Source organism: Pseudomonas sp. NFR02, from assembly GCF_900119375.1.
Classification (GTDB): Bacteria; Pseudomonadota; Gammaproteobacteria; order Pseudomonadales; family Pseudomonadaceae; genus Aquipseudomonas; species Aquipseudomonas paracarnis.
This window is the reverse complement of record NZ_FPJJ01000003.1, coordinates 284,891-515,576: the sequence shown is the minus strand read 5'-3', so window position 1 is coordinate 515,576 and position 230,686 is coordinate 284,891. Positions and strand designations below refer to the sequence as shown.

At 60.1% G+C, this 230,686-nt stretch carries 199 protein-coding genes and 5 pseudogenes (2 of these 204 cut by a window edge); 90 read left to right on the top strand and 114 right to left on the bottom strand.

The genetic code is table 11. The features are described 5' to 3' along the window. The 7 genes from modB to BT199_RS12645 all read right to left on the bottom strand — a co-directional run. Positions 1 to 285, bottom strand: the beginning of a protein-coding gene (modB, locus tag BT199_RS12670) for a molybdate ABC transporter permease subunit (RefSeq protein ID WP_072434594.1). The gene continues 396 nt to the left of window position 1, outside the view; 285 of the gene's 681 nt are visible here — the first part of the coding sequence; its start codon is at positions 283 to 285; its stop codon lies off the left edge, out of view. Further along, a complete protein-coding gene (gene modA / locus BT199_RS12665) occupies positions 286 to 1,038 on the bottom strand; it encodes a molybdate ABC transporter substrate-binding protein (protein WP_014718520.1) in 753 nt (250 codons plus the stop codon). It abuts the gene before it with no gap. Between the two features lie 112 nt (positions 1,039 to 1,150). Next, positions 1,151 to 2,215, bottom strand: coding sequence for an NAD(P)H-dependent flavin oxidoreductase (locus tag BT199_RS12660; protein ID WP_072434593.1), 1,065 nt, complete (start codon positions 2,213 to 2,215; stop codon positions 1,151 to 1,153). A 71-nt stretch (positions 2,216 to 2,286) separates the two neighbouring features. Further along, positions 2,287 to 3,360 (bottom strand): bifunctional DNA-binding transcriptional regulator/O6-methylguanine-DNA methyltransferase Ada, encoded by a 1,074-nt coding sequence (gene ada / locus BT199_RS12655; RefSeq protein WP_060767800.1) that lies wholly within the window; start codon positions 3,358 to 3,360, stop codon positions 2,287 to 2,289. Between the two features lie 75 nt (positions 3,361 to 3,435). Then, entirely contained in the window at positions 3,436 to 4,101 is a 666-nt protein-coding gene (alkB, locus tag BT199_RS12650) for a DNA oxidative demethylase AlkB (RefSeq protein WP_072434592.1), read from the bottom strand. Positions 4,102 to 4,104: 3 nt separating this feature from the next. After that, a complete protein-coding gene (locus BT199_RS27250) occupies positions 4,105 to 4,272 on the bottom strand; it encodes a hypothetical protein (protein WP_014718516.1) in 168 nt (55 codons plus the stop codon). A 26-nt stretch (positions 4,273 to 4,298) separates the two neighbouring features. Continuing rightward, positions 4,299 to 4,601: a DUF1883 domain-containing protein gene (locus tag BT199_RS12645; protein ID WP_003191319.1), complete on the bottom strand. Its 303-nt coding sequence runs from the start codon at positions 4,599 to 4,601 to the stop codon at positions 4,299 to 4,301. Positions 4,602 to 4,813: 212 nt separating this feature from the next. Between BT199_RS12645 and BT199_RS12640 the strand changes: the two genes are divergently transcribed. Beyond that, positions 4,814 to 5,164, top strand: coding sequence for a hypothetical protein (locus BT199_RS12640; protein ID WP_003191317.1), 351 nt, complete (start codon positions 4,814 to 4,816; stop codon positions 5,162 to 5,164). Positions 5,165 to 5,309: 145 nt separating this feature from the next. Beyond that, the gene (locus tag BT199_RS12635; protein ID WP_003191314.1) at positions 5,310 to 5,540 is read left to right on the top strand and encodes a hypothetical protein; all 231 of its coding nucleotides are present in this window, start codon (positions 5,310 to 5,312) and stop codon (positions 5,538 to 5,540) included. A 5-nt stretch (positions 5,541 to 5,545) separates the two neighbouring features. Here BT199_RS12635 and BT199_RS12630 read toward each other — a convergent pair whose 3' ends face one another. Together BT199_RS12630 and BT199_RS12625 are read right to left on the bottom strand one after the other, a co-directional pair. Then, positions 5,546 to 5,827: a hypothetical protein gene (locus tag BT199_RS12630; protein ID WP_003191312.1), complete on the bottom strand. Its 282-nt coding sequence runs from the start codon at positions 5,825 to 5,827 to the stop codon at positions 5,546 to 5,548. 139 nt (positions 5,828 to 5,966) lie between these two features. Then, the gene (locus BT199_RS12625; protein WP_003191311.1) at positions 5,967 to 6,152 is read right to left on the bottom strand and encodes a hypothetical protein; all 186 of its coding nucleotides are present in this window, start codon (positions 6,150 to 6,152) and stop codon (positions 5,967 to 5,969) included. Positions 6,153 to 6,463: 311 nt separating this feature from the next. Here BT199_RS12625 and galU point away from each other — a divergent pair, with 311 nt between their 5' ends. Further along, on the top strand, positions 6,464 to 7,303 hold the full coding sequence (galU, locus tag BT199_RS12620; protein ID WP_003173830.1) for a UTP--glucose-1-phosphate uridylyltransferase GalU: 840 nt from the start codon (positions 6,464 to 6,466) through the stop codon (positions 7,301 to 7,303). A 105-nt stretch (positions 7,304 to 7,408) separates the two neighbouring features. Further along, positions 7,409 to 8,767, top strand: a complete 1,359-nt coding sequence (gene gorA, locus BT199_RS12615) for a glutathione-disulfide reductase (RefSeq protein ID WP_072434591.1) — start codon at positions 7,409 to 7,411, stop codon at positions 8,765 to 8,767. On the opposite strand, the gene BT199_RS12610 is transcribed toward gorA, so the two are convergent. Further along, entirely contained in the window at positions 8,768 to 9,775 is a 1,008-nt protein-coding gene (locus BT199_RS12610; RefSeq protein WP_072434590.1) for a DNA-binding protein, read from the bottom strand. A gap of 169 nt (positions 9,776 to 9,944) precedes the next feature. Between BT199_RS12610 and BT199_RS12605 the strand changes: the two genes are divergently transcribed. From BT199_RS12605 to ahpF, 3 genes are all read left to right on the top strand, one after another. Continuing rightward, entirely contained in the window at positions 9,945 to 10,877 is a 933-nt protein-coding gene (locus tag BT199_RS12605; RefSeq protein WP_072434589.1) for a site-specific integrase, read from the top strand. 133 nt (positions 10,878 to 11,010) lie between these two features. Further along, the gene (gene ahpC, locus BT199_RS12600) at positions 11,011 to 11,574 is read left to right on the top strand and encodes an alkyl hydroperoxide reductase subunit C (RefSeq protein WP_003191303.1); all 564 of its coding nucleotides are present in this window, start codon (positions 11,011 to 11,013) and stop codon (positions 11,572 to 11,574) included. A gap of 130 nt (positions 11,575 to 11,704) precedes the next feature. Continuing rightward, entirely contained in the window at positions 11,705 to 13,270 is a 1,566-nt protein-coding gene (gene ahpF, locus BT199_RS12595; RefSeq protein WP_020302758.1) for an alkyl hydroperoxide reductase subunit F, read from the top strand. Positions 13,271 to 13,402: 132 nt separating this feature from the next. Here the strand turns inward: ahpF and gloA are convergent, their stop codons facing one another. Next, a complete protein-coding gene (gene gloA, locus BT199_RS12590) occupies positions 13,403 to 13,924 on the bottom strand; it encodes a lactoylglutathione lyase (RefSeq protein WP_003191301.1) in 522 nt (173 codons plus the stop codon). A 179-nt stretch (positions 13,925 to 14,103) separates the two neighbouring features. Here gloA and BT199_RS12585 point away from each other — a divergent pair, with 179 nt between their 5' ends. Next, positions 14,104 to 14,640 carry a DUF4946 domain-containing protein gene (locus BT199_RS12585; protein ID WP_072434676.1) on the top strand — a complete coding sequence of 179 codons (537 nt, stop codon included), beginning with the start codon at positions 14,104 to 14,106 and terminating at the stop codon, positions 14,638 to 14,640. Positions 14,641 to 14,751: 111 nt separating this feature from the next. Here the strand turns inward: BT199_RS12585 and BT199_RS12580 are convergent, their stop codons facing one another. From BT199_RS12580 to BT199_RS12570, 3 genes are all read right to left on the bottom strand, one after another. Then, positions 14,752 to 15,117 carry a histone-like nucleoid-structuring protein, MvaT/MvaU family gene (locus tag BT199_RS12580; protein WP_014718508.1) on the bottom strand — a complete coding sequence of 122 codons (366 nt, stop codon included), beginning with the start codon at positions 15,115 to 15,117 and terminating at the stop codon, positions 14,752 to 14,754. Between the two features lie 194 nt (positions 15,118 to 15,311). Further along, entirely contained in the window at positions 15,312 to 16,856 is a 1,545-nt protein-coding gene (locus BT199_RS12575; protein WP_072434588.1) for an EAL domain-containing protein, read from the bottom strand. A 255-nt stretch (positions 16,857 to 17,111) separates the two neighbouring features. After that, the gene (locus tag BT199_RS12570; protein WP_072434587.1) at positions 17,112 to 17,990 is read right to left on the bottom strand and encodes a LysR family transcriptional regulator; all 879 of its coding nucleotides are present in this window, start codon (positions 17,988 to 17,990) and stop codon (positions 17,112 to 17,114) included. A gap of 77 nt (positions 17,991 to 18,067) precedes the next feature. Between BT199_RS12570 and BT199_RS12565 the strand changes: the two genes are divergently transcribed. The 3 genes from BT199_RS12565 to BT199_RS12555 all read left to right on the top strand — a co-directional run bounded on the left by BT199_RS12565 (position 18,068) and on the right by BT199_RS12555 (position 21,710). Then, positions 18,068 to 18,991: a DMT family transporter gene (locus BT199_RS12565; protein ID WP_038450190.1), complete on the top strand. Its 924-nt coding sequence runs from the start codon at positions 18,068 to 18,070 to the stop codon at positions 18,989 to 18,991. 246 nt (positions 18,992 to 19,237) lie between these two features. After that, complete coding sequence (gene hppD / locus BT199_RS12560; protein WP_014718504.1) at positions 19,238 to 20,314, top strand: 4-hydroxyphenylpyruvate dioxygenase; 1,077 nt, start codon at positions 19,238 to 19,240, stop codon at positions 20,312 to 20,314. Positions 20,315 to 20,549: 235 nt separating this feature from the next. Next, positions 20,550 to 21,710 carry a dermonecrotic toxin domain-containing protein gene (locus BT199_RS12555; protein ID WP_072434675.1) on the top strand — a complete coding sequence of 387 codons (1,161 nt, stop codon included), beginning with the start codon at positions 20,550 to 20,552 and terminating at the stop codon, positions 21,708 to 21,710. Between the two features lie 58 nt (positions 21,711 to 21,768). Here the strand turns inward: BT199_RS12555 and rarD are convergent, their stop codons facing one another. The 3 genes from rarD to BT199_RS12540 all read right to left on the bottom strand — a co-directional run bounded on the left by rarD (position 21,769) and on the right by BT199_RS12540 (position 24,681). Next, complete coding sequence (gene rarD, locus BT199_RS12550; protein WP_072434586.1) at positions 21,769 to 22,650, bottom strand: EamA family transporter RarD; 882 nt, start codon at positions 22,648 to 22,650, stop codon at positions 21,769 to 21,771. A 36-nt stretch (positions 22,651 to 22,686) separates the two neighbouring features. Then, positions 22,687 to 23,697, bottom strand: a complete 1,011-nt coding sequence (locus BT199_RS12545) for an aldo/keto reductase (protein WP_072434585.1) — start codon at positions 23,695 to 23,697, stop codon at positions 22,687 to 22,689. An 81-nt stretch (positions 23,698 to 23,778) separates the two neighbouring features. Further along, entirely contained in the window at positions 23,779 to 24,681 is a 903-nt protein-coding gene (locus tag BT199_RS12540; RefSeq protein ID WP_014718500.1) for a LysR family transcriptional regulator, read from the bottom strand. Between the two features lie 101 nt (positions 24,682 to 24,782). Here BT199_RS12540 and BT199_RS12535 point away from each other — a divergent pair, with 101 nt between their 5' ends. Next, a complete protein-coding gene (locus tag BT199_RS12535) occupies positions 24,783 to 25,487 on the top strand; it encodes an SDR family oxidoreductase (RefSeq protein WP_072434584.1) in 705 nt (234 codons plus the stop codon). Between the two features lie 48 nt (positions 25,488 to 25,535). Here the strand turns inward: BT199_RS12535 and BT199_RS12530 are convergent, their stop codons facing one another. Continuing rightward, complete coding sequence (locus tag BT199_RS12530; protein ID WP_020302764.1) at positions 25,536 to 26,846, bottom strand: MFS transporter; 1,311 nt, start codon at positions 26,844 to 26,846, stop codon at positions 25,536 to 25,538. 157 nt (positions 26,847 to 27,003) lie between these two features. Between BT199_RS12530 and BT199_RS12525 the strand changes: the two genes are divergently transcribed. Together BT199_RS12525 and BT199_RS12520 are read left to right on the top strand one after the other, a co-directional pair. Further along, the gene (locus BT199_RS12525; RefSeq protein WP_072434583.1) at positions 27,004 to 28,104 is read left to right on the top strand and encodes a sugar diacid recognition domain-containing protein; all 1,101 of its coding nucleotides are present in this window, start codon (positions 27,004 to 27,006) and stop codon (positions 28,102 to 28,104) included. A 133-nt stretch (positions 28,105 to 28,237) separates the two neighbouring features. Continuing rightward, a complete protein-coding gene (locus tag BT199_RS12520; RefSeq protein ID WP_072434582.1) occupies positions 28,238 to 29,377 on the top strand; it encodes a glycerate kinase in 1,140 nt (379 codons plus the stop codon). Here the strand turns inward: BT199_RS12520 and BT199_RS12515 are convergent. The 4 genes from BT199_RS12515 to BT199_RS12500 form a co-directional block, all read right to left on the bottom strand. After that, positions 29,367 to 30,479: a class II histone deacetylase gene (locus tag BT199_RS12515; RefSeq protein ID WP_072434581.1), complete on the bottom strand. Its 1,113-nt coding sequence runs from the start codon at positions 30,477 to 30,479 to the stop codon at positions 29,367 to 29,369. The genes BT199_RS12520 and BT199_RS12515 overlap by 11 nt on opposite strands. Then, a complete protein-coding gene (locus tag BT199_RS12510) occupies positions 30,476 to 31,630 on the bottom strand; it encodes an MFS transporter (RefSeq protein WP_014718494.1) in 1,155 nt (384 codons plus the stop codon). Before BT199_RS12510 ends, BT199_RS12515 begins: the two co-directional genes overlap by 4 nt. 22 nt (positions 31,631 to 31,652) lie before the next feature. Then, on the bottom strand, positions 31,653 to 32,525 hold the full coding sequence (locus BT199_RS12505; protein ID WP_072434580.1) for a transporter: 873 nt from the start codon (positions 32,523 to 32,525) through the stop codon (positions 31,653 to 31,655). A gap of 99 nt (positions 32,526 to 32,624) precedes the next feature. Further along, complete coding sequence (locus BT199_RS12500) at positions 32,625 to 33,596, bottom strand: helix-turn-helix domain-containing protein (RefSeq protein ID WP_020302767.1); 972 nt, start codon at positions 33,594 to 33,596, stop codon at positions 32,625 to 32,627. Between the two features lie 227 nt (positions 33,597 to 33,823). Here BT199_RS12500 and BT199_RS12495 point away from each other — a divergent pair, with 227 nt between their 5' ends. After that, a complete protein-coding gene (locus tag BT199_RS12495; protein ID WP_020302768.1) occupies positions 33,824 to 34,336 on the top strand; it encodes a GNAT family N-acetyltransferase in 513 nt (170 codons plus the stop codon). Between the two features lie 123 nt (positions 34,337 to 34,459). Here BT199_RS12495 and BT199_RS12490 read toward each other — a convergent pair whose 3' ends face one another. Beyond that, a complete protein-coding gene (locus tag BT199_RS12490; RefSeq protein ID WP_032903051.1) occupies positions 34,460 to 35,167 on the bottom strand; it encodes an aspartate/glutamate racemase family protein in 708 nt (235 codons plus the stop codon). A gap of 212 nt (positions 35,168 to 35,379) precedes the next feature. Between BT199_RS12490 and BT199_RS12485 the strand changes: the two genes are divergently transcribed. Then, positions 35,380 to 36,051, top strand: a complete 672-nt coding sequence (locus tag BT199_RS12485; protein ID WP_014718489.1) for a DUF3313 domain-containing protein — start codon at positions 35,380 to 35,382, stop codon at positions 36,049 to 36,051. A 52-nt stretch (positions 36,052 to 36,103) separates the two neighbouring features. Here the strand turns inward: BT199_RS12485 and BT199_RS12480 are convergent, their stop codons facing one another. Together BT199_RS12480 and BT199_RS12475 are read right to left on the bottom strand one after the other, a co-directional pair. Beyond that, positions 36,104 to 37,504 carry a DUF1254 domain-containing protein gene (locus BT199_RS12480; protein WP_072434579.1) on the bottom strand — a complete coding sequence of 467 codons (1,401 nt, stop codon included), beginning with the start codon at positions 37,502 to 37,504 and terminating at the stop codon, positions 36,104 to 36,106. A 114-nt stretch (positions 37,505 to 37,618) separates the two neighbouring features. Further along, the gene (locus tag BT199_RS12475; RefSeq protein WP_014718487.1) at positions 37,619 to 37,972 is read right to left on the bottom strand and encodes a response regulator; all 354 of its coding nucleotides are present in this window, start codon (positions 37,970 to 37,972) and stop codon (positions 37,619 to 37,621) included. 262 nt (positions 37,973 to 38,234) lie between these two features. On the opposite strand from BT199_RS12475, the gene BT199_RS12470 reads away from it, so the two are divergent. From BT199_RS12470 to BT199_RS12450, 5 genes are all read left to right on the top strand, one after another. Then, on the top strand, positions 38,235 to 41,732 hold the full coding sequence (locus BT199_RS12470) for a response regulator (RefSeq protein ID WP_072434578.1): 3,498 nt from the start codon (positions 38,235 to 38,237) through the stop codon (positions 41,730 to 41,732). Further along, entirely contained in the window at positions 41,733 to 42,563 is an 831-nt protein-coding gene (locus tag BT199_RS12465) for a CheR family methyltransferase (RefSeq protein WP_019817062.1), read from the top strand. Further along, on the top strand, positions 42,560 to 43,159 hold the full coding sequence (locus BT199_RS12460) for a chemotaxis protein CheB (RefSeq protein WP_020302772.1): 600 nt from the start codon (positions 42,560 to 42,562) through the stop codon (positions 43,157 to 43,159). The genes BT199_RS12465 and BT199_RS12460 overlap by 4 nt, the downstream gene beginning before the upstream one ends. Next, on the top strand, positions 43,153 to 44,346 hold the full coding sequence (locus BT199_RS12455) for a hybrid sensor histidine kinase/response regulator (RefSeq protein ID WP_014718483.1): 1,194 nt from the start codon (positions 43,153 to 43,155) through the stop codon (positions 44,344 to 44,346). The genes BT199_RS12460 and BT199_RS12455 overlap by 7 nt, the downstream gene beginning before the upstream one ends. A gap of 78 nt (positions 44,347 to 44,424) precedes the next feature. After that, positions 44,425 to 44,802: a response regulator gene (locus BT199_RS12450; protein WP_005788286.1), complete on the top strand. Its 378-nt coding sequence runs from the start codon at positions 44,425 to 44,427 to the stop codon at positions 44,800 to 44,802. 108 nt (positions 44,803 to 44,910) lie between these two features. Here BT199_RS12450 and BT199_RS12445 read toward each other — a convergent pair whose 3' ends face one another. From BT199_RS12445 to BT199_RS12425, 5 genes are all read right to left on the bottom strand, one after another. Then, positions 44,911 to 48,189, bottom strand: coding sequence for a hypothetical protein (locus BT199_RS12445; RefSeq protein WP_072434577.1), 3,279 nt, complete (start codon positions 48,187 to 48,189; stop codon positions 44,911 to 44,913). A gap of 121 nt (positions 48,190 to 48,310) precedes the next feature. Continuing rightward, on the bottom strand, positions 48,311 to 49,981 hold the full coding sequence (locus BT199_RS12440; RefSeq protein WP_072434576.1) for an ATP-binding protein: 1,671 nt from the start codon (positions 49,979 to 49,981) through the stop codon (positions 48,311 to 48,313). After that, entirely contained in the window at positions 49,981 to 51,480 is a 1,500-nt protein-coding gene (locus BT199_RS12435; RefSeq protein ID WP_014718480.1) for an ATPase domain-containing protein, read from the bottom strand. Before BT199_RS12435 ends, BT199_RS12440 begins: the two co-directional genes overlap by 1 nt. Positions 51,481 to 51,636: 156 nt before the next feature. Then, positions 51,637 to 52,695: a tetratricopeptide repeat protein gene (locus BT199_RS12430; RefSeq protein ID WP_072434575.1), complete on the bottom strand. Its 1,059-nt coding sequence runs from the start codon at positions 52,693 to 52,695 to the stop codon at positions 51,637 to 51,639. Between the two features lie 70 nt (positions 52,696 to 52,765). After that, positions 52,766 to 53,659, bottom strand: coding sequence for a bestrophin family protein (locus BT199_RS12425; RefSeq protein WP_014718479.1), 894 nt, complete (start codon positions 53,657 to 53,659; stop codon positions 52,766 to 52,768). Positions 53,660 to 54,036: 377 nt separating this feature from the next. Between BT199_RS12425 and BT199_RS12420 the strand changes: the two genes are divergently transcribed. From BT199_RS12420 to BT199_RS12400, 5 genes are read left to right on the top strand one after another with little or no spacing between them, the layout of a single operon-like run. After that, positions 54,037 to 55,686 carry an AMP-binding protein gene (locus tag BT199_RS12420; protein WP_014718478.1) on the top strand — a complete coding sequence of 550 codons (1,650 nt, stop codon included), beginning with the start codon at positions 54,037 to 54,039 and terminating at the stop codon, positions 55,684 to 55,686. 21 nt (positions 55,687 to 55,707) lie between these two features. Next, on the top strand, positions 55,708 to 56,475 hold the full coding sequence (locus tag BT199_RS12415; protein WP_014718477.1) for an SDR family NAD(P)-dependent oxidoreductase: 768 nt from the start codon (positions 55,708 to 55,710) through the stop codon (positions 56,473 to 56,475). A gap of 12 nt (positions 56,476 to 56,487) precedes the next feature. After that, positions 56,488 to 57,672 (top strand): acetyl-CoA C-acyltransferase, encoded by a 1,185-nt coding sequence (locus tag BT199_RS12410; protein WP_072434574.1) that lies wholly within the window; start codon positions 56,488 to 56,490, stop codon positions 57,670 to 57,672. Between the two features lie 9 nt (positions 57,673 to 57,681). Continuing rightward, the gene (locus tag BT199_RS12405; protein ID WP_019817058.1) at positions 57,682 to 58,809 is read left to right on the top strand and encodes an acyl-CoA dehydrogenase; all 1,128 of its coding nucleotides are present in this window, start codon (positions 57,682 to 57,684) and stop codon (positions 58,807 to 58,809) included. A gap of 11 nt (positions 58,810 to 58,820) precedes the next feature. Then, on the top strand, positions 58,821 to 59,594 hold the full coding sequence (locus BT199_RS12400) for an enoyl-CoA hydratase (RefSeq protein WP_019817057.1): 774 nt from the start codon (positions 58,821 to 58,823) through the stop codon (positions 59,592 to 59,594). Between the two features lie 129 nt (positions 59,595 to 59,723). Here the strand turns inward: BT199_RS12400 and BT199_RS12395 are convergent, their stop codons facing one another. From BT199_RS12395 to arnC, 12 genes are all read right to left on the bottom strand, one after another. Next, positions 59,724 to 60,875 carry an acyl-CoA dehydrogenase family protein gene (locus BT199_RS12395; RefSeq protein WP_014718473.1) on the bottom strand — a complete coding sequence of 384 codons (1,152 nt, stop codon included), beginning with the start codon at positions 60,873 to 60,875 and terminating at the stop codon, positions 59,724 to 59,726. Between the two features lie 3 nt (positions 60,876 to 60,878). Beyond that, entirely contained in the window at positions 60,879 to 61,982 is a 1,104-nt protein-coding gene (locus BT199_RS12390) for an enoyl-CoA hydratase/isomerase family protein (RefSeq protein ID WP_072434573.1), read from the bottom strand. Between the two features lie 131 nt (positions 61,983 to 62,113). Next, the gene (locus tag BT199_RS12385; protein ID WP_019817055.1) at positions 62,114 to 62,824 is read right to left on the bottom strand and encodes an HPP family protein; all 711 of its coding nucleotides are present in this window, start codon (positions 62,822 to 62,824) and stop codon (positions 62,114 to 62,116) included. A 165-nt stretch (positions 62,825 to 62,989) separates the two neighbouring features. After that, positions 62,990 to 63,178, bottom strand: a complete 189-nt coding sequence (locus BT199_RS12380) for a type VI secretion system contractile sheath small subunit (RefSeq protein ID WP_256200704.1) — start codon at positions 63,176 to 63,178, stop codon at positions 62,990 to 62,992. 317 nt (positions 63,179 to 63,495) lie between these two features. Beyond that, a complete protein-coding gene (locus BT199_RS12375; RefSeq protein WP_072434571.1) occupies positions 63,496 to 65,118 on the bottom strand; it encodes an ArnT family glycosyltransferase in 1,623 nt (540 codons plus the stop codon). Beyond that, positions 65,119 to 66,501, bottom strand: coding sequence for a UDP-glucose dehydrogenase family protein (locus BT199_RS12370; RefSeq protein WP_014718468.1), 1,383 nt, complete (start codon positions 66,499 to 66,501; stop codon positions 65,119 to 65,121). Further along, entirely contained in the window at positions 66,498 to 66,911 is a 414-nt protein-coding gene (arnF, locus tag BT199_RS12365; RefSeq protein ID WP_014718467.1) for a 4-amino-4-deoxy-L-arabinose-phosphoundecaprenol flippase subunit ArnF, read from the bottom strand. The genes BT199_RS12370 and arnF overlap by 4 nt, the downstream gene beginning before the upstream one ends. Beyond that, the gene (gene arnE, locus BT199_RS12360; RefSeq protein WP_014718466.1) at positions 66,908 to 67,255 is read right to left on the bottom strand and encodes a 4-amino-4-deoxy-L-arabinose-phosphoundecaprenol flippase subunit ArnE; all 348 of its coding nucleotides are present in this window, start codon (positions 67,253 to 67,255) and stop codon (positions 66,908 to 66,910) included. The genes arnF and arnE overlap by 4 nt, the downstream gene beginning before the upstream one ends. Further along, positions 67,252 to 68,907 (bottom strand): lipid IV(A) 4-amino-4-deoxy-L-arabinosyltransferase, encoded by a 1,656-nt coding sequence (gene arnT, locus BT199_RS12355; RefSeq protein WP_072434570.1) that lies wholly within the window; start codon positions 68,905 to 68,907, stop codon positions 67,252 to 67,254. The genes arnE and arnT overlap by 4 nt, the downstream gene beginning before the upstream one ends. Beyond that, positions 68,904 to 69,788, bottom strand: coding sequence for a 4-deoxy-4-formamido-L-arabinose-phosphoundecaprenol deformylase (arnD, locus tag BT199_RS12350; RefSeq protein ID WP_014718464.1), 885 nt, complete (start codon positions 69,786 to 69,788; stop codon positions 68,904 to 68,906). The genes arnT and arnD overlap by 4 nt, the downstream gene beginning before the upstream one ends. Then, entirely contained in the window at positions 69,788 to 71,779 is a 1,992-nt protein-coding gene (gene arnA, locus BT199_RS12345; protein WP_072434569.1) for a bifunctional UDP-4-amino-4-deoxy-L-arabinose formyltransferase/UDP-glucuronic acid oxidase ArnA, read from the bottom strand. Before arnA ends, arnD begins: the two co-directional genes overlap by 1 nt. Beyond that, a complete protein-coding gene (arnC, locus tag BT199_RS12340; RefSeq protein ID WP_003191219.1) occupies positions 71,776 to 72,810 on the bottom strand; it encodes an undecaprenyl-phosphate 4-deoxy-4-formamido-L-arabinose transferase in 1,035 nt (344 codons plus the stop codon). Before arnC ends, arnA begins: the two co-directional genes overlap by 4 nt. Positions 72,811 to 73,221: 411 nt before the next feature. On the opposite strand from arnC, the gene BT199_RS12335 reads away from it, so the two are divergent. Both BT199_RS12335 and xerC read left to right on the top strand, forming a co-directional pair. Further along, entirely contained in the window at positions 73,222 to 74,034 is an 813-nt protein-coding gene (locus BT199_RS12335; RefSeq protein WP_032902545.1) for a M949_RS01915 family surface polysaccharide biosynthesis protein, read from the top strand. A 108-nt stretch (positions 74,035 to 74,142) separates the two neighbouring features. Further along, the gene (xerC, locus tag BT199_RS12330; RefSeq protein WP_014718461.1) at positions 74,143 to 75,057 is read left to right on the top strand and encodes a site-specific integrase; all 915 of its coding nucleotides are present in this window, start codon (positions 74,143 to 74,145) and stop codon (positions 75,055 to 75,057) included. 96 nt (positions 75,058 to 75,153) lie between these two features. Here the strand turns inward: xerC and BT199_RS12325 are convergent, their stop codons facing one another. Further along, complete coding sequence (locus BT199_RS12325; protein WP_072434568.1) at positions 75,154 to 76,365, bottom strand: multidrug effflux MFS transporter; 1,212 nt, start codon at positions 76,363 to 76,365, stop codon at positions 75,154 to 75,156. A gap of 157 nt (positions 76,366 to 76,522) precedes the next feature. Between BT199_RS12325 and BT199_RS27680 the strand changes: the two are divergent. Next, positions 76,523 to 77,278 (top strand): annotated as a pseudogene (locus tag BT199_RS27680) (MCP four helix bundle domain-containing protein); the annotation flags it as partial. Further along, positions 77,273 to 78,136, top strand: a complete 864-nt coding sequence (locus BT199_RS27675) for a methyl-accepting chemotaxis protein (RefSeq protein WP_371914259.1) — start codon at positions 77,273 to 77,275, stop codon at positions 78,134 to 78,136. The pseudogene BT199_RS27680 and the gene BT199_RS27675, both read left to right, overlap by 6 nt. 249 nt (positions 78,137 to 78,385) lie before the next feature. Here BT199_RS27675 and BT199_RS12315 read toward each other — a convergent pair whose 3' ends face one another. From BT199_RS12315 to BT199_RS12305, 3 genes are all read right to left on the bottom strand, one after another. Beyond that, positions 78,386 to 78,577 carry a hypothetical protein gene (locus BT199_RS12315; RefSeq protein ID WP_014718458.1) on the bottom strand — a complete coding sequence of 64 codons (192 nt, stop codon included), beginning with the start codon at positions 78,575 to 78,577 and terminating at the stop codon, positions 78,386 to 78,388. A gap of 596 nt (positions 78,578 to 79,173) precedes the next feature. Next, positions 79,174 to 80,481, bottom strand: a complete 1,308-nt coding sequence (locus tag BT199_RS12310) for a sensor histidine kinase (protein ID WP_072434566.1) — start codon at positions 80,479 to 80,481, stop codon at positions 79,174 to 79,176. Further along, positions 80,478 to 81,218 (bottom strand): response regulator, encoded by a 741-nt coding sequence (locus tag BT199_RS12305; RefSeq protein ID WP_014718447.1) that lies wholly within the window; start codon positions 81,216 to 81,218, stop codon positions 80,478 to 80,480. The genes BT199_RS12310 and BT199_RS12305 overlap by 4 nt, the downstream gene beginning before the upstream one ends. Positions 81,219 to 81,522: 304 nt before the next feature. On the opposite strand from BT199_RS12305, the gene BT199_RS12300 reads away from it, so the two are divergent. Both BT199_RS12300 and BT199_RS12295 read left to right on the top strand, forming a co-directional pair. Next, positions 81,523 to 81,783, top strand: coding sequence for a DUF2790 domain-containing protein (locus BT199_RS12300; protein WP_014718446.1), 261 nt, complete (start codon positions 81,523 to 81,525; stop codon positions 81,781 to 81,783). 30 nt (positions 81,784 to 81,813) lie between these two features. Continuing rightward, complete coding sequence (locus tag BT199_RS12295) at positions 81,814 to 83,025, top strand: cytochrome c biogenesis protein DipZ (protein WP_014718445.1); 1,212 nt, start codon at positions 81,814 to 81,816, stop codon at positions 83,023 to 83,025. 99 nt (positions 83,026 to 83,124) lie between these two features. Here the strand turns inward: BT199_RS12295 and BT199_RS12290 are convergent. The 9 genes and pseudogenes from BT199_RS12290 to BT199_RS12255 form a co-directional block, all read right to left on the bottom strand. Further along, positions 83,125 to 83,301 (bottom strand): annotated as a pseudogene (locus BT199_RS12290) (aldehyde dehydrogenase family protein); the annotation flags it as partial. Positions 83,302 to 83,375: 74 nt separating this feature from the next. Further along, positions 83,376 to 83,453: pseudogene (locus BT199_RS27475) on the bottom strand (creatininase family protein); the annotation flags it as partial. Positions 83,454 to 83,465: 12 nt separating this feature from the next. Then, positions 83,466 to 84,242, bottom strand: coding sequence for an alpha/beta fold hydrolase (locus BT199_RS12285; protein ID WP_072434565.1), 777 nt, complete (start codon positions 84,240 to 84,242; stop codon positions 83,466 to 83,468). 25 nt (positions 84,243 to 84,267) lie between these two features. Further along, complete coding sequence (locus tag BT199_RS12280; protein ID WP_032902606.1) at positions 84,268 to 84,777, bottom strand: cytochrome P460 family protein; 510 nt, start codon at positions 84,775 to 84,777, stop codon at positions 84,268 to 84,270. A gap of 24 nt (positions 84,778 to 84,801) precedes the next feature. Further along, positions 84,802 to 85,875 carry an alpha/beta fold hydrolase gene (locus tag BT199_RS12275; RefSeq protein WP_072434564.1) on the bottom strand — a complete coding sequence of 358 codons (1,074 nt, stop codon included), beginning with the start codon at positions 85,873 to 85,875 and terminating at the stop codon, positions 84,802 to 84,804. 62 nt (positions 85,876 to 85,937) lie between these two features. After that, positions 85,938 to 87,305: an epoxide hydrolase family protein gene (locus BT199_RS12270; protein ID WP_072434563.1), complete on the bottom strand. Its 1,368-nt coding sequence runs from the start codon at positions 87,303 to 87,305 to the stop codon at positions 85,938 to 85,940. Between the two features lie 490 nt (positions 87,306 to 87,795). Then, entirely contained in the window at positions 87,796 to 88,044 is a 249-nt protein-coding gene (locus BT199_RS12265; RefSeq protein ID WP_014718439.1) for a CsbD family protein, read from the bottom strand. A 319-nt stretch (positions 88,045 to 88,363) separates the two neighbouring features. Further along, a complete protein-coding gene (locus BT199_RS12260; RefSeq protein ID WP_014718438.1) occupies positions 88,364 to 88,972 on the bottom strand; it encodes a dTMP kinase in 609 nt (202 codons plus the stop codon). 142 nt (positions 88,973 to 89,114) lie between these two features. After that, positions 89,115 to 90,842, bottom strand: a complete 1,728-nt coding sequence (locus BT199_RS12255; RefSeq protein ID WP_072434562.1) for a hydrogenase maturation protein — start codon at positions 90,840 to 90,842, stop codon at positions 89,115 to 89,117. Between the two features lie 217 nt (positions 90,843 to 91,059). Here BT199_RS12255 and BT199_RS12250 point away from each other — a divergent pair, with 217 nt between their 5' ends. From BT199_RS12250 to BT199_RS12240, 3 genes are all read left to right on the top strand, one after another. After that, positions 91,060 to 91,287: a hypothetical protein gene (locus BT199_RS12250; RefSeq protein ID WP_003191203.1), complete on the top strand. Its 228-nt coding sequence runs from the start codon at positions 91,060 to 91,062 to the stop codon at positions 91,285 to 91,287. A 56-nt stretch (positions 91,288 to 91,343) separates the two neighbouring features. After that, positions 91,344 to 91,604, top strand: a complete 261-nt coding sequence (locus tag BT199_RS12245; RefSeq protein WP_072434561.1) for a metallothionein — start codon at positions 91,344 to 91,346, stop codon at positions 91,602 to 91,604. A 117-nt stretch (positions 91,605 to 91,721) separates the two neighbouring features. Next, the gene (locus tag BT199_RS12240) at positions 91,722 to 92,627 is read left to right on the top strand and encodes a LysR family transcriptional regulator (protein WP_072434560.1); all 906 of its coding nucleotides are present in this window, start codon (positions 91,722 to 91,724) and stop codon (positions 92,625 to 92,627) included. Between the two features lies 1 nt (position 92,628). On the opposite strand, the gene BT199_RS12235 is transcribed toward BT199_RS12240, so the two are convergent. The 8 genes and pseudogenes from BT199_RS12235 to BT199_RS27670 all read right to left on the bottom strand — a co-directional run. Continuing rightward, positions 92,629 to 93,561, bottom strand: coding sequence for a cupin domain-containing protein (locus BT199_RS12235; RefSeq protein ID WP_072434559.1), 933 nt, complete (start codon positions 93,559 to 93,561; stop codon positions 92,629 to 92,631). 131 nt (positions 93,562 to 93,692) lie between these two features. After that, entirely contained in the window at positions 93,693 to 95,183 is a 1,491-nt protein-coding gene (locus BT199_RS12230; protein WP_072434558.1) for an aldehyde dehydrogenase, read from the bottom strand. A gap of 222 nt (positions 95,184 to 95,405) precedes the next feature. Then, positions 95,406 to 96,785: an APC family permease gene (locus tag BT199_RS12225; protein ID WP_032902614.1), complete on the bottom strand. Its 1,380-nt coding sequence runs from the start codon at positions 96,783 to 96,785 to the stop codon at positions 95,406 to 95,408. 145 nt (positions 96,786 to 96,930) lie between these two features. Then, on the bottom strand, positions 96,931 to 98,313 hold the full coding sequence (locus tag BT199_RS12220) for an aspartate aminotransferase family protein (RefSeq protein ID WP_072434557.1): 1,383 nt from the start codon (positions 98,311 to 98,313) through the stop codon (positions 96,931 to 96,933). Between the two features lie 36 nt (positions 98,314 to 98,349). Next, entirely contained in the window at positions 98,350 to 99,189 is an 840-nt protein-coding gene (locus tag BT199_RS12215) for a helix-turn-helix transcriptional regulator (protein WP_032873985.1), read from the bottom strand. A 101-nt stretch (positions 99,190 to 99,290) separates the two neighbouring features. After that, the gene (locus tag BT199_RS12210; RefSeq protein WP_072434556.1) at positions 99,291 to 100,622 is read right to left on the bottom strand and encodes an LLM class flavin-dependent oxidoreductase; all 1,332 of its coding nucleotides are present in this window, start codon (positions 100,620 to 100,622) and stop codon (positions 99,291 to 99,293) included. A 22-nt stretch (positions 100,623 to 100,644) separates the two neighbouring features. Beyond that, a complete protein-coding gene (locus BT199_RS12205; protein ID WP_019820070.1) occupies positions 100,645 to 101,601 on the bottom strand; it encodes an ABC transporter substrate-binding protein in 957 nt (318 codons plus the stop codon). Positions 101,602 to 101,744: 143 nt separating this feature from the next. Further along, positions 101,745 to 101,894 (bottom strand): annotated as a pseudogene (locus tag BT199_RS27670) (ATP-binding protein); the annotation flags it as partial. A 142-nt stretch (positions 101,895 to 102,036) separates the two neighbouring features. On the opposite strand from BT199_RS27670, the gene BT199_RS12195 reads away from it, so the two are divergent. Next, positions 102,037 to 102,906 (top strand): isocitrate lyase/PEP mutase family protein, encoded by an 870-nt coding sequence (locus BT199_RS12195; protein ID WP_019820071.1) that lies wholly within the window; start codon positions 102,037 to 102,039, stop codon positions 102,904 to 102,906. Positions 102,907 to 102,910: 4 nt separating this feature from the next. Here BT199_RS12195 and BT199_RS12190 read toward each other — a convergent pair whose 3' ends face one another. Continuing rightward, positions 102,911 to 103,387 carry a winged helix-turn-helix transcriptional regulator gene (locus tag BT199_RS12190; RefSeq protein ID WP_032873990.1) on the bottom strand — a complete coding sequence of 159 codons (477 nt, stop codon included), beginning with the start codon at positions 103,385 to 103,387 and terminating at the stop codon, positions 102,911 to 102,913. Positions 103,388 to 103,494: 107 nt separating this feature from the next. Between BT199_RS12190 and fabF the strand changes: the two genes are divergently transcribed. From fabF to BT199_RS12175, 3 genes are all read left to right on the top strand, one after another. After that, the gene (gene fabF, locus BT199_RS12185) at positions 103,495 to 104,763 is read left to right on the top strand and encodes a beta-ketoacyl-ACP synthase II (protein ID WP_019820073.1); all 1,269 of its coding nucleotides are present in this window, start codon (positions 103,495 to 103,497) and stop codon (positions 104,761 to 104,763) included. 71 nt (positions 104,764 to 104,834) lie between these two features. Further along, on the top strand, positions 104,835 to 105,215 hold the full coding sequence (locus tag BT199_RS12180) for a RidA family protein (protein WP_014718423.1): 381 nt from the start codon (positions 104,835 to 104,837) through the stop codon (positions 105,213 to 105,215). Between the two features lie 262 nt (positions 105,216 to 105,477). Then, positions 105,478 to 107,457: a peptidase U32 family protein gene (locus BT199_RS12175; RefSeq protein WP_072434554.1), complete on the top strand. Its 1,980-nt coding sequence runs from the start codon at positions 105,478 to 105,480 to the stop codon at positions 107,455 to 107,457. 76 nt (positions 107,458 to 107,533) lie between these two features. Here BT199_RS12175 and BT199_RS12170 read toward each other — a convergent pair whose 3' ends face one another. After that, a complete protein-coding gene (locus BT199_RS12170) occupies positions 107,534 to 108,442 on the bottom strand; it encodes a DMT family transporter (RefSeq protein ID WP_032903427.1) in 909 nt (302 codons plus the stop codon). A gap of 108 nt (positions 108,443 to 108,550) precedes the next feature. On the opposite strand from BT199_RS12170, the gene BT199_RS12165 reads away from it, so the two are divergent. From BT199_RS12165 to BT199_RS12155, 3 genes are all read left to right on the top strand, one after another. Beyond that, positions 108,551 to 108,994: an Lrp/AsnC family transcriptional regulator gene (locus tag BT199_RS12165; RefSeq protein ID WP_014718420.1), complete on the top strand. Its 444-nt coding sequence runs from the start codon at positions 108,551 to 108,553 to the stop codon at positions 108,992 to 108,994. 218 nt (positions 108,995 to 109,212) lie between these two features. Next, positions 109,213 to 110,559: a cation:proton antiporter gene (locus tag BT199_RS12160; protein WP_014718419.1), complete on the top strand. Its 1,347-nt coding sequence runs from the start codon at positions 109,213 to 109,215 to the stop codon at positions 110,557 to 110,559. 55 nt (positions 110,560 to 110,614) lie between these two features. Next, positions 110,615 to 110,962 (top strand): helix-turn-helix domain-containing protein, encoded by a 348-nt coding sequence (locus tag BT199_RS12155; RefSeq protein WP_014718418.1) that lies wholly within the window; start codon positions 110,615 to 110,617, stop codon positions 110,960 to 110,962. On the opposite strand, the gene BT199_RS27470 is transcribed toward BT199_RS12155, so the two are convergent. The 3 genes from BT199_RS27470 to BT199_RS12145 all read right to left on the bottom strand — a co-directional run bounded on the left by BT199_RS27470 (position 110,953) and on the right by BT199_RS12145 (position 111,942). Next, positions 110,953 to 111,087: a hypothetical protein gene (locus BT199_RS27470; RefSeq protein WP_014718417.1), complete on the bottom strand. Its 135-nt coding sequence runs from the start codon at positions 111,085 to 111,087 to the stop codon at positions 110,953 to 110,955. The two genes, BT199_RS12155 and BT199_RS27470, sit on opposite strands and share 10 nt — an antisense overlap. Before the next feature lie 11 nt (positions 111,088 to 111,098). Beyond that, positions 111,099 to 111,311, bottom strand: a complete 213-nt coding sequence (locus BT199_RS12150; RefSeq protein ID WP_072434553.1) for a hypothetical protein — start codon at positions 111,309 to 111,311, stop codon at positions 111,099 to 111,101. Between the two features lie 85 nt (positions 111,312 to 111,396). Beyond that, on the bottom strand, positions 111,397 to 111,942 hold the full coding sequence (locus BT199_RS12145) for a hypothetical protein (RefSeq protein WP_014718415.1): 546 nt from the start codon (positions 111,940 to 111,942) through the stop codon (positions 111,397 to 111,399). 407 nt (positions 111,943 to 112,349) lie between these two features. Between BT199_RS12145 and BT199_RS12140 the strand changes: the two genes are divergently transcribed. Together BT199_RS12140 and BT199_RS12135 are read left to right on the top strand one after the other, a co-directional pair. Then, positions 112,350 to 113,759, top strand: coding sequence for a circularly permuted type 2 ATP-grasp protein (locus tag BT199_RS12140; RefSeq protein WP_060767315.1), 1,410 nt, complete (start codon positions 112,350 to 112,352; stop codon positions 113,757 to 113,759). Positions 113,760 to 113,761: 2 nt separating this feature from the next. Next, positions 113,762 to 114,712: an alpha-E domain-containing protein gene (locus tag BT199_RS12135; RefSeq protein WP_014718413.1), complete on the top strand. Its 951-nt coding sequence runs from the start codon at positions 113,762 to 113,764 to the stop codon at positions 114,710 to 114,712. A gap of 31 nt (positions 114,713 to 114,743) precedes the next feature. Here BT199_RS12135 and BT199_RS12130 read toward each other — a convergent pair whose 3' ends face one another. Both BT199_RS12130 and BT199_RS12125 read right to left on the bottom strand, forming a co-directional pair. Beyond that, positions 114,744 to 117,005, bottom strand: coding sequence for an ATP-dependent DNA helicase (locus BT199_RS12130; protein WP_072434552.1), 2,262 nt, complete (start codon positions 117,003 to 117,005; stop codon positions 114,744 to 114,746). Further along, positions 117,002 to 118,648, bottom strand: coding sequence for a VRR-NUC domain-containing protein (locus BT199_RS12125; protein WP_072434551.1), 1,647 nt, complete (start codon positions 118,646 to 118,648; stop codon positions 117,002 to 117,004). Before BT199_RS12125 ends, BT199_RS12130 begins: the two co-directional genes overlap by 4 nt. Before the next feature lie 189 nt (positions 118,649 to 118,837). On the opposite strand from BT199_RS12125, the gene BT199_RS12120 reads away from it, so the two are divergent. Beyond that, a complete protein-coding gene (locus BT199_RS12120; RefSeq protein WP_003191162.1) occupies positions 118,838 to 119,062 on the top strand; it encodes a YgdI/YgdR family lipoprotein in 225 nt (74 codons plus the stop codon). A 121-nt stretch (positions 119,063 to 119,183) separates the two neighbouring features. Here the strand turns inward: BT199_RS12120 and BT199_RS12115 are convergent, their stop codons facing one another. From BT199_RS12115 to BT199_RS12070, 10 genes are all read right to left on the bottom strand, one after another. Then, on the bottom strand, positions 119,184 to 120,608 hold the full coding sequence (locus tag BT199_RS12115; RefSeq protein WP_060767318.1) for a polyurethane esterase: 1,425 nt from the start codon (positions 120,606 to 120,608) through the stop codon (positions 119,184 to 119,186). Positions 120,609 to 120,788: 180 nt separating this feature from the next. After that, positions 120,789 to 123,896, bottom strand: a complete 3,108-nt coding sequence (locus BT199_RS12110; RefSeq protein ID WP_019820082.1) for an autotransporter outer membrane beta-barrel domain-containing protein — start codon at positions 123,894 to 123,896, stop codon at positions 120,789 to 120,791. Between the two features lie 205 nt (positions 123,897 to 124,101). Next, positions 124,102 to 127,059: an autotransporter serine peptidase EprS gene (locus tag BT199_RS12105; protein WP_072434550.1), complete on the bottom strand. Its 2,958-nt coding sequence runs from the start codon at positions 127,057 to 127,059 to the stop codon at positions 124,102 to 124,104. Between the two features lie 125 nt (positions 127,060 to 127,184). Beyond that, positions 127,185 to 128,525, bottom strand: coding sequence for a TolC family outer membrane protein (locus tag BT199_RS12100; protein ID WP_003191155.1), 1,341 nt, complete (start codon positions 128,523 to 128,525; stop codon positions 127,185 to 127,187). Positions 128,526 to 128,527: 2 nt separating this feature from the next. Beyond that, positions 128,528 to 129,841 carry an HlyD family type I secretion periplasmic adaptor subunit gene (locus BT199_RS12095; RefSeq protein WP_014718407.1) on the bottom strand — a complete coding sequence of 438 codons (1,314 nt, stop codon included), beginning with the start codon at positions 129,839 to 129,841 and terminating at the stop codon, positions 128,528 to 128,530. Next, positions 129,838 to 131,589: a type I secretion system permease/ATPase gene (locus tag BT199_RS12090; protein ID WP_014718406.1), complete on the bottom strand. Its 1,752-nt coding sequence runs from the start codon at positions 131,587 to 131,589 to the stop codon at positions 129,838 to 129,840. Before BT199_RS12090 ends, BT199_RS12095 begins: the two co-directional genes overlap by 4 nt. A 100-nt stretch (positions 131,590 to 131,689) precedes the next feature. Continuing rightward, positions 131,690 to 132,058: an AprI/Inh family metalloprotease inhibitor gene (locus BT199_RS12085; RefSeq protein ID WP_014718405.1), complete on the bottom strand. Its 369-nt coding sequence runs from the start codon at positions 132,056 to 132,058 to the stop codon at positions 131,690 to 131,692. Positions 132,059 to 132,106: 48 nt separating this feature from the next. Beyond that, a complete protein-coding gene (locus tag BT199_RS12080; RefSeq protein ID WP_014718404.1) occupies positions 132,107 to 133,540 on the bottom strand; it encodes a serralysin family metalloprotease in 1,434 nt (477 codons plus the stop codon). Between the two features lie 369 nt (positions 133,541 to 133,909). Further along, positions 133,910 to 135,013, bottom strand: coding sequence for a DmpA family aminopeptidase (locus BT199_RS12075; RefSeq protein WP_072434549.1), 1,104 nt, complete (start codon positions 135,011 to 135,013; stop codon positions 133,910 to 133,912). Between the two features lie 9 nt (positions 135,014 to 135,022). Next, positions 135,023 to 136,387 carry an APC family permease gene (locus BT199_RS12070; RefSeq protein ID WP_014718402.1) on the bottom strand — a complete coding sequence of 455 codons (1,365 nt, stop codon included), beginning with the start codon at positions 136,385 to 136,387 and terminating at the stop codon, positions 135,023 to 135,025. Positions 136,388 to 136,586: 199 nt separating this feature from the next. Between BT199_RS12070 and BT199_RS12065 the strand changes: the two genes are divergently transcribed. Further along, a complete protein-coding gene (locus tag BT199_RS12065; RefSeq protein WP_014718401.1) occupies positions 136,587 to 137,372 on the top strand; it encodes a helix-turn-helix transcriptional regulator in 786 nt (261 codons plus the stop codon). 2 nt (positions 137,373 to 137,374) lie between these two features. Here BT199_RS12065 and BT199_RS12060 read toward each other — a convergent pair whose 3' ends face one another. From BT199_RS12060 to BT199_RS12040, 5 genes are all read right to left on the bottom strand, one after another. Continuing rightward, complete coding sequence (locus BT199_RS12060; protein ID WP_014718400.1) at positions 137,375 to 137,842, bottom strand: M10 family metallopeptidase C-terminal domain-containing protein; 468 nt, start codon at positions 137,840 to 137,842, stop codon at positions 137,375 to 137,377. Positions 137,843 to 138,031: 189 nt separating this feature from the next. Further along, positions 138,032 to 139,111, bottom strand: coding sequence for a polyamine ABC transporter substrate-binding protein (locus BT199_RS12055; protein WP_014718399.1), 1,080 nt, complete (start codon positions 139,109 to 139,111; stop codon positions 138,032 to 138,034). 60 nt (positions 139,112 to 139,171) lie between these two features. Next, positions 139,172 to 139,513: a cupin domain-containing protein gene (locus BT199_RS12050; RefSeq protein ID WP_014718398.1), complete on the bottom strand. Its 342-nt coding sequence runs from the start codon at positions 139,511 to 139,513 to the stop codon at positions 139,172 to 139,174. A 26-nt stretch (positions 139,514 to 139,539) separates the two neighbouring features. Next, positions 139,540 to 140,946: an NAD(P)/FAD-dependent oxidoreductase gene (locus tag BT199_RS12045; RefSeq protein ID WP_072434548.1), complete on the bottom strand. Its 1,407-nt coding sequence runs from the start codon at positions 140,944 to 140,946 to the stop codon at positions 139,540 to 139,542. Between the two features lie 49 nt (positions 140,947 to 140,995). Next, positions 140,996 to 141,805 carry a helix-turn-helix transcriptional regulator gene (locus BT199_RS12040; protein WP_014718396.1) on the bottom strand — a complete coding sequence of 270 codons (810 nt, stop codon included), beginning with the start codon at positions 141,803 to 141,805 and terminating at the stop codon, positions 140,996 to 140,998. Between the two features lie 257 nt (positions 141,806 to 142,062). On the opposite strand from BT199_RS12040, the gene BT199_RS12035 reads away from it, so the two are divergent. Beyond that, positions 142,063 to 142,335 (top strand): DUF1652 domain-containing protein, encoded by a 273-nt coding sequence (locus BT199_RS12035; RefSeq protein WP_014718395.1) that lies wholly within the window; start codon positions 142,063 to 142,065, stop codon positions 142,333 to 142,335. A gap of 191 nt (positions 142,336 to 142,526) precedes the next feature. Here the strand turns inward: BT199_RS12035 and BT199_RS12030 are convergent, their stop codons facing one another. After that, the gene (locus BT199_RS12030; RefSeq protein WP_014718394.1) at positions 142,527 to 144,989 is read right to left on the bottom strand and encodes a UvrD-helicase domain-containing protein; all 2,463 of its coding nucleotides are present in this window, start codon (positions 144,987 to 144,989) and stop codon (positions 142,527 to 142,529) included. A 217-nt stretch (positions 144,990 to 145,206) separates the two neighbouring features. Between BT199_RS12030 and BT199_RS12025 the strand changes: the two genes are divergently transcribed. Further along, a complete protein-coding gene (locus tag BT199_RS12025; protein ID WP_072434547.1) occupies positions 145,207 to 145,902 on the top strand; it encodes a pirin family protein in 696 nt (231 codons plus the stop codon). 113 nt (positions 145,903 to 146,015) lie between these two features. Here BT199_RS12025 and pgm read toward each other — a convergent pair whose 3' ends face one another. The 4 genes from pgm to BT199_RS12005 form a co-directional block, all read right to left on the bottom strand. Next, a complete protein-coding gene (gene pgm / locus BT199_RS12020; RefSeq protein ID WP_072434546.1) occupies positions 146,016 to 147,659 on the bottom strand; it encodes a phosphoglucomutase (alpha-D-glucose-1,6-bisphosphate-dependent) in 1,644 nt (547 codons plus the stop codon). 104 nt (positions 147,660 to 147,763) lie between these two features. Further along, positions 147,764 to 149,167 (bottom strand): aminotransferase-like domain-containing protein, encoded by a 1,404-nt coding sequence (locus BT199_RS12015; protein ID WP_072434545.1) that lies wholly within the window; start codon positions 149,165 to 149,167, stop codon positions 147,764 to 147,766. 36 nt (positions 149,168 to 149,203) lie between these two features. Then, positions 149,204 to 150,628, bottom strand: a complete 1,425-nt coding sequence (locus BT199_RS12010; RefSeq protein ID WP_172832665.1) for a hypothetical protein — start codon at positions 150,626 to 150,628, stop codon at positions 149,204 to 149,206. A 705-nt stretch (positions 150,629 to 151,333) separates the two neighbouring features. After that, positions 151,334 to 152,356 (bottom strand): zinc-dependent alcohol dehydrogenase family protein, encoded by a 1,023-nt coding sequence (locus tag BT199_RS12005; RefSeq protein WP_014718390.1) that lies wholly within the window; start codon positions 152,354 to 152,356, stop codon positions 151,334 to 151,336. A gap of 268 nt (positions 152,357 to 152,624) precedes the next feature. Between BT199_RS12005 and BT199_RS12000 the strand changes: the two genes are divergently transcribed. The 3 genes from BT199_RS12000 (at position 152,625) to BT199_RS26880 (ending at position 156,216) form a co-directional block, all read left to right on the top strand. After that, on the top strand, positions 152,625 to 153,539 hold the full coding sequence (locus tag BT199_RS12000; RefSeq protein ID WP_020301481.1) for a LysR family transcriptional regulator: 915 nt from the start codon (positions 152,625 to 152,627) through the stop codon (positions 153,537 to 153,539). A 470-nt stretch (positions 153,540 to 154,009) separates the two neighbouring features. Then, positions 154,010 to 155,827: a patatin-like phospholipase family protein gene (locus BT199_RS11995; protein ID WP_072434544.1), complete on the top strand. Its 1,818-nt coding sequence runs from the start codon at positions 154,010 to 154,012 to the stop codon at positions 155,825 to 155,827. Next, positions 155,818 to 156,216 carry a hypothetical protein gene (locus BT199_RS26880; RefSeq protein ID WP_133633780.1) on the top strand — a complete coding sequence of 133 codons (399 nt, stop codon included), beginning with the start codon at positions 155,818 to 155,820 and terminating at the stop codon, positions 156,214 to 156,216. Before BT199_RS11995 ends, BT199_RS26880 begins: the two co-directional genes overlap by 10 nt. A gap of 448 nt (positions 156,217 to 156,664) precedes the next feature. Here BT199_RS26880 and BT199_RS11990 read toward each other — a convergent pair whose 3' ends face one another. Continuing rightward, on the bottom strand, positions 156,665 to 159,130 hold the full coding sequence (locus tag BT199_RS11990; RefSeq protein WP_072434543.1) for a DEAD/DEAH box helicase: 2,466 nt from the start codon (positions 159,128 to 159,130) through the stop codon (positions 156,665 to 156,667). Between the two features lies 1 nt (position 159,131). Next, the gene (locus tag BT199_RS11985) at positions 159,132 to 159,932 is read right to left on the bottom strand and encodes a Hachiman antiphage defense system protein HamA (RefSeq protein ID WP_072434542.1); all 801 of its coding nucleotides are present in this window, start codon (positions 159,930 to 159,932) and stop codon (positions 159,132 to 159,134) included. A gap of 644 nt (positions 159,933 to 160,576) precedes the next feature. Between BT199_RS11985 and BT199_RS27460 the strand changes: the two are divergent. The 16 genes and pseudogenes from BT199_RS27460 to BT199_RS11905 form a co-directional block, all read left to right on the top strand. Continuing rightward, a pseudogene (locus BT199_RS27460) lies at positions 160,577 to 160,814 on the top strand (integrase); the annotation flags it as partial. Positions 160,815 to 161,427: 613 nt separating this feature from the next. Next, positions 161,428 to 162,156: an AraC family transcriptional regulator gene (locus tag BT199_RS11975; RefSeq protein ID WP_019820103.1), complete on the top strand. Its 729-nt coding sequence runs from the start codon at positions 161,428 to 161,430 to the stop codon at positions 162,154 to 162,156. 182 nt (positions 162,157 to 162,338) lie between these two features. After that, positions 162,339 to 163,403 (top strand): SDR family oxidoreductase, encoded by a 1,065-nt coding sequence (locus BT199_RS11970; RefSeq protein WP_072434674.1) that lies wholly within the window; start codon positions 162,339 to 162,341, stop codon positions 163,401 to 163,403. Next, positions 163,400 to 164,659, top strand: a complete 1,260-nt coding sequence (locus BT199_RS11965; protein WP_072434541.1) for an aspartate aminotransferase family protein — start codon at positions 163,400 to 163,402, stop codon at positions 164,657 to 164,659. The genes BT199_RS11970 and BT199_RS11965 overlap by 4 nt, the downstream gene beginning before the upstream one ends. A gap of 15 nt (positions 164,660 to 164,674) precedes the next feature. Further along, positions 164,675 to 165,118 (top strand): type II toxin-antitoxin system RatA family toxin, encoded by a 444-nt coding sequence (locus tag BT199_RS11960; protein ID WP_019820107.1) that lies wholly within the window; start codon positions 164,675 to 164,677, stop codon positions 165,116 to 165,118. Positions 165,119 to 165,121: 3 nt separating this feature from the next. Next, positions 165,122 to 166,264 carry an acyl-CoA dehydrogenase family protein gene (locus BT199_RS11955; protein ID WP_014718384.1) on the top strand — a complete coding sequence of 381 codons (1,143 nt, stop codon included), beginning with the start codon at positions 165,122 to 165,124 and terminating at the stop codon, positions 166,262 to 166,264. Beyond that, on the top strand, positions 166,261 to 167,088 hold the full coding sequence (locus BT199_RS11950) for an SDR family NAD(P)-dependent oxidoreductase (protein ID WP_014718383.1): 828 nt from the start codon (positions 166,261 to 166,263) through the stop codon (positions 167,086 to 167,088). Before BT199_RS11955 ends, BT199_RS11950 begins: the two co-directional genes overlap by 4 nt. A 10-nt stretch (positions 167,089 to 167,098) precedes the next feature. Beyond that, positions 167,099 to 168,058, top strand: coding sequence for a fatty acid desaturase family protein (locus BT199_RS11945; RefSeq protein ID WP_072434540.1), 960 nt, complete (start codon positions 167,099 to 167,101; stop codon positions 168,056 to 168,058). A 46-nt stretch (positions 168,059 to 168,104) separates the two neighbouring features. After that, complete coding sequence (locus BT199_RS11940) at positions 168,105 to 168,920, top strand: DUF3050 domain-containing protein (RefSeq protein ID WP_072434539.1); 816 nt, start codon at positions 168,105 to 168,107, stop codon at positions 168,918 to 168,920. 29 nt (positions 168,921 to 168,949) lie between these two features. After that, the gene (locus BT199_RS11935) at positions 168,950 to 170,017 is read left to right on the top strand and encodes an HlyD family secretion protein (protein WP_014718380.1); all 1,068 of its coding nucleotides are present in this window, start codon (positions 168,950 to 168,952) and stop codon (positions 170,015 to 170,017) included. Next, positions 170,014 to 171,531, top strand: a complete 1,518-nt coding sequence (locus tag BT199_RS11930) for a DHA2 family efflux MFS transporter permease subunit (RefSeq protein ID WP_072434538.1) — start codon at positions 170,014 to 170,016, stop codon at positions 171,529 to 171,531. The genes BT199_RS11935 and BT199_RS11930 overlap by 4 nt, the downstream gene beginning before the upstream one ends. Before the next feature lie 22 nt (positions 171,532 to 171,553). Beyond that, positions 171,554 to 172,897, top strand: coding sequence for a TolC family outer membrane protein (locus tag BT199_RS11925; RefSeq protein WP_014718378.1), 1,344 nt, complete (start codon positions 171,554 to 171,556; stop codon positions 172,895 to 172,897). Positions 172,898 to 172,984: 87 nt separating this feature from the next. Next, entirely contained in the window at positions 172,985 to 173,881 is an 897-nt protein-coding gene (locus BT199_RS11920) for a LysR substrate-binding domain-containing protein (protein ID WP_072434537.1), read from the top strand. 217 nt (positions 173,882 to 174,098) lie between these two features. Beyond that, positions 174,099 to 175,340 carry a multidrug efflux RND transporter periplasmic adaptor subunit MexE gene (gene mexE, locus BT199_RS11915; protein WP_019820113.1) on the top strand — a complete coding sequence of 414 codons (1,242 nt, stop codon included), beginning with the start codon at positions 174,099 to 174,101 and terminating at the stop codon, positions 175,338 to 175,340. Between the two features lie 15 nt (positions 175,341 to 175,355). Then, entirely contained in the window at positions 175,356 to 178,535 is a 3,180-nt protein-coding gene (locus BT199_RS11910) for an efflux RND transporter permease subunit (RefSeq protein WP_003191086.1), read from the top strand. Then, positions 178,532 to 179,947: an efflux transporter outer membrane subunit gene (locus BT199_RS11905; RefSeq protein ID WP_072434536.1), complete on the top strand. Its 1,416-nt coding sequence runs from the start codon at positions 178,532 to 178,534 to the stop codon at positions 179,945 to 179,947. Before BT199_RS11910 ends, BT199_RS11905 begins: the two co-directional genes overlap by 4 nt. Positions 179,948 to 180,033: 86 nt before the next feature. On the opposite strand, the gene BT199_RS11900 is transcribed toward BT199_RS11905, so the two are convergent. Then, a complete protein-coding gene (locus tag BT199_RS11900; RefSeq protein WP_072434535.1) occupies positions 180,034 to 181,050 on the bottom strand; it encodes an AraC family transcriptional regulator in 1,017 nt (338 codons plus the stop codon). A 168-nt stretch (positions 181,051 to 181,218) separates the two neighbouring features. Between BT199_RS11900 and efeU the strand changes: the two genes are divergently transcribed. The 4 genes from efeU to efeO (BT199_RS11880) are packed head-to-tail and all read left to right on the top strand — an operon-like array spanning position 181,219 to position 185,437. Continuing rightward, positions 181,219 to 182,064: an iron uptake transporter permease EfeU gene (gene efeU / locus BT199_RS11895; RefSeq protein WP_014718373.1), complete on the top strand. Its 846-nt coding sequence runs from the start codon at positions 181,219 to 181,221 to the stop codon at positions 182,062 to 182,064. A 10-nt stretch (positions 182,065 to 182,074) separates the two neighbouring features. Further along, positions 182,075 to 183,277 (top strand): iron uptake system protein EfeO, encoded by a 1,203-nt coding sequence (efeO, locus tag BT199_RS11890; protein ID WP_072434534.1) that lies wholly within the window; start codon positions 182,075 to 182,077, stop codon positions 183,275 to 183,277. A 14-nt stretch (positions 183,278 to 183,291) separates the two neighbouring features. Next, complete coding sequence (gene efeB / locus BT199_RS11885) at positions 183,292 to 184,596, top strand: iron uptake transporter deferrochelatase/peroxidase subunit (protein ID WP_072434673.1); 1,305 nt, start codon at positions 183,292 to 183,294, stop codon at positions 184,594 to 184,596. Between the two features lie 25 nt (positions 184,597 to 184,621). Beyond that, positions 184,622 to 185,437 carry an iron uptake system protein EfeO gene (efeO, locus tag BT199_RS11880; protein ID WP_014718370.1) on the top strand — a complete coding sequence of 272 codons (816 nt, stop codon included), beginning with the start codon at positions 184,622 to 184,624 and terminating at the stop codon, positions 185,435 to 185,437. A gap of 71 nt (positions 185,438 to 185,508) precedes the next feature. Here efeO (BT199_RS11880) and pssA read toward each other — a convergent pair whose 3' ends face one another. Then, complete coding sequence (gene pssA / locus BT199_RS11875) at positions 185,509 to 186,852, bottom strand: CDP-diacylglycerol--serine O-phosphatidyltransferase (protein ID WP_014718369.1); 1,344 nt, start codon at positions 186,850 to 186,852, stop codon at positions 185,509 to 185,511. Between the two features lie 124 nt (positions 186,853 to 186,976). Here pssA and BT199_RS11870 point away from each other — a divergent pair, with 124 nt between their 5' ends. Together BT199_RS11870 and BT199_RS11865 are read left to right on the top strand one after the other, a co-directional pair. Beyond that, complete coding sequence (locus BT199_RS11870) at positions 186,977 to 187,540, top strand: TetR/AcrR family transcriptional regulator (protein ID WP_014718368.1); 564 nt, start codon at positions 186,977 to 186,979, stop codon at positions 187,538 to 187,540. 54 nt (positions 187,541 to 187,594) lie between these two features. Next, entirely contained in the window at positions 187,595 to 188,074 is a 480-nt protein-coding gene (locus tag BT199_RS11865) for a nuclear transport factor 2 family protein (protein WP_019820128.1), read from the top strand. 176 nt (positions 188,075 to 188,250) lie between these two features. On the opposite strand, the gene BT199_RS11860 is transcribed toward BT199_RS11865, so the two are convergent. Next, positions 188,251 to 189,408: a PQQ-dependent sugar dehydrogenase gene (locus BT199_RS11860; RefSeq protein WP_014718366.1), complete on the bottom strand. Its 1,158-nt coding sequence runs from the start codon at positions 189,406 to 189,408 to the stop codon at positions 188,251 to 188,253. A 12-nt stretch (positions 189,409 to 189,420) separates the two neighbouring features. Then, positions 189,421 to 189,729 carry a hypothetical protein gene (locus BT199_RS11855; protein ID WP_014718365.1) on the bottom strand — a complete coding sequence of 103 codons (309 nt, stop codon included), beginning with the start codon at positions 189,727 to 189,729 and terminating at the stop codon, positions 189,421 to 189,423. 185 nt (positions 189,730 to 189,914) lie between these two features. On the opposite strand from BT199_RS11855, the gene BT199_RS11850 reads away from it, so the two are divergent. Both BT199_RS11850 and ligD read left to right on the top strand, forming a co-directional pair. Continuing rightward, on the top strand, positions 189,915 to 190,754 hold the full coding sequence (locus BT199_RS11850; RefSeq protein ID WP_014718364.1) for a non-homologous end joining protein Ku: 840 nt from the start codon (positions 189,915 to 189,917) through the stop codon (positions 190,752 to 190,754). A 24-nt stretch (positions 190,755 to 190,778) separates the two neighbouring features. Beyond that, a complete protein-coding gene (gene ligD, locus BT199_RS11845) occupies positions 190,779 to 193,292 on the top strand; it encodes a DNA ligase D (protein WP_072434533.1) in 2,514 nt (837 codons plus the stop codon). Positions 193,293 to 193,310: 18 nt separating this feature from the next. Here ligD and lpxO read toward each other — a convergent pair whose 3' ends face one another. After that, a complete protein-coding gene (gene lpxO / locus BT199_RS11840) occupies positions 193,311 to 194,210 on the bottom strand; it encodes a lipid A hydroxylase LpxO (protein ID WP_014718362.1) in 900 nt (299 codons plus the stop codon). A gap of 263 nt (positions 194,211 to 194,473) precedes the next feature. Further along, positions 194,474 to 195,799 carry a Wzz/FepE/Etk N-terminal domain-containing protein gene (locus BT199_RS11835; RefSeq protein ID WP_014718361.1) on the bottom strand — a complete coding sequence of 442 codons (1,326 nt, stop codon included), beginning with the start codon at positions 195,797 to 195,799 and terminating at the stop codon, positions 194,474 to 194,476. A 340-nt stretch (positions 195,800 to 196,139) separates the two neighbouring features. Between BT199_RS11835 and BT199_RS11830 the strand changes: the two genes are divergently transcribed. From BT199_RS11830 to BT199_RS11815, 4 genes are all read left to right on the top strand, one after another. Further along, positions 196,140 to 196,526, top strand: a complete 387-nt coding sequence (locus tag BT199_RS11830; RefSeq protein ID WP_019820134.1) for a TIGR03067 domain-containing protein — start codon at positions 196,140 to 196,142, stop codon at positions 196,524 to 196,526. 290 nt (positions 196,527 to 196,816) lie between these two features. Next, on the top strand, positions 196,817 to 198,055 hold the full coding sequence (locus tag BT199_RS11825; RefSeq protein WP_014718358.1) for an MFS transporter: 1,239 nt from the start codon (positions 196,817 to 196,819) through the stop codon (positions 198,053 to 198,055). 142 nt (positions 198,056 to 198,197) lie between these two features. Next, a complete protein-coding gene (locus BT199_RS11820) occupies positions 198,198 to 199,784 on the top strand; it encodes an ABC-F family ATPase (protein ID WP_003191057.1) in 1,587 nt (528 codons plus the stop codon). A 418-nt stretch (positions 199,785 to 200,202) separates the two neighbouring features. Then, on the top strand, positions 200,203 to 201,375 hold the full coding sequence (locus BT199_RS11815) for an MFS transporter (RefSeq protein WP_072434532.1): 1,173 nt from the start codon (positions 200,203 to 200,205) through the stop codon (positions 201,373 to 201,375). Here BT199_RS11815 and BT199_RS11810 read toward each other — a convergent pair. Further along, positions 201,369 to 202,406 (bottom strand): alpha/beta hydrolase family protein, encoded by a 1,038-nt coding sequence (locus BT199_RS11810; RefSeq protein ID WP_032902166.1) that lies wholly within the window; start codon positions 202,404 to 202,406, stop codon positions 201,369 to 201,371. The genes BT199_RS11815 and BT199_RS11810 overlap by 7 nt on opposite strands. 191 nt (positions 202,407 to 202,597) lie before the next feature. Further along, complete coding sequence (locus BT199_RS11805) at positions 202,598 to 203,209, bottom strand: FMN-dependent NADH-azoreductase (protein WP_072434531.1); 612 nt, start codon at positions 203,207 to 203,209, stop codon at positions 202,598 to 202,600. Positions 203,210 to 203,334: 125 nt separating this feature from the next. Here BT199_RS11805 and BT199_RS11800 point away from each other — a divergent pair, with 125 nt between their 5' ends. After that, the gene (locus BT199_RS11800) at positions 203,335 to 204,243 is read left to right on the top strand and encodes a LysR substrate-binding domain-containing protein (protein ID WP_014718355.1); all 909 of its coding nucleotides are present in this window, start codon (positions 203,335 to 203,337) and stop codon (positions 204,241 to 204,243) included. After that, on the top strand, positions 204,240 to 204,596 hold the full coding sequence (locus BT199_RS11795) for an MmcQ/YjbR family DNA-binding protein (protein WP_014718354.1): 357 nt from the start codon (positions 204,240 to 204,242) through the stop codon (positions 204,594 to 204,596). Before BT199_RS11800 ends, BT199_RS11795 begins: the two co-directional genes overlap by 4 nt. On the opposite strand, the gene BT199_RS11790 is transcribed toward BT199_RS11795, so the two are convergent. Next, positions 204,585 to 204,968, bottom strand: a complete 384-nt coding sequence (locus tag BT199_RS11790; protein WP_014718353.1) for a DUF1294 domain-containing protein — start codon at positions 204,966 to 204,968, stop codon at positions 204,585 to 204,587. The two genes, BT199_RS11795 and BT199_RS11790, sit on opposite strands and share 12 nt — an antisense overlap. Continuing rightward, positions 204,965 to 205,795, bottom strand: a complete 831-nt coding sequence (locus BT199_RS11785) for an undecaprenyl-diphosphate phosphatase (protein ID WP_072434530.1) — start codon at positions 205,793 to 205,795, stop codon at positions 204,965 to 204,967. The genes BT199_RS11790 and BT199_RS11785 overlap by 4 nt, the downstream gene beginning before the upstream one ends. 226 nt (positions 205,796 to 206,021) lie before the next feature. Here BT199_RS11785 and BT199_RS11780 point away from each other — a divergent pair, with 226 nt between their 5' ends. Continuing rightward, positions 206,022 to 207,656 (top strand): methyl-accepting chemotaxis protein, encoded by a 1,635-nt coding sequence (locus tag BT199_RS11780; RefSeq protein ID WP_019820153.1) that lies wholly within the window; start codon positions 206,022 to 206,024, stop codon positions 207,654 to 207,656. Between the two features lie 47 nt (positions 207,657 to 207,703). On the opposite strand, the gene dctM is transcribed toward BT199_RS11780, so the two are convergent. From dctM to BT199_RS11740, 8 genes are all read right to left on the bottom strand, one after another. Continuing rightward, complete coding sequence (dctM, locus tag BT199_RS11775; protein ID WP_014718351.1) at positions 207,704 to 208,984, bottom strand: C4-dicarboxylate TRAP transporter large permease protein DctM; 1,281 nt, start codon at positions 208,982 to 208,984, stop codon at positions 207,704 to 207,706. Next, positions 208,984 to 209,616 (bottom strand): TRAP transporter small permease, encoded by a 633-nt coding sequence (locus BT199_RS11770; RefSeq protein ID WP_072434529.1) that lies wholly within the window; start codon positions 209,614 to 209,616, stop codon positions 208,984 to 208,986. The genes dctM and BT199_RS11770 overlap by 1 nt, the downstream gene beginning before the upstream one ends. 201 nt (positions 209,617 to 209,817) lie before the next feature. After that, positions 209,818 to 210,801 (bottom strand): TRAP transporter substrate-binding protein, encoded by a 984-nt coding sequence (locus tag BT199_RS11765; RefSeq protein WP_072434528.1) that lies wholly within the window; start codon positions 210,799 to 210,801, stop codon positions 209,818 to 209,820. Positions 210,802 to 211,019: 218 nt separating this feature from the next. Further along, complete coding sequence (locus BT199_RS11760) at positions 211,020 to 211,835, bottom strand: HpcH/HpaI aldolase/citrate lyase family protein (RefSeq protein ID WP_014718348.1); 816 nt, start codon at positions 211,833 to 211,835, stop codon at positions 211,020 to 211,022. Between the two features lie 14 nt (positions 211,836 to 211,849). Next, positions 211,850 to 213,043: a CaiB/BaiF CoA transferase family protein gene (locus BT199_RS11755; RefSeq protein ID WP_072434527.1), complete on the bottom strand. Its 1,194-nt coding sequence runs from the start codon at positions 213,041 to 213,043 to the stop codon at positions 211,850 to 211,852. Between the two features lie 10 nt (positions 213,044 to 213,053). Next, positions 213,054 to 214,403, bottom strand: a complete 1,350-nt coding sequence (locus BT199_RS11750) for an MmgE/PrpD family protein (RefSeq protein WP_072434526.1) — start codon at positions 214,401 to 214,403, stop codon at positions 213,054 to 213,056. Between the two features lie 10 nt (positions 214,404 to 214,413). Continuing rightward, a complete protein-coding gene (locus BT199_RS11745) occupies positions 214,414 to 215,577 on the bottom strand; it encodes an acyl-CoA dehydrogenase family protein (RefSeq protein WP_060767458.1) in 1,164 nt (387 codons plus the stop codon). 28 nt (positions 215,578 to 215,605) lie between these two features. Further along, on the bottom strand, positions 215,606 to 216,424 hold the full coding sequence (locus BT199_RS11740; protein ID WP_019820163.1) for an HTD2 family dehydratase: 819 nt from the start codon (positions 216,422 to 216,424) through the stop codon (positions 215,606 to 215,608). A gap of 274 nt (positions 216,425 to 216,698) precedes the next feature. Between BT199_RS11740 and BT199_RS11735 the strand changes: the two genes are divergently transcribed. The 3 genes from BT199_RS11735 to BT199_RS11725 all read left to right on the top strand — a co-directional run bounded on the left by BT199_RS11735 (position 216,699) and on the right by BT199_RS11725 (position 220,346). Beyond that, on the top strand, positions 216,699 to 217,598 hold the full coding sequence (locus tag BT199_RS11735) for a LysR family transcriptional regulator (RefSeq protein ID WP_014718343.1): 900 nt from the start codon (positions 216,699 to 216,701) through the stop codon (positions 217,596 to 217,598). 116 nt (positions 217,599 to 217,714) lie between these two features. Next, positions 217,715 to 219,538, top strand: a complete 1,824-nt coding sequence (locus tag BT199_RS11730; protein WP_072434525.1) for a serine hydrolase domain-containing protein — start codon at positions 217,715 to 217,717, stop codon at positions 219,536 to 219,538. Between the two features lie 16 nt (positions 219,539 to 219,554). After that, positions 219,555 to 220,346, top strand: a complete 792-nt coding sequence (locus tag BT199_RS11725; protein ID WP_032902151.1) for a MipA/OmpV family protein — start codon at positions 219,555 to 219,557, stop codon at positions 220,344 to 220,346. A gap of 137 nt (positions 220,347 to 220,483) precedes the next feature. On the opposite strand, the gene BT199_RS11720 is transcribed toward BT199_RS11725, so the two are convergent. Together BT199_RS11720 and BT199_RS11715 are read right to left on the bottom strand one after the other, a co-directional pair. Then, positions 220,484 to 221,761 (bottom strand): ATP-binding protein, encoded by a 1,278-nt coding sequence (locus tag BT199_RS11720; protein WP_020301507.1) that lies wholly within the window; start codon positions 221,759 to 221,761, stop codon positions 220,484 to 220,486. After that, positions 221,762 to 222,469 (bottom strand): response regulator, encoded by a 708-nt coding sequence (locus BT199_RS11715; RefSeq protein WP_014718339.1) that lies wholly within the window; start codon positions 222,467 to 222,469, stop codon positions 221,762 to 221,764. Between the two features lie 157 nt (positions 222,470 to 222,626). Between BT199_RS11715 and BT199_RS11710 the strand changes: the two genes are divergently transcribed. Then, entirely contained in the window at positions 222,627 to 223,826 is a 1,200-nt protein-coding gene (locus BT199_RS11710; RefSeq protein WP_072434524.1) for an MFS transporter, read from the top strand. On the opposite strand, the gene BT199_RS11705 is transcribed toward BT199_RS11710, so the two are convergent. Further along, a complete protein-coding gene (locus BT199_RS11705; protein ID WP_014718337.1) occupies positions 223,782 to 224,384 on the bottom strand; it encodes a MiaE family protein in 603 nt (200 codons plus the stop codon). The two genes, BT199_RS11710 and BT199_RS11705, sit on opposite strands and share 45 nt — an antisense overlap. Positions 224,385 to 224,533: 149 nt before the next feature. Here BT199_RS11705 and BT199_RS11700 point away from each other — a divergent pair, with 149 nt between their 5' ends. After that, the gene (locus BT199_RS11700; protein WP_072434523.1) at positions 224,534 to 225,397 is read left to right on the top strand and encodes a universal stress protein; all 864 of its coding nucleotides are present in this window, start codon (positions 224,534 to 224,536) and stop codon (positions 225,395 to 225,397) included. 134 nt (positions 225,398 to 225,531) lie between these two features. Here the strand turns inward: BT199_RS11700 and BT199_RS11695 are convergent, their stop codons facing one another. Continuing rightward, positions 225,532 to 225,999, bottom strand: a complete 468-nt coding sequence (locus BT199_RS11695) for a DUF1289 domain-containing protein (protein WP_003190830.1) — start codon at positions 225,997 to 225,999, stop codon at positions 225,532 to 225,534. Positions 226,000 to 226,394: 395 nt separating this feature from the next. Here BT199_RS11695 and acnB point away from each other — a divergent pair, with 395 nt between their 5' ends. The 3 genes from acnB to BT199_RS11680 all read left to right on the top strand — a co-directional run. After that, complete coding sequence (gene acnB, locus BT199_RS11690; RefSeq protein WP_003190828.1) at positions 226,395 to 229,004, top strand: bifunctional aconitate hydratase 2/2-methylisocitrate dehydratase; 2,610 nt, start codon at positions 226,395 to 226,397, stop codon at positions 229,002 to 229,004. Between the two features lie 364 nt (positions 229,005 to 229,368). Then, positions 229,369 to 230,262, top strand: coding sequence for an alpha/beta fold hydrolase (locus BT199_RS11685; RefSeq protein WP_014718333.1), 894 nt, complete (start codon positions 229,369 to 229,371; stop codon positions 230,260 to 230,262). 25 nt (positions 230,263 to 230,287) lie between these two features. Then, positions 230,288 to 230,686: the start of a glycosyltransferase gene (locus BT199_RS11680; protein ID WP_072434522.1), read on the top strand. 873 nt of this gene lie beyond the right edge of the window; the window shows 399 of its 1,272 coding nt (coding positions 1–399); it begins with the start codon at positions 230,288 to 230,290; its stop codon lies off the right edge, out of view.

Genomic DNA, 230,686 nt, shown 5'->3' with positions numbered 1-230,686 from the left:
CAGCCCGGCGAAACTGAAGGTGAGGGTGCCCAGGCCCAGCCACTGCGTGAATTGGCCGACGTATCCATTGGGCCCCATGGCCAACAGCAAGTAAAAGCCGATGACCGTTGGCGGCAACACCAACGGCAGTGCGACCACTGCGCCGATGGGGCCGCGCCACTTGGAACGGGTGCGCGACAGCCACAGGGCGATCGGTGTGCCGATGATCAACAGGATCAGGGTGGTCAGCGAGGCCAGTTTGAGGGTCAACCAGATCGCAGAAACATCAGCACTTGTCAGGGGCATTTACAGCTCGTAACCGTAGGATTTGATCACGGCAGCCGCTTTCGGGCCTTTGAGGTAGTCCACCAGGGCCTTGGCGGCGGCGCTGTCTTTGCCCTTGTTGAGGATTACGGCGTCCTGTTTGATCGGGTCATGCAGGGAGGCCGGAACAATCCACGCCGAACCGCCGGTGACTTTGCCGTCTTTGTAGATTTGCGACAAGGCCACAAAACCCAGCTCGGCGTTGCCGGTAGACACAAACTGATAAGCCTGGGTGATGTTCTGGCCCTCGACGAGCTTGTCCTTGACCTTGTCAGTCAAGCCTTCCCTGGCCAGTACCTGGGTGGCGGCCAGGCCGTAGGGCGCTGTTTTGGGGTTGGCGATGGACAAGTGCTTGAATTGGTTTTTCTTCAGCACATCACCCTTGGCATCCACATAGCCTTCTTTGGCCGACCACAGCGCCAGGGTGCCGACCGCGTAGGTGAAGCGTGAACCCTTGACGGTAGCGCCTTCGCTTTCGAGTTTTTGCGCGGTGGTGTCATCGGCGCTGAGGAACACTTCAAACGGCGCGCCATTCTTGATCTGGGTATAGAACTGCCCAGTAGCGCCGTAAGCCGCGACCAGTTTGTGGCCGGTGTCTTTCTCGAAGTCGGCGGCAATCGCCTGGATCGGGGCGGTGAAGTTGGCGGCCACGGCCACCTGCACTTCATCGGCATGGGCCGTACCCAAGGCAAAGGCGGCAAGCAGGGGGGCCAGGCGCGAAACGCGGGTCATCATGAAGCAACTCCTTGAAGGTGTACGGCAGGTTGTAGGTAAAGAGGCTTACCGCTATGTATGGGAATATATAGCGGTAGGCTATTGCCGGTACAGCACCAAGTTGCTGCGCAGGTCAGTCGCGGGTGAATCTGGCTATCGCGTGCTCGGCCAATTCGCGGGTCAGGTCATAGGTGGACAGGTCTTTGCCCAGCCTCAGGGCCTGGCCTGCCCACAGGTTGCTGAAACCGGCTTCATCCTTGGCCTTGAGCGGCATTAATGCGCCTCCGGCTTTGGGGAACGCCGGCGCCGCTGGGTTGATTGCGCCGAGTTCACGCATCACGCGGTTGACGATGCCCCGCGCCGGGCGGCCGGTGAACAGGTTGGTCAGCGCGGTTTCGCTGGCCTGGGCATGGCGCAGCGCATGGTGATGGGCGGCGCTTACAGTGGCTTCGGGCGTGAACAGATACGCCGTGCCGATCTGCACCGCCGAAGCGCCGAGGGCAAAGGCCGCAACGATGCCGCGTGCATCGGCGATTCCGCCCGCAGCAATCACCGGCACGCTGACCGCGTCGACAATCTGTGGCAACAGCGCCATCAAGCCGATCTGGCTATTGAGGTCATCGCTGAGAAACAGGCCACGGTGCCCACCCGCTTCGATGCCCATGGCGATGATCGCGTCGCAGCCGTGCTGTTCCAGCCACACGGCTTCCTCGACGGTGGTGGCCGATGACAGCACCTTGGCACCGGTGGCTTTTACCCGGTCCAGCAAAGACTTCTCTGGCAGGCCAAAATGAAAGCTCACCACTTCTGGCCGAAACGCTTCCACCACCTGGCAGGCTGCGTCATTGAACGGCGCACGGTTGGACACCGGGGTTGGCGCATCAAAGTCGGCGCCCAGTTCATGGTAGTAAGGTTGCAGCAAGGCCTTCCAAGCCTGATCCCGCGCGTCATCGACATCGGGCGGTTGATGGCAGAAGAAGTTGACGTTCAGCGGCGCATGATTGGCCTGGCGAATGAGGGCCAAGGCCTCGCGCAGTTGCTCCAGGCTCAGCGCCGCCGCAGGCATGGAGCCCAGGGCACCGGCTTGCTGAGCGGCGATGACCATGGCGGTGGTCGTCGCGCCAGCCATCGGCGCCTGGATGATCGGCACCTCAATGCCCAACAGGTCAAGAATGCGGGTGTCTGGCCAGGTGCTCATGGGTTGCTTCTCCAGCGTTAGTAGGGCTTTTCGCTGTTTTAGCAGGGCAATCAGCACCCGGCCAGTCTGTTTTATTCACTGGACGGGAGCGGCCTTTTGTGGGGCTGGGTTTCGCGCTCAAGTAACTGGCGCTTGCGCTCTACGCCCCAGCGGTAGCCCGACAGCTCGCCATTGCTGCGCACCACGCGATGACAGGGAATCGCCACCGCCAGGTGGTTGGCACCACATGCCTGGGCCACGGCGCGAAAGGAGGAGGGGGCACCGATACGCTCGGCAATCTGCGCATAACTGGCGGTGCTGCCCGCCGGGATTTCGCGCAACGCCTGCCACACCCGTTCCTGAAAAGCTGTGCCGCGCAGGTCCAAGGGCAAATCCAGGCCCACGGCAGGGGCCTCGACAAAGCCGACGACCTGGGCCACCAGTTGTTCGAACCCCTGATCCGCGCCGATCAACTCAGCCTTGGGAAACTGGTCTTGCAGGTCGCGCACCAGTTTGTCCGGATCATCACCCAATAAAATCGCACACACGCCACGTTGGCTTTGCGCCACCAGAATCGCCCCCAGCGAGCACTGGCCAACGGCAAAGCGGATGGTGTTATTGGCGCCGCCGCCTTTGTAATCTCGCGGTTTCATGCCGAGCACTTGGTCGGCGGCTTCATAAAAGCGGCTATTGGAATTAAAGCCCGCGTCGTACAGGGTGTCTGTCACCGAATGCTGGCCCTTGAGGCCGTCGCGCACTCTGCGCGAACGCAGGGCGCTGGCGTAACCCTTGGGGGTCAACCCGGTGTTGGCTTTGAATACGCGGTGGAAGTGAAACGGACTCAGCCCGGCGGATCGGGCGAGCGCGTCCAGGCTAGGCGGGGTTTCGGCTTGTTCGATTTGCCGACAGGCCTCGGCCACCAATTGCCCATGGTGAGCGGCCAACTGGGTCTGGTCGCCGGCAGCGCGTTTGCTGGGACGATAACCTGCTGCCTCGGCCTGCGCCGGCGTATCAAAAAATTCGACATTTTCCGGGCGCGGTAAGCGTGAAGCGCTGCTGGGGCGACAATACACGCCGGTGGTTTTCACGCCGTAGACAAATAGCGCGTCAGCCTTGGCATCACGGGCAATAATGGCAGCCCAGCGCGGATCGTGTTCGTTGTTCATGGCCTGCACTCTTGACGGTTCAGGGGCAGATTAAGCCTGCCGCTCGCCATCGACACTCCGAAGCTTGCGGTCAAATTAACCGGCGGTGCGAAAGGTCAGGTTGATGCGCTGCGGGCCCATGACCGGATGCACGCCGTCCTTGATCGGCATCACGCCATGAAAGCGCAGGCGATCAACGCCGCCCCACACCACCACATCACCATGAAACAGCGAGACCTTTTGGGTTTTGTCGCTGCGCGAATGGCCACCGAACAGGAAAATCGCCGGCAGCCCCAGGGACACCGAGACCACGGGCGCGCTGTAGTTGCGCTCGTTCTTGTCCTGGTGCAGGGACATTTTCGCCCCCGGTACGTAACGGTTGATCAGGCAGGCATCGGGTAGAAAACCGCTGAAGCCGGCCTCGATTGCCGCTGTCACGGCCAGTTGGCGCAACGTCTCGGGCATGGCGGGCCAGGGCTGCTGGTTGCTCGGGTCGAGTGGGCTGTAGCGATAGCCGCCGGCGTCGGTGGTCCAGCCCAGCTCGCCGCAACTGCTCAGCGCCGCCGACATGGTAAAGCCGCCGGGGGTGACCATCTGCCGAAACGGTGATTGAGCCAGGACACGCCGCAGTTCAGGCAATAACCGCTCGATCCAGGGCAAGGCATAGCCCCTCAGTACATACGACTCTTCGCCAATTTGCTCGCGCCCGGCAGGCTGTTGCAGGGCCTCATCGGCAAACAAATCGGCGGTAGGGCCTGGCATGGCTTACAGCGCCTTGCTCACGTTGATGTCGGTGATTTCGTCGCTGGCATCATGAATTTTTGCCAAGGCTTGCTTGGCTTCTTCGACGCTGTTGTTTTGCAACTGGGCAAATTCAAAGCGGCGTTCGCCGTTGAGCTTGTACTTGATGACGTATTTGGTTGTGGTGGTCACAGCTTTTTTCCTGTCAGGTGTTCGGGTCAGCTCAGCTTGCTGCTGGTACGACGAACGATACGGATCTTGTGGGACAACGCAGGCTTGCGGGTCACGCTGATGGCGCGACGGGTCACCACATCCAGGGTGATGTTCCAGAAGCCGGTGCTGGGCGCGGTGATCTTGGCCGGGAATTTATCAAATGCGCCGCCGTGGTAGGTATGGCGGCCGCCATTTTTGAAGCTGCGAAAGTTCGCATCGCTCATCAGGCGAATATTGCAGGTCTGCGAGCATTCGATGACGACAATGTCTCCCTCGTTGAGGTGCTCACGCTGGTGGATGAATTTCATGGGGTGTCTCCAGAAGGGCTTTTTCTGAAAAATCAGAACGATACGTAGGTTAAGATGGAGTTTATCAGCCCCAGCGCGTTTATTATCGGGCCGTCGTCGACGACTTCGACAATTTAAAACAGTTATTTACCGAGTTATCACAGATAAATCCTACGTTGGTGGGAGAAAATTACCATCCCCGCTGTCGTAGGGTCTTTATCGGAGGTTTTTGTATGAAGTGGAGTGTGTTGGTGCTGGCCTTGGCAATAGGTGGGTGTGCTTCGGTTGCAGATATCAAGCAGACCCCGCCAACATTGGTGGTCATATCAGGGAAGAAGCCGCAGGAATATGCGGCGTGTGTGGTGCGCAAATTGGAGGCGACCCGTCGGCCGCCGCAGATCGAGCCCCATAAAGACGGCATTCAGGTGATCGTGCCGCAGAAGTTCTCGGCAGACCCGTCGGCGATCTTTGAAATCGAAGACCGCTCCAGCGGTAGCAGCATCAAGCTTTATGAAAGCATGTCCAATGTGCCGATCCGCCCGGGCGACGTGAAGAAGGCAGGGGAAGAGTGCATTTCCGGTTGAGCCACAGGCCCACCCCTCAAACCCGATAAAAAAAGCCATCACCCTGCAGGGACGGCCTGCATCCGTTAAACTGTCGGGCATTCACTACAAAGATGCTGCTCAAACCCTGGGTTTGAGCGGCATTTGTTTTTCTGGAAAGCCCGTTATGAAACGAGAACACGTCAAAGCCCGCCATGCCGAAGGGCAGATTTCGGCCACCCATGTCATCCAGAACCCCGCCGATCTGGGCGAGTGGATCGTGTTTTTCAAGAAGAGCGGCGGGCGCAGCTACTTCCTGGTGGACGAACAGGATGAGGTCGAATCATTTGCTCGCCTGGATGACTTGATCGAAACCCTGCGTGGCCTGGGGATCAAGTTTGCTGAAGTGCACCTGTAGCAGCGTTACTTGCAGACCACCACCACGCTACGGCCTTTGAAGTTGCCCACGTCCTGGCCCAGGGTCTTGTCGCTTTCCTTGAGCGCCGGCGTGCCATTGGTGCCGACGATGCGGTAACCGGTGCCGGCGCAGGATGCGTCCGCCTTTTCGTAGCAACTGGCCCATGAATTGGCCTCGCCCGAGCAATCGATGGTCAAGCCTTGTTCACCATTTTTCAGCAAGGTGTCGGAAGCGGTGGTGCAGCCGGCGAGTGCCAGTACTGCGGTCAGTGCCAGGATTTTTTTCATAAAGGTTCGTCATCGAGGGTATTGGAAGGGCGCGCTGACACTGTCGTGGCGTTGTTGAAGGTTATAGCGAACTGCCATCTAGGTACAGACAAACAAAAAAGCCCCGCTTAACGGGGCTTTAAAAGCGGTGCAACGAGGCTTACTTGGTTTTCGGCCGCTTGCTCGATGCATGGCCTGCCTCATCTACAAACACTTCGGCGACGGCGATCGCCATGCTTTCGGTCTCGAATACGCCGGCAACGCTGTCACCGTGAAAATTGATCAAGTGCCAGCCGTCCGCTCGCTTCGTGATCAGGTAGCCGTTTACACCTTTTGGTTCTGACATCTGTTGGCAATCTCGTGGTCTTGGTTCAAGGCGCCCATGATAGCGCCAAATGCCGGGGCGGGGCGCAAGTTGTTGCGGGTCAGTGCCAGGGGCGCAAAAGCGTGCTAAAACCAATGCAGCCCCTCTAAACAAGGGGCCAAGTCGGATTCTGGCCGACCGTTGGTGATGCGCTATGCAGCATCAGCGGAACTTACGCCGACATTTTTTCTCTATGATGACATTGCAACGCCAGCAGGACCCCATTGTAAGGTGACTGCGGCCTGATTAGACTGCGCCGAATTCCGTACGCACAGCCCTTTGTAAGGACTCATATGATCAAGAAATGCTTGTTCCCAGCAGCCGGTTACGGCACTCGCTTCTTGCCAGCGACCAAAGCCATGCCCAAAGAAATGCTGCCAGTGGTGAACAAGCCACTGATTCAGTACGGTGTGGAAGAGGCACTGGATGCCGGTTTGAACGAGATCTCCATCGTCACGGGTCGTGGTAAGCGCGCGCTGGAAGACCACTTCGACATCAGCTATGAGCTGGAAAACCAGATCAAGGGCACCGACAAGGAAAAATACCTGGTCGGTATCCGTAAACTACTCGACGAGTGCTCGTTCTCCTACACCCGTCAGACTCAGATGAAAGGCCTCGGCCACGCCATCCTCACCGGCCGCCCGCTGATCGGTGATGAACCCTTCGCCGTGGTCCTGGCGGACGACCTGTGCGTCAACCTGGAAGGCGACGGTGTGCTGACCCAGATGGTCAAGCTCTACCAGAAATACCGTTGCACCATCGTTGCGGTAATGGAAGTCAACCCAACCGAAACCAATAAGTACGGTGTTATCGCCGGCGACGATATTGGCGATGGCCTGATCCGCGTACGCGACATGGTCGAAAAACCAGCACCGGAAGACGCGCCATCGAACCTGGCGATCATCGGTCGTTACATCCTCACGCCGGACATCTTCAAGCTGATCGAAGAAACCGAGCCAGGCAAGGGCGGCGAGATCCAGATCACCGACGCTCTGCTCAAGCAAGCCAAAGACGGTTGCGTGATTGCCTACAAGTTCAAGGGCCAGCGTTTCGACTGCGGCGGCGCTGAGGGCTACATCGAAGCGACCAACTTCTGCTACGAGCATTTCTACAAGACGGGCAAGGCTTACTGATTCACGCTTGCCGGTACGTTTTAAGCGAAAGCCACCTTCGGGTGGCTTTTTCGTTTTTCAGCCCCATGTAAGTCGGTATGCTGGTGTCCTGCCGAGGAGAGTGAAATGGCCTACGATTTTGACCTGTATGTAATTGGCGCCGGTTCCGGCGGTGTTCGCGCGGCGCGTTTTGCCGCAGGTTTTGGCGCCAAGGTGGCGGTGGCCGAGAGCCGCTACCTGGGTGGCACCTGTGTGAACGTCGGCTGCGTGCCAAAGAAGCTGTTGGTGTACGGCGCGCATTTTGCCGAAGACTTTGAACAGGCCAGCGGCTTTGGCTGGTCCCTGGGTGAGGCGAACTTTGATTGGGCGACCCTGATCGCCAACAAGGATCGTGAGATCAACCGCCTCAACGGTATCTATCGCAACCTGTTGGTCAACAGCGGCGTGACCCTGCATGAAGGGCATGCACGCCTGGTCGATGCCCATCAGGTGGAGATCAACGGTGAGCGCTTCACTGCCAAGCACATCCTGATTGCCACCGGCGGCTGGCCGCAGATCCCTGAGATTCCAGGGCGCGAGCACGCCATTGGCTCCAATGAGGCATTCTTTCTTAAAGAGCTGCCCAAGCGCGTGCTGGTAGTGGGTGGTGGTTATATCGCCGTTGAGTTCGCCGGCATCTTCCACGGCTTGGGCGCCCAAACGTCATTGCTGTATCGCGGCGATCTGTTCTTGCGCGGCTTTGACGGTTCGGTGCGCAAACACCTGCAAGAAGAGCTGACCAAGCGCGGCCTGGACTTGCAGTTCAATGCCGACATTGAGCGCATCGACAAGCAGGCTGACGGCAGCCTCAAGGCCACTTTGAAGGATGGCCGCGTGCTGGAAGCCGATTGCGTGTTCTACGCCACTGGCCGCCGTCCGATGCTGGATAACCTGGGCCTGGAAAATACCGGGGTCAAACTGGACGAGCGCGGTTTCGTCGCGGTGGATGATCTCTACCAGACCGCCGAGCCGTCGATCCTGGCGATTGGCGATGTGATTGGTCGTGTGCAACTGACGCCGGTGGCCCTGGCTGAAGGCATGGCCGTGGCGCGGCGGTTGTTCAAGCCCGAGCAATACCGCCCGGTGGATTACGCCAATATCGCGACGGCGGTGTTCAGCCTGCCGAATATCGGCACAGTCGGCCTGACTGAAGAGGATGCACGCCAAAATGGCCACAACGTGCAGATCTTTGAAAGCCGGTTCCGGCCGATGAAGCTGACCCTGACCGATTGCCAGGAAAAGACCTTGATGAAGTTGGTGGTCGACGCCGACACCGACAAAGTGTTGGGTTGCCACATGGTCGGCCCGGATGCGGGTGAGATCGTGCAAGGGCTGGCGATCGCGCTCAAGGCGGGCGCGACCAAGCAGCATTTCGATGAAACCATCGGCGTGCATCCTACGGCGGCGGAAGAATTCGTCACCATGCGCACGCCTGTGGCGCCCTGATCAGCTTGGCTCTGCTGCCTCTGGCACCGTTGCAACGACGGTCGCCAGGCGCAGGGCTTCGATGCTTGCCTGGGCCTTGATCAGGTCCAGCTCAAGCGCCTTGTTGTGCTGCTGATATTCAAGCAGTGACGCTTGGCGCGATTGGCTGTCCAGCACGGCAACCCGTAGGCGCTCCTGGAGCAGGGTGCGCTCGCTGTCGATCTGGCTGAGCTGTTCCTTGAGTTTCAACTGTAGCGCCTGGTCCTGGCGAGCGTGCTCCTGCAGCGTATTCAATTCCTTGGTTGTCACTCGCTGCTCACTCAGCAGGCGCTCGTTGTCGCGATGCAGTTGCGTGATTTCGTCCTGGCGCACCAGAGCGCTTTGCTGGGCCTGACGCAATTCGGCCTGTACCTGTTGCAACTGGCCCTCATGGCGACGCTGTTCCTGTTCACGCTGCTCCTTGATGGCAGTGCGGTAATGCTCAAGCGCATCGCGGGCGTGCAGGTGTTTTTCTTCCAGTGAGCGAATCTGCTCGTCTTTGTCGTTGAGCCTTAGCTCGTAGTCGCTGCACGCCTGGCTCAGCCCGGCGTTACGGGTTTGCTCGGTCTGCAGGCTGGTGCTGGCGGTTTGCAGCGCCGCGCTTTCTTCAGCGAGGGCAGCGGCCTGGATATCAAATTGCTGTTTGAGTTGGGTGTGCGCTTCTTCCAGGGTTTCTAACTGGGCGAGCAGGGCGGCTTTTTGTTGCTCGAATTGCGCCAGGGCCAGGTCGATCGGCTCTTGGGCCTTCTCTTTCAGGCGTTGGGACAGGCGTGCGACCAGTTCACCAAGCTCATCGTCGATCGGCGCTTGGGTGATGGTCTGGCGCGTCTCACTTTCGTCCAGCTCTTTCAAATAGCGATGAATGGTGGTTTTCGAGCCGGTATTACCCATTTCGATACGCACCGCATCGATGCTGGGGTTTTCGCCACGGGCGAGGATCGCCAGGCGTGCCGTTTGCACTACTGCTTTGTTTATGCCGCCGCGAGCCATGGGGTCTCCGTCGATTTAGTACTGTGGTACATGGTATGTATATACATACTATAACATGATTAAAAACTCGTTGAAATTCATGATTTAACAGATGGGATATTGGCGTATTATCCCGTGTCATAAGCATTTTCATCAGCCATTCACCCGTCAGCGGTACGAAAAGACGCCTATGAGCGACCTGGACCGATATCTCAACGCTGCCACCCGCGACAACACGCGCCGCAGCTACCGCGCGGCCATCGAGCATTTCGAAGTCAGTTGGGGAGGGTTCCTGCCGGCCACCAGCGACAGCGTGGCGCGCTACCTCGTGGCGCATGCCGGGGTGTTGGCAGTCAACACCTTGAAACTGCGGCTCTCGGCCTTGGCGCAATGGCATACCAGCCAAGGGTTTGCCGACCCGACGAAGGCGCCGGTGGTACGCAAGGTGCTCAAGGGCATCCGCGCCGTGCACCCGACGCGGGAGCGGCAGGCCGAGCCTCTGCAGCTCACGCAGTTGGAGCAAGTAATCGCCGCCCTGGACATTGAAGCTAAACAGGCCAGCGAGCATCACGACCAGCCGCGCTTGCTACGGGCCAAGCGCGACGCTGCGCTGATTCTGCTGGGCTTCTGGCGCGGCTTTCGCAGTGATGAGCTGTGCCGATTAAGCATTGAGCACGTGCAGGCCGTGCCAGGCGCAGGCATTAGCCTGTACTTGCCACGCAGCAAAAGTGACCGGGACAACCTCGGCAAAACCTACCAGACCCCAGCGTTGCTCCGGCTGTGCCCGGTGCAGGCTTATAGCGAGTGGCTCAGCGCCTCGGCTTTGGTGCGCGGCCCGGTGTTTCGCGGCATCGACCGCTGGGGCAACCTGGGTGAGGAGGGCTTGCATCCCAACAGTGTGATCCCGTTATTGCGCCAGGCCCTTGAGCGCGCAGGCATCCCCGCCGATCAATACACCAGCCACTCCCTGCGTCGGGGCTTTGCCACTTGGGCGCATCGCAGTGGTTGGGATTTGAAGTCCCTGATGAGTTACGTCGGCTGGAACGACATGAAATCTGCGATGCGCTATGTTGAAGCGACGCCGTTTCTGGGCATGACCCTGGCAACCCAACCGCTGATTTGAGATTTTTTCTATTAATAGCGTCACCTGATAGAGAAACCCAATCGTCAGCATCAGGTTTGCCAATGAGCCATCGACCGAGAGAGCCGGTAGGATTCACCTCATCAACTTCTTAACCCCTGACGGAGAGTCAACGATGCCTATCATCAACAGCCAAGTAAAACCGTTTAAAGCCACCGCTTTCAAAAACGGCAGCTTCGTCGATGTGACCGACGCTGACCTGAAAGGCAAGTGGTCGGTTGTCTTCTTCTACCCAGCCGACTTCACCTTCGTTTGCCCAACCGAACTGGAAGACCTGGCTGACAACTATGCCGAATTCCAGAAGCTGGGCGTCGAAATCTACAGCGTTTCTACCGACACCCACTTTGCCCACGCTGCCTGGCACAACACGTCGCCAGCCATCGGCAAAATCCAGTACACCATGATTGGCGACCCAACCCTGACCATCTCCCGCAACTTCGACGTGCTGATCGAAGAGGCTGGCCTGGCAGACCGCGGCACCTTCGTGATCAACCCGGAAGGTCAGATCAAGATCGTTGAGCTGAACGACGGCGGTGTAGGTCGTGACGCTTCCGAGCTGCTGCGCAAGATCAAGGCCGCTCAGTACGTCGCTGCCCACCCGGGTGAAGTCTGCCCAGCCAAATGGAAAGAAGGCGAGGCCACGCTGGCGCCGTCTCTGGACCTGGTCGGCAAGATCTAAGTCTGTGAACGCGTATCAAGGGCGGGTATCCGCACTTAAGTAAGCTGCATCCGCCCTCAAAACGCCCGGGCGAGAGTCGCTCGGGCGTTTTTTTGTCTGCAATAAACCGAATGAACAGGAAATCGCCCGTATGTTGGACGCCAATCTTAAAGCTCAGTTGAAGTCATACCTGGAACGGGTCACCCAGCCGATCGAGATCATCGCCTCCCTCGACGACGGTGCGAAATCCCAGGAAATGCTTGCTCTTTTGCAGGACGTAACCAGCCTCTCAACGCTGATTACCCTGAACACCGATGGCAATGATGCGCGCAAGCCATCGTTCTCCATCAACCGCCCGGGTGCTGAGATCAGCTTGCGTTTCGCCGGCATCCCTATGGGCCATGAATTCACTTCGTTGGTGCTGGCCCTGTTGCAAGTGGGTGGCCACCCGTCGAAAGCCAGTGTCGAAGTAATTGAACAGATCCGCGCCCTCAAAGGCGAGTTCAGCTTCGAGACGTACTTCTCGCTGTCGTGCCAGAACTGCCCGGACGTGGTCCAGGCGCTGAATCTGATGGCCGTGCTGAACCCGAACATCCGCCACGTTGCGATTGATGGCGCGCTGTTCCAGGCTGAAGTCGATGAGCGCCAGATCATGGCGGTCCCGAGTGTCTACTTGAACGGAGTCAACTTTGGCCAGGGCCGCATGGGCCTCGAAGAAATCCTCGCCAAGCTCGACACCAGCGGTATCGAGAAAGCCGCGGAAAAAATCAGCGCCAAGGACGCCTTCGACGTCCTGGTGGTTGGCGGTGGCCCCGCCGGGTCCTCGGCTGCCATTTACGCGGCACGTAAAGGTATTCGTACCGGTGTGGCGGCTGAACGCTTTGGTGGCCAGGTACTGGACACCATGTCCATCGAGAATTTTATCTCGGTACAGGAAACCGAAGGGCCGAAACTGGCTAGTGCGCTGGAAGCCCATGTGCGTCAGTACGATGTGGACATCATGAACCTGCAACGCGCTAGCAGCCTGGTACCGGCGAAAAATGCCGGGGAGCTGCACGAAATTCGCTTCGAAAGCGGTGCGACCCTCAAGTCCAAGACCGTGATCCTGGCCACAGGCGCCCGCTGGAGAGAGATGGGTGTGCCCGGTGAGCAGGAATACAAAGCCCGCGGCGTGTGCTTCTGCCCGCACTGCGATGGCCCGCTGTTCAAAGGCAAGCGTGTGGCGGTGATCGGCGGCGGTAACTCCGGCGTGGAAGCGGCCATTGACCTGGCCGGTATCGTCAGCCATGTCACCTTGCTTGAGTTCGACAGCAAGCTGCGCGCCGACGCCGTGTTGCAACGCAAGCTCTACAGCCTGCCGAACGTGGATGTGATTACCAGTGCATTGACCAGTGAGGTCAAAGGCGATGGCCAGAAAGTCACCGGCCTTGCCTACAAGGACCGCGACAGCGGTGAGTTCAAGACCATCGACCTGGAAGGCATCTTCGTGCAGATTGGCTTGCTGCCCAACACCGACTGGCTCAAAGGCACGGTAGAGCTGTCGCCGCGCGGCGAGATCATTGTCGATGCCCGTGGCGAGACTTCACTGCCTGGCGTGTTCGCCGCCGGTGACGTAACCACCGTGCCGTACAAGCAGATCGTGATTGCAGTAGGCGAGGGCGCCAAGGCTTCGTTGAGCGCGTTCGATCACTTGATCCGCACCTCTGCTCCGGCGTAATCCTGGGCTGAAAATGAAAAACCCCATGAGCGATCATGGGGTTTTTCTCGTTCCCACGCCCGGCGCGGGATTCTCGTTCCCACGCTCCGCGGGGGAATGCATCCGGTGACGCTCCGCGTCACGCAGTGCTTATTACATCGGCGCCGGCTGGATGATCTCAACCCAATAGGCATCCGGGTCCTTGATGAACGCGAGGCTCTTCATGCGGCCATCCGTCAGGCGTTTCTGGAAATCACAGCCCAAGGCTTCGAAACGTTCGCACGCCGCCACAATGTCCGGCACCGAGATGCAGATATGGCCAAAGCCGCGTGGGTCGGTGTTGCCGTTGTGGTAGGCAAAGTCGGCATCGTTTTCGGTGCCGTGGTTGTGGGTCAGTTCGAGGATGCCCGGAATCGATTTCATCCATTGGGTACGCTCGGCGGCGTCGGCCGGGATCTGGGCCTTGTCCACCAGGGCCAGGAAGTACAGGCTGAATTCGGCTTCCGGGAAGTCACGTTTCTCGACCAGGGAGAAACCCAGGATGCGCGTGTAGAAGTCCAGCGACTTGGTGATGTCCTTGACCCGCAACATGGTGTGGTTGAACACGAAGTTTGCCGTAGCGTTGTCGGGTTGGGCAGTGACGCCCGGGAAAGTGTTCAATTCGTGCAGGCTCATGGGCCCTCCAGAAAAAATGTGAGATGAGCGGTCCATTGGCTTGCGGCCTGCCTCCATGCAGGCGGGCCATGATACGCAAGGCGCACCGGCTGCGCCAAATGAAAAAGCGCGCTAAACCCTTGCGGTCAGCGCGCGCCGGGCCGCACACTTTGCGGCTGGAACCTTGGGTGTTTTTTGCAATGATCGAGTTTCGTAGGCCGCTGTTGAGTGCTGTGTGCGTGTTGTTGGGCAGCTCGTTTGTGCTGGCAGCTGACCCGCAGGTCCATTGGCCCAGCGGTTGGCAGGTCGAAGAAGTCGTGCCTGACGGCGAACTCCCTGCCAAGCCCCAAGCAGTGTCCCGGCAGCGAGCGATCAAGAATGATGAAAATGGCGCCACGTTGATGGTGATGGAGTTGACCGGGACGCCGATTGAAACCGGCCATAAAGTTAATCTTCCCGGCGTGTTGCTGGAGATGCGCAAGTCGATCCAGAAAGACTTTGCCCGTGGCGGTTATCAAAGCGTGTGCAGCAAAATGCACCCCACGACATTGAGTCGGCTTGACGCGCTGGAAACTACCTGTGTGATTACCGAGAACGGTCGACACGTATTGTCGCAAACATTAGTCGGTGCGCTGGATGTCGATAAGGCCTATGTATTTTCATACGCGGGCCAGGCGCAAGCGTACGAGGCGAGCAAGGAGGAAATCAGTTCGGTGCGTAACAGTCTGAAACTTTGACCCGCTCAAGCTGAGTGAATGTGAACAATGTGAACGCTAAGTTAAATTCGATTCCGAACCGCTAGAGCAAAAAAAGCCCCGCGTATGCGGGGCTTTTTTTTAGTACATGTTTCAGCCGCGAAGCCAGGAATCTACAGTGGCAGCGCCGTACTGTTCTTTCCAGGCTTTAAGGCCGCGGTGGTTGCCACCTTTGGTCTCGATCAGCTCGCCGGTATGCGGGTTGTGGTAAACCTTGACCACCCGTGCGCGGCGCTGTTTTGGCGCGGCGGCGGCCGGTGCGCCGCCTTTGCGTGGCGCTGGGTCGAGGATAGCGATCACGTCGCGCAGGCTTTTGTCGTATTTGCCCATCAGCGTCTTGAGCTTTTCTTCGAATTCGATTTCTTTCTTCAAGCCAGCGTCATTCTTCAAAGATTCCAGCTGTGCAAGCTGCTCTTGAAGGGCTTTTTCTGCTGCGCGAAATTCGGCGAGTCTGGACAAAATCTGTACTCCAATAATGTAGTTGCGGATATCAACTGCAGACAAAGCTATAAGCCAAGAACGTTAAGCCACGTCAACGAAAAAGACCCTTCTGCGAGTTCTGCACAGGCAGAAAAAATTGTAGTAGTTAATTCATTCCGAGTAAATCATGTCTTTTAAAGAAAGACCAATCTTTCATCGTAGACCGCGCAAGGCTATTCAACGATCCCCAAGGATTTAATGAATTCATCGCAGGGTAATGGTCGGCCAAACAGGTAACCCTGTAGGAAATCCACGCCTTGGGCCACGAGGTATTCACACTGTTGGGCTGTTTCTACACCTTCGGCAACAATGCCTAGATCCAGCTTGACCGACAACTCTATGATGCTGTCGAGAATATGCCGCGACAGCGCATCTGCACCGATCATGGCGACAAAGCTTTGATCGATCTTCAAGTAGTCGACATTGAAATTGCGCAAATAGCCCAAGCTGGAGTGGCCGGTGCCGAAGTCATCAATGGCGATCATGACGCCCAGTTGATGCAGGGCCTCGAACAGCCGGCGGGTGGTCTCGGTGGGTTCGATCAGCTCCCGCTCAGTCAGCTCCAGCACCAGGGTGACCTGGCCGGGTGGGAACGCGGCCAGAAATTCCTGGCAGTCCTGCACCAGCGCCATGTCCTGGCAATGGCGTGCAGTGATGTTCACGCCGATATGAAAGCCGGGGCTGAAACGTGCGGCATGGGGCGCCAGTTGCGCGGCGGTCTGGCGCAGCAGGGCGCGGGTCATCGGCACGATCAGGCCAGAGTCTTCGGCCAGGGGGATAAACAGGTCCGGGCGCACCAGGCCTTCTTTGGGATGCCTCCAGCGCATCAGCACCTCACAGCCGGCCCATTGGCGTGTGTCACCCCGTACCACCGGTTGGAAATACGGGATGAACTCATTGGCGCCCAAGGCGCGTTGTAACTCGTGGGTTGGCGCGGACGAGCGTTTTTGCAGCCAGTGAGCGAGCAGCCCCGCCAATATGCCGAAAAACACCACCAGGCTGAACAGCGCCGGATACCGCGCCTGCATGTAGCGCCAGACTTCACCCTCGGGCATCCCGGCCTCGACACTGTAGCGATAGCGCTCGGAAGCCAGGCGTTGTGGGGCCACGGCAAATACCGGCAACGCGCCTTGATGCACCTTGCCGTCGGCCCCCAGCCAGTTCGGGCCGACTTGCAATACCAAGTACGCGTAACGGCTGATCAAGCGCAAGGCGTTGGTGAGGTGGTAACCGTCAACCGAGGCAAACGCGCCTTGATCGCCTTCCACCAGGCGGTACACCAGCAGGGCGGTATCGGGTGTAACGGGGTTACCTTTCATCAACCACAGGCGCCCATCCACATAGTCGTCCGGGTTGACGGGCGATTGGTAGCGACCGCCAAACAACGAGCTGCAATAGATGTTTTTCTGCCAGGACAGCGTCGTGGCCCGCACAAACGGCCGGCGCGTGACTTGTTCACGTAGCGCCAACTTGGCGCTGCTGTCACAAGGTTTACCGGCCAGCGGCAGCAAAGCCTGGGCAGCGATGGCGGTATTGTCGAGCATCAGGTCGAACTGGCGGACCGCTTCTTGAGCGGTTTGCGCCGTGCTTTGCTCAAGGGTGCGCTCGGCTTGCCAGTACAGAATCACAACCCCCAGCAAGATGGGCAACACGCCGCTGGTTGCACTGATGAAATAGCGTGCGGCTCGGCTTCGTGGGCCTTTGACAGTCAGGGGCATAGGGGCAGTCAGTCGCGAGAAAAAGAGTGAGATAAGCCGATGATAGATGGCATTACGCAGGCCTGCTCACTTGTTTCAAGCGGGTTGACCTCGCCGTTCGGTCAGTGGTGGCGGGTATCAGGCACCGCCCCCGCCCGAACCCGCAAAGTCCGTTGAAGTACAGAGTGTGGAGGGTGTCGCCGACGCTGCGTTTCACTACATTGGGTGACTATGTAGGGTGCGACGCATGAGAGGACGCTGCGCATAGCCAGGTCACTAAGTGAGCGAGGGGTACAACCCTTGCGCCAGCTCGATGAATGCCAGGGTAGCCGGGGAGGACTGTCGTCGATCCAGCACCGCCAGTCCGATCCGGCGTGGGACCTGCGGCGCCAATGGCAACGCCACATAACGCCAGTCGCTATGTTCCGGCAAGGAGGCCTGCGCAACCACACTCAAACCATCGCCCCGACTGACCGCCTCCAACGTACTGAGCAACTGCGCACAGCGGTACCGGACTTTGGGCTGCAATCGGGCTTGACTGAACAAGCGCATCACCAGCTCCGACGAGCCGGCTTCAGTCAGAATAAAGGGTTCATCGCAGAGCGCTTGCAGGGGCACGGCCTCAAGGGCGGCCAACCGGTGCCCGGCCGGTAGCAGCGCCACCAGTTGATCTTCCAGCAACGCGACCGTATCGAAGCGTTCCTGCTCCAGCACCACAAAACCGATATCCACCCGGCGCTCATCCAGCCACTGAACGACCTGGCGATCAGGCCCTTCATCCACATGCACTTCAATACCCGGATAAACCTGGCGAAAGCGCCTGAGGATAGGCGGCAACAACCGAACCGACGCCGTCGGCCCGAACGAGCCGATACGCAGCGTGCCACGCTTCATGCCGCGTGCATCCGCCGCTTCCTGCTGCAAGGTGTTGGCCAGCCCCAGCATGGCCCGGGCGCGTCCCAGCAATTGTGCGCCGATTTCGCTCAGTTCCACCGCCGTCTGATGGCGCCGAAACAACTCCACCCCCAGTTCCTGCTCCAAGGCCTTGATCGCGTGGGACACCGCCGACTGGCTGATACCCAGGCGATGCGCCGCACTGGTAAAACCTTGCAGTTCGGCCACCAGAGAAAAGATTTCCAGTTGGGTCAGGGTCATGAGTAAAGGCTCATTTTACGATGAGGAGTGATTAGCCAAAGAATACGCCCATTCGTCCCTCACCTGAGCACCGCCTTATGCGTCACGTCGCCGATGGCCTCACTTATCTGAAGCTTGCCGCTGTCACCATGATCTGGGGCGGCACCTTTGTCGCAGGGCGCTACCTGGCTGATCAGGTCCACCCGCTGCTGGCCGCCACTCTGCGCTTCACCTTGGCCAGCGCAGCATTGCTGCTGTTCATGGCCGCTTCGCGCACGGCCCTGGTGCGCCCCAGCACGCGCCAATGGGGCCAATTGGCGGTGTTGGGGTTCTTTGGGATTTTCTTTTACAACCTGTGCTTCTTTTATGGGCTGCAGTACACCAATGCGTCACGCGCCTCGTTGATTGTCGCGTTGAACCCGGCGGTGATCGGCCTGGCGTCCTGGTGGTTGTTCAAGGAGCGCCTGGGCCGCATCAAATGTATCGGTATCGCGTTGTGCCTGGCAGGCGCGGCGACCGTCATCATCAGTCGCAATCCCCAGGCATTGCAGGGCGCGACCATGGCCTGGGCCGGTGACCTGCTGATCCTCGGTTGCGTGGCGGGGTGGGGCGTTTACACGCTGTTCTCCCGTGGGCTCAATCAGAGCCTGGGGCCGTTGCAGACCGTGACCTGGTCGGTGCTGCTGGGCACGCTGATGCTAAGCGTTACGGCGCTGGTTTCACCCAGCGTGACCATGGCAGGGCTGCACGCTATTGATCTACCGCAACTGCTCAGCCTGATGTACCTGGGCGTGATGGGTTCGGCGCTGGCGTATATCGGCTATTACGATGGCATTCGTCGCATAGGCGCCACACGGTCCGGAGTGTTCATCGCGCTCAACCCATTGACGGCGGTCATTTGCGGCGCGGTGCTGCTGGACGAACCGCTGACGATGGCGATGTGGGTGGGGGGTGCGGTCATCCTGCTGGGCATCTACCTGTGTAACAAACCCCTTGCGCAGGGCAGGGTAATGGGGATTTGATAAGACTACGGACAAACCCGGTTACGCTGTGTAGAATCAGTTTACGCATACAAGAATATGGACTTGCGCTCACGCAAGCCTCGGCCGTCAGAGACTGATGACACCATGAAGCTACTTGGCTCCCCCCTCATCTTTGGTGACTTTCTCGCCCGCAGCGTGCGAGGCCTTTCTTGTGCGCCACCCTCCAGCCTCATCCTTGCTCGCAACTAAACAATTGCTACCTACAAGAATGATGAGGCACCGAACATGACCGACCAACATGCAAACCCAATGGGCCTGATGGGCTTTGAATTCATCGAATTCGCCTCGCCGACCCCGGGCACACTGGAGCCGATCTTCGAGATCATGGGCTTCACCAAAGTGGCCACCCACCGTTCCAAGAACGTGCACCTGTATCGCCAGGGCGAGATCAACCTGATCCTCAACAACGAACCCGACAGCCTCGCTTCCTACTTCGCGGCCGAGCACGGCCCGTCGGTGTGCGGCATGGCGTTCCGGGTCAAGGACTCGCAGCAGGCTTACAAGCGCGCCCTGGAACTGGGCGCCCAGCCGATCCACATCGACACCGGCCCGATGGAATTGAACCTGCCGGCGATCAAAGGCATTGGCGGTTCGCCGTTGTACCTGATCGACCGTTTCGGCGAAGGCAACTCGATCTACGACATCGACTTCGTCTACCTTGAAGGCGTTGACCGCCATCCGGTAGGCGCTGGCCTGAAGGTCATCGACCACCTGACCCACAACGTCTATCGCGGGCGCATGATCTATTGGGCCAATTTCTACGAGAAGCTGTTCAACTTCCGTGAAGCGCGTTATTTCGATATCAAGGGCGAGTACACCGGCCTGACCTCAAAGGCCATGAGCGCGCCGGACGGCCAGATCCGGATCCCGTTGAACGAAGAGTCGTCCAAGGGCGCCGGGCAGATCGAAGAGTTCCTGATGCAGTTCAATGGCGAGGGGATCCAGCACGTAGCGTTCCTCACCGACGACCTGATCAAGACCTGGGACGCGCTGAAGAAGATCGGCATGCGCTTTATGACCGCGCCGCCAGACACTTACTACGAAATGCTCGAAGGTCGCCTGCCGAACCATGGCGAGCCAGTGGATCAATTGCAATCGCGCGGTATCCTGCTGGATGGCTCGTCGGTTGCCGGTGACAAGCGCCTGCTGCTGCAGATCTTCTCGGAAACCCTGATGGGCCCGGTGTTCTTCGAATTCATCCAGCGTAAAGGCGACGATGGGTTTGGAGAGGGCAACTTCAAGGCGCTGTTCGAGTCGATCGAGCGCGACCAGGTGCGTCGTGGTGTGCTGACCGCCGATTGATCGACAGGCTAAAGCAAAACAGCCCGGTTTTTACCGGGCTGTTTTGTGCCTGATGCAGCGTGTTGCAAATGGCCTGTGGTTTATTGGGAACAGACGTTTCTTGAAATATCACTCAGAGGGTAGGGCGCAGACAATTTCTGCGTATCCAATATCAAGAGGCCCTCTTATGAATGTGAATTCTCCTCCCCTTCAACGCCCGATTGGCCCATCTACATCAACCGAGCAGATAGGGCCTGTGCGCAATGCTCGTTCAGCCGGTAATGCAGACCCGGTCGATCAGGCGCGTAAAAAGTTTCTCGATGACAGTGAAACCGAGTATGTGGGCAACACACTCACGGCCAAAGCGTATCAACTGACGGAGGCCGCGCTGTCGCCCAACAAACCGGGAAGTCCAGGGGTGCAGGTCTCGACATTTGCCGTTGATGGTGTTCAGTCCAACGACATGATAATGATCAAGCGGGTGCCGCCTACAGAAGAGGGGCCTAATTTCGTCCTGTACATGCCGGAAGACGACGTGACCTCGTTTCATGAGTTCGATAATGCGCAGGAGATGACGGACTGGCTCAAAAACGTGGCCAATGATCCGATTGAGCGCAAGCGATTTACGAAGCATTTTGCCAATGATCAAGCGCCCAAGCAGGAGGAGCGGGTCAACCAGAAATTTGGCATGTTCGCTGATGGCGATAGCAATGCAGTGGTGGGAAGTTTTGGTTATGAGAAGGGGGATATCTTCGAGCGTTTAAACAAGGACACTTCGATCCCTCCGGTTCAGGTCGACGGGCTGGTGCGAACACAGCTCTATAAACTGGAACCTGATGGCAAGGCGTTTTATGTCGGATATCGGCCAGATGGAGAAGCCATCGTCTATAGTTACGACGCTTATGGAAACTTGTACGGCGAGGGACAAAAAAAGGACGCCAAGAAGCGCAGATTTTATTTCGTTCAAAATGGGTTGAACGAAAACAAACCGCTTGAACCCATGACGTTCAATGCGTTCCGCAAAAAAATAGCCCGTGTTTCCTTGGACAATGTGGATGCCAATAATCTAAACGGTCTTTACGACAAATTCCTGAAGCAACTCAGAAGTCCTGGGCATGGCCTCGCCACCGCGTTGAAAGCGCTGGGTGTTCCTGAAGACATAGCCCACTCCATCGAAACCATCGCGAAAGACCCCGTCAAAGGAACGTTGCTTGAATTGAACCGCGACAACCGTATCGGCAAGCTGTTTGGTGTCGATCAGCAAGAGATGGATGCCAAGCTGGAAAGCGCAGGCAACCAAGCTCAAAACAACATCCCCTATTACGGTAAGTGGCGAGAGAGGTTGGAAAATACCGCCACCGTCATTGAACAAGTTGCCGGCACACCTGATGTGCCGACAACCGAAGTCAGGACCTGACTCAATCGACAGAGGGGTACGGACGCCCCCACAGCCGACATCCACTCTCAGCCTCCCATCAAGCCCGGCGCTGACGCACCAAATGCTTGAACCCCTCATACACCAGCACCATCACCGCCAGCCAGATCGGAATATAGGTCAGCCACTGTCCGCCTTCGATCCCTTCGCCCAACAGCAGCGCCACTGCGAGCAGCAATACCGGCTCCACATAGCTCAGCAGCCCGAACAGGCTGAACGCCAACAAGCGACTGGCAATGATGTAACTCACCAGCGCCGAGGCACTGATAAGGCCCAGCATGGGAATCAATGCATAGAGCTTTGGATGCCCATCCAGTACGGCAAAGCCTTGTTCGCCGCTTTGTACAAACCACCAGGCCACCGGCAGCATCAACGCCATGTCCAGCCACAGCCCACCCAAATGGTCGGTGCTCAGGTATTTACGCACCACGAAATACACCGGATAGCCGATGATCACCACCAGTGTTGCCCAGGAAAAACCACCGGCCTGATACAGCTCATTCAGCACACCCAGCGCGGCAAACACCACAGCAATCTGTTGCAGCCGCGACAGGCGCTCGCCGTAGACCAGGCGCCCGGTGAGCACCATGGTCAACGGCAGCAGAAAATACCCCACGGACACGTCCAGGCTGCGCCCATTGAGCGGCGCCCACATGAACAACCACAGCTGCACGCCGAGCAAGGCCGACGACACCAGTACGCCGCCGACCAGCCGTGGCTTGGCCGCCAGCATGCGCAGCAGTTCCCAGACCCTGCGCCACTCGCCGCTGACGAGCATGAACACCGTCATGCAGGGCACGGTGAGCAACATGCGCCAGCCGAAAATCTCCAGGCCACTCAGGGGCGTAAGCAGTGATGTGAAGTAATACATCACGGCAAACAGCACCGAGGCCAAGACCGATAACACAACACCTTTAGACACGCTGTCCTCGCGAAAGCCAATTATTGCGCGGGTAGTCTACAGGCGTGCCAATCGACCGGATACAAAATGCCCGACATCGTTGAACCCCGGCGAGGACGAATGCCCTGGCGTAACCAACGAATCAATGAACGCCTCGTCCTCAGCGCTGATCTTCACCGCCAGCGCTCCGGTGTAGGCGTCCCACTGCGCCTCGGTTCGCGGCCCGACAATCGCCGAGCTCACCGCCGCATTGTTCAGCACCCAGGCGATTGCGAACTCGACGATCCGCACGCCACGCCCTTGAGTGTATTGCTGGATCTGCTGGGCAATGCGCAGTGATTCAACCCGCCACTCGGTTTCCAGGATGCGCTTGTCCTGGCGCGCGGCACGGCTGCCGGGCTCGGGCGTGACGTCCGGGGCGTACTTGCCGCTAAGGACCCCTCGGGCCAGCGGGCTGTAAGGCACCACACCCAGGCCGTAGGCCGCTGCAGCGGTGATCTGTTCGACCTCGGCCTGACGGTTGACGATGTTGTACAGCGGCTGGCTGATAATGGGTTTATCCACGCCCAGGCGTTCAGCCACGCGAATCACTTCAGCGATGCGCCAGCCTCGGTAGTTGGACAGGCCCCAGTAGCGGACTTTGCCCTGGCGGATCAGGTCACCGATGGCGGACACGGTCACTTCCAACGGCGTGTGGTGGTCTTCGCGGTGCAGGTAGTAGATGTCCAGGTAGTCGGTATCCAGGCGTGCCAGGCTGGCGTCCAGCGCGTTGAACAGACGCTTGCGGCTCAAACCGCTGCGGTTGGGCACGCCGTCGGTAGGGCCGAAGCCGACCTTGGAGGCCACCACCCAATCCTGGCGGTTGCGTGCAATCGCCTCGCCGACGATTTCCTCGGAGCGTCCGCCTGTATACACGTCAGCTGTATCGATGAAGTTGATACCCTGGTCCCAGGCCTTGTCGATGATGCGCAGCGAGTCTTCGGTACTGGTCTGCTCGCCAAACATCATGGTGCCGAGGGTCAGAGCGCTGACCTTTAACCCGGACTGACCCAATGTACGGTAAATCATGCAAAGCTCCTCATGGCAGGTAAACGTGAGTCATGCAATACCAGACCCGAGCGCTCTGGAACAAGCCCTGAGCGGATTTGTTCATGCGCGTAGCAAAGTCTCGCAACGGGCCTGTAAAAAACGATGCAGCACTTTCACGCGTTCTGACACTTGCAGGCGGTGAGGGCACATCAGGTTGAATGGCGTGGGTTCGCCTTGCCAGTCGAGTAGCAGGGGCACCAGCCGCCCAGCCTGGATATCACGGGCCACGTCCAGGTTGGCTTTATAGGCAATGCCATGCCCCGCCAACGCCCAGCGGCGGACAATCTCGCCATCGTCGCTGAGATAGTCACCGCTCACTTCAACCTCCTGGAGCAAGGTCCCCTGGCGGAAATACCAGGTGCTATTGGCCTGGCCCCGGCGCATGTAGCGCAGCGTGCTGTGGTGGGCCAAGTCTTCGGGCGTATGCGGGGTGCCGTGGCGCGCCAAGTAGTCGGGGCTGGCGCAGGCAATGCGATGGTGATCGGGTACCACCGGCAGGGCCACCAGGCTGGAGTCTCTCGGCACGCCAAAGCGCAAGGCGATGTCGACAGTGTCGCGAAACAAATCGGCATTGCTGTCGTTGAGCAACAGTTGCAGACGGATAGTGGGGTGCTCCAGCTTGAACTCATCCAACCAGCCCAACAGCACATTGCGACCGAAGTCCGAGGGAGCGGCCAATTGCAATAAACCACTGAGGCTTTGGCCTTGTTGCTTGATGGCATGTTCGCCTTCGGACAGGGCTTCCAGCGCTACCCGCACGCTGTCCAGATAACGCCGGCCTTCTTCGGTCAGGCGCATGCTGCGGGTGGAGCGGGCAAGCAGGCGGATGCCGAGACGGGTTTCAAGGCGCTTGAGGGCGATACTCGCGGCCGCTGGCGTGAGGCCCAGGCCACGGGCGGCGGCCGTCAGGCTACCGGTGTCGGCGCTGCGCACGAAGACTTCAAGGTCGAGAATCGAACTCATTGATAAAAATCCTTTAAAGATCTTGTCGTTTTACCCGGATTTTTCATCGATTACCAAGCTGGGAAGATGAACGTTCACTTTCTGACCCAGGTAGTTTTCTCATGACCTCTTCTCTGAGCGGTAAAACCATCATCGTCATCGGTGGCAGCAGCGGTATCGGCGCGGCAGTTGCCCAGGCAGCCTTGGCGCGAGGCGCGCATGTGATCGTGGCCGGGCGCCGCTTGGCGCCAGGTTCCGACAGCGGGCTGCGCAACGAGCCGGTGGACGTCACCGACAGCGCCTCGTTAAAGCAGTTGTTCGAAACCGTGGGGCGCTTTGACCATCTGGTCTACACCTCGGGGCCTTCGGTGCGGGCCAAGCCTTTGATCGAAACAGACCTGGATGAAGCCCGGGACAACTTCGATGTAAAGCTCTGGGGCGCACTACGCGCCATTCAACACGCGCTGCCGTTTTTGCACGAGCAGGGCAGCATCACCCTGACCTCGGGCCAGTTGGGGCGCAAGTTGGCGGCAGGGCAGTTCATCAAGACGGCCATTAACGCTGCGACCGAGGCCTTGGGCAAGCAACTGGCCAAAGAACTGGCGCCGCGTCGAGTCAATGTGATCAGCCCAGGGGTGATAGACACACCGGCCTATGCAGGGCTTGGCCAAGAGCAACGTTTGGCAATGTTTGCCAAGGCGGGCCAAGGGTTGCCGGTTGGGCGGGTGGGGCAGGCTGAAGAAGTGGCGGCGGGGTATGTACTGGCCATGGAAAATGGCTTTATGACCGGTGCGGTGGTTGATATCGACGGTGGCGGCCTGTTGTAAATACATGGCCCAAGTGGGAGGGAGCAGATCCCTCCCACGTTGAAGGCGTCAGGCCTTGAGCGTGCGCGTCATCCGCAATGCCAGAACACTGCCGCTCACAATCACCGCCGCCAGCAGGTACAACGCCACATCCGTAGAGCCGGTAGCATCCTTCACAAAACCCACGATATACGGGCTGAGAAAACCCGCCATCTGCCCCATGGAGTTGATCAACGCCAAGCCACCCGCCGCCGCACCCGCGCTGAGCATCGCGGTGGGCACCGGCCAGAACATCGGCAGGCCGGTGAGGGCGCCCATGGTGGCGATGGTCAGGCCGAGAATGGCGATAGCGGGGGTGGTGGCGAAGTTAACGGCGATCACCAGGCCAATGGCGCCCATCAACATCGGTACCACCAAATGCCAGCGGCGCTCCTTGCGCAAATCGGCAGAGCGGCCCACCAGCAGCATGAACACTGCCGCCAACAGATACGGAATCGCGCTGAGCCAGCCAATCACCAGGTTGTCGCTGAAACCCATGTTCTTGATGATCGACGGCAGCCAGAAGTTGATCGCATACACGCCACTCTGGATGCAGAAGTAGATCAGGCCGAATGCCCAGATCGCCGGGTTCCTGAACACTTCGGCCAGGGAGTCGCTGGTGGTTTTCGGCTTGTTTGCCAGGTCTGTGGCCTGGTCAGCTTCCAGTACCGCACGCTCATGGGGCTTGAGCCACTTGGCGTTGGCGAAACTGTCACTGAGCAGGAAATAGGCGAGGGCGCCGAGGATCACGGTCGGGATGCCTTGCAGCAGGAACATCCACTGCCAGCCCGCCAAGCCACCTTGGCCTGCGGCAAAGTGATTGAGAATCCAGCCGGAAAACGGGCTGCCGAGCAAACCGGACACCGGGATCGCCGACATGAACAGTGCCATGATTCGCCCACGGCGGAAGGTCGGGAACCACTGCGAAAGGTACAACACCACGCCGGGGAAGAAGCCCGCTTCAGCGGCACCGGTGAGCAGGCGCAGGGTGTAGAAATGCGTGGGGGTGGTCACAAACAGCAGGCATGTGGAGAGCGTACCCCACACGATCATCATCAATGCGATCCAGCGCCGCGGGCCAAACCGGGTCAGCGCCAGGTTGCTCGGCACGCCGCATAGCACGTAGCCGATAAAGAAAATCCCGGCTCCCAGGCCGTATACGGTTTCACTGAATTTCAACGCATCGAGCATCTGCAGCTTGGCAAAGCCAACGTTTACCCGGTCGAGGTAATTGAACAGATAGCAGATAAAAATGAAGGGGATCAGGCGCAGGGTAATGCGCTTGTAGATGGCGTTTTTATCGTCATCGCTGGCCAGTGCGGCAGTGGCGCTCTGTGACATGGGATTCTCTCTTTATTATGATTTTTCGCGGTGCGAGGGTAACGTTGACCGCCCTGACAGTCTCGGTGACGTGACGGGCAGCTGTCTTTGTGCTGGCGCACAGTCAAGCAGTCTTTGCGCTGTGCCGGTGAACAACCTTTTTTAGGAAATTAGCCCCATGTTCGAGCTGGATCATGCCCTGGCGCAGGAGATTGTCGATCGCACCATGGCAATCCTGCCCTATAACGTCAATGTCATGGACAGCCAGGGCTTGATCCTGGGCAGCGGCGAGCCGGAGCGTATCAACACACGCCATGAAGGTGCGCAATTGGTGTTGGCCAATGGGCGTGTGGTGGAAATCGACGGGCAGACCGCCAAGCATCTCAAGGGTGTGCAACCCGGCATCAACCTCCCGCTGTTGCATGATCAGCGCCTGATTGGCGTGCTGGGTATCACCGGAGAACCAGATGGGTTACGCACCTACGCCGAACTGGTGCGTATGACCGCCGAAATGCTGGTCAGCCAACGCCACCAGCAAGCCGAGCAACAATGGCGGCGCCAGCGTTGCGATGATCTGCTGGCCCTGCTGTTGGCCGACAGCGGCGACTCCCCGCGCCTGGTGGACGAAGCCCAGCAATTGGGGCTCAAGCCACAACTGGCGCGCACGCCGTACCTGTTTGAACTGGGCCCGGGCCAAACGGCGGAGGCCCTGAGCACCTGGCTTGCCAGCCGCTACCCGGACAGTTGGTGCGTCAGCTCCGCGCAGTTTTCCTTGCTGTGGTGCCGACCTGCTGCGGTGCAGGTCGATAACCCCCGCTTGCTGGAAAAGCTCGAGGGCCTGGGTTGGAACATCCAGCGCATTGCCATCGGCGGGCAAGCGGAGGGCTTGGCGGGGCTGCGCCGCTGTTACCGCCGGGTAGGAGATCTGCTGGCTTATGGCCGCGATATCCTGCCGCAATCACGCCTGTTGACCCTCAACCGTTATCGCCTGCCGGTCATGCTTTGGCGTCATCGCAACGACGACGCCCTGGACGAATTGCTCAACCCGTTGCGCAAGGTGTTGGCAAAGGACAGCAGCGGGCAACTGCTCGCCACGTTGCGCAGTTGGTGCGAGCACGACGGGCAAAGCCAGGCGTGTGCCGACGCCTTGGGCATTCACCGCAACAGCCTGCGCTACCGCATGGAACGCATAGCCGAACTCAGCGGCGTAGACCCGCTGACGCTAGATGGGATGCTTGCCTTGTACCTGGGCGTACAACTGCTGCCCCACCCCCTGTAGGCGCGAGCAAGCTCGCTCCTACAGGGGGCATTGTAGAAATGAACAACAAACCCGCCCCACACTTGTGCATCGGCCCCGCGTCATTGCCCCTGCCAACTGGCAGCATGGGCGTTATAAAAACCGGAGAACGTCCATGAAAATCGTGATCGCCCCTGACTCGTTCAAAGACAGCCTGAGTGCCGCAGGCGTCGCCCAGGCGATTGCCGAGGGGTGGGCCGAGGTCTGGCCGGATGCGCACGTGCTTCAATGCCCGATGGCCGATGGCGGTGAAGGCACGGTGGATGCGGTGCTCGCCGCGTGTAAGGGGCAATTACGTCGGCAAACAGTCCGAGGCCCGCTGGGCGACAGCGTCGAAGCACGTTGGGGCTGGTTGGCCGACAGCCATACCGCGATGATCGAGATGGCCGAGGCCAGCGGCCTGCAACTCGTCGCGCCGGGGCAGCGCGACGCCTGTTCCAGTACCACCTATGGCACCGGCGAGTTGATCCGCGCCGCGCTGGATGCCGGGGCGCAGCGCATCATCCTGGCGATTGGCGGCAGTGCCACCAACGATGGCGGGGCGGGAGCGATGCAGGCCCTTGGCGTGCAGCTATTGGATAGCGAACGTCAGCCACTGCCGGCGGGTGGGTTGGCATTGGCACGCCTGGCCCATATCAGCCTTGAACAACTCGACCCGCGCCTGGCGCAGGTGCGTTTTGAAATCGCCGCCGACGTCAACAATCCCCTGTGCGGCCCCCACGGTGCCTCGTCGATTTTCGGCCCGCAAAAAGGCGCGAGTCCCGAGCAAGTGGCACACCTGGACGCGGCCCTTGAGCACTTCGCTGACCATTGCGCTCAGGTGCTGCCCAAGGATGTGCGCGACGAACCCGGCAGTGGTGCCGCCGGTGGACTGGGTTTTGCCGCCAAGGCGTTCCTCGCGGCCCAGTTTCGTCCAGGGGTCGAGGTAGTCGCTGAACTGGTTGGCCTCGATGAAGCGGTGCGTGGTGCCGACCTGGTAATCACCGGTGAAGGTCGCTTCGACGCCCAGACGCTGCGGGGAAAAACTCCGTTTGGCGTGGCGCGCATTGCCCGGCGACACGGCGTGCCGGTGGTCGTGATCGCGGGTACCTTGGGCGACGGCTACGAGCAGATGTACGCCCACGGTGTGGATGCAGCGTTCGCCTTGCCGTCGGGTCCGATGTCTCTGGAGCAAGCCTGTCACGAGGCGCCGCGCCTGTTGCGTGAGCGGGCCTCGGACGTTGCACGGGTATGGCGCCTGGCAGCTACTCGCTGACCCCGCGCGCCAGCCGCTCCACCCACTGCTCTTGAAACCCCTGTAGCTGCGCACCGGGTTGCTGCAACTGCACAAATTCAAGCATCGGGTCTTGCACCGCCGTGCGCACTCCGCTCAGTTCCTCCAGGGTCGCCAAGCCGCAGAACGGCACATAGGCTTCGCTGTAGCCGCCTTCATGTACCAGCACCAGGCGGCCCTGGCACAGACGCTCGGCGGCCAGGCGCAGGGCGCGGGTCAGCAGCCGGAACGATTCACTGTGCAACAGCATGCGCGCCAACGGGTCGACGGCGTTGGCGTCATAACCACAGGCGACGATGATCAACTCCGGCTCGAAGCGCTCCAGCGCGGGCACTACGATGCGTTCCATAGCATGTAGATAGGTGGCGTGGCCACTGCCTGGCGGCAAGGGGATATTGATGTTGGCGCCCAGGCCGGCACCCCGGCCGCGATCCTGCTCGCCGCTGTAACCGGGCGGGTAGCAGCCGTCCTGGTGCAAGGATACCGTCAACACATCGGCCCGTTCTTCGAAGATCGACTGCGTGCCGTTACCGTGGTGCACATCCCAGTCGATCACCGCGACTTTGCCCAGCCCGTTGCGGGCCTTGGCGGCCTCGATGGCAATGGCAATGTTGGCCAGAAAACAAAAGCCCATAGCACTGTCTGCCAGGCAGTGATGACCCGGTGGCCGCGACAGCGAATAGGCGTTGTGCGCCTGGCCCTTGAGCACCATGTCCACGGCGGCCAGGGTCAGTCCGGCGGACAGTTGCGCAATTTCGAAGCTGCCCGGCCCAATCGGTGCCTGGGGGCCAAGCTCACCGCCACCCGCATCGCTCAAGGCCTTGAAACGCTGCAGGTAAGCGCGGCTGTGGACCCGCAGCAGATCCTCTTCACTGGCGGGCGGCGCGCTATGCAGTTGTAGTTGGCGGCTCAGTCCGGAGACATCCAACAGGCTTTTCAGGCGGCGCTTGGTCTCCGGTGACTCGGCATGCCCGCTGCCGGCCGGCGGCTGCACCCAGCCGCCCACGGGCAGGGTCAGCGCATGGGCGCCGGCGCTGTGCCACAGGCTCATTTCGTCGAAAAAAAATGCGGTGGTTGGGTTCATACCGGTTCCAGTTCAGTGGGGGAATGGGGACGGCTGGCGGCGATCATCACCAGAGACAGCAAGGTGATAGCGGCTGCACCAAGCAGCAACAGGCTGAAACCGCCGCTGGCCTCGATCAGGCGGCCAGCGAGCGCCGGGCCGATGGCCAGGCCGCCGCCGATGACCAAGTTGGAGGCGTTCATCAGCTTGCCGCTGTGATCAAGGTCGGCCAGGCAGGCCAGGATCAGCGGCAGAATGAAGGTCCAGGTGAATTTGAACAGCAGCGCCGCCAAAGCAAATCGCAGCAATGCGGGCTGGCCGAACAACAGAAGCACCGCTGCCGCCATCAACAGGTAGCCCAGCAACAACAGCACTCCACGCGGCAAGCGGGTCCCGATCAGTGAAGCGCTCGCGGCCCCGGCAATGCCCATCACGGTGGCGATGGCGAGGATGTCGCCGCTGTGCTGCGCCGAAATCCCGGCACTGGCGCCCAAGGCACCGATAAAGGTCCAGACGCCTCCCAAGCTGATATAAAAGGCCAGGACCGCGCCAACCCCCAGGGCGGCTTTCCAGCGTGAACCGGGCAAGACCGGGGTGCGGCTGGCGGGCAACGCACGGCTACCGGCGGGAAAAGCCCGCGCCAATGGCAGCAGCAGAACCATCAACCCTGCCAGGATCAGGTAGCAGGCATTCAAGCCAAACCGTTCGAACAAACCAGGCAGCACCACCAGGCCGACGGCACCGACGATCAACTGCCCCATCACCCACAAACCATAGACTCGGCTGGGATTGGCGGTGGTGGCGGCACTGGCCAGGCAGAGGATCATCAACGAACCGCCGGCCAGGGCGCTGGCCCCGCGCAACACCAGCAGCACGGCGTAGGTGTCGGCGAGCATCGACAGCAGGTTGGCCGCAATGAACAACAGCGCGGCGACCCGGGCGGCAGTGCGCCAGTCAACCCGCTTGAGCCACCACCAGGCGGGCAAGGTCGCCAGGCTCATGGCGCCCAGTTCCACGGAAAACAAGTCGCCAATCCGCGCCGGGCTCAGTTGCCATTGGCTGGCCAACTGCGCGGCCACGGCGGGAGCAGTCATCAGGAGGGTCGGAGTGATGGCGGCAAACAGTACGATCGCCGCCAGCCGTGCCGTTATCGCAGGGTTGGAAATGGGCATTTTCAAGCTCCAGGGAAAGGGGTCAGAACACATGCACGAGGCGCAACAGCGCTTCGGTGCCGGCATAACCATTGGAAGCCGCAACGTGTTGCGAAAGGCTGACCATCAGTTGGTTCTGCCGGTCGAGCCAGTGCCCGAGTTCGAAGCCGACTTGGGTGTAGCGCTTGTGGGTATCGTCGAGGCGACGGTTGTTGAGGCGCAGGGCGCCACCGTCGGCCTGGATCAGGCGCAATGCGCCGTAAGTGGCGGCACTGAAGTCATACGAGGCAAAAGCCTGCAGGCGATACAGCGGGGCTTGCTTGAGTTCGCTGCCGAAGTAATCGTCATTGCGGCCATAGAGCTGGGCTTCCAGGTTGGCTTCCAGCACCCATTTCTCACCGATACCGTGGGTGTAGTTGTAGACAAAGGTGGCGCCCCAGCGATTGGCACCGGGGGACACGTCCGGGTTTTGGCTGTGGTACTCACCTATCGGCACAGTGATCAGGCTCAACAAGCCGCTGTAAGTGCGCGTCACCGGGTCGTTGACGAAAAACAGCGTGCCGCCCACCTGTGGATCGCCCAGGCCGCGCTCGCGGCTGCGCTGGTTGGCGCCGGGAAGGCGTGCGCTGATGTCGGCAAAGGGCAGGATGAATTGCGGCGTGCACAACGTGCCGCAGGCGTCGGTGAAATACACCTGACGGTAGGCCACGGCGTTGACCCTGAGGTCGGCCTTGCCGGTGCTGTCGGCGGGGCCATGGAAATCGCGGGCACGGGTGGCGGGCAGGTACAGCACACCCAGGCGGGTGCCCGGTGGGGCGGCGAAAAAATCGCGGGCGTTGAGGTCGGCAGCCTGGCTGTCGAGGCTGAACAGGCTGGCGCACAGCACTGTCAGGTTACGTAGGCGCGTTAAAGTCATGGCGAAGCGTCTCGTGTTAGAGGAGGCCGGAAAATGGGCAACAGCAGCCCGTGACCGTAAAAAACGACCGTGGCAAAACCGTGGGCGAAGCGGGCAGGGTCAGTCGGGCGGGGCGTGCACCAGGTGCGCTATGCGCGCCTTGTCCTTGACGCCGAGCTTGGCGTAGATGGCGCGAATATGGTGGCGCACGGTATTGGGCGAAAGGCCAAGGTCGCGGGCCACTTCCTTGTAGGTCTTGCCCTCGCCGAAGCCTTGGGCCACGTCGTTTTCCCGTGGGCTGAGCTGGGGCAGGGCACGGTTGAGGCGCGCGGCCAACAGCAATTGGTCGCCCACTGGGGACGCCTGGATGTGGATGCGCTTGCCGTCATACCCGCGCTCATCAAGCGGCACCGGCAGGGTGGGGCCACACCATTGCGGCCATTCGCTGAGCAGCAGGTCGACAAAACCGCGCTCGGCGCATTGCAACACACCCCGGGGGTCGCACACCGCCAGGGCCAGATTGCGCGGGCTGGCCAGGGTTTCACGCATGGCCACCAAGGTGCGGATCTGGTTTGCCGAGACCGCCGCCACCAGATGCAGCATCAGGTTATTGAGCAACTGGCAATCCTGCGCGTTGAACGTGGGCGCAGTGGGCTGGCGGTAGAGCGTCAGGTGGTGGCTGAGGTGGGTTTGCGGGTCGATATGGATGACACACAGCAATTCACCTAGGCCGTGGCGTTGCGCTAGCCAGTTCAAGGCGCTGCCGCTGGCGGGGTCGCGCATATCGATAATTACTGCCTCGCCAGGCGAGGCATGCACCCGTGCAACGGTCACGTCCAGATGGCGGATTGACTGCCAGTCCGCCAGGTAGTCGGGCGGCAACTGGTAGAGGTAGCTGTTGTGCTCTTGCGGCAGACCGTTGATGACAGCCGAGCGCCCCCACCAGGCACTGTCGAAGGCGAGCAATTGGCTGACGCGTGCCAGGGCATGGCACTGGAAGTGTTCGATGTCCTTGTGTTGGGCCAAGCGTTGCAGGTCCAGGGTCAGGGTGCTGAAGGCCTGCAACAGGCCCGAGTAATCAAGGCGGCTCATGGGTATTCCTCTGTGGGACTTTTTTTGTTGTTCTCGTCACAGGGTGAAGGCCGAAGTGTCGGGTTGACGGGGCAGGGCCTGAGCTGAGTATCGGCGCTGCGCATAGGGATCGCCATCGTTCAGATGCAGGATGGTGCTGGTTGGCTGGTAAGAAAACGCCCGACTCGTCAGCCAGGCGCTTAGCCTCTACACTGGCCCGCCACTTGTCTTTCAAAGGATGAAATGCAATGCACCCACCTGAACCGTCTATCGTGATCCAGCGTTTTACCGAGGCCCACCTGGAGGGCGTCGCCTCGCTATACAACGAGCCGGCTGTTTGCCGTCAGGTGCTGCAAATGCCTTTTCAGTCGGTTGAGATGTGGCGCAAGCGCCTGGTGATGGATAACGAGCGGCGCCTGCAACTGGTGGCGTTGCATGGCGGTGAGGTGATTGGCCAATTAGGGCTTGAGCAGTACCTGCGCGTACGCCAGAGCCACGTTGGTTCGTTGGGTATGGGCGTGGCGCCCGCGTGGCAGGGCAAGGGTGTCGGTTCGCGGCTGTTGGCGGCCGCGCTGGAGGTGGCCGACAACTGGATGAACCTGCGCCGTGTGGAGCTGACGGTCTACGCCGACAACGAGCCTGCGCACAACCTGTACCGCAAGTTCGGCTTCGAAGTGGAAGGGCGGCTGCGCGATTACGCCCTGCGCGACGGTATGTTTGTCGACACCCTGAGCATGGCGCGCCTGCGCACGTCGGCTTGATCCTGTAAAACTGTGGGAGCGGGCTTGCCCGCGAAGGCGGAGTATCAGTCACTGAATCTTCAACTGAACCACCGCTATCGCAGGCAAGCCAGCTCCCACACGGGTCATGCATTGCCCACAGAGTCAGCGCCCGGTACAGATGCCCTGCAAGGCAAACCCCACCGCGGCCTGCGCGTGCAACGCGGTGGTGTCCAGCAGCGGCAGTGCGCTGTGTTCGGGCTGGATCAGCAGGCAGATTTCCGTGCAGCCAAGAATAATCGCCTGAGCGCCGCGTGCGGCGAGAGTCTGGATCGCCTGCTGATACACCTGGCGCGAGGCGTCGCTGATGACGCCCACGCACAACTCTTCATAGATGATTCGGTGCACCGCCTTGCGTTCATCCGCGTCTGGCACCAGCACGGTGAGCCCCTGGCCGGCGAGGCGGGATTTAAGGAAATCCTGCTCCATGGTGAACGCGGTACCCAACAAGCCCACCGTCAAGGTCCCGGCCTCCAGGGCCGCAGCCGCCGTGGCATCGGCAATATGCAGGAAGGGAATCGACACTGCCGCCTCAATGCGCGGTGCCACTAAATGCATGGTGTTGGTACACAGCACCACACAATCAGCCCCCCCGGCCTGCAAGCGTCGCGCGGCATCTTCCAGGATCAGCGCGGTATCGTCCCAACGCCCGGCATGCTGAGCCTGTTCCACCGGGCCGAAATCCACGCTGTACATCAACACTTGCGCCGACCGCAGCGGGCCGAGCTGGTCGCGCACACGCTGGTTGATAAGACGGTAATACTCGGCGCTGGACTCCCAGCTCATGCCGCCGATAAGGCCGATGGTGCGCATGTGGTGCTCCGGACAAAAAGTGTGGCTTCACCTTACCCATTGAAGGCGGATGAGTCATACGCAGTTGCCAGCCAATTCACCGGAGCAGTTCAAATAACCTTGATCAACGATCACTTCTGATCAATACCCGGCGCTAAATTAAGGTGCGATGCCTCAACATTGGCTATACCTACCACTCGTTCTTACGATGATGCTCGCCAGGGAGTTCAATAATGAAACTAAGGCTAATGATCGGCACACTGTGCGTCGCTTCGCTCGGTATGGCCGGTTGCGCCAGCAAGGTGGTGCAACCGAATGAGTATTCAGGGTTTCTTTCCAACTACAGCCAGCTCAAGGAGGCCAAGTCACCCTCGGGGGCTGAGGTGATGCGCTGGGTTGATCCACAACTGGATTTGAACCGTTACACGGCGGTGTACATCGAGCCCACCCAGTTTTACCCCAAGCCCCAGGCCACTTCCCGCATTCCAGAGAGCACGTTGCGGGGAATCAACGACTATTACAACCAGGCGCTCAAGCGCGAGCTGGCTCAGTCATTGCCCGTGGCCAATGCCCCTGGCCCTGGAGTGATCGTGGTAAGGGCGGCGATTACCGCCGTGAGCAGCAAGACCGAGAGCCTCAAGCCTTATGAATTTATTCCCGTCGCCCTAGTGGCTGCGGCAGTGAGCACCGGCACCGGCATTCGCGACCAGGAGACCACCCTGGGCACCGAGGCGCAGTTTCTCGACGGCGCCACTCATAAAGTGCTGGCCCAAGTGGTGCGCAAAGGCACCGGCAAGCCGCTGGCTAATGACTCCCAAGTGATGAAGGCCGACGATGTGAAAAGCGTCATCGATGGTTGGGCGTCGGACCTGCACCAGTCCTACGTGAAGCTGAAAAAACACTGAGTCAAAAAAAGCACGGCGGGTCATCACCCGCCGTGCCTTTTTTTCGCCGAGCTTATTTAAGCGGCGTCAACGCTGGTAGCTTCCACTGGCCGCCAGCGACTTCAGGCTTGGGCAGGTAAATGCGCAACACCGCGTAGAACGGGCCGGGCGGGGCCGGCAACCAGTTGCTCTGCTCAGCCTTGGGAGGTTCGTGGTGCTGCAGCGCCAGGGTCAAGCCACCATCGGCATCGAGCTTGAGGGTAGGCAGCATCTGCGAATTGATCAGGTAGCGCTTCTTGTGATTCGGCACCAGCAATTTGGTCCTTGCGTCATACATCGTCAGTGACCAGAACGCATCGGCCGGCGGCAGCTGGTCCTTGGCAAAATGCACGGTGTAGCTGTGGCGTGCACCATTAGCCGGCTTGCCCTCGCTGTCGATGACGTAGCTCAAGTGCGCGGCTTCATCACTGGAGTTGCCGAACATCCCCAGCTCGGCACCGGCGTAGCGGTACAGGTAGTTGTTTTGCAGGTGGTCGCGGCTGCCGTACAGGTCTGCGTCGGTCACTTGGTGGGTATCCACCTTGGCCTTCTTGAACGCGGCGAATTCGGCGCGGCCATCGGCGATGCCGTCCTCCAGGGCCTTGCGCTGCTCGGTAGTCAACTGCTTGACCTTGAACGGCGCGCCTGGGGCGATACCGATCTTGGCAAAGCGTGCCAGCAGATCTTTTTCGCTGTCCTGGGGCGCGGCGAAGGCCAGCATGAAGTTCAGGTAGCGAAACAGCTGCGGGCCTTCGGTCATGGTTGCCATCGGCTTGGGCCATTGGATCTTCGGCACAGTGGCAGGCGCGGGTTGCTTCACATAACTGCTCAGCGCCTGCACCTTGTAGCCGCTCTGGATCTGCTTGACCTTGCCCAGGTCTTTGTCATCAAACAGCTGCGTGCGGTAAAGGGCGTAGGCGATGTTGCTTTCGCTGTAGACCACACGGTCGATGTCCACCGGCTGCTGACCTTTCCAGTCTGGCCCGGCGATCATGTAGTGGCCGCCGTTATTGCCGGTACTGCGGGTACCCAGGTAGGCAAAATTCTGCGTATAGAGGTCGATCAACTGCACCGAGTAATAGCGCTTGTCTTCAATCTTGGGCAGGGTCAGCACCAGCGGCTCTCTACGCAGGTCCATCCACACGAACGAGTAGGGCGTGTCGACGTTGGGGGTGGTAACCGCGTTGTCCTTGGGGGTGAGCACCTGGGCGCCGTTGTCGATACGGTTAAACGGCGCCTTGAAGTGGGCACCGCCTTTATCAACGGCCTGGGTGTAGAGCGTCTTGTACATCTGCACCACCGGGAAGCCGTACAAGTAGGCTTCCTTGGCAATGGCCCTGGCTTCGCTGGGGCTTGCGGTGAAGTCAGCCCAGGCGCCGCAGCTTATGAGTATCGAGAGGCTCGCCAACAGCAGGCGCGTCGGTTTTCCAATCATGTTGTTGCGTCCTTCCTGAGTGCTATCTGAGAGCGTGGCGTGAAGGCGCTGAGTTTCCTGTTTTATTGGCCGGTCGTCACGTTAATCTCTGAAAAGGACGATGAGGAAGGGGCGTTAGAGCATGGATTTGACTTTGTCACGCAATTGATCAATGGAGAACGGCTTGCCAATCACCTGCATACCGGCGGGCACATCAATGTTTTCGGCATAGCCGCTGGCAAACAGGATAGGCAGGGTAGCGCGCAGTTCGCGGACTTTGGTTGCCAGTTGTTTGCCGTCCATGTCGGGCAGGCCGACGTCGGTCATCATCAGGTCGATGATCTGGTCGGTATTTTGCACCTGCGCCAGTGCTTCCCCAGCATCCGCGGCTTCGAGCACCGTGAACTCCAACTCTTCGAGGACATCGACGATCAGCATGCGCACGATGGCGTCGTCTTCGACTACAAGGATGGTGGAGGTGTGGGACATAGTGAACTTTCCTGAACAGTGAGAGCGCTGGGCTTAAAGGCAACTAGATTGTGAGTAATAACAATGCCAGCAAGTTCCGAAGCAATTGCTGGCATTGTGACCTTAGCGGCGCAAAAAGTCCCGTCCGCTTGCGTGCTGACTCACCAAGGTACCGGCGCTATGCGCTTGACCGCATCCGCTGTCAATCAACGCACAAACATAGCGTTGAGCGATGTTATTCGGGCAAACTTGCGGTTTTCCCGCATTTGGCCAAGGCATGCCCATGACACCCGCGTCGTCCGTCGATGAAAAAAGCTTTCGTACCCTGCTGAGCCGGAACGTGGCCCTGCCCTTGGGCGTGGGCGTGCTCAGCGCGGTGTTTTTCGTCTGCCTGATTACCTATTTGCTCTCGGTGATCCAGTGGGTGGAGCACACCGACCGCGTCATTAACAACCTCAATGAGACGTCCAAACTGACGGTTGACCTGGAAACAGGGATGCGCGGGTTCCTGATCACCGGTGACGAGCACTTCCTTGATCCGTACGAATTGGCCAAGCCGCGGATCATTGCCGACCTGCGCAATCTGCAAGACCTGGTAGCCGACAATCCGCAGCAGGTTGACCGGCTCAAGCGCTTGGAAACCTTGCAGACCGAATGGAACACCTACGCGCAGTCGATGATTGAGCTGCAGCGCAACAGCGGTGATTACCGTGGCGCGGTCAAGGCGGGCCGGGGCAAGCGGCTCACTGATGAAATTCGCAAGGAATACGAAGACGCGGTGGCGATGGAGCAGCAGTTCCGTATCACCCGTAACGCAGAGGTCACCCGCACGACGGTGATCAGTGTCACGCTGTACTTGGTGTTTGTACTGGGGTTGAGTGGTTTTCTGGCCTACATCGGCAGGAAGAATTTAATCTCACTTTCAAAGAGTTACAGCGCAAACCTCGCGTCACAACAGAAGATTGCACGGCGCCTCGAGCAAACCGCCTGGCTGCGCAATGGCCAGACCGAGCTGGCCGAGCAAGTACTCGGCCAACTGACCCTGAACATGCTGGGACGCAATATCCTGCAATTCTTCGCCCAGTACATGGGCTCTGCGGTCGCCGCGCTGTACGTGCGTGAAGAACACGGCGGCCTCAAGCGCGTGGCCACGTATGGTTTCTCCCGCGAGCAGGAACAGCAAGAACAGTCGATCTACAGCGACGAAGGCATCGTCGGGCAGGCCGCTCAGCTCAATCGTCTGATTCGCCTGGACGATGTGCCGGTGGATTACTTCAAGGTCAGTTCCGGTCTTGGCGAAGGGGCCGCTCGCAGCATCCTGGTGATGCCGACCAGCGATGATGACCGTGTCAACGGCGTAGTCGAGCTGGGCTTCCTGCGCCCTCTGGATGAGCGTGATATCGAACTGCTGGAACTGATCGCCGGCAATATCGGCACCTCCATCGAAGCCGCGCGCTATCGCCAGCGCTTGCAGGAAGTGCTGGCCGAGACCCAGCAACTCAACGAAGAGCTGCAAGTGCAGCAGGAAGAGCTCAAGACCGCCAACGAAGAGCTCGAAGAGCAATCGCGCATCCTCAAGGAGTCCCAGGCTCACCTGGAAACCCAACAGGCTGAGCTTGAACAGACCAACGAGCAACTCGCCGAACAGACCCAGACCCTGGCCGAACAGCGCGACGCCATGGACCGCAAGAACATCGAGCTGAACCAGGCCCAGCTTGAGCTGGAAGACCGCGCCGATGAGTTGCAGCGCTCCAGCAAGTACAAATCCGAATTTCTTGCCAACATGTCCCATGAGCTGCGCACACCGCTCAACAGTTCGCTGATCCTGGCCAAACTGCTGGCGGATAACCCGCAGGAAAACCTCAGCGCCGAGCAGGTCAAGTTTGCCGAGTCGATCTATTCGGCCGGCAATGACTTGCTCAACCTGATCAACGACATCCTGGATATTTCCAAGGTCGAAGCCGGCAAGCTGGAAGTGCGCCCGGAAAACGCCAGCGTCGAGCGCCTGGTGGATGGCCTGCGTGGCATGTTCGAGCCGCTGGCAATGGACCGCAAACTGGGCTTCCAGGTGGACGTGCAGCAGGGCTCGCCCACCCTGCTGTTTACTGATCGCCAGCGCCTGGAGCAGATCCTCAAGAACCTGTTGTCCAACGCCATCAAGTTCACCGAACAGGGCGAGGTCAGCCTGTCAGTCTCCCGCGCGCCGGGGGAGGGCATTGCCTTTACGGTGCGCGATTCCGGCATTGGTATCGCCCCGGATCAACAGGAAAGCATCTTCGAAGCCTTCCGCCAGGCCGACGGCACCACCAATCGCCGTTACGGCGGTACTGGCTTGGGCTTATCCATTTCCCGTGACCTGGCCACTTTGTTGGGTGGCTACATCAGCGTGACCAGTGAACCGGGCAAGGGCAGCATTTTCACGCTCGTCTTGCCTGAACAGTATGTCGAACGCGACGAGGACGCGGCGCCGATCGAGCCTGCGCGGCAAGTGGTAGTCGCACCAGCACCTGCGCCGATCAAGGTTTCGCCGCTGCCGGTAGCCGACGCCAAGCTGATCCCGCGCTTTGCCGACGACCGCGAAAAAGCACCGTTCAGCACCCGCTGTATCCTGGTAGTGGAAGACGAGCCGAATTTTGCGCGCATTCTGTTCGATCTCGCCCACGAGCTGGGTTACCACTGCCTGGTCGCCCACGGTGCCGACGAGGGCTACAGCCTCGCCGAGCAATACATCCCCGACGCGATTCTGCTGGACATGCGCCTGCCCGACCACTCAGGACTGACTGTGCTGCAACGCCTCAAGGAACACGCCAACACGCGCCACATCCCGGTGCACGTGATCTCTGTGGAAGACCGTGTCGAAGCCGCCATGCACATGGGTGCCATCGGTTATGCGGTCAAGCCCACCACCCGCGAAGAGCTCAAGGACGTGTTCGCGCGCCTGGAAGCCAAGTTGACCCAGAAGGTCAAGCGCATCCTGCTGGTGGAAGACGATGACCTGCAGCGCGACAGCATTGCCCGCCTGATCGGCGACGATGACATCGAGATCACTGCCGTAGGCTTCGCCCAAGAGGCCCTCGACCTGTTGCGCACCACCATCTACGACTGCATGATCATCGACCTCAAGCTGCCGGACATGCTCGGCAACGAGCTGCTCAAGCGCATGGCCACCGAGGATATCTGTTCGTTCCCACCAGTGATCGTCTACACCGGACGCAACCTGACCCGTGATGAAGAGGCCGAACTGCGCAAGTATTCGCGTTCGATCATCATCAAAGGGGCGCGCTCGCCCGAGCGTCTGCTGGATGAAGTCACGCTGTTTCTGCACAAAGTCGAATCCCAGTTGTCCCATGACCGCCAGAAGATGCTCAAGACCGCCCGCAGCCGCGACAAGGTGTTCGAGGGGCGCAAAATCCTCTTGGTGGACGACGACGTGCGCAATATCTTCGCCCTGACCAGCGCCTTGGAGCACAAAGGTGCTGTGGTGGTGATCGGGCGTAACGGCCAGGAGGCTATCGATAAACTCAATGAGGTCGAAGATATCGACCTGGTGCTGATGGACGTGATGATGCCGGAGATGGACGGTTACGAGGCCACTGCCTTGATCCGCCAGGACCCACGCTGGAAAAAACTGCCAATCATTGCCGTGACGGCCAAGGCCATGAAGGACGATCAGGAGCGTTGCCTGGCAGCAGGCTCAAACGATTACCTGGCCAAGCCGATTGACCTGGACCGCCTGTTCTCACTGATTCGCGTATGGCTACCGAAGATGGAACGCATTTAAGTGGAGCAGTGTTTCTTGGATAAGAGTAGCGATATTGAGCTGCGCCTGTTGATCGAGGCGATTTACCTCAAGTACAGCTACGACTTTCGCGACTATTCGGGCGCGTCGGTCAAACGCCGTGTGGCCCATGCCTTGCGTCAGTTCGACTGCGCGACCATTTCCGCACTGCAAGAGCGCGTGTTGCACGACCCTGCGGCGTTCATGCAGTTGCTACAATTCTTGACCATCCCGGTGAGCGAGATGTTTCGCGACCCGTCGCACTTCCTCGCGATTCGCCAGGAAGTCGTGCCGCTGCTCAAGACCTACCCGTCGATCAAGATCTGGATCGCCGGCTGCAGCACAGGCGAGGAGGTGTACTCCATGGCCATCCTGCTGCGTGAAGAAGGCTTGCTGGAACGCACCATCATCTACGCCACGGACATCAACCCGGCGTCGCTGGATAAAGCCAAGCAGGGCATCTTTTCCCTGGAGAACGTGCGCGCCTATACCGCCAATTATCAGCAGGCCGGCGGGCAACGTTCATTTGCCGACTACTACACAGCGGCTTACGATTACGCGATCTTTGACAAGACATTGCGCGAGAACGTGACCTTTGCCGACCACAGCCTGGCGACCGACAGCGTATTTTCAGAAACGCAATTAATTTCATGCCGTAACGTATTGATTTATTTCAATAAAAAATTGCAAGATCGAGCGTTTGGCTTGTTTCATGAGTCGCTGTGTCATCGCGGCTTTTTGGTGCTGGGCAGCAAGGAAACCCTGGATTTTTCCGCCTACAGCAAGCAATTCGAGCCCTTGGTCAAGCAGGAACGGATTTACCGAAAATCATGAGCGACGCGCCGGACACCCCGATTTCGGGGATCGAAGCCATCGTCGTCGGCGCGTCCGCCGGCGGCGTCGAGGCGTTGCTGAGTATTTTCGGCCAGTTGCCCAGTACCTTCGGCCTGCCGATCATTGCCGTGCTGCACCTGCCGGACGAGCGCCGCAGCCAATTGGCGGAAGTCTTTGCGCGGCGCCTGAACATCCCGGTCAAGGAGGCGAGGGACAAAGAAGCGCTGGAGGCGGGCACCTTGTACTTTGCCGGGCCCGGTTATCACCTGTCGGTAGAGCAGGACCGCAGCCTGTCCCTGAGCCAGGAAGACCGGGTGCACCATTCCAGACCCGCCATCGACTACCTGTTTTCCTCGGCGGCCGATGTGTATGGGCCTCGCCTGCTCGCCATTTTGTTGACTGGCGCCAACCAGGACGGCGCAAGCGGGCTGGCCCACGTCAAGCAATCGGGTGGCATCACCATCGTGCAGGACCCACAAGAGGCACGCATTGCCGTCATGCCCCTGGCGGCCCTGGCCTTGCACACACCTGACCATATTCTTTCCTTGAGCCGAATCGGCTCATTGCTGGCTTCCCTGGAACCCTTCCCATGTTAAGTACTGTCCAGGCCAAACTGCTGATCGTCGACGATCTGCCGGAAAACCTGCTGGCCCTAGAGGCGCTGATCAAGCGTGAGGATCGCCAGGTCTTCAAGGCATTGAGTGCCGATGAGGCGTTGTCCCTGTTGCTGGAACATGAATTCGCCATGGCGATCCTCGACGTGCAGATGCCTGGCATGAACGGGTTCGAGCTGGCCGAACTGATGCGCGGCACCGAAAAGACCAAGAACATCCCCATCGTGTTCGTCAGCGCCGCCGGGCGCGAACTCAACTACGCCTTCAAGGGTTATGAGAGCGGCGCGGTGGACTTCCTGCATAAGCCCTTGGATATCCATGCGGTCAAGAGCAAGGTCAATGTGTTCGTCGACCTGTATCGCCAGAGCAAGGCGATGAAGCTGCAAGTCGAAGAGCTGGAACGTAGCCGCCGCGAGCAGGAACTGTTGCTCACGCGCCTGCAGGCCACTCAGGCCGAACTGGAACAAGCGGTGCGCATGCGTGACGACTTCATGTCGATTGTCGCCCACGAAGTGCGTACACCCCTGAACGGGCTGATTCTGGAGACCCAGTTGCGCAAGATGCACCTGGCGCGGGACAACGCCGCCGCGTTCACTCTGGACAAGATGCACGCCATGGTTGACCGCGATGAGCGCCAGATCAAAAGCCTGATCCGTCTGATCGAAGACATGCTTGACGTGTCACGCATCCGTACCGGCAAGCTGTCCATACGCCCGGCGCGTTTTGACCTGGCGCAGTTGGTGCGCAACCTCGTGCACAACTTCGAGCCACAGGTCGCCGCGGCTGAATCGTCGATGCAGTTGGCGGCAGACGAGCCTGTAGAGGGCCACTGGGATGAATTCCGTATCGAGCAGGTGATCACCAACCTGCTGACCAATGCCCTGCGCTACGGGGCTAAAAGCCCGGTGGATGTACGGGTGTATACCGAGCATGGCGAGGCGCGCGTGGAAGTGCGCGACCGTGGCATTGGTATCAGTGAAGACAACCAGAAGCGTATTTTCCAGCAGTTCGAACGGGTTTCCGCCAACCATGCCGCCGCCGGCCTGGGCCTGGGATTGTTTATTTCCGAGCAGATAGTAGCGGCCCATGGCGGCACCATCGAGGTGGAGAGCCAGATAGGCGAGGGCGCCTTGTTTCGTGTGTGCTTGCCCCTTGAGGCGACCGCGTGAAATCAATCGTCAGCTCGACGCAACCTCTGCGTGACCCCATGGTCGTAACTGCAGCAATTGACCGGACAAAGGCTTCCCATGAGTGAAGATGCACAAGATGTCGTACTGATCGTCGAGGACGACGAATCCATTATGTTTGTGCTGGGTGAGTACCTGGCAGGCTTGGGCTACCGGGTCTTGAAGGCGATCGACGGGGAGCAGGCCTTCGAAATCCTTGCGACCAAACCGCACCTGGACTTGATGGTCACCGATTACCGCCTGCCGGGTGGAATTTCCGGGGTGCAGATCGCTGAGCCGGCGCTCAAGCTGCGACCGGAACTGAAAGTGATCTTTATCAGCGGCTATCCGCAGGAAATTCTCGACTGCAACAGCCCGATCACGCGCAACGCGCCGATTTTGGCCAAGCCGTTTGATCTGGATACGCTGCAGGAGCATATCCAGCGTTTATTGGCGTGATGATTCAAACGAGACGCGCAAGTTTTGTGCGATAGCAAAAGTTCTTCTCGAACCACCGAGAAGAACCTTTTTGAGGTATTGCGCGTTTTTCCCGCTTGACGACATCCTTTATGCCGAAGGCACGAAATCCTTCAAGGGAAGACCAAACGGCTGTTTACTGACAGGGTCAAGGGCATACCATTTGCCGTTTTTCTGGGTGGCAGCGATTGCTGTTGTTGTCCCTTGCATGTTGGCGTTGCCTATTGTGGCGTTCTCAACGTTCCTGAAGATCTTTACAGGGTCATACTTGATTTTAAACGAAGGTCGATTATTCCGTCCGGGACCACTGTTCGCCAAGGACTTTATACCTTCTTGCACGAAGCCTAACGCAATACCCTTTGGATCGATAGGGTTGAGCGCGCTCAGTGTGCCGCGCACCAGTTTTTTTGCGGTACTCCCAAACGTAGACGAGGCCGCCCTGAAGCCGGCGCCAGCAGCCCTTGCTGCTCCACCGGCACCGGCGAGGATAAAACCGAAAGCATCAAAAGCCAAATCGGTGAGGCCCTCGCGCCAGTTTCCGTTGATAAAATTTTTGATAGCGTTAAAACCCGGAATAAGCCCGGCTACAAAATCTACAATTTTTTCATAGAAAGGTACTTCACCGTCGAATGTAGTAGTACCCCGCAGTGACTCTGCGTACTGGCGAATACCGATTTTTTTTATCATGGCATCAGCAATGTACTGCGTTTTTTCGCTGGCGAAGCTGTTAGGGGCATCATTGACCAAGTCGGTGGACCAGGCCGAAAGAACGTTATCCCTGTAATTACCATCAGGGGCGAGGGGGACAAGGCGCTTGGAATTAATCTTATCGTCCAGAATGGCACCTGGGATTTTGCTGTTCAAATCGACACGTTTTCGAATGGTATTCTTTGCGCTGTCGATTTCATAGGTATGGGTGCCTTTATTGCCTTGTGCATCCACAAACTCGCTTTGTAAAAATATACTGGTCGGTGACGAGTCTTTTCTTTTTTGTACCTGCGAATAAGCTTCGTACGAAACATCAACTTCTTTAGAAATTGTAATCTTTCCATGCTCAATGATCTTCCGGTCCTCGACAGGCAGACTGGAAATCAAATTCTTGACCTGCGTTTGCGTAGCCTGTTCAAAGCGATCGAAATGTGTTTTGAGATCTTTTTCAAACCAGTGCGCCACGACGCTGCTGGATTGCTTCTCAAATTTGATGTTGCTGAGAACGAAATCTTTATCGCTGGAGTCGTAGCGAGTTAAATCAATGTCCTCGAGAGTTTTATCGGAATGGAGAAATATGTCCAACAGTGAGTAGGGGCCTGGAAATGACAAAAATTCGGATTCCTTTGGTGTCAGCACCTTTTGTTTGATTTGCTCTTCCGATAAGTGTGGATTTTGCGATTGTATGCTGGCCACTGCCCTGTCATGAAGATCAGGGATCTTCATCGCAAACGTATCGGAAGCCTCACTCAACAAACGCACCTGATCATTGTACGCAGAACGTACAGCCTTCATGTCTTCTTCTGAATATTGATCTGTACTGCTCCTGACCAACACACCATTGTAAACGCCCCAGTCTTTTAGGGCATCCGTTTGAGCCTGCTGTTCAACCAGTTTGTCTGCCAGCGTTATAGGTGCCAACTCATGTCGCATCATGACCTGTGAAAACGTCATTTTGCTGGTTGAACCAGGGGCCTCAGCCTCTATACGGGCTACTGCCGTAGCGAAGCTGACCCAAGAGTGGGTGCCCTTGGTCAATGTTTCGGGTATGTCTTTGACCAGGAGTTCCGGAGCCTTGCGGGCCAATAGAACTTCCATGGCCAGCACGCCGTTGTAATGGTTCGTCACTCCGTTTTCACGCAAGTGATCAGACAGCGTGGCGTATATGTGCCGGGCGTTCATTCCGGAGAGGTTAATGTTGGCCAGGTCGAAGCCTGCAACTTTAGTCCTGTTCGAATCGGGTGAAGTTGCGTTGATGCTGAGGGGGTCCAACGAGTCGTAGAGCGCTGTCAACATCCAATCGGCGATCACGTTAGGCGATGCAATTTCGCCAAGTTCACGTTCAGCGGCGAGGGCGAATTTCTGAACATTGGAAAGCCCGAGGATTCTGTCAATAGCGCGACTACGATCTTCGCGAAAGTCTTCGGAAAGACCCTGCTGATAATCAATTCCACGGGTCAAATAGGCGAGCAAGTTGTTTTCTGGCTGGCCTTCCAAAAACTTACTGGTCATGGCGGCAAGTGCACGCCGATCTTCACTGCTCATCGGCGTTGGCCATGAGTGCGCTCCACTGAGATTGCCATGCGCCGGTGCTTCAATTGGCCGACGTGTCAAAGACTGCGCAATGTCCTTTAACTCCGATGCATTGGTTGGAAGTACTATGCCATGCCCTACGAGGTAGTCGCGCAGCGTCACAGCCACGTTCGGCCACAGTTTGTTGTCTTGAAAATATGAAGAGGCAGGATCGATTTGGATCGCAGTATTCAGCGCAACCTGCATCCGCTCCTCAACAACTTGTTTGTACTTTGCGTGAACTTCCTCGGATGCATTTGGGCCAGGGAGAAACTGCTTCACATTAATATCTACTATCTCTGCGATTTTTGGTATTGCCGCAATCACAGTACTTCGGTTGTTCAGATCACCCAGTTTAGACGCTTGGCTCTTCAGGAGTTCTTGGGTGGGGATATCGAAATTTTCAGCGAAGAGGTTATATTTATCCTGCCACCCGTTGAGGTGCTGCACGATGAATGCCCGCTGCTCTGAAGGCGACGGATCGCTGTCAAAAGGCAAGGTATGACCATGAAACTGAGCGATTTCCGCGATCTTCGCAGTGGTCGCAGTGGCCGTGGGGTCCAGGCTTACAACGTTGCCGGAGCCCGCCAGCGTTTTAGCAGCGCTCTCGAGCAGGGGCCAATCAATAAAGCTTTGAATATCGGAGGATTCGACTTTTGGCTCGCCGATGGGCGTGAACGGCGTAAAATCGAAGGCATTTCGGGGTTCGGCGCGCAGGGTGGTGAAACCGATGGTACCGCTGGCGACATTGATGCTGATCTCTTTTGAGAGGTCTACGTTATGCTCTTTGGCCCAGCCCTTGAACGCTGGACTTTTCAGGAGGTTAGCCAACAGCGTACGCGACTGCATAAAGGACGAATCGCGCGGGATATCTTTAACGGTGTGCTGTCGAACGTTTTGGCCATCCTCGGGAAATTGTTTCAAAGCCTGGTTGTACAAGCGGGCTAACTCATGATCCGCCTCTTCGTGGCGGGGCCCCGGCGTTAGCTCTATTGCCAGCTCTAGACGGGCAGGCTGCGGTTGTGGGGCGGCCTTTGCCTGATCGGTCGTGTACAGCTGCCGCAGGTGGGAGTTGGAAATAGCAGTCATCAGAAATATTCCTGGTCGAAGTGGGTAATACGTTGTTCGCCAACGTATGTGGAAAAAAACTCACATCGATTCCATCTGCTGCCTGCTAAACCGTGACGACTTATTGCCGCATGTGGCCGCTCTACGCCTGGATCATCTCCCGCACCTTGGCCGTCAACAAATCAAACGTAAAAGGCTTGGTGATCAGTTGCATCCCCGGGTCCAGGAAGCCACCCCGCACCGCGGCGTGCTCGGCGTATCCGGTAATAAACAATACTTTGAGTTCCGGACGAATCTGCCGGCCGATTTCCGCCAGTTGTCGGCCGTTCATCCCCGGCAAACCGACGTCGCTGATCATCAGGTCGATGCGCTGTTCGGATTCAATGATCGGCACCGCCGCATTCGCGTCCCCAGCCTCTATAAACCCGTAACCCAGTTCTTTGAGCACCGCGCTGACCAACACCCGAACTGCGGGATCATCCTCGACGATCAAAACCGTTTCCCCTGCTTTGGCAAACGGCAGCAATGTCGGGTTGAGCGGCTCCTGAGCTTGGGGCTCACCGATAAAGCGCGGCAGGAACAAACTGACCGTCGTACCTTTGCCGACTTCGCTGTGGATGGTCACATGCCCACGAGACTGGCGAGCGAAGCCGTAGATCATCGACAGCCCAAGACCGGTGCCTTGGCCGATGGGTTTGGTGGTAAAAAACGGATCAAACACGCGATCCATCAGGTGTTGCGGTATGCCGCAACCGTTGTCGCTGACACTCAGTTCTACGTAGTCGCCCGGGGTCAAGGTGCCGTAGGCGGCGGTAAAGACGCTGTCGAGGTGACGATTGGTGGTCTCCACGGTCAGCGTGCCACCCGTGGGCATGGCGTCGCGCGCGTTGATCACCAGGTTGAGCAGGGCGCTTTCGAGCTGGTTCGGGTCGGCCTCGGCAGTCCACAAGGCGTCGCTCAGGCGCATGTCCAGGTTGATACTTTCGTTGATGCTGCGTTGCAATAATTCGCCCATGGACGTGACCAACTGGTTGATCTGCACAGGCTTGGAGTCCAGTGATTGTCGACGGGAGAACGCCAACAGTCGATGGGTGAGGCTCGCTGCGCGGTTAGCCGAGGTCACGCCCAGGTCGATCAGGCTGTCCAGGTCATCCAGTTTGCCCCGGGACACACGTCGGCGTAGCAGTTCCAGGCTACCGATAATGCCGGTAAGCATATTGTTGAAGTCATGGGCGATACCCCCGGTCAACTGGCCAACGGCTTCCATTTTCTGCGATTGACGCAGGGCTTCTTCATTGTGACGCAGTTGGGCGGTGCGTTCCTCCACTTGCTGCTCAAGCGTTTCCAAAGTGCGCTGGAGACGCAACTCACTCTCGCTCAAGTCAATCAACCGGTCCCGCGCTTCGTACTGGCGCCGTCGACCGCGCAGGGCCGCGCTCACCAGACTGATCAAGGTGATGGGATGGAACGGCCGCTCCAGAAACGTGACGTTGCCCAGCAAGCCGCTCAGCCGCGTCGAGCCGTTCTGCTCTTTGCCGCCATGCTGGGTCATCAGCACGATAGGCAGGTCGGACCAGGCCGGTTGCTGATGCAACAGCTCGAGTAACGGCTCAAGGTCGACGCCACGCAGTGCCTCAGCCGCAATGATGAGCAGCCCGGCGCCTTGCGTCAGCTCTTCGCACAGAGCGGCCAGGCTGTTGGCGACAATCCCGCTGTAGCCGGCTTCGTTAAGCATCATCAGCGCCAATGAGCCATCGCGGCCCATGGGCGCCAGCACGATGGCACGCTCGTAGACGGGAGACAGGGCCGGCACTAGCCCTCATCCTTGAGCAGAGGGGAGCCGGCACCCATATAGGTTGGAATGCCCCGCAGCACACCCTGGAAGTTATCCAGGGGTACACCTACCGTCATACCGCGGCTGCCGATGCGATATTCACGAATGGTCGACTCGTGGGAGCCCGTTCTTTTTTTGATGACCGAAATGGCCCGGCGAACTTTACCCAGGGCCTCGAAATAACGCAGCAAGATCACGGTGTCGGCCAGGTAGGTGATGTCGACCGGCGTCTGCATGTCGCCGACCAGGCCGTGCTGGGCCACCGTCATGAAGGTGGCTGCACCACGGCGGTTAAGGTATAGCAGCAGTTCATGCATATGCAGGATCAGCGCGTTTTCTTCGGGCATGGCCGCCTGGTAGCCGTTGATACTGTCGATGACCACGGTCTTGATACCGCGCTCATCCACGCAGCGGCGAACCCGGTGGGAAAATTCGCCGGGGGAGAGTTCGGCCGCATCGACCTGTTCGATCAGCAGGTTTCCGGTGTCCCGTAAGGCGGCGAGGTCGATGCCCATGTTCTTCATGCGCTCGAACAGCAGGCCCAGCTCTTCATCGAAGATGAACAGCGCAGCCTTTTCGCCACGGGCCACGGCGGCGGCAGCGAAGATCATCGAGATCAAAGACTTGCCGGTACCGGCCGGGCCGAGAATCAGGCTGCTGGAGCCGGTCTCGATCCCCCCGCCGAGCAGAGAATCCAACTCCTCGATACCGCTGCTCAAGGTTTGACGGTTGTAACCGCCGCGATGTTCGGCCGCCACCAGGCGCGGGAATACGTGAATGCCGTCGCCCATGATGGTGAAGTCGTGGAAGCCGCCACGGTATTTCTGGCCCCGGTACTTGACCACACGGATACGCCGACGCTCGGCGCCATAGTTGGGCGTCAGCTCCTCCAGGCGAATCACCCCGTGCGCAACGCTGTGCACGGTCTTATCCAGGGATTCGGTGGTCAAGTCATCCAGCAGTAACACGGTGGCGTCATAACGCACGAAGTAGTGCTTGATCGCCAGGATCTGCCGGCGATAGCGCAACGAGCTTTGCGCCAGAAGGCGGATCTCAGACAGGCTGTCGACCACCACGCGGGTCGGCTTGACCCGCTCTACCACTTCAAAGATCTGGCGGGTGGCTTCACCCAGCTCCAGGTCGGAGGAGTACAGCAGGCTTTGCTGGTGATCGGCGTTGAGCAGGCTTTCCGGTGGGGTCAGCTCGAAGATATGAATATGCTCATCCAAGTCCCAGCCGTGGGATTTGGCACCCTGGCGCAGTTCGTGCTCGGTTTCGGACAGGGTGATATATAAGCAACGTTCGCCGTTCTGCGCACCGGCCCGCAGAAAATGCAGGGCCACGGTGGTTTTACCGGTGCCGGGTTCGCCTTCGAGCAAAAACACGTGGCTTCGCGATAGCCCCCCGGCAAGAATGTCATCAAGACCTTCGACGCCGGTGGCCGCCTTTTCACTCAACAGCTGTTTGGATGTACTCAAGAAGTGCCCTCAGGTCACGTACAAGTAGAGGGGCACGCCGACTGGGACGCGCCATATTCACTTGACCGTAGTGGCCACTAGCGGTTCAACGTTTTGGATGAATTGTACGAAGAGAGGTCGCTTTACACGTTTTTGCAGTGCTGAGCTGATCGCCTATCAGAGGCCCTGTTGTAGCGCCGGATCATCCGGGTTCTGTTGCTCCAGTTGGGCGAGCAGCACCTGAACGTTCTGCAACTGCCCGGTCTCTTTCCAGTAATTGACCAGCAACACGCGGGCTTTGCGATTGGCGGGATGCCGCTGGACGATTTCTTCCAACTGGCGCTGGGCCGCCTCTACTTCGTCCTGGGCGTGCAGGGTGGTGGCCAGGTCATAGCGATAATCCGGGTTGTCCGGCGCAAGCTCCACCGCCTTGGACAGGCCGAGCAGGGCGTAGGGGCGCTCGCCATGGTGCAACAGCCACATGCCCAAGGCATGTTGCAGGTAGGCCGACTCCGGGTGCGCCGCCAGTTGCCGGGCCAGCAGTTGGCGCGACTCGTCGGTCTTGCCTTGCTTGTCCAGCAGTTCGATTTGCGATACCACCGCTTGCAGGTTGTCCGGCTGCAAGCGCATTGCCTGCTCCAGGGCGTTTTGCGCCTCCGGCAGCAGGGCGCTGTGGATGTACAGGCGCGCCAATTGAATCCAGCCTTCAGCGGTTTCGGGCTGGGCCTTGAGCGTTGTCACGAATTCATCGAGCACCTGCTGCAGTGGGCCAAAGTACAAACCCAGTGTATCGGGCGACAGGCCCAGCAAGGCGTTGGCGGCGGCAAAGCGCACCGATTGTTCCGGATCGTCCAGCAACGGGCCGAGCAGTAAGGTGCGCTGGCCAGTGGGCACCAGGCCGACGATGCTGTGAATAGCGGCTTCGCGCACCAGCGCCGACTCATTGGCGAGGTCTTTATCGGCCAGCTTCAGCGCCTGGGGGCTGGGGTAATTGGGCAGCTCAGCATGCAAGGCGGCGCGGCGCTCGGGCGACAGGTCCGGCCGGCCCAACTGTTGGTACAACACACGTGCGGCGCCGGGCTCGCCGTTATGCGCCTGCTTCAAGGCCTTGGAATAGCCATGGGCGATGGCTGGGGGTACGGCCACTGCAGGGGTGCGGGAGAAAAACCAGGTGATCAGTACGATCAACAACAGGGCGCACAGGCCGATGATGGAGTAACGGCGTGACTTTGACATGCAGGCGTCCGAAAGCTTGGGCAGCAAAGTTCCAAGCTTCGGTCAGTGCGAGGCGAGTGTCAAACCCGCGTCAGGTCAGCACGTAGTCCGCTGGCTCCAACGCTGGCGGCAGGTTGACTTCACCAAGGGCGGCGAGGATCTCGCGCTCCAATGTCCGCAGGATAGCATCACACGGCAAGTCGTTTTCGTCGAAGCCGAAGGGGTCTTCCAATTCGTCGCCAATCGCATCCAGGCCAAAGAAGGTGTAGCTGACAATCGCGGTGAACACTGGCGTCAACCAGCCAAGTGGCTCGGCCATTGCGAATGGCAGCAAGATGCAGAACAGGTAAATGGTGCGGTGCAACAGCAGGGTGTAGGGAAAGGGCAGTGGCGTGGTCTTGATGCGCTCGCATGCCGCCTGCACCTGGCTCAAGCTGACTAGCCGGGCTTCCAGTTGGGTGTAGCGCCATTCGCTGATCACGCCCTGTTGTGCCAGGACCGAAAAGCGCGCACCGACCGTTTGCAGCACGCTGTCCGGCAGGTTGGGGTGGCCCACTGGCATGCTGATCCAAGGGTGTATCGCCCGGGCTTGATCTTCATGGCGCAAATGCGCGACCAAGCCATGGGCAAAACCGCACAGGCCGCGCAGCAGGCCTGCACGCTCGGCGGTGTCCCCCAGCACCTGGGTCTCGCGAATCAGCGAGCGCACGTCAATGACCATTTGCCCCAGTTGCTTGCGGCCCTCCCACCATCGGTCATAGCAGGCGTTGTTGCGAAAACTCATGAAGATCGACAGTGACAGGCCCAACAAGGTGAAGGGCGTAGCGTTGACCTTGGAAAAATAGGCAGGGTGCAGGGTTTCCACCAGCACGATGACCGAGGCCAACAGCGTGACCAGCAGGCTGCGCCAGGCAATGCGCTTGGCAATGGAGCCTTTGAGGGAGAACAGGATACCCAGGACGTTGGGTTTAGGGCGAACGATCATGGAGGGCTTCTGTGGCGTGCAGGCGTTCAGATTAGAAGCTGCTATGCATCGCGTCCAATCACTTGGATCGACCGCCTGATCAGTCGACTCAATGACTAACGTGGGAGCCGGGCAGTACATAACCCTGTGGGAGCTGGCTTGCCTGCGAAAGCGGTGGTGCAGTGACAGCTGTGGTGACTGACCCACCGCCTTCGCGGGCAAGCCCGCTCCCACCGAAAAGCGAAAAAGCCCCCCGCGTTTCGCTACGGACTGGCCAAACCAGTCAGCCAAGTTGAAAGCTTTGACCATTGCCGCTGCGCCGCTCTGGAGCGACTATTTCAGCGCTTTTCTCGAGTTGAAAACGTCCTGAAAATAAAAACACAGAAGGATAGGAAGCGATGCGTGAGTATTTGGCTGCCACCACCGAGTTTGATTACCAGCACACCGTCGACGCCGCACTGGCCGGCAACCTGCAAGCGCTCAATGCCTGCGTGGAATGCTGTGACCGTCACGCGTTGCCGGGGCGCATCGCGTTGTTCTGGGAGGGCAAGGACGGACGCAGCGCCACGTCAACCTTTACCGAACTGCAAGAGCAGGCCGCGCGTTTCGCCAACTTCCTCTTGGCCCAGGGCGTCAAGCGCGGTGACAAGGTGGCGGGCCTGTTGCCCCGTACTGCCGAATTGTTGGTGGTCGTGCTGGCGACGTGGCGCATCGGCGCGGTCTATCAGCCGCTGTTTACCGCGTTCGGACCCAAGGCAATTGAACATCGCTTGAACAGCTCGGGCGCAGCGCTGGTGGTTACCGATGCAGTGAACCGTCCCAAGCTGGCGGAAGTCGCCGACTGCCCGACCATCGTCACGGTCGCCGGGGCCAAGGGCGAAGGTATCGTGCGGGGCGACTACAGCTTCTGGGCCGAACTGCCCAGCTACTCTTCTCACTGCGAGCCGGTGCTGCTGGGCGCAGAGGAGCCGTTCCTGCTGATGTTCACCTCCGGCACCACCGGCCCGTCCAAGGCGCTGTCGGTACCGCTCAAGGCCATCGTCGCGTTCCAGGGCTACATGCGCGACGCCGTGGACTTGCGCCCCGAGGACGCATTCTGGAACGTTGCCGACCCTGGCTGGGCCTATGGCATCTATTTCGGCGTGACCGGGCCGTTGTCCATGGGGCACCCGATCACCTTCTACGATGGCCCGTTCACCCTGGAAAGCACCTGCCGGGTCATCAATAAATACGCGATCACCAACCTGACCGGTTCGCCCACGGCGTATCGGCTGTTGATTGCCGGTGGCGAACAGTTCGCCGGTTCGATCAAGGGCAAGCTGCGCATCGTCAGCAGCGCCGGTGAGCCTTTGAACCCGGAGGTGATCCGCTGGTTCGCCGACCACCTGGGCGTGACCATCCACGACCATTACGGCCAGACCGAGCTGGGCATGGTGCTGTGCAATCACCATGGTTTGGCGCATCCGGTGCATGTGGGCTCGGCGGGTTTTGCCTCGCCAGGGCATCGCATCGTGGTGCTGGATGACAACCATCAGGAGCTGCCAGCCGGCCAACCCGGCATCCTGGCCATCGACCGCGAGCAATCGCCTATGTGCTGGTTTGCCGGGTACGACGGCGTGAAAACCAAGGCGTTCGTCGGCAAGTACTACCTCAGCGGCGATACCGTGGAGCTGAACCCGGACGGCAGCATCAGCTTTGTCGGACGCAGCGACGACGTGATCACTACATCCGGCTACCGCGTGGGCCCCTTCGACGTGGAAAGCGCGTTGGTCGAACACCCGGCGGTGGTCGAGGCTGCCGTGGTCGGCAAGCCTTGCCCGGAGCGCACTGAGCTGGTCAAAGCCTTTGTGGTGATCAGCGAGCAATACCGCGCCACCCCGGAGCTGGCTGAAGAGCTGCGCCTGCATGTGCGCCAGCGCCTGGCCGCCCATGCGTACCCGCGGGAAATCGAATTTGTCAGCGACTTGCCCAAGACCCCGAGCGGCAAGCTGCAACGCTTTATTTTGCGCAATCAGGAAATAGCCAAGGCCCAGGCGGCCGTGGCTTGACCCTTTTAAAAGGAAACAACGATGCAGATTGAAAACAAGGTATTCCTGGTCAGCGGCGGCGCGTCGGGCCTCGGCGCGGCCACGGCCGAAATGCTGGTCGCCGCGGGTGCCAAGGTGATGCTGGTGGACTTGAACGCCGACGCCGTGACTGCCAAGGCCAAGCAACTGGGCGACAATGCCCGCAGCGCCGTGGCGGACATCAGCCAGGAAGCCGCTGCAGAAGCGGCCGTGACGGCGGCGGTCGAGGCCTTTGGGGGCTTGCACGGCCTGGTCAACTGCGCGGGTGTCGTGCGTGGCGAGAAGATCCTCGGCAAGAACGGCCCGCACGGCCTGGCGAGCTTTGCCCAAGTCATCAACGTCAACCTGATCGGCAGTTTCAACCTGCTGCGCCTGGCCGCTGCGGCGATCGCTGAAACCGAGGCGAATGCCGACGGCGAGCGGGGCGTCATCATTAATACCGCCTCGGTGGCGGCATTCGATGGGCAGATCGGCCAGGCTGCGTATGCCGCGTCCAAGGGCGCGATCGCCAGCCTCACCTTGCCTGCCGCGCGGGAACTGGCGCGCTTTGGTATCCGGGTGATGACCATTGCACCCGGCATTTTCGAAACCCCGATGATGGCCGGCATGACCGACGAAGTCCGCAACTCCCTGGCTGCCGGCGTGCCGTTCCCGCCACGCCTGGGCAAACCCGCCGAATATGCCGCGCTGGTACGCCACATCATTGAAAACAGCATGCTTAATGGTGAGGTGATCCGTCTCGACGGTGCCTTGCGCATGGCCGCCAAATAAGGAGCAATGGCTATGAACGATCCAATTGTTATTGTCAGCGCCGTGCGCACGCCCATGGGCGGGTTCCAGGGCGACCTCAAAAGCCTGACCGCGCCGCAACTGGGCGCAGCCGCCATTCGTGCGGCGGTCGAGCGTGCCGGTATCGCCACCGATGCCGTCGACCAAGTGCTGTTTGGCTGTGTACTGCCCGCCGGGCTTGGGCAAGCGCCTGCTCGCCAGGCTGCCTTGGGCGCCGGGCTGGACAAGGGCACGCGCTGCACCACCCTCAACAAAATGTGCGGTTCCGGCATGGAAGCGACGATTCTGGCCCACGATTCGCTGCGCGCTGGCAGTGTCGATGTGGTGATCGCTGGCGGCATGGAAAGCATGTCCAACGCCCCGTACCTGCTGGACCGTGCGCGCAGCGGCTACCGCATGGGCCACGGCAAGGTGCTGGACCATATGTTCCTCGACGGCCTTGAAGATGCCTACGACAAGGGGCGCCTGATGGGCACCTTTGCCGAGGACTGCGCCGAGCACAATGGTTTTACCCGTGAAGCTCAGGACGCGTTTGCCATCGCTTCCCTGACCCGCGCACAAGAGGCTATCACCCACGGCAGCTTTGCCAGTGAAATCGTCCCGGTGCAGGTCACCGTGGGCAAAGAACAAAAAACCATTCTGCACGATGAGCAACCGCCGAAAGCCAGGCTGGACAAGATTGCCAGCCTGAAACCGGCGTTCCGTGACGGCGGTACAGTGACAGCAGCCAACTCCAGCTCGATCTCCGATGGCGCCGCGGCGTTGTTGCTGATGCGTGAGTCCGAGGCGCTCAAGCGCGGCCTCAAGCCGTTGGCAGTGATCCACGGGCACGCCGCGTTTGCCGATGAGCCTGGGCTGTTTCCGGTGGCGCCGGTGGGGGCGATTCGCAAACTGATGAGCAAGACCGGCTGGAGCCTCGACGAGGTGGACCTGTTCGAAATCAACGAGGCCTTCGCCGTGGTCAGCCTGGTGACCATGAGCAAGCTGGAGATTCCCCATGACAAGGTCAACGTGCATGGTGGTGCCTGTGCATTGGGCCACCCCATTGGTGCCTCCGGCGCACGCATCCTGGTGACGTTGCTCGCGGCCCTGCGCCAGAAGGGCCTCAAGCGTGGCGTCGCCGCTATCTGCATTGGCGGCGGTGAAGCCACGGCCATGGCCGTTGAATGCTTGTATTGAGGATGACCTATGTTGCCCAATGACGAACAACTGCAGATCAGCGACGCCGCCCGGCAATTTGCCCAGGAACGTTTGAAACCCTTCGCCGCCGAGTGGGACCGCGAGCATCGTTTTCCCAAGGAGGCCATTGCGCAAATGGCCGAACTGGGCTTTTTCGGCATGCTGGTCCCGGAACAGTGGGGCGGTTGCGACACTGGCTACCTGGCCTACGCCATGGCCCTGGAAGAAATCGCCGCCGGCGACGGTGCCTGCTCCACGATCATGAGCGTGCACAACTCGGTGGGTTGTGTGCCGATCCTCAAGTTTGGCAATGACCAGCAGAAAGAGCAGTTCCTCACGCCCCTGGCCAGTGGCGCCATGCTCGGTGCCTTCGCGCTGACCGAACCCCAGGCAGGCTCCGATGCCAGCAGCCTGAAAACCCGTGCGCGCCTTGAAGGCGACCACTATGTACTCAACGGCTGCAAACAGTTCATCACCTCCGGGCAAAACGCCGGGATCGTGATTGTGTTTGCGGTCACCGACCCCGCCGCAGGCAAGCGTGGGATCAGCGCGTTTATCGTGCCCACCGATTCGCCCGGTTATACCGTGGCACGGGTGGAAGACAAGCTGGGGCAGCATGCCTCGGACACTTGCCAGATCCTGTTTGAAGACGTGAAAGTACCGGTGGCCAACCGTCTGGGCGAGGAGGGCGAGGGCTACAAAATCGCCTTGGCCAACCTGGAAGGTGGCCGCGTGGGCATCGCCTCCCAGTCGGTGGGCATGGCCCGTGCCGCCTTCGAAGCGGCCCGCGACTATGCCCGTGAGCGTGAAAGCTTTGGCAAGCCGTTGGTCGAACACCAGGCCGTGGCCTTTCGCCTGGCCGACATGGCCACCCAGATCGCCGTCGCCCGGCAGATGGTGCATTACGCCGCCGCCCTGCGTGACAGTGGCAAGCCGGCGCTGGTGGAAGCGTCCATGGCCAAGCTGTTTGCGTCCGAAATGGCCGAGAAAGTCTGCTCGGCCGCCTTGCAAACCCTGGGCGGTTACGGTTACCTGAACGACTTTCCCCTGGAGCGGATCTACCGCGATGTGCGGGTCTGCCAGATCTACGAAGGCACCAGCGATATTCAACGCATGGTCATCTCACGCAATCTTTAAGGAGCCGATACATGAGTTACGAAACCATCCTGCTTGACGTCCAGGGCCGTGTGGGGCTGATCACGCTTAACCGCCCCAACGCCCTGAACGCTTTGAATGCGCAACTGGTCAGTGAGCTGAACCAGGCGCTGGACAGCCTGGAAGCCAACCCTGAAATTGGCTGCATCGTGCTGACTGGCTCGAAAAAAGCCTTCGCGGCCGGTGCCGACATCAAGGAAATGGCCGAGCTGACCTACCCGCAGATCTACATGGACGACTTGTTCAGCGACAGCGACCGCGTGGCCAACCGCCGCAAGCCGATCATCGCCGCCGTGAATGGCTTCGCCCTGGGCGGCGGCTGCGAACTGGCCTTGATGTGCGACTTTATCCTCGCCGGCGACACTGCCAAGTTCGGCCAGCCGGAAATCAACCTGGGCGTGCTGCCAGGCATGGGCGGCACCCAGCGCCTGACCCGTGCAGTGGGCAAGGCCAAGGCCATGGAGATGTGCTTGACCGGGCGTTTTATCGACGCGGTAGAGGCCGAGCGCTGCGGGATCGTGGCGCGCATCGTGCCCGCCGATGAATTGCTGGAAGAAGCGCTGAAAGTGGCCGCCCTGATCGCCGGTAAATCCGTACCGATCAGCATGATGGTCAAGGAAAGCGTGAACCGTGCGTTTGAAGTCAGCCTGTCCGAAGGCGTGCGCTTTGAGCGCCGGGTGTTCCATGCGGCGTTCGCGACCCAGGACCAGAAAGAAGGCATGGCCGCATTCGTGGCCAAGCGGGCGCCGGAATTCAAGGATAAGTAACCCCTGCCAAACGCCGCAAAGCAAAGGTGGGAGCTGGCATGCCTGCGATGGCATCGCCTCGGTTTATGATGTACCGAGGTGTCTGCATCGCAGGCAAGCCAGCTCCCACGGGGCTTTGGGTCATGCCCATCAGAGCTGGTAGTTTTTCAACTCCCTGGCAATCACCATCCGCTGAATCTCGCTGGTGCCTTCGTAAATCTGCGTGATCCGTGCGTCCCGGTAGTAACGCTCCACCGGGTAATCCTCCAGATACCCATACCCTCCATGAATCTGCATTGCCTTGGAGCAGACCCGCTCGGCCATTTCCGAGGCGAACAGCTTGGCCTGGGAGGCTTCGGACAAGCACGGTTTGCCGGCGGTGCGCAGGCGCGCGGCGTGGAGGATCAGCAGGCGCGCAGCGTTGAGCTGGGTTTGCATGTCGGCCAGCAGGTTGGCCACGCTCTGGTGTTCGATGATTGCCTTGTCGAACTGCACCCGATCACGGGCGTAGGCCAGCGCGGCTTCAAACGCGGCGCGGGCGATGCCCAAGGCCTGGGCGGCGATACCAATGCGGCCGCCTTCCAGGTTGGAGAGGGCGATGGCCAGCCCCTTGCCGCGCTCACCCAACAGATTGGCTTCGGGAACCTTGCATTGGTTGAGGGTGACGGCGCAGGTGTCTGACGCACGAATGCCCATCTTGTGCTCGGTGCGGTCGACCACGAAACCTGGGGTGTCGGTCGGCACCAGGAACGCCGAAATGCCTTTCTTGCCCAGTTCCGGGTCGGTCACGGCGAACACGATGGCCAATTTGGCGCGCTTGCCGTTGCTGACGAACTGTTTGGCGCCATTGATGACCCATTGGCCATCACGCAGTTCGGCGCGTGTGCGCAGGTTATGGGCTTCGGAGCCGGCCTGGGGCTCGGTCAGGCAGAAGCAACCGATGGCCTGGCCGCTGGCGAGTTCGGCCAGCCAGGTGTGTTTCTGTTCGGTGGTGCCGTAGTTGAGGATCGGCCCGCAACCGACTGAATTATGGATGCTCATCAAGGCGCCAGTGGCGCCGTCACCGGCGGATATTTCCTCCACGGCCAGGGCGTAGGCCACGTAATCGACATAGGTGCCACCCCATTCTTCCGGGACCACCATGCCCAGCAGGCCCAGCTCCCCCATCTTCGCCACCAGGGCGTCGTCGATCCAGCCGGCTTTTTCCCAGGCTTGGGCGTAGGGGGCGATTTCGCCACGGGCAAAATCCCGCGCCATGTCGCGGATCATCACTTGTTCTTCAGTGTATTCAAGATCTTGCATGGCTTACTTCTCAATCTGCACGAAGTCGCGGAAGAAGCTCTCCACATGGCTGGCATCCAGCGCATGGAGGGTGGGCGGGTTCCACTTCGGCGTCTTGTCCTTGTCTATGATCAGGGCGCGAACCCCTTCGATCAGGTCGCCGCGCTCGAACCATTGGCGGTCCAGGTGCAGTTCGAGGGCAAAGCAGTGTTCCAGTGGCAGGTGGCGGCCACGGCGCAGCATCTCCAGGGTCACGGCCATGGCCAGGGGCGAGCGGGTCTGCATGAGGTTGGCGGTGGTCAGCGCCCAGTCATGGCTATCGGCCACGGTGACTTGTTGCAGTTGCTCGACGATGCTGGGCACGTCCGGCAACCCGAAAAAGTGGTCAATGGCCGGGCGCAAGGCCGCCAGCGGGGCGTCGGGCAATTGCTGCACGGCCAGCCTGGCAAGTGCGCCTTGCAAGTCCTTGAGAGGAGACTCGCTCCATTGCAGACGGTCGAGCTTCTGATCCAGTTCAACCAGCTTGGCGCTGTCGATGTACCAGTCCGCCAGCCCGCAATACAAGGCATCCGCCGCGCGGATTTGCACGCCAGTCACCCCAAGGTAGGTGCCCAGTTCGCCAGGAATACGCGAGAGGAAATAACTGCCGCCCACATCCGGGAAGTACCCGATGGCCACTTCCGGCATCGCCAGGCGGCTGCGTTCGGTGACCACCCGCAGGTCCGCGCCTTGCACCAGGCCCATGCCACCGCCGAGTACGAAGCCGTCCATCAACGCCAGTACGGGTTTACGGTAGTGGTGAATGGCCAGGTCGAGGGCATATTCCTCGACGAAGAAATCCTGGTGCAGGGTGTCGCCTTGCTTGAAGCTGTCGTACAGCGAACGTATGTCGCCACCGGCGCAAAAGGCCTTCTCACCGGCGCCGCGCAGGACGACGGCATAGACCTCAGGGTCGTCGGCCCAGACCTGCAAGTGCGCGGCCAATTGGCGGACCATGTTCAGGGTGATGGCGTTAAGGCCTGCGGGGCGGTTGAGGGTGAGGTGGCCGATATGGTTACGCACCTGTGCCAGAACTGCATCCTGCTGGATCTCGGCGTGGCTTGCTTGGGATGAAACCTGAGCAGTCATCTCTAACTCCCTGCTTTTATTGTTCTTTATCAAGACGTTCGCGGGCGAACTCTCTCGTGATCGTACCAGTGCAAATTTGCCTCGTACAACTTGGAATCATGCAGGTCGTTGTTGCATTTATGCAGTGTCGCTCAAACCACCCGGCTGGCCAGAACCTCACCGATACTGCGACGCCGGGCATGGCCCTCGGCGGCGTGGATCAGTTGTTCAAGCTCTGTCGGTTCGACATCGTAGAACTGCTCCATCTCGGCCAACGCTAGCTTGAGGTCGGCTGCCGTGATGCTCGGCTCGCTCACGGCGGTGGCAGTGCCCAGGATAACCGGGGCAGGCTCGGCAAGCCCCTTGGGATAACGCGTGCGCGTGGCATTGTTATAGGCCAGCGCGCAGGCGAGCAGGGCGCCGGCCCCTAGCATCACCGGCGCAAGCTCGTACCAGCCGAGGCCGACCGATGCCGGATCGGCCAGCACCAGGGTCATGGCCAGGCCGCCGGCCGGCGGGTGCAGGCAGCGCAGCCAGCAGATGAGGATCACCGTCATGCCTGCCGCCAGGCAGGCGCTGCCCAAGGTGCGCCCCAGGACGCGGGCGACCAGCAACGCGACGACGCCTGCACACAGGTAACTGCCGATTATCGACCAGGGTTGGGCCAGCGCCCCCGACGACACGGCAAACAGCAATACGGCCGATGCGCCAAGAGGGCCGAGCAGGTGCAGGGCCACCTCCATGCCGAACACCTGGGCACAGGCCCAGACACTGAACAGCGTGCCCAGGGCCATGCCGATGGCTGCACGGCTCCATTCGGCGGGACGGGTGTTGATTGCAGCGGGTAACCAGCGAGCGAGCATTGAAAGACGGTCCATAAACAGCGGGCGAAAAAAAAGGCCTGCCTGGTTTCCCGGAACAGCCCTTTGAAGGTTCCAACATTGGGGGAAGGAACCTGCGCAGTGTGCCGCGCTTGATCTGGTGGCGCCACTGCATATTAATGAACATTGAATGCAAAATAAATGCAGTTAACCGGCTTCGCCATAGGTTATCTGCCCGGTGGACGCGGATGCAGCGGGGTTGATTTTGCCCAGCACGCGACTATGGGTTTCTTCGTTGAACAGGCGCGCTTGCAAGTCTTCGCGCAGCCTGGGGTCGTCGGCCAACGGCCCCTTTAACGCCACCAGTGCGTCACGCAATGCCATCAAACGATCCAGCCTGGGTAAGGGTACGGTTAACAGGTCTTCTCGCACGGCATTGTCCTCTCAATGAAGTAAGCCATCGCGCGCGGGCAGCCTACAACGTCCTTGTTGTGAAGTGCCCTGACCCAAGCGTTTCAGGGCAGTCCTGACGATCGGGTGGTAGATAGTAAGTGCACGTGGCAGCGAGTCTACAGTTGGGCTCCGAGCACCGGAAGGGAAAGTGCACCAGCCATTACGCAAACAAATGTAGGTGTTTTCTTGGTACCTATGATGAAAGTCGCCCACTCGTGGAGGGAGTGGGCGTTCTTCTGACAATGCAGCCGGAAAAGCACTCAAGGCGTCGAGGTTTTTGCCAAATGCAGCAACACATAGGGGGTTTTGTCGAACGCTGCGGTAAGCGTTGGCGTGATTGAACGCAGGCGCGGATCGTCCAGCGCCTGGAAATCAGCCTGGCTCATGACCAACCATGCCGGCGCCTGGACCGGTTTCAATTCGGCGGGCAATTGGGTAAACAGCGGAACCTTGTCGCAATCGAAGTTGACCATGAACTTGATGGCTTTCGCGTCTTTGCCCAGTGCGTGCAACACCAGCGGCGCCGGTTGCTGTTGAACCTGTGCCTTGACGGCGAGGCTGAAGGTGCGCGTGTTGTACACCTGACGTTCCAGGGGTTCAACCACCATGATGTAGGTGGTCCAGAGGGCAAGTACGGCGGCCAAGGCGGGACCGTAGGTGCGCAGCCGCGAGCGGAACAATGCCAGCAGGGCCAGCACCTGTAGCAAGCCAAGCACGACGAAGATCAGCTCAAGGTCGGCCAGCGGTTCCGGGTAGCGCCGCCGCGCCACCACCAAGCCAATGGCCAACAGCGTTGGCAACAGCGTCCAGATGCCCAGCATCAAGGCGCGCAGCCACGCAAACAGTCGCCCTTGTGTGACCGCGAAGGGATACGCGGCAATGATCGCGGCCATCGGCAACATCGGCAGGATATAGCGCGCTTTCTTGGCTTGGGGCACCGACAGCCCCAGCATCACCAACACACCGGCTGCCGCGCAGTAGAGCACCAGCTTCAATGCCGGGTCCGGCGCACGTCGACCGCCCATCAGCACCGCCAGCAGCACCAACAACGCGATTGGATAGGCCAGGGCGTAGTTGCCCAGGGAGCTGGTGAAGTAATACAGCACGCCGCCGGAGCCTTCGCTGCCATCCATGCGCCCCAGGAACTGCATGCGAATCACGTCATGCATGAAGTCTTCGCCGCCGCTGAGCTTGGCCAGCAGCAGCAACAGGCCGACGCAGGCTGCCAGCAGCGCCAGTGCCAGCAGGCCGAAGCTGAACAGTTGGCGCCACTGGCGGTTGATCAGGTAGTAGCTGCACAACACGCCCGTAGGGATCACCAGGCCGATCGGGCCACGGATGGCAAATCCCAGCAGCAACAGCAAAAACACCCAATGCAGGCGCTTGGCGGCAGCGAAATGATCATGGGCGTAGCCCAGGTAGAACACCGCCAACGCCACGGCGGCGAGCATCTGGTCGAGGGAGACTGCACGGGTTTCGCTGATGAACGTACTGCTGAGCAGCAGCATCGCAATACTCAGCAGGCCCCAACGTGGCGAGTAGGGTGCAGTGAGGCGATAGACCAGCACCACAATCAGCGCCGACGCGACCGCAGTGGGCAGCCACGCCGTCAGGCTGGTGACCTGGCCCAAGGGCACCGACAGCAGCCACGTCAACAGGGTCGACGTCGCCAGGTAATCGGCATACGGCTGACCATAGGTGGTGGGAAAGAAACTCGGCCCGTGACGCAGCATTTCCTGGGCAAACAGCACAAAGCGCGAATCAAAGCCGATGATCGCCTGGTGCCAGTTGCCGACGATAAACAGCAGCAGCGCCAAGAGCCCAAGCCCCAGCGACTGGTGGCGGATCGTTGCGCGCTGCGCGGACGGTAAGGCGATGTTCACCTAGCAAGCGTCCTTGACCTGTTCCACCCAGTTTTGCTGGGGGATCGGCAACTCGCAGGAATCGCCGCGGCCGATGGGGAAGTATTTGAAGCCTTTGCGCGCCAGGCGCTCGCCGTCGTACAGGTTACGGCCGTCGAAGATCACCGGGGTTTTCAGGCGCTGGTGAATCAGGTCAAAGTCCGGCGCCTTGAATTGCTGCCATTCGGTGCACACGATCAACGCATCGGCGCCGCCCAAGGTGGATTCCGGGGTGCCCATCAGCATCAGGCGCGGGTCATCGCCGTAGATGCGTTGGGTTTCCTGCATGGCTTCAGGGTCAAAGGCGCGCACATTGGCGCCGGCAGCCCACAGCGCTTCCATCAGCACGCGGCTGGGGGCATCACGCATGTCATCGGTGTTGGGCTTGAAGGCCAGGCCCCACAGGGCAAACGTCTTGCCCTTGAGGTTGCCCTGGAAGAACGCGTTGATGCGCTCGAACAACTTGCTCTTCTGGCGCTGGTTGATGGCTTCCACGGCTTCGAGCAGGTCGCTGGAGCAGTTGGCCTGCTTGGCGCTGTGGATCAGGGCGCGCATGTCTTTGGGGAAGCACGAGCCGCCATAACCGCAGCCGGGGTAGATAAAGTGGTAGCCGATGCGTGAGTCGGCACCGATGCCCAGGCGCACCGACTCAATGTCGGCACCCAGGTGTTCAGCCAACTCGGCGATCTGGTTGATGAAGCTGATCTTGGTGGCCAGCATGCAGTTGGCGGCGTACTTGGTCAGTTCTGCGCTGCGCAGGTCCATGAAGATGATGCGGTCGTGGTTGCGGTTGAACGGTGCGTACAGGTCGCGCATCACGTCGCGCACCTCTTCACGCTCGCAGCCGATGATGATCCGGTCCGGGCGGCGGCAGTCGGCAACGGCGGAGCCTTCCTTGAGGAATTCCGGGTTGGAGACGATATCGAACTGCAGCTCACGGCCGGCGGCACGCAGGTTATTGAGGATGTGGTCACGCAACGTGTCGCCGGTGCCTACCGGTACGGTGGATTTCTCCACCAGGATCACCGGCGCCACGCGATGGCGGGCAACTGCATCACCCACCGACAGCACGTATTTCAAGTCGGCCGAACCGTCTTCATCCGACGGCGTGCCCACAGCAATAAACAATACTTCACCGTGCTCGACGGCGAGTTTTTCGTCGTGGGTAAAGCGCAGGCGTCCGCTTTCCAGGTTGTCCTTGACCATGGCTGCCAGGCCCGGCTCGAAGATGGTCACATGCCCCTTCTGCAGTGACTCGACTTTGTGCTTGTCAACGTCCATGCAAATGACATCGTGACCGACTTCGGCTAATACCGTGGCCTGAACCAGACCAACGTAACCACTACCAAATACACTGATTTTCATGGGGTATTCCTGGGACTTGAGGTGCTAGCACGACGAGAGTTGATAACCAGTACGCCGAGGATGACCAAGGCCACCCCCAGGGTTTTTGAAAGCGAAAAATCTTCGTTGAACACCGGCAGGCTGGCGGCCAGCAAATACACCAGCGCGTAACTGATGCTGAGCAGCGAATAGGCGCGGCCCAGGGGTAAGTGCTTCAGTGCGCCGAGCCAGCACAGCATCGACAGCGCATAGGCGATGATCGCCAGGATCACCACGCCCAGGGCGCCGAGGTCGATGCTGTTATCCGTGAAGGCAGCCAGCCATTGGGTGGGCAGCGGCAGGCGCGTCATGCTCCAGCGCATGCCCAATTGGGCGCCACTCACCAGGCCGACACTGCCCAGGGCCAGGGCGAAACCCCGCATGCGGCTCATACCTGGCGCCCCAGCAAGACCACGCCGGCAATCACCAGCCCCACACCCAGCCAATGACGGGCATCAATGGGTTCGTGAAACACAAAGCGCGCCATCAGCGTGACCAGCACAAAATTCAGGCTGAGCATGGGGTAGGCAATGCCGACTTCCAGGCGCTGCAACACCAGCAGCCACACCAGCAAGCCCAGGCCCAGGCACACCAGCGCCGACCACAACCACGGCGAGCGCAGTTTCGGTGCCCAGCCGTCCGGCACGCCGCGCCAGCTCTCCACGGCGAATTTTTGCGAGACCTGGCCCATGCAGGTGAGCAGGCAGGCCGTGAGCAGTAGCAGCAGGGTGATCATGGCGCGACCTGCGGGAAAATCAGGATCACGATCTTGCCCTGCGCATAACGCTTGCCGTCAGTGGGCAGCAGCGCGAGTTCTTCCTTTTCGCCGGTGCTATTGACGCGCATCACCACGCCCACCGCACCGGTACGACGGGTTTCGGCCATCCACGTCTGGATGCGGTTACGGTCGACCAGACGCGGGGCCGTGTCCTCGTAAGCCAGGCCGTACTTGACCTCACCCGAGGTGTTGTACAGCGTGATATCCGGGCGTTTGAGGCGCCAGGACAGCGCCGACGCGGCGCCCAGGTCGTTGCTCAGCAGGGCAACGCTGGGCTGCAACTCGTCGATGTGATCAATGATGAACTGATCCGGGGTCTTGTTGTAAACCACCGAATGGGGCAACGCCGCAGGCACCAGCAGCACCAGAAATCCACTGCCGATCAGCGGCGCGGCCCACAATGCCAAGGGGCGTGCCGCTTGCAGCAGATTGACCACGATCCAGCCGAACAAAAAGATGAACACCAGCACCAGGCTGACGGTTTCCTCACCCGGTTCGTAGACCGGCTTCTTCAACTGGAACCAGCTGAGGGCCAGCAACACCAGCACACCCATCACCAGGTTCAACCAGCCATTGATGCGCAGCACACGGCCGTGGCCTTGAGCCAGTTTGTCGCTCAGGGCCGAGCCCATCAGCAAGGCCAGGGGGAGCATGCACGGCATGATGTAGGAGGGCAGCTTGCCTTTGGCCAGGCTGAAAAAGGCCAGGGGCATCAACAGCCACAGCAGCAGGAACGCGGTTTTCGGCACGCGCCGTTGCAGCCAGGCCTGCTTGAACGCGGACGGCAACAGCGCAACCCACGGCAGCGCGAACGCGACCAGCAGCGGCAAGTAATACCAGAAAGGTTCGGCGTGCTGGGCGTCTTCACCGGCAAAGCGTTGGATGTGCTCGTGCCAGAAAAAGAAATGCCAGTAGTCCGGCTCTTGCAGGTGCACGGCCAACGCCCACGGCACGCTGACAGCAATCGCCACCACCACGGCAACAGGGCCAAATTTGCACAACTCGCCAAAACGTTTTTGCCAGACGGCGTAGGGCAGGGCGACCAGCACCGGCAGCAACCAGGCCAGGAAGCCCTTGGTCATGAAGCCCATGCCGCACGCCAGGCCCAGCAAGGCCCAGGACCACAAGCGCGCACGCCGCGTGGTGCTGTCGAAACAGAACCACAAGGCCACGCCTGTCAGGTTGACCCAGAAGGTGAACTGCGGGTCCAGGTTGGCATAGCCGCCCAGCGCGGCCACGCTGACGAAGCTCATGTAGAGCAGCGTGCTGACCAGGCTTTTTTGCGGGTCGTTCCACAACCGGCGAGAGACCAGATACACCAGCAGAATGCTCAAACCGGTGCTCAATGCCGAGGCAAACCGCACGCCGAACAGGTTCTGCCCGAAGATCGCCTGGCCCAGCGCGATCATCCAATAGCCTGCGGCGGGCTTTTCGAAGTAGCGAATGCCCATGAAGTGCGGCGCGGCCCACTTGCCGGTCAGCAGCATTTCCTGGCTGATTTGCGCATAGCGGGTTTCATCTGGAATCCACAGGCCATGGGTGGCCAATGGCAGCAGGTAGAACACGGCAAACGCCAGCAGGAGCAAGGGCAAAGCCCAGCGGCGGATCATGCCTGCTGTACTCCCAGCCAACCCTCGCGGCCGCTCAATGCGCCGCGCACCAACTGTTGCTGGGGCAGGGTGGTCACATCCGCGGGCAACAGCTCGCCCAAGGGTTTGAACTCGATGCCGCGCTGCCCGGCCTGGGCGAGCAACTGGCGAAAATCATTGGCCATCAGAATCCCTTCTACTTCCGCGTGGATCGTGTAAACGTTCAGCTTTGACGCGTTGAACCGATCAAGAATGAAGCGGTTGAAATCGTTGGCAGCCACCACCGGCCCGACGACTTCGTCGAAGGTCGGCAGGTCTACCGGAATTTGTGGGGTGCCCGCGCTGCCATCGGCCAGGGTTGGTCGAAACAGACTGGAGCCCCGGCAATCGCTGTTGTAGCGAAAGTTGAAGCCTTGCTTGGCTTGCACCACACGCTCATCGGCACGCCAGCCGGCGGCCGCTGAACAGTCGATGCGCTCGCCGAGAATGTCGCTCAAGGTGTCTACGCCGCGTCGAATCTGCTCGACCAGTTGGGCCTCGCTCCAACGCCCGGTGTTGGCCTGCCAGCCATGGTGGTCCCAGGCGTGCAGGCCGACTTCATGCCCGGCCGCCTTGGCCTGGCGCATCAAATGCCCCAGGTCTCGGCCAATCGGCTTGCCTGGCCAGGCAGTGCCGGCCAACAAGATGTCCCAGCCATACAGGCCGGCCGCGTTGGAGCGCAGCATCTTCCACAAAAACTGCGGGCGGATCAGGCGCCACAAGTGACGCCCCATATTGTCCGGCCCTACACTGAAGAAGAACGTCGCCTTGACCCCGGCTTCCGCCAGGGAGTCGAGCAACCGCGGCACACCCTCACGGGTGCCGCGGTAGGTGTCGACGTCGATGCGAAGACCTGCCTGCATTACTTTTTATCCGCAATTTCAAGCATGGCTTCACGCAAGAAGAAATCGAGCGTGTTGCCGATGGTTTCGCTCATCTCTACGCTCGGCTCCCAGTTCAGCAGGCGCTTGGCGTTGTCGATGCTCGGCTTGCGGTGCGCCACGTCCTGGTAGCCCGTGCCGTAGAACGCCTTGCTCTCGACGTCGCGGAAACCAGCGAACGGCGGGAAGTTGTGGCGCAGCGGGTGGGCCTCGAACTGACGCAGCAGCTCCTCGCCCAACTGGCGGATGCTGGCTTCGTTTTCGGGGTTGCCGATGTTGATGATCTGGCCGTCGCAGACGCCATTGTCGTTATCAATGATGCGTGCCAGGGCTTCGATGCCGTCGGCAATGTCGGTGAAGCAACGCTTCTGCTCACCACCGTCGAACAGACGGATCGGCGTGCCTTCCACCAGGTTCAGGATCAGTTGGGTAATGGCGCGGGAGCTGCCGATACGCGCCGAGTCCAGGCGGTCCAGGCGCGGGCCCATCCAGTTGAATGGCCGGAACAGGGTGAACTTCAGGCCCTTGTCGCCGTAGGCCCAGATCACGCGGTCCAGCAGTTGCTTGGAGACGGAGTAGATCCAGCGTTGCTTGTTGACCGGGCCCACTACCAGGTTGGAGGTGTCTTCGTCGAAATACTGGTCTTGGCACATGCCATAGACTTCGGAGGTCGACGGGAAAATCACGCGCTTGTTGTACTTGACGCAGTAGCGCACCAGCTTGAGGTTTTCTTCGAAGTCCAGTTCGAATACGCGCAGCGGGTTACGGGTGTATTCGATCGGCGTGGCGATGGCCACCAGCGGCAGCACCACGTCGCATTTCTTGATGTGGTACTCGATCCATTCGGTGTGGATGCTGATGTCGCCTTCCACGTAATGGAAGTTGGGGTGGCTGCGCAGGCGCTCGATGGCGTCTGAGCCGATGTCCAGGCCATAGACTTCGTAGCGGTCGTCACGCAGCAGGCGCTCGGACAGGTGGTTACCGATAAAACCGTTCACGCCCAGGATCAGCACACGGGTACGGCGCGGCTTGCGGCCCGACTCGGCGCCGCGCAGCACGGAACCGTCTACCAGGCCCAACTCATCGGCCAGGGACGGGCCGGCCAGGTACAGGCCGTTTTCGTTGCGCTGGCCGAACTTGACCACCAGGGAATCTTCACCGCAGGCAATGCGCAGGGGGTTGACGCTGATTACACGGCCAGGCGCCAGACCTTCGTTGCCCTTGACCACGTCGGCTTGCCACACGATCAACTTGTGCTCGCCCACGGCGCAGAAGGCGCCCGGGTACGGCTGGGTCACTGCGCGTACCAGGTTGAACAGTTGCTCGGCGGGCTTTTTCCAGTCCAGCTTGCCATCGGCGGCGGTGCGACGACCGAAGTAGGTGGCTTTGCTGTCATCCTGGGCGGTTTCGATCAGCTTGCCCTGGGCCAGCTGTGGCAGGGCATCACGCAGCAGCGCCGTGGCCGCATCACGCAGCTTGGCGTGCAGGCTCAGGCCGGTATCGGTGCGCTCGATGGTGACTTTCTGCTGGGCCAGGATGGCGCCGGCATCGGCACGCTTGACCATGCGATGCAGGGTCACGCCGGTTTCGGTTTCGCCGTTGACCAGCACCCAGTTGGCCGGGGCGCGGCCACGGTACTTGGGCAGCAACGAGCCGTGCAGGTTGAACGCGCCTTTGCGGGCGGTGGCCAACAGCGGCTCGCTCAGCAGGTTGCGGTAGTAGAACGAGAAGATGTACTCCGGGTTCAGCTTGGCGATGCGTTCGATCCACAGCGGGTGGTTGGCGTCTTCCGGTGCATGCACCGGGATGCCATTGCGGGCGCAGAGTTGGGCGACGGAACCGTAGAAGTTGTTTTCCTTGGGGTCATCGGCATGGGTGAATACGGCGGCAATGTCGTAACCGGCGCTGAGCAGCGCTTCAATGCCTGCGCAACCAATATCGTGGTAGGCGAATACAACAGCTTTTGAACTCATGACTGGACCTGATCCGAAGAAGAAGTAGACGTATGGGAAGACACCAGGCCGTCGACCACGACGACTGGAGCCGGTGCTGCCGGTTGGTTGCGCAGCACTTTTTCAATAAAGAAGCGTGGGCGGGCGCGGACATCGCTGTACATGCGGCCCAGGTATTCGCCCAAAAGGCCCATGCCGATGAACTGGCCACCGGTGAACACGAACAACACCGCAAACAGCACGAACAGGCCATCACCGGCCCAGTCGGCGCCGAAGGCCAGGCGCATGACGATCAGGGCAAAGGCAAACAGCACGCCCAGTGCCGCCAGGCTGAAACCGACGATGGACAGCAGGCGCAAGGGCGTGGTGGTCATGCAGGTCAGCAGGTCGAACATCAGGCTGATCAGGCGCATGGCGCTGTATTTGGATTCGCCGTGCTCACGTTCGGCGTGGTGCACCAGGATTTCCGTGGTGTGGCGGGCAAAGCCGTTGGCCAGGATCGGGATGAACGTGCTGCGCTCACGGCAGGCGAGCATGGCGTCGACGATGGTGCGGCGGTAGGCGCGCAACATGCAGCCGTAGTCGGTCATGGCCACGCCGGTAGAGCGCTGCACGGCAAGGTTGATCAAGCGCGAGGGCCAGCGGCGGAAGGCCGAGTCCTGGCGGTTATTACGCACGGTGGCGACCACGTCGTAGCCCAGGGCGGCTTGCTCGACCAGGCGCGGGATTTCTTCCGGCGGGTTCTGCAGGTCGGCGTCAAGGGTGATCACCACTTCGCCACGGCACTGTTCAAAGCCGGCCATGATCGCCGCGTGCTGGCCGTAGTTGCGGTTAAGGATCACCGCCACCACATTGCTGCCGTCTTCGGCGGCGGCGTCTTCGAGCAGTTGGGCCGAATTGTCGCGGCTACCGTCATCCACTAGGATGATTTCGTATTCGTAAGCCAATTGCTTGCAGGCTGCCGTGGTGCGGCGCAGCAACTCAGGCAGGCTTTCTTGTTCGTTGTAGACCGGGATAACGATCGACACGCAATGAATAGGGTAGGGTTTCAAAGATTCATGACCTCGGGCTAAAGCGACTTCAAGCGTGAAAACAGCAGCGTTCATTGGGCAAAACTACAGCCCGCAGGATACAAAACGGGGCTAAAGATGATGCGTTTTCAATAGGTTAGTCGATAATCCACGGATTGCTCTCAAGTGTTGCCTACAAGGTTAAGCGCAAAAATGTGCAACGAATATGAAAGGCGGATGAAAAACTCGTTTATTTGACAGGCAGACAGCTAGGGTTCAGCTAAGTAATCAAGGCGTTACATGTAGGCCTCACAGGGCGATATCGGAGCTTCGTGCAAGACGCTTGGTTCAATCTGAGCGAGGCGATCAGCCCAATGTTTGCCCTTCAACAATCTTCTCTGCATTGGCGCTCAAGTGCCGGTAAAGTAAGCCCTCTCTTGCCAGGGTACTCGGATGAATAGCGTGCAGCTTTTACGCGGCCAGTTGCGGCCAGCGCTGATGGGATTGTTGATGACGGTGGCCTGTGTCACCAGCGTGCGGGCTGATCAGGGCGTCGCGCTGACCCCACTGGACCAGGTGCCGGACGGGGTGGAAGTGCGCGGCAAGCAGGTCGCCGCCTATACCTGGGATGACCGCCAAGGCAAAAACCTGCTGGTACTCGCCGAGCAAGTCGGTGAGCGCGATGACGATGGTACCCAGTCGGCCTTTGTCTACGCGGCGCAATACGTGCTGGGAGGCGAGCGCCCCAAGCGCGTGTGGATGCTGTACGACGATGTACAGCACTGCGAATTCGACGCCGGGCTGCGCTTTGACCGGGCTGCCACCAAGGTCACCGACCTGCTGGGCGACGGCAATACCCAGGCCACGGTCGGTTATTCGCGGGCCTGCACCAGTGATGTCAGCCCCAACGAATTCAAGCTGATCATGCATGCCGGAAAGTCCGAGAAGTATCGTCTGCGCGGCCTCGACCGCGTGGGCGCAAGTTGGTGGGATGAGGACGCTGGCGCCTTGCGCGGCATGCCACTGCCCACTGACTGCAGCGTCGTGGCGCAGCAAGCGTTGGTCAGCCAATACAAGGAGCAGGGCACCGAACTGCCCCTGCCAGGCTGCTATGGCGACGAGAAGGACTTTGCCAAGGCGCCGGACAGTTACCTCGCTTTTATGCGCCAGCAGTGGTTCGCGCTGATGCAGCAACAGGACGCCGACTGGAGCCAGTCCCAGGCCCAACCCCAGGCAGCCAGTGAGGACGACGATACAGCCCCGTGATTTTGTGCCAGGGCCGCTCCTGGGTTAGACTCGGCCTTCGCCAACCCACTAAATACATCGACTAATCAAATAGTTGGTCGATGTATTTAATCCAAAGGCTGATCTACCTTGACCGAGTCCATTCGCAACCCGCTGACCCTTTACCTCACCCGCCTGGCGCCTTCCAGCCAGTTAACCATGCGCTACGTGCTGCAGGATGCCGCCGACCGCCTGGGTTTCGAAGATCTCAACCTCGAAGAGATTGACTGGCACCTGCTGCAGCCCGAACACGTCATCGCACTGGTGGCTGCCTTGCGCGAGGACGGCTTAGCGCCGAACACTTCGTCGCTGTATGTGAATGCGGTGCGCGGGGTGATGAATGAGGCGTGGCGCATGAGCTTGATCAGCCAGGACCACCTGTTGAAGATGCGCTCGGTCAAGGCCACACCCGGTACGCGCCTGAGCCAGGGCCGCAATCTGCGCCGCACCTTGATCCGCGAGATGCTCGACGTCTGCGCCGCCGACCCCCGGCCTCAGGGCCTGCGGGATGCCGCAGTGATCGGTCTGTTATATGGCTCGGGCATGCGCAAGTCGGAGTCGGTGAACCTGGACCTGGCACAGATCAACTTTGACGAGCGCAGCTTGCGCGTGATCGGCAAGGGCAACAAAGAGCTGGTCAAGTACGCGCCGGACTGGGCGTTTGCCAAGCTGCAGGCCTGGCTGGCGTTCCGCCGCGAGCACCTCAAGGAAGGCGAGCAGGACGACAGCTTCTTGTTCAACCGTATTCGGCGAGGCAGCCATATCACCCGGGAACGCATCACCAAGCATGCGATTTACTACATCGCGCGCCAGCGCGGCGATCAAGTGGGGGTCAAGATCATGCCCCATGATTTCCGTCGTTCGTTTATCACGCGGGTGATCGAGGAGCATGATTTGTCGATTGCGCAGAAACTGGCGCATCACACCAATATCCAGACCACCGCCAGCTATGACGTGCGTGACGACAATGAGCGGCGGCGGGCGGTGGATCGATTTGATTTGTAGGCTTGTGGATACACCACGATTCAAATGTGGGAGCTGGCTTGCCTGCGAAGAGGGCCTCACAGGCAACCAGAATGTTGAATCTGCCTGCTCCTCTGCTCAGGAGGAAGGCGGGACGCTTGAGACCAGGTTAGCCGGCAAGCGCCGCAACGTCCACAAGGTGGTCAGCATCGCGGCAAGCGCACACAGCGCAATGCCGATCAACATCGGCGCCGGTGTATGGTCGGCAAAGATCCCCACCAAGGTCATCGCCACAGCCGCCGTGACCATCTGGATCGCGCCCAGCAGTGCAGACGCAGAACCCGCCACCGCACCATGATCCTCCAGCGACAGTACCCCGGCCGCCGGCAATAGCAGGCCAAGAAAGCCAAAACCGATAAACAACAGCCCCATCATCAAGCCCAGGCTGTCACCCCACAGCGTAGTAGCCGCCAGCAAGCTCATGACCGCCGCCACGCCCACCACCGACCAGCGAATCAACGGCGCCAGGCCAAAGCGGGCGCTGAGGCGGGCGGTCAATTGGCTCATGGCAAAAAACGAAGCCGCGTTGAGCGCAAAGCACAGGCTGAACTGGGTCGGTGTCAGGCCAAAAAATTCGATGTACACGAAGGGCGCGCTGCCGATGAACACGAAAAAGGTGGCCAGGCCAAACCCGCACACCACCGACAAACCCGTAAAGACCGGGTCGCGGAGGAGGGCGCCATAACTGCCGAACGCCTGGCCCATTGTCTTGCCCAGGCGGCGCTCGGCCGGGTGGGTTTCTGGCAGTTGTACGGCGGTCATCACCAGACACAGCACGGCCACCACCGCCAACACGGCAAACACTTCGCGCCAGCTCCAGATCGAAATCACCAGGCTACCGGCCAGCGGCGCGAGGATCGGCGAAACACTCATCACCAGCATCAACAAAGCCATCAGACGCGCCGCTTCATGGCCGGTATACAGGTCACGGACAATCGCCCGTGGGATCACCATGCCCGCACAGGCACCGAACGCTTGTATGGCTCGAAAGCCGATCAGCACTTCGATAGTCGGGGCCAGTGCGCAGCCGACGCTGCCAATGGCAAAGATCACCAAACCTGCATAAATCGGAGGTTTACGCCCGAACACGTCGCTGAGGGGGCCGTAGAACAACTGGCACACGCCGATAATCATGAAGAACACCGTCAAACTCATCTGCACGGCCGCCGGCGAGGCCTGGAGGCTGGCGCCCAGGGTCGGCAGCGCCGGCAGATAGATGTCGATAGCAAACGGGCCCACGGCGGTGATCAAGCCCAGCAACAGGGCGAGACGGGCGATACGTTGAGGCATTTGGCAGATCCAGGTAGAGCAACGGACGGTCAGCTTAAGGGAACCGCGCAGATCCGCAAACTTAGGCTTCACTAACAAGCAACAGCTGCCGATACAGCTAGCAGCGACATTGAAACGGTTGGGTTCCCAACCGGCGGTCCTGGCACGGGGTACCACTATGACGATCAAATTACGCTTGGTGCTGTTGATTGCGACCGGGTTGCTCACCGCTTTGATCATGAGCCTGGCTGGCTACCTGGGCAATACGCGGATGGCCGATGCGGTACAGGACAACGACGTCAGCATGACGGTACTGCGTAACCACATGGAAGCCGACATGATGCACGACGCCCTGCGTGCGGATGTACTGTCAGCCATGTTGGTCGGGCTGGGCAAAAGCACCAGTACGCCGGCCGAGGTCAACAGCTCGATCAAGGAGCATGCCGAGCACTTTCGCGAGGTGCTGGCGGACAATCTCAAGCTGCCGTTGGACGCCTCGATCAAGGCCAGCCTGGAAAAAATCAAACCCAGCCTGGACACCTACATCAGTGCCGGCGAGCGCATCGTCGCGCTGGCCCTGGACAATCCCGAGGCCGCACGAGGGGAACTGCAGACCTTCAATGCCGCGTTCAGCCAACTGGAAGATCAAATGGCGGCGTTGAGCGAACTGATCGAAAACAATACCCAACTCACCAGCACCGGTACCCGGCAAACCATCAGTAACGCTAACTGGACCTTGATTATCGTATTGGGGGCGAGCCTGCTATTGCTGCTTGCGCAAGGACGTTGGGTGACCCTGAGCATCATGGGGCCGTTGCGCACCGCCAGCCGTATTGCCCAGAGCATTGCCCATGGCAACCTGAGCGAGCCGATTGTCGAACCCAAGAACCAGGACGAAGCCAGTGCACTGATCCGCAGCCTGGCGACGATGCAGCGGGATTTGCGCGGCATGATCGAAGTGGTTCGCAGCAACGCCAACGGCGTCAATGGCATGAGCGAGCGCCTCAGCCAGGGTTGCCATGAAGTGGCAGGCAGCAGCCAGCAACAAAGCGTCGCCGCCAGCACCATGGCCGCCGCCGCGAGCGAAATGACCGCCAGCATCGAAGAAATCACCCGTCACGCCCAACGTGCTCTGGACATGGCCAGCCAGGCTGAAACCCTGGCCAAGGACGGCGGCCGGGTTATCCACCAGGTGGTCAGCGACATGGATGGCATCGCCCGTTCTGCCCAACAGTCAGCCCAAGTGATCCGCACGCTGGACAAGGAGTCCGAGGCGATCTACAGCATTATCCAGGTGATCAAGGGGATTGCCGACCAGACCAACCTGCTGGCCCTGAACGCCGCGATCGAAGCCGCCCGCGCCGGTGAACAAGGGCGCGGCTTTGCGGTCGTGGCCGACGAAGTGCGCAGCCTGGCCGGACGCACCAGCGCCTCCACCCAGGAAATCGCCAGCATGGTCGGGAGTATCCAGCAGAACACCCGTGAAGCGGTGATCAGCATGGAGGAGGGCGTTGCCCAAGTGGACAAGGGCATGGCGGTGACTGCCGAGGTGGAGCGCGCCATTCGCGATATCCTCCAGGCTACGCTGAGTACCACTGAATTGGTCAACGATATTTCACGCACGATTAGTGAGCAGAGCCTGGCCAGTAATGAGATCGCTCATCAGGTGGAGAGAATTGCGGGGATGTCGGAAAGTAACAGTCGGGTGATTGGCGAGACGGCGTCGACGACGGATGAATTGTCGAGTTTGGCGGGGAAGCTTTCGCAGTCGGTGGATCGGTTTAGGCTTTGATCTGGGGCAACAGCTTATAACTCAACTAAATAGTCATTTAGTTTAGTTATGCACAAACGCTATTAAAAAGGAGGAGGGTAGCTCAGCAGATGAACTCGGGGGTAGCTCATCCTTGCTCGTTATCTTCCAAATTTGAACGCTATCTCTCAAGGATTAGAAATTAGCGCCCAGTGAAATCACGTGTAGTCGGTAACAAGTCACGTCGTTTATGGGCTGCAACCATCAATCGCGTGGATGGCTGAATTGGTCCTACGCACGAACTGGCGTCAGGATTATGGTGCCGTTAGGTTTCACTTCCAGGTCGAGTTTGTCGCCGCTGGCTAACTTGATGGCCGACAGGAGATCGTCAGTCAGCGGTATGATTAAATCGCCAGTGTCATCAGCTGCATCCTGGCATTTTACTTTCCAGCTCGTATTTTTAGCCTTGGGTTTCGGGTTCATTATTTTCTCCAGGTGATCAGATGACAGAGCCAATTTATGATTATGACCCAGCAGACTCGCTGGTTGATTCAGAGGCCGTAGCTGTATTTTTGGCTGATGCACACGACACCCAGGATTCATCGTTCTGAACCTGTGTTGCTAGTAGCAACACCTGAGCGCTGATCACCAGGTGAAATATAGCCTCCAGAGCCCCCCAGCTCCGTATAGGACGGTTCGCATAATGTATATTATGTTAAATTAAGTGTTATGCCTTATAGGTTCATGAGCTACGTAAGTCACTGATTCGACGAATTCGTTTTTACGCCTACTCTCTCAACGGGCCATGTCCATAATGCCGTTTCTCTTCAGGTCAACGACTACCGCTGTTCGTGCAAACTGGTGACGCGGCGCCGTTGCCCAGGCTCGTCCCGTTCATGTACGTCCACTCAGACTCAGGAACCGCGCTTTCAATGATGCCTGGCGGCGAGTACCTTGAAGCCCTCGATGTCGACTCGGTTTGACGCGGGCGCTGGCGAAAGCGCTTGATGAAACTCGCGTTGATCAACTCTTACACATCCAGATTCAAAGCACAGTTGACTAGCGACGCTTCGCTCCTCCTACGATGAGCGCGTCGGTAATCTCAGTTCAGCGCACAATCCGCCGCCTTCGCGATTTCTCAAGGTCAGGGTGCCGCCGAGGGCTTGTGCCAGTTGCTGGGCGATAGCCAGGCCCAGGCCCGTGCCGCCGGTGCTGCGGTTGCGCGAATTTTCCACGCGGTAAAATGGCTCAATCACACGGGCCAGCTCCTCTTCGGCAATGCCGGGACCACGATCCATCACGGTCACCGAGAGGCTGTCGCCCTCCTCCGGCTCGACCCGCAGCTGCGCGGCACCGGCGAATTTGAGCGCGTTATCCGTGAGGTTTACCAGCACTCGGCGCAGCGCGTGGGGCCGCGTGTGAATCACTGCGTTGCTTTTGCCGCTGAGCTGCACATCCTTGCCCATGTCCTGGTAGTCGAACACGAGGCTGTCGAGGAATGAATCAAGATCGGTACGGCGGCTTTCCTCGGTGGCGCCATGCACGCTACGGGCATAGGCAACGCCTTCACGCACCAGATGCTCCATCTCGCCGAGGTCATTCCACAATTTGTCTTTGTCGCCGCAGTCGTCCATCAATTCGGCACGCAGCTTCATGCGCGTGATTGGGGTTTGCAGGTCGTGGGAAATCGCCGCCAGCAGTTGCATGCGTTCTTTCAGATAGGCCGCAATGCGCGCCTGCATGGCATTGAAGGCGATGGCAGCGTGTGCGACTTCGGTCGGGCCTTGTTCATCCAGATGCACCGGGTGAGTGTTGGGATCGAGGTTTTCCACGGCCTGGGCCAGGCGGGTCAGCGGGCTTATGGCAATGCGAACGGCCAGCCACGTGCATAGAATCATCAAGGCCAACTGGCCCAGCAAAACCACGGGCAGCCACGGCGACAACGGCACCATCGAGGGGCGCACGTCGATGGTCACCGGGCTGCCGTCGGCCAGTTTCAGATGGACCTGGAAATGTTTGATAGGCCCGGGAATGTCTGTCACGGTCATCGGGTAATCCTTGCCGATGGCCTCCTTGATCGAGGTCACTGCAATCGGCGTGTCACGCAGAGCGACGCCTGGCGAGCCTTCGTCGAGCAAATAGCGGTAATTGCGTCGATCCAGTTGTTTCAACCAACTCATGCGTTCCTCGGCGGGCAAGCGGTCAAGGATGGCAATGGACGTCGATACATCGGTTTCCAGGTTACCGAGCATGGTGTTTTTCGCGGTTTCGTAACGCTCGTAATACTGCACGCCGAAGGACAAGGCCTGCGCCAGGGTCAGCCCTACCAGAAAGATCAGCGAAAGCCGCGAGATGAGGGTACGAGGCCAATGCAGCGAAGGCTTCATGCCGGTGCTCCAAGCACTTGCACCGGCAGCGAGAAGACATACCCCTCGCTGCGTACGGTTTTGATGTAAGCCGGCTCGCGCGCATCGTCAAGCAGGCGTTGGCGCAGGCGGCTGACCAGCAGATCAATGGAACGGTCGAACAGGTCGGCGTCACGGCCCTGGGTCAGGTTGAGCAACTGGTCGCGATTGAGTACCCGTTGCGGATGGTCGAGGAACACCCGCAGCAGGCGATATTCAGCGCCGCTGAGGGCGACCATGGTGCCGTCTTCATCAAGCAGATGGCGGGCGGAGGTGTCCAGGCGCCAGCGCCCGAACCCCAGCCACCTTCCGGTTTCGGTAACGACCAGGTTGGGCGGCAGCATGCGCGTACGGCGCAGCACAGCGTTGATGCGCGCCAGCAATTCACGGGCGGCGAACGGCTTGACCAGGTAATCGTCGGCGCCCATTTCCAAACCGATGATGCGGTCGGTTTCGTCGTTGCGGGCGGTCAGCATCAGCACCGGCGTGGCCTTGTGTTTGCCGGCGCGAATGTCGCGGCAGAGCACCAGGCCATCGTCGCCGGGCATCATGATGTCAAGCACGATCAGGTCTACCGGCGTGGCCTCGAGAAACGAGCGCATCTGGCGGCCATCGGCAACCACGGTGGTGCGCAGGCCGTTCTTCTTCAGGTAGTTGCCTACCATCTCTCGAATCTCACGGTCATCGTCCACGATGAGGATGTGATCAACGTGTTCCATGGGCCAAGCCTCTGTCATTGGAAATTGCGGCTCAGTCTATAGAGGCTGAGCCCGTTCGCCCGTGGCGGTTTGTATTGCAGTGTATCTGCTGTGGCGAAGGATACATGCAGAGGCAAAAACAACAATTTCCTAGGTTTTGTATGGCTGTGTATCGGGACGGGGTCCTGATACGAACCGATTTATCCGCGCCTGTTTTTGACACAGACGAGATACCTCGCGGGCTTCTAATGAGCCACATCGAGGCCAACCCTAGCGCCTCGGCTCAACCGAACGACCCAACCCTTGAAGCCTTGAGGAAACGACCATGAACACCAATACCCTCTATGCCACTTGCCTGTTTGCCGCCCTGAATATCTGCACCTTCTCGGCCCGCGCCGAAGCCGACGTCACGCCGCAGACCTACACCTACGGCACGCACCTGGACATCCAGAAAGTGGTGGCATTGACACAGGATGCCGGGGCGGCCTGCGGCATTGTCGATGCCCAGCTGACCTACCTGAATTCGCAGGGCAAGACCGAGATCCTGAACTACCGCAAATTTGCCGAATGCCACAGCGATAACTGAGCCCGGCCCACATTTCATCAGGAGACCCTTATGTTCCTCATCGCATTCCTGGGCGGCTTATTGACCGTCCTCAGCCCTTGTATCCTGCCGGTCGTGCCATTTCTGTTCGCGGGTATCGACCGCACACGCTCATCGATCCTGCTTACCCTTGGTGGCATGGTCCTGACCTTCGCGCTGGTTTCCAGCCTGGCCGTGGTCAGCAGTGAATGGGTGATTCAGGCCAACAACACCGGGCGTCATGTGGCACTGGTGGTGATGGCGCTGTTTGCCTTGTCGCTGATCTCGGCGCGAATCAGTGGCTGGCTGGCCAGCCCGTTCGTGTTACTGGGCAATTGCCTCGACCCCCAGACGCGCAAAATGTCCGGGCCGCTGGGTTCGCTGATGATCGGCGTCGCCACCGGCCTGCTCTGGGCGCCGTGCGCCGGGCCTATCCTCGGGGTGATCCTTACCGGCGCCATGCTGCAAGGCGCCAATGCGCAAACCAGCCTGCTGCTGGTGGCCTACGGCCTGGGCAGTGCACTGTCGTTGGGTACGCTGATTTTCGCCGGACGTGGTTTAGTCAATCGCCTGAAGGCCTCGATTCCGGTTACTGGTTGGCTGCGGCGCGCCACCGGTTTTGCGGTCCTGGCCGCAGCGCTGATGATTTCTACCGGTGCCGACAAGACGCTGTTGGCCGGGGCGTCGTCCGAAGGCGTCAGCGTGCTGGAAAACGGGGTGCTGCAAAGCGTCCCCAAAGTCGTCGAATACCTGGTAAGCAAGGCCAAGGCCGAACCCACCCTCGACAACGCCCGAGGCCCGATGCCGTCGCTTTCTGGCGCGGTGGAATGGCTCAATTCGCCCGCACTGACCAGTGAATCGCTCAGAGGCAAGGTGGTGCTCGTCGATTTCTGGACTTACGACTGCATCAATTGCCAGCATACCCTGCCGTACGTGAAGGACTGGGCGCAGAAGTACCAGAAGGATGGCTTGGTGGTAATCGGCGTCCACACCCCGGAATACGGTTTTGAACGCATCATCAGCAATGTCAGGGATGAGGTGAAAAAGCTCGGCATCACTTACCCGGTAGCCATCGATAACAACTACGCGATCTGGCGCAACTTCGATAACCAGTACTGGCCCGCGCACTACCTGATCGACGCCAAAGGGCAAGTGCGTTTCACCCACTTCGGAGAAGGACGCTACGAGACGCAGGAAAAGATGATTCAGCAACTGCTGCAGGAGGCGAAAGCTCCAGCCGCGTAACCCTTGAAAACCCATGGCCCACAGGCAACGTGCTGTGGGCCATTAGCTTTTTCTCCTGCGGCCTGGGTTGCGCGACCACCCTCTCCCGCCAACCCCAGGCTAATCCGACACGATGCTTTTGGCCTCAAGAAATGCTTGCAGCCCAAAGACTCCAAACTCCCGGCCGACACCGGACTGCTTTACCCCGCCGAACGGCGCCAGCAGCTCTGGCGAAATTCTGTTGATCAACACCGAGCCGGCCTGCAGCTGGGTCGCCAGGTGTTGGGCACGGTCCGGTTGCCCGCGATAAGCACAACGCCCGGTATGCCCAGGCGTTGGCCGCGTCGAACCCCTCTCTCCCGCGTTTCAGCGTTGCACAACTTCAAAACGAAACCCGCCGGGCGACGTGCAAAACTCGCCTCGGCGTAGAACGCTGAAAACGCCGCTTCGCCCCTGGCGTGTCATTTCGCCGTGGCGGCTTTTTCGATGAGGCGGGCAACCGGTTCCGGGTTCGAAACCATCACCACATGTGAAGCGCCCTTGACCACTTCCACGGCTTTGGCAGCGGCGCGCTTGGCCATGAATGCCATGGCTTGCGGGGGAATGTTCTTGTCCTTGTCGCCGTAGATGTACCAGGACGGTATATGCTTCCAAGCAGGGCTGCCGGACGCTTCGTTGAGCGCCGCTTCCGTTACCGGGCGTTGGGTGGCGGCCATCAATGCCGCCTCTTTCGCGGGGACGTCAGCGGCGAACTGGTTGTGAAACTTGTCCTGCTGGATGTACAAGTCCTTGCCCCCATCGGCCAGCGGTACAGGCGCAGCCAGCGTTGGGCCCAGCGTACTGCCCGGGAATTTGCCGGCCAGCCCGGCGACGGTTTCCCCGGCCTCAGGTGCAAACGCACTGACGTAAACCAGGGCTTTGACGTTTGCATGATCGTTGGCCGCGTCACTGATAACGTTGCCGCCATAGGAGTGGCCGACCAACACCACCGGCGAATGAATGCTCGTCAACAATGCCGAGATTGCCGAACCATCGCTCTTTACACTGCGCAATGGGTTGGCAGCGGCAACCACTGGATAACCGTCCTTCTCGAGAATCTTCACGACCCCATTCCAACTCGACGCATCGGCAAAGGCGCCATGTACGAGCACAATCGTGGGTTTTTCAGTTTGCGACCAGGCGTGTGTCGCCATGCTCAGGCTGACGGCGACGGCCAGTGCGGTTAGTACTTTTTTCATTGTTGACTCCAGGTTTGACGGGAAATCAGGGAGCGAAGCGAGTGAAGACAAAATCGTGATTACGCACTCGCGCCTGGTGACAGGCGAAGCAGGTTTGGTGTTGGGCTTCATCGGCCGGTTTACCGTTGATAAACCGCCCGAATCCCCAACCACCGGTTGCTGCATATTTTTTCGAGTCCTTGACCATCACCTGCACGGTCGTGGCCGGCCCCGGGATGGACGCCGGCTCGAATTCCGGGGACTGCACATGTTTCCAGGCCAGCTTTACCAGCACCGTGCCATCAGGGAATGGCAGCGTTGAATCCTGATATGCCTTGATGGCCAAGTCATTGCCCAGCACGGCTCGAAGTTCGTTCAGGGGGGCCGCTTCCTGCGCCGGCGCAATCAGCGGCCATAGGCGGTAGTTTTCCGGCAATTTCACGCCATAGATTGGAGAGGCGTCACCAGTACTGGCGTCGCCCGAGGCCACACCGGCAGCGCTCAACGCTGCGATTGCAATGGCAGCCGACATCGCGGCCAGAAATTTCAGCTTCATCATCGCCATCCTCTCAGCCGGTTTTCAAAGATGATCGGCGTCGATCACCGCCTGGGCGAAGGCTTTCGGCGCTTCCTGCGGCAAGTTGTGGCCTACACCACCGGTGATCAATCGGTACTCATACTTGCCAGTGAAGCGCTTGGCGTACGCTTCGGCAGGTGGGTGCGGTGCGCCGTTCGCATCACCTTCCAGGGTGATGGTGGGCACACTGATGGATGGAAATGCCGCGAGTTTCTTCTCCAGCGCGTCGTATCTGGCCTCGCCCTTGACCAACCCCAGGCGCCAGCGATAGTTGAAAATCGACACGGCCACGTGATCAGGGTTTTGCAAGGATGCCGCGCTGCGCTCATAAGTGGCGTCGTCGAAATTCCACTGTGGCGACGCCAGCTTCCAGATGAGCTTGGCGAAGTCATGGGTGTTTTTCTCGTAGCCCAGGCGCCCGCGCTCGGTCGCGAAATAGAACTGGTACCACCACTGCAGTTCGGCGGCTGGCGGCAATGGCGCCTTGCCCGCCTCTTGGCTGCCTATCAGGTAACCGCTCACAGCGACCAGGGCTTTCACTCTTTCCGGCCACAGTGCGGCAACGATATCCGCAGTGCGGGCGCCCCAGTCAAACCCACCCAGCACCGCGGTCTTGATCTTCAGCGCGTCCATGAAGTCGATCAGGTCGGTCGCCAGCGCAGCAGGTTGACCATTGCGAATGGTCTTGGCCGAGAGAAAATGCGTATCGCCATAACCACGCGCAGAAGGGATCAACACTCGATATCCCTTGTCCGCCAAAGCAGGAGCGACATCAGCGTATGCGTTGATATCGTAGGGCCAGCCGTGCAACAAAATGACCACAGGGCCATCGGCTGGGCCGAGTTCCGCGTAAGAAACGTTCAGCAGCCCCGCTTTCACATGCTTAAGTGCACCGAGAGAGGTGTGAGCTCCCGGGGTGATCGCCCCAATGGTGGACGCGGGTACATCAGCCGCGCTGGCTTGGGAAAAACCGACAGCCACCGCCGCGAATTGCAGCACTGCTGCTGCCAACAGCGATGGGGCAAGACCCCGCAGGCGGCTGGATTTATTTTGATTGTTCAGCAAGGTCATCTCCATGGTATTTCTCCGTAGCGAGCCGCCGAATAGCGGCCCGGTGTGTTGGCTCGATTGCGTGTGAGCTACTGGCCTGTCTTCGTTGCGCTCAGCTTGGCGCGCAGCGGCCGGAAGGCCTCCCGCAACTCTTCGCTGAACAATTGAGGTTGCTCCCAGGAAGCGAAGTGGCCGCCCTTGTTAACCTGGTTGTAGTAGGAAAGTGATGGGTAAGCGCGTTGCGCCCAGCTTTTTGGCGCCTGATAGATCTCGTGCGGGAAGACCGTGATCGCCACCGGCACCTTGATGCTTGCGGTGTTCTGCGCGGCAGCGCTGAAATTGTTGTTGTTGTTTTCCCAGTAGAAACGCGATGACGATGCGCCTGCGTTCGTCAGCCAGTACAGGCTGATATCGTCCAGCATCTCGTCACGGGTCAATACCCGTTCAGGCTGGCCCTCACTGTCCGTCCACGCGGCGATTTTTTCGTACATCCATGCCGCAGTTCCGGTAGGCGAATCGGCCAGCAGGTAACCGATAGTCTGCGGGCGCGTAACCATCATCGCGCCGTATGCTGCATTGCGGCCGAAGAAGGTGCTCAAGGAATCAAACGCCTTGCGTTCAGGCTCAGTGAGCCCGTCAGGGGCCGGGTCACCACTATTGATCGGCTTGACCAATTCGGGCGGGATGGTGGCCGGCATGTTCAAGTGAATGCCCAACAGCCCCGGCGGATTCAGGCGGCCCAATGCATCCGATATGACCGAACCGTGATCTCCGCCCTGGGAAACATAGTGGGTATAACCCAGACGCTTGATGAGCACATCCCAAGCCTTCGCGACTCGATCCGGCCCCCAGCCCAATTCAGTTGGCTTACCGGAAAAACCGTGTCCCGGAATCGATGGAATGATCACGTCGAACGAATCTTCAACCCTACCGCCGTAAGCAACGGGATCCGTCAGCGGGCCGATAGTCTTCAAGAACTCAAACTGTGAGCCAGGCCATCCGTGTGTCAGAAGCAGCGGCATCGCGTTGGGGTTTGGCGAGCGAACATGGATGAATTGAATATCCACGCCGTCGATAGTCGTGATGAATTCAGGCAGCGCATTGAGCTTCGCTTCGGCCTTGCGCCAGTCATAGCCGCTGCCCCAATACTTCACCAGCGCCTGGACCTGGGCCAACTGCACGCCTTGGGAAAAGTCGTTGACGGTCTCTTTGTCCGGCCAGCGGGTCGCCGCAATGCGCTTTTTCAGATCGGTCAATTGCGCTTCATCGACGTGAATTCGATAAGGTCTAATCGATTCGGGATGGGTCGAGGCCGAGCTGGCAACTGACGCATCGACGGCCGGGCCAGCAGCCCAGGCAGCACCGCTGCCGGCTATCAGGGCCAACCCCAAAGCGCCCATTCTCACGGAAGAAGCCAGACAATGGCGCCAGGTGAAACCGAACGTAGCTGCAGGCATTTTGAATTTCCTGTAAGTCATTGGTCGACAACGTCGCGAAACGCGCAGAAATAGCCGCGAGTTAAATGAGTCATCCATTGGAAAAGGTTTGCGCCTTCTCGATGGGTTCATTTAAAGCCCCGCGGGTATCCCGTATGTGTCATCAACCGACTTAAAGGAATCGCTGTGTATCTATCCAAAGCGCAGATACAAAACGATACAAACCGACCACTCGCTCATAAAAAAGCCAATGCCCCGACTTGTCGGGGCATTGGCTTTTCTGGGACCTGGAAAACATAAGGGCTTTTCAGCCCATCAAGCTCGGCAAAGGGCATAGAGACCGCGTCGATTGCCAGGCAGCATGACTTGGTTACCCAAGGAACAGGCAGATACCCCGCTCCACTTCACGCCCTTCCACGCCTGCAAGAAACTGCAGAAATTTGCCCCTGATTCTGGTTAGCGTTCACCATCGTTTCTACCGCGTTAGCAATCTGATTGAAGCTACTGCTGTTCAGCGACCAAGCAATCTCTTCAGCACCAGTAGAGCAACAGCCCCGATTGCCAGTGCAGCAACCGGTTTTTCTTTGACGAATGTAGAAACGCTGTCCAGTGCGTCACCATAGGTTTGCGTCAGTTGACCCGCAGCCTGGCGTCCAGCGCCCTCAGCTTCCAACTTCGAATCACCAAAAAGCTTCCCGACTGCGCTCTGCGCTTTGCCAGCAACCTTTTCTACAACGCCTTCTACCTGTTCGCTCTTCATGATTAACCAAACCTTCGTGTGTGATTGGGTAACCCAGGAAAAACCCGGGTTTGAGGCAACGTGCAAAGCGTTAGGTGGACAGGCTTATTGATTAGTTCAAAGTTGATGAGCCTCACTTAGTCCAGATCAACCGATAAGTCTTCTTCCCTGTAGCGGCATCGTGATAGGGGTTTTCGCCCGGGACCTCTCGCGTGCGCACGCACGGGCGTCCCTCGCAGTCAATAATGGCGGCGTCACCACCCTGGCGTTTCAACGCTTCTATGTTTTGCTCAAGCGCCGCTAACTCTCGTTGCCTTTGCGCTCTTCATCTTGAATTCGATCAAAGGACTTTATATATCTGCGAAACCACCCGCCTCATCGCCTCCTCAATCGTCCCTTCATTGCGACAGATCACCCACCCCTGCCCCACCGCCGCTCGTTCAAACGCCTCGGTACACACAACTTGCTCCTCCAGCTTAAACATCACCGTACTGCTCAGCCCGCGCCGTCGTGCTGCCGCCCGTGCCCAGGATATTTGCGCCGCGGTGACAACCCCCACATGCAGATCCGGCACTTGCACCTGTCGATCAATGTTCAGCTCAAGAATGTCTGCAAAGGGTATCAATCGACGAAACGCAGCATCAGACGGGTACCAGCGATCCATCAGGATGATGCTGTCAGGTGGCTGTGCGGCCAGTACGTGCTGGGTAATCCAGCTGCGGCTGTCAGCAAAGCGCTCACACACCTCAAGTTCCAGATCCCGGCTGGGGTCTCTGGCGAATTTGTTAACCAGCGCCATCGTTTGCGCTCGATAGGGATCGCTCTTGCGCTCGCACAGTCGGACGACCTTTTTATTGTCGGCCCTCAACGCTGTCGTAACGGCCTCCAACAGCGTGGTTTTGCCGGTACCCTTGGGCCCATCCAACGAAATAAACAGCGCCCGAGTCATACGAGCGCTGCGTCATCGTTAAGGTTGTACAGTTCCATGGGGCCTCTAGTTTGAGCATTTGGGCAAATTGGACTTCATTATGGGGAACCCTATCGCCCAACGCGAGGCTGGACTGGCCGCCGCGCCCTCCCCGCGTCGACGGTCAGTCATTCAGCATCCGGCTTTGCGGCACGCCAGCCTCGTACCTCAACGCCCACGGCGCAATCAACCGCTGCGGGGTCTGGCAGGTTTTGCGTTTAAACACGAAGTTGCGGCATTTCTCGGCAAACTGCTGGCGATTTTCCACCATGTCGAATCGCATCTGTGCCAGTTCCTGGTCGCGACAGCGTTCAACTTGCTGAGTATCCAGCGTGGCTTTACGTGTGCGTGCATGAAGGTACTTATCATCGGTCAACGCACTGTCGGCCTGTTGCAAAAGCCATAAGCCAAATGCTTGCGGGCAACGCGGGCCGATGGCCTGAACCATGCCGTACTGCTGAGCCTGGATGGCGCTGATGGGCAGGCATTCTTCGGTAAGCTTATGCGCGATTTCGCTGCCCACGGCCCGTGGCAGGCTGTAGGTCCAGTATTCGGAGCCGTAGAGTCCCATGGTCTTGTAGTGCGGGTTGAGCACCACACCTTCGCGGGCCAATACAATGTCGGCGGCCAGCGCCAGCATCACGCCGCCTGCGCCTGCGCTGCCGGTCAGGCCGCTGATCACCAGCTGCCTGGCAGTGAGCAGCTCCAGGCACACATCGTCGATGGCTTGAATGTTGGCCCAGGCTTCCAGCCCCGGCACGTCGGCGGCCTGGATGACGTTTAGGTGCACCCCATTGGAAAAGCTGCCGCGCCCGCCCTTGATCAGCAACACTTGGGTATCTCGCGCCTTGGCCCAGCGCAACGCTGCGACCAGCCGCTGGCATTGTTCGGTGCTCATGGCGCCGTTGTAGAACTCGAACGTCAGTTCGCCGATGTGGCCGAACTCTTGGTAGCGAATGGGTTGATAGACCCGCTCGTTGAACGCCTGGCAGGCGATTGAACTGTCCAGCACCGGCACCCCGGCCAACTGCTCAGCCAGAACGTGCCGTGCCGGTCGCTTGAAGGTCTCTGGGCCTTTGGGTTTGAGCGAGCCGATCCACAGGCTGTGATCTCCAGCCGCTACCAGCACGGCATCGTCCTGCACTGCGAGGATTTCTCCGGGAGTGCCCTGGCGAGCGTCCAAGTGCGCGTCGTAGAGGTAATATTGCCCGCCCAACAGGCTGGCCAACACGCCGGGCTGGCCATCGGCAGCGTCGATGCTGCGTTTGATAAAGCCTGCGCAATCGAACCAACTGAAGGTGCGGTCGGCCTGGGTCATGTTCGGCTGCAAGCGTCCGATGACGCTGGGTTGGGTGTAATCGAGCGGTGTCGGGACGAATCCCTTGGCGAATTTCGCCACTACATCACGGATGCAAACCATCGCGGCGTCGCTCACCAGGCCGTTGTACAGCTCGGATTTGCGCACCTGGGCGGGCATGTCGAACTCACAGGTGGACCAGATTGGCCCGGCGTCCATTTCCTCCACCGCTTGCAAGGCGGTGACGCCCCAACGGCGGGCCTGCTGGGTGATGGCCCAGTCCAGCGCACTGGCGCCACGGTCGCCGACGATGCCCGGATGGATGATCACCACCGGGCGTTGCGGATGGCTCCACAGTTGATGCGGCACACGGTCCTTCAAAAATGGGCAGATCACCAGGTCGGCGCCAGACGCCTCGACCTGCTGGCATACCGTGGCTTGATCGGTGAACACCACAATGCTGGGGTCGTGACCCGCTTGGCGCAGATCCAGCCAGGCCCGTTGGGTTAAACCGTTGAATGCCGATGATAACAACAGGATCTTCAGTGATCGCATGGCTGACTCTTCCTTGAGAATGTGCGACCGGAGCAGCCCGTTGAGCCGTCCCTGGCCATCGATAAGCGCCCAAGGTTATAGAGCGAGCCAGCCTCCCCACCTGATCGAGATCAATAGATGAAAGCGGCTTATTTTTTCTGAATCACCGCGCAACCTACTCATCAAATGAACATGCCCTGCTCGGGTACGCCTTGTTAACCGTAACGGAGCCACGTTCATGTTCGAGAAACCGCATTACCTCATCAGTTTCATCCTCGACAACCAGCCACAAAGCCGCACGCTTGAGCACGATGCCGACACGCTGGACCCTCAATGGGCCGAGTCCCTGCTCAGGCAGCGCTTTGCAGAGCTCAAGGACGCGAAATTGAGCGACGTCCAGGTGCAAAAGCGCAACAAGCCCGCCGATGAAGGCCATGACATCCCAGGGCATTACCAGCAGCCCTGATTTGCGTATCAGAAAAGCGCTGCCCGTTTATCAATCACTGAATATTCGGAGGACCTATGAACCCGACAACTCAAGGTTTGCCCTGCGCCTGCCCAGGCTGCACCTGCCAGGTGACCCATGACATGCGTCACCAGCGCAACGGCAAAGCCTACTGCAGCCAGGCATGCGCCGACTTGCACCCACAGGGTCAAGCGTGCCCCAGTGTTGATTGCCATTGCGAGTCGAATGTGAAGGTGCGAGACCGCTCCGTCAGCGATAGCCAGCTCGACGAGGCGATCGAAGAAACCTTTCCTGCAAGCGATCCCATATCGCCTTGATCATTCAGCCCCACTAGGAAAACGGGGGCTGCATCGTGGCTCTAGGGTCTAGCAGTTGACAGCCCCCGGCAAAACTCAACAACCTGCACGTCTCACCGCCCTGCCCTGAGGCTGCCCTTGGACTATTTCACCGCGCTCACCGCCTTCATCGAAGCCGCCGAAGGCAACAATTTCTCGCGTGCCGCCGAGCGCTTGGGGATCAAGGCCTCAACGGTTTCACGCTATGTGAAGGAACTTGAGCAGGACCTGGGCATCGCGCTGTTCAACCGCTCCACACGCACGCTGCATCTGACCGAAGGCGGCCAGACCTTCCTGATACACGCACGCAGAGTATTGGATGAACTGGAACACGCCAAGGCAGCCACGTCTGCGCTGAACCAGCATCCCCGGGGCGTGTTGAAACTCAACCTGCCACCGGCGTTTGCTCGCCATCACATCCTGCCGGCGTTGAATGACTTTCTGGCGCGCTACCCGCAGATCAGCGTGGAACTGGTGCTGGATAACAACAAGGTCAATTTGATTCATGCCGGCGTCGACTTGGCCATCCGCATTGGCGAGCTGGCCGATTCGACGCTCAAGGCACGCAAGCTCAGCGACGGCCACTACCGCTTGGTGGTCAGCCCGGCGTTTGGCACGCAGCACCCTCCTCCGTCCACGCCCACGGACTTGGCCGGTGTGCCTGCGGTGCTGGGCACGGCGACCGGCGGCGATATCAGTTTTGTATCCGCCGGCCGCGCGTTCCCGTTGCTGCATGACGGCGTGATTCGAATCAATGACCTGGACGCGCAACTCATCGCCGTGCGCCAAGGCTTGGGCTTTGGGCTGTTGCCGGACTGGCTGGTGGCGCGAAGTATCGAGGCCGGTGAGTTGGCAGTGTGGCTACCCGAATGGCACATCCAGGGCGTGGAGCGGGCGTTTGCGGTGTGGTTTGTGTACCCGCCCAAGCGCATCGTGTCATCGAAGGTCCGGTGTTTTATCGACTTTATCGTTGAACGACTGGGCGAAACACCGGACTGGAAGTGACTCAACTGAAGCGGATATCCAACGCACGCAAGTAGGTTTGCAGCCCCGCATCCTGAATCGGGATCAGGAACGCCTCGCTATCCGATTCATTAAAATGCGCATGCCAGTAACCGGGTGGTGTGACAAACGCCAGGCCGGGCGACCAGTCGACCCGCTGCGGGTTACGGATTTGCCCATCCGCGTCCAGCTCGGTGCCCACCAATGAATAACAGCCCTTGGGGCAATCAATAATGAAGTCCAGTGCAATCGACTGATGCCGATGGGGTTTCTGCACCGATCCCGCCGGCAGAATTCCGTACATGGCCCACAGCACGTGAGTCACCGTGCGCGTCTGCGGGAAATGACGGTTGCCCAGCAGGATGCTGATGCGGCTGCGGTCCTGTGCCCTGGGATCATCGGCCGCTTCACGCAACTTCGCGTTGGCCAGCGCTGCTGGGTACAGGGTCGGCGCAAAGCGATCGGCGCGGGGTGTCACCCCCAGGTAACGCAGCAACGGCTCATCGTGAACATAGTAAAGACGTGCATCCTCGCGGGCACTGAAGTGCGCCTGCTGTAATCCCGGCAGGGCAATAAAGCAGCCCTTGGACCATTGAATCTCATACTCCCCCTGAACCACGCTGCCTTGCCCGGCAATCACGTAGAACACCTGGGAAGTGGCGTTGGGTTGCAGGGTCAGTGTGTCACCACGGTTAAGGCGCATGAAGTTTGCGCATAACCCGGGGCCGGTGGCGGGGCCTTCGCAGCCCAAAGCCTCGCTGAGGTCCAGCGGTACCACGCGGGAGGGGCCATTGTCATACAGCGAGGCGGGAAAGCTGTGGTAGGGAATGCGGGAAATCAGGTTGGCACTGATGGGGTTCGCCGCCTTACTGTACTCGAAGTACTCGGCGTCCACTTGGTTGATATCCGTCAGTGCGGGGTCCAATTCACGGTTCATCAGGCTCACCTCAGTCTTGGGCTGGATCGCGCAGCGCGGTTGAAGCGCTGCACGGGGTGAGTGGACTATAGGCATTGCCCACTGGCGGATGAATGCCTGTGACGGCACAGCAGTTATGCGAAACGGGGCAGTTAACGCAACTGGAACCAGGTGGTTTTCAGTTGCGTGTACTTATCAAACGAATGCAGCGACAAATCGCGCCCGAACCCCGACTGCTTGCCGCCGCCAAACGGCACGGTCACATCCAGCGCATCAATGGTGTTGACCGACACGGTGCCAGCGTTCAGGGCACGGGCCACGCGATGCGCACGGTTCAGGTCATCACTCCACACCGAGGCCGCCAGGCCATAAAGGCTGTCGTTGGCTTGCTGAATGGCCTGTTCTTCGGTATCGAAAGCGCTCACCGCCAGCACAGGCCCAAACACCTCCTCCTGGGAAAGGCGCATGTCAGCGGTGACGTTGGCGAATATCGTCGGCTGGATGAAGTTTGAACAACCCTCAATGTTCAACTGTTGGCCACCGGTCAACAGCGTGGCACCGTCTGCGTGCGCCCGGCCGATGGCTTGCATGATGCGTGCGGTTTGCCCGCTGTCGACAATTGCACCGGCGGCGCTGGCGGGATTAAGTGGGTTGCCGGGCATCCAGGCGCGGGATTTATCGATCAGGCGCTCGATGAACTCGTCGTGGATGCAGCGTTGCACGTAGAGGCGCGAATTGGCCGAACACACCTCGCCCTGGTTGAAGAAAATCCCAAAGGCCGCCTTCTCCGCCGCCAGGTCCAGGTCCTGACAGTCTGCAAACACCAGGTTCGGGCTCTTGCCACCACACTCCAGCCACACCTGTTTGAGGTTGGACTGGGCGGCGTACTGCATGAAGTATTTGCCCACCTGGGTGGAGCCGGTAAACACCAGGCAATCAACGTCCGGGTGCAACCCCAGTGCCTTGCCGGCGCCCTCGCCCATACCTGGCACCACGTTTAGCACGCCTTCGGGGATGCCTGCCTCCAGCGCCAGTTGGGCCAGGCGCAGGGCGGAAAACGGCGATTGCTCAGCGGGCTTGAGCACCACGCTATTGCCGGCCGCCAAGGCGGGTGCCAGTTTCCAGGCGGCCATGTCCAGCGGAAAATTCCACGGCACCACCGCGGCAATCACACCCTGGGCTTCGCGGGTGATGGTCGCCAACGCGTTGTGGGCAGTCGGCGCGACCTGATCGTAGAGCTTGTCCAGGGCTTCACCGTACCAGGCGAACACATGGGCCGCGCCGGGCACGTCGACGTTATAGGCGTCCATTACCGGCTTGCCCATGTTCAGGGAGTCCAGCAATGCGAGTTCTTCGCGGTGGGTCATCAACAGGTCGGCGAGTTTGATCAGGACTTTTTTGCGTTCGCCTGGAGGCATGCGCCGCCACGGGCCGTTCTCAAAGGCGCGGCGTGCGGAGCGCACTGCCAAGTCCACTTCAACCTCACCGCAGGCGGCGACACGTGCAAGGAGCTGGTTGGTCGCCGGGTTGATGGCGTCAAAGGTCGCCCCGGACAGTGCGGCGACGGCCTGGCCGTCGATCAAGGCGGTGTTGATGAAGGTTTGACGGGCAGCGCGTTGCTGCCAGTAGTCGAGGTTGAACATACTGTACTCCTATGTAATTGGGTCTAATCCACGCGGCGGCAAGCCCGACGCCGAACGCAATGCTCAAGGCAACGCAGTGCCAATGTGGGAGCGGGCTTGCTCGCGAAGGCGGTGTATCAGTCAATATCAATGTTTGCTGGGCCGACGTCTTCGCGAGCAAGCCCGCTCCCACAGGGGGCCTGCGCTTGACTGATTGGCATTAGGGAACGCCCGTTTTTTTTCTTATTCGGCCATGTGCAATTCCGGCATCCCCACCCGGAACCCTCGGGTGAGGCACAGCAAACACAGCAGCCCCAGGCCCATCCAGCCCAGGCCGATGGTGAACGACAGGCCCGACAGGCTCGTCCACAACCACAGCGTGCTGAGAAACCCCAGGCCTGGCAGGGCGGCGTACAGCAGATAGTTGCGTGTACCGCGCAGCTTCTGGTCGCCCAGGTAATGCTTGATCACGGCCAGGTTCACCGCCGAAAACGCGAACAGCGCGCCAAAGCTGATCATGTTGGCCACGGTGTCCAGGCTGATAAACAGCGCAATCAGCGAAAACAGGCTGACCAGCATGATCGCGTTGGCCGGGACGCGTTTTTTCGTCACCAGCTTGCCGAATACCCTGGGCAATGCGCCGTCGCGGCCCATGGCGAACAGCACCCGTGACACGCTGGCCTGGGAGACCATCGCGGAAGCGAAACAACCCGCCACGTAGGTGGCGGTAAATGCACTCACCAGCAGTTCACCGCCGACCCGACGCATCACATCCACCGAAGCCGCGTCGGGATCGGCGAAACTGTTCCATTCCGGGAAGACCATCTGGGCGCAATACGACACCACCAGAAACAGCAACCCACCGATCAGCGACACCGCCATGATTGCCTGCGGAATGGTACGGCGTGGGTCCGGCGTCTCCTCAGCCATGGTCGATACCGCATCAAACCCCAGGAACGACAGGCACAGCACCGCCGCGCCGGTCATGATCAGCGGCACACTGAAACCTTCATGGTAAAACGGCTTGAGCAGCGGCACCGGCTCGGCTTGCCCGCTGAGGTTGTGGATCGACAACCCCACGAACACCACGATGAACACCAGTTGGGCCACGATCAGCACCCAATTGACCCGGGTAATCGACTCGATACCCACCAGATTGAGCGCCGTCACCAAGGCAATGGAGCCCAATACCCATACGGCGGTGGGCACGGTAGGAAAGTATTCGGACAAGTAGATGCCGATCAGCAAATAGCTGAGCAGCGGCAGGAAGATGTAGTCCAGCAGCAAGGTCCAGCCGGCGATAAAGCCGAAGGAGGCGCCAAACGCCTTGCGCGTATAGGTGTAGACCGAGCCCGAATAGGGGTGCGCCTTGACCATGCACCCATAGCTGTAGGCCGTCAGCAGCATGGCAGCCAGGGTCAACAGGTAGGCGGTGGCCAGATGCCCTTTGGTCATCTGGGTGACCAGGCCGTAGGTGGTAAACACCGCCAGCGGCACCATATACGCCAGGCCGAACAGTACAAGCCCGACAAGGCCCAGGGGTTGTCGAAAGCGGCGCGATGAGGTCAGTTGGGTTGAGGTTTGATGGGCGGGAGTATCGGCTACGTTTGTTATTGTATTCATTGCTGACTCCTGGAAAGTGGAATGCAGGGCACCGCGGCGTTCGATCAAATCGACACCGTTGATGAGTCATCCATTGGGAGCGGTGGGCAGGCCGCTATGGGGCGCCCACCCTGTTCAACCGAGCGGCATGCAGGGGCTTAGCCCTTCACAGTTTTCCCGCGATCCGTGCGGTGCGGTCCACCGCGATGCGGGTTTTGTCGACCAGCTCATCAAGCTCCGCGCGGCTGGCCACCAGGGCCGGCGCCATGATCATACGGCCCAGGGTCGAGCGAATAATCACGCCTTCTTCGAAGCCAAACGTGCGGCATTGCCAGGCCAGGTCGTTTTCATTGGCAAAGCGTTTGCGCGTGCCCTTGTCCTCGACAAACTGCAAGGCTGCCAGCAGGCCGGTACCCTGGATCTCGCCGATCAGCGGGTGGTTACCAAAGACTTCATGCAGGAGCGTGTGCAAATACGGCCCGGTGTCGTCCTTCACCTGGCGCACGATCCCTTCGTCACGCAGCGCCTTGAGGTTGGCCAGGGCCACCGCCGCTGCAACCGGGTGCCCGGAATACGTCAGTCCATGGGCAAACACCCCGCCCCGCTCCACCAGGGCTTCGGCCATGCGCTTGCTCAATACCAAACCGCCCATGGGCAGGTAACCGGAGGTCAGGCCCTTGGCGATCGACAACGTGTCGGGTTCGAAGCCGAAATACTGATGGGCAAACCACTCACCGGTACGGCCGAAACCGCCAATCACTTCATCAGCGCACAGCAGCACATCGTATTGGCGACAGATGCGCTGGATCTCTGGCCAGTAGCTTTCTGGGGGGAAAATCATGCCGCCGGCGCCCTGGAAAGGTTCAGCGATAAAACCGGCGACGTTTTGCGCGCCCAACTCCAGTATCTTTTCTTCCAGTTGTAGAGCGCAGCGCCTTCCGAACTCGGCCGGGGTCAACTCACCGCCCTGGGCGTACCAATAAGGCTCGTCAATGTGCGCGACGTCCGGGATCAAGCCGCCCATTTCATGCATGAATTTCATGCCGCCCAGGGCAGACGCCGCCAGGGTGGAGCCGTGATAGCCATTCCAGCGACCGATCATGATCTTCTTCTGCGGCTTGCCGAGCACTTGCCAGTAGCGGCGTACGGTGCGGATCAGCACCTCGTTGGCTTCGGAACCGGAGTTGGTGTAGATCACATGGCTGTAGTGCTTTGGCAACAGGCTGAACAGCAACTCGGACAGCTCGATCACCGCCGGATGGGTGGTGTGAAAGAACATGTTGTAGTACGCCAACTGATCCATCTGCGCAGCCGCCGCAGCGGTCAGGTCCTTGCGGCCATAACCCAGCTGCGTACACCACAGGCCCGACATCCCGTCCAGGTAACGCTTACCCTCGCTGTCCCACAGGTACAGGCCCTCACCGCGGACCATTACGCGTGGGCCTTCGGCATTCAGCGCCTTTTGATCCACAAAGGCATGGATATGGTGCGCCGCGTCCGAGGCCTGGTAGTCCTGGGTCTGGCGTTGCGGTTCAAAGGGTAGGTTCATGGCTTTTTCTCTTGTTGTGGGTGGTCATGCAGCCGGTCAACGGCTTTTGCTCATGTAGCGTTCGAGGGGGTCTTTGCTCAGCCCGCCCTGGGCCTCGGCCAACGAGTCGATAAACAGGGAAAACAGTTCCGATTGCGTGCCGATGTCGAGCTTGCTGTAGATGTGCTTGCGGTGGGACTTGATAGTGTCTTCGGAGACTCCGAGGCGCTCGGCCAGCGAACGTGTGGAGTGGCCGCGCAGGATCAACTGGGTGATCCGGCATTCGCGTTCGGTGAGCAGCGACGAGCCGAAGTTGTTGAGTGCCGAGTGAATACGCTGTTCCAACAGGCTTTCGAAGCGCGCGCCCTGAGTCTCCAGGCCGGCGAAGTGCTTGCCCAGCACCGCCAGTACCCAAGGTGCTATGCGCTTGAATTGCTCGGTGGTGGCCGCGTCGAGCTTTTGCGTAAAGGCCAGCGACACCGCCAGGCTCAAGCCGTTGCTCGCCTGCAGGATGTAGTTGAGCTCATCCTCCAGATGCGAATGCCGGTAAAACGACTGGTAGTACTCGCTGTGCTCGAAGTGATCGGGGGCTACGTCGGCGAGGTCGTAGCAGCCGGAAGCCGCCCCCTCCACGCAGGCGCCGTAGAACGGGTCGAGCAAGTAAAACCCGGAGAGGTACTGGCGCACATTGCCCTGGGGCAGCCATGGCCCGTCCAGTTCGAACACTGCGCTGGGCATGCCGTCGTGGGGGTACAGGTACAAGGTCGTGGCCTGAATGGGGCGGATACACCCCAGGGCATCGAACAACGTGGCGGCAAACCCCGCGTGCCCAATGCTCTCGGTCACCCTGGCTATCTGTTCGAACCACTGGGCTGAAGACAGTCGATCATTATCCACTTCGAAGACTCGCCGTCATAACGGTTGGGTGCGACACCAGGTCACTGGCGCCGGGGACTGAAGTGATAGTCCCACACCCGCAAAGTCATCGAAATCACCCCTTAGGGTGAGGGGGTGCGCGCAAACCTCGCAATCGCCAAGCCCAGGCTTTCACGCAAGGTCGAGCCCTCGTAGGCCGTGCGATAAACACCGCGCTCCTGCAGCAAAGGGATCACCTCCTGAGTAAAACGATCAAATTGCCCAGGGTGCCCGATGTAGATATTGAACCCATCCACCGCCCGCGCCTGGAACCAATCCGCCAGTTTCTGCGCCACCGTGGCGGCGCTGCCCACGAACGCGCCTGGGCGCAATTGCCGGCCAAACTCGACGGCCTGGCGCAGGGTAAAGCCCTTTTCCCGGGCCTGGTCTGCGATGCGTTTGGCTGCGGTGAAAAAACTGCTGCGCGCGGCCTCCAGGCTCTCTTGCGGGAACGGCGCGTCCAGGTCGTATTGGCTGAAATCATGCCAACCAAAATTGCGCCCGAACTCCTTGAGCGCCAGCGCGAAACTGTGGTCGAGCTGATGATAGTGCTGCTCGATTTCCCGGGCATGGGCATCGGTGTCGCCCACGTAAATTTCCGCACCGGGCATGATCAGTACCTGTTCCGGATCGCGCCCCCGTTGTGCCGCCCTACCCTTGATATCCCGGTAAAACGCCTGGCCCTGCTCGATACTGGCTGCGTGGGTGAAGATCACATCGGCGGTGGCGGCGCCCAGGTCACGGCCTTGTTCGGAGTCGCCAGCCTGGAATATCACCGGTTGGCCCTGGGGGGAGCGCTGGATATTCAGCGGGCCCACCACCGAAAAGTGTTCGCCCTGGTGGTTCAGGCTGTGCAGCTTGCTCGGGTCGAGAAACTGCCCAGTGGCACGGTTGCGCACAAACGCATCGTCTTCGTAAGAATTCCACAGCCCCTGTACCACCTGAACGTGTTCGGCGGCACGCCCGTAGCGCGTGGCGTAGTCGTAGTGTTCGTCGCGGCTGTAGTTGCCGGCGGTACCGGCATCGCCACTGGTCACCACGTTCCAGCCGGCGCGGCCTTTGCTGATCAGGTCCAGGGAGGCCAGGCGCCGGGCGACGTTATACGGCGAGTTATACGAGGTGGTCAGCGTACCGACCAGGCCGATATGCCGCGTGCTCACGGCCAGTGCCGACAGCAAGGTCAGCGGCTCCAGGCGATTGAGGTAATGGGAGGGCGAGCCTTCGGTGATGAACTGGCTGTCGACGATGAACATTAGGTCGAACAGCGCCGCCTCGGCCTGGCGCGCTATCTCGATGTACCAATCGACGTTGACGCTGGCATCGGCCGGCAATTGCGGGTCAAGCCACAGGTTATGGCGGCCCGGCCCACCGCAGCCCATGGTCAGGGCGCCCAGTTTGAGCTGTCTTTTAGTCATTGCGCACTAGTCCTTCAAGCGGTCAGGGCTGGGTGGTGACGACGGCGGGTTGCAAGGCGGCCGCGAATGAAGGGTCGAACAACGTGGCGGCCGAGTAAGACTTGACCAGACCCAGGCCGGCAAAAAAGTCCACGGTCTTTTGCGCCTCAATGGGCGCCTGAGGCGTTAGCGGCTCGACGGTGGTGCGTGCGCGGGCAAACCAGACGCGGGCGATGTCGGCATCAGCGCGGGTGCGCTTGGCCCAGGCATCGGCATACGCGTTGGCGTTGGCCGGGCTCTGGCGCGCCCAGTCGCGGGCTTTTTTCAGGCGCTGGAGAAAGTCACTGATGGGTTCACGCTTGGCCTCCACAGCACTGGCGTTGGCGGCAATGAAACTCTGGGCCGGGATCAAGTCTTCAGCGGTTGCCAGCACCCGCGCACCTTGGCGTTCCTGTTGCGTGACGTAGGGTTCCCAAGTGGCGATCACGTCAACGGCACCGCCTTCCAGCGCGTGGGAGGCGTCCAGGGCGCTGAGGTAACGCCATTGCAGCGAATCCCGCGCAACCCCGGCCTTGTCCAGCGCGGTCAGCAACAATTGCTGGCTCCAGGAGCCCTTCCAGATCGCGGCGCGTTTGCCTGCCAGATCGGCCAGGCTGCGGATCGACGAGTCTTTTTTTACCAGGATGGCTACGCCGTCGAGATTCTGCCGGCTGACGGCAATCACCTTGATCGGTGCACCCAAGGCGCCCAGGAACAACACCGGGGCATCCCCGAGCAGGCCCAGGTCCAGGCTGCCGACGTTGAGCGCTTCGGCCACTGGTGAGCCGGCCGTGAACTGTTTCCAGTCCAGCGTGTAGGGCAAGTCATCCAGCACCCCCGCCGCTTCCATCACGGCCTGGGCGTTGTAGCTCTGGTCGCCGACCACCAGGGTTTGCGCTTGCGCCGTCAGGCACAGAAATGAGGCGGCGAACCCGGCCGCCAGGATTTTGAGGTAACGCACGTTCGTCTCCAGATGCCTTGTGGGGCATGCAAGTCGATCCGCACGCACGGTCTCGGTTTAAAAGGTTATTGTTTATAGCTATGGGGTGTGAGGGCTATTTTTGCGGGCTGAAGGCGAGATGTAAAATACTGATTACGCATAACCTAATTCAATAAAAATGCGTATATCGCATCACGCCAGCGCGCAAATTCAATCCGGGCTACCAAGCCCGAACCACGCCGAAGGCGAAAGAACGGGTCGAATACACGCTCCAGGTCCGCTTCGGGAATCCCCGGCCCCTCGTCGCTGACCTCAGGCCGGCCCGGCATACAGTCCCGGCGCTCGTTAGCACGCCTGCTCAAACGTCATAATCACAGGGGCATCTGCGTGGTAATCTCCCGGCACCACGAATAGACATTGATCGTCACTTGACGATGACCAAAGCCAGGAAAGACCATGCCCAAGATTTCTCACTCAGCGCTACGCCGTAACTTCCGTGACCTGCTGGCAACGCCCCTGTGCGTTGAAACCGCCTCCGTATTCGACCCCATGTCTGCCCGCATCGCGGCCGACCTGGGGTTTGAAGTGGGAATCCTGGGCGGCTCGGTCGCCTCCCTGCAGGTGCTGGCGGCCCCCGATTTTGCGTTGATTACCCTGAGTGAGTTCGTCGAGCAAGCCACCCGCATCGGCCGTGTGGCCCAGTTGCCCTTCATCGCCGATGCCGACCATGGCTACGGCAACGCCCTGAACGTGATGCGCACCGTCGAAGAACTGGAACGCGCCGGCGTCGCAGCGCTGACCATCGAAGACACCCTCTTGCCCGCGCAATTCGGGCGTAAATCCACGGACCTGATTTCCGTCGAAGAAGGCATCGGCAAGGTCAAGGCCGCGCTGGAGGCACGTGTCGACCCGGCGCTGTCGATCATTGCGCGCACCAATGCCGGCGTGCTGCCCACCAGCGACGTGATTGCGCGGACCAAGGCCTACGAAAAGGCCGGCGCTGACGGCATCTGCATGGTCGGCGTCAAGGACTTCGACCACCTGGAGCAGATCGCGCAGAACCTCAGCGTTCCGCTGATGCTGGTCACCTACGGTAACCCGCAACTGCACGACAGCGAGCGCCTGGCCAGCCTGGGCGTGCGCATCGTGGTGGCCGGGCATGGCGCCTACTTCGCCGCGATCAAGGCCACTTACGACAGCCTGCGTGCCCAGCGCCAGCTGACCCACAGCACCTCGAACCTCAGTGCGACGGAGTTGACCCACACTTACACCTTGCCTGAGAGCTATGTGGCGTGGGCCGAAGAGTTCATGGATGTAAAAGAGTAATCAATCACTCACGGCTCAGCCGTTGGCGCATCCCTGCGCTGGCGGCCGGGCCGGGCTGTACCACGCACTGATCCATCGCCACCCACGCACCTTCCTCCGTCGCCATCATCGGCTGCACCGGCCGGCCCGTCTCGCGTTCCACCACCTCGACACTGATGCCCTCCTCGGCGTAATGCCGATTGCCCCAGGCCACCAACGCCATCAGCACCATACGAAAGTCTTCGCCCCTGGCCGTCGGCACGTATTCGTAGCGTGGCGGCCGCTCGCTGTAGGCGCGGCGCTCCAGCATCCCCGCTTCTACCAAGCCATTAAGGCGGCGCGTCAGCATGTTGGGCGCGATGCCCAGGCTGCGCGAGAACTCGTCAAAACGGCGCAAGCCGTGCAAGGCGTCGCGCATGATCAGCATGCTCCACCACTCCCCTACCCGTTCAAGGCTACGGGCGATGGGGCATTCGGCACTGATGAGGGATTTGCGCTGCATAAGTATTCCTGTGTGCGAGTACAAACTTGTAGGACACCATGTTACTTTCATGATGATAGTGACGTCCATACGCTGTGTATCCTTCAAGCAACAGGAGTCGATTGAGCATGAGTAAACGTATCGTCGTGACGGGCATGGGCGCGCTGACGCCGCTGGGGTCGAGCGTGGAATCCACTTGGCAGCGCTTGCTGGACGGGCAGTCGGGCATCCGCTGTTTGCCGCAAGAGATGATCGGTGATCTGGCGGTCAGCATCGGCGGCCAGGTGCAAAGTGCGTTGCAAGACCCCGAAGCCGGTTTTGATCCTGATCGACTGTTGGCGGCCAAGGAACAGCGCAAGATGGACCGCTTTATCCTGTTCGCCCTGGCGGCGGCGGATGAAGCCCTGAAGCAGGCCAATTGGGCCCCCAAAACACCTGAGGAGCAGGCGCGCACGGCGACCATCATCGCCTCCGGTGTCGGTGGTTTCCCGGCCATTGCCGATGCAGTGCGCACCACGGACAGCAAGGGCCCGCGTCGTCTGTCGCCCTTCACCATTCCATCGTTTCTGAGCAACATGGCCGCCGGGCATGTGTCGATCAACTATGGCTTGAAAGGCCCGCTGGGTGCGCCAGTAACCGCGTGTGCAGCCGGGGTTCAGGCCATCGGCGACGCAGCGCGAATGATCCGCGCCGGGGAAGTCGACGTCGCGGTATGCGGCGGTGCCGAAGCGGCGATTCATCGCGTCAGCCTGGCCGGTTTCGCCGCAGCGCGAGCGTTGTCCAGCGATTTCAATGCCACCCCGCAGCGCGCTTCGCGCCCCTTCGATCAAGCGCGCGACGGCTTTGTGATGGGCGAAGGCGCCGGCATTCTGGTAATTGAAGAACTGGAGCATGCCCTGGCGCGGGGCGCGCAGCCGATTGCCGAACTGGTGGGCTATGGCACCAGTGCAGACGCCTATCACATGACCGCAGGGCCTGAAGACGGTGACGGTGCGCGCCGGGCAATGACTCAAGCGTTGCGCCAGGCGGGCATCGAGGCATCGCAGGTGCAGTACCTGAATGCCCACGCGACCTCCACGCCTGTGGGCGACAAAGGCGAGCTGGCGGCGATCAGGACGGTATTCGGTACCGGCGGCAGCCCGGCGATCAGCTCGACAAAATCCGCCACCGGCCACTTGCTCGGTGCTGCGGGGGGCATCGAAGCCGTCTTTACCGTGCTTGCCCTGCGTGACCAGATCGCGCCAATGACACTCAACCTGGAAAACCCGGACGCCCTCGCCGACGGCCTGGACATGGTGCGCGATGAGGCGCGTCCCATGCCGATTGAATATGCGCTGTCCAATGGCTTCGGCTTTGGCGGCGTGAACGCCAGCGTACTGTTCCGACGCTGGATATAAGCCGGGGTTTGCCCCTGGGCTGAATTTCACCGACCATGGCGCCTTTCTGTTCCTGCCAACACGAGGTGCCCATGGCCAACCACGACCTGTCCTATACCCCTGACCCGGACGCCGATTCCATCTCCTCCGACGTGATCGGCTTCAACGGCATCCTGGTCTCCACCCAGATTCCCACCCATGCCGATGGCAGCCTGGAGCTGGGCGATATCACCCTGCAAAGCGAGTGCACCCTGCAAGCGCTTAAAGTTGCGCTGGAAAAAGCCGGCAGCTCCATGGACCGGGTCATGCACCTGACCATCTACCTCACCGACATGGCCGACCGCGCGGCGTTCAACGAGGTCTACAAGCGCTTTTTCGCCAAGCCCTGGCCAGTGCGGGCGGCAGTGGGCGTTGCCGCCTTGGCGGTAGAAGGTATGCGGGTGGAAGTGACGGCGATGGCTGCCAAGGCTTGAATCTGTGACGCCGTTAGCGCCGATCTGATCGGAATGTCGAACGCCGTCAAAAAGGTGGGAGCTGGCTTGCCTGCGATAGCGGTGGTGAATGTTCAATCGCCATCGCAGGCAAGCCAGCTCCCACATTGGGGCTTCGTTGCGTTGAGTAATGCGTTCGCTTAACGGACTTGCATTAGGCCCGACAGCCCTGCGGTAGATGCCGCCCAGGCATTTCACAGCTACAATGCGCGCCTCAACCGTGACAAGCCTGACTAAAAAAACTATGTCCTTGCCCAAGCATCACCTGGAATTGCTCAGCCCTGCCCGCGATGTCGCCATTGCGCGCGAGGCTATCCTGCACGGCGCCGACGCCGTTTACATCGGCGGGCCGAGCTTTGGCGCCCGCCATAATGCGTGTAACGAGGTGAGCGATATCGCCCAACTGGTGGAATTCGCCCGCCGTTACCACGCCCGCGTCTTCACCACCATCAACACCATTTTGCATGACAACGAGCTGGAGCCCGCGCGCAAGCTGATCCATCAGCTCTACGATGCCGGTGTGGATGCGCTGATCGTGCAAGACCTGGGCGTGATGGAGCTGGATATTCCGCCGATCGAGCTGCACGCCAGCACCCAAACCGACATCCGCACCCTGGGCCGGGCCAGGTTTCTCGACCAGGCCGGTTTCTCGCAGTTGGTACTGGCCCGCGAGTTGAACCTGCAAGAGATCCGCGCCATTGCCGACGAGACCGATGCCGCCATCGAGTTCTTTATCCACGGCGCCCTGTGCGTAGCGTTCTCCGGGCAGTGCAATATCTCCCACGCGCAAAATGGCCGCAGCGCCAACCGTGGCGACTGCTCCCAGGCCTGCCGCCTGCCCTACACCCTGAAAGATGACCAAGGCCGCGTGGTGGCCTTTGAAAAGCACCTGCTGTCGATGAAAGACAACAATCAGAGCGCCAACCTGCGCGCCCTGGTCGAAGCGGGTGTGCGTTCGTTCAAGATCGAAGGCCGCTACAAGGACATGGGCTATGTGAAGAACATCACCGCCTACTACCGACAGCGCCTCGACGAGATCCTCGAAGACCGCCCGGACCTGGCCCGCGCTTCCAGCGGGCGTACCGCGCACTTCTTCCTGCCCGACCCGGAAAAAACCTTCCACCGTGGCAGCACCGATTACTTTGTCAGCGACCGCAAGATCGACATCGGCGCGTTTGACACCCCGACCTTTACCGGCCTGCCCGTGGGCACCGTGGAAAAAGCCGGCAAGCGCGACTTGCAGGTGGTCACCCATGAGCCGCTGTCCAACGGCGACGGCCTCAATGTGCTGATCAAGCGTGAAGTGGTGGGTTTTCGCGCCAACATCGCCGAGCCCAAGGGTGAGTTCGAGGAAGACGGTGAAAAGCGCTACCGCTACCGCGTCGAGCCCAACGAAATGCCGGCCGGCCTGCATCAACTGCGCCCCCATCACCCGCTCAATCGCAACCTGGACCACAACTGGCAACAGGCCCTGCTCAAGACCTCGGCCGAGCGCCGTATCGGCTTGTCATGGGTCGCACGCCTGCGTGAAGAGCAGCTGCAAATCACCGCGACCAGCGAAGAAGGCATCAGCGCCAGCGTCACCCTGCCTGGCCCGTTTGGCGTGGCCAACAAGCCGGAACAGGCGCTGGACACCCTGCGCGACCTGCTCGGCCAACTCGGCACCACCGAGTACCATGCCACCCGCATCGAACTGGATGCGCCGCAGGCGTTCTTCATTCCCAATTCGCAGCTCAAGGCCTTGCGCCGTGAAGTGATCGAAGCACTGACTGCCGCACGCGTCGCCGCGCATCCGCGGGGCGGGCGCAAGGCTGAAACCTCGCCGCCGCCGGTTTACCCTGAGGCGCACCTGTCGTTCCTGGCCAACGTCTACAACCAGAAGGCCCGGGACTTCTACCATCGTCACGGCGTGAAGCTGATCGACGCGGCCTTCGAAGCCCATGAAGAAACCGGCGAAGTGCCGGTGATGATCACCAAGCACTGCCTGCGTTTCTCGTTCAACCTGTGCCCTAAACAGGCCAAGGGTGTGACCGGGGTAAAGACCAAGGTGGCGCCGATGCAATTGATCCACGGTGACGAAGTGCTGACCCTGACGTTCGACTGCAAACCCTGCGAGATGCATGTGGTGGGCAAGATCAAGGGGCATATCCTCGGCCTGCCGCAGCCTGGCAGCGCGGTGGAGCATTTCAATCCGGAAAACCTCATCTATCAGGGCACGCACTAACCCTCATCTGTAGGAGCGAGCTTGCTCGCGAAAAGCTCGAGGACGCCGCGTTTCAACCCGATGCGCTGCGTCATCGTTAGCCTTCTTCGCGAGCAAGCTCGCGCCTACCGAGGTTGCGGGGCCACCACCAACCCCGCTGCAACCCTGCCGCTGCCAGCAGAATCGCCGCCACACCCAGCCATTGCAGCCACCCCAGGCGATGCCCGAACGCAATCCAATCCACAAAGATCGCCGCAATCGGGTAGATGAACGACAGTGCGCCGGTAATGGCCGTCGGCAGTTTCTGGATCGCGCCATACAGCAGTACATACATCAAACCCGTGTGCACCACCCCCAAGGTGACCAAGGCCGCCCACGTCGTGGTGGATGCCGGCAGGCCATTCCAGGGCACCAGCGGCGCCAGCAATAGCGCGCCAGTGGCCACCTGGATCAATGCCATCAAATGCGGCGGTACTTCCTTGAGGCGCTTGATGATCAACGCCGCGACCGCATACAAAAATGCCGCGCCCAGGGCTAGCGCGATGCCTACCAGGTAATCTCCTCCACCCGTTTGCTCGCCATGGGCGGTAACAATCGCCAACATGCCCAGGAACGCCACGCTCAACCACGCCAGTTTCTGCACGGTGATTTTTTCACCGAGAAACACCGCCGCCAGCATTACCAGAATAAACGGCTGCACGTTGTACACCGCGGTGCTGATCGCGATGGAGGCACGGGAGTAGGATTCGAACAGCAGCAACCAGTTGCCGACAATGGCCACACCGCTGAGCACGGCCAGCCCCAGTTTTGCCCAACTGAGCAGGTCCAGGCGCAGGTAACCCAGCCAGGCGCACACCAGCACCAGCGTCAGCGCACCGATCACGCAGCGCCAGAACACCACCTCGATCACCGACACGCCAGACACCAGCACAAACCAGCCAATGCTGCCCGAGATCAGCATGGCGGCGACCATTTCCCACGACCCGCGACGAATGGATGAATCCATGATTGAGGCTCCTCAAGTGAGGCTCCAGTATGGCAATCTGTTGGTGACGGCTACAGCGACTAAAAAAGGCAAAAGCCCGAAATCACCTTTTCTTATTAGGCACAGACCATGATCGACACCATCGACCAGCAATTGATCGCCGCTTTGATGGACGACTCGCGGTTGTCCCTCAAGGCCCTGGCAGGCATCACCGGGCTGTCGTCACCCAGCGTCAGCGAACGTCTGCGGCGCCTGGAAGAACGCGGCGTGCTGACCCACTACACCGTCGACATCGACCCCAAACACTTCGGTTACCTGCTGCAAGCCATCGTGCGCATCCGCCCCCTGCCCGGCAAACTGCAGGAAGTGGAGCGCCAGATCCAGGCGATCCCTGAGTTCACCGAATGCGACAAGGTCACCGGCGAGGACTGCTTTATCGCCCGCCTGCATGTGCGCACCATGGATCAGTTGGACAGCCTGCTGGACCGGATCAATGGGTATGCCGAGACCAATACTGCGATTGTGAAGAAAACCCCGGTGAAACGGCGCTTGCCGCCGCTGGGGGCTCGCTGAGGTGTCATGCCAAGGGAGTGTCATGACCAAACACAGTCAAATGTGGGAGCGGGCTTGCTCGCGAATACAGGGTGTCAGACACCGACTCTGTTGACAGGTATACCGCATTCGCGGGCAAGCCCGCTCCCACAGAATGCCACTTCAACCCGGTGATTGTTTGAACCCGCACTTGGCCACCGCCCTCCAACCTGAATGAACCACGGCCGGGTGCACGCACTATGACTTTCATTCTATGGTTGGCCGTATTGGGCGCGGTGCTGCTCACCCTCGCCCTCACGTCCTCCTATCTGCGCTGGATGCCGGTCACCACTTCGGCGGTGTGCCTGTTGCTGGGTATCGCCATCGGCCCGCTGGGTGTGGACCTGCTGCACCTGGACATCAAGGGGTCGGCGCGCTGGATGGAGCACCTGACCGAAGTGGCAGTGCTGTTTTCGCTGTTTGTCAGCGGCCTTAAATTGCGCCTGCCGCTCAAGCATCGCACCTGGCGCATCGCCTTCGGCCTGGCCGGCCCGGTCATGCTGTTGACCATCCTCGGCACCGGGCTGTTGTTGCATTACCTGCTTGATCTGTCGTGGGGGGTGTCTTTGTTGGTGGGCGCGATCCTGGCGCCGACCGATCCGGTGCTGGCGGGTCTGGTTCAGGTCAACAATGCCCAGGACTACGACGCGCTGCGCTTCGGTCTGTCCGGCGAAGCGGGGCTGAACGATGGCAGCGCCTTTCCGTTTGTGATCTTCGGCTTGCTGTTCATGCAACACGGCGGCTTCGATGGCGACTGGGTCGGCGGTTGGGTGCTGAAAAACCTGGTATGGGCGGTGCCGGTCGGGCTATTGATCGGCTACTGGATGGGCCGAGGTATCGGCCGTGTGACGTTGCGCCTGCGCCTGATCAATGCCGACAGCACCCTCTCGCCCAATGATTACCTGACACTGGCATTGATCGCCCTTGCCTATGTGACCGCCGAAGCCGTGGGCGGCTATGGCTTCCTGTCGGTATTCGCGGCGGGCCTGGGGTTGCGTCAGGCCGAGGTGAAGTCCACCGGCAACGCCCAGACACCCGCCGAGCACCTGGCGCAACCGGTGGTGGGCCACCTCGAAATCGAGCCCGAGCAAGCCTTGCACGGCGACGTCAGCCAGTTGAAGGACACCCAGATCGCGGCAGGCGTGATGATGGGTGACATGCTGGCCTTCGGCAGCCTGGTGGAGCGGGCCATGGAGGTGTTCCTGGTGACCGTCTTGGGCATCGTGCTGGTCAGCCACTGGGAGTGGGCCGCGTTGGCGGTGGCGCCGTTACTGTTCTGTGTGATTCGCCCCGCCAGTGTATTCGCCATGCCTTGGGGCCGCCTGCTGGACCATCGCCAACGCAGCCTGGTCAGTTGGTTCGGCATCCGTGGGATCGGCAGCATTTACTACCTGTTCTATGCGCTCAACCACGGTCTGGTAGGCACCAGCAGTGCGGTGGCGGTCAACCTGACGTTGTCGGTCATCGCATTGAGCATCCTGGCCCATGGCCTGAGTACCCAGCCCATGCTGGCATGGTATGAGCGTCAGGCTGCGCAAAAAAATTGAATCCTGCACTACGCCGGGGTTTCAAACAGCCAAGACCCACACTGCGAGTCAGCTAATGAAAAAGATCGCCCAACGATTGCTTGAGGAACGCCAACGCCTGGGATATTCGCAGCAATACCTGGCGCAGGCAGGCGGCGTGACCACCCGCGAGCAACGTCAATATGAACTGGGCGAAGACCTGCCCCATGCCAACTACCTGGCAGCTCTGGCCGAGCATGGGGTGGATGTGGTGTATGTGATCACTGGCAAGCGCAGCACGGTGGTCAATATCAGCCGCGATCAGGCGCAGACGCTGATCGATAACCGCGTGGTGGGCCAGGAGGTGTCGCTGGACGGCGGGGCCGAGGAAGACGTCTACTTCAAGCTCAGCAATCCCTCGGGCCCGCCGCCGGATCAGTCCTGATTTTCAGTGTTGCCAACGTCCGCCGCTTCATCCAGGTCGTTCAGCGGCACCTCGGCATCGTCCATCAACGAACCCGGGTCTTCATTGCCGGGGTCGTTGAGTTCATCGTCCAGTTCTTTTGACATGTGCGTCTCCTCTAACCGCCTTGGGTATCGATATCGGCATCGGTTTCAGGCTTGTGCTCGCGCTCGGGCTTGAAGTCTGGACTGTAGTCGTTTTCCTTGGCCTTTGGGTCGCTCGCAGGCGTTGGATCCTTGGGCGCATCGGCGGCGGTGCCAGGGGCAGGCTCGCCGCCGTCGATGGCGGGGTCGTTGCGATTGTGGGTCTGGGGATCTTTAGGCTGGGTCATGAGGCACCTCTTTGCAGGCCGATGAAAAATCTGAACCGCATAGAGCTAAGGCGTCACGGCCACGGCTGAAGTTCCGTTCGCGTGGTCAGCGCAGTGGATTGTCCACCTGGATATAGAACGCATAGATGCCCAACACCAGCCAGAACACCATGAACAACCACGGCGCACGCATGGAAAACAACAACGACTTGCGATAGCCCTTGTGGCTCGACTCCACTTCGGAAAACAGGGGCGACTCATCGTAGGCCATGCCCATCACTGGCTCGCTGCGCAGCAATTCGCTTTGCTTGTAGTGCCAGTGGTCGATGATTTCATACGCCGCACGGATACCGGGCCAGGCATTCAGCGAACTGAGAATACCCAGCGAAACCAGGAAGATCGGCACCACCAGCGTGAACAGCTTGCCCCATTCCGGGTTGAGGTTGCCCATGCCGGAGACAAAGGCAATCACCAGGAAGGATTGCGCGGTCAGGTAGGCGTCGGTGCGGTTGGCCAGGATGCTGGTTTCGTACTGGATCTCGCGCCGGTAAAAGTCGAGGCGGTCCTTGGGCGAGCCGAATATCTTTGCGTTGTGTTCGCTGTGGTCGTTCAGGGCCGCTTCCGGAGTGTGGGGGGAGATGATTCTGGACACGACGGTGCTCCACAAGGTGACGAAACTCCTTAGAAGAATCGGGGCCTTGTGAAGTTCAAGTAGGTTCGCGCACCAATTCAGGGCGACCGCCGCCCTCTGTAGGAGCGAGTTAGCTCGCGAAATACGTCAACGCTAACGCGGGCTGCCTGATTAAACGCGGTGCCGGTGAGTTTTTCGCGAGCAAGCTCGCTCCTACAGGGGATTAACGGCATTCCGGCACAGGCATTGCTTTATCCATTCACCATCCCGAAAACAGGAGCATGCGTTACCCCCCGACCCAGAGCCGCCCCCATAAGAAAGTAAGGACCAGGTCTGTTGGCACCTTCAGCCACGGGCTCATAAAAACATGCGTTTTTTTAAGCGGCAGTGCCACCCAAAGCCACACTGGGCACTGACAAGGTACTGGAATGGCTCGATCTTTCTTTGATGAAATGAATGACGCAAACGGCGTTTGCCGTGCGCATTATCAGGACTTCTCTCGCTGGCTGGCCCACACGCCGCCGGAACTGCTGGCCCAGCGTCGCCGTGAAGCGGATTTGCTGTTCCATCGCGCCGGGATCACCTTCACCCTGTATGGCGACGAGCAAGACACCGAACGCCTGATCCCCTTCGACATCATTCCCCGCAGCATCCCCGCCAGTGAGTGGAGCCTGATCGAACGCGGCTGTATCCAACGGGTCAACGCGCTGAACCTGTTTTTGGCCGACATCTACCACGACCAGCGCATTATCAAGGCCGGGATCATTCCCGCCGATCAGGTCCTGGGCAATGAGGGCTATCAGAAAGCCATGGTCGGTCTCGACCTGCACCGCGGCATCTATTCGCACATCTCGGGCGTCGACCTGGTGCGCGACGGCGACGGTACCTACTACGTGCTGGAAGACAACCTGCGCACCCCCAGCGGCGTGAGCTACATGCTCGAAGACCGCAAGATGATGATGCGCCTGTTCCCGGAAGTGTTCGCCAAGCAGCGCATTGCCCCGGTGGACCACTACCCCAACCTCTTGCTCAAGACCCTCAAGAGCGCCAGCCGCCTCGATAACCCGAATGTGGTGGTGTTGACCCCTGGGCGCTTCAACAGCGCTTTCTTCGAACACGCCTTCCTTGCCCGGGAAATGGGCGTGGAACTGGTGGAAGGCGCCGACCTGTTCGTGCAGGACCTCAAGGTGTTCATGCGCACCACCGACGGCCCCAAGGCCGTGGACGTGATCTACCGACGCATCGACGACGCTTTCCTCGACCCCCAGGCGTTCAATCCCGAGTCGATGCTCGGCGTGCCGGGGCTGGTGGCGGCTTACTGCGCCGGCAATGTGGTGCTGGCCAATGCCATCGGCACCGGGGTGGCTGACGACAAGTCGATCTACCCCTACGTACCCGCGATGATCCGCTTCTACCTGGACGAGGAACCGATCCTGCAGAACGTGCCGACCTTCCAATGCCGCAAGCCCGATGAGCTGTCCCATGTGCTGGCCAACCTGGAGCAGTTGGTGGTCAAGGAAACCCAGGGCTCCGGCGGCTACGGCATGCTGGTGGGCCCGGCGTCGACGGCCGCCGAGATCGAAGACTTCCGCCAGCGCATCAAGGCCCGCCCCCATGCCTATATCGCTCAACCCACCTTGAGCCTGTCCACCTGCCCGACCTTTGTCGAAAACGGCATCGCGCCCCGGCACATCGACTTGCGACCCTTCGTGCTCTCGGGCAAGGAAACCCGCCTGGTGCCCGGTGGCTTGACCCGCGTGGCGCTGAAGGAAGGCTCGCTGGTCGTCAACTCGTCGCAAGGCGGTGGAACCAAGGACACCTGGGTGGTGGAGGGCTGAGTATGCTGAGTAGAACAGCTGCAGATCTGTATTGGATGTCGCGTTACCTGGAGCGCGCCGAGAACCTGGCACGCATGCTGGAAGTCAGTTATTCGTTGTCCTTGATGCCCCAGGCCGGGCGCAGCGATGGCCTGGATGAACTGGCGATGTCGTTGCTCAGCAGCGGCACCCTGGACAGCTACCTGGAGCGGCACCAGACCCTGGATGCCGAACGCATGTTGCACTTCTTTGCGCTCGACGCGCAAAACCCCGCGAGCATCTACAACTGCCTGCGTGCCGCCCGAGGCAATGCCCATGCGGTACGCGGGCGCATCACCGCCGACATGTGGGAAAACCTCAACGCCACCTGGCTGGAAATGCGCAGCATCGCCGCCGGTGGCCTGGCACGGCATGGCATCAGCCACTTCTGTGATTGGGTCAAGCAACGCTCGCACCTGTTTCGGGGCGCAACCTCGGGCACCATCATGCGCAATGACGCCTACCGCTTCATTCGCCTGGGCACCTTTGTCGAACGTGCTGACAACACCTTGCGCCTGCTGGATGCGCGCTATGAGATGTTCGGCGAGGAGTCGGAAGAAGTCAGCGACGTATCGGCACGCGGTTATTACCAGTGGAGCGCCCTGCTGCGCGCGTTGTCGTCGTTCGAGGCCTATACCGAGCTGTATCCGAATGCCTTGAATGCACGCTCGGTGTCAGAGTTGCTGCTGTTGCGCAGCGATGTGCCGCGTTCGCTGCATGCCTGCATCGAGGAGTTGAGCCATATCCTGGCCGACCTGCCCGGCAGTTATGGGCGCACGGCGCAACGCCTGGCGGCGGAGTTCGAGGCGCGGCTGCGGTACACGGGGATTGATGAGATTCTGGAAGATGGGCTGCACACTCGGCTGACAGAATTCATCGACACCGTGCGTGAGTTGGCCCGGGAGATACAAAGCTCCTACCTGGAAGTGGTGTAGCCCAAACCTGTAGGAGCGAGCTTGTTCGCTCCTACAGGGGCTTGATCGCCCACCAACGCGGCAACAACTGCTGCACCCGCGATTCGCCAAAACGGTCATCGATCAGCATCACCACCCCGCGATCCTGCTGGCTGCGGATTACCCTCCCCGCTGCCTGCACAACTTTCTGAATACCGGGATACAGGTAGGTGTAGTCATACCCCGCGCCGAAAACAGCGCCCATACGTGCCTTGATCTGCTCATTCACCGGGTTGAGCTGCGGCAAACCCAGGGTGGCGATAAACGCACCGATCAGGCGCGCTCCGGGCAGGTCGATACCTTCGCCAAACGCACCGCCCAGCACCGCAAAGCCAATGCCCTGGCTGTGGTGGGTGAACTGCTCCAAAAAGGCTTGGCGCTCGGCCTCGGCCATGCCCCGCGCCTGCAACCACAACGCAATCTGCGGGTGCCGTTCGGCCATTAACTGGGCCACCTGTTGCAGGTAATCGAAGCTTGAGAAAAACGCCAGGTAGTTACCCGGTTGCGCAGCGAATTGCCGCGCGAGCAGTTCCACGATAGGTTCCAGCGACGCCTGGCGATGCACAAACCGCGTAGAGATGCGGTCAACGATGCTGACCTGCAATTGCTCGGCCTTGAACGGTGATGCCACATCAACCCAGGCGGTATCCGCCGGCAGGCCCAGCAAGTCCGCGTAATAATGGCGCGGGCTCAAGGTCGCGGAAAACAGCACACTGCTGCGCGCGGCGGTCAGCCTGGGCCGGATGAACTCGGCCGGCACCACGTTGCGCAGGCACAGAGTCGAGCTATTGTGCTTGCCGCTGAACGAGCGCTTGGTGATATCGAAGATAAAGTGCTCATTGAACAGCTCGGCCACTTTGGCCCATTGCAGCGCGTCGAAGTAGAAGGCTTGCAGGTCACCGCTGAGGGCTTCGGGGTGGTCGTTGAAGTAGTCGCCCATGGCGCTGGTGCACAGGCTCAGGGCCTGGAGCAGTTTGTCAGGTTTGGCGGCGTACGCCTGATACGGTGCGAGTTGGTCCTTGTGCAAGGCATTCCACTCACGGTTCAAGCGCTGCAAGGGTTTGTTCAGGGGCTCGGGCGCGTTATCGCGCAAGGTCTTGAGGCTGTACTGGTCCAGGCTGGCGCTGTACATCGAGCGCGCGCGTTCGACCAGGTTGTGCGCCTCGTCCACCAGCACCGCGACACGCCACTGGTTGAGCTGGGCCAGGCCGAACAGCATGGCGCCAAAGTCGAAGTAATAGTTGTAGTCGGCGACGATCAGGTCGCTCCAGCGCGCCATTTCCTGGCTCAGGTAGTACGGGCATACCTGATGGGCCAGCGCCACGTTGCGCAGGCTTTGTTGATCGAGCAGGCGCACCTTGGACGCGGCCTGGCGGGCGGCAGGCAGGCGGTCGTAAAAGCCCTTGGCCAATGGGCAGGAATCACCGTGGCAGGCTTTGTCCAGGTGTTCGCACGCCTTGTCCCGGGCCACCAGTTCAAGCACACGCAGTGACAGCTCGGGGCTGCTGTCGTACAGCACCTGGGCGGCATCCAGCGCCAGCTTGCGCCCGGGCGTCTTGGCGGTGAGGAAGAACAGCTTGTCCAGTTGCTGCGGCGCCAGGGCCTTGAGCAGCGGGAAGATGGTGCCGATGGTCTTGCCAATACCCGTGGGCGCCTGGGCCATCAGGCACCGGCCCGTAGTCACCGCTTTGTAGACCGACTCGGCCAAGTCGCGCTGCCCGGTACGGAAGTCGACATGGGGAAACGCCAGGCTCTGCGCGCCAGCGTTGCGTGCCGCACGGTGCTGCATCTCCTGCCGGGCCCAGTCCAGGAACAGCGCGCATTGCTGATTGAAGAACTGCTCAAGGTCGGGTGCATCGAACCGCTGGTTCAGCACGGTTTCGCCTTCGCCGACGATGTCGAAGTACACCAGCGCCAGGTCGATATGATCGAGCCCGAGTTTCTGGCACATCAGCCAGCCATACACCTTGACCTGGGCCCAGTGCAGTTGCCGATGGTTGGCGGGCTGGGCAGCGAGGTCGCCACGGTAGGTTTTGACTTCTTCCAGGCGGTTGGCGTCCGGGTCGTAGCCGTCCGCCCTGCCCCGCACCTTGAGCTGCTGGTAATCGCCCTCCAGGGTGACCTCGTGCTGATAGTGCGCGCTGCGCCGGGATGCCACCGTGCGATGGCCGACGATGCCTTCCTGGGCGCTGGGCGACGGCGTAAAGCGCAGGTCGAGGTCACCGACCTTGGCCGTGAACTCACACAGCGCCCGCACGGCCACGCTGTAACTCAAGCGGGTTGCTCCGCCCAACGCACGTAGCAGACGGTGACCGGCATCTGGTACTCGCCGCAGAACGCCAGCCAACGCAACTGGTTGTCTTGCAGGCGGTCGCCGGGCCCCTTGACCTCGATCATGCGATAGGTGTTTTGCGCCGGCCAGAACTGGATGAGGTCCGGCATCCCGGCCCGGTTGGCACGGATATCCTGCAACAGGCGCGTGAACCAATGGCGCAAATGCTCGGCGGGCAGGCAGGCCAGGGCTTGCTCCAGCAGGTCTTCGCTGAGCAGGTTCCAGAACACAAAGGGCGACTGAATGCCCCATTTATCCACGTAGCGTTGGCGGATGCTTGCCTTGTAGCGACCGTCCTCCAGTTGCGCAAAGCACGCGGCAAACAAGGCTTCTCGGCGTTGATAAAAGTCCTCGCTGTGCAGGTCCGCCGGCCCGCGCTGGAACGGGTGGAAGAACGCCCCCGGCAGCGGCGCAAAAATCGCCTCCCAGCACAGCAAGCCAAACAGCGAATTGATCAGGCCATTCTCGACGTAATGCACCGGTGCATCCGGTTCGCTCAAGTGCGCCAGCACGCAGGATTCCACCGACAGCAGCGGTTCCTGCACCAGCGAAAGGTCCAGGCGTGCCACCGCTTGGGGCTTGGCCCTGGGCAGCGCCGGCCCGCCGAGTTTGCGCCGCAGGCGCGGCACTACGCGAAGCAGGTGTTGGTGTTCCGCTGCGCTGTGTGGGGCCTGTTGCGCCTCGGTCGCCAGGGCCATGGCTTGGGCGTAATCCTCCTGACGTTCCAGTACGCGGATCAGCCGCGCCCGCGCGCCGAGATGAGTGCAATTGCGGTAGATCTGTTCGGCCAGTGCCAGCTCGGCGCACCGTTCGCAATACTGGCCGATCTGGAACAGCAGCTTGGCACGACGCTTTTCCAGCCACGGGTTGTCGGTACACAACGTGGCGACCTGCGCCAACACCGTATCCAGTGCCTCACCGGCTTCAAAGGCTTGCTGGCACTGGTGCAGGAATAAAAACCCATGCACGTCGTCACGGCTGCGTAAACCACGAGACTCGGCGCAGAACTCGACTTTTTCATAGGTATAGATGCCCAGATCTGCCAACACGAATTCCGACCAGTCCTGGTGCAGGTTGCCGAAGAACATCAGGCGCAGGCGATCACACAACTCCATCACTGTCAGGCTATACAGCACATCGCCCACGTCGGGACACCACTGGGTAAAGCTGCGCGGTTCGGTAAATTGCGCCGCCAAGGGTTCAAGCCAGTCGGCCTTGTTGCCCTTGGGTTGGTCGATCCAGGGCCTGAAGGCGCCGAGCAATTCACTTTTTTGCAGCAGGGCGAACAGGGTGGCAAACGGCAGCGAGCTTTGATCCTCCACCCACCCCAACTCACGCAGTGGCCCCGCCGCCGCATGAGGGCAACCGATTTCCAGGTAATGGAGCTTGGTGGCGCGAAAATGCACGCCCTTGCGCATCACCATCCGCACCAACAACGCCTGGGACGCCAGAGGCAACCTGTCAAATTGCTGAATGAAATGCTGTTCGTGCGCATCGAGCAAATCGGCATAGCGCTGCCCCAACCAAACCAGCACTTGGCGGAAGTTATGCAGGTAATACAAGGGATCTTCGAGGGGGTTGGCCATGGCGCAGAGCAATCAAATACTGGTTATGCATACAGAGTGCCGGGGCAAAGCGGTTGTTGCAATCAGTAATAGATAAATGGCGCCTGCAACTTTTTGCAAAAAAACAATCTGATGAGGGGGTTGATCAAGTAATATTTATGGCCGCGCAGCCAGACGCTGCGGGACTTTTCAGGGTTAAAGGTAAGGGTTATGAACATGAAGAATTTGGGTCTGCCACTGGTTGCACTCACTTTTCTGGTATTGGCCGGTTGCTCCACGCAAACCGTGGTGACCTTGCAGAACGGCACGCAGTATTTGACCAAGGACACGCCCAACGCCAAGACCGCCGACGGCTTCTACGAGTTCACCGATATTGCCGGCAAGCGTATTCGTATCAAGGCCGATGATGTGGCCACGGTGCGTAAGGAAAAGTGATCTTCTAGCAACACCCCATCAAATGTGGGAGCTGGCTTGCCTGCGATAGCGATTTGTCAGTCACCGCATGGCTGTCTTGACCGCCGCCATCGCAGGCAAGCCAGCTCCCACACCGAATACGTTAGCTGATGACTATCCCCTCCCCCGACAGACTGCTCACACCCACCAGCGTCACCGAATCCGTACCAAAGCTAATGACGGTATCAGCGCCCACCACCTTGACGTGGTCGCGGTAATCGGTGCTGCCCGCCACGTCGTTGAACACCAGCTTGTCCGTCGTCTGGTAGCCAATCACCCGGTCATTGCCAAACTGCCCGCTGAACAAAAACGTGTTATGCCCGCTGCTGTCACGGATGGTGTCATTGCCCTTGCCACCTTCGATAAAGTCCGCGCCCCTGCCGCCTTTGATCAAGTCGTCGCCGTCACTGCCGATGATGAAGGTATTGCCCTTGTGCGCCTCGGCATTGCGGTTGAGGTCTTGCACCCAGGTGGTGGCCCGTGCCGGATCGGACAGGTTGGCGACGATCACCGTCGAGTCGCGGGTCATCTGTTCGTAGAAGCCCGAGTCGAGGATGCGGGTCATGCCGTCGCCGTAACCGGTGGGCAAGTGCGAGACCCAGGTGGGCAGGTTGAGAATGGAAAATGGCAGCAGGTTCCACAGGGATGAAGCGTAGTGGTCGTTGAAGCTGACGATGTTGTCGGTGCTCGACTCGTGGGGCTTGTCGTGCACGCCCAGGGACGACAGGTTGAATGACGAGCCATCCAAGGCACGGAACACCGGGTCGTTTTCATAGCCGACGTTAAGCACCTTGTCGCCGGCGCTCTGGGTCGGCGACGCGTAGGCCACGTAGTTGGAGTCCTTATAGAACCCCGACCAGCTGTTGTCGCTCAAGTCGGCCATGCTGTTGACCGCGAGGCCCCCAAGGCTATGGCCGCTGACCACCACGTCATTGCCGCCCAGGCCCTGGGCACTGGCGTAGTCCGCCACGTTTTTGAGCAAGCCGCCAAAGGCTTCCCCCGCGTAGTTCTTGGCATAGTCCTTGGGCCCGAAGGCGGCGAGCAGGTCGCTGATCACATCGCCGATGGAGTCGGTGATCACACTTTCCCGAGGCCCCGAAGTGCCGCGAAAACTGATGCCGAGCTCCAGCAGCTTGCCCGCGTCATCGTACTTGCCCAGCACCTCGGCCTGCGCCGTGCCGTAGCCGAATTTTTCGCCAAAGAAGGTGCCGCGTTCATCAACCTTGCCGCTGTAGCCCAGGGTACTGGCGCTGATAGGCTTCCAGCCGGCTGCTTGCACCGCCTCCAGGGCGGCTTTTTCCGAGTCGGGGTTCCAGGGGATGCCGGGGATGACCCCTTGGGCATTGCTGCCGCCAATCAGCGCGCTGACCAGGGTGGCAGGCAAGCCCAGCCCGAGGCCGTTGTTCTGGTAACCGACGGCAAAGCCGTTATCCAGGTTGTGGTAGGAATACAGCGTGATCGCCATGGCATCGGCGAACAACGCCTTGGAGTCCTCGGTACCGAGGTTTTTATAGTCAAAGATACCCATTGGTAGTGCCTCTCTGTTGTTGGATTTGTAGAGAAAGCCAAAACACCTGTTATCCGTTACCCCCCTGTAGGAGCGAGCTTGCTCGCGAAAAACTCAAGTGCGCCGCGTTCCTTCAGGTGGAACGCGTCATCGTTGATGATCTTCGCGAGCAAGCTCGCTCCTACAGGGGTTTTTGAAGCTTTAGAACGCCCAGTCCAGGCTCAAGCCGACGCCGTGCACCTTCTCCTTGCTGGCCAGCAAGCCGTTGTAATCGAAGTTCACCCGCGCATCCTTGCTCAATGCCAGGCTGACCCGTGCTCCGACCAACGCGGCATCGCGCACCATTGGCGCACTTTCCACCGTGAACGACGGGCCGCCCGAGGCAAACGCCAGGTGCTGCTCCGAATCGGTGCTGCTCAGGTTGTGCTGCCAGCCCAGGGTGCCGGAGACTTCCAGTTGCTGATGGTCGTTGATATTGAAGGTCTTCAAGGCACGCATACCCAGGGTGCTGAGCACCAGGTCACGGCTGTCGTCGCCACTTCTCAGCGCGGCGGCGTCGCCCTTCTCTTTGAAGCTGTCAGTGTCCAGGTGCACGTAGGCCAGATTGGCGAACGGCTCCAGGGCCAGCGGTTGCAGGTTGATACGGTACGCCGCCTCCGTGAATACCTGGGTGCTGTGGGCATCGACCTTGGCTTTTTGCTTGCCGCTGACGTCGCCGTATTGCAGGTCGCGTTTGACATCGGCGCGGTGCCAGCTGTAGGTCGCGCCGCCACTCAGGCGCCAGGCGCCGATTTCATGCCCGGCATAGGCGCCGAAATGATAGCTGTCGACCGAGGCGCGGCTGTGGGTGCCGCTGCCCATGTTCAGCGACGTGTCGCTGTAGCCGGCCACCAGGCCGATGCGTGTGGCCTCATCGAGGGCGCCGTCCACACCGGCGAGCATGCCGCCGATAGAGGTGGTGTAGCCCGCCGTGTCGTTGCGGCTGTCGGTCTTGCCCCATGCACCCAGTGCCTTGACCCACACGTTGCCACGGCTGTCGATGGCTTGGCTGGTAGCGCCCATCTCGCCATTGCGCAGGCGTTCGCCCACCGCTTCGCGTACGTAGCGGCTGTCATTGACCAGTGCGGTTTCCAGCGCCGGGTATACCTCCCCGCTCAGTTGCTGGAACGCGCCTTGAGCCGAAGCGGCCGTGGGTGCCAGCAGCAAGCTTTCATACACGCCATTGCCTGCGCCCAATTGCTCGGCGGCGGCGGCCACGGCGCGCTGGTTCGGCGTAGCCGCCACGCTGGCGAAGCTGTTAGTGCGTGCCACATCCAGCTGCACACCGTTGGCGGCGTAGTTCAAGGTGCCGCCGACAAACAGGTAATTGGGCACCACTGCCGCGAAGCTACCGGTGACGCCGCCTGCCGCTTGCAGGATGTTGTACTGACGGCCGATCAGGCTTTGGGCCTGGGTGGCGCTCAGCAAGGTCGGGCTGTTTTCCAGGGCAAGAGTCACGGTGCCGCCGTTGAGGGTGGCCGTGCCGCCGGCGACGATGCGATCGCTGCTGGTGGGCGACAGTTCTACCGCGTAGGTCGAACCCGGTTCAAAGTTGACGTTGCCCGCCACGTTCAAGGTGCCGATGGAATTGCCCGGCGCCACGGTGCCGCCGCTTTTCGCGCTCAGCGAACCGATACGCCCCGAACCACCGACCACACCGCTCTGGCTGACGGTAACGTCGGAGGTGACCGAACCGTTGATTGCCAGCAAGCCCTGGTTGACCAGCGTCGGCCCGCTGTAAGTATTGGCGCCGGTGAGCACCAAGGTACCGATGCCTTGCTTGGTCAGGCCGCCATGGCCCGAGATGTCGTTGCTCCACACATCCCGCCCGCAGTGCAGGTCATCGCACACACGCTGGGTGGGTTTGCCGGCATCCACCACCGCGCCGACACCCGGCAGGTCCGCGACGAACTGGCCGCTGCCGTAGGCGCCGTCGATACGGAACTCGGCCGGGATATCCTCAGCGGTGATAAACATCCCGGGGCCGTTGACCGCCTTGCCCAGGTTGATCATGCCCCAGCCATACAGCGAATCGATGCCCGGCGCGCCGAGGTCGGTGGCGGTGGTCTTGAGCACGGTGGAGATCTGGTCGCCGCTCATGTATTGGAAGCGCTCCATCAGCACCGCTGCGGCGCCTGCCACGTGAGGTGCGGCCATGGAGGTGCCATTTTTGTTGGCCCAGTCGGTGGTGAGGTTGCTCAGGTCGGTACCGTTGATGATCGAACTGTAGATCTTGGTGCCGGGTGCCGACACGCAAAAGCTCGCCGCATAGCCACAACGCGAGGAGAAAGTACTGATCACATACGGATCGGGGCTTGCCGTATTCGGGTTCTGCTGGAGGGCCGCGACGGACAGCCAGTTAGGCGCGATCTCTGGCACAAAATACGCAAGGCCGGAAATCGCATCCGGGTTGTTGAGGTTGTAGTCATTGCCTGCAGCAAAGATGGTCAGCACACCGCTGCGGGCCGCGTCGATGGCGCCTTGGTACGCGCCACCTGCTAGGGTGCCAAGGATCGGCCTGATGGTATTGAACTGCGCCTGGGCTTCGTTGACGGTGAAATTGGGGAACGCCGGATCGCGGCCGCCCTTGGCGTACTGATCACCGATGCCGATGCCCCAGCTGTTGTTGATGATACGCGCGCCACTGGCGACCAGCCCATCCCAGCCGGCCTTGTACACGGCGCCGTCGTTGCCGAGGATGATCCCGTCTTCCGGGCCCGGGTCACCGTTTTCGGCGGTGAGGATTTGTGCGTTGAACGCCACGCCGTGCATCGGCCCGCCATCGCGGTTACCGGCCGCAATGCCGCCGACATGGGTGCCGTGGTTACCCAGCTTGCCGTTGGAGTCCTTGGACGGCGTGCCGTCGTAGCGGAACGCGTCGCCGGCCTTCACCGGGATATACGGGTCGGTGTATTGGCGAATGCCCTCGGTGACAATCGTCACCACCTTGTCGGGGCTGGCAAACTCCGGGTGCTGGGCGTACACCGGCTGGTCGAAGATCCCCAGCTTGACGCCCTTGCCGGTATAGCCAGCCGCATAGGCGGTGTCGGCGTGCACGGCGCCCAGGCCCCAGTCGGCCTTGAACTCATTGCTGCGCCAGCTGGCGGCGTCGCCCAGTTTGCCGGTTTCCACATAGGGTGCAGCCTGGGCGGTCCCCAGGCTTGCCAGGCAACACAGCAACGCGCCGTATGGCACGCAGCTCAGCGCCTTGAGCGGATAGCCCGGGCCTGTGTGGATGGCGGTAGTTAACCCTGACTTGCTTTTTTTCACGGTGACCTTCCTTAGTTTTCTTATTGCACGTGTGTAAATCACTTTCTCCAGAACACCGCCGCTGATCATTCCCACGCTCCGCGTGGGAATGCGGCCCCGGACGCTCTGCGTCCCAAAGCGTGACGCGGAGCGTCACAAGAGGCGTTACCACGCGGAGCGTGGGAACGATCAGCGGAGCGTGGGAACGATCAGGTTCACGGTGTCTTCAGAACTGCCAGTTCAGGCTCAAGCCCACGCCCTGGGTTTTCGCGCGCCCACCCAGCTGGCCGTTGTAATCCAGGTTGACCCGCGTCGACGCATTCAACGCCAGGCTGGCCTGCACGCCCACCAGGGCAGCGTCGCGCAGCAATGGCGCACTGCGCACCGCAAATGAAGGCCCGCCGGCGACAAACGCCAGGTGTTCCTCTGACTCCACCGCCGTCAGGCTGTGTTGCCAGCCCAACGAACCGGACAGGTCCAGTTGCTGGTGGTCATTGAGGGCCAGGGTTTTCAGGGCGCGCACACCGAGGGTGCTGAGCACCGCATCACGCCGGTCGCTGCCGCGTTCCAGGGCAGCGGCATCACCTTTTTCGTGGAAGGACTCGCTGTTCAGATGCACATAGGCCAGGTTGGCGAACGGCTCCAGGGCCACCGCTTGCAGGCGGATGCGGTACGCGGCTTCGGTGAAGACCTGCGCCGTGGTCGCGTCCAGCTTGGTTTTTTGCTTGCCGCTGACATCCCCCCATTGCAGGTCGCGCTTCACGTCGCCGCGATGCCAGCTGTAGGCACCGCCGACGCTCAGGCGCCAGTCACCCAGCTCGCGCCCGGCGTACGCGCCAAAGTGGTAGCTGTCGATGGACGCCGATGAATGGGTACCGCTGCCCATGTTCAAGGAGCTGTCGCTGTAGCCGGCAACCACACCCACGCGGGTCTGCTCATCCAGCGCGCCGTCCACACCCGCCAACAGGCCGCCGATGGAGGTGGTGGACCCCGCCGTTTCAGTGCGGCTATCAGTCTTGCCCCAGGCGCCCAGTACTTTGAACCACAGGTTGCTTTCACCGGCCACTGGCACATGGCGCAGGCGCTCGCCCACGGCGTTACGCAGTTGCAGGCTGTCGTTGATCAGCATCGCACCCACAGCCGGGTAGATTTCCCCGGACAGTTGTTGCAAGCCCTGCTGGGCCACGGCAACCGATTGCGACTGCAGCAGGCTTTCATACACCGGGTTGCCGGCGCCCAATTGCTCAGCAGCCACCGCGACGTTGCGCTGGTTGCGGGTCGCGCCGACGCTGGCGAAGCTGGCGTCGTTGCGCCCCACGTTCAGTTGCACGGCATTGGCGGCGTAGTCGAGGGTGCCACCGAGGAACAGGTAGTTGGGCAGCACTTGCCCGAACTGGCCCTGAATGCCGCCCGCCGCCTCGAGAATCGAGTACTGCCGGCCGATCAGGCTTTGGGCCTCGCTCTGGCTGAGCAAGGTCGGGCTGTTTTCCAGCGCCAGTGTGACGGTGCCGCCGCCAAGAATCGCCTGGCCACCGGCGACAATGCGGTCACTGCTGGTGGGCGTCAGCTCCACGGCATAGGTCGAGCCGGCGCCGAGGTTTACGTCCCCTGCCACTTGCAAGGTGCCCACGGAATTACCCGGGGCCACACGGCCGCCGTTGTTTACCGACAACGCGGCGATACGCCCGGAACCGCCGAGGGTGCCGCTGTCATTGACCGTCACTGCTGAAGTCAGCGAGCCATTGACCGCCAACAGACCGCCGTTGACCAGGGTCGCACCGCGATAGGTGCTGTCGCCGCTGAGCACCAGGCTACCGGCACCGGCCTTGATCAGGCTGCCCTCGTACACACGCTGGGCCGCCGCTTGGTCGCGGGCACTGCCGATGGCGTAATCAGTCTGGTCCTGCTGGCTGGCAGAGGCACCCACGCCGTTTTGCCAACCCTTGTCGATCAGAGTTTGCTGCCAGGCCGTGTGCTCGGCGCGGTCCTCGGCCTGGCGCTGGATGAGCGCCTGGTCGGAGATGCCGTTGCTCCACACATCGCCCTGCCCGGCGGCCAGGTTGACCTCCATGGGCCCGAGCAGTTGCCCAGGACCGTGCATCGCCCGGCCCAGGTCAGGCACGCCCCAGCCGACAATGGCGTTGGGCGCCTGGGTGATCGAGCCGTCGAGCTGCGTGGCGGTGGTCAGCAGCACCTGCAAGGCTTGCTCGTTGGTCATGTAGGGATAACGTTCCATCACCAGCGCCAACGCGCCGGTGGCATGGGGCGCTGACATCGAGGTGCCGGACTTCACCCCATACCCCCCGTCAGGAATGGTGCTGTTGATCAGCGCGCCGGGGGTAGAAATACACCAGTACTTGGCGACGCCGCATTTGTTGTATTTCTGGTTATTGGCCTTATCCAACCCGGACACGGCCAGCCAGTGGCCTTCCAGCTCCGGCTGGAAATACGGCAAGGCCGAGCGCACGCTGGCGTTGGCATAGCCGCTGTTGCCGGCGCTGAACACGTTGATCACACCGGCCTTGGCCACGTCCGCGGCCGCGTCCAGCCAGGTGCCACGGTTGTAATGCTGGGCGTACGCCGCATGCATGTTGTCCAGGGTCTGGTAGCTGACGTCCTTGGGCTGGCTGCCCCAGCTGTTGTTGATGGCGCGCACGCCGGAGTCCACCAAAGCGGTGTACACGGTCTTGAAGTATTTGGGGTCTGGCGTGGGGCCGAACAGGAAGCTGTCGTTGGCGTTGGTGTTGCCCACATAGACCTGCGCGTTGTAAGCAACGCCATGCATACCCACGCCGTCGCGGGCGGCGCCCATGGTGCCGGTGACGTGGGTGCCGTGGGAATCATTGTTCGGGTTGAGCGCGCCCGTGGTGCTGAAGGCGCTGCCATCGACATAGGTGCCCGTGGCGGTGACCGGGTGGAAACGGTCTTTGGAAGCTTCCGGGTGATTGGTATCGAACCCTGAGTCCAGCGCACCGATTTTCACGCCTTGGCCGCTGATCCCGGCGGCGTAGGCTTCATCGGCCTTCATGCGGCCCAGTCCCCAGTCGCTCTGGTACTCGGCGGAGCGCCAACTGGCGGGGTTACCCGGTTGGCCGGTCTCGGTGTATTGCGCCTGTGCCGCAACGGACAGCAAGAGCAAGGAACCTGCGGTGAAGGGTTTGAAACGTGGTGAATCGGTGATCATGTGCACACTCCCTATTATTGTTATTCCCCCTGTAGGAGCGAGCTTGCTCGCGAAGAACTCACTGGCACCGCGTATAGCCAGGATGTCCACGTCATCGTTGACGTTTTTCGCGAGCAAGCTCGCTCCTACAGTTTTCCATCCGGGCCGAAGGCTTCGTCCACTTTGGCCAAGTCGGTGTCACGCAAGTTGCCCGCGTAATAGTGCAATTTGGTCCAGGCCATCAAGTAGTCATAACGCGCCTGGGCCAGGTCGCGGCGGGTGCTGTACAACTGCTGTTCGGCGTTCAGTGCGTCGAGGTTGACGCGCTCGCCGCCGAGAATGCTCTGCTTGGTCGACACCACCAGCGCCTCGGCGGATGCCAGCGCTTTCTGATAGGCGCGCAACTTACTCACGCCCGACAGGCACGCACTGAACTGGCGACGCAATTCGATCAGGGTTTCCCGGGTCTTGCCTTCCAGCTCGTACTCCGCCTGCTCCATCGCGCGGCTGGCCTGGCGGGTGGAGGCCGAGATACCGCCACCGGCATACAGTGGCATGCTCACTTCGACGCCGATGGTGTTGGTGTCGTAGCGCTGGTTATAGGTGTTGCCGCTGTCGGACTCCTGCTTGCGCGAGGTGGCATACGCGGTGATTCTGGGCAAATGCCCGGCACGGTTGCGTTCCACTTCATAGCGCGCCACTTCCAGGGACTGGCGCTGCGAAGCCAGCACAGGGTTGTTGGTCAGCGCCAACTCATGCCAGGTGTCGTAGTTGGCCGGGGTCAGGGTGAACGCGGCAAAGCTCTGGTTCAGCGGTGCCAGGTCGTTGATGTTGACGCTTTGCACACCGATCAATGCGCCCAACTCCCGGAGCGAGGCGTCCTGCTCATCCAGGGCCTGGATCTCTTCGGCGGTGGCCAACTCGTAGCGCGACTCGGCTTCAAGGATATCGGTGCGGGTGCCCTCGCCTTGCTGGAACAAATGCCGGTTCTGCTGGAACTGTTGTTCGAACGCCTTCTTCTTGGCCCTGGCGATGTCGATCTGGTCCTGAGCAAACAGCGCCTGGGTGTAATAGCTCAACACCCGCACCAGCAACGCCTGGCTCTTGTCGCGAAAGCTTTCATCGGCGAACAGCGCCTGGGCCACGCCCTTGCGGTAGTTGGCATAGGCTTCGTAGTCGAACAACGGCTGTTGCAGGCTGAAGGTCGAGCCATAGCTGTTGTAGTTACGGTCGTCGCGGTAACTACCGCCGCGCCCGTCGGGCAGGTGCGCTTCGGAATTGTTGCGGCCCTTGTTGTAGTTGTAGGACAGCCGCGGCAGCAAGCCGGCACGGCCAATGGTGCGGTTTTCCAGGCCGGCGTCGCGCTCCTTGATGGCGCCGAGGAACACCGGGTCGTTGCGCAGCGCCTGCTCGTACACATCGAAGGGCCCCATCGCGGCCTGGGCACTGCCACACACCAGCAACAGCGAAATGAACACTGGCTTCATGCTCATTCCTCAGTCAACGCAGAGCCGGCGCGGTCCAGCAGCGGCTTGAACAGATAGTTGAGCAGCGAACGCTCGCCGGTGCGCACGAACATCTCGGCGGGCATGCCGGGCTTGATCACCAGGCCGTTGAGTTTTTCCATCGCCGCCTCGCTGACGCTGGTGCGCAGCACGTAGTACGGCGCACCGGTCTTTTCATCGAGCATCTGGTCGGCGGAGATCAGGCTGACTTCGCCCGGCACCCGTGGCGTGCGGCTTTGGTTGAAGGCGGTGAAGAGGATGTCGACAGGCAAGTGTGTGCCGACCTTGTCCACCAAATGCACCGGCAGGTGCCCTTCCACTTCCAGGCGTGTGCCCTGGGGCACGATCTCCAACAGGGTTTCACCGGCACGCACCACGGCGCCTTCGGTGTGCACGCTGAGGTTGACCGCGATGCCATCGGCCGGCGCGTTGATCTCGCTGTGTTGCAGGTTGAAGCCGGCGGAGGTCAGTTGCTGTTCAAGGGTCAGGCTGCGCAGTTGCGCGTCGGCCAATTGGCTGCGCACCTCTTTTTGATATTCCTCGCTGTGCTGCTGCAATTTGAGCCGCGACTCAACAATGCCCTGCTCTATCCGGCCGCTTTCACCGGCGTTTTGCGCCAGGTCCTGCTGCACCTGGGATAACTGGCGCTGGTAGTCCATCAGGCGGTTGCGCGGGATGTAGCCGTTGTCGGCCAAGGGTTGCAGGTTGCTCAGTTGCGCGCGCAGAGATTGGGCCTGGGCGGTCAAGTCACTGCGGGCACGGCGCATACCACTTAGCTGAGAGTTGGCGCCCTCGATGCTGGCGCGGATCCCGGCTTGTTCACGGGCAAACGCGTCGCGACGGCTGCTGAACAGTTGGCGCTGACCTTCTAGCACCAGCATCAAGGCCGGATCGGGGTTGGCACTCAGTTCTGCAGGAAAGGTGATGCTGGAGAGGTTGTCACGCTCGCTCTGCCAGCGCGCCACGCTGGCCCAGGCCATGCGGTACTGGGCTTGCAGCGATTGCACATCGGCCTGGTTCTGGGTCTGGTCGAGACGAAACAGCGGCTGGCCTTGCTTGACCAACTCGCCCTCTTTCACCAGGATGCGGCTGACCACGCCGGGGCTGAAGGTTTGTACCGCCTTGCGCTTGCCGGACACCACCACGGTGCCTTGGACCGGAATGCCTTGGTCCAACGGTGCGAGGCTGGCCCAGAGGAAAAACCCGCCGGCACCGACGATGGTCATCACCCAGCCCATTTTTACGAAAAAGCCGGCATCGCGTTCTTTGATTTGAGGTTCAACGGTAAGGCTGCTCATGCGCCTGGATTCCTTCCGGCCTGGTAGTGACGGCTGAAGCTGACACCGGTTTTTTCTTTCGGCGCTTCCTGCTGCCCGGACAACGCCCGCAGCACCTCCTGACTGGGCCCGAACGCTTGCAGTTGGCCTTCGCCGAGCACTAGCAACTTATCGGCCTGGGCCAATGCCGAGGAACGATGGGTGACCAGCACCACGCTGCTGCCCTGGGCTTTCATCTGCATGATGGCGCTGGCCAATGCGGCTTCGCCGACGGTGTCGAGGTTGGAGTTGGGTTCGTCCAGCACGATCAGGCGCGGCCCGCCGTACAGGGCGCGGGCCAGGGCCACGCGTTGTTTCTGGCCGCCGGACAAGCCACCGCCGTTGTCGCCCAGCACGGTGTCGTAGCCTTGGGGCAGACGCAGGATCAGTTCATGCACGCCGGCCTGTTGCGCGGCCTTGACCACCAGTTCCGGGTCGGCTTCGCGAAAGCGCGCGATGTTGTCGGCGATGCTGCCACTGAACAGCTCGATGTCCTGGGGCAAATAGCCGATATGCGGGCCGAGGTCGTCGCGGTTCCAGCGGTGAATATCCGCGCCGTCCAGGCGTACGGTACCGGCCAGGGTTGGCCACACGCCCACCAGCACGCGAGCCAGGGTGGACTTACCGGAACCGGACGCGCCGAGCACGCCCAGCACTTCACCGGCGGCCAGGTTAAAGCTGACCTGATGCAGGGTCGCCATGCGCCGCCCCGGCGGGCCGGCGCTGACCTGCTCGAAACTGACTTGGCCGTTGGGCGCAGGCAAGGCCATGTGCTCGACCTCTGGCGGGAATTCGCGCAGCAGTTCGTCGAGGCGCTGATAGGCCAGCTTGGCCGAACTCCATTGCTTCCACACTGCAATCAGTTGGTCGATGGGGCTGAGTACGCGGCCCATCAAGATGGAGCCTGCGATCATCATGCCGGCGGTCATGTCGCCCTTGATCACCAGGTAGGCGCCCAGGCCCAGCACCAAGGATTGCAGGCACAGGCGCAAGGATTTGCTTAAGGAGGTGATGATCGAACCGGTGTCGCTGGCCTGGTTCTGCAAGCCCAGGAACTGCGAATGCACGCCAAACCAGCGTTGGCGCAGCGCACCGAGCATGCCCATGGCCTGAATGGTTTCGGCGTTGTGCAAATGGCTGGTGGCCAGTTGGGTGGACTGCTGCGAATAACCGCTGGCCTCGCCCAATGGCTTTTTGGTCAGGTATTCGTTAAGGCACGCCAGGCCAATCAACAGCACCGCGCCGGCCGTGGCCAGCACGCCGAGCCACACATTGAACAGGAAAATCACGAACAGGTAGATCGGGAACCAGGGCGCATCGAAAAACGCGAACAGCGCTGGCCCCGTGATGAATTGGCGCAGAGCGGTCAGGTCGCCCAAGGATTGCCCGGCGTGCCCTTGGCCGCGCTGCAGGTTGCGTTCGAACGCGGCTTTGTACACGCGCAAGTTGAAACGTCGCTCCAACTGGCTGCCAATGCGGATCACGATAAAGCTGCGCACCACTTCCAGCAGGCCGATAAACGCAAAGAAGCCCACGACCATCAGCGTCAACATCACCAGGGTGGTTTCATTCTGGGAGGACAACACCCGGTCATACACTTGCAGCATGTAAATCGAGGGCACCAGCATTAATAGGTTAATCAATGCCGTGAAACAGCCAACGCTGATCAAAATACTCTTGTATTCACCCAACGCCCTGAATAAGGGCGCCACCCCATGGGACTTCGCCATATTAATTGTTTTTCCTTGCAGCGAATTACGCAAAAGGGTCACCCCTACCAAGTAGGGTACGGCCGCCTAACAAATCGAGTTATATGCTTATAACTTTTAATTAAAGTTTTCGTTGCAGCCTTACAACTTCGCCCGCTTTAGTGCGGGCTTGATAGTCGCCCTCTTTCTGGCGATTCAAATGGGTGATCCCTGAGCCTTCAGCGTTAAACAGCCAAATACCATCCGGGGTGGGCGACCACGTCAGCGGCTTGTCGCCCAGCCATTGCTCGGCACAGGCGATATCGCCCTCCAGGGCGTTGGCTTGCTCCACTAACTTGAGCGCGCACACCTGATCCTGCTGCTTCAGCTCCCACTGCCCGGCAAGCTGCGCGGAGGTGGGTAATACAAGACTGCTAGCCATTGCGTGGGCTCCTGCCGACACGAACAACACCTGCACAACACAGGCGATCAAATGGGAAAAACGTGGCATATCCAACTCCGGCCTGGAGCGCGGCGCCGAAGCACCGCGCGCTTTACATCAGGCTACGATGTCACTGGCAGCCGCCTGGCCAACGGTGGTGACGAGGAAATCCGCCACGCCGTGCCCGGAGAAGTCCACCGCCAAGGTGCCCAGGTTGGTACCTGAGGCATAGGTCAGTACAGCATCGCCGGCATGCCCGGTAAAGGCGTTGACGAAGGTCACGCCCGCACCCTTGGTGATACCGGACAGGTCGATCTTGTCCGAACCGGAGGTGAAGTCGAAGATCTTGTCCGCAGCCCCTGGCCTGGAGTCGGAACTGGCACCGTACACGAAAGTGTCGCTGCCAGTGCCGCCCCACAGCTGGTCCGCACCGCCGCCGCCGTAGATGAGGTCGTTGCCGGCCCCGCCCTTGATGGTGTTGGCGACTTGGTTACCAATGATCAGGTCGTTGCCCGAACCGCCGAACGCGTTCTCGATGGTGACGCCCTTGGCGATGGATACGTTGCCCACCAGGCCGCCCACATCAGAGAACGAGGTGGCAGTGAGGTTGATCTTCTGGTTCTGGGTAAAACCGGAGAAGTCCAGGGTGTCGTTGCCGCCACCGTCCCATACCGAGAACACCAGCTTGTCGGCATTGGAACTGGCGCTGAGGAAATCACGCCCGGTGTTGGAGTTGAACCCGTAGGTGGTGTCCGTGGCGCGGGTGCTGAGGTTGGCACCGTAGAGCTTCTGGATCGCGGCGATGTCGTCGATCAGCGGGCCGGAAGCGTAAGCCTCGACACCGCCTTTGCTGAAGTTCTGGTTGGTGTTGCTCTCGCTCCAGTAACTCATGAGGCTATAGCCACGCGTGTCCTGTCCATAGGTGGCGTCGTTATAGGTCGGGTTGCCGTTCCCGGCGTTGTAGTCGCCAGGGTGAGCCAGGCCCAGGGTGTGGCCGATTTCGTGGGTCAGGGTCTGCCGGCCATAGTTGTTCAGGTCCGGGGTCTTGTTCGGCGTGTAGCTGTTGTTGGTCAGGTACCACGAGGTGCCATCGTAGCCCGCACCGGTGCCGGGCAGGTAAGCGAAGGCCGCGGCGCCGTCCTGGCCGCTGCTGTAGTTGCCGAAGGTCATGTGGCCGTCACCGCCGGAAGCCTTTTCAGTAAAGGTCACGTTGGCGACATCCGCCCAGGATTGCATGGCCAGTGCGGCCTGTGCTTTCTGCTGGGTGTTGAATTGGCTGAACCCCGAGATGCCATGTTTGTTCATGGTGCTCTGGGTAGCCGAGGTGAGGAAGGTGTAGGTCAGATCGATCTTGCCGTTGCCATCAAAGTCCCGGTACGCAGCACCATCCCGCAGCAGCTGGGTCGCTGCCTGGTCTACGGTGTAGGACGGTTTGCCATTGACCGTGAGGTTGCCGCCACGGTCATACAAATGGCTGAAGCTATCGATTTGCGAGTAAGCAGTGCTGGCTTGCGCGGCAGATACAATAGCTTTGTCTTTTACTTTTGACATAAACGTACTTCCTTGTTTGCAAGTGCATCAGTCTTTGTTCGATAGGAACCTCGCGGGCGAGGATAGTCCTATCACTCACCTCTTTTGAAGGCGTAAGAAAACTGACACAACTTGAAATCTTTCGTCTACATCTATTTCCATCGCACACTTGTGACGCAGGTTCAAGTTGAAGAAGTCGCACGCAGTGTTTGTTGGGGGCCGTTGCGTTTGTGTGGCCAAATCAGCGCACACCACTATTTAAATATTAAATACAAGTAAAGCCACTCTAAGTGAGCGGCCCACTTGATTAATGGATCCAATATATTGTCACGGTGTCATTAGCAACATTAAAGAGCCACTATTCGCACTATTAAAGTGCACTGTCCCCCATTACCGGGACATACTCCAGCCACACAGTTGCAGGGCTGCCAAGAGGGTTTCGCCAGCCAGGCCCGGCACCGTGACACCGTCTTGGGTGGTCATGTCTTCACCTGCCAGAATGGCATTGATGATCGCCTCCTCCACCGCCTCTGCCGCCGCGCTGAACAGCGGCGAAATATGGTCGTTGTTGACCATCTGCAAGCCGGTGCTGAGCGGCAGGTCCTTGCGCCCATAGTCGGCCGGCGGCAAATCACGGTTACCGGTGGCAAACGCCAGGAACAGGTCGCCGCTGGAATCCTCGGTACCGCCGCCGGTGCGCGCAATGCCAATGGACGCGCGCTGTGCCAGGCGCTGGCATTGGTGCGGCAGCAAGGGGGCGTCCGTGGCGATGATCACCACGATGGAGCCCATGCCGGGAGTGCCACGCTCGGCAAAGGGCGAAGCAATGTCCATCAAATGACGGCCCACCGGGTAGCCATCGACCCGCAGCTCCTGGCGCTTGCCATGGTTGGCCTGCACCAGTACGCCCACGGTCCAGCCGCCCTGCTCCGTTGGCAAGCGCCGTGACGCAGTGCCGATGCCGCCCTTGAATTCGTGACAAATCATGCCGGTGCCACCGCCTATCGCGCCTTCCTGCACCGGGCCGCTTTCAGCCTGGTCCAGGGCCTGGCGCACATGCTCAGGACGAACATGCTGGCCCCAGATGTCGTTGAGCAGGCCGTCATAAGTTTCCATGACCACCGGCATGCACCAGTACACCGCCGGGTCCGCCATACGCTCGCGCTCCAGGGCGATCAGGCTGTCGCGCACCACCCCGATACTGTGGGTGTTGGTAATGGCCATCGGCGTGGTCAGCAGCCCCGCCTCGCTGATCCATTCAAGCCCCGTGGCGTCGCCATTGCCGTTGAGCACGTGATAGCCGGCAAAACACGGTTGATGTCGCGCTTCCCCGGCACGCGGCTGGATCAGCGTAACGCCGGTGCGCACCTGCTTGCCGTCGACCTGTGCCTTGAGCGTGGCATGGCCGACGCGAACCCCGGGAACATCGGTGATGGCATTCAATTCGCCGGGCATGCCCAGCCCCAACGTGATGCCCAATTGACGTGCACGCATACCCACTCCTTACAATTTCTGAAACGCCGGACTCAACCGGCCACTGATGCAATACAAAATCACCGACAGGGCCAGCAAGCCGATGATGATCATGATGTCGCGTACCGAGGCCTCAAGAATCAAGGTGACCAGCAGGTAACCGGCACCGAGCACCGCCAGCAATGCCGGCAGCGGCCATAACGGCATGCGATAGGGATGCTCGCGATCACGCAGCAGCACCCGGCTCATCAGGGCGCTCAGCGCCACCACCAGGTACACCAGCATGATCAGCAGAACGCTGAACGAGGTCAGGTCGGCCAGGTTGGAGCTGAAGCTCAACAGCGCCGAAGGGATCGCCAGAAACAGCGTCGCCAGCCACGGTGAGTCCCAGCGCGGGTGAATACGCGTGAACAGCTTGTTGATGCCAGGCGTCCACAACGCATCGCGGCCGCTGCTGAACACCACCCGGCCAATCTGGATCACGATGGCAACGATGGCGTTGAACACCGACAGGAAGATCCCGGCGCTCACCAACCGCGACAGGGTTTCATTGCCATGGCTGGTCAACAGGTAGCCGATCGGGTCGGGGCTGCTGATCATCTCGCTCAGGGACGGCGCGCCGATCAACAGCGCGGTGATCGGCACCAACTCAATCACCACCACCAACCCCAACGACCAGAGCACCGCCTTGTGCACGCCCTTGCCGCCGCACTTCATGTCTTCGGCCAGCAACACCGCCGGGCCGTAGCCGTTGAACGAGAACAGGCCGATGCCGACGGCGCCGATCACCAACGCCCAGGGCGCCAGGTGCAACACGCCGTTTTCGACGATTTGCGGCTGCAGCAACACACTGGCCGGCTGCACCGGATTACCGAAGCCGATCACCACAATCACCAGTAACGCCGCCACTTCCAATAGCAGGCAGGTGCCGGTGATCCAGGCGTTGAGCTTGATATTGAGGATGCCCAGGGCGTAGCTGCATACCACGATCACCAGGGCGACAGTTTGCGCGTCGAATGTCGTGCCCAGAGCGTTATTCAGATAAGTCGCCGCACCGGTCGCCAATACCGGCGGAATAAACAGCAACATCACCAGAACCGTCAGGAAGGTGGCGTAACCGGCCATGCCACCAAACACGCGCTTGGCATACACGTACTCGCCACCGGCGCTGTTATGGGCGCGGCCGAGCTCGGCGTAACAGAAGGCAAACATCAACGCGAGCAACGCCGCCATCACAAACGCCAGGAACACGCCACTGCCCGCCTGCTGGATGGCAAACGGGGCGATCACGAAGACGGAACTGGCCGGCGTTACCGCTGAAACGGTAATGGCCACTACATCGAAGACGCTCAGGGTGGGCTTGAGCACGCCATCGGGCGCGGGGGAAGCACTCATATCGTTATCCTCTGTCGTTGTTTTTGGTGTGAGGCAGAAACGAAACATGATTTTTCCTCGGGATATGCTTCCCGTTGGACAGTGACGACGTTATCGGCTGGCGGGGCTGTCGGCCAATTCCCCTATTGGCGTACTCCCCTTGACGGTGCCCCCCAGAAGCCTAACCCTTGGCCGATCATTTGAGGGTGGGGATGTTGAGATGAACCTGTTCCGGGAAATCGGTATGCACGCGGGGTTGGGCCGCACCCTGTCTCAGATCGGCACCGAACGGTTCTGGAAGCAATTGGTGCTGTTATTGCACCAATGCCTGCCCTTCGATAATGCCCTGGCGATTTTCTATCCGCTGGATGGCCCGCCCCAGGCCCTGGAAGAGTACGACGCCCAGCCCAGCAGCAAGCCGGCGTCGATGCTGGTGTACCTCAACGGCTTGTACCTGCTCGACCCGTTTTACCAGGCCTGCCGGGAAAACTACGCCAGCGGCGTATACCGCCTGGAGGAAGTGGCGCCGGACCATTTTCGCCAGAGTGAGTACTTCCTCAATTATTTCCATGACAATGTGCTGGAAGACGAAGTGCAATTGATCCTGCAATTGCCAGGCGCCGGCACCCTGTCGTTGTCACTGGGCATGCAACGGCGCTTCAGCTTTGAAGAAACCGGGCTGTTGACCACGCTGTCGGCCTGGGTGTTGCCGCTCATGCAGCAGCATTGGCAGCAAAGCACCGAGCGGGCACCGGCCATGGACAGCCAGATTCGCGATGCCCTGAGTCATTTCGGCAGCGGTGTACTGTCGGACCGCGAACTGGAAATCGCCCGGCTGGTGTTGCGGGGCTTCTCCTCCAAGGCCATGGCCGAACGCCTGAAGATCTCGCCGGACACCGTCAAGGTGCACCGCAGGCATTTGTACGCCAAGCTGGACATTTCGTCGCAACCCGAGTTGTTTTCGTTATTCATTCAGTCGTTGGGGCATGACTTGGAGAACCCATAGGCTTAGTCCGAATGAAAGAAATTAATATGCTGCGGCAAAAGATTTACGCCATCAACGCGTATAGAAAAGTTTGGCCCTTCAGGGTTGACCTTGATAGTCAAAGTGCTCACGCCAAACTCATGAGTCAGTTGCACATCCCCCACTTCCACGGGCGGGCCTGGCTGAATATTAATAGCTGAGATGTTGTGGTCTTTTAATACCCCGGCCACATCGATTTCATCCTCCTTGGGGTTGAAATTCAACAGGGTGTCAGGGTCATCGCTAAGGGAGTCGGTACTTTTTTCATATTTGAATGTGTTTTCACCCTGGCGCCCCACCAGCTGGTCGCCACCGCCACCGCCGATGAGGACCGAGGGCTCGCCACGCCTGGCTTCGAGGCGCTCACGCTGGTCTGTGCCGCGTAAGGTGGGCGGGCTGTTTTCCGGTTGGGTCCACGTGCCGCCAGTGGGAAGGCTTTGTATGGAAGACATATAAGTCACCTGTCAGATCATGAGTGTATGTGAAAGTGTTACGCGTTGCGGATTGAAATCTCTCACGCAGGCAATAACACTTTCCACTCCAAATAATTGACATCACATGTCTTAACTATGACGTGATTATTTATTCCACCCAGTACCGATGACTTATCGGCCTTCCTGGTGGCGCTGTTTTCCTGTTATTTAACGCCCCGTACGAATGGTATTCCAAACCCGAGTACGCACCCGGTCGATGTTCAACGGCATGGCTTGCAGTGCAAATAACTTGCCCATCATTTCCGCGCTGGGATACACCTTGGTATCGGCCTTGATCGCCGGGTCTACCAGGCTGTCGGCCGCCGCGTTGCCGTTAGCGTAATGCACGTAGTTGGTGATACTCGCCATCACGTCCGGGCGCAGCAGGTAGTTCATGAACGCATAGCCGGCTTTGTCATTCGGTGCGTCGACAGGCATGGCGACCATGTCGAACCAGATTGCCGCGCCTTCCTTGGGAATGTTGTAGCCGATATTCACGCCGTTTTTGGCTTCTTTGGCGCGGCTTTCGGCCTGCAGGATGTCGCCGGAGAAACCGACGGCGACACAGATGTCACCATTGGCCAGATCGGCGGTGTATTTCGAGGAATGGAAATACGCCACGTAAGGTCGCACTTTCATCAGCAAGGCCTCGGCCTTCTTGTAGTCTTCGGCTTTTTTGCTGTGGTGCGGCAAGCCCAGGTAATTCAGCGCGGCTGGCAGCAGTTCGGGGCCGTTGTCGAGAATGGCGACGCCGCATTTTTGCAGCTTGGCCATGTTTTCCGGTTTGAAGATCAAGTCCCAGGAATCCACCGGGGCGTTGTCGCCGAGTACCGCCTTGACCTTGTCGATGTTGTAGCCGATACCGGTGCTGCCCCACAGGTACGGGAAACCGTGGGCATTGCCGGGGTCGTTGTCTTCCAGGGCCTTGAGCAGCACGGGGTTGAGATTTTTCCAGTTGGGCAACTGGCTCCTGTCGAGTTTTTTCAGGGCGCCGCCCTGGATCTGTCGCGCCATGAAATGGTTGGAGGGGAACACCACGTCATAGCCCGATTTACCGGTCATCAGCTTGCCGTCGAGGGTTTCGTTGCTGTCGTACACGTCATAGGTGAAACCGATGCCAGTGTCTTTCTGGAAATTCCTGGTGGTGTCCGGCGCGATGTAGTCCGACCAGTTATAGATCTTCACGGTCTCGGCGGCCTGGCTGATAGAGGCCACCAACATCAAGGGCAACAGGGCAATGGCTTTCATGGTTCGATTTCCTGGCGGTTTTAGGGCTGTTTTTATGGCAGGCGATCAAGGATCAAAGCGTTACAGAATCAGGACATAGGTCTTGCGCACGGTTTCCTGGATATCCCAGATACCGGTGCTATTGGCTGGCAACATCAGTGCGTCACCGGCTTGTATGTGCAGGGTTTCCCCATTGTCGGGCGTGAAGGTGCAGCGCCCTTGGATGAAATGGCAAAACTCCTGGGACGTGATCTGCCGACGCCAGCGCCCCGGGGTGCAGGCCCAGATGCCGGTCTCGACGCCATCGTTGCGCTCCACGCTCAAGGTGGAGGCCACGGCGATGGGCTCGCCCAGGGGCACCGCCACCGGTGATGAATCTGGTAGTGGGGTGTTCAGCGTGTCTTTGAATTGCATGATGCTCATGGGTTTTCCCCTGTGGGTGGAACGAGTCAGTGCATGAAGCCTTCCATGAAACCGGCAACGCCAGTTGCCAGCTTGCGGCGCCAGGGCGCAGTGTTGGGGTTGGCCAAGACCTGGTCTTCATGGACAAAACTACGAATGATCGCGTTGTAACCCAGCCAGCGGCACGGCTCTGGCTCCCAGGCCTTGAGTGCTTTGAGGCCGCCTTCGCGAATCACCCAGGGTTGTTGGGTCAGCAAGGTGTCGCGGCCGAGGATCAAATCGGCCAGGGTGCGGCCGCCGAGGTGGGTGGCGCCCACGCCCTCCCCGCCATAGCCGCCGGACAGTGCGATGCCCGTGGCGTGGTCACAGAGCATGTGCGGACGAAAACGGCGCGACATGCCGAGGTTGCCGCCCCAGGAATGGGTAATCCTGGCCTTTTTCAGCTGTGGGAAGAGTTCGCCAAACAGGTAGCGACGCAACTCCACTTCGCTGTCGGTCAGGTCGAAGTTGTGCCGCAACTTGCCGGCAAATTGATAGCCACCACGGGCGCCGAAGACCAGACGATTGTCGGCCGTACGCTGGCCGTAGGTGACCTGTCGGCTGCTCTCGCCAAAGGCCTGACCCTGACTGAGCCCGATGTCTGCCCAGGTGCTGGCCGGCAGCGGTTCGGTGGCGACGATCAAGCTCTGCACCGGTAACTGGTAGCGGCCCAATGGGGGCAAGGTATTGGCGTAACCCTCGACAGCAGGCACCACCCAGGCGGCGCGCACGCTGGCCTTGGCGGTGCGCAGGCCGCCGGACTGCCAATGGGTCACGGGGCTGTTTTCGTAAATGATCACGCCCAGGTTCTCAACCGCCCGCGCCAGGCCACGCACCAGCTTTGCCGGGTTGATCGTCGCGACGTGGGGGGCATAGATGCCGCCATAAGGCTTGGCAATGCGGACCTGCTCGGCCAATTGCTGCGGGCTGAGCCAGCGGTAGTCGTCTTCGGTGAGGCCCTGGGCGTACAGCTTGTCCAGATAGCGGCGCAGGCTGACTTCCTGCTCGGGGTAGCGTGCGGCGCAATACAAGGCGCCGCCTTTGCGGTAGTCGCAGTCAATGCCTTCGCGGGCCAGCACCTGGGCCACTTCATCAGGGATACCGTGCAGCAGGTCAAACGAAGCGCGCCGGTGCTGAGGGGCAAGCTCAGCCAGCAGTCGGTCTTCCCCCAAGAGGTTGCCCATCAACCAGCCACCATTGCGACCGGATGCGCCAAACCCAGCAGTCTGTGCCTCGATGATCGCGATTTTCAGCTCGGGGGCCTGGCGCTTCAGGTAATAGGCGGTCCACAGGCCGGTGTAGCCGGCGCCGATAATCGCCACATTGACGTCCAGGTCGTGCTCCAGCGATGGACGCGCTAACAGCGGGTCGTCCAACTGGTCCATCCATAAACTGATATTGCGCCATGCCGGCATGCCAGCTTCCCCTACCTCGGTTCGATAGGGCCGATCCTAGAGTGCAGTGTCAGGGGCTGTCTTGCGCGCGTGCACGCAGGGAAATTTGTTTGAGGTACGCCTTGGGCGATTGCCCGGTGTGCTGGCGAAAAGCGCTGTAAAACGCCGAGAGTGAATTGAAACCGGCCGCAAAGGCCAACTCATCAACTTTGACCGGCGCGGTGGCGTGGTCCAGCGCGGCCAGTAAATGCTGGAGTCGCGCCTGGTTGACGTAGCGATAGAAGCTCTGCCCCAGCACTTGGTTCAGCAGGTAGGACATCTGGTTGCGACTGTAGCCACAGGCCTTGGCGACCCGCTGCAGATCCAGCTCCGGGTCCAGATACGGCTGCTGACGCTCAAAATATTGTTGCAGGTCATTGGCCATATAACCCAACTGCTGGGGCGACAGGCCCAGGCGGCTGACCGTAGGGCGCAGGGCCTGGGCGGGTTGCTCGTGCACCAAGGACGCATATTCATTCACCCGCCAGATCAACCCGTCGCGCACCGTAATGGCCTCACTGGTACGAAACGACACCAGGCCCTGGCCGCCACGCAACGTGATGCGGTACTGGATAAACGCCGTATCGCCATCGGCGCGGATGCGGTCAGTGTGTTCAATGGCCTCATCCGCCTCACGGGGCATGCTGGCTTGCAAGTACTCGCGCAACTCGGCATAGCCCACCACACGGTTCTGGAAAAAATCGTGGTACTGGATCTCGGGATGGTAGTAAGCCATCACCCCGTCCAGATCGCGATGACGCCAGCACAGGTGATGGCGCAGCACCAACTGGCCGGTAGCGTGGGAATTCTGACACTCATCGTCTGGGGCGATGTCGGGCATATTGGGCTCTACGACGGGAGAAAATATTTGAGAGTGCCGAAGTTTACCCGCCCCTTCAATGGTCAAATCGAGCGCCTGACTAATGGCCTTTTGCCTATTCCTCTGTAGGACATGATCTATATCAAAACCAGGCGAAAGAACCGCCGAACGGGCGCAAAAAAGTCACCTTGCAGTTGCGAACGAATGCTATTTTTAAGCCCTAGATGTCATGACCAGCGAAGGTCCTGGCCCCTGCCGCGAGCTAAAGGAAGCGCTCAATGAACAAGGTGGGCAACATGAACAAAGTGACATTTCCCAACGCCTGCCAGCTGATGCGCTGGCATTTTCACCCCATGGGCTTCGAGGGCAGCATGGACGCCCCCGGCAGCATGATCGCCCGCCTGTTCGACCGGGCCAGCGGCGAGACGTTGATCGCTATCGCGGGGATTCCGTGCGCTACGGTGATGAACGCGGCTGATGTGGAGCGCATCATCGAGGCCGTGGAGGATGAATTGGAGAGTTTCGTGCCGCCGGTTTCGTTGCGGGCGTGAGGCGGGGCTAACCGCCCCACTCTGACGGTAACCACGATGCGAAGCGAGTCGCTCTTGATCTGCTTTTGATCTCAGGCGCCTCGTTCCAACTGTGTCGCCTGTCAGGCCGCCGTCGCGAGCAAGCCCGCTCTCACAGTTGGATCGTGGAGTGTCAGGTAGATAGGCGTCGGCTGTCAGGCCGCCATCGCAGGTCAGCCAGCCCCCTTCGGCGCACGCTGATCATCAAAAAACACCTTCCTGCCATCCACCCGCTCAGACGCCCTGGGCACATTCACGCCTTGGCCTTCCGGCTTCTCCACATACCAATAGCAATGGCTGACCGCCCGGGTGATCCCCACATAGGCCAGGCGCAACACCTCGTCTCTCTGGGCATTGTCATAAGGCTCACTGTCGCCATCCTTACCCAAGCCCGCCATGCGATAGACCTGATTCTTGTACGGCGAGCTGGTGACATGCTGACAATCGCCCAGCAAGAACACCGCATCCGCCTGCAAGCCCTTGGCACTGTGATAAGTCAGCTGTTTAAGCCTGCGCGCCTGAGGCGCCGAGCTAGAATCCACATTAACTACAGACTGAATATGCTCTTGAATCAATAACTTATCGCTACTTTTTCGATAAAGCATCAGGATCGAATCGCCCCGCTGATAGTGCTCGAGCAACCGCTGCCCCAGTGCCGCGTCGTCACGCTCCAACACCGTGACGGGCACCAATACCTTGGGCTCGCCACTGGCCTTGGCCTTCTTGCCCGGGATGGCCGGCGCGCTACGGACGATATGTTCGGCAGCGTCGATGATGTGCTGGTGGCTGCGGTAGTTCTCGCCCAGCATCACGCGGGTGGTGCTGGGCGAAACAAACTCCTTGTTGAACTCCATGAAGTACTTGGGCGAGCTGCCGCGCCAGCCATAGATGGATTGCCAGTCATCCCCCACGCACAGCAAGGATGAGCGTTGGGCTGCGCGCCCGACGTGCATGGCCGGCCCACGGCTGCGGATTTCGCGCAGGCTGGCGCGGATCCAGGACACGATCTGCGGCGATACGTCCTGGAATTCATCGATCATCAAGTGCGACATCGGCCGCAACAAGGGATCACTCAGCAGCTTGAGGTTCTCCGGGGTGTTTTCGCCAAACAGCGAGAACATCCGGTTGTAGGTCATGATCGGCGGCGATTGTTCCAGCAGGTGATCTTCCAGCGCCTTCCAGAAAATGCTCAGGGCCTCGAAGAACAGCCGATCCGGGTCGTCCTTGGCAAAACTCATCTGGCCAACCGCCGTGGGGACATCCAGGCCGAGGTTCTCGATAAACCCGGCTGCCATGACAAAACTGTCCAACAGGGGCGCCGAGGCGAGTTCGCCTTTAACCTTGTAATCGAAGCCTGGCCCGGCCGTGGCATCGCCGCCCAGACTGCTCAAAAGGCGCTTTGAAGATTCGTAATTATCCAGCCATATCAGTGGCTTATTACAGAAAGCTTGAAACAACGTGCGCTTTACTGCCCATTCTGCACGCACCGAGAGTTTCGAATTCGGCCGACTGATCTGCGGGTTTTCACGCCCATCGAACCCCAGTACCACCCAGGCGTCCAGCTCCGGGATGTAGCCGTGGCAATGAAATCGCGCGCCGTTGATTTCAAAGGTCTGACGGCTGGGTTCGATACCTTTGATCGGCCAGGCACCGGCGCGAAACCACAGGTCCTCAATCACATCACAGAGTTCTTCATCGCGCTTGGCGGCCAATTCAGTCACGGCCATACGCTTTTGCACGTCAGGATGATCGCGCTCCAGCTCCTTGAGCTGAAGGCCATGGCGGGCCAAGGGTGCAATCAACTCGCGAAAACGCTGATGGCGGCCATACAAGCGGTGATAACAAGCGTTCATCTGCTGGCGCTGGGCGTCACTGATACGCAGGTCGAAGGCGTTGCTGTCGGCGTCTTCAAAACCACCGCTGAGGTTCTCAAAGGCCTGCAGCCGCTCAAAACCCGGCAGGCTGCGCACCATGGGCAGGATGCGCGAGTGAAAGGTGCGCACCAGCGCCTGGGCTTCCTTGCTGCCAAGGGGTTGGCCCCACAGGTTGAGAATTTCCATGAGTTTGTTGATGAAGTCCTTGCGCGACTCGCGGGTGAACGTCACCACCGTCATCGAACTCAGTTCAAAGCCCAGGTAATGGCTGAGCAGCAGGATGCGCAGCACCAGGGACGTCGACTTGCCAGCGCCGGCCCCCGCAATCACCGAGGTCGAGGGGGTGTCGCTGAAGATCATCTTCCATTGCGCCGCGCTTGGCTGCGCATGGGCTGGCAGCAGGCGCGCGACATCGGCCTTCATGCGCTTCTTCACCTCTGCGGTGAGCGGCAATCGCCAATCGTCGAACAGGCTGTCATCTATGCCTGGCGCACGGTGCTCATCGGGGCGAAAGTCACGAATCAGCAGGACTTGTCGGCCCTCCTCGATGCCATCAGCCCTACCCTCACGGTAACCGTACTCAACGCCCGCCTCATGCCCACTGCGAAAGCCGTCGGCCTGGCCATGCAACCAGGAAAATCGATGCTGCGCACGCAAACGGGTGAGGCCATGGCCGAACAGGCGCGCGGCAAGCCGCTTCAACAACGGCATTTCAGCCAAGGGGCGCAGTTCGGGGGGTAGATCAGGCTGTTGTTGCGACACGCGGACTCCTGCGGTGAGCTTGTTTTGACCAAGCCGTCATGGTCGCCGGAAACGCCGCTCAGTTCCAGCCAAATGCTTTGTTGTCATGCAGTTAGGCGATGAAGTGAAAGTGAACACCGGGGTTAAACATCGAATAAATGAATCATAAAAGGGCATTTTTTACGCTTTTTCTCGATCATGCGCTGCTGGATGATAGGTTCATCAACAGGAGACGATCATGCTTGAACTTCGACCTTTCAACACACTGGGCGGCGCCCACCATGGCTGGCTTGACGCTCATCACCACTTTTCCTTTGCCGAATACCACGCCCCCCAGCGCATGCACTGGGGCAACTTGCGGGTATGGAACGACGACATCATCGCCCCCGGCAGCGGCTTTCCCCAGCACCCGCACCGCGACATGGAAATCATCACCTATGTGCGCGAAGGGGCCATCAGCCATGCCGACAACCTGGGTAACAAAGGCCGCACCGAAGCCGGCGACGTGCAAGTAATGAGCGCAGGCACCGGCATTGCCCACAGCGAGTACAACCTGGAGGCTACGCCAACCAAGATCTTTCAGATCTGGATCATTCCCAATGAGGCTGGCTTGCCGCCGTCCTGGGGCGCCAAACCGTTTCCACAAGGCCACCGCGAGGGATTTGTAACGCTGGCCAGTGGTAAGGCTGGCGACATTGAAAGCTTGCGGATTCGTGCGGATGCACGCTTGGTGGCGGCGAACCTGAAGGCCGGGGAAAGCGCGGAGTACCGGTTGGACAGCGGTCGCCGTGCCTACCTGGTGCCCGCCACGGGCGTGATTGAAGTCAATGGTGTGCAGGCAAAGGCGCGAGACGGTGTGGCGGTGGAGGATGAAGAGGTATTGAGGGTGACGGCGATTGAAGACAGCGAAATTGTGCTGGTAGACCTGGCCTGATCATGTAGGAGCGAGCTTGCTCGCGAAGAACTCACCGACGCCGCGTTCATTCAGAAGCACGCGTTATCGTTGACGTTTTTCGCGAGCAAGCTCGCTCCTACATACAGTGTCAGTTATTGGCTGATTGCACCATCGACCAACACCTGCGCCTCTTCCACCAGTTGCTTGAGGTGCTCTTCGCCAACGAAACTCTCGGCGTAGATCTTGTAGATGTCCTCAGTGCCCGAGGGCCGTGCGGCAAACCAGCCGTTTTCGGTCATGACTTTCAAGCCGCCAATCGCCTGGTTGTTGCCCGGCGCATGGCTGAGGATCTGCTGAATGGTCTCCCCGGCCAGTTGCGTGGACGTGACCTGCTCCGGCGACAGTTTGCCCAGCAGGGCTTTTTGCGCTGGAGTGGCTTTGGCATCCACACGGATAGCGAACGGCTCACCGAGGGCATCGGTCAGGCCGCGGTAGATCTGGCTGGGGTCCTGGCCTTTGCGCGAGGTCATTTCGGCGGCCAGTAAGGCCGGGATAAGGCCGTCCTTGTCGGTGCTCCACACGCTGCCATCCTTGCGCAGGAACGAGGCACCGGCGCTTTCTTCGCCGCCAAACCCCAACGACCCTTCAAACAAGCCATCGGCAAACCATTTGAAGCCCACTGGCACTTCGTACAGGCGACGACCAATACGCGCTGCGACGCGGTCGATCAGGCCGCTGCTCACCACGGTCTTGCCTACGGCTGCATCGGCGCGCCAGTCCGGACGGTTCTGGAACAGGTAGTCGATGGACACCGCCAGGTAGTTGTTGGGCGCCAGTAAACCTCCGGAAGGCGTGACAATGCCGTGGCGGTCGTGGTCCGGGTCGCAGGCGAAGGCAACGTCGAAACGCTCCTTGAGCCCGATCAGACTTTGCATGGCGTAGCTGGAAGACGGGTCCATGCGAATCTGGCCGTCCCAGTCGACGCTCATGAAGCGGAAGGTTGCGTCGACCTCGGTATTCACCACCTCCAGGTTCAAGCGGTAGTGCTCGGCAATCGCCGACCAGTAGCGCACCCCTGCTCCGCCCAGTGGGTCCACGCCCAAGCGCAGGTCGGCGCTGCGGATCGCGTCCATGTCGATCACATTGATCAGGTCGGCCACATAGCTGTTGAGGTAGTCATGGCGATGGGTGGTGTCGGCCTTGAGCGCCTGGGCGTGAGTGATGCGCTTGACCCCGGCCAGCTTGTTGGCGAGCAGTTCGTTGGCCTTGGCTTCGATCCACTTGGTGATATGGGTATCAGCCGGGCCACCGTTAGGCGGGTTGTACTTGTAGCCGCCACTTTGCGGCGGATTGTGGGACGGTGTAATCACAATGCCGTCCGCCAGGCCGCTGGTACGGCCGCGGTTGTAGCAGATGATGGCGTGGGAAATCGCCGGCGTCGGCGTGTACTCATCGCCCTCGGCCAGCATCACATGCACGCCGTTGGCCGCCAGTACTTCCAAGGCGCTGGCACCGGCTGGCGTCGACAATGCATGGGTATCCAGGCCGACAAACAAGGGGCCAGTGATGCCCTGCGCTTCGCGGTACAGGCAGATGGCCTGGCTGATAGCCAGCACATGCCACTCGTTGAAACTCAGTTCAAACGAGCTGCCGCGGTGCCCGGAAGTACCAAAAGCCACGCGCTGAGTGGAGATCGCTGCATCAGGCTGGCCGGTGTAGTAAGCCGTGACCAGTCGCGGGATATCCACCAGCAACTGGGCTGGCGCCGGTTTGCCCGCAAAAGGACTGATAGTCATGCATAAACCTCGAAAAGAAGGATTCGGAAAAAATGACAGTTTACTGGGACTTGGACTACTGCGCGACGGTATCGATCCGACGATCTAAAGAGAAATTTCACACACTACTCAGTCTGCGCCTGCCGTAGTGACTGCGCCAGCGTATCCAGGGCGATGTCCAGGTTGGGATGGCCGCTGAAGGTATGGCTCAAGCGCATATGCTGGTGATGTAAACCACTGAGGCTGAACAGCTCGCCGGGGGCAATCACTACCTGCTGGGCGAGCATGCGTTGGAACACCAGGCGCATGTCCACCGGCGCCGTCGACTGCAACCAGAAACTCGCCCCGGCCACGGGCATGCGGTAGTGCACACGCCCTTGCATACGCGCCTCCAAGCGGTGACTCATGGCGTGCGCCTGCTCATGGAGGCGCTGGCGCAACGTCTGCAGGTGCTGGTCGAACCGACCGCTTTCGTACAGCCGGGCAATGGCGCGTTGTCGGATAGCGGACAGTCGAAACGAACGCAGCAGGAATTGGCGCTGCAATTCACTGCTCATCTGCTGTGCCAGCAGGTAACCAAAGGGCGCCTCCGGGCCCAACACCTTTTCGAACGAAGAAAACACAATCAGCCGCTCTGGGTTGACCAGGCCGCGCAAGGCCGATCCGGGCGGCGCAAAGCTCAGGTCACCAAAGGTATCGTTCTCCAGCAACCAGCAGCCGTGCTGGTCGAGCAGACGCGCTACGTGCAGCCGCTCGGGCTCGGTCATGGCGTTACCCGAGGGCATGCTGACCACGGACGAGAGCAGCACCAAGTGCACCGGCTCATGGCGCAGCAGGTGCTCAAAAGTGGCCAAATCGGGGCGGCCGTCGGCGCGCCAGGGCCATTCAATGACCCGCACACCAGCGGCCTGTAGCAGGCGCAACACCAGGTAATCGCAGGGAGATTCAACCACCACCACGGTGCCTTTAAGGCCCAGGGCATCAATCAGGATGTCCAGTACGCCTTGAAGGTCGGCCCCCACATACACCTCATCCGCTTGCCAACAACGGGTGGGCGACGAGGTATAGCGTGCGGCCAAGGCGGCGCGCAACTCCCACACACCACAGGGTTGCGAAGGTTGCAGGTGATGGGGATACCGGCGTACCAGTTGACGTTCCAGCGCCAGCAACGCGCCATCCAGCGACCCCAACAGCGCCGGTTCATCGCCACTGAGCACCACCATCGCCGGGCGCCGGGCGGCCGTGTACAAACGCTCGAGCAAGTCTGTACCCGCCATAAGGGGCGCGTTTGCAGCCACGGGCCAGGCGAAGTAGCCGGACTTGGCCACCGAGTACACTCGTCCTTCCTTTTCCAGCAACGAATAGGCGTACTGAATCGTCGAGATCGACACATTCATGCGCGTCGATAACTGCCGCAGGGAAGGCAGTTTCACTGGCGTTTCCCGGCTGACTTCGTTGATCAGGTTGATCATGTAGCGGTACACCGCCTGATAGGCAAAGTCTACTTGCCGCTCCCCCCGAAGGTTCATTGTTGATCACCGGCTTTGATTGGCGAATACACGCTGCTAACGCCCCGACACTTGGGCGATGCGCACCTTGGGCCGCGCCAGCGTTTGTTTGCATACCCGCATGCCGCGCCCTCCCAGCAGCGGGCGCTTACGATATAGGTGCTGCAACAGCGGCAGCGGCAGCCCACTGGTATCCACTAGCCACTGGTGCAGGATGTCCGCAGCGGGTTTGCCCTGTAGTGCCTTGTGCAGTTCAGGAAGTGCCACCAGCATGCCGGGATGGCATTGACGCAAGAAGCTCTCCAACCGTTCGCCATGTTGAACGAAGGGCGCAAACAACAGGCACGTCAACTGGCTGTCGTCCAGGCCGGAGAACTCCTGAATGTAGGCGGTGGACAGCAACTGCCCCTCTGGCCCTGACGCTTCTTTGATCAGCGCGACCGGTACTTGCCTGCGGTGCAGGAAGTCCGCCGCACGCCGAACAAACCCCGCGACGCCATGTTCGTAGGACAGCTCACGCAGACACTGGGCCTGCACACCGTGCAAATGCGCCATGAGCAATGGGTTGGGATAGGCGGGATGGCTGAAATGGAACTCGAACGGGTCCCGTTTGTAGGCGAGGAACCCGGTGAGCAGTGGCGCATGGGCGACATCGGCGTCCTTGAGCAGATCAGCGATACCGATATAGGCCAAATGACGATGCCCGCCCCGGCCCGGACTTTCGTTGCCGGCATAGTGCTCGCCATAGAGGTCGCGGTAGCATCCCACGCTCCATTCCTCCATGCGTGCAAACCACCCATTGAGCGACGATGGCTTGCCGGGCGCAAATGCAAGGCCGGTCGCCAGCGCATTTTTTTTCAGCCACGCGATGTATTGGCTTTGCTTGCGCACTGAATCACCGCTGACCAGGGCATGCACGCCGCCGTTCCAGGTAGCGACCCGCTGGTAGAAATCGCCCAGGGCCAGGAGCGTGTCATCGCACAGGGCGGCGCGGATATCGCCGGACGTCAGGTGCCCAATCATCAGTTTGTTACGCTGGCTGATTTCCCGAGCGGCACTGGACGCCGGGCGCTGATGGTTGAACGGCAGCACCTCATGGTTTTCCACCATCAACAGCTCTACCCGTGGGTCGTCATGGAAGAACAGCGCTGCGTAGCCTTGATTCAGGCAGTCGAGCGTTGCTTGAGTCATACCCGCATGCCGCAATGTTGCCACCCGTATCTGAAAAGTCTTGGGCGAGCGGCCGGCAATGGTCAGTTGCGCCGCACGCAGTAACGCGAGGGTGTAGCTGCTCACTTCGCCGCCACCGTGGGCGATCAGTACTTTGTAATTGCCCACTTGTTCCATGCCGCCTGCGGCCACCACGATGCGCTGAACGAGCAATTGAAGTGACGTTCGTTCGGCACGCGTAAAGTGCCCAATTAAACGTTGCAGAACTTGCTGGTAAACATAGCTCATGGCTTGTTCATGAATAGTGCTCATCGTTCTACTACCCGAGTTGAAATATCAGTTTCAAGCAACTACCAAACAACGTTGCTCGACTTATTACATCTGTAGGCTTGTCACCCAGTGCGCAGCACAAGTTTGAGTCAACATTAGCACCTTGCAACAAAAGCGCAGGTGAGAGCATTGAGGGGGCCGGTGGCCGCCCCGCCGGAGAATCCAGCGCCTGCGCGGGCTCTAGCGAAATAGCTGTTAGCCTTAGGAATGTTCCGACAACGTCCTACACTGTTTTAACTAAGCAATTAGAGAATTGTCCGACAAATATTAATCACCTGCGCACCTTGGGTGCGCGTAAAGCAAAAGGGTATTCGTTTTGCACTTGCCGGGAAAAACAATCCGAGCCTCGTTAGTTCTGAAGGTGCGTGACGCAACTGCCGTGTAATCAATCATGGCTCAATCCTTGAAATAACAATGAAGACTCAATTATCGGCACTCAAATAATGATTAACAGATACAGAACAGCGTCAAAAAGCAGCTCAGATGAGCTGCCTGCCCAACTTAAATGACGCCCACACACAAGCGCCGCACTGGATTTCAGGGCGGCGCAAGGCAATAACAGTATTGTTTACGGGGCAGAACGCCCCTGCGGCGGCTCAACCCCGGTGCGGGTTAAGCCCTGTCAAATGGCGCATTTGCCTCATCAGCTCAGGCGCCAGCGTATTCATTTGCGAATACTCCTACAGCTCAAACAGCTTCAACCTGCAACGCCACCCGTTCGCGGCACGGGCATTCGTCCATGTATCGGTGCGCTTCGACGAACTGACTGAATGGAAATACCGTAGTCTTCAGTGGGACAAGCACCCGGTCGGCTGTCAGCTGGTTGATATCGCGCAACGCGCGCTGCAACGCCACGTGATCCTGGATAATGCCCAACTCCGGCTTGCCGGTGAAGTTGCCGATACAGTGCACAAAGAACTGAATGTTCTTCTGGAACGCCGCACAGGCCGGGAATGGCGTCTGGTTGCCACCTTGCAGGCCATACAGCACCAGGCTGCCGCGCGGCGCCAGGACGTCCCCGAGCAGCGACATCTGCGGGCCACCCAGGCCATCGAACACTACGTCGACGCCCCGGTTGTCGGTGAACTTGTTGATCTGCATCAGCAGGTCTTGTTCTTCGGTCACGATGACTTTTTCTGCCCCGAGGGACAGCAGGTATTCACGTTCAGCACTGTCTTTGGTGGCGGCAATCACCCGCACACCCAGGGCCTTGCCCAACTGCACAAACGAAGGGCCGGCACAGTGGCTGGCATCGGTCACCAAAGCGAACTGGCCGGGTTTGACCCGCGCCAGGTCCATGTAGGCAAAGTACGCAATCAGCAGTGGCGTGTAGTGCACGCTCGCTTCAATCGGACTCAAGACATCCGGATAACGGGTCAGGGCCGAACGGGGCAAGACGATCTGCTCGCCATACACCGGGTAATCATTGGGGCTCTCGGCCGGAAAACTGGCCACTTTATCGCCCACCGCCAGGTCATCCACGCCGTCGCCGAGGGCAACCACAACCCCGGCCATCTCATGGCCCAGGCCAGAAGGCAGGCGTGCATGGGAAGACGCCAGGTTCTGGCGCCACAGAATGTCGTACCAACTGATGCCGATCGCATCGACACGCACCTGCACTTCGCCCGGTGCGGGCTGCGCGGCCGCATGCTCTTCGCATTTGAGCACCTCGGCCGGACCAAACTTGTGAAAACGGATCGTGCGGGACATCGCAAACCTCGTCAAAGTAACCTCTAATGCCATGAACTTTATCTGGGCTTTGGGGGTAAGACCACCGGTCACCATTAATAGTCGACATGCCTGTCATTGATTCCGCGAAGGAGGAACACCCCTCAACTATCGTAGGAAAAATCAATTAGCCGGTGCAGAGTACCAGCCTTTCCCCGTAAGATTCATGCCGGTCATCCCTCTGAATCGAACCTCAGGGGTTGCTACATGACCGCTCACATCAAGTTTGCTGACTCTTCCAGGACACAAGATGAACCGTAACGACCTGCGTCGTGTCGACCTTAACCTCTTGATCGTATTCGAAACCTTGATGCATGAGCGCAGTGTGACCCGCGCCGCCGAGAAATTGTTCCTCGGCCAGCCGGCCATCAGCGCAGCGTTGTCACGCCTGCGCGGGTTGTTCGATGACCCCCTGTTCGTGCGCACCGGGCGCAGCATGGAACCCTCGGCCCGCGCCGTGGAAATCTTCGCCCTGCTCTCCCCGGCCCTGGACTCGATCTCCACCGCCGTCAGCCGCGCCGCCGAATTCGACCCGGCCACCAGCACCGCAGTGTTTCGCATTGGCCTGTCCGACGACGTGGAATTCGCCCTGCTCCCGCAACTGCTCAAACGCCTGCGCTCCGAAGCCCCCGGCATCGTGCTGGTGGTACGCCGCGTCAACTACATCCTGATGCCCAGCCTGCTCGCCTCCGGCGAAATCTCCATCGGCGTCAGCTACACCGCCGACCTGCCCGCCAACGCCAAACGCAAGGTACTGCGCCGCAGCCTGCCCAAACTGCTGCGCGCCGACAGCGTACCAGGCTCGCTGAGCCTGGATGACTTCTGCTCACGGCCCCACGCGCTTGTGTCCTTTGCCGGCGACTTGAGCGGGTTTATCGATGAAGAGCTGGAAAAACTCGGCCGCAAGCGCCACGTTGTGCTCGCGGTGCCGCAGTTCAACGGCCTGGGTACGTTGCTGGCGGGTACGGACATTCTGGCCACCGTGCCGGATTACGCGGCGGAAGCGCTGACCTCGGCGGGTGGGTTGCGTGCCGAAGACCCGCCATTGCCGGTGCGCTCGTTTGAGCTGCATATGGCGTGGCGAGGGTCGCAGGATAATGATCCGGGGGAGCGGTGGTTGAGGTCGCGGATTCAGATGTTTTTTGGCGATCCTGAGAGTCTTTAGGAGTCGTCGGGCAGGCTGTTTATCTGATGATTTTTGCCTTTCGACAAACCATGGAGCTCCATTCACTTCCAGTGGATTGCTACATTGGGGGCACATCCGAGGGCATGCACTGGATGGTTTGAAAAAGATGCCCCCTGCCTAAGGCCAAGCAGGCTATTGATTAACATAGCTCTTCGAGCGGTTGAGCACTGCCATCTCCAAGTGGCTTAGGTGTAGGACTGCGGTTAGGTGTAGCGCTGATTGAGTCCGCGACATTCGGCCCCCAATGATGTCAAACAGCCATTTCGTGATAGTATTTGGCCTCTGCCAAAACACGCCACCAGACCGCTCCGGGCGCTGTAAACATCGCCTTAGCGGCTTTGAACTCTGCGCCTGACTAACCTCCAAGCTCTGTGCGTATGCCCACGGCAATGTGATGGACAGTGCAGTGAATAGGCCCCCATCTACCAACCTGACCTTATAAGTCCAACATGACAAGCACAACGGAAGATGCTGTTGAAAAGCGCGAAGCCCCCTTTACTTCGAGCGGCGCAAACGACGAGGTGTTCGAGAAGGTAGGTGCTCACGAGCCGCTGCCCAAATCACCTGTATTCCTAGCCCTTCAGGGCGGCGGCGCCAAGGGAATTGTCCATATTGGTGGCATCGCTGCTCTGGAAGAACTCAATTTCGACATCAGGGCAGTATCGGGCACCTCCGCAGGCTCTATGGTCGCCGCGCTAATCGCTGCAGGTTTCAACTCCAAGGATCTGGTCGACCCCGACGGCAAAAAGCACTTTTTTGGAAACAAGCTCTTCGGCAAAGAAAAGGGTCAGCTACAGTATTCGAAACCGACGCATCTATTTACCCGCCGAGGTTGGTTTACAATCAAATCTGCTGTACTACTCGGCAAAGCGCTAAAGGCCTTTTGGCCATGGCCCGGTGACTCCAAAGTGGAAACGACCGCCAACTGTATCTGGCTAATCATCATCGCAGCCTGGATTTCCTTGGGCTTCTATAAAACCTGGCCCATGCCAGTTTGGCCTTTGGTGTTCACCGGGATTGGTGTAGGCGTCTTCTTCATCTGGGCACTGGTTGGCCTTACTACGGTGCGCAAAGTCCGGAATTTCATAGACGCTGCGATCGCCTTCAAACTCAAGGAAAACGGCAAAACCCGCAAAGACAAGAACATCACCTTCCGGGATATGCACAGTGCCGGCTGTATCCCCCTAAAAATTATTGCTACAAACAAAAGCTCCGAGAGGCTTGAGTACTTTTCGTACAGTCGCACACCTCGCGTGAGAGTGGCTGACGCGGTGGCGGCATCGATCTGCCTTCCCATCATTTTTAGGCACTGGAAATTCAACTTCCTTCGCCATACGCCAACGGGCGTTGAGAAGGTCTATGGAAAATTTCTAGACGGGGGACTCGTATCGAACCTACCGGCCTGGGCGTTCGATGAAGAAAGACTCAAGCAAGCGGACGCCACCACCGTGGCGTTTAGCCTGGAAAGCCCTGCCCCGAAAGATAAGATGCATTGGCTGTTATCCATCGCTAATACGGTGGTTAATGGGTCAGGTGAGATCCATACCCGGGCAGCTGGCTCAATGGCGACTGTCGCGCTTCCGACCACACTAGATCTCCTAGATTTCGATGTATCTGCTGAGGACATCTATGCCGAGGTAGACAAGGCCAAGGTCAAAGCCTTGAAAGACGTCGGTAACGAGCTCATTCACGCTCCGAACGCTTTGAGCAAAGGTGCGAAGGACATCCACGATATCCTTGAGCAGATCCTCAGCAAAAAGGGACACAATTTCGCCAAGAAAGTCTCACGGTATAGATTGAGGGTCGCATTAGGCGCTCAGATCGGGTACTCCAACTCGGACGTTACCTTTGTCTTCGATCATGGCTATGACTCCGGCGATGCTGATCGTTACGCAACCGTGCCTCTGTGGGGTTCCTACGCGGGAACCGCATGGAGCCTAAAAGAGGCGTACGCGACCGTCGAGCCGCACAATGAGCCGCTGATGAAGAATGCCTGGCCTGCGATGAAATGGATGGTCAGTATTCCGTCGTACCCCAAGAACAAGATATCCAGCGCTAATCGGTATGGCGAACAGATCATCCAAGGTTCAAGGGACAAAATCCGACCGTGCATCATCAAAATAGATTGTGATATGCCAATTCGAAATAGCCGTGACGGCTACGAAAACTTTCTTGATTTTTTGACAGAAGCTCAACGCGCCGTGCATGATTATGCTAACGATGTTGGAATTGCAGACTACGTGCAGGGCCAAAACAAATGGAAATAAAACTCCGCATCCCAGGTGGTACCGTCATATCTTCGAACTCGAAGAAACGAACCGATGCAAAAAAAACGGCTTCTGATACCTCTTCTGAGTATATCGAAGAAATCAGAGAAACGGCCAATGAAGTGCGTGAACTTATTCGCCAAAGCAATGAACTGGACCAGCTTGAAAAACACCTCAGCCAAGTGGGTTATGCAGAGTGGGTCAGAAGCGGCGACAGAGAAAGGTTTTACGAAATCATGAAGGCACTCAACTCAGGCGCTGCCACGGCACGCGAGTATTGGGAAGAACGTCACAACAGCAGCCCTAATCATAGAAAAAACCGGATTCCATCCACATCTTCGAAGCCGAACAAGAAAACTGATGACGGCTTCGAGCCACAATTAGGGTAACTAGGGCGCCGTGATGAACGGCGCTTCAGTTTTTTTTCAAGGCTCTTTAATGTTGTTGGCCACTACCAGCTGCGCTAAGCATAAATGCAATAAATGCCCATCTGGTATCTGGATTGCCCGGGGCCATTAGCCTCTAAAGCCCTTCATTCCTTCACCCAAGCCACTCGACCATGCACTAATTAATGCTACAAGGCTTATTTCCTTAGCATAAATAGAGCCTTTGGTGGTGGTAATAGGGACGTTGAATCGACCGCAAAAACCGTCGTACTTGCCTATGCTGCCCTCAATCCACTAAGACGAATCGAGAGCCTGCACGACCTGTTTTGTTGAAACCCAGGAACCTCTCGACACTTGTCCGCAATAATATTAGTCACATTGTAAAAAAGTTTATACCTATCAAAAACCTGCTCATGGACTTAACCATCTAGGCTCAGGCATGACTTATCAATCAGATGGGTTTGAGGTTCATCTTGGCTTCAAAAATCAGCAGATCGCTTTCCTCGTTGTTAATCATCATGTTGACTAGGCGAGGGCTCACTTCGATTTCGCCGCCGAGCATCGCACGCACAGTTTCTGGGTACCGTTCGAGCATCAGATCCGCGAGGCCATGGCTATAGCCATCACGGATGAGTTTGATTTTGGTGTCATCCGCAGTACCGTATTTGATGAGTTTGTAAAACCCTGGATCTAGGGCACCTACCCCATTTAGCACCTCGACGAACTTGAAAATCTTGTTGTCGAAGAAATCGTCCTCGTCCTTGAGACGGACGATTGCCAAGTTAATACGCTCGCCGTCGTCCTTTTGGGAGATTCTTACCCAGTTCTCATACTTGCTGTCGCGATATTTGGTATCACCCCATTTACCCACGAATACGTGATCGCTATGGCTTGTCTCGACCAGCTTTTTCCAATACATGAGCGTCTGTCGGATCGTTTGCTTGACGCTGAGCTTCTTCAGCTTCCAATCCAGGATCATGGCGTAGAAATTCCGGGCAGGCTCTTGCTTGAGACGCACCAGGTCGCTGTACTCTCGGCTGTTGTCGAAGTGATCGACGAACGATTTGGAGATCGCAAGCATCAGCCTGTCAACGGTGTTGATGACGCCGTTCGCCTCAATGCCTCGCCTGATCTTCCGTTCTATAGCCTCCTCCTCTGAAAACACGTCAATTTCATTCACACTGTTCGCGATGAGGAGCTTGCCCACCTGAGTTGTAACGTACCGACACTCTCGATCTTTAACCACGCCAGGATGCAGATTCTCAAGACGAGCCACGGCGTCGTCGTAGAGAACCGACACTTTCCCATCGATGATCTTGGTGGCTTCAAGCAGAACGTTGCTGACAGTGTCCTTGACCACTTTTGAGACGTTGACGGATTTATCGTAGAAAGTCTCAAGCGCTGCATTGTCGCGTGTATAGCCATTTACGCCCAACAGGTAAATGCTGGACTCCAGCTTTCTCAACGCAGACTTAGCGCCAGGCGCGAAGACCTCACTGAACCGGTTGACGCGTCCGACCAGGTTCTTGAATTGAGATGGCGTCAGCTTTTGCTTCCCTTTGAAAAAATCAAAGACGAAGAGTCGTTCGATCGGCAGGTTCACCCCTTCCAGAAGCGTGGAGTTGCAGACAAGAAACCTCATCTGCTTGGAGCTGCTGAACAGGCTCTCCAAGTAAAGACGGATGGTGTCAGGGATCGAACCATGGTGGTACATAACCCCTTTGCGCAAGCAGCCGATCAGTTTGTAGCGTCGGTCGAAAAGCTCTTCTAGCTCGGCACAGGCTGTCTGGATCAGCGGACAGTCTACGAGCGGCAGCACGGCTGCCAGTTCAACGGCAAATGACTCAATGCTTTTCTTCCTGTTGCCGTAAACGATGTTTTTGGACAGTGCTTCGCCTTTGATGAGCTCGAAGCAGTTTGCATACCTCCGATCGAACTCCATCCAGTCATTCAGGAAATGATCATAGAGCTTGAGCTTGGTCTGGCCCCTCCCTGCCCTAAAATCCTTGATGTAGAAGCGCTCAGACTTGATGTACTCGTCGATCCTGAATCCGCTCGGGATCATGTCTAGGAAGCGCACACGGACATTGAGTTCATCGCATAGGAAGGGAGTCAGGAACTTGAATGATGTTTCCGGATTACGAGCCCCCAGGATGCACAGCATGGCAGCCAGTAACTCACTTCTGCGGTCGCTCTGCAGCAGGTTGTGGGCCTCGTCGACGAAGACCATATCGAAGCTCAGCTCGGCGTTCTCATTCAAGAGCCTGTTGAGCCGCTCCTGGGTCAGGACAAATGCCCTGTTCTTTCGCTCAACCGAATACATCTCGGGGTGGGTCACCACCTTGCCCAACCCCTCAATGTCCGCGTAGATCAACCGCTTTTTCGTCTGGGCCAGCAAAGCCTTAGAGGGCACGAGGATCAAGATCCGCTGCCCTGGATTTTCCCTAACCGATTGGATGATGAGCTCAGATTTACCGTAACTGGTCGGAGCAACCACGACTGACGACTTACTGTACTCCGACTGAACAAATGTCCGCAGGGCATCCTGTTGCTCAGTCAGCACGATGCCTTGATCACGGAAGGTATCGATGTAGCTGCCCACGATGTTTCGGATGAACGACTCGCTGCGGTGATCATCCTCGGAAAAGTAGCTGCTGATTACTGCTGAGACAGGGTGCAGGCCACTGTTGAGTGCTACATCGTACAGCGCCTGGTACTGACCCGAAGCGTTACCGTAAAATAGGATAATGCGGTAGCCGAGACGCCGAATTTCGAGGGTCTTGTGGTTAAGGAGCAGCACGGCGATAGCCAAAAGTTTCACAATCTCTGTATTACCCAGTTCGTCTCCCTTGAGGAGTTGGAAATACAGATCCTTGAACTTGGTGTTGCCCAGTTTCCTGATAGTTAGCTCTTCCATGCTACTGCTCCGCCTCCTGCCTCAAGAACTCTTCCAGCTTTTCCATGGTGCCTTTGTGGAGGGACAGCACCCACACCGTTTTGAACACAGCTTCAGCTACCAGCTTGGTGGTGAAATTTGACACGGTATTTTCGGCGATAGCCTGGGACACTTCGCTGAACAGGGCAGAGACCAGAAACACATTGTTGTCCGAAGCGCTCGCCCCGTCCTCTTCAGCCAAATCACCTTCCATCTCCAAGATCTCAATAACCGAGTCCCGGTAATTAGCTTTGTTGTGGATCGCATTTTTCGCTGCATTGATCGCGTTGAGCCAGTGATTGAGCTCCGGCTCAGCCAAACGCCTCTTGAGGTCATCCCGAGCCAAACGCAATTGCGCACTTGTGGCCGAGCAAGACGTCTTGGCCGCCCCTCTGCCGCCCGACTTAACCTCGGTGATCCAGACGTTGTTGGTTGAGGTCTCGTATAGGAGGAGATCGAAGCCCTTCCTGATACTTTTCTCTTCCATATTGAAGAACGGTGAGACCACATCGAAGTCGGGGAAGAGCTTCAGAATGATGACGTGAGACAGGAGCTCACCTAGCATACCAATCCGGATTTCCCAAGGTTTCTTGGAATAACGCTCGTTCCAGAAGTGCTTAATTGTCGCTGGGTATTTGTAGATCGCCCTGTCCTTGCTGGCCTGATCAGCACCATGGCATATACGGGTGAGGTTTTCCCTCAGCGCGAGCTTAAGCTCATCAGAAAAATTCTCGACACAACACAGGGCATACTGGTCTACCTGCTTGAAGCTCACGCCATCCATAACACTTCCTACAAACACTAAACCGCAGAATCCTCTTGCGGTTGCTGCGCGCGATCAATGATCCCGCCCTGATTAAGAGGGTAGGCACCAGCTGAGCAGTTGTGCGCGCGAGTGAGATCTAGTCAGGGATGACCGATAGCGGCACTGTGCCAGCGTTACCGCAAGTTAGCGTGATTGACGGGGCCGGTAAACAACATCGGAGACAATTTTTGGTGAAAATCGTCGGAGTTTACGTAACAGCTGTATAAATATCCAATTGTTCTTAGGTCGGTCAGCGTCGGACTGAAAGATACGCAGCACTGTAGACAGCCCCATCCAACGCCGCTGGTCAGTCCCGACTGAGAGGTAGGCAGTATGCGCCCCTCCCCCGCACTTATGAACTACTGAAAGCCATCTGAATCCATCTGGCTCCTGCGGGGAATCGCCACTCGCGAACCTGATGCACTGGGGGCAAAATTGGGGGCACATTTGAATTTTTTCCGCCTGAAAATACGGTCCTAGAGCCCAGTCAAAATGTTTTTCGGGGATCCGGATAGCCTGTAATGGGATTCCACTAAATCCCATAAAACCTTTTCATAACAATACGTTAGTGGTTGTTTCAGTCCATCGTCGTCTGTCTAAATCCAACGGTTGCGCAGTCAGTAGGCAAAGGCTGGGTGTTCGTCTCTCCGGTCTATCCGGGACGTCCCATAAACCCGACCTCTATGCTCAAGTCTTTTCAGCGCATCTGGCCGGAGTACAACATGACGGCCCATGGCTTTCGTGCCCTACAGGACCATTGCACACGAGCATTTGGGTATAGATCCTATCGTGCTTGAACTGTCTTTATCCCACCGAATGCCGGGTGCGCTCGGGGCAGTGTACGCACGGGCTCAATTGCTCTTGACGGTGTACTTGTTTATTACGGGGTTCAAACACGAAAAGAAGAACGGTGGATACCGGCTATACCCACCACCAGCCCCCACACGTCAGGGCAATGACCGCGCCCACTCCCAGCAGCCACCAGAACAGGGTGCGCTTACGCACTTGTGCACCCGCAGGTACGCATTCAGGAGGGCCCTCAGGGGGCGGTTAAATTGGCACAATCACCACGGGCAAGTTGTCTCGGTTGAAGGGCTCTATACCGGCAAGCCCCATGCAGCGAAAGCCAACGTGGAGGAAATCGTAATCAGCAGGTCGAAGCAGGCTCCGACAGCCCGTGAGGGTGAAGAAAAACAAAAGAAGGCAGGCCTGGTTTTAACATGGCGTCCGTGCGTCCTTGCGGGAAAAACAGGCATTATGCCAGCGATTGATCCCATGCCCAATTCACAGCTCCCCCAGGTCAAAGCGTTTTTGCAGAGCAAAGCGGGCTCCTTTGGCGACCCGATAGCCTCTAAGCGTCGAAAGTCAGGCATGCGTGCGGCGTTATGTCGGTAACCCACGCTTGAATCCAGACCCGCGCAGGCCTACCCTGCACGCGTCGAACAATCACCCAACACGTCAAGGAAGACTTCAAATGTGGGATGGCAGCGTTACTTTTGGCGACTCATGGGCCGGTTACATTGGCCGTGCGGATCAAAACACTGCTCACTCCCATGTCGCCATCCAACTGTGCATCGGCGTAGGCCAACCCGCCACCCTGGAGCTGCCGGGAAAAGTGATCCGTGCGGCAGGCGTGATCATCGGTCCCAACGTCGAACACCGTGCCGTGGCCGAAAGTCATCCGGTGGCATTTTTGTATGTCAGCCCGGACACGGCGTTGGGCCGTGCGCTCAATGCGTTGCTGCAAGACGATGGCATCGCCCTGGCCAGTGACGAACTGCTGGAGTGTTTTCGCCGTAGCACGTCCCTGTCGCACTTTGTCGACGCCCTCTCGCGGCTGCTGGCAATTACCCCGCCGATCGACCACAGGCTCTACAAAGCGCTGAATATTTTGCGCCTTGACCGCGACGGCCCTGGTTGCGTCAGTCGCGCAGCCCAAGCGGTGGGGTTGTCCAGCCCGCGCTTGCGCTGCGTCGCCACCCACCAGATGGGTGTTTCCCTCTCCCAATGGATCATCTGGAACAAATTGGAGCGCGCCTCCAAATCCCTCGCCGGTGGGTCGACGTTGTCGGACGCCGCTGCCGACGGCGGCTTCTCCGACCAGGCGCATCTGGCTCGCATGATGCGCCGCATGATTGGCATGACGCCGCGCACCGCCGCCGAGGTTTTGCGTAAGACAAGCGTTTCGTTCAAGACGCGCTGATATCAAAACGCCAATATCAATCGCATCTTATTCGCGACCACGTTAAGCGCTGAGCACCGGCTCCCAGAGCACCTCAGCGCCACCGAAAGTGAATAGAAGAGTGTTCGCCCGGGGCACCTGTGCCTGCGATTCGGCGAAACGCACCATGAATTCTTTCGATGAATCCGCAGGATGCGCCCTACATGTCAGCACAGCAAAAATTAACCGTCCTTCTCACTGGAGGCTCAGGGGTGCTCGGTGAGTCACTGATCGACTGCCTGGCAGAGGACTTTCACTTGGTCTGCCTGGCGCGCAAAAGCCGTATCCGCGATCCCCGAGTGGAAGTGCTCAAGGGTGATATTTGCAGCGCTGACCTGGGCTTGGCCAGCGACGTTTATGCGGCGCTGGTTGAGCGTGTCGACTGGGTGATCCACGCCGCGGCGGTGACGCGCCTGGACGGTGATATCGACCAGATTTTTTCGGTTAACTACCTCGGCACCGAAAACGTCGTGGCCTTTGTGCAGCAAGCCAAGGTGCCGCTGTATCACATCAGCACCGCCTTTACTCACCCCTGCGACTATTACGAAGGCGTACAAGCAGAAACGCCTTACGAAGTCGCCAAGCGCCAGGCCGAAACCCTGGTGCGCTCGGCCGGCATCGACGTGTCGATCTTTCGTCCGTCCATCATCATCGGCGACGCCAGCACCGGGCATATGCCCAACTTCCAGGGTTTCCATATGACCATGGGGCTGATGATGTCTGGCGTGCTGCCCATCGTGCCCTGCCCGCCTGCTGGCTATGTCGACCTGATCGCCCGTGACGTCGCGGCGCGAGCGATCGCCAACGCGCTGCACCAGCGTTTGATCGGCGACGACTATTTTCTCACCAGCGGCCCACAGGCCCTGGATCTGACGGGTCTGCTGGACCTGATGTGCCAGTCCATGGACACCCAGAAACAACCCTTCACACGGCCACGCTGCATGGCGCCGGACATTTATGAACGGTTGATCCGCCCGGTATTTCTACCGGCGCTGAGCGGCAATATCCAGGCCGCCCTGACCCGTGCCACCCAGTTGTGCCGCTATGCCTGCCTGCGCACGCCACTGCCCACTTCATTGCCGCAGTTACTCGGCGAGCCGGCATTCAGCCAACGCGATGTCAGCCGTGAGTTGCTGCTCTCGCTCAACCACCTGGCGCCCAAGCTGGGGGCTCTGACGCGCATGCTCAAGCAGCCGGTGACAACGCCCACAGAAGCGAGCGTGGCATGAACCACACTGTTATCGAACCTACTCTCGACGCCGCACAGGTCGACCAATACCTGCGCCAGCACGTCAACTCAGGCTACGCACGCCTCGCGTCGCTGATGAACCTGCCAATCGAGCAGTCCAGCCGTGGCGTCTACATCTACGACGAGCAAGGCCGCCAATACTTGGATGCAGGCGGCTATGGCGTGTTTTTCCTCGGGCACGGCCACCCGGTCGTCGTGGAAGCGGTTACTCGGCAACTGCAGCAAAACGCTTTGGCCAGCAAGTTGTTGCTCAACCCGCAACAGGCCTTTGCTGCCCACGCTCTGGCCGCACTGTGCCCGGGTGACCTGGACTATGTGTTTTTTTGCAACTCGGGCGCCGAGGCCACCGAAGCCGGCTTGAAACTCGCCCGCCTCAACGGTTGCCGCCGCACGCTGTCGACGCTCGGAGGCTTCCACGGCAAGACCCTCGGCGCCCTCGCGGTCACTGGCCGCGAGAGCTACCGAGAGCCTTTCAGCGGGTTGCTCAGCAACAGCGAGTTCGTGCCGTTTGGCGACAGCGTCGCGCTGGAGCAGCAACTGCGCGCATCGCCGGACAAGGCCTGTGTGATCCTCGAACCGATCCAGGCCGAAGCGGGGGTGATCCTGCCCCCATCCGGCTACCTCAGGCGCGTACGCGAACTGTGCGATCAATATGGCGCCGTGCTGATTATCGACGAAATCCAGTCTGGCCTGGGCCGCACCGGCTATTGGTGGGGCTGCGATCAGGAACAGGTGGTGCCCGACATCATGCTGGTGGGTAAAAGCCTGTCCGGCGGCTGCGTACCGGTGAGCGCCATGGTGGCCCGCGCCGAGATCTATGCGCCGTTCAATCGCAACCCTACGGTCCATACCTCGACCTTCGGCGCCAACCCGCTGGCCATGGCGGCTGTGCAGGCCACGTTGCAAGTGATGGTGCAAGAAGACCTGGTCACGCGTGCCCGGCTGCTCGGCCAGGACCTGCACGCCCGCTTCAGCGCGCTGTTGCAGCAACAGGGCTTGGCCGAACGCGTGCAACTGCGCAGCGCGGGCTTGCTGCTGGGCTTTGAATTCGCCGAGGCCTCAATCGCCGCCAACATGGTCATGGCGCTGATCGAGCGACGCATCATTGTGTGCCACTCGCTCAATGATCATCGGGTGCTAAGGCTCACGCCGTCGCCACTGCTGACGGCCCAGGATTGCAACTGGCTGATCGAAGGCTTCGCCCAGGCGCTGACCACTTCGATGCCATCCCTTTAAATGGAGTTTTCCCCCATGCAAGAAGTCAACGTGCAGGCCCATATCCCCCATGCCTGCGCTGATGAAGTATTTGCGGTGATCAGCGATTTCAGCAACTACGTCGAGCTCTGCGAATCGGTGCGCAATATCAGCATCAACAAGGTCAGCGACCAGGTGTCGTTCACGTCCTGGGAGGTCAACTTCCACAGCGGCATTCTCAAGTGGCAGGAGCGTGACACCTTCAATGCCGACACCCGAGAGATTCATTTCGAGCAGATGGCCGGCGACGTCGATCACTTCTCCGGCACCTGGCACGTCTTGCCGGATGGCAAAGACGCGATCATCACCTTTAAATCACGCTTCGACCTGGGCCTGCCGATGCTCGCGGACATGCTCGACCCTGTGGCTAAACAAGCTATCCGGGACAACATCCACTCGATCATCACCGGCCTGTTTCCGGCGAGCTACTTGAAGGCCTGAACCATGTCACTGTCGTTACTCAATCGCTCACGCGATTTGCTTGAACGCTACGCCCCGGGTTTTGACGAGCGTTTGGCGGCCATTCCGAGTGCCCAGCGCGAAGCGCCACAGAGCGAGGTCATCGCCCTGTTCAAGCAACATGGCCCGGTAGGTTTGCTGGTCAACCGTGAAGCCGGCGGGCTGGGCGCGAACATCCTTGACGCGGTGCATGTGCAGATCGCCCTGGGCGCCCGCTCGCCCTCGCTGGCGGTGGCCAGCACCATGCACCAGTTTTCCGTGGCGAGCCTATTGGCACTCACGCAAAACGGCGGCGGCGCCGAAGGCCTGTTGCTGGCCGCCGTCGCGCAAAACCGCTTGCTGCTGTCTTCGGGGTTTGCCGAGGGCACCTCCGGAGCGGGGATTCTCGACTCGGCCATGCAGGCAGTGCACACCCCAGACGGGGTGTTACTCAGCGGCAGCAAGAAGCCCTGCTGCCTTGGGCAGTCGATGGACTTGCTCACCGCCAGCTATATCCGCCAAACCCCTGGTGGCGAAGAGCTGATGGTCGCATTGATTCCGGCCACTGCAGCGGGCATCAGCCGTAATCCTTTCTGGCAGAACAGCGCCCTGGCCGGCGCAGAAAGCATCGAAGTACGCCTCAACGAAGTGCTGGTGCCCGAGCGCATGGTGTTTTCCGCCGGTTACACGCACCAACTGGGCGACGTGCAAACCGTGGGTTTCATCTGGTTCGAACTGTTGATCTGCGCATCTTATGTGGGTGCCTGCGCCAGCCTGATCGAGTCGGTCACAGACGCCGCTCGCTGGACCGCGCATCACCGCGTGGACCTGGCAGCCGACCTGCAATTGGCGATCAGTGCCCTGGAAGGCGCGGCCCTGGATATCGAGCGCAACCCGCAGGACTTGCCTAACGTGTTGGCCCGTCTGCTGCTGGTGCGTTATGGCATTGAGCAACGGCTTGCCCAGCTCTCCGACCAGGCCCACGCCATGTTGGGCGGGATGGCGTTCATCACCAGCAACCTGAGTTCCAACGGACTGATGGCCTGCCGCGGCTTGCAATTTCATCCACCGGCCAGGATCTCGATGGCGACCAACCTTGACACCTACCTGTCCGCATCAACCTTCAGCATGACCGGAGCGCACTCATGAACCTGCTCGGAAAAACCATTGTTATCACCGGTACCGCGCGCGGCCTGGGTTTCGCCGCGGCCAGCAAGCTCAAGCGACTGGGCGCCACCGTGATTGGCCTCGATATCCTCGCACCGCAAGACAGCGGCCTGCTGGACGCGTTTTATCAAGTCGACCTGTGTGACCGCCACGCCGTGGCCAACGTGATCAGCGCTATCAGCACCGATTTCGGCGACATCGACATTCTGGTCAATAACGCCGGCACCCTGACACTGGAACGCGGCGAAACCGGGGTCACCGATGAGGTGACCCGCGCAGTGGACGTCAACCTGTTCGCGCCTTGGCAACTGACTTCGGGGTTCCTGCCGGGGCTACTGCGAAAGCGCGGCAAAGTGGTCAACGTGTCCTCATTGTTCGCGCTGGTGAATGCGCCCTACGTGGCCGCCTATGCTGCGAGCAAACGGGCGCTGAGCGCTTATTCGGATGTGCTGCGCATGCAGTATCGCGGGGAGCTTGACGTGGTCACGGTGTACCCGGGGTTCATCGACACGGCGATCCACTTGCCCGCGCAGCGTGTGGGCCTGTCGGTCAAACGCCTGGTGACCTTCAAGTGGGGTGACAAGACCCTGCTGTCCCTGGAAGAAAAACTGGATGCCGCCGCGAACGGCCTGGTGCGCGCCTGCCAGAAAAATGGCCTGCGCAACCGGGGGCTGACGTTCATGGGCACGCTGGCCATGTACACCGCGCGCAGCGTGCCGAGCGTGGTCGATGCCTTTATCGCCATGCGCCTGCGTACGCTCACGCGTGGCGGTCATCTGGTGCTCAACCCTGAACTGATCGAGTAAGCCCTCGCCAATGGCCAGCCATCTGCACCCCAAGCCCCAGGTCCGCCTCGACCGTGCCTTGTTCAAGGCTCGGTCGGGGGAATCCTTGCTGATCATCGCCTACGCCTTGAGCCTGTACCTGCTGCCACTCGCGCTGTTTGTGTGGGTGGCCAACACAGCCTCCACCCTGTGGACGCTGGTGTGTTTGCCATTGGTGGTATTGGCGGGATATGGGTTATTTCTGCAAGCGATCCTTGGGCATGAAGGCTTCCACTTCAACCTGAGCGGGAACCCCATGCGCAGTTGCTACCTGGGCATTGCTACCAGTTCGCTGCTGCCGGGGTTCTGTGTGACCGGTTACTTCGTCGACCATTGGCAACACCACCGGTACAGCAACAGCGCGAAAGACCCAGACTACCAGCTCTTTTCGCGTTATCACACACTGGCGAGCCGCATCACCCTGTCGCGCTTGATTGCCACCCTGCGTTATCTGCAGACCACCTGGCGCCTGGCGTTCGGGCCATTGGTCAATCCTTCGGCGCTGCCGTTGAGTTCGGCGCAAGTGCAATGGCTGGCCCGCTGCAATATCGCCTGCCAGGTTGTATGGCTCAGCCTGTATGGGCTGGCTATCTGGCTAGTCGACGGCCTGTTGTTGGGGTTTTCCTTGAGCCTGGCGGTGGCGTTCCTGCTGTCGGCGGTCAACGCTTATCAGGAACATGCTTTCGACACAGGCCATCTGTTGCCGCCAGCGCGTTCACGCACTTCGCGTCTCAACACCTGGCTGCACGCGGGCTCGAACTTTCACCTGGAACATCATTTTTACCCCGCGGTGCCTTGCTGGCGACTGCCCAAGGTACACCGTCAACTGCTGGAAGCGGGATGGTACGAAAGCCGGCAATACCTGCTGGAAAAGCACTTTGTGCGCTCCTTCCGGTACGCCACCGGTCGCCATCCTTATCGTACAAACACGGTAAACGACACACACCCTTAATTTCCGATGGATTTTGGGCCTGACCCTTCAGGCCGCAGGAGCACGCATGCCTTTTGATATCGACAGCCACATTGAAACCGAGCGCGAACAGCTGTTCAGTCACCCACTGTTCGGCAGTATCCGCAGCGTAGAAGATGTACGCACCCTGATGGAGTTTCACGTGTTCGCCGTCTGGGACTTCATGACCTTGCTCAAGCGTATCCAGCGCGACCTCACGTGCGTGGAGTTGCCCTGGGTACCGCCGGTCCACATCACCGCCGCGCGCCTGATCAACGAAATCGTGGTGGGTGAAGAGACCGACGAGCACCCCGAGGGCGGTTTTATCAGCCACCTGGACCTGTACCTCGCCGCCATGGATGAAATCGGCGCCGACAGCAGCGTATTCCGCCGCTTCCTGGCCGCCATCCAGGCCAAGGTGCCTCTGGCTAAGGCGCTCAACGACGCGCAGATTCCGACGGCCGCCAAAGTGTTCATGTGCCAGACCCTCGATGTTGCACAACACGGCAGCACCGAAGCGGTCCTGGCGTACTTCTTCTTCGGGCGTGAAGACATTATCCCCGACATGTTTGGTCGCCTGCTGTCGCAATGGTCGGTCAGTGAAAGCGATGTACCGATGCTCACGTATTACTTGAAGCGCCACATCGAGATGGATGGTGACGATCACGGCCCGGCGGCCAAACGCATCATCGCCGAAATCGTCACCAGCCCCGCGCAACACCTGCACATGGTCGAGAGTGCGAAAACCGCAATCAGCTCACGGATTGACCTGTGGAATGGCGTGCATCAGTTCCTGCTGGACAAGGCTCAGCCGACGGTGAGCCGTCCTGCACGGGAGGTCCACACCGTTTCTGAGCCTGCTTGACCTCAACGCGCATCGACAGGGAGTACCACATGACCAAAGGCAAGTTGATAAAACTGACGCTGTGCGGCGTCGTGGTCGGCGGGTTGCTGATACTGGGCTGGCAGCGCTGGCAGTATTCCAGCACCTACGTGAGTACCGACAACGCCGAGCTCGACGGGGTGATCATCCCGGTACGAGCCAAGCTTTCGGGCGTGGTGATCAGTGTGCCGGTGGTGGACAACGTCAGGGTACAAAGCGGCGACCTGCTGTTTCAGATCCGCGACAGCGAGTACCGCTATCAGTTGCAGCAGCGCGAAGCACAGTGGCAAGCATTGCTCGCCGCCGCCGGGCGCGCAGGCGTGCCGGGCGCGCTGGACAGTCAGGTGCTCGGCGCGGTGGCCATGCGCGAGGCCGCGCAGGCGGCCCTGGCTCAAGCAAGCGCCAACCTTGAGCAAGCGCGCAACGACTACCAGCGTGCCCGTCGCCTCGGCGCCCAAGGCGTGCTGAGCACCCAGGACCTGGAAGTGGCCAAGGCGCGTTTCGACGCCCTCAGCCACGCCCAGGGAGTGGCGCGCAGCAACGCCCAGGCCGCCGCTCAAAGTACCTTGGCCAACAAAGCCGAACTCAAGGTGCAGGACTATCGGATCGCGGCCGCGCAAGCGGAGCTGGAACAATCCAGGATCCAGCTCAACGACACCCGCCAGACCGCGCCGATGCGCAGCATTGTCTCGAAAAAAGAGGTGGAACCCGGCCAGTTTGTGGTCGCTGGCCAAAAGCTCATGAGCCTGATCGCCACCGACGCACTGTGGATTACCGCCAACTTCAAGGAGACCCAGGTGGGCCGCGTGCGCGTGGGCCAGACTGCCCGCGTCACCGTGGACGCCTTCCCCGGGCACGCCTTCGACGGCGTCGTCGAAAGCCTGGCACCGGCTACCGGAGCCAAGTTCTCATTGCTGCCCCAGGAGAATGCCACGGGCAACTTCACCAAGGTGGTGCAGCGCGTGCAGGTGCGCATCGCGCTCCACGATGTGCCGGATGACTACAAGCCGCTGTTGAGCCCGGGCATGAGCGCGTTTGTCGAAGTGGCCGCACCTGACGACGCCGGCCACACGCTATGAAGTCGCCTTATCTGATTGCGCTGACCGTCACGCTGGTGTCGATGATGGAGCTGCTCGATGTCACCATCGTCAACGTAGCGATTCCCAGCCTGATGGGCACCTACGGGGCGTCGGTGGATGAAATCTCCTGGGTCTCCACCGGTTATGTGGTGGCCAACGTGGTGATTCTGCCGGTCAGTGGCTGGCTGTCGGCGTGGTTCGGCCGGCGGACTTATTACCTGGTCTCTACCGCGCTGTTCGTGCTGGCATCGTTGGGTTGCGCGATGTCTGCCGAACTTTGGCAACTGGTCGCGTTCCGGGTGCTGCAAGGCCTGGCGGGCGGCGGGTTGCTGGGGATTTCCCAGGCAATCATCTACGACGTGTTCCCCAAGGAAAAGGTCAGCAGCGGCATGGCGCTTTACGGCGTGGGCGTGATGATGGGGCCCACCTTGGGTCCGACCGTCGGCGGCTACCTGATCGACACGTTGTCGTGGCATTGGATCTTCCTGATCAACTTGCCGATCGGTGCCGTGGCCTTGTTGTTGTGCTGGCTGTGCATCAACGACTCGCCCAACGAACAAAAACCTTCCAGTGTCGACTACAGCGGCTTTTGTTTGCTGGCGCTGGGCGTGGGCAGCCTGCAGATCCTGCTGGAGCGCGGCGAGCACTGGGACTGGATGGCGTCCGACTGGACCGTGGCCTGCCTGTTGCTCAGCAGCTTCAGCCTGGTGGGTTTCTTCTGGTGGGAGCGGCGTGTGGCCAACCCGATCGTCAACGTCGCGCTGTTCCAGAACCGCGAGTTCCTGATGGGGTGCATCTGCGCGTTCTGCGTGGGCTTCGGGCTGTACAGCACGTTGTTCATGGTGCCGCTGTTCTTGCAGACCCTGCTGGCGCAGAGCGCTTACCAGAGCGGGTTGGTGATTTTCCCCGGGGCGGTGGCCAGCGCCATCAGCACCTTGGTGATCGGCAAGCTGTCCCAGGAAAACAAGATCGACGAGCGTGTGTTCGTCACCCTGGGCATTGTCATGTACTGCTATGCGATGTTCCTGCACACCCAGTTCACTCTCGACAGTAACCCCGACTCGCTGTACTGGCCCTTGGTGATCCGCGGCCTGGGGCTGGGCATGATCTTCGTGCCGCTGACCAACCTGGCGATGCGTCGCCTGCCGCTGACATTGATCTCCGGCGCCTCAGGCGTACTCAACCTGATGCGCCAGTTGGGGGGCAGCGTGGGCATCGCCATCGCAGCCACCTTGCTCACACGGTTCTCCTGGGAACGCTACCGCCTGCTCTCCGAGCATGTCACCGAATCGAGCCTGGTGGCCAGTGGCTGGGGAGGTGTGGAAAGCGACCCGTTGTTTCTTTCCCTGGGCTTGGCGAGCCATCAACAAGCCCTGGCCCTGATGCCTTACCTGCAAGCGCGCGAACAAGGGCAAATGCTGGCGTTCAGCATGCTGTTCGGCACCTTGGGAGCGGTGATGGCCATCGGGATTCCCATGGTGCTGATGATGCGCAGAAGCCACATCAGTCGATAAATCTTTCAGTGGAGCACACCCCTTGCGTATTCCAGGCCTGCATCTGAACACCACCCCGCTGCTCATGCCGCTGTATTGGCTGGCACTCGCCTGCGCGCCCACTCAGGTGTTGGCAGATGACTTGTACCAGCTGTACCAGAAGGCGTTGACCCACGACATGCAGTTCGCCGCCGCCCAGGCCCAGCAATTGGCCACGGCAGAAAAGGAACCGCAAAGCCGTGCCAACCTGCTACCGGACCTGTCTGTCACCGGCGGCGCGGCCTGGGTCGATGCCGAGGATTCCTCCGACTATCATCGCAATCGCAATAACACCAACGCCTACGCCGTGGTCCTCACACAGCCGCTGCTGCGTTGGCAGAATGTGATCGCACACGACCAAAGCAAACTGTTGATCAGCGCCAGTGAACTGCACACCGAACAGGCGCGCCAAGCGCTGATGCTGCGCGTCGCCCGCGCTTATTTCGACGTACTGCTCAATCAGGAACTGTTGAACACCCGCACGCAACAGCTACAAACCTTGCGCGAGAGCCAGACGCGCAGCCAGCGACTGCTGGCCGACGGCGCCACCACCGCTAATGCGCTCGCCCAGGTGCAGGCCAAGTACGACCAGGCATTCGCCGAACAGGTGGCCGCCCGTGGCGCACTGGACATTGCCAACGAAACGCTCACCCAATTAACTGCCGCACAGGCAGGCCCGTGGTCAGGCAAAGAGCCACAGTTCAGTGCCCCGGTGCCCGCTGCCATCGATGATTGGGCCACGACCGCGCAACAAGGCAACCTTGCCGTACAGGCGGCGCAGATTGCCCAGCGCCTGGCCGAAATGGACATCGACAAGGAACGGGCCGGCCATTTGCCGACCCTGGATCTGATCGCCGCCCATGGCCGCTTCGCCTCTGTCGGCGGTGATGTCTACGATGTGACGTTGCCGGAAAACCGCTATAACCAGACCGTGGTCGGGGTCAAACTGAGCGTTCCTCTCTACAGCGGCGGCCGCACCAGCAGTCGCGTGCGCGAAGCCCATGCACTGCAAAGCAAGGCGGCGGACGAAGTCGAAGATGCACGTCGCAACGCCGGGCTGAAGGCGCGCCAGGCTTACCTGCAAGTCACCAACGGCATGAGCCAATACCAGGCACTCAAGCAGGCCTTGAACTCTAGCCAGATCAACCTTGCCGCCGTGACCCACGGCTTCGAAGCCGGTTCCCGCATCAACACCGACGTGCTGGATGCCCAACAAAAAGTCACCGATACCCAGCAACGCCTGGCCCAACAACGTTATGCGATCCTGATGGCCCAGTTGCACCTGTTGGCATCCACCGGCAACCTGAGCGACGCGCGCCTGCGGGATATCAGTCATACGCTGAACTGACGCATTGATCAGTAGTGCGCTGACATTCGCTCAACGTGAGGGCTGATTTGGATTAAGCTTGGGCATCTCAAAAATGGAACACTGCCCATGTTCGACCTCAACGAACTCTTCCTCTACGCCAAGGTGGTCGAGCACGGCGGGTTTGCGGCGGCGGGTCGAGCGTTGAACCTGCCCAAATCGACCTTGAGCCGCAGGGTCAGCCAGCTTGAAGCCAGGCTGGGGGCACGGCTGATACAGCGTTCGACGCGCCAATTCCAGGTGAGCGATATCGGCCATGCCTATTACCGCCATTGCGTGGCGATGATTGCCGAAGCCGAGTCAGCGGAAGATGTGATTGCCTTCAACAAATCAGAGCCGCGGGGCGTGATCCGCCTGAGCTGCACCACCGCATTGCTCAACTACTGGGTGGCGCCGATGCTCGCCCAATTCATGGCGCAATGCGCCAGCGTCGAACTGAACGTGAAGAGCTTCAACCGCAAGGTCGACATCATCAGCGAAGGCTATGACATGGCCTTGAACCTGTGTTTCCCACCGCTGGAAAGCAGTGAGCTGGTCATGAAGGTACTGGCTAAAAGTCCTCAGGTACTGGTGGCGAGCGCGACTTTTTTGCAGGACGCTCCCCTGCCCTCGCTACCGGCTGACCTTGCCGGGCTGGCGACTATCCATTGGGGCAACCCGTTGCTTCAATACCTGTGGGACCTGACCGGGCCGGACGGCGCGACGGCCCAGGTCGCGCACACGCCGCGCCTGGTCAGTGATGACATGTCGACCCTGAAAAATGCAGCACTGGCGGGCGTGGGCATCGCCAACCTGCCCCAAGTCGTCGTGAAAGACGAGTTGGCCGATGGCCGCCTGATTGCCGTATTGCCTGAATGGCAACCCGCTGAAGGCGTGATCACCGCCGTGTTCCCCTCTAGGCGCGGGCTGATGCCGTCGGTGCGGTCCTTGATCGACTTTCTGGGCGATGCGTTCGAGGCGCCGTGATGCGCCCACGCGTTGCTGCGAAAGTTCCTTGCACCCTGGGCAACAGTCTTTTGTCATCAATCACATTGATAGCTCCCTAACAAAACCCCCATGCTAGAGGGCTGCCTCCGCGCTTATATCATTCCGAATGATAGTTACCTTTGCTTCATTCGATTCGTGACCTAGCACCTCCCCGCGCATGATCCGCCCATCTCAAATACATTGGCGGATGCACCTCATGGAACAGTCACTCAAACTTTTGCGCTTCCCCTTGGCGATCTTGGCCGTGGTGGTGATGAGCGCGTGCGGCAAGTCTCCCGAACAAGCGGCCGCCATGCCCCCAGCCAAGGTCAGCGTGGCCAAGGTGCTGGAACAGCCGGTCAACGAGTGGGACGAGTTCACCGGGCGCCTTGAAGCGCCGGAAACCGTGCAGATTCGTCCGCGGGTGTCCGGCCAGATTGACCAAGTCGCTTTTACTGAAGGCGCTTTGGTCAAGAAAGGCGACCTGCTGTTCCAGATCGACCCGCGCCCGTTCCAGGCCGAAGTGCGCCGCCTGGAGGCTCAACTGGCTCAGACCAAAGCCGCCGCCACCCGCAGCGAAAACGAAGCGCAACGTGGCGAACGCCTGCGTCAGAGCAACGCGATCTCCGCTGAACTGGCCGACTCGCGCACCACCGCCGCCCAGGAAGCCCGCGCCGCCATGGCCGGGATCCAGGCGCAGTTGGACCTGGCACGCCTGAACTTGAGCTTTACCCGTGTCACTTCGCCTATCAGTGGCCGCGTCAGCCGTGCCGAAATCACCGCCGGCAACCTGGTGACCGCCGATACCACCGCGCTGACCAGCGTGGTCTCCACCGACAAGGTTTACGCCTACTTCGACGCCGATGAGCGTGTATTCCTCAAGTACACCGAACTGGCCCGTGAAGGCCGGCGTGGCGCCACCACACCGGTGTACCTGGGCCTGTCCAACGAAACCGGCAACCCGCACCTGGGCCAGATGAACTTCGTCGACAACCAGGTCAACCCGGCCACCGGCACCATCCGTGGCCGCGCGGTGTTCGACAACAGCAAGGGCGAATACACCCCTGGCCTGTATGCGCGTTTGAAGCTGGTCGGCAGCGGCACCTATTCGGCGGTGTTGATCAATGACGAAGCCGTCGGCACCGACCTGGGCAAGAAATTCGTGCTGGTGATGGACGGCGACAAGCCGGCTTATCGCGCGGTGGAACTGGGGCCGAAAATCGAAGGCTTGCGCATCGTGCGCAGCGGCCTGACCAAGGATGACACCGTGATCGTCAAGGGCCTGCAACGCGTGCGCCCTGGCTCGCCGGTCGCACCGGAAACCATTCCGATGGCCAGCAAGGAAACCCTCGCCGCCTTGGCCCAACAACGACAAGCGCTTGAAGCCAGCAACCTGGAGCAAGTGGCGCCGGAAAAACCCGCGCCCAAGCTCGCAAGCGTCGCGACTCCACGCGGTTAAGGGATACGACTCAAGATGAATTTTTCCAAGTTCTTCATTTCACGGCCGATCTTCGCAGCGGTGCTGTCGCTGTTGATCCTGATTGCCGGTGCAATCTCGCTGTTCCAACTGCCGATCAGCGAATACCCGGAAGTGGTACCGCCGACCGTGGTGGTGCGCGCCAACTTCCCGGGCGCCAACCCCAAAGTCATCGGTGAAACCGTGGCCGCGCCGTTGGAGCAAGCCATCACTGGCGTTGAGAACATGCTGTACATGTCCTCGCAATCTACCGCCGACGGCAAGCTGACCCTGACCATCACCTTCGCCCTGGGCACCGACCTGGACAACGCGCAGGTGCAGGTGCAAAACCGTGTGACGCGTACCCAGCCCAAGCTGCCGGAGGAAGTGACACGCATCGGTATTACCGTGGACAAGGCCTCCCCCGACCTGACCATGGTGGTGCACTTGACCTCCCCGGATCAGCGTTATGACATGCTGTACCTGTCCAACTACGCGATCCTCAATATCAAGGATGAACTGGCCCGCCTGGGCGGCGTCGGTGACGTGCAGTTGTTCGGCATGGGCGACTACTCCCTGCGCGTGTGGCTGGACCCGAACAAAACCGCTTCGCGCAACCTGACCGCCACCGATGTGGTCACGGCGATCCGCGAGCAGAACCGCCAGGTGGCAGCCGGTGCCCTGGGCGCCCAGCCTGCGCCGAGTGACACCAGCTTCCAGTTGTCGGTCAATACCCAGGGCCGCCTGGTCACTGAAGAAGAGTTCGAGAACATCGTGATTCGCGCCGGCGCCAACGGTGAAATCACGCGCCTCAAGGACATCGCCAGGGTCGAACTGGGCTCCAGCCAATACGCGCTGCGCTCGCTGATCGATAACCAGCCGGCCGTTGCGATTCCGATTTTCCAGCGTCCCGGCTCCAATGCCATCGACATCTCCAACGATGTGCGCAGCAAGATGGCCGAGCTGAAAAAGAGCTTTCCGGCGGGCATGGATTATCGCATCGCCTATGACCCGACCATCTTTGTACGCGGCTCCATCGAAGCGGTGGTGCATACCCTGTTTGAAGCACTGATCCTTGTGGTGCTGGTGGTGATCCTGTTCCTGCAGACCTGGCGCGCCTCGATCATCCCGTTGGTGGCGGTGCCGGTTTCATTGATCGGTACCTTTGCGGTGATGCACCTGTTCGGGTTCTCACTCAATGCCCTGTCATTGTTTGGCCTGGTGCTGGCGATCGGTATTGTGGTGGACGACGCCATCGTGGTGGTGGAAAACGTCGAGCGTAATATCGAGTTGGGGCTTGAGCCGTTCCCGGCGACCGAAAAAGCCATGAGTGAAGTGACCGGCCCCATCATCGCCACGGCGCTGGTGCTGTGTGCGGTGTTCATTCCGGCCGCCTTTATCAGTGGCTTGACCGGGCAGTTCTACAAGCAGTTCGCCTTGACCATCGCGATCTCAACCGTGATCTCGGCGTTCAACTCCCTGACCCTGTCCCCTGCCCTGGCCGCTGTGCTGCTGCGCGGCCACGACGCGCCAAAGGACCGTTTCTCCAAGTTCCTCGACAAGGTCTTCGGGGGCTGGCTGTTCCGTCCCTTCAACCGCTTTTTCGAAAAGGCCAGCCATGGCTACGTAGGCACCGTACGCCGAGTGATTCGCGGCAGCGGTATTGCCTTGTTCGTCTACGCAGGTTTGATGGTGCTGACGTTCTTCGGGTTTGCCCACACGCCGACCGGTTTCGTACCGGCCCAGGACAAGCAATACCTGGTGGCCTTCGCTCAACTGCCCGACGCCGCAAGCCTGGACCGCACCGAAAACGTGATGAAGCGCATGTCGGAGATCGCCCTGAAACAACCTGGCGTGGAAGCTGCAATTGCCTTCCCGGGCCTGTCGATCAACGGGTTCACCAACAGCCCGAACAGCGGCATCGTGTTCGTGACCTTGAAGCCGTTCGATGAGCGTAAAGACCCGAGCATGTCCGCCGGTGCGATTGCCGGTGCACTGAACGGCCAATATGCCAATATCGAAGAGGCCTACATGGCGATCTTCCCGCCGCCGCCGGTACAAGGCCTGGGCACCATCGGGGGCTTCCGCCTGCAGATCGAAGACCGTGGCAACCTCGGCTATGACGAGCTGTACAAAGAAGTGCAGAACGTAATTGCCAAGAGTCACAGCGTGCCTGAACTGTTCGGCCTGTTCACCAGCTACACGGTGAACGTGCCGCAAGTGGACGCGGCCATCGACCGCGAAAAGGCCAAGACTCACGGCGTGGCGATCAGCGACATCTTCGACACCCTGCAGGTCTACCTGGGTTCGTTGTATGCCAACGACTTCAACCGTTTCGGGCGTACCTATCAGGTCAACGTGCAGGCCGAGCAGCAGTTCCGCCAGGACTCCGACCAGATCGGCCAATTGAAAGTGCGCAATAACAGAGGCGAGATGATCCCGCTGGCGACCTTTATCAAGGTCAGCGACACCTCGGGCCCGGACCGTGTGATGCACTACAACGGCTTCATCACCGCAGAAATCAACGGCAACGCCGCGCCGGGCTACAGCTCTGGCCAGGCCCAGGCCGCGATTGAAAAGCTGCTCAAAGATGAACTGCCCAACGGCATGACCTACGAGTGGACCGACCTGACCTATCAGCAAATCCTCTCGGGCAATACCGCGCTGTTCGTATTCCCGCTCTGCGTACTGCTGGCGTTCCTGGTGCTCGCCGCCCAATACGAAAGCTGGAGCCTGCCGCTGGCGGTGATCCTGATCGTACCGATGACACTGCTGTCGGCCATTACCGGGGTGATCATCTCGGGCGGCGACAACAACATCTTCACCCAGATCGGCCTGATCGTACTGGTGGGCCTGGCGTGCAAGAACGCGATTCTGATCGTCGAGTTCGCCAAGGATAAACAGCAGGAAGGCCTCGACCCGCTCGCCGCAGTACTGGAAGCCTGCCGCCTGCGTCTGCGGCCGATCCTGATGACCTCGTTCGCGTTCATCATGGGTGTGGTGCCGTTGGTGCTCTCCAGCGGTGCCGGCGCCGAGATGCGCCATGCCATGGGCGTGGCGGTGTTCTCCGGGATGATCGGTGTGACCTTCTTCGGTCTGTTGCTGACACCAGTGTTCTACGTACTGATCCGTCGCTATGTCGAGCGCAGTGAAGCGCGCAAAGCGGCCAAGGCCTTGAAGCTGGAGACACAGCAATGAGTGTGAAAGTATTCCTGCCGAGCCTGTTGGTGCTGGCGCTCGCCGCCTGTGCCGTAGGCCCGGACTACAAGACCCAGCCACTGGAGGCGGCCAATATCACGGCCGCCGCCGACAGCAAAAGCTACGACCATGCCAAGTACGAAGGCATCTGGTGGCAGCAGTTCGAAGACCCCACGCTCAACCAGCTGGTAACCCAGTCGCTGAGCGGCAACCGTGATTTGCGCGTAGCCTTTGCCCGCCTGCGGGCGGCACGGGCTATCCGTGATGACGCGGCCAACGACATCATGCCGGTGGTCACCTCTCGCGCCAGCAGCGATGTGGGCAAGGGCCAGATTCCCGGGCAGACCACCAAGCGTGTCAACAGCGAGCGCTACGACCTGGGCCTGGACATGGCCTGGGAAGTGGATTTGTTCGGGCGCATCCGCCGCAACCTGGAAGCCAGCGACGCCGACCAACAGGTGGCCGAAGCCGACCTGTACCAACTGCAAGTCACCATGATTGCCGAACTGGTGGATGCCTACGGTCAACTGCGTGGAGCGCAACTGCGTGAACGCATTGCCCTGGACAACCTGAAGAACCAGCAGGAATCGCGCACCATCACCGTCAGCCTGCGTGATGCCGGCGTCGGTGATCAGCTCGACGTGGAACGTGCCGACGCGCGCCTGGCAGCAGTTGAAGCCAGCGTGCCGCAACTGCAGGCCGAACAAGTGCGCGAGCGCAACCGCATCGCCACCCTCCTCGGCCAGCGCCCCGACAAACTGAGCGTGGACCTGAGCCCGAAAGACCTGCCAGCGATTGCCAAGGCGTTGCCGATTGGCGACCCGGGGCAACTGCTGCAACGACGCCCGGACATCCTCAGCGCCGAACGCAAACTGGCCGCCGCCACCGCACGTATCGGCGTGGCCAAGGCCGACCTGTTCCCACGGGTGAGCCTCAGCGGTTTCCTCGGCTTCACCGCCGGGCGCGGTTCGCAGATCGGCTCCGCCGCGGCGAATGCCTGGTCCCTGGGCCCGAGCATCACGTGGGCCGCGTTTGACCTGGGCAGCGTGCGTGCGCGTCTGCGTGGCGCGAATGCCGAAGCCGAGGGCGCGTTGGCGACCTATGAACAGCAAGTGTTGCTGGCATTGGAAGAGTCCGAGAACGCCTTCAGCGATTACGGCAAGCGCCAGCAACGCCTGGTCTCGCTGATCCGCCAAAGCGAATCCAGCCGCGCCGCCGCCGACCTCGCGGCGATCCGCTACCGCGAAGGTACCGTGGACTTCCTGGTACTGCTCGACGCCCAGCGCGAACGCCTGGCCGCCGAAGATTCCCAGGCCCAGGCCGAAGTGGATCTGTATCGCGGCATCGTGGCGATCTACAAGGCCTTGGGTGGTGGCTGGCAGCCGGATACGGTGGTCGCCAGCAACCAGTGAGGTAAAGAGCTCCTTTGGTTGGTCGCATCCAGCCAATTTTTAGCCCTGCGGTCCATTCGGTCGCGGGGCTTTTTTTCGTGTGGGATTTAGCTGGCCTCACCCAGAATCAGGCTACGGTAATGCCCCGGATTCGATCCCACCCACTTACGAAAGGCCTTGTAGAACGAACTTGCATCGGCAAACCCCAGCCGCGTGGCGATCTCGGCAAAACTGATCTGCGGCTCGGCCAACCACACAATCGCCAGTTCCTTGCGCACGCTGTCCTTGAGGCCCTGATAGGTCTGCCCTTCTTCCGCCAGGCGGCGGCGTAGTGTGGACGCAGAAATACATAACCTGGCGGCAAGCCCCTCGGTTTCCGGCCAGGTGTCGGGGGGCATCTGCCGCAAGTCGTGCTTGATGCGCGTGGCGAGGCTTTCCGGGTCGCGGTATTTCACCAGGATGTTAGCCGGTGCATGAGCCAGGAAACGTTGGAGCTCCTGCGGGCTGCGCTTGATCGGCAGGTCCAGGCAGTCGGCAGAAAAAATCATGCGAGTGCGTGGCCGATCAAAGCGCAGGTTGTCAGAAAACATCACCTGATAATCGTCACAGAAGTCCGGCTGCGCGCAACGCAACTCGATGGCGAGGATCGGAATGCGCCGCCCTGCCAGCCAGCAGGCGACGCCGTGGACGATCATCCAATAGGTGAAGTAGGTAAACGCACGCTTGGGTTCATGCTCAGGTTCGAGCAGGACGATCTCCGCCAGGCTCTGTTGACGCACCAGCTGGGCTGGCATGTGCTCCAGCATCAACGACAGAAACCCCAGGCCGGTTTCCAGGCCCGCTGCCAGGCTGGGTTGCGCCACGGCGGCGCGACACAGGAACGCCAAGCTGCCGGACTTGAGCTTGCGCGGGTCCATGCCAAAAAACTCATCGTCCCTGCGCCGCGCCAGCAAGCGCCACAGGCGTGCATAGGCCGTGGCCGCCACGCGAGCGTCAGGCTGCTCAAGCAACGCCGGATCAATCCCGACTTTGCTCAATGCCTCAACGGTGGCCGCTCCCGGCGCGCAACTCTGCGACAGCGCTTCGCGCACGAGGTGGATGGAGATGGTGTCTTTTTCCGACATGGGGCGTTGAGCTATCCGGCTGCGGTCTGATTGCTCCGCATCATAAAGGCGGTTGCGCTTCGCCACCACTGTTCAGCCCACGTTCAGCAAAGGTCAATATTTCTTGTTTAGCAATGAGTATCATTATGTTACAACTTAGCTCCCTAACTAGTTGCGCCCGGGTGCCCGATGCTCGTTCCTTTTTTAATCATGCTGCGCGAAGGCATTGAAGCGGCATTGATCGTTGGCATTATCGCCAGTTACCTGCAACAGACCGGGCGTGGCCAGTGGATGCCTGCAGTGTGGATCGGCGTGTTCCTGGCGGCCGCGCTGGCGCTGCTGGTGGGCGGCGGCCTGGAATTGGTCAGTGCGGAGTTCCCGCAAAAGCAGCAGGAATTGTTTGAAGGTGTCGTCGGCCTGGTCGCCGTGGGTATTCTCAGTTCCATGGTGTTCTGGATGCGCAAAGTGGCGCGCTCGATTAAACACTCGCTGCATGAATCTCTCGACCATGCGTTGGCCGGCTCCAGGCACCAGGTGTTTGCCCTGATCGCCATGGTGTTTTTTGCCGTGGCCCGCGAAGGACTGGAGACGGTGTTCTTCCTGTTGGCGGTGTTTCAGCAGAGTGAAGGCCCAGGCGCTCCGATAGGCGCCCTGCTCGGCCTGGTCCTGGCCATTGTCGTCGGCTTGCTGATTTATTCCGGCAGCATGCGCCTGAACCTCGGTGCATTTTTCCGCTGGACTGGCCTGTTCATCCTGGTGGTTGCGGCCGGCATTCTCGCCAACTCGGTGCAGGCCCTGCACGAGGCCGGCGTGTGGAACCACTGGCAGACCGTGCTGTTCGATTTCAGCGCTGCATTACCCATGGACAGCCCGCTCGGCTCGGTACTGGCCGGCATGTTCGGTTACCAGGAGGCGCCGACCGTCAGCACCCTGGGCGCCTATCTGATTTACCTGGTGGTGGCCCTGGTGATGTTCTTCCTGCCCTCGGCCCCTACCCAGCCCGTTGCCAATACCTCTTCCGTTTCCAGCCAGTAAGGACCGTCTCTTGTCCAACCCAACCCCTCAATCGGCCCCGCCATCCCGCGCCTTGCGCTGGGGCGTGGCCGGCTCGGTGGTGGTGATGATCGCCGCCGGTGGCCTGTTCTACTACGCCTCGCAATTGGCCGCGACCAAGCGCCAGACCAACCACAATGAAATCGCGGTCACGATTCACAGTCACGCCTGCGAGCCTAACGCTCTCATCGTGCCGGCCGGGCGCGCAAGCTTTCGTATCATCAACCGCTCCGACCGTGCGGTGGAGTGGGAAATCCTCGACGGCGTGCTGGTGGTCGAAGAACGGGAGAATATTGCCCCGGGCCTGAGCCAGGTGATCAATGCCAACCTGTTGCCCGGTGACTACGCCATTACCTGTGGCCTGTTGAGCAACCCGCGTGGCACCTTGCATGTTACGCCCACTGCAGAGTCTGACGCCCAGGCCAAGGCCAAGCCGTCGATGGTGGCCTTTATTGGCCCGTTGTCGGAGTTTCGCGTGTACCTGAGCGGCCAAGGCGGTGCGCTGGTCAAGGCCGTGACGGCCCTGCAACAGGCCATCGCCGCCGGTGATCTGGCCCAGGCACAGGCACTGTATGTGCCGGCCCGTGAGGCGTATCAGCGCCTGGCGCCGGCGTCCCAGCGCCTGGCCGAATTGGATAACGCGATCAACGCCCGCGCCGACTACTTTGAAAAGCGCGAGCAAGACCCCGCCTTCAGCGGCTTCCATCGCCTGGAATACAGCCTGTTCCAGCAACACAGCCTTGATGGCCTGGCGCCGGTCGCCCAACGCCTGGTTACCGACGTCACCACGCTCAAGCAACAGTTACTGGCCCAGTCCCTGCCACCAGAGCAACTGGTGAGCATTGTGGTACGCAACCTCGACAGCCTGGCAGACGTTCGCGCGGCGAGCGGTGAAGAGGAACGCTACAGCCACATCGACTTGAACGGCTTTGCCGCCAATCTTGAGGTGGCCCGCAAAGTGGTCGACCTGATGCGCCCGTTACTGGGCAAGTCCGCCGCCGACCTGTTGCCCGCTATCGACAGCGCGCTCAACGCCTTCGACACCGAACTCGAGGGGCTCAAGGTGAATGACCGCTACCCAACCTACGACAAGGTTACAGCCGATCAGCGCAAGCAGATCGCCGATAAGGCCAAGGCACTGGCCGTTGCACTCGATGGAATCGACCCCGCCCTTGGCCTTTCCGGCCTGCAGTGAAGACGACCGCACACATGAGTGATACAGAACAGTTTGACCTCCAACGTCGCCGCGTCCTGTTGGGCATGGCGGCCACCGGCGCTGCGATTGCCGGCAGCAGCCTGAGCTGCCCGGCGATGGCGGCAGCGGCCGAGCAAGTCACCACGGCCCCGCGTAGCGACAAGACCCAGGACCACCAAGCGTTTTTCGGCAAGCACCAAAGCGGCATCGTCACCCCGCGCCCGGCCTGCGGCATGGTCGTGGCGTTCGATGTACTGGCCAGCGACCGCGAAGACCTGGAACGCCTGTTCCGCACCCTCAACGAACGCATCGCGTTCCTGATGACCGGCGGCACCGTGCCCCAGGTCGACCCGAAATTGCCGCCTACCGATTCCGGCATCCTTGGCCCGGTGGTCACGCCGGATAACCTGACCATTACCGTATCGGTCGGCGAGTCGTTGTTCGACGAACGCTTCGGCCTCGCGGCGGCCAAACCCAAGCGCCTGAGCCGCATGGTCGGTTTTCCCAACGATGCGCTGGAACCGACGCAGTGCCACGGCGACCTGAGCCTGCAGTTCAGCTCCAATACGCCAGACACCAATATCCACGCGCTGCGCGACATCGTCAAAAACCTGCCCGACCTGCTGCTGGTGCGCTGGAAGCAAGAAGGCAGCGTGCCGCCCCAGGCACCGACCAAACCCGGTGAGCCGGCGCAGAGTGCGCGCAATTTCCTGGGCTTTCGTGATGGCTCGGCCAACCCCAATTCCAACGATGACAAGGCCATGGACCAGATCGTCTGGGTACAGCCCACCAGCGAAGAACCGGCCTGGGCCGCCCATGGCAGTTACCAGGCCGTGCGCATCATCCGTAACTTTGTCGAGCGCTGGGATCGCACCCCGCTGCAAGAACAGGAAAGCATCATCGGCCGCGTCAAACCCACCGGCGCGCCCATGGACGGCCAGCATGAAACCCAGGTCCCGGACTACAGCAAGGACCCTGAAGGCAAGTTGACCAAGCTCGATGCCCACATCCGCCTGGCCAACCCACGCACCCCGCAGACCCAGGCCAACCTGATCCTGCGGCGGCCGTTCAACTACTCCAACGGCGTCAACAAAAACGGTCAACTGGACATGGGCTTGTTGTTCATCTGCTACCAGGCTGACCTGGAGAAAGGCTTTATCAGCGTGCAAACCCGGCTCAACGGCGAGCCGCTGGAGGAGTACCTCAAGCCCGTGGGTGGCGGGTATTTCTTCACCTTGCCAGGGGTCACCGGCCCCAAGGATTTCATCGGGCGCACGCTGCTCGCGGCAACGCACTCTCAAAATCCTGCCAAGACCTAAAACACACCAGAGCGGAATGTCTCCCATGAAGAAGTCGTCTATCGCGTTGTTGTTACTCAGCCTTTCGCCACTGGCAAGCTTCGCCGCTACTGCGCCGTTGGACTTGGTGGGCCCGGTGTCGGATTACAAGATCTACGTCACCGAAGAAATCGGCGAACTGGTCACCCAGACCCAGGCGTTCACCGACGCTATCAATAAAGGCGACCTGGCCACGGCCAAGAAACTCTATGCGCCAACCCGCGTGCACTATGAGTCCATTGAGCCGATCGCCGAGCTGTTCAGCGACCTCGACGCGTCCATCGATTCGCGTGTCGACGACCATGAAAAAGGCGTGACGGCCGAAGACTTCACGGGCTTTCACCGGATCGAATACGCGCTGTTCTCGCAGAACTCGACCCAGGGCCTGCAAGCACTGACGGCCAAGCTCAACGCGGACGTGAATGACCTCAAGACCCGCGTCGACGGCCTGACCTTCCCGCCGGAAAAAGTCGTCGGTGGTGCCGCTGCGTTGCTTGAAGAAGTCGCGGCCACCAAGATCTCCGGTGAAGAAGACCGCTACAGCCACACCGACCTGTACGACTTCCAGGGCAACATCGACGGCGCGAAGAAAATCGTTGACCTGTTCCGTGGCCAGATCGGGCAGCAGGACCAGGCCTTCCTGGCAAAAGTCGACAAGAACTTTGCCAGCGTCGACAAGATCCTGGCCAAGTACAAAACCAAGGATGGCGGCTTCGAGACCTATGACAAGGTCAAGGACAACGACCGCAAGGCCCTGGTCGGCCCGGTCAACACCCTGGCCGAAGACCTCTCGACCCTGCGCGGCAAGCTGGGTTTGAACTAACTGCCGCGCACAAAAAAACACCCAGTCCCTGTCGAGGGGCCTGGGTGTTTTTTTGCCGGCACGTTGCTCAGTTAGAGAATGCGGTACAGCAAGCGCTCGATCCGCACCCGGCTGACACGCCGCAGGAACTTGCCGACAGCGGGCGGGTAATCCACCAGCGTCTGCAATTGCTGGTAACCCTGGATACGCGTGGTGTGTTGGAAAATATTCGCAAGCTCGGCGCTTCGCGGCCCTAGCCATTGGCCTTGAGGGTCGTCGATCAGCAAGCCGTTTTCCAGGTCGAGGCGAAACGCCCGCGGGTTGAGGTTGTTGCCGGTGAGCAAGGTGTAGCGCTCATCCACCCACATGCCCTTGAGGTGATAGGTGTTATCGCCGTCGCGCCATAGGTGCAGGTTCAACTGGCCGCTGTTGATCATCGGCTGGTGCCGTTTGGCAAAGCGCCGCAGGCTGATCTCGTACAGGTACGGCAACGCCGCAATCACCTTGAAGGGTTCAGTGGGCGGAATATAGAAGTCGTTGGCGGTCTTGTCGCCCACCACGATGTCGATCTTCACACCGCGTGCCAGGGCACGGTTGATCTCGCGGGTTACCGGCAATGGCAGGTTGAAATACGGCGTGCAGATGGTCAGTTGCTGCTGGGCGCTGGCGATGAGTTCGAGGATCACCCGGCTCAACGGGTTGTTCTTGCCGACGCCCAGCAAGGGGCTGACCGACAGATGGCCATTGGGCAACTGCCCGGCTGTGGTGTCGTAGGTCGCATGCTTGAGACGGCTGCGCAGGTCGCCGATGTCGTTGCGCAGGCTGCGAGTGGTGGGCGGGTTTGGCAGGTCCAGGCGATGCACGGCCTTGGACGCCACCAGGCCGTGTTCCACCAGGTGCTGCATCGAATCGGCCAAGGGTTGGCTATGGATCAGGTGATAACGGTCGAAGCGGTATTTGTCGAACTTGTGCAGGTACACATTGTTCAGGCTGGCGCCGCTGTACAGCACGCTGTCATCGATCACGAAACCCTTGAGGTGCAACACGCCGAACAGCTCGCGGGTTTGCACCGGCACGCCGTACACCGGTACTTCGCTGGCGTGGCGCTGGGTCATGGCCTGGTACCAGGCGCTGTTGCCCGGTTGCTTGCCTGCGCCGATCAGCCCGCGCTGGGCGCGCAGCCAATCCACCATCACCACGATGTCCAGTTCGGGCCGTGCGGCCTTGGCGGCGTGTAGCGCGTCGTAGATTTCCTGCCCCGCCTCGTCCTGCTGCAAGTACAAGGCAACGATGTAGATACGCCGCGTGGCCTGGGCGATTTTCTCCAGCAGGCAGCGACGATAGGCATCGGCGCTGGGCAGCACCTCAAGGGCCTCGTTGGACAGCGCAAAACCGCGCAGCTTGGGCAACAGGGAGCGTTTGAAGAACGACGGCATAGGGCTCGCAATGGGTCGAATCCGAAGAGGTCCAAAGCTTACACCATGAGGCTGCTCAGGTCTCGCAACGGGCAATCGAAAAAGACTGTTGACCATGAAGAACGATCGTTCTACTGTACTCGACATGAACGATATAACCCAGAATGAAACCCGCGACATTATTCTCGACGTCACCGAGAAGTTGATCTATCGCCACGGCATCGCTGCCACCGGTATGGACTTACTGGTAAAAACCGCTGGCGTGTCGAGAAAAAGTATCTATCGCTACTTCGCCAACAAAGATGAGTTGGTGGTGGCCGCCTTGCAACGCCGCGACGAGCGCTGGATGCAATGGCTGCGCAGCGAAGTGGAACGCAGCGACGACAGCGGCGAACGCCTGCTGGGGCTGTTCAGCGCGCTCAAGCGCTGGTTCGGCTCGGCAGACTTTCGCGGTTGCGCCTTTATCAACACCAGTGGTGAAACCGGCGATGCCCAAAACCCGGTGCGCCTGCTGGCCAAGGCCCATAAACGCAAACTGTTCGAGTACGCACTTGAACTGTGCCAAGCACATGGCACCCCCGACCCGGAGCAGCAGGCCGCGCAACTGCTGATCCTGATCGATGGCGCCATTACCGTTGCCCTGGTCATGGGTGATTCAACAGCTGCCGATAATGCGCAATGCATGGCGCGGACCTTACTGCAACTTTGAACCCACAGCCCAGGCAACTTTCGACCCAACCTTTATTGCATTGAGGAGTCGCCCATGTCAGCCCAAGAAGAAGTCCGCCCGCCCCTGCCGCCGTTTACCCGCACCTCTGCCATCGAAAAAGTCCGCCTGGCCGAAGATGGCTGGAACTCCCGCGACCCGCAACGTGTATCCCTGGCCTACACCCTGGACACGAACTGGCGTAACCGCGCCGAATTTGCCCATAACCGCGAAGAAGCCAAGCAGTTCCTGACCCGCAAATGGGCCAAGGAGCTGGATTATCGTCTGATCAAGGAATTGTGGGCCTTTACTGATAACCGCATCGCCGTGCGCTATGCCTATGAATGGCACGATGATTCGGGTAACTGGTTTCGCTCGTACGGCAACGAAAACTGGGAGTTCGACGAGAACGGCTTGATGGCCAACCGCTTTGCCTGCATCAACGATATGCCAATCAAGGAGAGCGAGCGCAAGTTCCATTGGCCGCTGGGGCGGCGCCCGGATGCGCATCCCGGCCTGTCAGAGCTGGGGCTATAACCCCGACTCTGCAGACCGAATGAGATCCAATGTGGGAGCTGGCTTGCCTACGAAAGCGGTCGTGCAGTAACAGATTCAGCGCCCGACACACCGCCTTCGCAGGCAAGCCAGCTCCCACACTTGGATCGCGGGGCATCAATTGGATCTGTGTCTGCTGCCAGCCCCCTCCCACACGTTTAGTCCTGATTCAGCCCAACGCGATACAACACACCATCATCCTCATCGGTCAGCACATACAGAAAGCCATCCGGCCCCTGTCGCACATCGCGGATCCGCGCTTTCAATTCGCCCAACAAGCGTTCCTCGTGGACCACTTTGTCACCCTCGAACTGCAACCGAATCAGCTCCTGACTCACCAGCGCACCGACAAACAGGTTGTGCTGCCATGCCTTGAACCGGTCGCCGTCATAGAACGCCATGCCACTGACACCCGGCGACTTCTCCCACACATGGTGGGGCGCCACTGTGCCCTCTGCCGTTTTGCCCTTGGCTTCGGGAATCGGCAGCAGGGAATAGTTGATGCCATGGGTTGCCAACGGCCAGCCGTAGTTCTTGCCGCGCTCGATGATATTGACTTCATCACCGCCACGGGGCCCGTGTTCATTTTCCCAGATCGTGCCGCTCCAGGGATTCAAGGCCAGCCCTTGCGGGTTACGCTGCCCATAGGACCAGATCTCGGGACGCACGCCGGGTTGACCGACGAAAGGGTTGTCATCCGGCACGCGCCCATCCGGGTAGATGCGCACCACTTTGCCTTGCAACTTGTCCAAATCCTGGGCCGTGGGGCGGTCGTTGTTCTCCCCAAGAGTCACGAACAGGTAGCCATCACGGTCGAAGGCCAGGCGCGAGCCGAAGTGGTTGCCGGTAGACAGCTTGGGCTCCTGGCGCAGGATCACCTTGAAGTCCTCCAAGCCGCTCAAGTCAGCGGCCAAGCGCCCACGCCCTACGGCTGTGCCGGCCTTGCCACCCTCGCCACCGCCTTCGGCGTACGACAGGTACACCAGGCGGTCCTGCTTGAAGTCTGGCGACAGCACCACATCCAGCAACCCGCCCTGCCCTTTGGCCCATACCTGCGGCACGCCCTTCAAGGGCGCAGACAGCTTGCCGTCCGGGCTGACAAACCGCAGGTGCCCAGGTAACTCGGTCACCAGGAAACCTTGCTGGTCCGGCAAAAACGCCAGCGCCCATGGATGGTCCAGGCCCTTGGCGACCGGCGTGGCGGTGATGCTGCCTTGCTCAGTGGGGAACTGTTGGCTATCGACGGCATACGCCGCGCTCAACGGCAGCAACGCGGTGGCGCACAGGGCGGCTAGCAGGGTTTTACGTACAAACATAAGGCGAAATCCTCAGCGGCGATTGCCGTTGGCATCATAGGTGGGCGCTTTGGGTGCGGTGGCCGGGCGGCTGGGGGCCGCCTCCTGCTTGGGGTAGCGGTTGCCGATGCCACCGTTTTCCAGCGTTGGCCGCGGGTTGGCCGGGACGGGCTGGATACTGCGAACAGCCGGTGCATTGGGCTGGGTGCCCTGCATGCTATTGGGGTTGGCCCGGTGAATAGGGCCGTGGTCGCTACGCCCCGGCAGGTTTTGCGCCTGGGCCAATGGCGCAAGGGCCAGGCCCAGCGCCAGTGCTGCGAGATGACGTACACAACGGTTCATGGCCAAACCTCTCTATGCCAAGTACTACGTGCTTTCGATAACACGCTACGCCGCGGGTTCGCGTTGTGACACTAAATAGTTTCTCATCAGGTGTAACACGATCTGTCCGAGCATCTATCCGCCGAAACTTTTGCCCTGCCCTGTGAGTCACCAGCACACAGGCTCTTCGTTGAGGAATCACACCTATGCCACGGGCAATCTGGAAAGGCGCCATCAGTTTCGGCTTGGTTCACATCCCGGTATCGCTGGTTTCGGCGACCTCTTCACAAGGCGTCGACTTTGACTGGTTGGACAAGCGCAGCATGGACCCGGTGGGCTATAAGCGCATCAACAAAACCACCGGCAAGGAAGTCACCAAGGAAAATATCGTCAAGGGCGTGGCCTTTGAAAAAGGACGCTACGTGGTGCTCAGCGAAGACGAAATTCGCTCGGCCCACCCCAAGTCCACCCAGACCATCGAAATCATCGCCTTCGTCGCCAGCGACCAGATCCCCCTGCAAAACATCGACACGCCCTACTTCCTCGCTCCGGATAAACGCGGCGGCAAGGTCTATGCACTGCTGCGCGAAGCGCTGAAAAAAACCGGCAAGGTGGCCCTGGCCAATGTGGTACTGCACACCAAGCAACACCTGGCCGCGTTGATGCCGCTGGAATCGGCTCTGGTGCTGGTCATGCTGCGCTGGCCCGCTGAAGTGCGCAGCCTGGATGAGTTGGAACTGGGCAGCGATGTGACAAAGCCGACCCTGGCCAAAGGTGAATTGGACATGGCCAAGCGCCTGGTGGAAGACATGAGCGCCGATTGGCAGCCCGATGAATACCGTGACAGCTTCCAGGACAAGATCAGGGCGCTGGTGGCGAAGAAGGCCAAGGCCGGCAAGATCGAAGATGTGGAAACGGTCGAAGGCGGCGAAGAGCGAAAATCCGCGGATGTCATCGACCTGACCGAACTGCTCAAACGCAGTCTGGCGGGTAAACCTGCGGCGAAAAAAAGCACCGCGAAAAAGTCCAATAACAAGGCCTCTTGAGCCTGCCATTGACGGGAGAATGACATGGCAAAGCCCCTGAGTGAGTACAATCGCAAGCGCGATTTCAAGATCACCGCCGAACCCGCCGGCAGCTCACCCGCCAGCAAACGCAACGTCTCGGCCCTCAGCTTCGTGATTCAAAAGCACGATGCGCGCAACCTGCACTACGACTTTCGCCTGGAACTCGATGGCGTGCTGCTGAGCTGGGCGGTGCCCAAGGGCCCAAGCCTGGACCCGAGCCAAAAACGCCTGGCGGTGCATGTTGAAGATCACCCACTGAGCTATGGCAGTTTCGAGGGCAGCATTCCCGCCGGCCAATACGGTGCGGGGGATGTGATCGTATGGGACCGAGGCATTTGGCAGCCCCACGATGACCCGCGCAAAGCCTACGCGGCGGGCAAGCTCAAATTCACCCTGGTCGGTGAAAAACTCTCCGGTGACTGGGCGCTGGTACGCACCCGGCTCAAGGGCAGCGGCGACAAGGAGCAATGGCTGTTGATCAAGGAAAACGATCAGCAGGCGCGCCCGGCCTCTGAGTTCGATATCGTCCAGGCCGAGCCCGCCAGCGTGCTCAGCGATGCGGTGGTGGGTAAGCCAAAGGCCAAGGCCAAACCCAAGGCCGCGCCAAAAGCCAAAACGCCCAAGCGCATCGCTGCCCTGCCGGATGAGTTTGCCCCCCAATTGGCAACCTTGGTGGACCGGGCGCCCGAAGGTGATTGGCGCTACGAGATCAAGTTCGACGGCTACCGCATCATGGCGCGCATTCGCGACGGCGAAGTGCGCCTGTTCACCCGTAACGGCCACGACTGGACCGAACGCCTGCCACGTCAGTGCAAAGCCTTGCAAGCCCTCAAGCTCAAGGACAGTTGGCTGGATGGCGAAGTGGTCAGCCTCAATGGCGACGGGCTGCCAGATTTCCAGGCGCTGCAAAACGCGTTCGATATCGGCCGCAGCCTGGACATTGTCTATTACCTGTTCGACGCACCGTTTTTGAACGGCCGCGACCAGCGTGAAGACCCGGTCGAAGAGCGTCGGGCTGCGCTTAAATCTGCGTTGTCCGCCAGCCGAAGCAAACTGCTGCGCTTCTCCGAAGCCTTTGCCGCCAGCCAGCGCGATATTTTCGAGAGCGCCTGTGACCTGGCGCTCGAAGGCGTGATCGGCAAGCGCGCCGGCAGCCCCTACGTGTCGCGGCGCAGTGCCGACTGGATCAAGCTCAAATGCCGCCTGCGCCAAGAGTTCGTGATTGTCGGCTACACCCGCCCCCAAGGTTCGCGTAGCGGCTTTGGGGCGCTGCTGTTGGCGGTCAACGATGACACCGGCCTGGTATATGCCGGGCGCGTGGGCACAGGCTTTGACCAGGCGGCGCTGAAAAGTATCTATGCCAAGCTCACCCCGCTTGAGCGCAAGGACTCGCCCCTGCAAAAACCATTGACCAGTGCCCAGGCCCGTGGCGTGCATTGGGTTGAGCCGAGCCTGGTCGGCGAGGTGCAATTTGCCGAATGGACCCGCGAAGGCGTGGTGCGCCAAGCCGCGTTTGTGGGCCTGCGCACCGACAAGCCAGCCTCGCAGATCATTCATGAACAGCCGCGCGCGGCCAAGTCGGTCAAGGCACACGAAACCTCGAAAGCCGGTAAAGCGCAGGCAACGGTAAAGAGCGTGAAAATCACTCACCCCGAGCGCATTATCGACAAGCACAGCGGCACGCAAAAACAGCAACTGGCGCAGTTCTACACCGATATCAGCGAATGGATCCTGCCCTTCCTGCGCGCACGTGCCGTGTCATTGCTGCGGGCGCCTGAAGGGATCGAAGGTGAGCAGTTCTTCCAGAAGCACTCAGAGCGTATGGCCATCCCCCACATCAAGCAATTGGACCAGGCGCTGGACCCAGGCCATGCGCGCCTGATGGAAATAGACAGCGTGGAGGCCCTGGTCGGCGCGGTGCAAATGGGTACCGTCGAGTTTCACACCTGGGGCGCCACTGCAGACAAGATTGAAACGCCTGACCTGTTTGTTCTCGATCTCGACCCGGACCCGGCCCTGCCCTGGAAAGCCATGCTGGAAGCGGCCCAACTGACCCTGTCGGTACTCGATGAGCTGGGCTTGCAAGCTTTCGTCAAAACCAGCGGCGGCAAGGGCCTGCACTTGATCGTGCCGTTGGCCCGGCGCGACGGCTGGGACACCGTGAAGGCGTTCGCCAAAGCCATTGCCCAATTCATGACCCGGCAACTGCCCGAACGCTTTACCGCCACCAGTGGCCCCAAGAACCGCGTCGGCAAGATCTTTATCGATTACCTGCGCAACGCCCGTGGCGCCAGTACCGTAGCGGCGTATTCCGTGCGGGCCCGCCCAGGCCTGCCAGTGTCGGTGCCGGTGAGTCGAGAGGAGTTGAAAGGATTGCGTGGCGCCCAGCAGTGGACAGTGGCGAACCTGCATCAGCGGCTGCAAACGTTGAAGGATGACCCCTGGGCGGGGTATGCCAATCGACAGAAGATCAGCAAAAAGATGTGGGACAAGCTGGGCGCGCAACCCCCTGGGTGATCCGCGCCTTGAGCCAGGTCAGATAAGAATGAAGATCAGCGCCAGACCGGCAAAGATCGCCCACTTTTCCAGGTAGTAGCGCGTGCGATTGCGCTTCTTGAGCTCTTTGCCACGCAGGCGAATCTTGTACAGACGGGTAAAGGCACGGTTGAGGCCGCCGGTCTTGTCACCCTCATCGTTGGGCGAACCCGCGGCCGCCATCACATTGCGGCTGAACCAGCGGTTGAACGCAGCTGCCCAGCGGTACTTCATCGGCCGTTCGATATCACAGAACAGAATGATGCGGTTCTGTTGGGTGGTGTTTTCCGCGTAGTGAATGTAGGTCTCGTCGAACATCACCGGCTCGCCATCGCGCCAGTAATAGCTTTCGCCATCCACATTGATGTAGCAACCTGGATCGTTAGGGGTATCCAGCCCCAGGTGATAGCGGTACGAGCCCGCATACGGGTCACGGTGACGTACCAGCTTGGAGCCCGGTGGCAGCTCGGCGAACATGGCCGCCTTGATCGAGCCGATGCTTTGCACCAGCTCGGTGGTGCGTGGGCACAGCTTCATCGCCGAGGGGTGACTGTCGCCGTACCACTTGAGGTAGAACCGCTTCCAGCCGGTCTTGAAAAACGAGTTGAACCCTACGTCGTTGTATTGCTCCGAGCGTTTGATCTCACCCGCCCGCATCAGATTCTGGCCTTCTTCGCGGATCTCTTCCCAGTGCTCCTGCAACGGGCTCAGGTCTGGAAAGTCGCTGGGCGAGAGGTAGGGACGGCTGGGCTGCTTGGAGAACAGGTACAGGAAACAGTTGATCGGCGCCAGGAACGTCGAGTGATCGCTAAGCTGGCGACCCAGCTTGTGTCGCACCCGACCGCGCAGGTGTACATACGCAATGGAAGCAACGTAGAGAGCAACAATGATGAGTTTCAAGGGATTCGTCACACGTCAGGGAGAGAACAGGCTGCTCCTGCGGGCCCACAACGGCCGAGGATGGATAAGCAGCACCTGAAATCACAATTCACATATAGGCGACACGGCCGGCGGATAACCGCCTGCGTGCGACCATTGGCAGTTATTTAGCCACACTTTGTAACCAAAGGTTAACTAAGAATTGTGAAAAGCTGTCTACTGAGTGTGCTGGGGGTAGGAGCAGGCAGGCCCTTGAGCCTGCCTGTTTGAGGGCGCTGGAAGGGTTACAGCGGCGAGTCGTTACCCTCGCGGCGATCCCCTAATGCCGTATAGGGCACGGCCTGAGTGCGGCTGCGAACGAAGTAGCGGATCAGCGCAATCATCAGGCCCAGCAACAGGCCGCCAACAAGGCTCAACGCGATAACCAGCGGCTTTTTCGGCTTGATCGGCGACAGAGGCTCCTGGGCTCGACGGTCAATGGTCACCAGCTTGAGGTTGCTCATATCGATATTCAAACCACGCAACCTGGCGACTTCAGCGCGAAGCGGCTCGACGTCTTGCAAGAAGATGTCTTCATTGCCACGCTTGCGCAGCACCTCAACCTCGCGGTTGCTTTCCAGCAGTTGCAGCTCTTTGCCGATCTCGGCAATGCGCGGGTTGGTGAAATCGTCGCTGGTACGCTGCTGCAATGCAGCGCGTTCGGCTTCCAACGCCTCGGTCCCCATGAAATACAGCGGGATCTTCTGGTTGTTCACCTCGGTCCGCATGACCTGGCTCGAACCCGTGCGGGTGGAGTCGGCCATTGAGGACGGCGTTGTTGGTGTACGAATGCCCATGGACTTGGCAATGCTGATGGCTTCGGCCAACTCGGCGAGGCGGTTGGTGCGTTCCATCTTCATCTGCAGGCGCAGGGCGCTGAGTTCATCCTGCAGTTGGGCACGCTTGAGCCGGTCCGCTTCCAGCAGCTTGGCGATTTTCGATTCTTTATCGGTATCGTAGTTGGCGCGGGCGGCGTCGATCTTGCCCTTGAGCTCGCTCAAGCGGTTATTGACGATCACCTTGAGGTCAGCACCCACTTGCTGACGCTCGGCGGCAATGGCGTAGTCCACAAAACCGTTGAGGATCGCAACACCATCGACGTCGGTCGGGTATTGCAGTTCCAGACGGATATAGCTGCTCAACGAATCGGATTTCTTGGGGTCAGGCAAAATCAGATTGACCGAATTGCGGTTGAACGCCTCAAAGCTCTGCTCAAGGGTTTGCCCCGGTTTCTTGAACGCCTTGAACAACTCCTCATGATCCTTGAAGAACCCCAGGCGTGCATCATAAGAGTCCAACTGCGCGCCCACTTTGAGCAGCGCATCGGCAGGCGGCAACTTATACACTTCCGAACGGTTCAAGGCGTCTAGCTCGTTGATTGCAGCAGGCCGCAACACACTGCTGACTTCATAGGTCTTGGGTGCCAGGAAGGCATAACCTGCGCCTAATACCCCGGCCAGAAGCGTACACCCGATCACCAGCTTTTTTTGTCGCCAGATGGCGTGAAACAATTCAAATAAATCAATTTCATCAGACGCTGCGGAAGGCGGAAGCGGGGAAGTACGATTCAAAATAAGAACACCTTAAAATAATACTAAAAGGCCATCATTCTCAGAAGTCTAAAAGACTTCAAAAATCAGGGACAACGCCCTGGATACGGCAGACCAATGGCGATGTGACCACTCAGTCCCCTGAAATATCCCACAAACTTAGGGATTATTTCGGTTTCATTTCGGTGAGTAAGCCAAATGACACAGCCATGTCAGACTGATCTGGTTGCAAGCGTAGTCAATACAACATGAAAAAGCTGTCAAATAGCTGTCTTATAAAGAAAAAAATTTCGCCTACAGGCGGAACAGTGTCAGCCTCAATACAATTGAACATTTTTTTGAACAGCAATAAGGAGTTTGCATGTCACCCCTTTCCGCTTCGGACTTTCGCGCACTGCAAGGCACTTGGGAACAAACAGCCCTGGAAGACAGTGGCGTGCTTAACCCCGTGGATGCCCACAGCGCGCCGGGAGCAACGACGACAATTGCGGGGGATCGCTTCGAAGTGACCACGGTCAGTGGCGAAGTATTATTGGCGGGACGCTTCGTACTGGACGCCAGTACCACGCCCAAAAGCATTACCTGGACGGACGACATGGGCGATGATGCAGGCAAGCAACTCCCCGCCAGTTACCGGCTCGACGGCGATGATTTCGTATTTATCGCAGCGGATGAAGGCATGCCCAGGCCCACCGTGTTCAGCACCGGCCCTGGGCAAACCATGCGCACCTTTGTGCGGCGGTCTTGATCAAATGTGGGAGCTGGCTTGCCTGCTCCCACATGTTGGAACGCGGGGCGTCAGGGAGATAGGCGGTGACGTGACCATCCGATTTGATCACGGCATTTTCACAAGGTCTTCACTTTTCCACCTATAGGGTGAAGCCTACCTACTCCAGTGAATCCCTTGGCCCGCCCTCTCCTCGCGGGCTTTTTTTTGCGTGCTGAAACCCTCGTTCACCGCGAAACTTATCGCCCAGCACACAGGTCATTAACCCAACGCGTGTTCAGCCCCTGAACGCCGCTCTTGAAGGTCGCATCGTGGCCCGTCATTCAGACCTGCGTATCGCTTTATCCCTGGACAGCCTGAACTTCTTTCTCGCCGATGTACGCGACGGTCTCGGACCGTACCTGGCGATCTACCTGCTGGCCGTGCATCAATGGGAGCCGGCCAGTATTGGTGTGGTCATGACCCTGGCAGGCATCGCTGCCTTGCTGACCCAAGGCCCCGCGGGTGCGCTGATCGACCGCACTCGCAACAAACGCGCGGTGGTTGCCATTGCTGCGCTATTGGTGACGGGCAGTTGCCTGATGCTGCCCTTCGTCAGTTCGTTTGGCTGGGTAGCGTTGACCCAGGCTGCCAGCGCCGTAGCCGCCTCTGTCTTTGCCCCGGCAATTTCCGCCATTTCGCTGGGGATCACTGGGCCCCGCGCCTTTACCCGGCGTACCGGGCGCAACGAGACCTTCAACCACGCTGGCAATGCTGTGGCCGCGTTGCTGGCCGGCGGGCTGGCCTACTTGTTCGGACCGGTGGTGGTGTTCTACCTGATGGCGTTTATGGCGGTTGCCAGTGTCATTGCGGTCAGTTGCGTGCCGGCCAAGGCAATTGATCATGAGGTCGCCCGTGGTTTCGATCCGGCCCATCACACCGACCACGAACAACCCTCGGGCCTGAAAGCGTTGCTGACCAACCAACCGCTACTCCTGTTCGCCATCTGCTGCGCACTGTTTCACTTGGCCAACGCCGCAATGCTGCCGCTGGTCAGCCAGAAACTGGCGCAGATCAATTTGCAGATGGCCACCCCGCTGACTTCAGCCTGCATCGTCGCCGCCCAATTGGTGATGGTGCCGATGGCCTGGCTGGTCGGGCTCAAGGCCGATGTCTGGGGACGCAAGCCGCTGTTGCTTGTAGGTTTCCTGATACTGCCGTTGCGTGGCGTGCTCTATACCTTATCCAGCGACCCCTACTGGCTGGTGGCGGTGCAGATGCTCGACGGTATCGGTGCCGGCATTTTCGGCGCCCTGTTCCCGGTGATCGTCAAAGACCTGACCCAAGGCACCGGGCGCTTCAACGTCAGCCTGGGCGCCCTCTCCACCGTATTTGGCCTCGGCGCGGCGCTCAGTAGCAGCCTGGCCGGTTTCGTGGTGCAGCAGGCTGGCTACAACGCGGCGTTCCTGACGTTGGCGGCAGTTGCAGCCGCTGCCTTGATGCTGTTGTGGCTGGCGATGCCGGAGACCTTGGCAAAACCATCCTTCGCTCGCCATACAACTGTCGCCTGACATATGCGACAATGCGCGCCAAATTCCAACACACATCCCAAACTTTGTGTTCAGCGACCGGGTTTCGCGCCTTGATGTCGCTGTTGACGCATGCCTGAAGGCACCTGCCGTCACGCTCGCAACCCATTGATAGGTAAAGTAATTGATCTCCACAGCTAACATCACCATGCAGTTCGGCGCCAAGCCGCTCTTCGAGAACGTCTCGGTCAAGTTCGGCGCCGGCAACCGCTATGGTTTGATCGGTGCCAACGGTTGCGGCAAGTCGACCTTCATGAAAATCCTCGGTGGCGACCTCGACCCGTCCGGCGGGCAGGTCATGCTCGAGCCGAATGTGCGCCTGGGTAAACTGCGCCAGGACCAGTTCGCCTACGAAGAATTCACCGTGCTCGACACCGTGATCATGGGCCACGAGGAGCTGTGGAAGGTCAAGGCCGAGCGCGACCGCATCTACTCGCTGCCGGAAATGAGCGAAGAAGATGGCATGGCCGTGGCCGAGCTGGAAACCGAGTTCGCCGAGATGGACGGCTACACCGCCGAATCCCGCGCCGGCGAGCTGCTGCTGGGCCTGGGTATTCCCCTGGAACAGCATTTCGGCCCGATGAGCGAAGTGTCCCCCGGCTGGAAGCTGCGCGTACTGCTGGCCCAGGCGCTGTTCTCCGACCCGGAAGTGCTGTTGCTCGACGAACCGACCAACCACTTGGACATCAACACCATCCGCTGGCTGGAAAACATCCTGACCCAGCGCTCCAGCCTGATGATCATCATCTCTCACGACCGTCACTTCCTGAACAGCGTATGCACCCACATGGCTGACCTGGACTACGGCGAGCTGCGCCTGTTCCCGGGCAACTACGACGAGTACATGACCGTGGCGACCCAGTCCCGCGAGCAATTGCTGTCGGACAACGCCAAGAAGAAAGCGCAGATTTCCGAACTGCAATCCTTCGTCAGCCGCTTCTCGGCCAACGCCTCGAAAGCCAAGCAGGCGACCTCCCGTGCCAAGGCGATCGACAAGATCCAGCTGGCCGAAGTCAAGCCGTCGAGCCGTGTGAGCCCGTTCATCCGTTTCGAGCAGAACAAAAAGCTGCACCGCCAGGCGGTCATGGTCGAAAAAATGGCCAAAGGTTTCGACGGCAAGCCGTTGTTCAAGGACTTCAGCTTCCAGGTTGAAGCGGGCGAGCGTGTGGCGATCATCGGCCCCAACGGTATCGGCAAGACCACCCTGCTGCGCACCCTGGTCAACGAACTGACCCCGGACGCCGGTAGCATCAAGTGGACCGACGCCGCCGAGCTGGGCTACTACGCCCAGGACCACGCCCACGACTTCGAAGACGACGTGAGCCTGTTCGACTGGATGGGCCAATGGACCCAAGGCGAGCAAATGATTCGCGGCACCCTGGGCCGTATGTTGTTCTCCAACGACGAGATCCAGAAGTCGGTCAAAGTGATCTCCGGTGGTGAACAAGGTCGCATGCTGTTCGGCAAGCTGATCCTGCAAAAGCCGAACGTGTTGATCATGGACGAACCGACCAACCACCTGGACATGGAATCCATCGAAGCGCTGAACCTGGCGCTGGAGAACTACCCGGGCACGCTGATCTTCGTCAGCCACGACCGTGAGTTCGTATCGTCCCTGGCCACCCGCATCATCGAGTTGAGCCCAAGCGGCGTGATCGACTTCAGCGGCACCTATGACGACTACCTGCGCAGCCAGGGTGTGGTGTTCTAAGAGCAGCACTGAGCTGCAAGCTACAAGCTGCAAAAAAGCCCTGTCCCTGTGACAGGGCTTTTTGCATCCGCACTGTGCCGGGCGCTGATTTTATGGGCCATGCATAACCAGTGTGGGAGCTGGCTTGCCTGCGATAGCGGTGGTTCAGTTAAAGATGCAGTGACTGACAGGCAGCCTTCGCGGGCAAGCCCGCTCCCACAGGGAATCGGTGCCAGGCGCTGATTTTATAGGCAATACATAACCCGTATGGGAGCTGGCTTGCCTGCGATAGCGGTAGTTCAGCTACAGATTCAGTGACTGACACACCACCTTCGCCGGCAAGCGCGCTCCCCCAGGGGCCTCTGTAGGCGTCCCCTCGCTCCTACAGTCGTGCGGGATATGCCATGATGCTTCACCGCCCGCCAGCGATTGAGTATTCATGCCTGCCGCCCCCTCCTCCCTGTCGATCACCCTGCAGATCGTTTCCATCGTGTTCTACACCTTCATAGCCTTTATCTGCATCGGCCTGCCGATAGCGGTGATTCCAGGCTATGTGCACGAGCAACTGGGCTTCAGCGCCGTGGTGGCCGGGGTGACCATCGGTTCGCAGTACCTCGCCACGCTGCTCAGCCGCCCGATGGCCGGGCGAATGTCGGATAACGTCGGCACCAAACGCGCGATCGTGCTGGGCCTGGCCGGTATTCTGTTCAGCGGTGTGCTGACCTTAATCGCCACGCTGCTGGACAGCCTGCCGAGCTTGAGCCTGGGTATTCTGATCGCCGGTCGCCTGTTGCTCGGCGTGGCCCAGGGCCTGATTGGCGTGGGGACCATCAGTTGGTGCATGGGCGCAGTGGGCGCCGAACACACCGCACGCTCGATTTCCTGGAATGGCATCGCCTCCTATGGCGCCATTGCCATTGGTGCGCCACTTGGCGTGGTGATGGTGGCTGATTATGGCTACGCCAGCCTCGGCCTTGCCCTGGCGGTGCTGGCGGCGTTGGGCCTGGTGCTGATCCGCAATAAACCCTCGGTGCCGGTGGTACGCGGCGAACGGCTGCCGTTCTGGGCTGTGTTTGGACGTATCGCGCCGTTCGGCGCCAGCCTGTGCCTGGCCTCGATTGGCTACGGCACGCTGACGACCTTTATCACCCTGTATTACCTGAATCGTGGCTGGGCCGGTGCGGCGTATTGCCTGACGGTATTTGGTGTGTGCTTTATTCTCTCGCGCCTGGTGTTTATCTCAGCCATCAGCCGGTTTGGCGGGTTCACCGCCGCCATCGCCTGCATGCTCATTGAAACCCTGGGCCTGACGCTGTTGTGGCTGGCACCGTCTACCGGCGTGGCCTTGATCGGCGCCGGGTTGACCGGTTTTGGTTTATCGCTGGTTTACCCGGCGCTCGGCGTGGAAGCTATCAAGCAAGTGCCGGACAGCAGCCGCGGCGCGGGGCTGAGTGCGTATGCGGTGTTTTTCGACCTGGCCCTGGCGATTGCCGGGCCGTTGATGGGCGCCGTGGCATTGAACCTCGGCTATGGCTGGATCTTCTTCTGCGCGGCGTTGCTGTCGGTCAGTGCGCTCGGCCTGACCGTACTGCTCAGGCGCCGCGCCTACTGATCAGCGGTCTGCAAGCCGGCGCGCGTGGCCTCGCCCAGGGTATGGCTGAAAAAACGCCCGGCCTCGGAGACCAGATCGCGGTGGATGCCTTCGCGATCGACACCATCGGCATCCGTGCAAATGGCGGGCATGCTTGCCAGTTGGTCACTGTCACACGGCGCCATGAAAACAAAGTGCCCGGCCCCGGCCAACAGTTTGAAATCCGGTGGCTGCGGCAGCTTGCGCGCCAGGGCGGCGGCGTTCTTGTCCACGGCCACCAACTGGTCGCCATCGCCACTGTAGAGCAGCACCGGCACATGCACATCCGCCAGAGTGTGGCGGCCGAACATCAAGCTCAGCGGCGCCATCAGCATCAAAGCATGGATACGCGGGTCAGCCTGGGGTTGCAAGTCGTCGCGATCGACCACCAACTCGCCCTTGGTGGTGCACGCGTCGCGGTCTTCGGGGCGCTCTTGGCAGTAGCGGCGCAGGCGTTCGAAATCCGGCTTGGCGCCCGCCAGGATCAATGCCGTTTCGCCACCGGCTGAATAACCGATGACGCCGATCTGATCGATATCCACAAAGGGCGACAGCATCGGCTCGGCCAAGGCGGCGGTGATCGCCTGAGAGATCTGGATCGGCCGCCCATACAAATTGCTCACGGTGCCCAGGCGGCTGTGGTCCTTGTAGTTGTCACCGGGATGCAGCACCGCCACCACCACAAACCCCTTGCGCGCCAAGGCGGTGGCCAGGTCATGCAGGGCCAGCGGCGTGCCGGTATTGCCGTGGGACAACATCAGCATCGGGAAACGCCCGATCGCCACCTTGGCATCTTCGCTGGCCGCCACATGGTAGGCGCCCAGAGCGGTAGTGCGCTCGGCATCGGTAGAGGGATAGAACGCGATGGCTTTCATCGGCTGCGCATCCAGCGGGTCGAGAAAACTCATGCGATGAAACCCCACACTCCAATGGGGGTGCGGTGCCGGTGCGGCGTGCACTGAAACCACGCCGCCCAACAGCGAAAGAACCAAAACAGCACAAAGACGCATCATGGGGATGTCCACCTTTGCTGCATAAGAACCGGCCTGTCGAATAAAAAGTCCAGGGTATCGAATGGATGTCTGCATAACCTGGGCCACAACGAAAAAACTCCGTACTCCGCTCGCGTTCAGGCGATCAGAATACAGAGTTTAGGCGCTCGGTTTCAGAATGAAACCGAGGACAGGGCACATTTACATAAGCCTTACGCAGCGGCGAACAGTTGCTCGTTGATGCGCACGTTGGCGTCGCTTATGGCTTTGCTGCGCACTTCGTCACCGTAGGCCAGGCCTTCAGCGCGCACGATCTCGATGTCGGTGATGCCCAGGAAACCGAACAGCAGCTTCAAGTAGCCTTCGTGGGCAGCGCCCGAGGCCTGGTCGGCATGCAGGCCACCGGCGGTGGAAACAATAATGACTTTCTTGTTGCCGCACAGGCCTTCAGGGCCGGCTTCGGTGTAGCGGAAGGTCTGGCCGGCTACCGCGATGCGGTCGATCCAGGCTTTCAACTGGGTGGGGATGGTGAAATTGTACATCGGCGCACCGACTATCACGGCATCGGCGGCGAGGAACTCAGCCAGCGACGATGCACTCAGTTCAGCCTCGTGCTTTTGCGCCGCATCACGCAGTTCAGCGGCAGTGCCCAAGGCGCCCAGGGTAGCGCCGGAGAAATGGTTGATGCCTTCGCTGGCGAGGTCGCGGTAGGTCACTTCCACACCCGGCTGGGCGGCTTGCCATGCCTTGACCACACCGGCGCTGAGCTGACGGGAGGCCGAGTTGTCGCCGAGGATGCTGGAATCGATGTGCAAGAGTTTCATGATGGATCTCCGAGGTGGGATCGACAGTGGCGATCAGATGGTAGTGATGCTACGCATGAAACCAATGGTCGATAAGCCACCTGAAATGCGATAGTTTGTCCCACTGACAGGACAATAGGCCCACCATGCAAGACCTCAACGACCTCTACTATTTCGCCAAAGTCGTCGAAGCCGGCGGTTTTGCTGCGGCTGGCCGGCTACTCGGCATTCCCAAATCCAGGCTGTCGCGGCGCATTGCCGAGCTGGAAGACCGCCTGGGTGCACGCCTGCTGCAACGCACTACCCGACAACTGACGCTCACCGCCGTGGGCGAGCGCTACTTGCGCCACTGCCAGGCCATGTTGTTGGAGGCGGAAATGGCCGACGAGGCCGTGGCCAGCATGTCCAGCGAGCCACGGGGGCGCTTGCGGGTCAGTTGCCCGGTGGGGCTGGCCCAGCAGATTCTGCCAGAGCTGGTAGCCGGTTTTCTGGCCGCGCACCCGTTGGTGCAGTTGGACATGACCCTGGTGAATCGCCGCGTCGACCTGGTAGCCGAAGGCATTGATGTAGCGCTGCGCGTACGCGAACTGGGCGACGAAGACCCGTTACTGGTCACCAAACGCCTGCGCCAGGCGCATACCGTGCTGGTGGCCAGCCCCGTTTTCATGCGTGAGCGGCGGGTCGAAACCCTGGAAGACCTCAAGCAGTTGCCAATCCTTGGCGCACTCGAGGCGGACCGAATGGTGCACCAACGCATCATCGACCCCCAGGGCAACATGCACGAGCTAGTGATGGAGGCGCGCCTGGGCATCGAAGACTTTATCGTGCGCAAGGCCAGCGCAATGATGGGCGTGGGTTTTACGGTGCTGCCAATGATGTACTGCGAAGAAGAACTGGCCAGCGGCCGCCTGGTGCAACTGCTGCCGCAATGGTCATTACCAGGCGGCTGGCTGCAAGCGGTCTACCCGCACCGGCGCGGCGTGCTGCCGGCCATCCGGGCCTGGATCGACTACCTGGAAGAAGGCTTCAAAGGCTGTGGAGATCGGCTGTTATGAGCATGACGGAAGAACAAGTCGCACGTTTTTGCCTGAGCCTGCCAGGCGCACGGGAAGACTATAAATGGGGCGGCGTGCGGGTGTTCTCGGTTGCTGGCAACAAGATGTTCGCCTTGCAGAACCTGCGCGGTGAGTCGCTGGCCTTCAAGGTCGACAAAGAACTGTTCCTGGGTCACGTCGACCGCCCGGGCATTCACCCGGCGCCTTACCTGGCGAGGGCGCAGTGGGTCATCATGAACACGCCCTACCCTTTGGGCGCAGAGGAACTGCGTGGCTTGTTGCAGCGCTCCCACCAGTTGGTGGTGAGCAAGCTGCCCAAGCGCACACAGATTGGCTTGTGGCTAGAGGATTGACAGCAAGGTGCCGCCAAGAAACAGCTGGTCCAGCCAGAACACCTGGTGCAACAGCACAATCACCCAGAACAGCACCTGGTAAGACACCTTGCGCGTCTTGTGCCGGAACACCTGCTGGGCAATCAACGCCCCCGGCCAACCGCCCGCCAGCTCCACCGCATGCAGGATGTTTTCCGGGGTGCGCCAGCCTTCGGTCTGCGCCTTGCGCTTGTCGCTCCAATAAAGAAAGAACGCCACCACACTGACCACGCCGTAGGCCATCAACGGAATCGCCGTTTCGCCGCGATACCACAGCAAGGCCGAGCCCAGCAGCGGCGCGGCACACAGCAGTACAAAGATCAGCGCCTTCAGGCGTGGGTGCTGGATAGTCATGGCTTGACCGCAGTCCAGTCGATCCAGCCGAACTGCCAGGTCACCAGGATGACCAGGCCAAAGGCAATCCGGTACCAGGCAAACACCGCGTAGCTGTGGCTGGCGATGAATTTGAGCAAGCCCTTGACCGCAATCATCGCGAAGATGAACGAGGTGACAAAACCAATGGCGAACACTGGAAAATCCGCCGGCTGGAACAGATCGCGGTACTTGTAACCCGAGTACACCGCCGCCCCAACCATGGTCGGCATGGCCAGGAAGAATGAAAATTCGGTGGCCGTCTTGCGCGACAGGCCGAACAACAGGCCGCCGATGATCGTTGCACCGGAGCGCGAAGTGCCCGGGATCATCGCCAGGCACTGGGCCAGGCCGACCTTGAGGGCGTCTTTCCAGGTGATGTCGTCGACGGTTTCAGCCCGCACTGCATGTTGGCGGTGCTCGGCCCACAACATGATCACGCCACCCACTACCAGGGCAGTCGCTACAGTGATCGGGTTAAACAGGTAGTGCTTGATCAGGTCGGCAAAAATCACCCCCAATACCACCGCCGGCAACACGGCGATGATCAGGTTGACGGTAAAGCGCCGGGCCTTGGGCTGGGTCGGCAGGCCGATGACCACGTCAAAGATCTTGCGCCGAAACTCCCAGACTACCGCCAGGATCGCGCCCAGCTGGATGATGATGTTGAAGGCTTCGAAACGCTCGCCGCCAAAATTGATCAGGTCGGCGACGATGATCTGGTGGCCAGTGCTGGAGATCGGCAAGAACTCCGTAAGCCCCTCGACGATGCCGAGAATCAATGCCTGTATGGCGGTCCAAAAATCCATGCTGTCTCCAAAGGTCATGCGCGTGGCATGCCTCTTAGTCTTTTTTAAGTTCACTGACGACGAGCGCACACAAGCGCCCGCAGTTGATTCTCAACGCCGGTCTGCAAAAATTCCGTGAAAAATCAGGCAGTACTCAGGTTTTTCGATTCCGGGCCGAAAGCCTATCAGACACGCCGGAAATCTCGAAGCAGCACCACAATTATAAAGAGCAGGGAGTGACAGGACGATGAACAGTTTGCGCAGCATGTCGATCAGCCGCCGCCTTTGGCTGATCCTGATAGTCGCCGTGTTGATGCTGCTGGCCTTGGGGCTGTTAATGCTCAACCAGATCCACGGCGACCTCTACCAGGCCAAGCGCCAGCAAACCCAGCACGTGGTGCAGACCGCCAGTGGCGTACTCAGCTATTACCAGAGCCTGGAAAAAACCGGCGTACTGACCCGCGACGCCGCGCAACAACAGGCCCTGAGCGCGGTGCGCGGGCTGCGTTATGACCACGATGACTACTTCTGGATCAACGACCTCACCCCCGTGATGATCATGCACGCGGCCAACCCCAAGCTCGACGGCCAGAACCTTTCGGCGATCCGCGACCCGGACGGTTTCGCCGTGTTCAACGAATTCGTGAGCCTGGCCAAGGCCAAGGGCGCCGGCATCGTCAACTACCGCTGGCCGAAGCCCGGCGCCGAAGCGCCGGTAGAGAAAACCTCGTACATCCAACTGTTCGAACCCTGGGGCTGGATTATCGGCTCCGGGGTCTACGTGGACGATGTGCAGGCCGAATTCAGGGGCCAGGTGTGGAAAGCCTCGGCCATTGGCCTGGGCATTGCGCTGATGATGGCCGTGCTGGTGGTGCTGATTGCCCGCAGCATCGTGCAGCCGTTGCAGGCCGCGGTGAATGCCATGGGCAATATTGCCAGTGGCGAAAGTGACCTGACCCACAGCCTCGATACCCACGGCCGTGACGAATTGACGCAACTGGCCCAGCACTTCAATAGCTTCACCGCCAAGCTGCGCCAGGTGGTCGGCCAGTTGCAGGTGTGCGCGAACGCGCTGGGCCAGTCGTCCAGCGAGCTGGGCCACAACGCCAGCCAGGCCCATGACCGCAGCCAGCAGCAGTCGCAGCAGATGGAACTGGTGGCCACCGCCATCAACGAAGTCACCTACGGCGTGCAGGACGTGGCCAAGAATGCCGAGCACGCCGCCAGCGAAATGCGCGATGCACAGGCCCAGGCACAGCAGGGCCAGGTCAATATCGACGGCAGCTTGCAGCAGATCGACCAGCTCTCCACCACTATCAGCCAGGCCGTGGAGGTGATCCGCACGCTCTCCAGCGAGAGCACGCAGATCGGCGGGGTACTGGAGGTGATCCGCTCCATCGCCGACCAGACCAACCTGCTCGCCCTCAACGCCGCCATCGAAGCCGCCCGTGCGGGCGAGCAAGGCCGCGGGTTTGCGGTGGTCGCCGATGAGGTGCGCCTGCTAGCCCAGCGCACGCAGAAATCCACCGCCGAGATCCAGGTGATGATCGAGCGCCTGCAAGGCCACTCCGAAGCGGCGGTCAAGGTCATCAGCGACAGCCACAGCGCCTCGCAACTGACCATTGAACAAGCCGGCCAGGCGGGCGCAAGCCTCACCGCCATCGGCCAGGCGCTGCACAACCTCAACGGCCTGAACGCCTCGATTGCCAGCGCCACCCTGCAACAGGCCCACGTGGTGGAAGACATCAACCAGAACGTCACCCAAGCGGCCGGGCTGTCCCACAGCACCGCGCTGGCAGCGGAGCAATCGAGCGTGGCGAGTGCACAGTTGCGTGGTTTGAGTGAACAGCTTGATGGGCTTTTGCGTCAGTTCAAGGTTTGACATCCCTCAGCGGTGGGAGGGCTGCCCTCTCCCACCGTCTAGCGGCCTCACATCCCCAGCCACTGCGGCAGCGCGAGGGAAATGAACGGCAGGTAGGTGACCATGATCAGGAACACCAACAGAATCATCAGCCACGGCATCGCGGCGCGAATGGTCTGCCCTAGAGTCAGCCCCGTCACCGCCGAGGTCACGAACAGGTTCAGCCCCACCGGCGGGTGCACCAGGCCGATTTCCATGTTCACCACCATCACAATCCCCAGATGAATCGGGTCAATCCCGAGCTTCATCGCAATCGGGAAAAAGATCGGCGCCAGGATCAGCACAATGGCCGAAGGCTCCATAAAGCTGCCGGCAATCAGCAGCACCACGTTGACCATGATCAAAAAGCCAATCGGCGTCAGCCCTTCCGAGATTACCCACGCGGTAATTTGCTGGGGGATCTGTTCGGTGGTCAGCACGTGGGCAAACAGCATGGCGTTGGCGATGATGAACATCAGCATGATCGACAAGCGCCCCGACTCCAGCAGCACCTTGGGGCAGTCGCGCAGCTTCATGTCCTTGTAGACGAACAGCGCGACGAATGCTGAATACACGGCTGCCACTGCCGCCGCTTCGGTCGGGGTGAACATGCCGCTGTAAATGCCGCCGAGGATAATCACCAGCAGCAACAGCCCCCAGAACGCTCGGCGTGCACAACTCAGCCACTCACGGAATGTCGCCCGGGGTTGCGCCGGCAGCTTCTTGATGCGGGCGACGATGTAGATCGCGACCATCAACATCAGGCCCAGCAGCAAGCCCGGAATCACCCCGGCCATGAACAATTTGCCTACTGAGGTTTCGGTCGCCGCCGAATACACCACCATCACGATCGACGGCGGAATCAGAATGCCCAAGGTCCCGGCGTTGCAGATGATGCCCGCCCCAAACTCCTTGGGGTAACCGGAACGCACCATGCCCGCCACGGCAATCGAGCCCACCGCTGCCACCGTGGCCGGTGATGACCCGGACAGCGCCGCAAACAGCATGCACGCCAGCACCGCCGCAATCGCCAGGCCACCGCGGATATGCCCGACACAGGCGTTGGCAAAGTCGATCAGCCGCTGGGCCACGCCGCCGGTGGTCATGAAGGCGCCGGATAACAGGAAAAACGGAATCGCCAGAAAGGTATAGGCGTCGCTGGTTTCAAACAGTTTGATCGCCAGGGAACTCACAGAGTCCTGGCTGAACATCAGGATCGACACCGCACCGGACAACCCCAGGGCAATCGCAATTGGCACGCCCAGAAACATGAACACGAACAACAGGAGAAACAGACAGAGCACGGCCATCAGTGACGCTCCTCATGGCTGCCGGCCAACTTGCTGGCCTCGCCGGCCTCGTCGGCCAGGCCCAACCCGACCTGGCGGTGGGTAAAGATGCGGTAGAAAATTTCCAGGTAGCGGATCAAGACCAAGGCAAAGCCAATGGGCACGATCACCACGATGTCGCCGACATCGATGCCGAACTGGTCGAGGTCTTCGGCGCCGATATGCGCGGTCATCACCGCACTCACCCACTTGTAGCTGGCCACCATGAACAGCCCGGCATAGGCCAGGCAGCACAGGCAGGCGAGCATGCCGAGCAGGCGTTGCACCGGGCGCCGGGTCAGCCGCACCAGCGCGTCCACGCCCAGGTGGCCAGCGGTGCGCACGCCGTAGGAAATGCCGAAGAAAATCAACCAGCCGAACATGGCCTTGGTCAGCGCCACACTCCAGGTCATCTCTTGGGCCCAGGCCATGGTGCCGTCGCCCAGGGTATTGAAGAAGGCGCTGCTCCAGGCCCATTTGTCGGCCAGGGCAAAAAACAGGGTGTAGACGTTGTTGAGCATGACGTAGACGAATGTCACCAGGGTCATGGCGGCCAGCAGGAAAGCAATGAAGCCTTCCTCCAGGTGCTCCCAGACGCGCCTTAGCGTTTGCATGGCAAAACCTCGCGAGGCAGAGTTAGGTAAAAAGCCAGGTCAACCTGCTAGATCGTTCCCACGCTCCGCGTGGTAATGCCGCCCCGGACGTTCCACGTCCTGTATCACGCCGTGCGTAAGGCGACGCGGAGCGTCACGGGATGCATTACCACGCGGAGCGTGGGAACGATCAGTCGCGGGCAAGCCCGCTCCCACAGAGGATTACTGGTTGGAAGCGTCCGCCGCCTTGATCAGGTCAGCCCCAATCTCGCCCTCGAACTTCTGCCACACCGGGCGCATGGCTTCGCGCCACAGCGCACGTTGCTCGGGGGTCAGTTCGATGATTTCGCTGGTCTTGGCGTCGACGATCTTCTGCTTGGCCGACTGGTTCAGCGCTTCGGCCTGCTTGTTCACCTCCACGGTGACCTCGGCCATGATCTGCTCCAGGGTGCTGCGCACATCCGGCGCCAGGCCATTCCAGAACTTCGCGTTGGTGATCAACATGTAGTCGATCAGGCCATGGTTGGACTCGGTGAAGTACTTCTGCACTTCATTGACCTTCTGGCTTTCATAGTTCGACCAGGTGTTCTCGGTGCCATTCACGGTACCGGTCTGCAGGCCCTGGTAAACCTCGGCAAAGCTCATCTTGCGCGGGTTGGCGCGGATCGCCTTGAACTGTTCTTCGAGCACACTGGAGGCCTGCACGCGGAACTTCAGGCCACGGGCGTCCTTGGGTTCATGCAGGGCCTTGTTGGCGGAGAGTTGCTTGAGGCCGTTGTGCCAATAGGCCAGGCCGAGGATGTTCTTATCCTGCATCGAGGTCAGCAGTTGCTTGCCCTGAGCGGCCTGGAAACGGTCGACGGCGGCCAGGTCGTTGAACAGGAACGGCAGGTCGTAGATCTGCACTTGCTTGGTGTAGTGCTCGAATTTGGCCAGGGACGGCGCCAGCATTTGCACGTCACCCAACAGCAATGCTTCCATTTCCTTGCCATCGCCAAACAGCGACGAGTTCGGGTACACCTCAACCTTGACCTTGCCGGGCAGGCGCTCTTCAGCAAGTTTTTTGAACAGCAGCGCGCCCTGGCCTTTGGGGGTGTTTTCGGCGACCACGTGGGCGAACTTGATCACAATCGGGTCTGCCGCCTGGGCCAGGCCAGCGGTAAACAAGGTGGCGGCGCACAGCAGCGCCCGGGAAAGCTTGAGCATGGGAATCACCTTCTTATTGTTGTGTTTAAGGCAAGGTGCCTGATGTAACGCGTGTCGTGAATTTCGAATTTTAGATACCTGCGTTCGGCCTGGCCGAACGCGCCCACTGTGGGAGCTGGCTTGCCTGCGATAGCGGTGTGTCAGGCAACACAGACATTGACTGTTCTGCCGCTATCGCAGGCAAGCCAGCTCCCACACTTCGTTCCCGGTTTTGTCAGTTACAGTTGCGCGGCCAGCAGCCGTTGCGCGCGCAGCAGTACCGGCGCATCCACCATCTGCCCATCAATCTGATAAGCCCCTGCCCCATCAGCACCCGCCTCCACCACCCGCCTGGCCCAGGCCAGCTCTTCAGCGCTCGGCGCCAGCGCGGCATGGATCACCGCGACTTGCTTGGGGTGAATGCACAATGCCCCGGCAAAGCCCATTTCATAAGCGTGCCGGATCGAGCGGTGCAGGCCTTCGGGGTCGTCGATGGCCGGGTGCACGCCGTCCAGCGGCGCCGCCAGGCCCGCCGCGCGCGAATGCACGATCAACGCCAGGCGCGCCTGGTCGAGGGCCAATTCGGCCGCGCGGGAGTGACTGCTCAGGTTCAGGTCCAGCGCCAGGTCCAAGCCACCGAACGACAGGCGCTCTACCTGGGGCGCCTGGGCAATCTGCGCCAGTGCCAGCAAACCGCGTGCGCTTTCGATAATCGGCCAGATAGCCTTGCCGGTAGCGGCCACCACAGCCACCTGGGCCGCGCTTTCGACCTTGGGCAGCAATACCCCGGCGACATTTGCATGGGCCTTGCAGAAGGCCACGTCCTCAAAATGTTCGGCATGTTGCGGCGCGTTGATGCGCACCCACACCTGGGCCTCGGGATGGGCGCACAGGAATGCTCCCAGATTATCCCGGGCCTGACGTTTGAGCGGTTCTTCCACCGCGTCTTCAAAATCCACAATCACTGCGTCGGCGCCGCTGGCCAGGGCCTTGGCAAACCGCTCCGGGCGGCTGCCCGGCACAAACAGCGCAGAACGTACTAAAGGCTTTGGCATCACTTGATTCCTGATTAGATAACGCCGCGCTCGCGCAGGTGGTTAATGGCCTCAACGGAGTAACCCAGCTGATCGAGGATGCCTTGGCTGTGTTGCCCCAGCGCTGGCACGCCGTCCATGCGCGGGGTAAACGCGGCGTTACGGGCCGGTGGCAGCAGCGACGGCAACGGCCCCGCCGGGCTGTCGACGTCGCGCCAGCTGTCGCGGGCCTTGAGTTGCGGGTGGTCCCACACGCCTTGCATATCGTTGACCCGGGCGCTGGCAATTTGCGCGTCTTCCAGGCGCTGGATCACCGCCTCGACGTCCAGTTGGGCAAAGCGCTCCACGATGATCTGGCGCAGCACCTCGCGGTTGGCCGAGCGCTTGAAATTGGCGCTGAAGCGTTCGTCCATGGCCAGCGCCGGGGTGAGCAGCACTTTGTCGCAGAACGCCGCCCATTCGCGCTCGTTCTGCAAGCCGAGCATCACGGTGCCGCCGCCCCCGGTGGGAAACGGCCCATAGGGGTAAATCGTCGAATGCGCGGCACCCGCACGCGGTGGCGGCGCCGCGCCGTCGAAGGCGTAATACATCGGGTAGCCCATCCACTCCACCAGGCTTTCGAGCATGCTTACATCGATGCGACTGCCCTGGCCGGTTTTGCCGCGCAGCAGCAACGCCGACAGAATGCCGCTGTAGGCGTACATGCCGGCGGAGATATCCGCGATGGAGCAACCGGCCTTGGCCATCTGTTCTTCTTCTGGGCCTCCGGTCACCGAGAGGAAGCCGCCCTCGCTCTGGATCAGCAGGTCGTAGGCTTTCTTTTTCTCATAGGGCCCACCTTCGCCATAGCCGGAAATATCGCAGACGATCAGGCGTGGAAAACGTACGTGCAGCGCCTCGAACGATAAGCCCATGCGCGCCGCCGCGCCGGGGGCAAGGTTCTGCACCAGCACATCGGCATCGGCCAAAAGCGCATCCAGAATGGCGCCCGCCTCGTCCTGCTTGAGGTCCAGGGTCAGGCTTTCCTTGGAGCGGTTGGTCCAGACGAAATGCGACGCCAGGCCACGCACCCGCTCGTCATAGCCACGGGCGAAATCGCCGGTGCCGGGGCGCTCTACCTTGATGACCCGGGCACCGAGGTCGGCCAGTTGGCGCGTACAGAACGGCGCGGCAATCGCGTGTTCCAGGCTGACGACGGTGATGCCGTCCAGCGGTCGTTGTTCAGTCATGACAAATCCCTCAAAGCCAATGGGCCATGGACGCGGTAGTTCGCAGGTTCCACACCTGCTCGATCAGGCGGTTGGCCTGGGCCGGGGTGCGGGCGCCACTGAAGTCGGCCAGGCGCTGGAACTTGTCCGCCAGCTCGGCACGGCTCAGGGTGTTGCCCGGGTCGCCCTTGGGTTCATCAATGGCACCGTGCAGCGTGCGGCCATCGGTGGTGGTGACGGTGACGCGGCCCAGCCAGCGTTGCGGGTAGGCGTTGTCGACTTCGGGGTCCAGGCTCATGCAGACCTTGTCGCGAAACGCCGCGACCGCAGGATCGGTCAACGCCAGCTCATGGAATTCAGGCAAACCGGCTTTGCCATGCACAGCGATCAGCCCAAGCACCGTGCCCATGGAAAATTTTGCCTGGTGCACGGTGGTCGGCACCGTCACTCGGCCGAGTACGTCAATGGCGCCTTGGTGCACGTGGGTTTGCACCTGGGAGATCTGCGCAGCGCTCAGGCCTTCACGCTGCATCACGTCCAGCAGCGCATCGGCAGCAGGATGGGTGTGGCGACAGGAGGCGTGGAATTTGAACGAGGTTTCCACCAGCGCCCAACGGCTGCCCAGCTCGGAAGACAATTTGCCCGGTTGGGCATCACTGGACATCCCGGCCGCCAAACCTTGCTCACCTTCAAGGATATTGCGCGCGCCGGTCAGCCCATCGGCCGTAAGGTAAGCCGCCAGCAAGCCGTCCGCCGCCGCCTTGGCCGTGTGCAGTTGCTTGGAGTCGGCGGCATCGCGCAGAAACTCCCACAGCCCGGCAGCCTGGGTGCCGGCGCTGCCGAGCAGGTTGATGAATTGTTCTTCGTTGAAGTCGAGCAACTTGCCCACCGCGACCGCCGCCGCCAGGGTGCCGACCGTGGCCGTGGTGTGGAAGATGCGGTAGTGGGAGCGGCCCATGAACTCACCGATGCGAATCCCCGCCTCATAGCCGGCTACAGAAGCCAGCAACAGCTCACGGCCAGACTTGCCGAGGTCCTGGGCAGCCGCCAATGCAGCGGGAAACACCACGGTGGCCGGGTGCAGCACGGAGCTGTTGTGCAGGTCATCCTGCTCCACCAGATGTGAGGAAGCGGCGTTGACCAGTGCGGCAAAATACGCGCTGGTGCCGGTGCCGTTGACGATCACCTGGGCCGGGCCGCTGCTCGGGCCCATCTTCTGCGCGTAGCGTTCAAACAAGGGGATCGGGTGCGCGCCTTGGCTGGCCAAGGCGCACGCGAGCCAATCCAGGTACAGTTCTTCGGTGCGCGTCAGCACGGGCTCGGGCAATTGTGAGTACGTCAGCTCGGCCAGGAATCGGCACAGGGCTTGGGTAGGGCTCATGCTCAGGCCCTCAGAAGCTACGTGGCAATTCGAGCAAATGCTCGGCCACGTAGGACAGGATCAGGTTGGTGGAGATCGGCGCCACCTGGTACAGGCGGGTTTCGCGGAACTTGCGCTCCACGTCGTACTCGCAGGCAAAGCCGAAGCCGCCGTGGGTTTGCAGGCAGGCATTGGCCGCTTCCCAGGACGCCTTGGCCGCCAGGTACTTGGCCATGTTGGCACTGGCCCCGGCGTTCTTGCCGCTGTCGTATTCCTCGCAGGCACGCCAGCGCATCAGGTCGGCCGCTTCGATCTCGATATGCGCCTCGGCAATCGGGAACTGCACGCCCTGGTTCTGCCCGATGGGCCGGCCAAACACCACACGGTCGCGGGCATAGGCGCTGGCCTTTTCGATGAACCAGCGGCCGTCACCGATGCACTCGGCGGCAATCAGCGTGCGCTCGGCATTCAGGCCATCAAGGATGTATTTGAAACCCTTGCCCTCCTCGCCAATCAGGCTGTCCAGGGGCAGCTCCAGGTTGTCGAAGAACAGCTCGTTGGTCTCATGGTTGACCATATTGGCGATGGGCTGCACGGTCAGGCCGTTACCGATGGCCTGGCGCAGGTCCACTAGGAAGATCGACATGCCTTCGGATTTTTTCTTTACGTCGGCCAAGGACGTGGTGCGTGCCAGCAGAATCATCAGGTCGGAATGCTGTACCCGTGAGATCCAGACTTTCTGGCCGTTGATCACGTACTTGTCGCCGCGCTTGATCGCCGTGGTCTTGATCTTGGTGGTGTCGGTGCCGGTAGTGGGTTCGGTGACGGCCATCGACTGCAAGCGCAATTCACCGCTGGCCAGCTTGGGCAGGTAGTAGCGTTTTTGCGCCTCGCTGCCATGACGCAGCAGGGTGAACATGTTGTACATCTGGCCGTGCACGGTGCCCGAGTTGCCGCCGCAGCGGTTGACTTCCTCAAGGATCACCGAGGCTTCGGCCAGGCCCAGGCCGGAACCGCCGTATTCCTCGGGGATCATTGCCGACAGCCAACCGGCGTCGGTCAGGGCCTTGACGAAGGCTTCGGGGAAGCCTTTTTCTTCATCGATCTTGCGCCAGTAAGCGGCATCGAACTCGGCGCACAAGGCGCGCACGCCGTCGCGGATCGCATTGAGTTCTTCGTTGTCATGGGCATTCATCTACGGCTCTCCGCCTGTTGTTATCGGGTTATTCGAAATGCACCTGGGCGGTCTGTGCCAGGCCTTCAGTGTTGCCAGCCCACAGTTCTGCGACGCCGGTGGCGGTGATGCGCCCGCCGACCTGAAAAGGCTGTGGCGCAATCAGTGGGCGCACGCCGCGATAGGCAAAGCGGCGCAAGGTCGCCTCAGGGTGCGCTCGGCAAAACGCACGCAGGTTCAAGGTGGCGATCAGCGGGCCATGCACCACCAGGCCGGCATAGCCTTCGGTGCCGGTGACATAGGGGTAGTCGTAGTGGATGCGGTGGCCGTTGAACGTGACGGCGCTGTAGCGGAACAACAGGGTCGGCGTCGGCTCGACGGCCTCTGTCCATTCGCCCCGGGCCAGCGCGTCGCCGCTGCCAGGCTTGGGTGGCGTGGGTTCGCGGTAGACGATGTCCTGCTCCTCGCGGATGGCCAGGCGCCCTTCCTGGGAGTAGTCATGACGCACGGTGACAAATAGCAGTGAGCCGGTGCGCCCGGTCTTTTCTTCGACCTGGGTGATGGTCGACACGCGCGTAGCCGCCTCGCCAGCCCGCAGTGGGTGCAGAAATTCAAGACGCCCACCAGCCCACATGCGATTGCGGTTATCGGCCGGCGGCAGGAACCCGCCGCGTGCCGGGTGGCCGTCGCTGCCCAACGCCACCTCCGGCAGCGGGTCCTGGAAAAAGCACCATTGCCACAACGCAGGCACAGCGTCGCCGTCGGCAGGCACCTCTTCACCTAATGTGGCGGCGATGCGCTTGAGCAGGTTATGGCTCAGGTGGTCGTAGGCGGTCTCACTTCGGCCGATCCAATCAGTGGCGCTCATCGGGTGCAGGTCCTCAGGCAGTGGGTGTCTGCCGAGGATCATGCAAGGGCCAGCCCGTTCTGAGAATTTGCATTTCAATAAACCAGCGTTCGGTTATGCTGAACGCCAATTTAATTGGAAAACACCGTACATCCCTGTGGGAGCGGGCTTGCTCGCGAAAGCGCAGTGTCAGTCACTGAATACATTGCCTGATACACCGCTTTCGCGAGCAAGCCCGCTCCCACATTTGGGTCTTCATTGTGATGAGGTTTGGTGTTTATACCGGGAGCCTTGCATGCACTTCGATCTCGCCGACCTGCGCCTGTTTATCCATATCGCCGAATCCCCCAGCCTCACTCAGGGTGCCAAGCGCGCCTTCCTGTCGCCGGCTGCCGCCAGTGCGCGGATCAAGGCCCTGGAAGGACAGCTCGACACGCGCCTGTTGTACCGCGACAGCCGGGGCGTGGAAATCACTCCGGCAGGCGAGCGCCTGTTACACCATGCGCGGTTGATCATGCGCCAGGTGGATTACCTCAAAAGCGAGTTCACCCAATACGGCGTGGATTCGGCCGGGCATATTCGTATCTTCGCCAACACCACGGCGGTCACCGAGTTTTTGCCGGAAGTCCTGGCAGGCTTTCTGTCACAGCGCCCGGGCGTCACCGTCGACCTGCAGGAACGCCTGTCACGAGACATCGTGCGCGGGGTGCTCGATGGCACCAGTGACATGGGTATCATCGCCGGCCCCGTGGAAGCCTCCGGCCTGCAAGTGTTGCATTTCAGCACCGATGAACTGGTGCTGATGGTGCCCGTCGGGCATGCCTTGGCCGAACTGCCTTCGGTCACCCTCGAGCAGACCCTGGCGTATCAGCATATCGGCCTGCATGAAGGCAGCACGCTGTTGAGTTTCCTGCGTGAACACGTCGAGCGTCTGGGCAAGCAATTGTCGCTGCGTATCCAGGTCTCGAGCTTCGAGGCGATCTGCCGGATGGTCGAGGCCGGCGTGGGCATTGGCATCATTCCAGAGTCCGCCGCCCTGCGTCACAGCCGCACCATGCAGCTGGTGACGGTGAAACTGGACGAGCCCTGGGCGATTCGCGAGCGCAGCATCCTGGTACGCGAGCTGGAAGCGCTGCCGGGGACCATACGCGCCCTGATCGCCACGTTGATGCCTGCCCCCCTGGGCAAATCCTGATGTTTTTATAAGCGGCCGTTAACAGTCTTTGACAGTTTCCCGACAAAGCACTCAAAGATTCTCAGCACCCGCCGCCCTAGCATTCCAGCATCCAAATCATCATTCGGGTGCTCTTGATGTTTCGCAGACTGCGCGGTATTCCGCTATTGGGTTGCCTGTTGGGCAGTATCGGTTGCCACTCGCAACCGCCTGCCCCGCCGCCGATTCAAAAAGGTGATTACGGCGCAATCATCCGCTACCTGCAAACCCGCATTCCCCAGGAGATGGCGCGGGACAATGTGGCGGGATTGTCGATTGCCCTGGTCAATGGCCAGGAGCTGATCTGGGCCCGCGGCTTTGGCCTGGCTGACAAAGACCTGGGGGTGCCGGTCACGCCCAATACCGCGTTTCGCGCCGGTGGCATCTCCAAGCTGCTGACCGCCACGGCGGCGCTGCAACTGGTGGAGCAGCAACACCTGGCGCTGGATGCGCCGATCCAGCAGACCCTGCGTGAGTTCTACGTACGCTCCCGCTTTCACAGCGACCAGGCCGAGGCGGATCGAGCGATCACCTTGCGGCGCTTGCTCAGCCATCAATCCGGTTTGCCCAGCGAGCACCTGCGCGACCTGCGCAGCACCTATGCCATGGGGCAAATGCCGATGCGTGTGTCGGGTGTGTGGCTGAGCAGCCTACCGGGCTCCCAGGTGGCGTATTCCAACCTTGGCTATGCCTTGGTGGGCGCCGCCATTGAGCGTAGCAGCGGCAAAAGCTTCGAAGCCCAGTTACAAAGCAGCCTGCTCACACCCTTGCGAATGAACCAGTCCAGTTTCCTGGGTACCGGTGCGCAAATGAGCTATCGCGCCCACGGCTACGAGGATGGCAAGGCCAGCACCGACCCCCAGGTGCGTGACCTCGCCGCCGGTGGCCTGTGGACCAGCCCCAAAGACCTCGGCCGCTACGTGCGCATGCTGTTTGCCAAGGGCACCTACAAGGGCAGTCAGATCCTCGGCAGCGCTTCTATCGATGCCATGTTTACCCAGCAAAACACCGGCAACGCCTTGGATTTCGACTGCCAGATGGGCTTGGGCTGGTTCTTGGCGCCCTGTGGTGACGAGCCCATCGGCCCCGGTGTGCGCACCTACCAGCACAGCGGTGGCGGCGACGACTTCGTGGCCCAGTTGACCCTGCTGCCGGATCAGCAACTGGCCGTGGTCATCATGGCCAACGACAGCAACGCCGAAGACATGGTGGTGTCGCTGACCACCGACAGCCTGCGCCTGATGCTCCAGGCTCAGACCGGCAAGCCCGTATGCGCCGACGACTGCCAGGCCCCCAGCCACGGCCTCAAGCTGCGCCATGTACCGGCGGCGGTGGATCGCAAGCGCCTGGCCGGCTTCTACGCGACCGCCTGGGGCGTGTTCCGCATCAGGGATGAGCATGCCCGTTTGAGCGGTGAACTGGCCGGCTACGATTTCCAGCTATTGCGTGATGAGCAAGGCTGGCTGCGGGCGCAGAAAAAGATACTGGGGTTCTGGCGCAAGGACCTCGGCGATTTGGGCCGCGTGCAGCTGGATGTCCTCACGGTACAAGGCCGCCAAATGCTCACCGCCCGCAGCCACGGCCAACGCATTGCCATCGGCGAGCGCATCGAGCCGCCGCCCTTGTCCGCCGCGTGGGCCAACACGGTCGGCACCTACCAGGTGCTCAGCAGCCATGAACCCGACGCGCCATTGAGTGGCATCAGCGTGCGCCAGGAGGACGGTTTCCTGGTGATTCGCGGCCAATTAAACGGCGAGCCGCTGACCGACTACATCCTGCTGCCCATCGACAACGCCCATGCGGTGCTGGCCGGCAACGGCTACGGCCTGGGCGATACCGTCAGCCGCCAGGTCAACGGCCTGAGTGCTTCGGGCTACTCGTTCAAACGCACCCATTCACCCCACACACCCTTGAACCTCTAACCAGGAAAACACCCTGATGCACTCAAAAAACCTGTGCCTGTCATTGACCTCACTGTGCCTGCTCGCCGCCGCCGATACGGCGCTTGCCGAAGACTGGCAATACAGCCTCAAGGCCGGCATGGCCAACGCACCCCGCTACAGTGGCAGCGACGAACGTATGACGGCGCCTGTGCTCGGCGGCAAAATCATCAGCCCCTGGGGCGTCTTTCTCGACACTGATACGGGCTTGGGCTGGGGTTACGAAGGTGATGCCCTGAGCTTCAGCGCATACGTTGGCGCAAGCGATTCGCGCAAGGATAAAAATGAAAGCATGCATGCCGGCTCCAAACGCCTCAAAGGCATGGGCGAGATCAAGTCACGTCCGCAATTGGGGGTAAGTACCGCCTACAACCTCGGCGGTGTGATCATCGGCGCCACCCTGGAACATGCGCTTGAAGAAGATAAACACAAGGAAACCGGCAAGGCTTTTACCCACCTGGAGTTGAGCCTGGGCACCCATCTCTATGAAGGCCGCTACGGCTCCGTCGATGCCGCCATCAACAGCCACTTCGGTGACCGCAACTACCTGCAAACCTGGTACGGCGTGACTGCCGACCAGGCCACCCGCAGCCGCTTCAAGGAATACAAGGCAAGTGCCGGCAATATCAGCAATGGCATGAACCTCTCATGGAGCGTGCCGATCAACGAACACACGCAGTTCTCGACCTTGCTCGATGTGCAATACCTGGCGAATGAAGCAGGCAAGAGCCCGATTGTGGAGCAGCGGCTGCAGGCGTCGGTGTTGGGGGAGCTGCAGTACACCTTCTGATCTGACTTGCCCTCTGTAGGAGCGAGCTTGCTCGCGAAAAACTCGCAGGCGCCGCGTTTATCCAGAAAACACGCGTTATCGTTGAGGTTCTTCGCGAGCAAGCTCGCTCCTACAGGATGGCATGGGGGCAAGCCCTCTTACTCTGCATAGGCCCACGTCATTCGAAACGACGCCCCGCCCCACTCCGAATCCTGCACTTCCACCTGCCCGCCATGCCACTGGCTGACACGCTTGACCAGCGCCAGGCCCAGGCCAAATCCGCCTGTGCGGCGGTCGCGGCTGGCGTCAAGGCGCAGGAAGGGTTCGAATATCTTGGTGCGACCCTCCAGCGGTACCCCCGGCCCATCGTCGTTGACCCGCACTTCGTAACCGCTGCCAAACTTGACCAGCGACACTTCCACGCGACGATCGGCATAACGAATCGCGTTGCGCAGCAGGTTGATCACGGCCCGCGCCATAAAGCGTGGCTCGATCTGGATAACGTCCACCTCGCAGGTGCGCAACGACAACTGCACCCCTTCTGCTTCGGCCTCCAGGGCCACGCTGCCGATCACACTGTCGAGCCAACTGTGGGCCTCGATTTGCTCGCGGGTGACCTGGGTAGCGCCTGGCTCAAGGCTGGCATAGGTCAACAGCTCGGAGACCATTTCTTCCAGTTCACCGAGGTCGGCGTACATGTCGTTGATCAACGCTCGGCTTTGCCGTGGGTCACTCTGCTGCCTGAGCTGGTCCAGCTCGAATGACAGCCGCGCAATCGGCGTGCGCAATTCGTGGGAGACCGCGTTGGTGAGTTCGCGCTGGTTGGCGATCAAACCTTCGATGCGCTCGGCCATCTGGTTGAAGTGCCCGGCCAGTGAACGCACGGTGGAGCGACTCGGCAGCAAGATGCGCGAGCCCAGGTCATTGTCACCGAAACGTTGCGCTGCCAGGCGGATGTGCTCCAGGTCGCGCCAGTGTGGACGCACCCAGAAATACAGGACGATGGCCAGGCTCACGCCCAGGAAGCCATAGGCCCACAGGTATAACCACTTGGGTTCTTCCGGCAATCTGATTTCGAGCAGTTGCGGGCCGTCGTCGATAGGCGCGAGAAATTTCATGAAGTCTTCGCGCACCACCACCTGGTCAGCCGCCAGGAGTTTCTGTTCCCGTTCGCTCAAATCCTGGGTGTCGCGCTGCACCAATTCGAGCCGCAAGCCGTAATGCGGTTGCAGCTCGTCCAGGCGTGCCTGGCGTGCCTCTGCCTGCACGGGACGCAGTTGCTCCACCAGGGCCCAGGCCGGGCCACGCAGGGCTTCACGGTTATAGGTTTCGTTGGACTCGGGCATGTAGGCGTCCAGGCCGTAGTTGACCAACCAGATCGACCCGGCCAGACCGAGCGCGAGAATCAGATAGAGGCGCAGATACAAGCGCAGCATCTACACCTCCCACGCGAACGGATTGAACAGGTAGCCCTTGCCCCAGATGGTCTTGATGCACACCGGCTCGCGGGGGTTGTCATTGAGCTTGCCGCGCAGTTTGCTGATGTACACGTCTACGCTGCGGTTCAGGCCGTCAAAAGCGATGCCGCGCATGCGGTTGAGGATGTCGTCGCGAGAGAGAATCTTGCCCGCGCTGCTGGCCAGCAACCACAGCAACTCGAATTCCATGGTGGTGAGGTCAATGGTCTCGCCGCCCAGGCGGACCACCCGGCAACTGCGATCAATCGACAAGCGGCCAAATTCCAGGGCACCGCGCACGGTGGGCTCGGGCACTTGACGGCGCTGCAGCGCACGCAGGCGCGCCAACAACACCGGCGGTTTGATCGGCTTGATCACGTAGTCGTCAGCACCGGATTCAAGGCCAAGGATATGGTCCAGGTCATCTTCCTTGGCGGTGAGGATCACGATGGGCGTGTCCGACACGTTGCGAATCTCGCGGCAGACATGCAGCCCGCTCTGACCCGGCAGCATCAGATCGAGCACGACGATCTTCGGCTTGAAATCCAGGAACGCCGCCAAGGCTTCATCACCCCGGTACACCACCCGTACCTCGAAACCATGCTGCGACAGAAAATGCGAGACCAGCCCTGCCAGCTTTTCATCGTCCTCAACGAGCAAGACCTTGCCCAGACCCAGGTTTTCCATAAGTTCTCAGTGTGGATGCGCGGATTGAAATGGGGCCATTATAGGTGGCAAGCTGGCCGACAGATGTGGCTGACCAGCCCACAGCGAAGAAGCTTCATGCTTTTAAGAGTTTTTAACAAATAGCCTGCACTTTTTAACGCCATTGACAGGGAGTTCTATGCGCAAGGATTACCTGGCGTTCTTCATTTCGCTGTTCCTTTCACGGCTGGCCGACCAGGTTTTGCTGTTTATCGTGCCCCTGATCGTATTCCAGACCACTCAAAGCGTGTCGTGGGCGGGGCTGGCGTTTTTTGTCGAATCACTGCCGCGCTACCTGGCTTTTCCGGTGTGCGGGGCATTGTGCGACAGGTTTTCACCGGTGCGTATCCTGCATATCAGCCAAGTGTATCGGGCCGTGGCCTGCGTGGTGGCGATGGCGCTGTATGCGCTGTTCGACGGTATTGAGTGGCTGGTCATGCTGTCCGCGTTGTGCGGCGTATTGACCACCCAGGGCATCATGGCGCGGGAAGTGGTGATGCCGCATATCTTCGAGCATTACACCTACGCCAAGACCTTGTCCTATTCACAGATCGCCGACCAGAGCGGGCTGGTGCTCGGGCCATTGGTGGCGGCGCTGATGCTGGAAGTCTGGGCGTGGCCTTGGGTGGTGCTGGGGGTCGCCGTGCTGTTTGTGCTGGCGGACCTGGCGATGCTGATCTGGCAGCGCCACACCACGGTGGACCTGCACATCCATGAACAACAGCCGGGTAACTGGCTGCAACCCCTGCGCACCGCTTTTGGCCACATCCTCAACCGGGTGGAGTTGAAACGCATCATCGTCCTGGCGGTCGGTGTGAACCTGATGGTCGGCGTGACGCTGGCCACCTCGGCTGCCATGGTCACCGGCCACTACGCAGCGGGCAAAGACACCTATGCCCTGCTGCAAGCCGCCGGGGCGCTGGTGACCATCGCGATTCTGTTCTACCTGGCGCATTCATCACTGAAGCTGAAGGTACTGGGCGGGTTGTCGTACTCGATGATCACCGTCGGCGCGCTGATCACCGCGCTCAGCCCCGGCGTGTGGGCCTACGCGGTGGGGTTCCTGCTGCTGACCGGCTTTGACAAGATGTTCAACGTGTACCTGCGCAGCACCCGACAACGGGTGATTCCGGTGCAGGACTTCGGCAAGACAGTCGGTGTGATGACCTTGCTCAACAACCTGGCCCAGCCCTTGGCGGGCTTGATGATTGCCGTGCTGGCAGCACCCTTTGGCACGCCAACGGTGATCCTGCTGCTGGCGGGGATCACCGCCTTGATCGGTGTGGCCGTGGCCTCAGGCTGGCACGCCACTGTGAAAGCGGAACTCGACGTCGGGTGATTCGATCAGGTCCTGCTCGGTGGCTCGCACCCGGTCGATCACCTGGGCGATGTCCTTGGCGTCGCCGTACTGGTAAGCCAGCTTCAAGTAACCCTGGAAGTGCCGCGCCTCGCTTTTGAGCAAGCCGAAGTAGAACTTGCCGAGTTCTTCGTCCAAATGCGGCACCAGCGCTTCGAAACGCTCGCAACTGCGCGCTTCGATAAAGGCGCCCACCACCAGGGTGTCTACCAGCTTGACCGGCTCATGGCTGCGCACCACCTTGCGCAAACCCGAGGCATAACGGCCGGCGTGCAGTTGACGCAGTTCGACCTTGCGCTTTTTCATCAGGCGCATGACCTGCTCGTGGTGCACCAACTCTTCGCGGGCCAGGCGCGACATCATGTTGATCAGGTCAACGTGGCCGTAGTACTTGGCCATCAGGCTCAAGGCGGTGCTGGCGGCTTTGAATTCGCAGTTCTTGTGGTCGATCAGCAGGGTTTCCTGATCGGCCAACGCGGCCTGGACCCAGGCATCGGGGGTGCGGCAGCCGAGGAATTCATGGATTTCGGGCAGGTTCATCGGGCTCACGGGCAAAGGATCACAAAAGGGCGCCGATTATACCGACCCCGTCGCAGACCACCAGCCACCGGCCTTGATGTGTATCAACATGACGGCTGCCGGCCAGCAACTATAGTTATCCAACGCCCGCCCTTTTGGAGATCCCGACCATGCAAGCCATCCGCAGCATCCTGGTGGTCATCGAACCCGAGCATTCGGAAAGCCTGGCCCTCAAGCGTGCCAAGCTGATTGCCAAAGTGACCGACGCGCACCTGCACTTGCTGGTCTGTGACAAGAAGCACGAGCATTCGGCGCTGCTGAGCCTGCTCAAGGAAGGCTTGAAAGAAGACGGCTACAGCGTCACCACCGAGCAGGCCTTGAACGACAGCCTGCATGAAACCATCATCGATGTGCAGCAAGCCGAAGGCTGTGGCCTGGTGATCAAACAGCACTTCCCCGACAACCCTCTGAAAAAAGCCCTGCTGACCCCGGCGGACTGGAAGTTGCTGCGCTATTGCCCGACGCCGGTGTTGCTGGTCAAGACCGCCACCCCCTGGGCAGGCGGCGTGATCCTGGCGGCCATCGATGTGGGCAACGCCGACGGCGAACACCGCTCGCTGCATAATTCGATCATCGACCATGGCTTTGATATCGCCAGCCTCGCCAAAGCGCAGTTGCATGTGATCAGTGCTCACCCCTCGCCCATGCTGTCGGCGGCAGACCCGACCTTTCAGCTCAAGGAAACCATCGAGGCGCGCTATCGCGAGCAATGCAAGGCCTTCCAGGCCGAGTTCGACGTGGACGACAGGCACCTGCATATCGAGGAAGGCCCGGCCGATGTGCTGATCCCCCATATTGCCCATCGCTTGCAGGCGGCGGTGACCATTATCGGCACGGTGGCACGCACGGGGATTTCCGGCGCGTTGATCGGCAATACGGCGGAGGTGGTGCTGGATGCGGTGCAAAGCGATGTGCTGGTGCTTAAACCGCAGACGCTCATGGACCATCTGCAAGAGCTGGCGACCAAGCCCTGACACCGACCTTCAGGCAATGTGGATCAAATGTGGGAGCTGGCTTGCCTGCGATTGCGGTGGGTCAGCTGGCGCATTTGCTCCTGATACACCGCTATCGCAGGCAAGCCAGCTCCCACATTGACCTCGCCAGTCAATTAACCCAGCGCATCTTTCAAGAACCCAGGCGCGATATAGCGCTGGTAATGCGCCTCGGACAAGATAAAGAACTCGCGATCAATGGCATCGCGCAGTTCAGGCAGCGCCCAGTCGCGAAACTCCGGCAACAGCACCATGCCGTACGCCTCCAGGTTATTGATCACCCGGGCCCCACGGGCGATCAACTGGTAGGCCCAACAATACTCGGACTGGTGTGGCACAAAGCGAATCTTGCGTTGCTCCAACTGCCCGCGCAGTGTCTTGGGGTCGAAAACCTCCACTTTGCCGGCCATGACCTGCACCAACAGCTGCTCAAGCCTGAGCCAGACCGCACGCTTTTCTTCTTCGTTATAGCCGTTCCACTGGATCACTTCATGGTGAAAGCGCTTGCATCCACGGCACACGAGATCGCCGTAGACCGTAGAGCACAGGCCGACGCAGGGGGTCTTGATGGTTTGGTTGGGCATGGGCAGCAACACGCAAATCAGCGAAACAGTGCGCCATGTTAGCCCTTTGTCTAAGGTTGATCACCCAGCAAACTTGAGTAGGCAACTTACCTTTAGATTTTTTTTGCCGTAGAATCACCCGGCCTTGTAAGGCGCCAATAATCCGCTGGAAGCTGTTTTCAAAGCGTCACGAGCACAGTCGTTCCTTCAGAACGGTGTTGGCGCAGGTTCGACCCGGTAGGTCAGAGCCCGCGCCAACCCTCATCAGCTCCGTTCTGCAGGCGTAAAACTTTGAAAGCAGCTTCTGTAAGAAATGGCGGCAGCGCTGGCTTTGCGGCCCAAAAAGCCCCCGAGCGCATGCGTGCCGTTCATTTCTGGATGAGCGTCCCGTGGGACCACTGATGAGGGTAATAACTGTGCTTGAAGCCTACCGCAAACATATCGAAGAGCGTGCCGCACTGGGTATCGTTCCCCAGCCGCTTAACGCCGAACAAACCGCAGGCCTGGTCGAGCTGCTGAAAAATCCTCCGGCTGGCGAAGAAGAATTCCTCGTTGACCTGATCACCAACCGCATTCCACCAGGCGTTGACGAAGCCGCTTACGTCAAGGCCGGTTTCCTGTCTGCCCTGGCCAAGGGCGAAGCCACTTCCCCCCTGATCGACAAGAAACGCGCTGTTGAACTGCTCGGCACCATGCAAGGCGGCTACAACATCGTGACGTTGGTCGAGCTGCTGGACGACGCCGAACTGGCGCCCGTCGCGGCCGCCCAACTCAAGCACACCCTGCTGATGTTCGATGCGTTCCACGACGTCGCCGAAAAAGCCCGCAACGGCAACGAGCACGCCAAAGGCGTGATCCAGTCCTGGGCTGACGGCGAGTGGTTCCGCAACCGCCCTACCCTGGCCGACAAGATCAGCCTGCGCGTCTTCAAGGTCACCGGCGAAACCAACACCGACGACCTGTCGCCTGCGCCTGATGCCTGGTCCCGTCCTGACATCCCGCTGCACGCCCTGGCCATGCTGAAAATGGCGCGTGAAGGCATCGTGCCGGACGAGCAAGGCAAGACCGGCCCGATGAAGCAGATCGAAGAGATGCGCGGCCAAGGCTTCCCGATCGCCTACGTCGGTGACGTGGTCGGTACCGGTTCGTCGCGTAAATCGGCAACCAACTCGGTATTGTGGTTCTTCGGTGACGACGTGCCTTACGTGCCGAACAAGCGTGCTGGCGGTTTCTGCTTCGGCAGCAAGATCGCTCCGATCTTCTACAACACCATGGAAGATGCTGGCGCACTGCCAATCGAATTCGACGTTACCAACATGAACATGGGCGACGTGATCGACCTGTACCCGCATGCTGGCAAAGTCTGCAAGCACGGCACCGACGAAGTCCTGACCACCTTCGAAATGAAGACCCCGGTGCTGTTGGACGAAGTTCGCGCCGGCGGCCGTATCCCGCTGATCATCGGCCGTGGCCTGACCGACAAGGCACGCGCTGAGCTGGGCCTGGGCCCTACCGACCTGTTCAAGCTGCCTGAAGCGCCTGTCGACACCGGCAAGGGCTTCACCCTGGCGCAGAAAATGGTCGGCAAGGCCTGTGGCCTGCCAGAAGGCAAAGGCGTTCGTCCAGGCACCTACTGCGAGCCGAAGATGACCACCGTGGGGTCCCAGGACACCACCGGCCCAATGACCCGTGATGAACTCAAAGACCTGGCGTGCCTGGGCTTCTCGACCGACCTGGTGATGCAGTCCTTCTGCCACACCGCGGCTTACCCCAAGCCGATCGACGTGACCACCCACCACACCCTGCCTGACTTCATCATGACCCGTGGCGGTGTATCGCTGCGTCCAGGCGACGGCATCATCCACAGTTGGCTGAACCGCATGCTGCTGCCGGACACCGTCGGTACCGGTGGTGACTCCCACACCCGTTTCCCGATGGGCATCTCGTTCCCAGCCGGTTCTGGCCTGGTCGCGTTTGCCGCCGCCACCGGCGTAATGCCGCTGGACATGCCGGAATCGATTCTGGTGCGCTTCAAAGGCAAGATGAAACCTGGCATCACCCTGCGTGACCTGGTGCATGCCATTCCTTACTACGCGATCCAGGCTGGCCTGCTGACCGTAGAGAAGAAAGGCAAGAAGAACGCCTTCTCTGGCCGCATCCTGGAAATCGAAGGCCTGAACGACCTGACGCTGGAACAGGCTTTCGAGCTGTCCGACGCCTCGGCTGAACGTTCGGCTGCCGGTTGCACCATCAAGCTGTCCAAAGAGTCCGTCACCGAGTACCTGAACTCCAACATCACCCTGCTGCGCTGGATGATCGGCGAAGGCTACGGCGATGCACGCACCCTGGAACGTCGCGCCCAAGCGATGGAAGCCTGGGTTGCCAACCCGGAGTTGATGGAAGCCGATGCCGACGCCGAATATGCCGAAATCATCGAAATCGATCTGTCGGAAATCAACGAGCCGATCCTCTGCGCGCCAAACGACCCGGACGACGCCCGTCTGCTGTCCAGCGTCGCTGGCGAGAAGATCGACGAAGTGTTCATCGGTTCGTGCATGACCAACATCGGTCACTTCCGCGCTGCCGGTAAGCTGCTGGAGCAGGTCAAGGGCCAGTTGCCGACTCGTCTGTGGCTGTCGCCGCCGACCAAGATGGACGCTCACCAACTGACCGAAGAAGGCTACTACGGCATCTACGGCAAGGCTGGCGCACGTATGGAAATGCCAGGCTGCTCGCTGTGCATGGGCAACCAGGCACGCGTTGAGCCGAACTCCACCGTCGTGTCGACCTCGACCCGTAACTTCCCGAACCGCCTGGGTGATGGTGCAAACGTCTACCTGGCATCGGCTGAGCTGGCTGCCGTGGCCTCTACCCTGGGCCGCCTGCCAACCGTCGAAGAGTACATGGGCTACGCAGCGAAACTGGACACCATGGCCAGTGACGTCTACCGCTACCTGAACTTCGACCAGATCGCTGAGTTCCGCAAGATCGCAGCAAGCGCCAACATCCCGGTGATTCAAGCCTAACGGTGTGTTGATGTGAAAGGCGCCGCGTATCGCAAGGTACGCGGCGTTTTTTTGCGTGCGCCAAAAGGGTAACGGATGTCAATCCAGGCTCCCGCTCCCCCTTAAAGAGTTGTATCAGACTGAAAAGTACTGGCCGCCGACAGCCTTTGCACGACGACCTACCAGATCAGGTAGTTGTCCCTCTACGCCTTGAAGGCTAAAACTCTCTACACCCTGACGCCTGTATCACGGAACCCACCAGCTCTGGATGTACTTCGCGCTGTAAGCCGTACCCCTTAATAAAAAAAACAAACCCTGCCCTCGACACCCAAGCCCGGTGCCAGGGGCGCTCTCGCCTGTTTTTTGTGCTGACTGGAGGTGTGTTATGTCGCGTAGCCAATATGTGATCAAGAAAATCTTCAAGCATTATTCGGTGTCGGTGGAACACATCGGCGATGCGCCTGATAGAAAGAACGTCCTGTTGGTCAACGGCGCCATGGCGACGACGTCGGCCTTTGCCCGTACCAGTAAATGCCTGGCCGAACACTTCAACGTGGTGCTGTTTGACTTGCCGTTCGCTGGAAACTCCCGCGCTCACAACCCTGACCGGTGCTTGGTGACCAAGGACGACGAAGTCCAAATCCTGCTGGCATTGATCGAGCGCTTCAACATTCACCACTTGGTTTCCGTGTCCTGGGGTGGCCTGTCCACCCTGCTGGCACTTGCCAAAAATCCAGACAGCGTTGAAAGCTCAGTGGTGATGTCGTTTGCGCCTGGCCTCAACGCGCCGATGCTCGATTACGTCAGCGGGGCGCAGGCACTCATGGCCCGGGATGACAACGCAGGGATCGGCCATTTGCTCAACCAGACGCTGGGCAAGCATCTCCCGGCTCGACTCAAGACCGCCAATCAACAGCATATGGCGCAGTTGATCAACGCCGAGCAGCATCAAGCGCGCTTCCATATCGAACAGGCACTCAAGCTCAATGAAGGGGCCTACTTGCCGCAACTCTTGAACATTGACAGTCATGTGCACTTCCTGAATGGCGCCTGGGACGAATACACCAGCGCCATGGACGTGCAGTCCTTCAAGCAGTACATCCGCGATTGCAGCTTCTCCATTGCCCAGAGCAGCGGACATTTTCTGGACCTGGAGTCCAAGGCCGCGGCCAACGGCGTGCACCGCGCGTTGCTCGGGCATTTGCTGAGGGCATGCGATGCCCAGCCAGGGGCGTTTTGCGAGCAGTCGGCTCAACGAGCGCGGCTGAGCTTTGCCTAAATACTCTTCAACAAGGACGTAGATGATGCGAGTAATCATGGTTGCCATCGGCTCGGCCGGTGACGTTTTTCCCTTTATCGGCCTGGGGGCTGCCCTGACTGTGCGCGGTCATCAGGTCACCTTGTGCAGCATGCCGACGTTTCAGCGCGCCATTGAGGCGCAGGGGCTGAACTTCGTGCCGTTATGCGATGAGGCGACCTACAGCGCCGCCATGGGCGATCCCCTATTGTGGGACCCGAAGACCTCATTCGCCGTGTTGTGGCAAGCCATCGCCGGCCTGCTGGAACCCGTCTACGACTATGTAACCACTCACAATGCCGACGATACGGTGGTTGTCGGCTCACTATGGGCCTTGGGTGCACGTATCGCCCATGAAAAATACGGCATCCCTTATCTGTCCGTCCAAGTGTCGCCATCCACGTTG

Bases quoted from the DNA above. Each gene is read 5' to 3' on its own strand.
- BT199_RS12005 (WP_014718390.1), bottom strand. From the start codon at position 152,356: ATGTCCCGCACGATCCGTTTTCACAAGTTTGGTCCGGCCGAGGTGCTC.
- BT199_RS12460 (WP_020302772.1), top strand. From the start codon at position 42,560: ATGAGCGACGCGCCGGACACCCCGATTTCGGGGATCGAAGCCATCGTC.
- BT199_RS12280 (WP_032902606.1), bottom strand. From the start codon at position 84,777: ATGAAGCTGAAATTTCTGGCCGCGATGTCGGCTGCCATTGCAATCGCA.
- BT199_RS12190 (WP_032873990.1), bottom strand. From the start codon at position 103,387: ATGCAGCGCAAATCCCTCATCAGTGCCGAATGCCCCATCGCCCGTAGC.
- BT199_RS11760 (WP_014718348.1), bottom strand. From the start codon at position 211,835: ATGCCAAAGCCTTTAGTACGTTCTGCGCTGTTTGTGCCGGGCAGCCGC.
- BT199_RS12515 (WP_072434581.1), bottom strand. From the start codon at position 30,479: ATGAACCCAACCACCGCATTTTTTTTCGACGAAATGAGCCTGTGGCAC.
- BT199_RS12225 (WP_032902614.1), bottom strand. From the start codon at position 96,785: ATGAATACAATAACAAACGTAGCCGATACTCCCGCCCATCAAACCTCA.
- BT199_RS11905 (WP_072434536.1), top strand. From the start codon at position 178,532: ATGAGTGTGAAAGTATTCCTGCCGAGCCTGTTGGTGCTGGCGCTCGCC.
- BT199_RS12545 (WP_072434585.1), bottom strand. From the start codon at position 23,697: ATGATTTACCGTACATTGGGTCAGTCCGGGTTAAAGGTCAGCGCTCTG.
- BT199_RS12085 (WP_014718405.1), bottom strand. From the start codon at position 132,058: ATGCCACGTTTTTCCCATTTGATCGCCTGTGTTGTGCAGGTGTTGTTC.
- BT199_RS12000 (WP_020301481.1), top strand. From the start codon at position 152,625: ATGAACCGTAACGACCTGCGTCGTGTCGACCTTAACCTCTTGATCGTA.
- BT199_RS11735 (WP_014718343.1), top strand. From the start codon at position 216,699: ATGCACTTCGATCTCGCCGACCTGCGCCTGTTTATCCATATCGCCGAA.
- BT199_RS12035 (WP_014718395.1), top strand. From the start codon at position 142,063: ATGAACAAGGTGGGCAACATGAACAAAGTGACATTTCCCAACGCCTGC.
- BT199_RS12610 (WP_072434590.1), bottom strand. From the start codon at position 9,775: ATGGCTCGCGGCGGCATAAACAAAGCAGTAGTGCAAACGGCACGCCTG.
- BT199_RS12455 (WP_014718483.1), top strand. From the start codon at position 43,153: ATGTTAAGTACTGTCCAGGCCAAACTGCTGATCGTCGACGATCTGCCG.
- BT199_RS12045 (WP_072434548.1), bottom strand. From the start codon at position 140,946: ATGCCGGCATGGCGCAATATCAGTTTATGGATGGACCAGTTGGACGAC.
- efeB (WP_072434673.1), top strand. From the start codon at position 183,292: ATGAGTGATACAGAACAGTTTGACCTCCAACGTCGCCGCGTCCTGTTG.
- BT199_RS12585 (WP_072434676.1), top strand. From the start codon at position 14,104: ATGATCGAGTTTCGTAGGCCGCTGTTGAGTGCTGTGTGCGTGTTGTTG.
- BT199_RS11900 (WP_072434535.1), bottom strand. From the start codon at position 181,050: ATGTCGGAAAAAGACACCATCTCCATCCACCTCGTGCGCGAAGCGCTG.
- BT199_RS12335 (WP_032902545.1), top strand. From the start codon at position 73,222: ATGAATAGCGTGCAGCTTTTACGCGGCCAGTTGCGGCCAGCGCTGATG.
- BT199_RS11975 (WP_019820103.1), top strand. From the start codon at position 161,428: ATGTGGGATGGCAGCGTTACTTTTGGCGACTCATGGGCCGGTTACATT.
- BT199_RS11750 (WP_072434526.1), bottom strand. From the start codon at position 214,403: ATGAGCCCTACCCAAGCCCTGTGCCGATTCCTGGCCGAGCTGACGTAC.
- BT199_RS11700 (WP_072434523.1), top strand. From the start codon at position 224,534: ATGCAAGCCATCCGCAGCATCCTGGTGGTCATCGAACCCGAGCATTCG.
- BT199_RS11830 (WP_019820134.1), top strand. From the start codon at position 196,140: ATGTCACCCCTTTCCGCTTCGGACTTTCGCGCACTGCAAGGCACTTGG.
- BT199_RS12445 (WP_072434577.1), bottom strand. From the start codon at position 48,189: ATGACTGCTATTTCCAACTCCCACCTGCGGCAGCTGTACACGACCGAT.
- BT199_RS12015 (WP_072434545.1), bottom strand. From the start codon at position 149,167: ATGAACCTTCGGGGGGAGCGGCAAGTAGACTTTGCCTATCAGGCGGTG.
- BT199_RS12090 (WP_014718406.1), bottom strand. From the start codon at position 131,589: ATGGCGAAGTCCCATGGGGTGGCGCCCTTATTCAGGGCGTTGGGTGAA.
- BT199_RS12255 (WP_072434562.1), bottom strand. From the start codon at position 90,842: ATGCGATCACTGAAGATCCTGTTGTTATCATCGGCATTCAACGGTTTA.
- BT199_RS11730 (WP_072434525.1), top strand. From the start codon at position 217,715: ATGTTTCGCAGACTGCGCGGTATTCCGCTATTGGGTTGCCTGTTGGGC.
- BT199_RS12395 (WP_014718473.1), bottom strand. From the start codon at position 60,875: ATGCAAGATCTTGAATACACTGAAGAACAAGTGATGATCCGCGACATG.
- BT199_RS12390 (WP_072434573.1), bottom strand. From the start codon at position 61,982: ATGACTGCTCAGGTTTCATCCCAAGCAAGCCACGCCGAGATCCAGCAG.
- BT199_RS12120 (WP_003191162.1), top strand. From the start codon at position 118,838: ATGAACATGAAGAATTTGGGTCTGCCACTGGTTGCACTCACTTTTCTG.
- BT199_RS12265 (WP_014718439.1), bottom strand. From the start codon at position 88,044: ATGAAGAGCGAACAGGTAGAAGGCGTTGTAGAAAAGGTTGCTGGCAAA.
- BT199_RS26880 (WP_133633780.1), top strand. From the start codon at position 155,818: ATGGAAATAAAACTCCGCATCCCAGGTGGTACCGTCATATCTTCGAAC.
- BT199_RS12645 (WP_003191319.1), bottom strand. From the start codon at position 4,601: ATGAAATTCATCCACCAGCGTGAGCACCTCAACGAGGGAGACATTGTC.
- BT199_RS27675 (WP_371914259.1), top strand. From the start codon at position 77,273: ATGCAGCGGGATTTGCGCGGCATGATCGAAGTGGTTCGCAGCAACGCC.
- BT199_RS12625 (WP_003191311.1), bottom strand. From the start codon at position 6,152: ATGTCAGAACCAAAAGGTGTAAACGGCTACCTGATCACGAAGCGAGCG.
- ada (WP_060767800.1), bottom strand. From the start codon at position 3,360: ATGAACAACGAACACGATCCGCGCTGGGCTGCCATTATTGCCCGTGAT.
- BT199_RS12405 (WP_019817058.1), top strand. From the start codon at position 57,682: ATGTTGCCCAATGACGAACAACTGCAGATCAGCGACGCCGCCCGGCAA.
- BT199_RS12400 (WP_019817057.1), top strand. From the start codon at position 58,821: ATGAGTTACGAAACCATCCTGCTTGACGTCCAGGGCCGTGTGGGGCTG.
- BT199_RS11685 (WP_014718333.1), top strand. From the start codon at position 229,369: ATGTCGCGTAGCCAATATGTGATCAAGAAAATCTTCAAGCATTATTCG.
- BT199_RS12315 (WP_014718458.1), bottom strand. From the start codon at position 78,577: ATGAACCCGAAACCCAAGGCTAAAAATACGAGCTGGAAAGTAAAATGC.
- BT199_RS11715 (WP_014718339.1), bottom strand. From the start codon at position 222,469: ATGGAAAACCTGGGTCTGGGCAAGGTCTTGCTCGTTGAGGACGATGAA.
- BT199_RS12060 (WP_014718400.1), bottom strand. From the start codon at position 137,842: ATGTCTTCCATACAAAGCCTTCCCACTGGCGGCACGTGGACCCAACCG.
- BT199_RS12510 (WP_014718494.1), bottom strand. From the start codon at position 31,630: ATGCCCATTTCCAACCCTGCGATAACGGCACGGCTGGCGGCGATCGTA.
- BT199_RS12535 (WP_072434584.1), top strand. From the start codon at position 24,783: ATGACCTCTTCTCTGAGCGGTAAAACCATCATCGTCATCGGTGGCAGC.
- BT199_RS12285 (WP_072434565.1), bottom strand. From the start codon at position 84,242: ATGAAAAAAGTACTAACCGCACTGGCCGTCGCCGTCAGCCTGAGCATG.
- BT199_RS12105 (WP_072434550.1), bottom strand. From the start codon at position 127,059: ATGATCACCGATTCACCACGTTTCAAACCCTTCACCGCAGGTTCCTTG.
- BT199_RS12245 (WP_072434561.1), top strand. From the start codon at position 91,344: ATGAACCCGACAACTCAAGGTTTGCCCTGCGCCTGCCCAGGCTGCACC.
- efeO (WP_014718370.1), top strand. From the start codon at position 184,622: ATGAAGAAGTCGTCTATCGCGTTGTTGTTACTCAGCCTTTCGCCACTG.
- BT199_RS11785 (WP_072434530.1), bottom strand. From the start codon at position 205,795: ATGGATTTTTGGACCGCCATACAGGCATTGATTCTCGGCATCGTCGAG.
- BT199_RS12150 (WP_072434553.1), bottom strand. From the start codon at position 111,311: ATGACCCAGCCTAAAGATCCCCAGACCCACAATCGCAACGACCCCGCC.
- BT199_RS12575 (WP_072434588.1), bottom strand. From the start codon at position 16,856: ATGCCCCTGACTGTCAAAGGCCCACGAAGCCGAGCCGCACGCTATTTC.
- BT199_RS12475 (WP_014718487.1), bottom strand. From the start codon at position 37,972: ATGTCCCACACCTCCACCATCCTTGTAGTCGAAGACGACGCCATCGTG.
- BT199_RS27470 (WP_014718417.1), bottom strand. From the start codon at position 111,087: ATGTCAAAAGAACTGGACGATGAACTCAACGACCCCGGCAATGAAGAC.
- BT199_RS11850 (WP_014718364.1), top strand. From the start codon at position 189,915: ATGCCACGGGCAATCTGGAAAGGCGCCATCAGTTTCGGCTTGGTTCAC.
- BT199_RS12065 (WP_014718401.1), top strand. From the start codon at position 136,587: ATGAACCTGTTCCGGGAAATCGGTATGCACGCGGGGTTGGGCCGCACC.
- BT199_RS12220 (WP_072434557.1), bottom strand. From the start codon at position 98,313: ATGAACCTACCCTTTGAACCGCAACGCCAGACCCAGGACTACCAGGCC.
- BT199_RS11865 (WP_019820128.1), top strand. From the start codon at position 187,595: ATGTCAGCCCAAGAAGAAGTCCGCCCGCCCCTGCCGCCGTTTACCCGC.
- ahpF (WP_020302758.1), top strand. From the start codon at position 11,705: ATGTTGGACGCCAATCTTAAAGCTCAGTTGAAGTCATACCTGGAACGG.
- BT199_RS12540 (WP_014718500.1), bottom strand. From the start codon at position 24,681: ATGAGTTCGATTCTCGACCTTGAAGTCTTCGTGCGCAGCGCCGACACC.
- BT199_RS12295 (WP_014718445.1), top strand. From the start codon at position 81,814: ATGTTCCTCATCGCATTCCTGGGCGGCTTATTGACCGTCCTCAGCCCT.
- BT199_RS11940 (WP_072434539.1), top strand. From the start codon at position 168,105: ATGCCTTTTGATATCGACAGCCACATTGAAACCGAGCGCGAACAGCTG.
- BT199_RS12095 (WP_014718407.1), bottom strand. From the start codon at position 129,841: ATGAGCAGCCTTACCGTTGAACCTCAAATCAAAGAACGCGATGCCGGC.
- BT199_RS12500 (WP_020302767.1), bottom strand. From the start codon at position 33,596: ATGAGCCGCCTTGATTACTCGGGCCTGTTGCAGGCCTTCAGCACCCTG.
- arnA (WP_072434569.1), bottom strand. From the start codon at position 71,779: ATGAGTTCAAAAGCTGTTGTATTCGCCTACCACGATATTGGTTGCGCA.
- BT199_RS12660 (WP_072434593.1), bottom strand. From the start codon at position 2,215: ATGAGCACCTGGCCAGACACCCGCATTCTTGACCTGTTGGGCATTGAG.
- BT199_RS11755 (WP_072434527.1), bottom strand. From the start codon at position 213,043: ATGACTGAACAACGACCGCTGGACGGCATCACCGTCGTCAGCCTGGAA.
- BT199_RS12490 (WP_032903051.1), bottom strand. From the start codon at position 35,167: ATGCGCACCATCGGCCTTATCGGCGGCATGAGCTGGGAGTCCAGCGCC.
- BT199_RS11805 (WP_072434531.1), bottom strand. From the start codon at position 203,209: ATGAAACTCTTGCACATCGATTCCAGCATCCTCGGCGACAACTCGGCC.
- BT199_RS11725 (WP_032902151.1), top strand. From the start codon at position 219,555: ATGCACTCAAAAAACCTGTGCCTGTCATTGACCTCACTGTGCCTGCTC.
- BT199_RS11695 (WP_003190830.1), bottom strand. From the start codon at position 225,999: ATGCCCAACCAAACCATCAAGACCCCCTGCGTCGGCCTGTGCTCTACG.
- pssA (WP_014718369.1), bottom strand. From the start codon at position 186,852: ATGCCGTCGTTCTTCAAACGCTCCCTGTTGCCCAAGCTGCGCGGTTTT.
- BT199_RS12250 (WP_003191203.1), top strand. From the start codon at position 91,060: ATGTTCGAGAAACCGCATTACCTCATCAGTTTCATCCTCGACAACCAG.
- BT199_RS11720 (WP_020301507.1), bottom strand. From the start codon at position 221,761: ATGCTGCGCTTGTATCTGCGCCTCTATCTGATTCTCGCGCTCGGTCTG.
- BT199_RS11955 (WP_014718384.1), top strand. From the start codon at position 165,122: ATGTCACTGTCGTTACTCAATCGCTCACGCGATTTGCTTGAACGCTAC.
- BT199_RS12300 (WP_014718446.1), top strand. From the start codon at position 81,523: ATGAACACCAATACCCTCTATGCCACTTGCCTGTTTGCCGCCCTGAAT.
- dctM (WP_014718351.1), bottom strand. From the start codon at position 208,984: ATGGCCGTGCTCTGTCTGTTTCTCCTGTTGTTCGTGTTCATGTTTCTG.
- gloA (WP_003191301.1), bottom strand. From the start codon at position 13,924: ATGAGCCTGCACGAATTGAACACTTTCCCGGGCGTCACTGCCCAACCC.
- fabF (WP_019820073.1), top strand. From the start codon at position 103,495: ATGAGTAAACGTATCGTCGTGACGGGCATGGGCGCGCTGACGCCGCTG.
- BT199_RS12410 (WP_072434574.1), top strand. From the start codon at position 56,488: ATGAACGATCCAATTGTTATTGTCAGCGCCGTGCGCACGCCCATGGGC.
- BT199_RS12310 (WP_072434566.1), bottom strand. From the start codon at position 80,481: ATGAAGCCTTCGCTGCATTGGCCTCGTACCCTCATCTCGCGGCTTTCG.
- BT199_RS12050 (WP_014718398.1), bottom strand. From the start codon at position 139,513: ATGAGCATCATGCAATTCAAAGACACGCTGAACACCCCACTACCAGAT.
- BT199_RS12605 (WP_072434589.1), top strand. From the start codon at position 9,945: ATGAGCGACCTGGACCGATATCTCAACGCTGCCACCCGCGACAACACG.
- BT199_RS12180 (WP_014718423.1), top strand. From the start codon at position 104,835: ATGGCCAACCACGACCTGTCCTATACCCCTGACCCGGACGCCGATTCC.
- BT199_RS12070 (WP_014718402.1), bottom strand. From the start codon at position 136,387: ATGAGTGCTTCCCCCGCGCCCGATGGCGTGCTCAAGCCCACCCTGAGC.
- BT199_RS11950 (WP_014718383.1), top strand. From the start codon at position 166,261: ATGAACCTGCTCGGAAAAACCATTGTTATCACCGGTACCGCGCGCGGC.
- BT199_RS12430 (WP_072434575.1), bottom strand. From the start codon at position 52,695: ATGTCAAAGTCACGCCGTTACTCCATCATCGGCCTGTGCGCCCTGTTG.
- gorA (WP_072434591.1), top strand. From the start codon at position 7,409: ATGGCCTACGATTTTGACCTGTATGTAATTGGCGCCGGTTCCGGCGGT.
- BT199_RS12275 (WP_072434564.1), bottom strand. From the start codon at position 85,875: ATGGAGATGACCTTGCTGAACAATCAAAATAAATCCAGCCGCCTGCGG.
- modA (WP_014718520.1), bottom strand. From the start codon at position 1,038: ATGATGACCCGCGTTTCGCGCCTGGCCCCCCTGCTTGCCGCCTTTGCC.
- BT199_RS12525 (WP_072434583.1), top strand. From the start codon at position 27,004: ATGTTCGAGCTGGATCATGCCCTGGCGCAGGAGATTGTCGATCGCACC.
- BT199_RS12075 (WP_072434549.1), bottom strand. From the start codon at position 135,013: ATGCGTGCACGTCAATTGGGCATCACGTTGGGGCTGGGCATGCCCGGC.
- BT199_RS12155 (WP_014718418.1), top strand. From the start codon at position 110,615: ATGAAAAAGATCGCCCAACGATTGCTTGAGGAACGCCAACGCCTGGGA.
- BT199_RS12485 (WP_014718489.1), top strand. From the start codon at position 35,380: ATGAAACTAAGGCTAATGATCGGCACACTGTGCGTCGCTTCGCTCGGT.
- BT199_RS12165 (WP_014718420.1), top strand. From the start codon at position 108,551: ATGATCGACACCATCGACCAGCAATTGATCGCCGCTTTGATGGACGAC.
- BT199_RS12420 (WP_014718478.1), top strand. From the start codon at position 54,037: ATGCGTGAGTATTTGGCTGCCACCACCGAGTTTGATTACCAGCACACC.
- efeU (WP_014718373.1), top strand. From the start codon at position 181,219: ATGCTCGTTCCTTTTTTAATCATGCTGCGCGAAGGCATTGAAGCGGCA.
- BT199_RS11770 (WP_072434529.1), bottom strand. From the start codon at position 209,616: ATGCAAACGCTAAGGCGCGTCTGGGAGCACCTGGAGGAAGGCTTCATT.
- BT199_RS12260 (WP_014718438.1), bottom strand. From the start codon at position 88,972: ATGACTCGGGCGCTGTTTATTTCGTTGGATGGGCCCAAGGGTACCGGC.
- BT199_RS12325 (WP_072434568.1), bottom strand. From the start codon at position 76,365: ATGCCTCAACGTATCGCCCGTCTCGCCCTGTTGCTGGGCTTGATCACC.
- BT199_RS11765 (WP_072434528.1), bottom strand. From the start codon at position 210,801: ATGCTCAAGCTTTCCCGGGCGCTGCTGTGCGCCGCCACCTTGTTTACC.
- BT199_RS12480 (WP_072434579.1), bottom strand. From the start codon at position 37,504: ATGATTGGAAAACCGACGCGCCTGCTGTTGGCGAGCCTCTCGATACTC.
- BT199_RS12210 (WP_072434556.1), bottom strand. From the start codon at position 100,622: ATGACTAAAAGACAGCTCAAACTGGGCGCCCTGACCATGGGCTGCGGT.
- BT199_RS12530 (WP_020302764.1), bottom strand. From the start codon at position 26,846: ATGTCACAGAGCGCCACTGCCGCACTGGCCAGCGATGACGATAAAAAC.
- BT199_RS11795 (WP_014718354.1), top strand. From the start codon at position 204,240: ATGAGCATGACGGAAGAACAAGTCGCACGTTTTTGCCTGAGCCTGCCA.
- BT199_RS11705 (WP_014718337.1), bottom strand. From the start codon at position 224,384: ATGAACCTGCCCGAAATCCATGAATTCCTCGGCTGCCGCACCCCCGAT.
- BT199_RS12175 (WP_072434554.1), top strand. From the start codon at position 105,478: ATGTCCTTGCCCAAGCATCACCTGGAATTGCTCAGCCCTGCCCGCGAT.
- BT199_RS12235 (WP_072434559.1), bottom strand. From the start codon at position 93,561: ATGAACCGTGAATTGGACCCCGCACTGACGGATATCAACCAAGTGGAC.
- BT199_RS12520 (WP_072434582.1), top strand. From the start codon at position 28,238: ATGAAAATCGTGATCGCCCCTGACTCGTTCAAAGACAGCCTGAGTGCC.
- BT199_RS11910 (WP_003191086.1), top strand. From the start codon at position 175,356: ATGAATTTTTCCAAGTTCTTCATTTCACGGCCGATCTTCGCAGCGGTG.
- BT199_RS12470 (WP_072434578.1), top strand. From the start codon at position 38,235: ATGACACCCGCGTCGTCCGTCGATGAAAAAAGCTTTCGTACCCTGCTG.
- BT199_RS12125 (WP_072434551.1), bottom strand. From the start codon at position 118,648: ATGGCCAACCCCCTCGAAGATCCCTTGTATTACCTGCATAACTTCCGC.
- BT199_RS11995 (WP_072434544.1), top strand. From the start codon at position 154,010: ATGACAAGCACAACGGAAGATGCTGTTGAAAAGCGCGAAGCCCCCTTT.
- BT199_RS12100 (WP_003191155.1), bottom strand. From the start codon at position 128,525: ATGAAGCCAGTGTTCATTTCGCTGTTGCTGGTGTGTGGCAGTGCCCAG.
- arnD (WP_014718464.1), bottom strand. From the start codon at position 69,788: ATGCAGGCAGGTCTTCGCATCGACGTCGACACCTACCGCGGCACCCGT.
- arnE (WP_014718466.1), bottom strand. From the start codon at position 67,255: ATGATCACCCTGCTGCTACTGCTCACGGCCTGCCTGCTCACCTGCATG.
- BT199_RS12565 (WP_038450190.1), top strand. From the start codon at position 18,068: ATGCGTCACGTCGCCGATGGCCTCACTTATCTGAAGCTTGCCGCTGTC.
- BT199_RS11780 (WP_019820153.1), top strand. From the start codon at position 206,022: ATGAACAGTTTGCGCAGCATGTCGATCAGCCGCCGCCTTTGGCTGATC.
- BT199_RS12230 (WP_072434558.1), bottom strand. From the start codon at position 95,183: ATGTTCAACCTCGACTACTGGCAGCAACGCGCTGCCCGTCAAACCTTC.
- BT199_RS11855 (WP_014718365.1), bottom strand. From the start codon at position 189,729: ATGAACCGTTGTGTACGTCATCTCGCAGCACTGGCGCTGGGCCTGGCC.
- BT199_RS11970 (WP_072434674.1), top strand. From the start codon at position 162,339: ATGTCAGCACAGCAAAAATTAACCGTCCTTCTCACTGGAGGCTCAGGG.
- galU (WP_003173830.1), top strand. From the start codon at position 6,464: ATGATCAAGAAATGCTTGTTCCCAGCAGCCGGTTACGGCACTCGCTTC.
- arnT (WP_072434570.1), bottom strand. From the start codon at position 68,907: ATGATCCGCCGCTGGGCTTTGCCCTTGCTCCTGCTGGCGTTTGCCGTG.
- ahpC (WP_003191303.1), top strand. From the start codon at position 11,011: ATGCCTATCATCAACAGCCAAGTAAAACCGTTTAAAGCCACCGCTTTC.
- BT199_RS12270 (WP_072434563.1), bottom strand. From the start codon at position 87,305: ATGCCTGCAGCTACGTTCGGTTTCACCTGGCGCCATTGTCTGGCTTCT.
- BT199_RS12495 (WP_020302768.1), top strand. From the start codon at position 33,824: ATGCACCCACCTGAACCGTCTATCGTGATCCAGCGTTTTACCGAGGCC.
- alkB (WP_072434592.1), bottom strand. From the start codon at position 4,101: ATGCCAGGCCCTACCGCCGATTTGTTTGCCGATGAGGCCCTGCAACAG.
- BT199_RS12170 (WP_032903427.1), bottom strand. From the start codon at position 108,442: ATGGATTCATCCATTCGTCGCGGGTCGTGGGAAATGGTCGCCGCCATG.
- BT199_RS11920 (WP_072434537.1), top strand. From the start codon at position 172,985: ATGTTCGACCTCAACGAACTCTTCCTCTACGCCAAGGTGGTCGAGCAC.
- BT199_RS12505 (WP_072434580.1), bottom strand. From the start codon at position 32,525: ATGACTTTAACGCGCCTACGTAACCTGACAGTGCTGTGCGCCAGCCTG.
- hppD (WP_014718504.1), top strand. From the start codon at position 19,238: ATGACCGACCAACATGCAAACCCAATGGGCCTGATGGGCTTTGAATTC.
- BT199_RS12640 (WP_003191317.1), top strand. From the start codon at position 4,814: ATGAAGTGGAGTGTGTTGGTGCTGGCCTTGGCAATAGGTGGGTGTGCT.
- BT199_RS11815 (WP_072434532.1), top strand. From the start codon at position 200,203: ATGCCTGCCGCCCCCTCCTCCCTGTCGATCACCCTGCAGATCGTTTCC.
- BT199_RS11745 (WP_060767458.1), bottom strand. From the start codon at position 215,577: ATGAATGCCCATGACAACGAAGAACTCAATGCGATCCGCGACGGCGTG.
- BT199_RS12055 (WP_014718399.1), bottom strand. From the start codon at position 139,111: ATGAAAGCCATTGCCCTGTTGCCCTTGATGTTGGTGGCCTCTATCAGC.
- BT199_RS12570 (WP_072434587.1), bottom strand. From the start codon at position 17,990: ATGACCCTGACCCAACTGGAAATCTTTTCTCTGGTGGCCGAACTGCAA.
- BT199_RS12025 (WP_072434547.1), top strand. From the start codon at position 145,207: ATGCTTGAACTTCGACCTTTCAACACACTGGGCGGCGCCCACCATGGC.
- BT199_RS11965 (WP_072434541.1), top strand. From the start codon at position 163,400: ATGAACCACACTGTTATCGAACCTACTCTCGACGCCGCACAGGTCGAC.
- BT199_RS11945 (WP_072434540.1), top strand. From the start codon at position 167,099: ATGGCCAGCCATCTGCACCCCAAGCCCCAGGTCCGCCTCGACCGTGCC.
- BT199_RS12135 (WP_014718413.1), top strand. From the start codon at position 113,762: ATGCTGAGTAGAACAGCTGCAGATCTGTATTGGATGTCGCGTTACCTG.
- BT199_RS11740 (WP_019820163.1), bottom strand. From the start codon at position 216,424: ATGAGCGCCACTGATTGGATCGGCCGAAGTGAGACCGCCTACGACCAC.
- BT199_RS11710 (WP_072434524.1), top strand. From the start codon at position 222,627: ATGCGCAAGGATTACCTGGCGTTCTTCATTTCGCTGTTCCTTTCACGG.
- BT199_RS12040 (WP_014718396.1), bottom strand. From the start codon at position 141,805: ATGCCCGACATCGCCCCAGACGATGAGTGTCAGAATTCCCACGCTACC.
- BT199_RS11935 (WP_014718380.1), top strand. From the start codon at position 168,950: ATGACCAAAGGCAAGTTGATAAAACTGACGCTGTGCGGCGTCGTGGTC.
- BT199_RS11810 (WP_032902166.1), bottom strand. From the start codon at position 202,406: ATGATGCGTCTTTGTGCTGTTTTGGTTCTTTCGCTGTTGGGCGGCGTG.
- arnF (WP_014718467.1), bottom strand. From the start codon at position 66,911: ATGAGCCGCATGCGGGGTTTCGCCCTGGCCCTGGGCAGTGTCGGCCTG.
- BT199_RS12080 (WP_014718404.1), bottom strand. From the start codon at position 133,540: ATGTCAAAAGTAAAAGACAAAGCTATTGTATCTGCCGCGCAAGCCAGC.
- BT199_RS12450 (WP_005788286.1), top strand. From the start codon at position 44,425: ATGAGTGAAGATGCACAAGATGTCGTACTGATCGTCGAGGACGACGAA.
- BT199_RS11800 (WP_014718355.1), top strand. From the start codon at position 203,335: ATGCAAGACCTCAACGACCTCTACTATTTCGCCAAAGTCGTCGAAGCC.
- BT199_RS12115 (WP_060767318.1), bottom strand. From the start codon at position 120,608: ATGGGTATCTTTGACTATAAAAACCTCGGTACCGAGGACTCCAAGGCG.
- BT199_RS12195 (WP_019820071.1), top strand. From the start codon at position 102,037: ATGCCCAAGATTTCTCACTCAGCGCTACGCCGTAACTTCCGTGACCTG.
- ligD (WP_072434533.1), top strand. From the start codon at position 190,779: ATGGCAAAGCCCCTGAGTGAGTACAATCGCAAGCGCGATTTCAAGATC.
- BT199_RS12370 (WP_014718468.1), bottom strand. From the start codon at position 66,501: ATGAAAATCAGTGTATTTGGTAGTGGTTACGTTGGTCTGGTTCAGGCC.
- BT199_RS11790 (WP_014718353.1), bottom strand. From the start codon at position 204,968: ATGACTATCCAGCACCCACGCCTGAAGGCGCTGATCTTTGTACTGCTG.
- BT199_RS12630 (WP_003191312.1), bottom strand. From the start codon at position 5,827: ATGAAAAAAATCCTGGCACTGACCGCAGTACTGGCACTCGCCGGCTGC.
- BT199_RS11985 (WP_072434542.1), bottom strand. From the start codon at position 159,932: ATGGATGGCGTGAGCTTCAAGCAGGTAGACCAGTATGCCCTGTGTTGT.
- BT199_RS12415 (WP_014718477.1), top strand. From the start codon at position 55,708: ATGCAGATTGAAAACAAGGTATTCCTGGTCAGCGGCGGCGCGTCGGGC.
- pgm (WP_072434546.1), bottom strand. From the start codon at position 147,659: ATGACTATCAGTCCTTTTGCGGGCAAACCGGCGCCAGCCCAGTTGCTG.
- BT199_RS12305 (WP_014718447.1), bottom strand. From the start codon at position 81,218: ATGGAACACGTTGATCACATCCTCATCGTGGACGATGACCGTGAGATT.
- BT199_RS12160 (WP_014718419.1), top strand. From the start codon at position 109,213: ATGACTTTCATTCTATGGTTGGCCGTATTGGGCGCGGTGCTGCTCACC.
- BT199_RS11860 (WP_014718366.1), bottom strand. From the start codon at position 189,408: ATGTTTGTACGTAAAACCCTGCTAGCCGCCCTGTGCGCCACCGCGTTG.
- BT199_RS11960 (WP_019820107.1), top strand. From the start codon at position 164,675: ATGCAAGAAGTCAACGTGCAGGCCCATATCCCCCATGCCTGCGCTGAT.
- BT199_RS12635 (WP_003191314.1), top strand. From the start codon at position 5,310: ATGAAACGAGAACACGTCAAAGCCCGCCATGCCGAAGGGCAGATTTCG.
- BT199_RS12425 (WP_014718479.1), bottom strand. From the start codon at position 53,659: ATGATCGTTCGCCCTAAACCCAACGTCCTGGGTATCCTGTTCTCCCTC.
- BT199_RS12140 (WP_060767315.1), top strand. From the start codon at position 112,350: ATGGCTCGATCTTTCTTTGATGAAATGAATGACGCAAACGGCGTTTGC.
- BT199_RS11990 (WP_072434543.1), bottom strand. From the start codon at position 159,130: ATGGAAGAGCTAACTATCAGGAAACTGGGCAACACCAAGTTCAAGGAT.
- mexE (WP_019820113.1), top strand. From the start codon at position 174,099: ATGGAACAGTCACTCAAACTTTTGCGCTTCCCCTTGGCGATCTTGGCC.
- BT199_RS12385 (WP_019817055.1), bottom strand. From the start codon at position 62,824: ATGCTCGCTCGCTGGTTACCCGCTGCAATCAACACCCGTCCCGCCGAA.
- BT199_RS11870 (WP_014718368.1), top strand. From the start codon at position 186,977: ATGAACGATATAACCCAGAATGAAACCCGCGACATTATTCTCGACGTC.
- BT199_RS12010 (WP_172832665.1), bottom strand. From the start codon at position 150,628: ATGAGCACTATTCATGAACAAGCCATGAGCTATGTTTACCAGCAAGTT.
- BT199_RS11930 (WP_072434538.1), top strand. From the start codon at position 170,014: ATGAAGTCGCCTTATCTGATTGCGCTGACCGTCACGCTGGTGTCGATG.